The following is a 230,686-nucleotide window of genomic DNA, read 5'->3' as shown; positions in this document are numbered from 1 at the left end:
TGATGCGCTTTACGCGAAGAAGAAAGAGAACGGTGATTTTGAACTGACTATCGCAATTGCTGACCCAACAGCTTACATCTCTCCAGATGATGCGATGGATAAAGTGGCACGCGAACGCGGTTTCACGATCTACCTTCCTGGTCGTAACATCCCAATGTTACCTCGTGATCTTGCTGACAACCTATGTTCACTCATAGAGAACGAAGTTCGCCCAGCACTTTGCTGCACAGTAACGGTATCTAAAGATGGCGTTATCGGTGATGACATTAACTTCTTCGCTGCAAACATCAAATCTCATGCTCGTCTTGCTTACGACAACGTATCAGACTGGTTAGAAACAGGTGCATCAGAGAAATGGCAACCATCAGAAGAGATTGCTGCGATCGTTTCTGATCTTCACCAATTTGCTCAAGCACGTTCAGCATGGCGCTCAGCAAACGCTGTTGTGTTCCCAGATCGCCCTGACTACCGCTTTGAACTTAGCGAAGATAACGATGTTGTCGCTATCCACGCTGACATGCGTCGTAGCGCAAACAAGCTGGTTGAAGAATCAATGATCAGCGCGAACATCTGTGCGGGCCGAGTACTAAAAGAAAGCTTCAACCAAGGTGTGTTTAACTGCCACTCTGGTTTCAAGGCTGAGAAAGTCTCTGACGTTCTTGAACTGGTAAACCCGCAAGCAGAAACACCGTTCACTGAAGAGCAGATCGTTTCTCTAGAAGGTTTTGCAACTCTACGTCGTTGGTTAGGCTCTTTAGACAACAGCTACTACGACAACCGTATTCGTAAGTTCCAAGCGTACAGCGAAATCAGCAATGAGCCTGCGCCGCACTACGCGATGGGTTTAGATATTTACGCAACGTGGACTTCTCCAATTCGTAAATATGGCGACATGATTAACCACCGTATGCTGAAAGCGCACATTTTAGGTAAAGCACCAATTCAAACACCAGATGAAACCATTGGTGATGAACTTGCCCTTCACCGTCGTCACCACGGCATGGCTGAGCGTAATGTTGGCGATTGGTTGTATGCTCGCACTCTAGCAAATGCTCCAGCAGAAGAAACTCGCTTCCAAGCAGAGATTTTCGATATTAACCGTGCAGGTATGCGTGTGCGTCTACTTGAAAATGGAGCGGCTGCATTTATCCCTGGGTCTCTCATTCTTGATAATAAAGAAAGAATAGAGTGCAACGGTGATATGGGTACTGTATCTATCGATAAAGAAATGGTATACAAACTGGGAGACGTTTTAGAAGTAGTTCTCTCCGAAGTTAATCAGGAAAACCGTAACTTAGTAGCTAAACCTACTCAAGTATTTGCGGACTTGCCTAGCGAGCCTGAAACGGCAAACGAAACCGAAGCTTAATAGCTTTAACGGTTAGAGCTTTTAAGGTTACGGCTTTCAAGGTCAAAGCTTTCAAGGCTAAAAGCTTCAAAGGTTCACTTCTAAAGGCGCTAATAATTAGCGCCTTTTTTGTAAATGTCTCATGCTTAAACAATACTTAAAAAAAATAAGCGATCAATTTACAACGTCAAAGAAGCGAACTATGTCATCAATCACTGTTACCCAATTTAGAAACTTCATACCTAGGAAGCGAGAACGTTACCCCGCCTCTAAAAACGGTATTTTCATAGTATCAAAGGGCAGCATTTCTTTCGTGTTACCCAATGGCACTGAAGCCTCGTTACAAGCGGGGGATTTTACGCTCTACAATTCAGGACAGATTAAAGACATTACGGTTAACACCGAAAATGGTGAATTTAGCGCAACCTGCGTAGATTTCGATCTGACTATTTTCCAGAAATTCATCAATCAGTTCAGTGATTTAGAACCCACTCGAGTCCCAGATAAGTACATTAAGTTCAATCAAACTGACACCGAAATCTGTCAACTAAAAGGACTCATCATATCGCTTGCAAATTCATCTACTGAGAATGACTACGCACTCACTCAATTAGGCTTAGGCTTGCTTTCTCTAATGGTGGAACAGCACCCTGCTCTATTGGTTATCATTGCCCGAGCTTCAAGGTTGACCGTGACACAAAAGGTCATCCATTACATTGAACAGAACATAGAAAATAATATCTCACTCGATACTCTAGCCAGCTATATGGGGATGTCACCAGCCACACTTAAACGCCGTTTGTCTGCTGAAGATCTTTCCTTTTCAAATCTATTAAAGATCAAGCGAATCGCCCACGCAGCCACTCAGCTCAGAACATCGAATAAATCTATCACTCAAATTGCGTATGAATCTGGCTTTAAGAGTGCCGCTCACTTCAGTACCGCCTTTAAAACCTATCACGGAAAAACGCCAAAGGACTTCCGTTCGTTAATTGCGAGCGCGCAACAACAAGGTATTAAACCGCCCGTCTAAAGTGTAGGGAAGCAAGTTGATTAGGCGCAAATGGTTGAGCTTCGGCGTTGCGCCATCTGACTATGAGGTCAAGCCACCAGCGACGTTGAAGTGATCGGTTATGACCAAAAATACGATTTAGGATCTTTTTCTATCTCAGCCAGAATTGCATCAAGATCCTTCGATTTAGGAAGGTAGGGATAAGGTCCCCAATTCACGGAATCAGTTTCGGCATCGCCTTCAAGCGGCACCATCACCAACCAACAAGATAACGATTCATCAAAGGTCACGCAGGCAATCTCGTTTATATAATCACTGTGAGATGAGTCGAGTAGATAATGCGCCTGAGAAAACAGCACTCCCCCCTCACACTCTTCATATAGGGATTTGCCTAACTCAACAGGTAAACTGCTATTCCGAAATGTACAGAGCCTCTCAGCTCCAATTAAAAGACGATTCAGTTCGATATGAATGACGGACATAACACCCCTTGTAACTTCATAGAAACTTCTAAGTAGTGAATTCCTCTACTTAGCTTAGGACTCAACCAACATTTTAGCGAACAAGCGTAAACAAAATACCCGCATTGCTCCCAGAAACGAATCTTGCTTTCGTAAACCCCACTAGCTTTCACCCATCAAGCTAACAACGACATATCGAGCATATAGAATTTCACAAAAATGTCATATAACCGACCTATCATAGCCGGCAAATGTTATTAACTAGGAGTTGTTTATGTTACGAGTCGCGCTTGCCTCTCTTTTATCCTTAGCCCTGTCTTCTCACACTGCTTTTGCACAAGAAACCAATATTTCGGGCTCCACTTCTGTATCACGTGTGATGGATGTATTAGCTGAGGAGTACAACAAGACTCACCCTGATAACTATATTGCGGTTCAAGGCATTGGTTCTACAGCGGGTATTACCATGGTTAATAAAGGTGTGGCTGACATCGGTATGAGCTCGCGTTATTTAACCGACCGCGAGCAGGATGAGAAATTGAAGGTATTCCCAATTGCCTTTGACGGCCTAGCAGTCGTAACCAATCGTTCAAACAGTGTAAGCAACGTTACACGTGAACAGTTGTTCGATATCTACAAAGGCAAAATCACAAACTGGAAAGCAGTAGGCGGTGCGGATCAACCTATTGCAGTGGTGACTCGTGAAGCTTCTTCTGGTTCACGTTACAGCTTTGAGAGCTTGCTTGGTTTAACCCAAATCATTAACGACCGTCTAGTGTCGGACATCAACCCAAATAACTTGGTTGTAAACAGCAACAGCATGGTAAAGACGATTGTTAACCATAACCCGCATGCTATTGGTTTTATCTCGGTTGGTTCTATCGACCGTTCGATTAAGGCAATCACATTTGAAGGCGTAGAGCCGACATCTAAGAACATTGCAAACCATACCTACGAATTAGCTCGCCCATTCTTATTGCTGCACAAAACAGACTCTGTTTCTGAAGAAAGCAAAGACTTCATCAAGTTCGTGAAGTCAGAGCAAGGGCAAGATCTTATCGAAGAGTACGGCTACACTCGCATTAAATAAGTGAGTTAGTTTTATCTCATGAAAACAAAAAGAGAGAGCATTAAGCTCTCTCTTTTTTTTGGAATCTATATTGTTAGTTTAGAAGTGAAGTTGAATCACTGAAACGATAACAGCACCAGGACGACGAATACCTTCGATTTCTACGCGGATTTCGCGCTCAATCTCTAGCCCTTTCTTAATTGGCGTTACTTTTGTTAGCGTGCTTTTAGCACGAACGTTACTGCCCGATTTAACAGGATATGGGAAACGTACTTGGTTAAGGCCAATGTTTACAACCATCTTCGCCGTTGGGAATTGAGACTTGTCAGGGTCGACACTGTCAGTCAATCTAGGAAGCAGAGATAAAGTTAAAAAACCATGTGCGATGGTTGTTTTGAACGGAGAGTCTGTTTCTGCTTTTTCTGGCTCGGTGTGAATCCACTGCATATCTTCAGTAACAAGACCAAACTGGTTTATACGGTCTTGGCTGACATTGATCCAGTCGCCAGTATGGATTACTTCACCGATCTGCTGATTAAGCTCATCAAACACAAGTTGTGCTTCTGGCTTTAACACGATCGGTTGTTCTACTGGCATTTCTGGTGCATCTTCATTGACAGCAGGTTTGTGATGATCACGAACCCACGCAAAGAAATGGCTATTTTGCGTGCGATTTAGAAAGTCACCCCAGTAATCTCTAAGAGCTGGAGACATCCATTGCATAAACTCTGAGTGTTGCGAAGACATGCTATCGCCTCGGTGTTTAAATAAATCAATGACTTTCATAAGAACCTCAATGCACAAAAAATTTCAATATAACTAGGTAATTTTGAAACACTTCACACTATTGTGCAAATGTTTTCGAGCATACACTCGTTAGCTGAACCCTATTAATTTTATATTAAACAAACACTTAATAATAAAACATCATTTTATTACAAAACCAAAATTAGAGTGTTAACTCTATCACATAATAAACATTTGATTATATAAATAGCGATTTTATTCATTAGTGGAATAAAGAAAGGCTTAGCGCAACGCTAAGCCTCAGTTTTTATAAGGAATTAATTTTCCAAGGGTTACTCTTGTAAGGGACTAACCATGCAAGACATTCAGTTCCCTATTCGTCATCAAGTGGAACCAGCTTGGTATTACCACCATGCGCCTTCTCACGCTTACGTTGCACGAATGCATAGAAGCCTGGAATTAGGAACGTACCCGCTAACAACACACATAGCAGACCACCGATCAGTGAAATACCCAAAGAGTTCTGGCTTACGTGACCTGCACCCGCCGCAAAAATAAGCGGGAAAATACCTAAGATGAACGACCAAGACGTCATGTTCACAGCACGGAAACGTAGCGTCCCCCCTTTCACCGCCGCATCTTCGATTGGTGCGTCTTTCTCTTCACGCTCCACCTTAGCGAATTCAACAATCAAGATTGCGTTCTTCGCGGCCAAGGCTATCAAGAGAACCAAACCAATTTGCGCATAGAGATTCAGCGGTGTGCCTGTCAGGTTCAACGCCAAGAAGGAGCCTAATGTTGCGACAGGTACCACTAGGATAATCGCAATCGGTATTGTCCAACTCTCGTATTGAGCCACCATAAACAGGTAGATGAAGATCAGAGCCAGTGCGAAAGCAAAGATCGCTTGGTTGCCAGCCAATACTTCTTGGTAAGCCATGCCTGTCCACTCGTACTGATACCCCTGAGGTAACACTTCAGCGGCTACACGTTCCATTGCAGCGATCGCATCACCACTTGAGTAACCCGGCGCTGGTTGGCCTTGAATCACGGCACTGCGGTACATGTTGTAACGCCATGCGACATCCGGTTCGAAGATCTGGTCGTAAGTCACCAATGTGCTTAACGGGATCATCTCGCCATTAGACGAACGCACGTGGAATCGTTGTAGGTCATCCATGCTGCTACGGTGTTCACTGTCAGCTTGCATGGTGACACGGAAGTTCTTACCAAACATGGTGAAATCATTCACATACAGAGAACCAAGGTTGCCTTGTAATGTTTGGAAGATTTCCGACAACGGAATACCAAGTTGCTGCGCTTTCTCACGGTCAATGTCGACATAGTAGTGCGGTACATTGGCACGGAAGGTACTGAAAGTATGTGAAATCTCAGGCTGTTTAGTGGCCTCAGCAATCACGTCATTCATAACCATCGCTAGATCAGTACGGCTACGACCTAATGTATCTTCTAGAACAAACTCAAATCCAGACGCTGCACCCATACCTGGTACTGCTGGAGGTCCCATTGCAAACACGATAGCTTGAGGTAGTTCAGTGGCTGCTCGGCCATTAATACGTTGCGAAATTGCTTGCGCAGAATGTTGACCATCCAGTGCGTTACGCATCTCCCAATCGTGGAGCTTGATGAACATCGACGCACCATTCGAAGCAGAAGCGCCCGTCATGAATGCATAGCCGTTAACCAGTGTTACACCATCAACGCCTGGCTCTTGTTCAACCATCTCTAGCAACTGCTTCGTCACATCCTCGGTACGAGACAATGAAGCCGCATCCGGAAGTTGAACGTTAACCAGTAAAATACCCTTATCTTCTTGAGGTACGAACGCCGTAGACGTGGTTTTCGCGAAGTAAGTTACCGCTGCTAGCGCCACAACGAAGAAGGTAAACAGCAGAACGCCTTTTTTCACAAGGAAGCCTGCAATTTGACCGTATTTGTTGGTTACTGATTCAAGACCACGGTTAAACGCTTGATACCAACGAGCCGTATTACCACCGCCCTGCTTAAGAACTAATGAACACAATGCAGGTGACAGTGTTAGAGCATTAATAGAAGAGATAACAACAGCGATACAGATAGTTAGAGCAAACTGACGATACATGATACCGGTAATACCTGGCAGCATAGCTACTGGAATGAATACCGCTAACAGTACCAACGTCGAAGTAACAATCGGACCCGTTACTTCCTTCATTGCGATAAGCGTTGCTTTACGCGGTGAGATCGTTGGGTCTTTGGCCATCGTGGTATCAACGTTTTCAATAACCAAGATCGCATCATCTACTACGATACCAATCGCCAATATCAAGCCAAATAGAGTCACCGTGTTGATGGTAAATCCTGTCATCTGCATGACTGCAAAAGTACCAATCAAAGATACAGGAATCGCAACCACCGGAATCAAAGTCGCACGCGCACTACCTAAGAACAGATACGTTACCGCGATAACCAGTAAGATCGCTTCAATTAGCGTTTTTACTACGCCTTTGATCGACTCTGCAACGAAGAGTGTCGTGTCATAACTCGCCTCATAAGCAACGCCTTCAGGGAAGTTTTTGCCTAAATTATCCAGCATCGCCATTACCGCTTTACCACTTTCCAGCGCGTTAGCGTCTGATTGAAGTGACAACGTTACGATTGAAGCGTCTTGACCACGGTATTTACCATTGCCATCGTAGAACTTTTTACCAAGCTCAACGCGTGAAACGTCTTTTAAGTAAACCGTTGAACCATCTTGGTTTGCACGAAGTACAACATTTTCAAACTCATCAGCCGTTTCTAGTCGGCCTTTGGTTACCAAGTTGAACTGCACTTCTTGTGCGTTATTGTAAGGTGCTGCACCAATACGACCAGCCGCTACCTGAACGTTCTGTTCAGCCAAGGCGCGATTCACATCAGAGGTGGTTATATTGAGGTTAGCCATTTTCTCAGGGTCTAACCAAACACGCATCGCGTATTCGCCACCACCCAATACGTTAACTTCACTGATGCCCTTTACACGGGCCAATTGGTCTTTAATGTTCAAGTTCACGTAGTTGATCAAGAATTGATCGTCATACTCTCCGTTCGGCGAGTAGAAGTTCAATACCATCAGCAAGTCAGGAGAACGCTTCTTGACCGTTACACCCACCATTCTTACTTCTTGTGGAAGTTTCGATTCGATCTGAGCAACACGGTTCTGAACGTTGACCTGAGCCATATCAGCATCAGTACCGACATCAAAGGTCACGTTAAGGTTGTATGAACCATCGTTAGCACTTTTAGAGGACATGTAGATCATACCTTCTACGCCGTTAACCGACGTTTCTATGGGGTCGGCTATCGCCTGCTCCACCACTTCAGCACTTGCGCCCGTATAGAATGCCGACACACTGACCGACGGTGGGCTAATTTTTGGATATTCAGCCACTGGCAAGATAGCGAGAGAAATCGCCCCTGCCAGCGTTAATATGATGGATATAACAAGGGCAAACTTAGGCCTTTGAATAAAGAAACGACTCAACATAAATAGCCCCCTTACTCAGCTTGTTCAGCAGAAGGTTGAATGCGTACGGACATACCATTACGTACACGCTGTAAGCCTTGAGTGATGACTGCGTCGTTCTTCTCTAATCCAGAATGAACAATCACGCCACCTTCAACCTGACGACCCATCTCGATATTTCTGCGCTCAGCAATAGGTGCCGCTTCACCTTCAACCAATACCATCACAAAGTCACCTTCTAGGTCGGTTTGTACTGCTCGGCGTGGGATAGTCACAACATCAATAGATTGCTTTTCACGTAGATCCACACGAACGTGTTGACCAGGAAGTAATCGCTGATTCGGATTATCAGCGATTGCGCGCATCGCGATCGTACCGGTATTGAGATTGATACGGTTGCCCAAGAAATCAAGCTGACCTAGGTGTTCAAACGCTTCACCATTCTCAAGCATGATCTGAACTTCAACACCTGCACCGTCACCTTCAATACGGTCCATACCCAGCTCAATACGCTCACGCTCACTAATGCTGAACGATGCATGGATTGGATCTAGGCTAACCAAAGTCGTCAGTACACCCGAAGACGGTGAAACCAGATCACCTTTACTTACTTTAGTGTCACTGATTCTTCCAGAGAAAGGCGCGATAATTTTGGTATGAGAAAGTTGGACATTCGCGGCGTTTAACTGAGCTTGGCTGGCTTCAAGCTGTGCTTGAGAACCTAATAAGTTTGCCGTTAATGCATCGAATTCTGATTGAGAAATACTGCCTTTCGGAAGTAGGTTTTTACCACGGTTAAAATCAAGCTCGGCTTTCTTAAGGTTCGCGTTCGCTTGAGCAACAGACGCTTTTGCGCTTGCAACTTCAGCTTCAAACGAAGATGGCTCAATGGAATATAGCAGCTGGCCCTTTTCGACCATTTGACCTTCATTGAAATGACGGCTTTGTAGATAGCCCGAAACTTGCGCTGTGATAGCCGTGTCTTCAACGGCTTCAATACGACCGATGTACGACTTACTTTGCTGGTGAGAAACAACGCTAACATCCTGTACAGCTACGAGAGGTAGAGGCGCTTGCTTGGCATTTTGAGCATCTTGCCCACATCCAGCAAGAATAAGAGAGCTTGCAAGAGCCGTAAGGATCAACTTTTTACGCATGGTTATACCGTCACTTAGTAGTATTTGAACAGCATAAAATTTACGTAACACACTCGTTACCATTGTCCGAGGAATATCAATTATAACTAGCCAAAGTGTATCAATATGTTAATTGAAACCAAGTGCTTATAAAGTGATTACAAACACGCTACAATTCCTAAGTAAATCAACCTCTCAGCTTTTGTTCTCTATGGATATTGTCTAACATAATGTATTGTCAGACAGATAAGCATTCACATTTAATTGTTAAGGAATTCTCATGATTTCAAAATGGGCTAAACGTTTCTATCAAATGGCGGAATTGGTCGGTTCTTGGAGTAAAGATCCTTCAACTCAAGTCGGCGCCGTAATCACTAAGCACAACCGTATTGTTTCCGTTGGTTTTAATGGCTACCCACATGGCGTGTCTGATAGTGCGGATACTGATGACAGAGAGATGAAGTACCTAAAGACGCTTCACGCTGAAGAAAATGCGATTCTATTCGCTAAGCGTGATTTGGACAGTTGTGAAATATGGGTAACCCACTTCCCTTGTCCGAACTGTGCAGCAAAAATCATTCAAACAGGAATTTCAGCAGTACATTGCCCAGAGCAAAGTGAAGATTTCCTTTCTCGCTGGGGTGATAAAATCAAAGTTAGCCAAGATATGTTTGAGCAAGCTGGCGTGCAAGTCGATTGGCTGCCACTCGCTGACCTAGACTAAGCTATTAGATAGCAAGAACAAAAAAGCCGAGAGTCGATATTATCGCTCTCGGCTTTCTGTTGTTTGGACTTATAGTTTGGACGCTGTAGTTTAGTCGCAATAGACCGATGAGCAAATTAAGCGCTCGTTGGAAATTCCTCCGCGTACGCTTCCATAAAGTCCTTGCGAATGTCTTGCTCTAAATGAATCGCTTTTTCGGTCGGGCAGAAGATCATAAAATGTACTTCTTGCTCACCCGTCGAACTGCTCGTGATATGGATGTGAGGCTCAGAACCAGGAAGGTCAACACCAGCGTGCTTTTCGATCACTCCGTTGTAACGGCGGGCAACATCGATAAACTCTTCGCAATGCTCTTCAATTTTCACAATAAGACCCGGCACCATAGGGTATAGGTTTACAAAGTCTTTCACCGTCACAACAAAGTTATGGTAAACATAGCGCTTCATGAAGTTGAGGTTCTTTACCGGATAAGTGAAGAACATGCTATTGGGTAGCGTGGCAGTCTTGCCAGTGAAGTGATATTGCCCATGATACAAATCTATTTCTTGAATCACAGTCGCCATCAAATTGTGCTCAATCACCTCACCGCTGATTTTACCCACCTCAATCCAGTCACCAATTCTAAATGAACGAGAACTCGCACGCTGAATAGAACCTGTGAAGCACAATATTATCTCTTTAGATGCGACGACTATAGCAACCGCTATGGCCGTAACTGACAGTGCAAACTCGCTGATTTCGGATTTCCACAACACAAATAACGTCACAACAATAATCGCGAATGTGCCGTTTTTGGTTCGTGACATCCAGTTACGTTGGTCTTCGCTAAGGAAAGCAACATCACCTCTTATTTGAGACAAAGTGATTCGGCGAATGATTAAAATAATAGTGATAATCAACGCACTAAAAATAAACTTATGAGCGAGTAGAAAATCAATTACTTGCCACACTTTTTCCATTACTTAATCCTTAGCATTACAACAGTTAGCTTTACAACAGTTAGATTTACAAGAAAGCCGCTAATATCAGTGCTATGAAAAAGCGCTCAACTCCGGAGCGCTCATGTTCATTCTGGTATTAACCTAACTAAGGCTATCATTTTATCTTGGCAGAAGTAATAAATTGGCCAAAAGTTTCACACCAAATCACAACGGTATTAAATCGATTAAGATCAAGACCTTCAGGAAGCTCAACCATAAAGCGGTCGAATGTTTTCACATCTCCGACTCTCAGTAACTCATTCTTGCTGTCATTGAAAGCTTGCTCGGTTTCAATGAACTTAGGTGAGAGGTAAACCTTATAATCAGGCCCCGGCGCCAGTTCGCCTTCAAACGCAATCGCACTTTCAGATACAGAGACGATGCCTTCTCCCCAATGCAAGAAATCACTGTCTTGTCGATCTTTAGTGAATTCGCCCGTGTAGATAGCCTGCTGACTGATCGCTTCAACAGAACTTGAGGAAGGAGAATCAGGCTCAATCAAAATAGGTAGTGCATAAACACCCAGCCCAAAACCAAAAGCACCCACGGCTAAGTGGGTGCAAAGTAAAACTAACTTTTTCATCGCGTACTCCCTTATGCTTAAAGAGAGTATTATTGAATACTCTCAAAAATACAAAGAGATATAACGCTCTGATGTTCTATTTTTGGTAATGCGTTGCTGTACGTTGAGACAATTCAACAATCACTTTTACCGCTTGCTCCATACCTTGAATGGTAATGAACTCATGAATACCGTGGAAGTTATAGCCACCAGTAAAGATATTCGGGCACGGTAGTCCCATGAAAGATAAACGAGCGCCGTCTGTACCACCGCGGATAGGTTTGATCATAGGCTCAACATCGCACTCAATCATCGCTTGCTTAGCCAACTCAATAATATGCTGATGAGGTTCAACCATCTCTTTCATATTGAAGTAGCTATCGGTAAGTATCAACTCAACATGGCCTTTCTCAAGGCGCTCATTCAGCTCATCCACTTTCTGTTGCATGAATGCCTTACGAGCCTCAACACCCTCACGTTCAAAATCACGGATGATGTAACCTAACTCAGATCGAGCCACGCCCATTTCAGCCGATTTCAGATGATAAAAACCTTCATAACCTTCGGTGCATTCTGGTGTTTCTTGCGCTGGCATCATCAGTTGGAATTGCGCCGCAATATTCATCGAGTTCACCATTTTACCTTTTGCGGTACCCGGGTGAACGTTCACGCCATGACAGATAACACCAGCGCTCGTGGCATTGAAGTTCTCAAATTCCAACTCCCCTACTGGACCGCCATCAATGGTATACGCCCATTCAGCACCAAACTTCTCAACATCAAACAGGTTCGCACCACGCCCAATCTCTTCATCCGGTGTGAAACCAATGCAAATGTCGCCGTGTTTAATCTCTGGATTCGCTTTCAGGTAAGCAATCGCGCTGATGATTTCAGCGATGCCCGCCTTGTTGTCGGCACCAAGCAGAGTCGTGCCGTCAGTCGTAATAAGGTCGTGACCATGTAAAGAATCAAGGTCTGGGTATTGGCTTGGGTTCAAACTCTCGCCACTTTCACCTAATTCAATCGTTCCACCTCGGTAATCTTTAATCACTTGTGGTTTCACGTTGGCGCCTGATGCGTCAGGAGCGGTATCCATATGCGCGACAAAGCCAATCGCAGGTACTGGGTAATCGACATTCGACGGCAGTTTCGCCATCAAGTATCCATTTTCATCTAAAGAGACATCAACTAAGTTTAATGCAACCAATTCTAACTTTAAGGCTTCAGCAAAGGTAATTTGACCCGGTGAACTTGGGCACTGTGGATTAGAAGGGTCGGATTTAGTATCGAAAGTAACGTAATTCAGAAAACGTTCTACAAGCTTTTCCATAATTCATCTCACCATGGATTAAGTAATTGATTTACTGACTTAATAGTTAGAGCGCGTTGATAAGTAATTTGTTATTAGAAAAATACCTACGCAGGGTCAGTAGCGAGGTTTTTCATCTTACGCCCCTGACCATCTATGTATTTGCTCTAAATCATTATTGTGTGAAATTAGAGAGGCTTCCTATACTTGAAAACAGAGGGTTTCGTCAGTTCCAATATTGCATAAGGATGATAAGCGATCGCTTTGTACGCATTCTACGCCCTTCGCTCTCAGCCCAAAAAAAGTACAAAGTGGATGATGATCACAGTTTATCCTTGATGCAGAATCAGTCATACGTTACACGGAGACATAGTTATGACGATTAATAAATATTTCATTTTCTCTCCTCAAGCCTCTGAGGAAACACTTCAACCAGTATTAACTGAGAAAGAAGTTCAAAGGCAGGAAGCTCTAAGACAGGCGCAGACCCAGGGTGGGTTCGATACAAACGCGACCTCGTAACTCAATGAATACCTAGCACTATTAAGACCCCTATAAAAAAGCTCTACGCTCTATCCTGTAGAGCTTTTTTATTCTTGATGTATTTTCATCCCCCAGCCCCAAAAAAGTTGACGATTAATCCTTCGTTCATTGCTTGTTGTTCTTCACTTCTCGCTCACCGTTCGGCTCATAATTTCTCCCGAATGTATTTTCACACATTGCACACGTTAGCTTACGACGCCGAGAAACGACTCACTAAACTCCCCGATGCCATACCTTGTCGTGTCATTTTGTGCTAATAATTCATATTCGTTTTCATTCCTCACTCGCCCTCTTTTCAAAACTATAATGCGAGTACCAGAGAACCTAACCACAGGAACCCCGAATTCAATGGAATATTCAAAGCTAGGAAGTAGTCAAATTCCCGTTTCCCGTATCTGTCTTGGCAGCATGACTTGGGGGCTACAAAATACGCAACAGCAAGCCGACCAACAGATTGAGTACGCATTAAGCCAAGGTATTAACTTTATCGATACTGCAGAGATGTACGCAGTTCCACCTTCTCCAGATACCTACGGCAAAACAGAAGCAATCATTGGTAACTGGTTATCGCGTAACCCACAGCGTCGCCAAGAGTTGATCATCGCAAGCAAAATTGCTGGCCCTGGACTTCCTTGGGTTCGAGATGGTGGTCCTATAACCGGTGAAGCCGTGATCGCAGCCGTTGACGCATCATTAAAGCGCCTACAAACAGACTATATCGACCTTTACCAACTTCATTGGCCAAATCGCACAACGCCTCACTTTGGCAAGCATTTCCCGAATCACATTCGATTCAGTGATATTGACCGAAAGCAGCATGAAGCTGAAATGTTGGAAATCCTACAAGCATTAGCAAGCTGTATTAAGTTGGGTAAAATTCGCCATGTCGGGCTTTCAGATGATTCCACTTGGGGCATCAACACTTACCTCAAGCTGAGCGAAAAACACGATTTGCCACGTATGGTTTCGATCCAGAATGAATTTAGCTTGCTGCACGCAAAAGACTGGCCATATCTGATTGAGAACTGTGTGCATGAAGATGTCGCTTATCTGCCATGGTCACCTTTGGCTGCCGGTATGCTAAGTGGTAAATACATTGATGGTGCAAGGCCGGAAGGTAGCCGCTGGACTTACATGCAACGCAAAGGTATTTTCCGTGACACTGAATCTGCCAATGAAGCGGTTAAAGGCTATGTTGAAGTGGCGAATGCTCATGGATTTACTCCGAGCCAACTGGCATTGGCTTGGTGTAATCAAGTTGATGGAGTGACGTCCACCATCATTGGTGCAACCACTATGGAGCAGCTAAAAGAGAACGTAGCCGCTTTCAGTAAACCGTTATCAAAAGAGATCCTTACCGATATCAATACCGTCTTTAAGCGCTATCCTGCTCCGTATTAAGCTGTCAGTTCAGCGAGACTTAGGTAAGTCAATCCCCATAAGAGCGCGCTATTTAGTGCGCTTTTCGTTTTTATGTGGATCGCATTGAGTCATCACGCTTTTGGTTATCCAACCTTTGCTCTATAATGCGCGGGCTTATATCTAGGATAAAAACATGATTTCAAAAAACCAATTAAAACTCCTTCGTGCTTTGGGCCAAAAGAAACAACGTAAAGCCCACGGCCTGTTTCTAGTTCAAGGTGAAAAGAACGTTCTTGAACTGTTCAATAGTGACTTAGTCGTAAAGAACGTCTTCGCTACTGCTGATTTCTTATCTGAAAATCACGCATCACTGATTGAGTTTGATTGTGTTGAAGCCTCGCTAGACGATCTAACCAAGGCAAGTACTTTGGTAAGTAACAATGCCGCAATTGCTGTGGTTGAGATTCCAAAGGTTGAATTACCAGAAGCGACAGGCTTGATGATTGCGCTTGATGGCGTTTCAGACCCTGGCAATCTAGGTACGATTATTCGCGTAGCAGACTGGTATGGCATCAAGCATATCGTTGCGAGCAGTGATTGCGCAGACCCATACAACCCTAAAACCATCAGCGCGACTATGGGCAGTTTTGGCCGAGTACACGTAAGTCAAACTGACTTACCAGCTTACTTAGAACAAGCGAATCTACCGGTTTACGGTGCATTTTTGGAAGGCGAAAGTGTTCATAAGACTGACTTCACTGCAAATGGCATTTTGCTGATGGGCAGCGAGTCTCACGGTATTCGTGAACACGCCGCTAAATACGTGACAGATAAGATTACGATTCCAGCATTCGGTGGCGCAGAGTCTTTGAACGTTGCAATGGCGACTGGCATCATTCTCGACAACATGCGTCGCCAGCATAGTTAATCGATTCGAGAGAAACAGCTAGCCAGATTTAGCGAATACAAAGAGCAAGATTCCCTATCTTGCTCGTCCCTCACCGTAGGGAATGACGTAAAATAGAGAACCGAGGTAAAGTTTACTTCAGCCGTCATCCTCAAGAAGGAGGGCCGACTGAATTGGGGATCTTTTTTGGGGAAGGTTTATTTCAAGTAGCAGAATTACTTTTCTAGCATTGCCAACTTATCAGTTACACCATTCCACTTTTCAGCGTCATCCATTGGTGCTTTTACTTCCGTTTGTACCGGCCAGATTTCGGCAAGTTCTGCGTTCACTTCGATGAAGATCTTTTGATCTTCTGGCAGTTCATCTTCTTGGAAGATTGCTTGAGCATCACATTCAGGTACACATAAACCACAATCAATACATTCGATTGGGTTGATTACCATGAAATTTGGGCCTTCATGGAACGCATCTGCGGGGCACACTGCCACACAGTCTGTGTATTTACATTGAATACAATTATCGCCTACGACAAATGCCATGATGCTCTGCTCTATAAGTTAGTCAAAATTGAAGAATGGGGATAATACTCATCCCAAAGCAAAATTCAACATCATACGGCTCTAATATCGTGTCTATTTGCTCCATGTTTCCAAATTAGTATGACAGATAAATCAATTTCTCGTAAAATGCGCGCCATTGTGAGCTTATCGCTTCTTTCAACATCAGCGTTTTCATCAAACTCTGTATAAAGAAACGAACTAGCTAAGACACCTATAAAAACGAGACATCGAAATGATACGTTTAACCGAAATTAAACTCCCACTAGACCATGAAGAGCCAGCTATTCAAGACGCTATTGAAGCGAAACTTGGTATTAACTCTGATCAGGTACTCTCTTTTAATATCTTTAAACGTGGCTACGATGCTCGTAAGAAATCAAAGATCTTACTTATCTACACGCTTGACGTTCTCGTTGAAAACGAAGCTGAGTTGTTGGAACAATTCATTAGCGACCCGCACGTAAAAGTAACTCCTGATATGGAGTACAAGTTTGTTGCTAAAGCCGTTGAAAACCAAACTGAACGCCCTGTGGTTATCGGCTTTGGCCCTTGTGGTTTATTCGCTGGCCTAGTGCTTGCTCAAATGGGTTTCAACCCAATCATCGTTGAGCGCGGTAAAGAAGTTCGTGAACGTACGAAAGATACCTTTGGCTTCTGGCGTAAGCGTACACTGAACACTGAATCAAATGTTCAGTTTGGTGAAGGCGGCGCAGGTACCTTCTCTGACGGTAAGCTATACAGCCAAGTTAAAGATCCAAAGCACTACGGCCGTAAAGTAATCGAAGAGTTCGTTGCTGCTGGCGCACCAGAAGAAATTCTATACGTAAGTAAGCCGCACATCGGTACCTTTAAACTGGTTACCATGATCGAGAAAATGCGTGCATCTATCATCGAGCTAGGTGGCGAAATACGCTTCAGCACTCGCGTAGATGACCTTCATATGGAAGATGGCCAAATCACTGGCTTAACGCTTTCTAACGGTGAAGAGATTAAATCTCGCCACGTTGTACTGGCTGTTGGCCACAGTGCTCGTGACACGTTTGAAATGCTGTACGATCGTGGCGTTTACATGGAAGCGAAGCCTTTCTCTGTAGGTTTCCGTATCGAACACAAGCAATCAATGATCGATGAAGCTCGTTTCGGTAAGAACGCGGGCAACCCAATCCTAGGTGCTGCGGACTACAAACTGGTTCACCACTGTAAGAATGGCCGCACTGTATACAGCTTCTGTATGTGCCCAGGTGGTACTGTAGTAGCTGCAACGTCTGAAGAAGGCCGCGTAGTAACTAACGGCATGAGCCAATACTCTCGCGCAGAACGTAACGCAAACAGCGCAATCGTTGTAGGTATCGACCCTGAGCGTGATTACCCAGGTGATGCTTTGGCTGGTATCCGTTTACAACGTGAACTAGAAAGCGGAGCTTACGTTCTTGGTGGCGAAAATTACGACGCCCCTGCTCAGAAAATCGGTGACTTCTTGAAAGGTCGCGATCCAAGTGCAATCGGTGAAGTACAACCGTCGTTCACACCGGGTATCCACCTGACTGATATTTCAAAAGCGCTGCCTGATTTTGCTATCGAAGCGATTCGTGAAGCAATCCCAGCCTTCGAGAAGAAGATCAAAGGTTTCTCTACGCCAGACGGCCTACTAACCGGTGTTGAAACTCGTACGTCTTCTCCTGTATGTATCAAACGTGGCAAAGACTTCCAAAGCATCAACCTTAAGGGCTTCTTCCCTGCAGGTGAAGGTGCAGGCTACGCAGGCGGTATTCTGTCTGCTGGTATCGATGGTATTAAGGCTGCAGAAGCACTAGCGCTATCAATGGTAGAGCAGAACCAAGCTGAGAAAATAGAGATTGTTTAAGCGCTTTCAATAAAGCTAAGCCATATAACGGTCAGCAAAACTAAAATCCAGTGTCTTGTAGACACTGGTTTTTTTATTGCATAAAGGTATCTAGAGTTATTAAGTCACAACTTCGTCAGTGTTACTTACAAGTGTCTTTTGACCAGTTCACACCATCATCTGAACACTCAAATCGACTTGTGCCATTTTGGTAGTAATAACCTTTAGTCCAGTTACCTTGAGAATATCTAGACGTTATCGTTTGAGTATAATCAAACGGCGTATTTTCAATGTACGCATACTTATGTCTGTTCCAGCTGTCAGATCCATAGGAACTGTTGTCATTAAAATCTACCGATAGGTAGTTGAGCGCATCAAAGTCGCTGCGCGACACGCTATCCAATGAATCGCCTAGATTAACCCACTCTGGATGTGGTGCGTTATTCTCAAAATTAAATTTCGCTTGTACTTGGGTAAACTGATCTTTGTAGTCACCGACAAGATCTGCCGACAAGGTTTGCATGAATCCAGCACCGACATTTTGACGTGAACAACTGTCCCAATCAGGTTGTTTAGACCAACCACGGTTCAACACACCAAAGGTCGCGAGTGAGTTAGGCAAAACCTGTTGCTTGATCGTCTCTTGCACCGAACATGAATATTCCGTTCCATCACTATCCAATGAGAACCAAGCTTCTTTGTCATATTCCAAACCATTTTTCTTTTGGCTATTACGCTCAATATGCTTATTTAACGCTAGTTCGGTCTGCAAATCAGCGGACACTTCATGTTCAATAACAATCAGCTTGTCAGCGGTCATCACTGTTTTAACTTTATACCACTTATTAATTTCGTTCTTCTTAGTGTAATCCCAATGCTCCCAGTAATAATCAACATAAGCTTGCTGAGCTTTTGGGTTCTCTTTTTGAATATCTTTCGTCTCTTGATACGACTTTTTAATAGCTGGCATCATTTTCTGCGCTAACTCATAGAGCTCGGTATTTTGATTCTTAACGAAATCACCATACAAATCTTCCACTGCGATGTTGTATCGGTTCGCAATTCGGAAGTCATGCTCTTTCACATTTTGGATAACGCTATTTTGGGTGTTCACGGCTTGCTTTAAGGCAGAGCAACTGTTTAAGCCACCTTTATACAAGTCGGCTTGAATTTCATTCCATAGAACGGTTGTCAGTGGTGTTGTAGACTTAATTTCTTGATCGGAACTCACCGTCATGACAGGCGGAAATACTAGCTGATAGGGTTCAGTAATCGGCGTGTTGGGGTTATCCGCATCAATGGCGCCGACAGGCACATTTACTACGATTGGGGCATAATCCATACAGTCTGAATTAGATCCCGTTAAAGATAGTTCATAGCTCCCTTCATCGTCAGTGATACTACTAGGCTCCCCTTCATCTAACACACCGTTATAGTTGATGTCTAAAAACGCAGTCGCCCCTGAGATATAACCATCGATAGCCACACCTTGTAAGGTTTTCGTTTGAGGTGCTGGCGTATTGTTACTGCTGCTACCACCGCCACCTCCGCCACAAGCCGTGAGGCCACCAGCAATAAGTGCGATCGAAATAAGCTTAAGTTTCATTCGATTAGATCCTAATGAAATAGATTTATGAGTAGGAGTGTCATTGGGGGGATGACCGAGAATGACTTTAATCGTCATGCTGAGTCATGGTAACGATTGGTGTTCAAAAGAAACATGAAAGGGTGATAGGCAATTCATGCATGTTTTCATTATGATCGAGAAGTTAGGAGGGAAAGGCATACACTAAAAGGTGGATTAATTACCCTTCGCTTGAAGATATCCAAAGCTTATAAAAATCACTATAGCCGGTTTGATTTATCTCTACACCATGAACTTCAACACTGTTAGATACTTTCTCTTTACCGTGAAATAACGGGCAAAGTAACTTCTGTTGATAGAGCGACTGTTCAATTTGTCTCAACTCGTCAATTGGACTATCACTACTGACAGCTGAGCGAACTCTCTCACAATGCGCCTTCATCTCAGCACTGTTAAAAATAAATCTGAGTCCAGACGAGGCAAGCAACCAATCGTAAAGACCGTACTCTTTTGGCTGTTCAATAATCTCTTCGATAAACAACAAGTCTGCCGACTCACTCATTAAGCTAGGATCACTAATATTAGGAAGTTCAATGACTTCAATAGTCACGCCTGTCTTCGTGATAGTTTGCTCGAGCCAGTCTGCCATATCTTGAAGCAAAGGAATCGTCATTTTAGGTCGAGTTAAAACAACTCTCCCCATCAAAACAGGAATGGGATTACTGCAGGTTAGTTCACTAAGCGAGAAAGATAAGTCATCCGTCACCATATCGGCATCAAACTCCTTACTACTGGATTTGATAAATGATACCAAGCTGTCTAAGTCTTCAGGGGTAATGCCTGAGTTTTCTCTACGATTAACCGCAAGATACGAAAGTGCATTAATCATAGTTTCTTCCGCAATGCCCGGTTTATTGAAACTCAGGGTATGATCATTTAAACCTTCGATGTCGGTGAGCGTTATCTGTTCTAACAAGGCATTTTGAGCAAAGTAACCTCGGTGACGTTTAAGAACCAAGCGCTCTTCGCTCCAATCATCTAATGAGAAAGGGCCGGTTCCGATATAGGCACTGCGTCCACTCGCAAAATAGCTACGCTTGCAACGGTAAATAGACGCGTGTGCACTACACAGCGCATAGATAAACATTGGGTTTGCGTGTGTTAGCTCAATAGTCAATTGTTTATCACCCAACACTTGAACATCACTGACCTGATCAAATAAAGACTGTACTGGCCCTTCGATATTTTTTAGCTGCAACAAACATTGAGCAACATCTTTGGCCGTTAAAGTTTCACCGTCATGGAATAACACATTCGGTCTCAACCAAAAATGCAGAAAACGCCCTTCCATCTTCCAATGGTGTGCAAGGCTGGCTTGGGGATTTCCTTCATGATCTTGGACGAGTAACGTATTGTAGAGACTCCTTAAGATGTGATGTTCGGCAGTTCGGTATGTTTTTGCTGGCTCAAGGTTATCGACCCACGGATATTGAGTGATCAGCAAATGGTCATGTTGTTGATTGAACAGACTATGTTTTTCAGTCGCTAGCGTCAGTGCCTTTATTGCCGCATCACCATAGCTTTCTAGAAGACGGGGAATAACGTTAAAGCACCCCTTTTCTAACTGAAGTGCTAACACTTGTTCTAACGCTTCGGGAAAGCTGACCAAAATTCTAAATTGGCTAAGCTTGCCTCTTCCTTTAGAAGGAATCCAACAAATCCAGCGGTATTCCGATAAGCATTTAAGAATGATCGAAGTGTTTCTACGAGAAGTCGATAGCGAGTGTTCTAAATCATCGATCGTTAGGTGATACTCTTCACCTAATTCATACTTTGCAATAAGCTGCTGAAATCTACGTAAGTTAGCGTCGTTCAATGGATATCCGAATTAAGCGTCTAGAGGAACGAGAATAGCTGTAACCCAAATGGGAGGCCTATTTACTCGTTCAAGTTGGAATATGCTTTATGAAACTGTTGATATAAATAATATCAAGATCCAACTTAATTTATAAACACCTCTTTTAGCAAACAAAATAATCAATGATCGTGCATATTCAGTGATAAAAATAAATGGGAGATTAATCCTCCACTGAATTCGTTATTTGCTCAGCATTCCACTTGCCTTCATGAATCGCTGAGTTGACGTCTCTTCTTGGTAGCCACCCCATGGTTTCAAGTTCTGGTTTATCTTTGAAATGATCAACGTAGCCAATGCACAGGTAGGCCACAATATCGATGTTTTCCGGAATATCGAGTGCGTCTCGCAGTGTTGAGTCGTGAAGAATGCTCACCCAACCTAACCCAAGGTTTTCAGCTCTTGCCGCGAGCCACAGGTTCTGAATCGCACACACGGTGCTGTACAAATCCATCTCTTGTTTGATGGTTCTTCCTAAAACTACTTTTCCGGTTCGGTTTCGGTCGCAAGTCACACAGATTCCGATAGGCGATTCAACAATACCTTCAAGCTTTAATCGCTTATACATCGCCTGCTTTTCATCAGTGAACATTTCCGCGGACTCGGCATGAGCCCGATTAAAACCGGCTTTGATTTGTTGTTTGGTTTCGATATCACGGACAACGACAAAATCCCAAGGCTGCATAAAGCCAACACTCGGTGCATGGTGCGCCGCAGCTAACACACGCATCAACACATCTTCAGGGATCTCTTCTGGTAGAAACTGTCCACGAACATCTCGGCGAGAAAAAATCGTTTTATACACTGCATCGCGTTCATTCGGCGTAATTTCCATACATCCCTGTCTTATCGTCGTCTTAATTGAGCCAGTATTATCCAACTAAAGTGTCTATGTTGCTAGGGCGTGTTGACCTTTCGTGGTTAAATTTTGTTCGAGATAAAAGCGTTTTAATCGCGGCGAGGGAGGAGTAGCCTAGTCACTCTAAGCAAATCTCCCTCAACAAAGAGTAAAACGCTTTTAGCCGAACCCTTCGGGCAGCGTTTGCTGGTCATTTCTACTACGTTATCGGCTTCTCATGTAGGCTAGCTACACATCAAAGCCTCTGCCTTGTATAAATACCCAGCAACTCGCTGCAAAAATCAGCTCGAAAGATCAACATGCCCTAGTAGTACACAAGCAACATGGTAGAATGCCGCCATTAATCTTATCCTTGTATAAGATTGTTAAACCTTTCCATCGCTATTTAGCCAAATCATACCGAGAAACTTATGCCATTTTCCAAGCTTGGATTAAGCTCACCTATTGTTAAAGCCGTTGCAAAACAAGGCTATGAAAAGCCAACCTCTATTCAAGAAAAAGCAATTCCGATTGTGCTTTCTGGTAAGAACCTTATTGCGGCAGCACAAACAGGTACAGGTAAAACTGCGAGCTTTGTTCTCCCTATCTTAGAAATGCTAAGTAAAGGTGAAACGCAGCGTAAAAAACGTATCCGCGCAGTTATCCTGACGCCAACGCGTGAGCTAGCGGTTCAGGTTGAACAGAACATCACTAAGTACGCGAAGTTCCTAAACCTAACATCACTAGCGATGTACGGTGGCGTATCTTACCAACACCAGAAAGACCGCTTGATTGAAGGTGTCGACATTCTTGTGGCAACACCAGGTCGTTTGATCGACATGTACGGTCAGCGCGCAGTGCATTTTGATGAAGTGGAAGTACTGGTTCTAGATGAAGCTGACCGCATGTTAGACATGGGTTTCATTGAAGACATCAACAAGATCATCGCGCGTCTGCCACAAGACATTCAAAACCTGCTGTTCTCAGCAACGCTTTCAACACCAGTGCGTGCGCTAGCGAAAAGTGCAATCAGTGAAGCAGAAGAGATTTCGATTGCCAAGACTGATGCGTCTAAAGCGAACATTGAGCAATGGTTAGTGACCGTAGATAAAGACCGTAAGTCGGCACTACTGAGCCACATGATTACCGAAGGTAACTGGGATCAAGCGCTTATCTTTATTGAAACCAAACATGGCGCGGCTAAGTTGGTTGCTCAACTTGAGAAACGTGGTATTCAAGCTGAAGCTTTCCACAGTGGACGTAGCCAAGCGATTCGTGAAAAGATCTTAGCTGACTTTAAGAAAGGTCGCCTAAAATACTTAGTCGCGACGGGTGTTGCTGCTCGTGGTATCGATATCGACAACCTAAGCCGTGTAGTGAACTACGACCTGCCTTTCCCAGCAGACGATTATGTTCACCGCATTGGTCGTACTGGCCGTGCTGATGCGTCTGGCGAAGCAATCTCTTTCCTATCGAAAGATAACTTCAAGAACCTGTGCATTATTGAAAAACGTCTTGGTCACCTGATTGAGCGTCGTGTAGTGGAAGGTTTCGAACCACGCAAAGAAGTGCCGATTTCAGTGCTGAACTTCGTTCCTAAGAAGAAAAGAGAACAGCAAGAGAAAGAAGGCAAGTAACTATCAAAGCTCAACTAGCAGCGATAACGTGTTAGCCAACGTATTACTTAAACGAAGCCCCATGTGGCTTCGTTTTGTTCTTTGATACACAGATAAAACAGAGGTATTGAGATGATTACTCCTATCGCAACGAGATTAACCCGCGGCCAAGACCTAAAACTTGAGATCCAAAGGTTAGTGACCACACACAACATATCTGCAGGCTCTATTGCCTCTTGTGTCGGGTGTGTTTCTCAACTCAATATTCGCTTAGCTAATGCCAACAACACCAAGCTAATTCAAGCTCCGTTCGAAATCGTATCTGTGATGGCAACGCTAACCCCGAACCACCAGCACGTTCATATATCCGTTGCTGATGAGAATGGCAATGTAATTGGCGGTCATTTACTTGAAGGAACAATAATCGCAACTACAGCTGAACTGATCGTTCACCGTTACGATACTTTGACCTTCAACAGAGAGCATGACGATTCGACGGGTTACACTGAGCTTACTATCAGCAGTAACACGTAATAGATTCACTAATAGCAGCACCAAACGCCTCATATAAAGCGATACCACCCAATAGTAATTAGGAAACACGATGACTCCAAACTCCGCAGATTCCGTTATCGTTCTCGATTTCGAAACCACAGGCTTATCACCCAATATGGGTGACCGAGCGATTGAGATCGGTGCGGTTAAACTCGTTCACGGCGAAGTCGTCGACACCTTCCAACAACTCATGAATCCAGGATTTCGTGTCAGTGGCTTTATTGAAAGCTACACCGGCATTACTAACCGCATGCTGAGCACCGCGGCCAGTTGCAGTGAAGTGATGGATGAGTTTGCAGACTTTATCCAAGACAGTCAGCTCGTGGCTCATAATGCATCGTTTGATAAACGCTTTCTCGACGCAGAATTAGACGATATTGGACGAGATTACAACGGACAGTTTGCCTGCTCGATGCTGATTGCTCGTCGGCTAATCCAAGACGCACCGACCCATAAACTGGGCGACCTTGTTCGATTCAAGAATATCGACAACGACGGTACTTTCCACAGAGCCTTAGCCGATTCAGAAATGACAGCACGCTTATGGCTATTAATGATTGAAGAGCTACAAATCGACCACGGTATTCAACAACCAAGCTTCCAATTAATGCAGAAAATATCGAAGACAGCCAAAGGTTCGATTCCAAAACTGTTGATGAGTAATCGAGATTAAACCCTTACCATACGATAATGACTGTAAGGCTAATTGGATTAACACGATCAGCCTTTTTAGTTATTAACGAAGCTTACTCGTGCCCTACTCCTGCAGTGTCACCAGCGTTGACTTGAGACTCTCTAATTCATTCATGAAATAAGACCATTGCTTATCACTACTGGTCGCGGCGATATCTACTAAAAACTTGGCTGATGTTTCCATATTTTGGTTGAGCTGCGGTTCAAGTTCATCAGGATAATAAGCTTCATTGTTTAAAAGTAAATTCATGATAATCGGCTGAGCAATATGCAGATCGCTCTTCTTTTCCATCAGCGTCGTTAGCTCTTGATAGGTGTTGTTTTGATATTGTCGCCAGCTGTTATTGGTGTTTACCCACTCTTGAGACCAAACCAGAATAATCTGGTTTTGTTCTTTCGATACTGAGCCTAACCATCGTTCTGTCCGCTCTTCTATTCTGTTTCGGTATCGCTCTCTCGAATCGGCATCATTCAACGACAACCTTTCTTCATAATAGTCTTGTTGCTTTTCACGAAAATTCTTTAAGAACTCTCTGTCTTGCTTAGGGCTAAGCTGCATACTTAACGCGTAAATATCTGGAGCGAACTTATTGACGATCGTGCGAATATTCTCTTTCGTTTGTTCACTTTGGCCAACAATAAAAGCGAGGGACATATCCGACCGTTCTACATTTTGAATCGCTTCTAATTGCGAAATATACAGAGGTAGCTGAGTTTCTTTATGCCATTTCTGTAATATATCTAACCGCTCTTCAAGCTCCGATTCTTGGCTATTTGAGAGGGAGACAAAATCTTCTATATAGCTAACGATAAACCAACCTATATTATTATAGGCGAACTTGGTCCCACACCCAGTAAATAGAAAACAGATCACTAAAACTAACCACCGGCACTTTCTCATTCTACCCTCTCACGACATTCAACAAAGCCAAAACCATTAGCTCATCTCTTTAAGGTTAACCTAGTTCTTATAACGCTAATTCTAGCTCTTATAAAAGTAGCCTTAATAAACAGTGGCCGTAAAAACTTTGAGATAAATTGAGATCCAAACTTGCTAATCTAGCTATTTAGGCAAATGATTAAACTAAAAATAATTAATAGCAGTGATGTAATTTGATTTTTATTACTCATTTGACGTAATGCGAACCCTATAAAAGAATCGGTGTAACGTATTTCAAGTGATTGATATTTGGGAGGGAAGCTATGGCCGCTATTCCTGATCATCCAAGCGATTTAGAATATGAGCTTTGTTATTTTGACGATGGATCAATAACCACAATCAAGATATTGGTTCACAATCGACAGGAAGCGATGACTTGGTATCTTAGCGAAGGAAAACATATCAACGACCTTTATTCGATAAGACCCGATGAATAATGCTTTGGCATAGAGGACTAGGTCGATAAACCTAAGAGAAGAAACTTGAGTGACATTTTGTGGAACACCCTTTACTGCAATGCCATTAATTAGCATATCGCAGCAAAGGGATTCAGTCTCGAATTACTTCAGAATTCGGGCGCGGAATTGACGACCCTTCATTTTACCTGATTCGATTTTGTTCAGTGCTTTCTTAGCCACAGATCTTTCTACCGCTACGTAAGCACGCATTGCGAACAGATTGATCTTACCTACTGATTTACCATCAATGCCGCCTTGACCCGTCAATGCACCAAGAATATCACCAGCACGAAGCTTAGCTTTCTTACCGCCATCAATCTGGATGGTAACCATGTTTGAGTAGTATGGCTTAGCAATTGGTTTTGCTGGTAGTTCAGATGGCTCGATTGGCATATCCATGTACTCATCAATTTGAGCAACACGGTACATCTCTTTTTCGCTAAAGAAGCTGATCGCTACACCTTTGCTTCCTGCACGGCCAGTACGACCAATGCGGTGAACGTGAACTTCAGGGTCGCGAGACAATTCAAAGTTGAATACAGCATCTAGGTTATCAACATCAAGACCACGAGCCGCAACGTCTGTCGCCACTAGAATCGAGATGGTTTTGTTTGAGAACTGAACCAAAGCTTGGTCACGTTCACGCTGTTCCATGTCACCATGAAGTTCGATAACACTGAAACCGCGGTGGCTTAGCTCATCGTTTACGTTCTGCACTTCTTTCTTAGTGTTACAGAACACAACCGCAGATTCCGGTTGGTGATGAAGTAACAGCAACTCTAGAGCGTCATCACGAGCTTCAGAACCTTCTAACTTGTAGAAGTGTTGTTGGATGCTTGAGTGATCGTGTGTTGATTCAACCTTCACCATTTCTGGGTTACGCATGATGCGGTCTGCAACAGACTTGATCTGTTTAGGGAAAGTCGCACTGAATAGCAGAGTTTGGCGTTCTTTTGGAGCCGCTTCAATCACTGCATCCAAAGCGTCTTGGAAGCCCATTTCTAGCATGCGGTCAGCTTCATCTAACACAAGTGTGTTCAGCTCAGACAGATCAATACGACCTTTCTCTAGGTGATCTAGAATACGACCAGGTGTGCCCACAAGAATGTGTGCACCATGCTCTAGTGAACCAATCTGTGGGCCCATTGGCATACCGCCACATAGTGTCAGCACTTTAATATTGTGAATACCACGAGCAAGAGTACGAATCTCTTTTGCTACTTGGTCTGCAAGCTCACGAGTCGGACATAACACTAAAGACTGAACACGGAAACGCTTAACGCGTAGGTTCTGCAGCACGCCTAAACCAAAAGCAGCTGTTTTACCTGAACCCGTTTTACCCTGACCTATAACGTCCTTGCCATTTAGGATAGTAGGAAGACTTAACGCTTGGATCGGCGTCATTTCAGTATAACCAAGAGAATCTAACGTGTTTAGAAGCTCTGGCTTAAGGGCGATTGAAGAGAATTTTGAAGTGCTCAATGGAAATATCCAACTGGTGAAAAACAGAGTGCATTATGAGTGTTTTTGAAAATTATTCCACCTTAATCACAGTTTTGAACGAACAAACAACCATAACAAATATTTATCAGTTGGCAGTGTTAATTACAATTAAAGTACGAGATACTATAAAGGTGTAATTTACCCCTGAGGATTGAACAGTATGAAAAGATCACAGTTACAAAAAGGCTTCACACTTTTGGAACTGATCGTCGTTATTGTCATACTCGCCGTTATCGCTGTGGTCGCCGCTCCACGCTTTTTGTCTATTGCAGATGATGCAAGAGAAGCGACTAGCAGAGCTCTGTTTGATAACTTCCGCGCTGGTGCCGAAATCTACCAAGGGGCATGTCTAGCTCGAGGTGGAGATGTAACCGAATTACGAGGACAGGATACTTCAGATTTCAATATCGACGGCATTTACTCGAACTTCTCGGGCAGTTGCTACCCAGTGCGCAATAGCAATGCAGGTGTGCGTAGAGATATTAACAATGCGAGAGGTTGTTACGAACTGTTCCAAGACATCGTCAACAGCGATCATTTCGAAGATATCAACTTTGGTAGTGGCGGCTGGAAAAATGGGGAAACGGTTAAGGAAAGTGAGTTGATAGCGGCTCGTGATGCTAGTTATCAAGTGTATATACATCAAAGATCGAAATACTTTTCATACTGCCACTACTACAACATCGAAGGTGATTTAAGTAACGCACCTTACCTGCTTTACAACGCGGTTGATGGAATCATGGTATCTGGGACAAAAAACCTATCAAATGGATTTAGCTGGGGCTAGTGAGCTTCAAGAATACTCGGTAGCCACTCCCCCGCCATACAACGAATAAGTAATTCTGAAATAGCCTTTTCGAAATTAAAGGGCCTCCTACACACAACGCAAAAAAGCCAGCTTACTTAGCTGGCTTTTGCTTCTATACGAATTGCTTTCTATGGCACACCGTGGCCTTTAGAAGCTACCCACACGCGATACCATTGTTCGCGAGTCAGTTCAATTTTCAGTGCATCAACAGCTGTCTTAACGCGCTCAATCTTACCAGAGCCAATAATGGCAATTGGGTTAGACGGTAAACGACGAACCCAAGCGTAAATCACTTGGTCAATGCTGTCTGCACCCACTTCTTGACGAATCGCTTCTAGCTCATCACGAACGCGAACCGCTTGCGCTGAATCGCCACTAAAGATGCTACCACCACCGAGACAAGACCACGCCATCGGGCGAATGCGGTTCATCTGCAGTTGATCTAGCGTGCCATCATGAGCCACTTCGAAGTTCAATGGGTTGATTTCAACTTGGTTGGTCACTAACGGCTTACCAAGGCGAGATTGAAGCAATTCGAACTGACGCGGTGAAAAGTTAGAAACACCGAAGTGCTTAACTTTACCTACTTTGTGTAGCTCTGCGAACGCTTCTGCTACTTCATCTGCATCCATCAATACGTCTGGGCGGTGAATCAACAATACGTCGATATCGTTAACACCTAAACGCTCTAGCGAGTTATTTACTGATTGGTAAATATGCTGCGCGCTGGTGTCATAGTGATTGATCTTACGATCAGGAGTGTGGTCACCACATAGGTTAATATCGCACTTGGTGACGATTTGAATATCATCACGAAGGCTTGGTTCAAGCGCCAATGCCTCACCGAATAACTTTTCACATTGGTAGTTACCGTAAATATCTGCGTGATCAACCGTTGTGATACCAAGATCAATGTGTTGCTTCAGGAAAGTCAGGCGTTGTTGCGGGGTCATACCCCATTCTGCTATACGCCAGTATCCTTGCACCAACTCAGAAAGTTCTGGGCCTTGTGGCGCTATCGTTACTTTTGCAACCATGGGTTGTCTCCTTTATCAATACTGAACGTATCCTAAGCTCGTTTTACCGAAGGCTCAACGTATAACAAATGGCAAACGCAAACGCTTACTAAAAATGTGAGAGCCGCAGAAAAACGAACACTTAAATGAATTATAACTTGCCGTCTGCCCGCGTTCCGTTCTCCTGAAAGGCTTGTTTAGCCTAATAAATAACGAAACTATCTATAAATTTGAGCAATTAAAAGCGATTAAGTTCAACCGTTAAGTTGTCACCATCACTGTATAACTGAATCCAAGGAGAGGAAGATCCAGGAGAAGATAAGTTAGGAACATTCCATACACTCATTTGCTCTGATGAACCGTGTGGCGCGTTGATAAATTCGACCAGCTGTTTATCCACCTTATCGAAACCAACACCTTCATTTCGAGCTCGTTCGAGTTGAGCAGTAACATCGAATTCATCTTCGCCAATACGAATTGAACTGAGAGCAAAGCCATCTTGGCGAAGGTATGCCTGAAGCTTTGTGTAACTTAGGTTCGAATATGGCAGGTTTAAGCGCACTGTTTCAACGCTTGAGTCCCCCAACTCCAGTTCAACATAAACGTCCAGATCGTAATAGTGGGTTAAGTCACTACACAACAAAGTGCCTTCGGTCTCACCACAATCCATCAAGTCGATATCGTTAATATAGTTTTGAGAATTCGGCAGGCTTGGGCTGCTGTTAAATACTGTTCTTAGCCACCAGCTTTCGGTTGCTTGCGCGGAAAATGCAAGAGCATTAAGGGACAGCATTAAAGGCAAGATTAGAACTTGAAAGACTTTCATCGACTGGGCTTATTTAGCGCTATATGAGGTGTCCATTATACGTGACCAATCGACAAACAACTGCTCGAGTAGCAAATTTTAGGCGAAAAAAAACGGGCATACATGCCCGCTAGATAAATTCATCACCGAATAACGTAATCCGTCACGTTGAGAACCATTACGAAAGAGAGAATATCACTCTCCCACGATAGTTACAACATGTCGTACCCATTACTTATATCCACCTTCAATAGCAGGCTCTTCAAGCGATAGTCTCACTTTGTTTCGTTGAATAGCTTCAGGGGGCAAACTGATGAAACCGTATTGGTTCAAAACGCTTTGATGATCTTGTGACAAAGTAAGCCCTACAAAGAACTTCTCTTGTTCCGTAAAGTCTTTGCGATGAGCTGGAATATTCAAGTACATGTAATAAACCGTTGCTAACGGGTAACGACCAGAGAGGATCGTCTCTTTGTTTAGATCGTAGTTTACTCCTAGGTTGTCAACCACACTTAGCCATTTCACATCAGAAATTTTATCAGAGTATACGGTGTAACCAATAGCAGCTTCTTCATCTTCAATCTTATTTATAAGATGCGGTAAATCCGCTAAAAATTGAGTATGAGCGTATTCCCCGTCCGTTTCACACTCAACCCAACTTGAGAAGGTGGTGTGCCCCTTCAGGTTATGATCAATGGCGAAAGGCAACATGTGAGTATCTAGGCTTTCACCATTACGAGCATCGCTACTAGCCAACCATTTCGGGTGTTTAGGATCGTTAGAACACCCAAACACATCGATGAGTTCAGCAACAGTGATGGATGTAGCAGGGTTTTCCTCATTGGCCAGAATCGCAATCACGTCAGCGGTAAACATCAGCTCTGTAGGTCTATAACCGTAGCGCATGTCAAACCTAGCCATCTCTTTGTCAGTCCACTTTTTGGAAGTGATACCCACACGCGAGCGCTGCATGATCATCTGTTCTGGGACGCTGTCACTCAACAAGATTTCTAAGTCGATCTCTTGGCTCTCAAGCAGGTCTTCAACAAGTCCCTGCATATTAGGCTCAATCGCGACCAAACCAATGTCACTGACATCATTAGCCAATGTCGATGCAGATAACAACGCAGGTACAGCAGCAAGCAGCAAGCCCGATTTATTAGATAGACGTTTCATTACTGACCTCCTACTGGATCAATCGACGTTTTAGACTCAACATCGCTATTACTATCGAGCTGCATTTCTGAAGTGAAGATGTTCCAAGATGGATTCACTTCCATGCTTTCTGTTTTAATCACCGCAATCGTTCTGCGCTTACGTTTGTGAAGATGCTGAGTTAGGCTAGTGATCTGAGTAAACTCTTGTTCGAAAATACGCTCACCATCAACGCCTCTGTCAATCAGTGCGTCTCGAATCACGCCAGTTCTTTTCTTGGCTAGTGCTTTGTTATAAACGTTTGTACCTTCAGAACTGGTATCACCAACCAAGGTAACCGAGGCGTCAGGTTGCTCTCCTAGTAAACGCACCAACTCATTTAATACAGCCGTATGATCAGGTTTAAGGTCATACTTATCAAAATCAAATGCCACGCTTAATACTTCAACGTCTTCGACAATTTTCCAATTGGCACACCCTTTAATGTCTACCGCTACACCTTCTGGCGTATCGGCACAAAGATCTCGCTGATTAATCACACCATCGCGGTCATTATCCGCTAAGTCATCAATTTGATGGCGTGTCATGGTCGTATCAGGCGTTTCTGCACATCCCATCAGCAAGATAGAGCTAAGTAGCGCTAGTTTAAAATGTCTCATTACTTATTCTCCCCTTGCCACTCTTCTGGATGTTCAATCCTTAACGCATACGTCAACATGCCCATCGCATTCAATACTCGATAAGCCGCTAACGTTTGATCATATTCAGTGCTAATGAAATTTCTTCGAGCCAAAAACACTTCTACTTTTGCATCAAGTACATCAAGAAGGCTTCGTCTGCCAACATTGAATTGCTGGATATAGCCAAGCTCTGCAATTTTCGCTGCATCAACGTTCTGTTGAAGTAAGGATTTTTGCTGCTCAAGCATCTTGTATGCGTTCCAAGCCAGTTGTGTGCCTTCCCTAACCTCACGCTCTGTTCGTAATCGGATCGCCCTTGCCTCTTCTACTCGCCAAGCCGATGATTCAACTCTGGAGTCGGTAGAAAAGCCATTAAACAGGTCATAATCCATCGTCAGCATCAGTCGAGCGTCTTCATCGACACCACCTGGAGGGTTAGATACGTTGTCATTCTTGTTCGCATGAAGCTCGAGTTTTAGCTCTGGGTAGTAATCCCCCTTCTCGCGGCGCATCTCTTTACGAGCAGCATCAATATCAAGCAAAGAGGCTTTGATTTCCGGGTGATTCTCGACAGCTTGTTCAAGTGCGACCTGTGCTGAGCTTGGTAATAGAGCGTAATCAAAACGGGGATATACCAAGTTCACAGCAGGTTTGCCAACCAAGCGTAGATACTGAGTTTGCAAATCAAACAGGTTGTTCTGAGCAGCAATAAGTGAAGACTGCGCGGTCGCAACACGAGCAGAGATCTGGGCCAGATCCGAGTTGCTACTCAAGCCTTTGCTCTTTTTATCTTGGATATCTTGATAGATCTCTTGGTGCTCTTTTACGTTACGCTTAGACAATTCAAGTAGCGTTTCTGCCTTGAGGATATCGAGGTAATTTCTCACCACATCTAACGACACGTTTTCAGCTCGCGAAATCAGAGTTAGACGCTCGGCTTCAGCTTCGAACGTTAGTCGGTCGACATTCGACGTGGTTTTAAAACCATCGAATAGTAACTGGGATACTTTAACGCCAATTTCAGTTCGTGTTAGGCCTCGGTCGTCGGTATCAAGCTTGATGCCGCTGTTATAGCGCGTCTCTTCATAACCTGCCGCCGCGTACAGATTGACTTGTGGCATATACAAACCACTCGCCGCGTCTCCGTCTCTGACCACCGATTGGTATCGGGAGTACTGCGCCAATATCTCTGGGCTATAGTCGATGGCAAAGGCCACGGACTCTTCTAATGAAGCTGCTTGAGACAGCCCACTCATTAGTAAGCAAGAAGAGAGTAAGAATTTTGAATGCATTACACTTCCTTTTATATTTATGCTTAACGCACTTCATCGTTCGCGAAGTGAGTTTTCCTTAGCTCGTAAAATAGGTTTTAACCAATAACTCAATACTGTTTTCTCTCCGGTCAATATATCAACCGCGACTTGCATCCCTGGGATAATGCTAAAGGCAGAGTTTTGTTGCTGGTCTTCGTTTAACTGAATATGGGCGCGATAATAGGCGTTGCCGTCTTCCGTTTGTAAGGCGTCGGCACTCACGTAAATCACCTCGCCTTTAAGTCCGCCATAAATGACGAAATCATAGGCCGTGAATTTCACTGTCGCACCCAGCCCGTTATGAACAAACGCGATATCTTGTGGAGAGATTCTCGCTTCAACAATCAGGTCACTGTTTGATGGGATAATCTCAATGATCGGCTCGCCGGGACGAACAACGCCACCAATGGTACGCACAAAGATCTCTTTGACTGTGCCATCAACGGGCGCAACAATTTCGGTACGCTTGAGTTGGTCGGCAATCGCCTGCTGGCTTTCGTTCAGCTGTGCTATCTTGCTCGCCACTTCATTCAACTGACCTTGCACTTTGGTACGAAAATCTAAGGCAATGCTTCGATGATCCGCTATCGACTCTGAGTAGGCGGCTATCTGCTTCTGCGCTGCCACTTTTGAGCTAGCAATATCACCTTTGAGTTTGACCACATCACGGTTCAGTTTCAGCAGTTCAACTTCTGCTACGGCACCACTCGCCACCACGTCTTTCAACATGTTGCGCTCTCGAATTACGATATCTAGGCTGCTCTCTAACGTCTGAATATTATTGAGCGTATCGACTCGAGCCTGGTCTTGTTGCTCGATACGAAGTGCCGCCTCTTCCAGTTCAGATTTCAACTGTCCTAAACGCTCTCGATAGTTCGCCTTAGCATTCATTAACGCAGGGTGGCTTGATACATCAACAATGATATTTTGCGGTACTAAGACTACTCGCTCATACCACTCTTCTGCAGCGTTATTTAAAACGACCGTCGACAGCTCCGCCTTTAATCTTAATTGCTGAGCAAGCAAGGTATCCGCTTGTTGAGCCGACTCTAAAAACGCCGCCTTAAAGCGTGTGTCTTCTAACTTAGCGAGAGGTTGCCCTTTCACAACAGATTGGCCTTGTCGCACCATGATCTCTTGAACCAGCCCGCCTTCTAAGCTCTGAATAGTTTGCACCGAAAGGCTTGGAACGACTTTGCCTTCACCGATCACGACTTCTTCGAGAGTTGCCCACGTCGCCCAGCCAATGATCGACACAATTAATAATGCACTTAGCCAAATCAGCTTTCGAGAGCGGAATGCTAAGTGGTTGTTGGTCCATTGAATATCGTTACTCATGACGGCCTCCCTTCACCACTGAAACAGTCTTAAATCGACTCGCCCCTTTGGGTACACTTTTCTTCTGTAGAGAGAGGATATCTTTTGGCTCACCTTCCGCCACGATCTGACCTTTGTCCAACACAATCACTCGATCACACATCATCAAGAACGAAGATTTGTGCGAACTGATCAGCATCGAAGTTTCTCTTGGCATACTTTGAAGTGCATTGAAGAACTGTATCTCGGCTTGATTATCAAGTGCGCTAGTAGGCTCATCCATGATCAATAGTTTTGGACAACGGTATAGTGCTCTTGCAATGGCGACTGCTTGGCGTTGACCGCCAGATAACAACCGGCCACCTTCGCCAACTGGAGTCTCAAGACCATTACTCAAACGCCCCATATAGCCGTTCAAACCCGACTGTTGAAGCGCTTGTCTTAGTTTTACTTCATCAACGTTGGTCGCACCAAGCGTAACGTTGTCGTAAACACTGCCAAAAATAAGATTGGTGGTTTGCCCCACCCAACCCATGCCACTACGCAGAACACTGGTTGGCCATAATTGCCCATCAATCTCTTGATAGAAAGCTTGTCCTGTTGTTGGCATATACTGGCGAGCAACAACCGATAGTAGGGTTGTTTTGCCCGCGCCTGCCGCACCAACAAGGCCAACTCGTTCTCCCGGCTGTATCTCCAGTGAGATATCCTTCAATGCAGGGCTTTGAGTTTCTGGGTAAGTAAATGTCACTTCATCAAGCCTTACCCCACCGTCAAAATCCCCCTTGTCTATCACCTGATGTTTCGATTCTTCCTGAGGCAGTTCCATTATCTGATTCAAGCCTTCGACTGCCGAACGGGTTTGTTGAAACCTCAGTAATAGAAGGGAAAGCTGATTCACTGAACTCGCAGCTCGCCCACTCAGCATGACTACAGCGATTAACCCACCCATACTCAGCAAGCCTTCAGAGATCTGATACACGCCGAAGATAATCAGAGTGATGGTGACGATCTGCTGACTCGATTGAATAGAGTGCGTCACGATATTGGAGTAGTGACGAGATTGAGTTTGCCATTGAGAGAGCGACGAAATCGTCTGTTCCCAGCGTTTTTGAGTAATACCTTCAGCGTTATTCTGCTTGATATCAGGAAGCGTTGTTAAACAATCAAACAGCTGTGCTTGTCTTTGTGTCGACAAACGTGCGGTTTCATCGAATGTTTTTTCTACCTTGCCTTTCATCGCAATGCTAAGCACGATCAGTACCAGCATGATGGCAACAGGAATAAACATCATCGCGCCACCGAGCCAGCCGATAAGCAGAAGGAACAGTAAGGTGAACGGTAGATCGACTAAGGTCACTAAAGAGATGGAAGTGAAGAAATCTTTTACGCTGTCGAAATCTTGAAGCTGCCTTGCGAAGGCGCCCACCGATTGTGGTCGGTTTTCTAGCTTCATGCCAAGGACTTTAGAGAACAATTGGGAGGATAGCTTATTATCAATATAGCGCCCGGCCATGTCAGTCACAGAGCTTCGTGAGCTTCTCAACACCCAATCAAATATAACGACAATACCTACACCTGCCGCCAACACCCACAGCGTATTAAACGCTTGGTTTGGTACCACACGGTCGTACACATTCATGGTAAAAAGTGGAACCACCAACGCCAGTACGTTGATCAAGAACGAAGCGATAAACAGGTCTCGATACCAAGGTTTCACTTCTTTGACCACACGCCACAACCAGCGCGTGTTCGATTTACTATCACTGCGTTCGTGAGATTGAACACGAGCATCGTCCAGAGCTTGTGCACCGACTTGCCAAACATAGGGTTCGACTTGAGCGACCAGCTCTTTTAACGAGGTTTGCTGGCTTGAATTCGTTTCGCAATCCAAGACATCAAAGTCATCTCCGGAGCCTTGGGTAACGACAACAGGAGTCCCTGTCGCAGAGTTAACAGCAACAACAGGAAACTGACATTGAGTCAGTAATTCTTTTTTTACGTGGCTCAGAGTTAAACCCGATTTCTCAATCGCTCTTGGAAAAAGGGACTCATTAAGCCTTCCTTCATCTAAAGGAAGGCCAGACACTATTTTGGACGAGTGGCTACGAACATTAAAATGCTCACATAACCACTCCACACAACCTAGCCAGCTGTCTTTTTGTTCTACCAATCTAAAACTTCCTTTTATAGACTGTACATCTAACTTACAGCGTTAAATTATTGTCTTCTATCATTTTTTGTAGAATCTGTGCTTCTAATGCACTACTGCTATCACCTTGGTACAAGTCATCATATGTAACATCGGCGAGCAAAATATTTTGCTGAACGTCATCGTCTCCATTGGTCTTGATAGATATCGTTACGCCTTCCACTGATTCTTCTAGATCGAGGTATTGTGTTGCACCGATACCAGTCGCTATGCCTAAGCCTCCTAGAATCCCCGACAAATCAATTGCATCCGTGTCCGGTGACGCATCAAAGTCTTGAACCACATCGTAGCTTGGTGCCTCAGCGCTGCCCAAACCTGATGATTCAAACACAAAATTGTCAGAGCCTGTACCGCCAATCAGCAGATCGTTATCGTCTGTCGCGGTAATCGTAGAATCTCCTTCAGCGACAAACTCAATCGATACGGTTTGGGGTAACCCGACCGCTTGGTTATTGCCTATCTCTGCAGACGGCTCTATCGTTAGGTCAAATTGATCACCACTGTTGTAGCCTCCTGTTATCGCTAGGTTAGGCACATCTGCCAAGTCCACCACGTATTGTCCGCCGACCGTCGAACCATGTGAGAAGGTCAAACCAGCAGGGATGTCATAGATGGTGATAAAACCTTCCTCTGAATCAGCGGGGTTAACCAAAGAAAGATCTAAGCCTAGAGGAATCGTGCCGCTTGCTTCCGCGACTATTGATGGATATTCAACGCTCAGCAACGGAGCGTCAGGTTCCGGTGTGATAACCAAGGTCATATCTTGTGAACTTGGATCACCAATATCTGTGACCAAGTCACCAAGCACCGTATTTTGGTCGACAGTTTGACCAGTAATCGTGATGTCGAGATTGCCCCACGCGTCGCCAGCAAAGAATTCGAGTTCATCCACAGAGCTAGCAGCAACGAGGATCGTTGCTTGTGCACTACCATTACCTAAAGAAATAAATGAAGAGGTCTCAGAGCCAATTCGAATTCGATCTAGCCCGACTAAACCTGATGGATCCGAAGTCGAATTCACCGTTACGGTAATTGATAAGAACTCATCACTATTAGTCTCAAAACTATTGGCATCGAGCGGTATAACAATGCCGTCATCCTCGCTACCAGATAGTTGCTCTGGCAAGTCGAAAAACTCAACTTTGTCACCTATAGGGTTAACACCTACAGTAAATTCAGATTGGGTATAACGGATATCCGTCGTACCAATTTCTTGAGTAATCGCCTCTAGAGACAGATTAATGTCACCACTAAAGTCTCTTGGTGGCAGAATGACTAGATTAGATAACTGACTTGGATCTAACTGCCACTCATAGGTAGGGTTTCCATCGAAGGTACCGCCATCAGCACCATTGTTTGGAACCAGCTCATAGTTGTCTCCGATTTTAATCGCGACAACTGCGCCTTCAGGAACTCCCTTCAACGAAAGCGACATATTTTCAGAGCCATCTTGGTCAATCAGCTCTGCGCTAAGTGATGACAATGAAATGTAATTATCTTCGTCTCCGATAATATCTTCTGTTATCAAGTTCGCCGCATCAGCGACTGGCTCAACAGTAATAGTCACGACTGTCGTTTTATCTTGCGTATCCGTTTCAGTCACGCAATCTGCTTTATCGGTAATATTTGCTGTCACAGTGAGGGTGATTTCACCACTATAATGCTCAGGTGGCGTAACTAACACATCACTCAAACGGCTAGGGTCTGTGACCGTCCAAGTCCCATCACCATTGTCAACTAACAGCCCGGTGTCTGTTGGAGTTTCAGACAAGGTTGCTCCATTAGAAATACTCACCGTCAGAGAGTTAACAGTTTCTTTACCAGTCGCGCTGTTACCTTCACCTGTTATTAACTGCCCTGTTTCAACGCTGTCACCAAGGACTAGCTCAAGATTAAGGTCTGTCGCGGTGTCTTCTTGAACGGTTGTAGCGTCAGTCACGACCGTAATGTCGTCCACAACGGGTAGAACTTGAATACTGATTGTTTGGTCTGTTGTGACGGTATCTCCGTTACAAGGAGAAGTCTCAATGGTTTCAATCGTAAAGTCGATACAGCCAGCAAAGTCTTCATCTAAGCCTGTTAACGTAAGCTTAGAAAGACCATCTGCAGTGATTGAATAACCGACGATCTCACCAGAAGCATCGTATTCAGCAATCACACCATCACCGGAGATCTCAACGCCTTCAGGAAGTGAATCGGCAGGAATATAGAAAGAGATTTCATTGTCTGGATCACTGCCAACATCGGTGTTTAACAAACCAGTAAGATCAATATCTTCCCCTTCAGGTGTTTTAATTTCGCCATCGGGTTGAATCGGGCTTGGTGGACCAACAGGATCACAACTGCCGCCACCGCCATCATGACCAGTAATTTGCAGCGGGAAAGTCGCATCAATATATCTCGCATCTTCGCCATCAATCACACGAGCACGAACCACAATATCCAGTACCGGAGTATCACTTGGACTGGAAATCGTCGCATTATCTAAAATGTACGCTGCAAGCTCTTGGAAAGAGTCACTCGTTAGCCCATCCGCCGATATAATCCAGTTCCCCGAGCTATCTTGCGCGGCACCATTAGGGTGCTCAACAATCAACGAATAGCCGTCGGGAATTTCGATCAAAATATAATCGAGGTACTCTGACCCATCGATATCCGCGTCGACGAATGTCACGGCGTTAGATATATCAACAGGCGAGCCATCTGTACTCTGTAACAGCTCTGTAGAACCTTCTAATCGAGTATCTAGTTCGACACGAGCATCTACGGTCACACTAATAGAGCCTGCAATGTCTTTAACAGCAGTTGCACCCGTTGGAGAAGTGTCGGTAACTTGATAGGTAATTGGTATTGAGAAGGTACCACTCAAATCTTCCGTTGCAGTTACTGACAATCTCCCACTATTTAAAAGCTCAGCCAAAGTTGGCGTTGTGCTATCCAATAAACTTTCTAAATCTAAACCTAAAGCAGGCACTTCAATTATACTGCCGTCGAAATAAAGAGTGAGATCTGCAGGTAGGCTATCAATGACATATCCCGTCAAGGATTCGCTGCCATCAATATCCTGATTCACTGAAGGCTCAAGGTTAAGGCCTATTTGACTATCTTCGATCCCTTCAGTACTCACCACTTGACCGTCTTTTTGATCAACAACAGGCGCTAACTCTACTTTAAGTGTCATCGGAAATTCGCCCGAATCACCATCGGGCTCAGTTGAGATAGCAATAACGGTGAGTTCTAATTCACCACTAAAGTCAGGAACCGGCTTGAGGTACAGGTCATTCAGTTGAGCGTTAGATACTTGGAATACAGGTCCTGTAACACCATCAACATACGCAATCGTCAGTGATACTGGCTCACCCAGCGCATTCACCAGCAAAGTGCCTTCCGGAATGTTGGTAAGCAGTATGTTGATCTCTTCTGAAACATCGTCATCCGTCGTTTGTATGAGGAAGTCGAGCTGTATTAACCCATCTTCATTTAAGACCGATTGGTTGCTGATGACTTTACTGTCACTGTCGTATTGCCAATGACCATTACCACCGTCTACCGCGATAGGTTCATCCACCACACCTTTCAAAAAGATGTTGATGGTTTTTGTATCACTTGACGCTTGCCCATTGATAGGAATAAGTGAATCGACCGTCGACTCGGTCGCTATCGCTGTTACGTTTATTGACAGGTCTTCAGTAAAGGAACTGATGTCTTCTTTAGGCTGAATATAAGCAACACCATTGGCGATTGCTTCGGCAGTGACTGAATAGGAATTATTGCCTATCTTTGCGGTACCATCACCTTCAACAGACCAACCATCTTGAACTTGGATAATATAACTTAACGATTCAGAACCATCGGTGTCGGTAAGAGTGCCTTCAATGACATCTTTGAGATAAATAGCTTCATCCTCTAATCCCTTATAATCTTTCACTGATAAATGCGGAGTATCTGCATCCGGTGAAATTTCGACCACTACGGTATTGACAATATCGGCTGTTTTATCACCAGGATCCGCGAAGGTATTACCCGATTCTGTTGCGACCGCAGTAATCTCAAATTCGAATCGACCCGCTAGGTTTTCATCGGCTCTGATTTCCATTTTATCGATTTGGTTCTGCGTGTACGCTTTACCCTCTTTAATTGAGGCTCCATTCAAGGTGATATTTAACCCATCGGGAATACCACTAATGGTGTAGGACAGTGCTTCAGAGGAGTCTTGGTCGACGAGTTGAGCGGTAATATCAAGCTTAATAGGGTCAGCGTCATCTTCTACAGATTGATAAGTGAAGACCGAGTCTGACCAATCCGGCGCATCGGCTACAGGTAAAACGGAAACCGCAATATCGGCTGTGAGTTCTTTTGGAACAGTATCCGTGCTAATGATGGCGTTAATCGCCAAAATAACCGTCGACGTGGTGTTAGATTCATGGAGGGCCGGACGATAGGTTAACTGTCCATTAGGACCAGTAAACTGACTATCAATCGCTGTCAGCTGACTTCCTGATAAGGTGACCTTGCTGTCAACAACTTGAAGTAGCACCCCATCAAGGTACAAGCTACCACCGTTTAGCGATGCTTCGGAGAATTCGATAGCCGTAACCGTTTCGCTTTGGTCAATATCACCTGTTGAGACACTGACGACAATAATCGCATCGTTATCTTCTGTGGTTTCAGAATCTTCATAACGAATAAAACCTTCGTTATCATCCAATATAAGCTCTGCGTTACTAACGACTTCATCGCCATCCGCATCTCGCACCAAGTAATCAATGTCATCGACAATCTTAGGATCGGCAGGATTAGTCGTTACATTCGGGTTCGTAGTTAACTGGTAGCTACCATCTGGTGAGAGCGTAAACTGGCCGTAAGTGGAACCGCCATCATAATCATTAATTAGATTGATCGTGATTGGCGTACCTGCGTTATCAAAGGTATACGTGATATTTCGATAAGTGAAGCTAATAATTTCTGCGCCGTCTGCGCCTGCAAATTCTTCGGTTAGGAACTGTCCATTGAGGTTATCACCCTCAACCATTTCAATAGAACCATCTCGAGCAGTCGGAACATCATCTGTTACGTTGACAGAATAAATAGCAGGATCAGAACTGTCTCCATCCGCATCATTAACTGTCAGTTCAAAATTAAGAGCTAGATTGTTTTCACCATCGCCCGTGGCATGGTCTAGTGGTGCGTAGAGATCAAATTCAGTGGTTCCGTCAGTATTAAAGCGAATCCTAAATACGTTGTTGCCGTCAGTATCTTGCCCATAATACCAACCATCAGAATCAGCAGCTTTAAGGGAGAGCACTTTCCCAGCACTGGTGTAACCAAGGCCATCAAAAGCAGCAGTGTTTACTGTGACAGAGACAACATCATCGGAGCCCTCAATAATACCCAAAGAAGGACTGCTATCTTCTACTCCAACTTGCTGACCATCTCCTAGTAAACCATCTTCATCAACTGAGATACTTCCAGTCACCGAGATTTCAGGATCTTTACCATCATAGATCTTAATATCAGACTCTTGCGTGTCTCTCGAGCCATCAGAGTCAATGGTGACGATAGAAGCTGGAATCGTCAGCTCGGTGTCTTTTAAACCTGAGCCGTGATCAATGGACTGATACAGCTCAATAACGACATCAACGTTTGTCGAACCATTGGCTTCAAGGCTGAAGTCATCGGGTAATTTGATTTTGAAAACAGCATCGCCATTACCAAGAACAGCATCAAAAGTACCATTACCGTTATCACGCCAAGTCAGTGCTTCACCATTACTGGTTACCGGGACACCGTCGCTATCAAGAACAGCTTGGCCTGTGGTTACATCCAAACCTAAGAAAACCAGAGGGTCATTGCCAGCGGTAACAGCCAAGCTCACGTTTGCTGTTGACCCAACTCCCGATGGAGTACTATCAGCAACAGGAATTTCACTCAATTCAACCATTCCAGAACCAATCGTTGGCTCGCCGCCATCAGTCACTGATACATTCAAGGTTAACTTGGTTTCATCGTTGTCATCATCTCTAGCGGTGACAACAAATGGTAGTTCGTCTGTAATATTGTCTTGGTCAAGCCCTTTGAATAGTTCAAAGGTGTAAGTGACATCAGTATCCGCTTCACCTGACGGAGAGGTAAAGCTCAAGGTAAAGGCTTTGTTTTCTGCACTTTCCGAGCCGATATAACCGACCAGTTCGCTTCCATCAGCAGAAACCACATAAATGATCTGTACGCCCCCACTAAATAACTGCGGCTGATCTGCAGCATCGAAAAATACGGACTCGACAAAGTCACTTCCAACGTTGAGATTGAACGTTCCTGTATCAGAAACACTGCTGTTAATAAGATTTGCTTCGTCCACAGCAGCATTGCTAGTTGAAGTTAGTACTGGGTCGACTCCATCTTGGATAATCCAATCGAATTGCCCTTGCTCTAAAGCAGTACCATCTAAATCTTTCCCATCAATAATAAGTGGTAAAGTAATAGAATCGTTGCTGATCAGGTGGTTTATAGGCTGCTCTAACACTAATGTCACATCTGCTAGAACATCAATCCCACTAGCAACTGCACTCAACGTTAGCGTGAATATCGTTTCACCATTTGCTTGTGCAGTAATCGCTTTACCATCATTGGCTAACGTGTAAGTTAGAGGAAACACCTCATCTCCAGTCGTCAAGCCCAAGGCGTCTAGCTGCACTAAGGTATTGGCATTAAATACAATCGAGGCGGGATCTGGATTATCTGAGCCTGCGGAAACAGTAAACTGACCGACGACAGTTTGGACTCCATCAGATACATCACCTTCAGAGCTGGTCGTTGTCCCATCGACAACTAACCCCGTATCACCATCAAAAATATCGATGACTGCCGTGCCATTTCCGAAATCATTGCTGCTATCGCCTGCGACATAGTTGAAAGTGATATTTTGAGCTACGGTGTGATCTAAGTTTCTGTTGGCGACAAACGTCCAGTGACCATTTGCAAAAACAGTTAAAACACCTTCATCAAGAGTAAATGATACAGGGGCACTGCCTGATATTGTTTGGGTCGACCCATCAACTTCAACGCTTTTTATGGTTAGCTGGGTATCAAGATCGATATCGTTATTGAGTACATTGCCGGATACCACCTCACCTTCAATAACTTCATAAGATTCATCAAAAATGAGTGGGTCCGAGTCTTTGATCACAATAGGTAGATGACCAATAACGAGCTCTGTGGTGCCGTCCGCATCCGTTTGTAAACCCTCAATAACCAGAGCGGTCTGAATTGAATCTAATCCGGCCTCTTGATCGATCGCCTTAAAGAAATTGATGTTTACGTTACTACCGGAAATAGCAGCATCGAATACAATTTGGCCATCGCTTCGTGTTCCAACCAGGCTTTGCTTGTCAGCCGATACTGCGACGGTGATCGTTAAGCCTTGAGAGGTTAATGACTCAGCTAGACTTTGATCATCACCAAACGAGAAGTCTGCAAAATCGATGCGAATATCGGATGTTTGTGTTTCATCGCCAAAAATACCGATGACGTTTTCCGAAAACACCACAGATTCAGGAAGAATAATCGTCGGCATGTCATCGATGGCCTCGTTGCCGACTGTATTGAAAACTTTTGCGTCAATCGTCCATTCCGCAGATGAATCTAGGGCAGAAATATCAATATTCTCCACCAGCCAATTACCCGCAGAATCAACAACACCTTCAAAGACTAGGGTCTGAGTCCCATCGCTTACTTCAATGTAAACTGGCAGCCCTTCTGCAACATTGGTTGTACCCTGCATCGTGGTAAGTTGGCTACTACGAAAGGCCAAAATGCTAAAGCCGTCTAACGTATCAATATCAATAACAGGCGAGACGGTATCAATAACAATGACCCCTGTACTATTTACCGCAGTAGCTGGGTTACCAGCTATATCAATAGTATCAGCCTCGATGGTAATACTACCGTCAGCAAAACTCGTTAAATCCACACCTTCCACAGACCAAGCGCCATTGACTACCGTTGCCGTCAGCACGATAACATTGGTGGTGCTGTCTGAAATACGGATGTTTACCGTTTGGCCATCCTCAACATTTTGTACCGTACCGTAGAATTTAGCGGATTGAATTTCGAAACTGTTGAGGACACCATCTCCGCCATCATCAACGCTTGCAGTAATACTCGCAAGCGTATCCTTAACGATGATGTCAGTCGCTGTGGTTGGGTTTCCGGCGATATCGATAGTATTGGCAACAACGGTCAGCTCGCCTTCTGCAAAGCTTGAGTAGTCTTGAAGAGTCAGAGTCCATGTATCACCGGATACAGTCGTTGTGTAGTCTTGTGTGAGACCTTGGCTATCGGTGATTGAAATGCTTATCGTCTGGCCATCTTCAACATTAGCAACAGTACCGACTAAAACCCCGCTGGAAATTTCGAATTGGTTGTAAAACTCGTCACCAAAGCCATCAAAATCGACATCGATTGTGGCTAGGGTGTCTTTGATTGTAGAGTCGTTGGCAGCAATACTATTCCCAAATTCATCAGCGATAACCGCATCGACCTTGAGGTCCCCTTCAGCCAATGATGAGAGATCAACGCCGTTTACTACATAAGTTTCATCGCTTGTGATTGCCGTTGTGGTTACCGTATTACCATTAATGTCAGTGATCGTTAGCAGAACGGTACGCCCGTCTCGAACATCCACAGCCGTACCCGTAATCGTGACACCAGGTACTTCGAACTGGTTTTCGTAACCGTCACCACCATCTAAAATATCTACGGTTAACGCAGCACTCGGTAAAAGTATGTCGAGGTTGCCTTCATTCGATGTTGCGTCGTCTTCAAAGTATTCTGTTGGTCGAGTATCAAAACCGGCTTCTGCCAGGGTTTCGTCTAGTGTAGATCGGACATAGGCAATAAAAGAGGCACTAGCGCTAGGTTGGTCGTTTGAAGCACTCGGCTGTTCTGGCGAGCTTTCAATGTTGTTTACAAGCTGTGTCACAACCTTTTCCAACTGTTGTTCTACAGCTTCTATTTGTGGTTCTGTCAGAGGTTGAGTCTGGTCCAAGTTTTGAGGTTCAATACTCACCACTTGCACGCCATCGACCTTCGCTTGCGTAGCGGGTAATAGCTGCCAAGTACCGTCAGGAAATACCTGCCAAATTACCCCGCCAACTTCGATATATAAAATAGGATCCATCCTAAACCTCTTCCTTACAAAAACGCTGACCTTGAGAGCATCAATTTACTCAATAAAAGGCTGGAGAAATCAGCGAACTCTCTCTCATAAATACTAGCAAACAACAAATCATTAACAGTTAATTAATTACCATTGATACGCTGTAAAGTAAACCGATATGCTGTGACTTGCATTCAGTTATATCTATCGTCACAAAATACATTCAATGAATGTGTCATAATGTTGAAATTACTGGTTAATTTTCAAGGAATGTCATGACTGCAACGAACTATCTCAACCAATTGAATCAAAAGTATCTTGCGACTCATAAAGCGAAAGAGGACTTCTTTTGGGATACCTATATGGGAATCAGTGACGACCACGATGGTTCGACACTCGCGCAGACTCAGTGGACCGAGTTTCTAAGCTCTGCCGAACAGATTACCGCTATTGAAATGCAACTTACTGCGATCGATGAAATTCAAGATCCCCAAGAAAAAGAAAGTACGTTTATTGGCTTAAATGGTTGGTTAGCGACCTTTAGAGCTCACGCTATTGAGTCTGAGCAGTCACAGAAGCTTAAGGCAGACCTCATAAAATTTGAGGCTGAACTGTTTGAGAAAAAACAAAATCACGTAATGACTTACGTAAATGAAATGGGTGAAGAAACAGAGGGCTCCTTACCAGTTCTAGGCTCAGCAGTTAGAAGTAATAGTAATGAACAAGTAAGGTTTTCTGCACACCAAACACTATTAAATTTAGAACAATGGCTGCTGACTAACGGATTTATTGAGCTAATCAAAAAGCGTAATAAGTTTGCTCAATCTCTAGGATTCAAAACATTTTTTGATTACTCAGTCGTTAAAACTGAACAGATGACCACTGAGCAACTGTTCACGATTCTGGATGACTTTGAAACACGTACCCGTGATAGTCACCAACAAAGCTTGAAGAACCTAGCAGAGCAAAAAGGTCAGAGCGCCCTCGAAGGCCATAACTTCACCTACTCTTTTGCTGGTGACGTAATGAATGACCTCGACCCTTATGTTCCATTCTCTAAATCACTAAGACGCTGGGTTGAATCTTTCGGTCGCCTGAATATCGAATATTCACAAGCCACACTGAAGTTGGATCTGCTTGATCGCAAAGGTAAATACCCAAATGGTTTTTGTCACGGGCCTATTCCTTCGTTCTATGACCAAGACACCTGGGTGCCAGCTCAAGTCAACTTCACAAGTAACGCTAAGCCCGATCAAGTAGGCAGCGGCTATGATGGCATCAACACACTATTTCACGAGGGTGGTCATGCGGCGCATTTTGCTAACGTGAAAATGAACGCACCGTGTTTCTCTCAAGAGTTTGCACCAACCTCGATGGCTTATGCCGAAACGCAATCCATGTTCTGTGACAGCTTGTTGAATGACGCAGACTGGCTCAAACAATACGCGCTTAATGCAGATGGCCAAGCAGTACCTGACGAGTTAATCAAAGCAATCATCGATAACAAACAACCCTTCAGAGCTTATCAAGAACGCAGCATTTTAGTGGTTCCCTATTTCGAACGAGCACTTTACGAATTGGCAGATGAAGATCTGACGCCTGAAAAGATCACCGCTCTCGCTCGTAATATTGAGAAAACGATTCTTGGATTGGCTTGTAGCCCTCGCCCATTAATGGCAATCCCGCATCTATTGTCAGATGAAGCGTCTTGCGCGTATCAAGGTTACCTGTTGGCTCATATGGCGGTGTATCAAACTCGTGCATATTTCACCGATAAGTTTGGCTACTTAACGGATAACCCAGAGATCGGCCCTTTGTTAGCTAAGCACTATTGGTACCAAGGAAATAGCGTGAATCATAATGGGACAATCGAAAGCCTGACTGGTGAAGGTTTTAATGCCAAATACCTCGCTGACGAGTGCAACTTATCGCCAGAGGAAGCATGGGCTATTGAGGAGCAAAAAATCAAACAGCTGTCGACAAGAGAGCGTGCACCAGTTGCTGATTTGAATGCGAAGATATCGATCGTTGATGGGGCTACCGAGTTGGCGAATAATGACAAATCAAACCATCATATGTGTGATGAGTTTGAGCACTTTATCGTTGGGCAATACGGTCGATAGATTGTGTTTGAGCCTCTGTAACAAAAATTGAGTTCAAAACTAAAATGAAAAAAAGGACGATAAGTTATCGTCCTTTTTAGATTCAGCTTGGGATCTATATCGTGAAACATGCTGAGCGAATTTTGCTATTAAACTCAACATCAACAGAATCAACACTTCTTAGTGATTTTCGATGAATGCCGAATACCTGCCCCGTCAAAACAATATAAAACTTTTCTGTTTTGAGTAAATTCCAAGCTTCATCAAGAGACTCAGCATAAACCTTGTTCTTGAGATCTTGTGGACGAGTACCAGCGGCTCTTCCATGTTTACGTGCCAATTCAAATAGTCCGTTTCGATTCGGTTTACATGTAAACAGGGTGTCATTTCCGTAAATAACACCCTTGGCAGTAATGCTTTCAACCATTACATTTCTCCAAATAATAATTCCACTCGTAACACTTGAGTGGCATACCACATGTCGATTTGTGGATGCTTAAACTGCGAAAAGAAGAGAACATGGTGTAACGACCGGGCAAGCTATTACACCATTACCATCAAATTTCTTAGAAGCTCTCAGAGTTCAAGTTCTTAGAAGTAGTAGTAAGCTGCTGCAAATACGTGAGTTTCTTCATCATATTGCGCGCTAGTTTTGCCTACACGGTAGCCATCTAGGTCTTGCTTGATATCAATACCCATGTCAGCGTTGTCAGCAATACGGTACATTGCCGCGATGTTGATGTAAGAAGCATCTACATCGGCTTCGCCATCAAGCTCATTGCTGCTAGATGCGTAACCCGCTGCGATTGTCAGATCTTCAGAAACTGTGTAACCACCCGAAACGTAGTAACCAGTGTTCTTAGCAGATTCACTCTCTTCAATCCAAGAGTTCATACCTAGTTTAAGAGCACCAACCTTAACGTTACCTGTTACTGTGTAAACTTCGTAATCAGCATCGTCATCACGAGCTTCATAACCAGCGTATAGGTTGAAGATTTCTTGCTCTAAACCGATGTAACCGTTAATGCCTTTATCTGCATCATTATGATCGTCACCTGTTTCAAAGTAAGAAATACCGTAAGCGATACCATTGCTTGCACCCTGGAACTTAACCACGTTGAAGCCGTCTGAAGCATCGCCAGCAGAAGCACCAAACTCGTATGTGTTGTCGCCTGCGCCATCCACTTTATCTAGCGCTGTATCGTTTTCCCAACCGAATGAAGCGATACCAAAACCAGTGTCGAAGCCAAGCCACGCCTTGTCTACGTCTGTTGCAGGGCCAGTATCGATACCGTTTGTCCAGCCAGCGGTTGCTGCATTCTCTGAAACGTTGTTATCAGTGGTATAGTTGATCATCATGTCAGTTTCAAAGTAACCAACAATACGGTTGTTACGGTAGTTTACCGCCAGAGTAACGCCGGTTGCCCAGTCATCGTAAAGCGCTTTAGAGCCAGTGTCGTAGTAACCACCAACACCGAAAGAACCTGATACTGAGAATTGATCTTTGTGCATTGAGTCAAATGCAAACATGTCTTCGTTTTGGCTGTTTTGGCTGCTTGTGTTTACAGCGAAAGCTGAACTTGAAATGCTCGCAATCGCAAGTGCTACTAATGTCTTTTTCATGATAACCACTACCTATATATTGATTTGGCCTTGTTAGTCCGGCCTTTTGGAGTGGCGCTATTGTTCAAAAAAATACGTTATTGATATACCGTAAAACTACTGAAACTTTATAATCGAGCTGAATTAAATTAAATAATGATATGTTGATATTGCCTTTATATTGAGAATCGAAAGCCGAGTGTGAAACCAATATCAGTACTATTGTCCATATTGCGAATATTTTCGATCATCAGAGCTTCTATCGCGAGTTGATGCAGACGATAGCGGTACCCTGCAACCACCTCGTTGGAAGGTTCAGAAAAGTCCGGGGCACTGGTCGCCCATATACTGGCCTGTGTATAAGAGGATTTGAATTCAATGGTTCCAACTCTTTTCGGCTGAGCAGAACGAAGTTGTGTTGAAAGCACATTTGAATGAATGGGTGACTGAGCATACACAAACATTGGAGAATTATTTGCATGTGTAACGGAATGAAAAAAAGTCAATATCGATACTGAAATAGGCAACAACGCCCTTGAACTTATCACAGTGTTTACTCAGTTATAGAAATGCCCGATTCTATTAAAAAACACCGCTCCATTAATGCGGTAAATATACTGCTTATCACTCTGCAATATAGAACCAAGAGTTATAAAAAAAACGGAGACTAGAACCTCTGATATATATAAAAATCTTATCTTGCACTGAGCTAGTTGAACGAATATCTTCTGTGCATTGACCCAATGAATGTATCGAGTAAGGAAAAACGTGTCTGCTTTAAACCTAAGTTTTGAACAACTATTAATGAAACAATCAACGTCACTTATTAATAGCGATCCTAAGAACTTTCAAACAACTTGGTCAGAAGCAAGTTTTGACGTACTCGATTGGTTTGGGATCGATCGTTTAACGCTATACCCTAATTCAATGGTTTTACTTGAAGATGGGAAAACGTGCTCGGTTTCCAAAGCAAACATACCTCCTGTCGACAAGAAAAGTTTGGTTGGCGGTAACTATCTTGATTACCTAAAGCTATTGAAAACCAATGAAACTTATCTCACTTTTACCAGTGACGAGCTCGTTTCAACCAAAAACTATGTGTTAAAGAAGATCTACAAAGAAGGAGGGAGGTGGCATTGCATCATTCCTTTACAGCTGTTTAACCAACGCTGGGGAGCATTGTCTTTCACTAACTTTCACGACAACGATACCACCTTCGATCTCGAAGATATCCAGCGCTTAAAGTTAGTCTGCGAGCTTTGGCTCTGTTATTGGCAACATTCAACGTTAGCCAGAACTCTAAAACAAAATGAGAACTTGTTAGAAGATGACAGTGAGAAACTATTGTTACTCACAAAAAAACAAACCAAGGTTCTGGCTCTGATTGCTCAAGGGTTTAGTGCAAAAGAGTGTGCCGATAAGCTTCACTTAAGCTCGAGAACCATTGAGTCACACAAGTACCGCATGCTAGGTATGCTGAATCTAAACAGCCATAATGACCTTATTCAGTTCGCCTTACGCAATGGTTTAGGTATTGCAGAGAACCTGCATACAACACGTTAGAACAAGTTGTTCGATGCCCTTCTGCTGTTTATATCTTAACGTTCGATGTTTCTTGAGTTCAGCTTTTCTTAAATTCAATTACGCGCGCTACTCATTGCCTTCACTCAGAGCAAATTTGATCTCGTCAGAAGAGAACCCTTTTCGACTTAGCATAGCGTAAGCCTTAGAGCGTTCTTTATGATCGTTTAGATCATAAGATTTCTTCTGTAACTGTTCTAAACACGAAGAATAGAAGTCTAGTTGCTCTTCATTAATCAATCGTTCGATGAGCGATGACAGTTCACTTGTGTCGATTTGTCGTTGTCTAAGTTCTTGCTGAATGGCAGTCAGGCCCTTGCCTTTACGAGCATACTTCAACACCTCTTTTTCCAAATCGGCTTTCTCGGCCTTAATTTGAATGTTACTTTTCAGTTGATGCGCTTGTGGGTGCTGGTCAATCGCTACCTTAACTTGTTGATAGCTAAAGCCACGCTTTTGCAGGGTCGCGACAAGCTTTTCACGGCTCATGGTAAAGCTTGAGTAGTAATGGTTGATTCGGTCTATCAAGATGGTTTGCTCATCGATAGACTTTTCGAATGACACCTTATGGATTGCATCAGAGATCACTGAATCGGTCAGGCCCTTCTTCTTCAATTTTTCGACAATGTATCGAGAACCAAATTCACCAGAGAAAGCTTGTTCCACAAATTGTTCTGCAAACACTTGGTCAGACTTGAGATACCCAAAGCCTTTCAGAGTCCCTAAAGTTTCATCGATCCATTCTTGATTGTCGGTTTTCACTTTGAGCTTCGCAACCAACTCACTTTCCGTCATATCCCTCTGAGTTAAATGCCACATCGCAGAGTTCATAACACTTTCAATTCGCGTCGCTTTTCTTACCGTTGTATTTCTACTATTCGTTTTTTGCTGTGAATCATCCATTCGCTTTCAACTGTCCAGATTGAGCCTACCCCATCATAACTTAATTCTAAGATGGGTGGAGTGACATAAAGAATGAAGCTCAATATAAACGGCAGCCAAAAAAAATGGACGCTTATTCAGCGTCCATTTGATATCACATTAAGAATGACGGCTCGAAGCCACACTTAGCTTTTTCGTATTAGCTCTTTCGCTTAGTTCTCTTCGTGATTGTAAATATGTACATCTCGTTGAGGGAATGGAATCGTGATGCCTTCTTCATCGAAGCGTTTCTTCACGGTTTCCGTCACATCCCAATACACATCCCAGTAGTCATCAGTCTTAACCCAAGGCCTTACGACAAAATCTACAGAAGACGTATTCAAGGTATGAAGCTTGATCATATGCTCTGGTTTTTTCAACACTAGAGGGTGCGCAACAATGATGTCGTTCAATACCGCTTTCGCTTTATCGATATCATCTGAGTAGCCAATACCGAAAACCATATCAACACGTCTCACACGCTCTGCCGTGATGTTGTTGATCACGTCACCCCAGATTTTGTTGTTTGGGATCACCAAGCGTTGGTTATCGATAGTTTGAACGGTCGTCGATACTAAGCTCATATCTTTTACCGTGCCTTGCACGCCCGCCACTTTAACCATGTCGCCCACATCATAAGGACGGTAGATCAAGATCATCAAACCCGATGCAAAGTTAGATAGCGTATCTTGCAATGCGAAACCAATGATGACACCTGCAACACCGAAACCAGTAAGAAGTGGTGCTAGCTCTATCCCTATTTGAGACAGTGCAATAAGCAAACCAATAAACACGACCGCTTTAGATGCAATGGATACAAAGAAGTCCTGCATCAAGACACTGAAGTCCATTTTTGAGTGCGAAACACTCTTACGAACGGTCTTACGAGCCACGTTAGCTATAAGGCGAGTTACATACAAAATACCGAGAAACAGAGCGAGTTTAACGATAAAAGAAGGGGTATTTTCAAAAGCCCATGAACTAAACGAACGAAGCCAACCATCCAACAACTCAAGTGCAACATCAACATCCAATACATCGGCATTAATATCTCCCGTCGTCGACAGCAACACTCGCTTGTAAGAGGTAACATCCACCCCAAAAGGTTCCATTAGGGATATGGTCTCTTCTAAGCTAGCAACCATGACACTAGTACGCTCATTAAAGCGTATTAGCTCCTTTTTGATGGTCGCTTTCTCTTCTTCAGTGACAAAAGACAAACGTGCCTCTTGGTCTTGGCGCTGTGTGTCAGTGTAAAGAATGGCATTGGTTAGATACTTGGAACGAGATATTAGAGCCATCTTGAGCTTATCTTCGGAGACAGTAACATCAACGCCACGCTCTTTAGACCAATCTAATGTCTTAGCAAGTTGCTGATAATAAGCATCCATCATTCCGATTCGTTTTTGAATTCGTAACTCTAGAGGTTTCTTAGCATCACCTTCTGCTGAACGATTTTCTTTGCTCAATGTAACGATTTTAACTTCATTCAATGCCAACAGTTTTTCTAAGAGTTCAACCTGCTGAGAAAGAATGACATCAAGTCCATCTTTTTTGTCAGATGATAATTGAGAGAATATCTCTTCACGTAAGGCTTGATTCTTACGCCTTAATATATCCTCAAGAAAGGGCTTCTCTGCATCATGCGCCGTTTCTAATGTTGCCAGATCGAGCATTAATTGATCTTGTACTTCTGCTATTTTATCGACACTTTGTGCAAAACTTCCAAATGCAACAAACGCCAACATTAACAATAGACAACGCCAAACCTTCATCATATTAATTCCTATTACTGTCTAAATTGACCCTATAAATAGTAGTAAAAAGAATATGGATAACAAGCATTTAAACGTATGTTATGTTAAAACTTCGCAAATTATCAGTCAGCTTCTAATATTTGAGAGTTCCAATCCCCTCTTATGACCTGTAGAGTACGCATCCAACAAAGAACAACGGCCAATATATTCACTCGGGCACATGCACTAAAGCGCCTTAAATACGATGTTGGCTCACAGCAAGAGAGCATAAAAATGAACAACGAACTTGATATTATTGAGTCTCTGGAAGAACTAGAACAATTCCTAATTTCAGTGGAAGCTGGCGGTTTAGGTCTTGAAGGCGTTGAAGGCGTAGGCATGGCAACCAATAATTCAGATGGTCGTCACTTCGTTGCTGTATTCAACAGCAGCCACAAAGTTCTGCTTGCTCGCTGGATCACCAAAGAAGTGTTTGATAACGGTAAAGACTTGGTACGTAATGGCCCTCGCCGCACTCACTAAGCCTTTCCAATAGCACCAATGATTAAAGCCCAACACGTCCATCGACGATCTGTTGGGCTTTTTTGTATCACCTCATTATGAATAACCCCGTCAATACACAATAAATTCTCAATAAGTGTCGATTGTTGTGAACTTTAGCTCGAGCTCAATGTCGTATTCGCATGAATTGGGGTTTATGCGTCGTTTATCGTGTATCTTCGGTTTCCCGCGTTTATACATAGTTTCACTTTAACCATTTTATGACTTGTGACGCGAAGAGAACTTATCTAAGCTAGCCACAATTCAATGAGCTCGCTTTAACGACTAACAGATTTGATTACTGACTAATTTGCTGAACACATCGCTACTTTTCTTATCCACACAGAACCGCCGACAAAAGCACTCGCTTTGGGCGCTCTTCCTTACCGGACTGGTTATCATAACTTGTCTGGCAAGTACTCTGGCCGTAAAGAAAGTATCGTTATCTGCATCCGCTAATGGTCAATCTGTCCTGGTTGATGCACAAGCTCACACAGAAACCAGTAATCCTCAAACCGACATTGCTTCTTCAGAAAAAATGGCTGCTCTATACGCCAGCGTTTTCGGTTTAGAAGCCTCAAAAATGTTAACGTCTCCCAATTCAAGTTCATGCAGCCTAAGTTCGAAAATGCTGACCTTTGCCGCCCCGAAAACCGGCTGGCTGATCCCATTCGTACTTATTATTGCTGTTGCATTTAACTTACCTCCTCACATCTCGAGATTATCTAGAGACAATCATCGCTCTACTCGACCTACAAAACACCGATTGCATCTAAAGCACTGTATATTTAGAGAGTAAATAACCGGGCTACTACACCCTTTTATTTATTTTTTGGAGATACATTTGTGTACAACACACTACTAACTAAGTTTGTCGATTCATTGGCATTCTCTATGCGTACATGCGCGAAAACCTTAGTCACTGCCCTTTTGGTTATGACGTCATTTACCGCCTTGGCACAGACAACGGGCTGGCTTAGTGTGCCTGAGCATCCGCCTGTTAAGATGCGAATGATGTCGACAGGTGAACAGTCGGATGACGGCTCTAAGATCCAAACCGTGCTCGATGTCGTGCTCGACGGCGACTGGAAAACCTATTGGCGCAGCCCTGGCGAAGGTGGCATTCCGCCAAGCTGGGACTGGTCTGGTTCAACAAACATTGAGTCAGTAGATTGGCATTGGCCGATACCTAAGTATTACGAGCAGCTTGACGTCATGACGTTAGGTTACAAAAAGCACGTCAGCTTTCCTGTCACGTTAACCCTGAAAGACAACACAAAGCCTGCAATATTCAGGGCGTCGTTTACCTTTCCGTCGTGTACCAATATCTGTGTGTTAACCGATTACGATATCGAACTGCCGATTGACCCACAAACTTTAGCGATCGATCAAGAAGCGATGTTCTTGTTCAACCAAGGCATGAGCCAGTCGCCACGAGAAGCTAACCGCACTTCGGTGAACGGTCTGTTTTGGGATAAGAGCAAGCAGCAATTGGTTACTCAGCTGACAAGTAAAGATGGCTGGGACAAGCCGATGGTGTTGATTGACGGGCAAGAAGTGATTGATGACTTCTTCTCTCAACCAAGCGTCCACATCACAGACAATACAATGACAGCCGTATTTGATGTGAGCAACTGGATCGGTGAAGTCGACTTAACGGACCGTACAGTGAGTGTCACTGTTTCAGACACTAATTTTGCCGAAGAGATGACGGCTCAAGTTGGGTCACAACCGATCACTTATCAAACAAGCAACAACGGCTTTCTGGCAATGATTGGCTTTGCTTTAATTGGTGGTTTGATCCTCAACATCATGCCATGTGTGTTGCCAGTATTAGGAATGAAGTTAAACAGCATCATTCAAAACCAAGGTGCATCTAATCGTCATATTCGACTGTCATTCCTAGCTTCTGCTTCAGGTGTCATTACATCATTTGCGCTGTTAGCCCTAGGTATGACCGCTCTAAAAATGGGTGGTAATGCGATTGGTTGGGGAATCCAATTCCAAAATGTTTGGTTCATCGGGTTCATGCTGATCATCACTTTGCTGTTCTCGATTAACCTGCTTGGGTTATTCGAATTCAGACTACCGTCAGGTTTAAACACTTGGATTGCAACCAAAGGCGATGACTCACATTCAGGCCACTTTGTTCAAGGCATGTTTGCAACGCTGTTAGCAACGCCGTGTAGCGCGCCATTCCTAGGAACCGCAGTCGCGTATGCACTCGGAGCAAGCTATCAAGAGTTATGGGCAATCTTCATCGCGCTTGGTATCGGTATGAGTGCGCCTTGGTTGATCTTTGCGCTATTCCCAAGCCTAACCAAATTGCTTCCAAAGCCTGGGGCGTGGATGTTCAAAGTTAAGCTGGTGTTTGGCTTAATGATGTTCATTACCAGCTTATGGCTAACAAGCCTTATGAGCCCATTCATTGGTAAATTCCCAACTATCCTGCTGTCGCTATTTATCGTGATTTCAGTATTGGTTTGGATTGGCCGTAAGTTGGGTCGCAAGGTGCTTATTCCTATCGTCGCTACCACAACCTTGGTGTTTGGTGCTGCATTGATCGTCGGCAGTGTCACCGCTGATAACTGGGCGACTCCGATTATTGACGATCTCGCTTGGCAAAAGCTGGATGCGAAGCAAATCCCTCAGCTCGTTGATGAAGGCAAAACGGTCTTTGTTGATGTAACTGCTGATTGGTGTATCACCTGTAAAGCCAACAAAATTGGCGTCATTCTTCAAGATCCTGTCTACAGCCACCTGCAACAAGAAGACATTGTTTTGATGAAAGGCGATTGGACAACACCAAGTGAAAGTGTCACTCAATACTTACAAAGTAATGGGCGATTTGGTGTGCCATTTAATATCGTCTACGGTCCAAGCTATAAAAACGGTATTCCACTGCCTGTCATTCTCAACAGTGACACTGTCGTTCAAGCCATCGATGCTGCGAGATAACTGATGAAGACTCCCAACAATGAAGAGAAATCTAGCTCGGCTGAAGACAGCACTGTAAAGAGTGAGGCCAAAAAGCCAAGTCGTCTTAAGAAGTGGGGAAAGGAACTGGTTTCAATGATACTTATCGTTGGCGTGGTTTCATTCGCCATGGACTTTTATCACAGCAGAAGTATGCCTCAGGGCGATGCGGTTCCAATTGTGGGTCAATCGCTCCAAGGCGTAGATATTGATGTTATCGAGCTAAGCAAAAATGGTAAGCCAGTCATTGTCTATTTTTGGGCGACTTGGTGTGGTGCCTGCAAATTTGTGAGCCCAACCGTCAATAGCTTCAACGACTCCCATCAGGTGGTTTCGGTCGCTCTATCGTCTGGTCCAGACGAGCGTGTCCAACGCTACTTGGATGCAAAAGAATATGACTTCCCTGTTATCAATGATCTTTCTGGATCAATCAGCAGAAGTTGGGGCGTTAATGTCACTCCAAGCATCGTCATCATCAAAGACGGAAAGATCAGCAGTATCGCAACAGGCGTTACTTCTCCTATAGGACTGTGGTTAAGAACCTACTTTGCCTAACTCGCTCATAAAGAAAAACAGAGCAAAGCTAAGTGAATAAACCGACTCAGCCAGTTTAACAAACAACATTAATGTGAGCGCAACCCAATAAGCGCTCACAATTATCACGAATTAGAGAAAAGACAATATGAAAAAGCATCTGATAAGCGCACTGATTTTAGGCTCACTATTGAGTACTAATGCCTTCGCCGAATTAAACAAAGAGCAAACTCAACAACTTGAAGAAATTAATCAATTCCTGAAAGAGAACCCTTCAACAATTTCTGGGTTGCATACCAGTTTAGAGCAGTACGTAGCAGGTCAAGAGCAAGCGAAGAAAGCCCAAGCGGAAAGCCATGATTGGTTATACAACAATGACGCTCATCCGATCCTTGGTAATCCAGATGGCAAATCGGTCATCGTTAATTTTACCGACTATAACTGTCCTTACTGTAAGCGCTTGGAAAAAGGCTTGGTTCAATTAGCCTCTGAAAACAGCGATATTAAAGTGATCAACGTATACTTATCGTTTAAGCAGCAACAGGTTTCAGGTCTAAACACCAACGCAGCGCTATACGCGATGAAGGTATGGAAAGATAACCCAGAAGCATTCCCTGAGGTTAATAAATTATTGATGGCGAAAAGCGGCATTCACTCGAAAAGCTCACTAGAGGCCGTTGCCAAGAAGACGGGAACAGAGACGGAGCTAAAAACAACTCAAGAACAAAACCAAGTTCTAACCACTAACCATCAAACGTTCAGTGCACTCGGCTTAACGGGCACTCCAACCATGATGATGAACGGAAATGTTTTACCAGGATATGTGCCTTACGACCGACTTAAAGATATCGTGGATGACGCTTTTTAATTGAGTGTAGTTAGAGATAAAGATTCGAAAGAGAAGTGAATAAAAGCCGACTCGCGTAACTCGCAGTCGGCTTTTTGATGAGCTTAAGATAATGTCTTCAATATTATTTTTGACACAGATAAACAGTCGAAGTGTCACTATCTTGCAATGGATTCTTAATCTACCCTCGCTACTCTAAAAGCAGTTCTCTCGATGAGTCCAAGACGGGTTAACTCAAGAAAACTGTCCTTTGACCGAGCCCTGCTCGGTCTTTTTTTTACGCGTTTTAGATAGCGACACAGTGCATTAACACTGAAACGTCCAATCGACTGAGCCCTAACTTAGCAAGCGACAAACAAGTGCACCTGGCTCCCTTAACGCATCCACGTTATAGCTAAGGACACGTCCAGCAGACGGCGCGTGATAACGGCGACACTCATTTCCAAAAGCATCGTATTGAATGGCTAACAAATCATCTTGCTCCACGCTTTGTAAAAGCTCGACCTGAGGCAAAACAAAACCACCAATATCAGCACGAATAGACACCACACTGTTACCTTCAATCCAATCCATACTCGGCAGCTGCATTTTGTCTGGGTTATTTAGGTCAATTTCGAACATTTGATAATAAGACAGCATGTTAAAAACACCATCTACCGCTCGTTGAATCATGTCAGGCTGAGTAAACTTACCCATCCCCACTTCCACCGTGATGCTTGGTATTCCACTTCGATTCCAAACTGTTTCTAAAATACCTGGGTCGCCAGGGTCATTCAGAACACAATCGGGCTGCATCAGCCTCGCCATCTCCAAACATTGTTCAATTCGATAATCAGCAAACACATAGAGTGGATAGACTGCACCACGAGTTTGAGTGTGGAGGTCAACGGCAAAGGTGGCATTATGCTTAAGTAAGCGCTCCCACAAAGACGCAACAAAGCGCTCCGCTGCCAAGCCATTAGCATCACCCGGAAAGAGTCGATTAAGATTGGCAGGGCAAGAACCCGGATCCGAAGATATAAAATCACGGCTATGGTTTAGCAAACCAGACAAATTCACCGTAGGTACAATCGTTACCGTACCTTTGAGAGTTTTACCGACTAAGTCTCTGATAATTTGCTGTGCAGCCAACACTCCGTTTAACTCATCACCGTGAATGCCGGCAGTGATCATCAACTTAGGGCCTTCTTGACTGCCTTTAAAAACAGAAACCGGCATGTTCTTAGGTTGCCCTAACCCATCACTGGTGACTTGAAACCAAAACTGGTGCTCTCCAACGGGTAGGTCTTCAACATTCAAGGAGCCAATAACCTGCCTACCTTGTAAAACATCGCCTAAGTACTCTGTTTTCATCCAACGTCTCCATCTTGTTGAGCAAAATCGATTCTCTTCTAAGTTTTTGCATCATAGAGGATATCTTAACCAGTACAAGCAGTTAATCAGATTAACAAGCCCTGAAGCGCTCCCAAAATTCACCACCATCGACATACGTGATTCCGAGGTAAACTTGTCAATGTGACCTTTGAAATACGCGCAACTTGTATAACTATTCACAGAAAACTCAGCCTCATGAAATAAAAGTGCAATAAAATCAACACTTAAAAAAGTTCCCCATTCACGAAAATGTAATTTTATGGAAATGAAAGCTTAATTTGTCTGATCTAAATTAGCTTCATATCGAAACGGAGAGCACATTGCTCACGGATTTTAAAATACAAGGTAAGTGATTATGAAAAAGGCAGTTCTAGCTTCTGCAGTGGTAGCGGCACTAGTTTCAGGTTCATCTCTAGCAGCAACAGTTTACAGCTCGGATGGTACGGAGCTTAAAATTGGCGGTCGTGCGGAAGCTCGCTTCAACGTCTCTGATAACAACGAAAGTGCGTCTGACAGCTCTTTTAAAGACAAGTCACGTGCCCGTGTAAATATCTCAGGAAAGACTCAAGTTTCTGATGAACTATACGGCTTTGGTAAATATGAAGCTGAGTTTACAGGAGACACAGCTGTTGGTGTTAACGGAGAAAAAACTGACTCACTTACTAACCGTTACTTCTTTGCTGGTCTTGGTACCAACTTCGGAGAATTTTCTTACGGTAAGCAAGACTCGGCTCAAGTAATGTTGACAGATATTACAGATACGATGGCTACATTTGGTGCAGATGCCGCTGATGCTGTCGCTGGTAACAAAGACAAACGCGAAAACAACTTCCTTTACTCTGGCGAATTTGACGCGTTGACAGTTCAAGCAAACTACATCGCAGCCGATGAAAAAGATGCGGACAGCTTTGGTCTTGCTGCTATGTACAACTTAGGCGCTTTTGATCTTGGTGCTGGTTACGTTTCTCAAAAGAATGGTAACTTCGATGATGACCAGATTAACCTTGTCGCTCAATTCTCGATGGATGCGTTTACTGTTGGTGGCTTATACACAATGGCTTCAGTTGCAGATGAAGATTACACTGGCTACGAGCTTTCAGCTATCTTCAAAGCAACTAAGCAGTTATCACTAATTGGTGTATACAACTACGGTGAGTTCGATAAAGCGGCTGACGAAGAAGCAAATAACTTTGCTGTTGAAGCGGTATACAAGTTTAATGGCCATATTCGTACCTATGCTGGTTACAAGTTTGAACAACTAGACAATAAAGATGACCAGCTACAAGCGGGCATCCGTTACGACTTCTAATCTAAATCGACTTTAGATAGAGGCTAAAAAGGTTGGGCAATGGCTCAACCTTTTTTCATGTTCAAATATTCTGACTGACTTCATCGATGCTTTTTCTGGTTAAGTCTTGCTAAATCCGTATCATAGGCGGACCACATCAAATAATTAGAAGCATCATGTCACAACACCATCCGATCCAAGGCGCTAGCTGGATGCTAACCGCAGGCCTAGCCTTTGCCATTATTAATAGCCTAACCCAAATCGCTAGCATTCACTTCGGACTGACTTCTACTACCGTTGCCGTCATTCAATACGCTATCGCGTTGTTCGCGATTCTTCCTTATCTGAAAACGCTGGGGATTCGCCGCGCGCTAAAAACCGACAACCTAAAATTGCACGTATTTCGTGTCTTCTTGTCTGTTATTGGTATTCAACTTTGGATATGGGCACTGGCTTACCCAGTACCTATTTGGCAAGGCATTGCCCTTCTTATGACATCGCCACTATTCGCTACCATAGGTTCAGGGTTGTTTCTCAAAGAGAAAGTTGTGGCAGCTCGTTGGGGAGCGACCTTAGCAGGCTTCGCTGGTGCGATGGTTATTCTCGAGCCATGGGCTGAAGACTTTAACTGGGCAACACTGTTACCAGTTGGCGCCGCTTTCTTTTGGGCATGCTACTCATTGATGGTGAAAAAGCTCTCTTCACAAGACAGCCCTTCAACCATGGTGGTCTACCTTTTACTATTGATAACGCCATTTAATATCCTACTTGCCGCGCCTGATTGGCAGACTCCAAGCGGCGGTACTATTTGGGGAATATTGGTTGTTATTGGTGTAATGACAGCACTCGCTCAGTGGGCAATTGTAAAAGCTTATTCCGTCGCTGATGCTTCATTTGTTCAACCGTTTGACCATGCGAAATTGCCGCTAAATGTTTTAGCTGGTTGGATTGTGTTTAGTTGGGTTCCGCCGGGGCGTTTATGGCTAGGGGCTGCTATTATTATTGCGTCAGTAGCGTTTATTACCCATTGGGAAACCAAAAAACCGTCGAAAATAAAGAAAGCTTAGAGTTGATGAAATAAATAGTTCGGCTGTCCGTTCTATATGGATAAGAGAATTCAAACGAGGCCGTAACCATGAAGAAACCAGTCAAGATTACACTATACCGTTGGGCAGGCAGCTGGGGTCCATTTAAAGTTAATATTCCATGTGGGGAATGTACCCTTACCAAAGACATTCTGAAGGATACTTTCGAGAATGAGTTGGCCGGTGTTGATGTCGAACTGGAAGTGAAAGATTGGTTATCTCACTGGTGGGAACCTTTAAAGCTAGGCTCTTGGCATGCTCCGATCCTTGTTGTTGAAGGTAAAGTAGTAAGCCAAGGCGAAGCACTAAATCGTGGTGTTCTGATTCAATCGGTCATTAAAGAATGGACCAAAAGAGATACCCTAAAAGGCAATATTGTTTATGGTAAAGCGACCTGCCCATTCTGCGTTAAGGCGAAGAAAATGCTTGATGAAGCGGGTGTTGAATACCAATACCATGATGTCGTAAAAGACAGCGCAGCTTTGTATCGCATGATTCCAGAAGTAAAAGCGCACATTGGTGAGAAAACACCAGTAACTGTCCCTCAGATCTGGCTCGATGGTAAATACATCGGTGGAGCAGACAACTTAGATGCATGGATGAAAGAGAATGGTTTAGATAGCATCCCAAATAATGTTGTCGATCTGTCCAACCAATCGGCAGGCTAAACTCACACAGAGCTATAAATCCAATCGTGAATTAATCAGAGTTTTTTGTGTCCATCCACAACAAAACAGGGCGATGAACTTCATCAATCGCTAAAACGACAAAGGCCTTAAACATCATAGATGTTTAAGGCCTTTTAAAATTCCGTTTTTGAAAATGCTTATTTAGCCATTTTCTTCATCATTCGCTTAAGGAATGATGTTTTTTTTGGCTTTGGCTTGCCATACAATGCTTCGTGCATCATGTTTTTTGCTGCCATTTGACCAAGGTATGCGTGGCCTAGTTCGTAATTCATGCTTATCTCCGCACATAATCAACTTTCTTTAGCGCGGATTTTACACTTAAAACGCCCAAAAACAAGATCTAAATCACACTTCAATGCAATGCAATGCAAGCTATTAAATTGCAATAAACCTAATTTTGCCTCTGTGCTAATCAGCATTGAATATGCATATCAATGAGTTAACCTGAATTCTGGTTTGAACTTAATGCTCCATTGCTAATATCAGTCCAAGACATTGATTTAGACGCTTATAAAAAAAGCAGCTCAGAGAGCTGCTTTCTAAAATACTTTACTGAGAACCCTAGCTGCGCTTTGGCTGTCTGTAAGTTTTACCAGCAATTTGGTATGTGTCTTTTTGCTTCAATTCAAACATTGTTTCAAAGAACCAAGCTGCAAATTTGATTAAGTCATCGCCTTCATTCATGACATGTTCGATGTACTCTTGCTCTTCGCCTTGTTCATTTTCTTGAAGCGTCACGTGGTAAATACGCTTTTCGCCTTCCACTTCAGCTAGTGCAAATTGACCAGTCAGTGATGCAGCAGCCTCAGCGACTTCTGTATCCTCATTGGATTTCAATAGCTCAAGCGCTTGAGGCAGGCCATCTAGTGCGCAGATAGCTTTTACCAGTACTTCAAATTCATTTTGCTGCATGTTTATTACCTATTAAATGGACGCAGGTATTGTAGAAAACCATCCATACAAATACAACGTATTAACGACGGTGGGCTAAACAATAACGAGCTAGTTTTTTAGCTGTATTCAACCTCGGTTACTGTAGCTTTCTTATTCATTCTCTTTGAAGACCAAAGTACTGTGCCCATACAAGCACCAATAATTAGATAAAACACACCTAACTGTAGGTGAGTCGTCACCCAACTTTCCACTAAGTAGCCTCCTAACAAGCCCGCCAAACACATCTGAATTGAGCCTGACAACGCCGATACTGCGCCCGCTTGCTTCTTATGAGGCTCTAATAACATACTGATTGATAGTGGGAACGAGATGCCTTGTGCTATCGCCAACCAAGTAAACGCCCAAACTAGGTTAAAGATGGATAATTCATGAGTAAGAAGCCAAGTTCCCGACGCCAAGATAATCAAAATAGCTAGGCTCATCAGCTGGGACGTACTAAACCTACGGTTGAGCAAGTTTAAAGCGACGCTACCTATCAGTAAGCCTGCCGAAGGGACAATCATCAATGAGCCATATTCGGCGGCGGTCAGCCCCAGTTGCTCTTGCATTAAGAATGGAAACAACGACAACGAAACCAAACTCGCCATATAGCTCATCCAGTTGTAACTGGCACTGGTTAACACTTGGCGATTGGTCAACAAGCGTCCGTAGTTCTTCACCACTTGGCAGGCATCAAAGCGACTCTTTCCGTATGGCAACGTTTCATGAAGAACAAAGTAACCTAGCGTAAATATCGCCAATAAGTACATCAGAACAAACAGGAACACCGCTTGCCAACCGAGGTGAAATGAAATCCAACCACCAAATACAGGCGCAATGATTGGCATGATCGAAGCGGTGATCGAGATATAAGACAACGCTTTGGTCAGTTGAGGGCCATCATAACTGTCGCGGAGTACGCTGCGCCCAAGCACCGAGGCACTACCAGCCCCTAAGCCTTGTAACAAGCGGCCGACTTCTAGTGCTGTTATGTTGTCAGAAAAGACAACACAAACAACAGTACCAATCAAATAAACACCCTGACCTAACAAGAAGATAGGTCTTCTTCCCACCGCATCAGACATCGGCCCGTAAAATAGCTGAGATAAGCCAAAGCCTACTAAAAATAGCGTGACAAGAAGCTGTACATCAACTTGAGTGACACTTAAGTCAGCAGCAATGAGCGGCAGTGATGGCAAGTAGATGCTTACACCCACTTGTCCCGTCGCAATGATCATCATCGCTAACAGTAATGGCGTTTTTTTAAAGGTCGATTGGTTCAAAAAATTCCCTATTCGTTTGATATTTGTTCATGATATAAGTCTATATTCAAAACCAGTAATTGATAATTAACCAAATTGGAATTTAATTAAGTCCCAATAGGAAATAATATGGATTGGATTCTCAACGTAAAAAGCTATGTTAGAGTGGTTGAAGAAGGCAGTTTCAATGGCGCTGCGCGTAAACTCAACACCACCAGCTCAGCGATCAGTAAAAGAGTAAACTGGCTTGAAGAACGCATTGGCACTCAACTGTTAAAGCGCACTACTCGCTCAATCAGCCAAACCGAAGCGGGCGCACTATTTTACCAAAGAGCCAAAGATCAACTCGATAACTGGCAGTCAATCATTGATGAAACTCGCTCAGTTAACCAAACTCCCGCAGGCCTATTAAAGATTGGAGCAACCATCGCAGTTGGCTCTAAATTTCTCGTGCAACACATGGACGATTTCCTAGAAAAATATCCAGATATTAAGGTACAGCTCATCACCACTACGTCTGGTCAACTGCCTGAACTTGGCTTAGATCTCGTGATCAGCCGTGAACTGGAGCAGCTCAACTCGTTAAGCTTCAAGAAAACACCGCTGTTTGAACACAAGGCCAGTTTCTATGCTGCGCCGAGTTATCTAGCCAAACATGGTTACCCCACAAGCGAGCAGGACTTAGAACAACACAACTCCTTGATCTGGGGAGAGCGTCCAACCCGTGAAGTCACGCTAACCAAAGGGCAACGCATCACTTTAAACGGCAACTTTGCTACCACGAATCCAGAAGCTTTGTTTCATGCTGCGAAGCGAGGAATGGGAGTGTTGTTAACCATCAAAGCGATGATCAAAGAAGATCTTAAACAAGGGACGTTAGTTCCAGTATTGCCAAATATAACCGCCGACGAAGTGATGGTTTACGCGTATTACCCTAAGCTTGATTACTCACATACGCGAACCAAGTTATTTCTGGATCATTTAAAAGAGAGGCTAGACAAAGAGCGCAGCACTCAGGCTCTGTGAAATAAGTCACATTTTAATTTGAAAAGTTATACAATACGAACAATAATAAACTAGACGCATATGGGTAATATAACTTAAGACTGCGTAGTGCCAAAATCGTATAGACAAGATCATACACATACAGCTTACACAGTGAATCTGGTTAACTAAGGATGGTGACTATGACTCAACATACGCATAACAGCATGATAGACACAGAGCGCATTGGTCGTTTACTGAAATTGGAAGGTGTCGACCTTTTAGAGTCAGCCGTACTTACTTTACATCAAACCTTTGGTACTCAGTACACCAGTATCATTGAGAAGAAGCACTTCCCAGATCAAATCGTTCCTTTGGTGATCGCCCACTCTGACCATGTACTGCATGATAAAATCAATGCACGTCATGGGCAGATCTACCAACAAGCAGTCAATCAAAGACACCCGGATTGCTCGTTTGCTCAGCATGTCGTCCAGTCATTGCCAACATCGGCATTTAGGCAGGAAATCACCTCACAAAACTCCATCGCGATCCCTACTCGTACTCAAAGTGGTGAAGTGATGGGGGTGTTGTTCTCAACGTTCACCTCGCCTCTAAGTCCAGTTCAACAACAAGACGTGATAAAACACCACCAATTGTTCGCTGACATCATCATCCACACCTTGCGTGAAATGTGGTTCAACGACCGTTCTGAACAACTGGTTAATCAACTCAGTTACGAAGTATCACACGACAGCTTAACGGGGGTACTAAACCGAAGCTGCTTGTCTGATACCTTGGAATCGATCACTCAACAGAGCGTCACTCCATTCTCGCTCGCCCTGCTCGACATCAATAGCTTCAAAGCCATCAATGACATGCACGGCAATTATATTGGCGATAAGGTACTTCAATTTGTCGCAGAAACATTGCGTAGAACCTTACCCGAAAGCAATCTGACTTTCCGGACTGCTGGCAATGAGTTTGCTTTCATTACCTATCATTCAGACCCAATAGCAGTTTGCGAGCAAATCCTAGCCAAGATAAAGCAAGGTTACAGTAATGTTGATATTAAAATCGATTTCGACGTTAGTATCGGCATTGCCCGTTCAGATGGGGATGACAAGGACGTAGAACAGATCATCTTCAACACTAGCTTGGCACTTAAAGAGTGTAAACACAGCCAAGATACCCACATTCAATGTTACGACACTCACTTGAGGGTCCGTTATCAAAGGAAAACCGAGTTAATCACCGCCTTACGAAGTGAGCTTGAGAGTCCTATTGCAGACAGTTATGTACCCAATGGTAATGGCATGTACGTAGTTGTGCAGCCGATCGTGGGTCAAGCTGATACTCGATGGGAATATTTCGAAGTACTCACTCGCTGGAAAACGAACAAACATGGTGATATATCGCCTGTGGAATTCATTCAAGTGGCAGAAGAATCAGGGCTGATTGTAGAACTGGGAGAACGCATCATCGAGTTGGTGTGCCGTGCAAAAACAACATTAGAACAAGGCTTAGGCTATAAAGTTAAACTTGGAATAAACTGTTCCGCTCATGAACTTACCGACTCTAAGCGTTACATTTCCTACCTCACTCGTACCATTGAACAATATCACTTTAAAGCAAACGAGTTTGTTATTGAGCTAACTGAAACGGTGCTGCTTTCACCAACTCAAGAGATAAAATCAGCGCTAAACTTCCTTAGAGGACAAGGCTTCACGATTGCACTCGACGACTTCGGTACGGGCTACTCCAGTTTGAACTACATCCACAGTTACCCTATCGATTGCATTAAAATTGATGCCACCTTTATTCGTAACTTACTAACAAGCTCAACATCCGAGAGCGTTGTCTGGTTGATTGTTCAACTTGCTCATAGGCTCGATGTGTCATTAGTCGCGGAAGGGGTCGAGAAGCTTGAGCAATTAGAAAAACTGCACGCAATGGGGTGTGACAAAATTCAAGGCTATCTCTACTCACCACCGATGCGACCTGAGGCTATCGTCAGCTATGTTACTCATTCGGAGCCTTTAGCTTAAACAGCTATCCTTATATTGAGCTAGGATCAAAAAAACCGCGAGAACATGACTCAACTCGGAGTGATGCTCTCGCGGTTTTAATTAGCGGCTTGATGAATAACAGCCTTATTCAAGGTTATCTCAAAGAGTCTAACTAGCTGTTATTAGATTGGGCTTCTAAAGCGACTTTTAACAGCTTATCAGCTTCATCTCTTGCTGCTACAAACGTCGCTTTCTCCTTTTTAGGCACAGAATCTGCCATAGGGATATTTGCTGTCATTGCATTCACAGGACGACCGCGCTCAATTAGCTCGTAGTGCAAGTGTGCGCCCGTCACTCGGCCAGTTTTACCTGATAAGCCAATGCGCTGACCACGAGATACCGTTTGTCCTTTACGCACGAGGATCTTGCTCAAATGTAGGTAGCGTGTTTTATAAGTACTACCGTGCTGAATAACCACGTAATTACCGGCGTATGGGTGCTTACGAGTCATAATCACTTTGCCATCACCCGTCGCTTGAACTGGGGTGCCAATCGGCGTCGCGAAATCTGTACCATTGTGCGGTGAGACTCGCCCGGTCACGGGGTGTAAGCGCTTAGGATTAAATTGAGAACTTTGACGCCAACCACTGCTCACAGGGTAACGTTGGAAAGCACGCTGCAAGCTATCGCCATTGGCATCGTAATATTGCCCATCAGTATGTAAATACGCAGACACAACACGATTACGATTCATGATCTTAATCGCTTCAATTTCACGTTTTCCGGTTGCAACACCATCAACAAATTGAGCCTTTTGAAGCACTTCAAACTGATCACCAGCACGCAAATCACGGCTAAAATTCAGCTTATCTTTCAACAGAGTAACAATATGATCAATCTCAAGACTATTCAGGCCAACCTTGTTAGCTGACATCGAGAAACTGCCTTGAATATCACCCACTAAAGGCTTTTGCTTCCATTCACCCGGAATAGAAATATCTTCGAATTCGTAGCTACCGTCATCAAGCAGTCGATAAACCACTTTATCTGCGACGCTAAATTGAAGTTCCATTTTGGAAAGTTCACCCGTCGCTTCATCACGCCAGAAACGTAATGTATTGCCCGGACGAAGCGTATCTAACGCAAGAAAGTTCAAATCGGTTTCCATCACGCTCATCATCGATTTATAAGAAAATCCAAGTTGAGTGAAAATGCTACTCAAGTTATCGCCCGTTTGAATTTGATACTCAAATGTCGGTGGCTCAATAACGGTAACAGAAGAAGGTGACAGAATTGACTCAATAACGGTTGAGTCTGGTAAATCAAGATCGATCGTTTTCGTCAGATCCGATTGTGAAGATTGCAGAGCAACACCAATCGCTGCAATAAGTGGCAGCCCTAAAATAGCTACTTTTTTTACAGGTGAAAGCTCAGCAAACGGAGAGGGAAATATTTTTGAATACACGGTAAACAGGTCTTTCTACGATATAAAGGCATAGGATATGCTTTTCAAACGCATAAATCATCAATGCATTGTCATAATATGATATGAATCTGCTCAATTTAGGCTAAGTCATTGAGTTGCCATAGATGAAGAAGCAATTAAACGAGAAATAAAATTAACCGCTAAATTTGAAAATAAAAAAGCAGAAACGGCTAGTATCTGCTTTTGATTGATTTACGTTATTCCGTTTCGATTAATTAATAGACGAAGCGAATTAGTTGATAATTTAGGCCAAAGTTAAGCGTTAACCGTCGATACCAAGCAGTTGTCTTCACCAAACTCGTTAGGGATGTAACGATCAGCATTTGCATCGTTAACCCATTGTTGGTTATCAACTAGGTAGCGAAATTGAAACTCGCCATCTTTAGGTAAGCGAGTTTTAAACTTGTAAACCTTCCCTTTCGCCAGTTTTTTCATTGGCGTGGCTTTCCAATCAAGAAAGTCAGCAACGATGGATACTGAGTTCGCTTCTTGAGCTTCTAGCTCGAAGGTCACTTCAACTTCATCTTTCGTTTTAAAAAAACGTTTATTAATCATTCGCAAGCTCCATTTGTAAAAGTAAGCAGACACAAAGCAAAGTGTGTCTAAATTTCATTCATCTACCTAAGATAATATGTAATTTGGCTCACATAAACAACAGATCCTTACACTAACAAAAACGTTATTGCTTACCAATTGATTGCGTATCAAAAGAAAAGCTCATTAACACCTTTTCAGAAGGGGATTCTGCAAATGATTGTTCCGAAGAATGCTGAGTAAAGCCGATAAAACCTTCCCCAGTGAGTTTATTCTGTGATCGCGAATCTGGCTGCTGAGCGACCTCCAATGTTTGAATCTGTATACGATCACCCAGTAAAAGTTGGTCGACTAACACCACGCGGCTTCGTTGCTGGTCATGTTTAAACAGGCCAAGATAATAAAACACACCGCTGCCTTGGTTAGATATCCACATCGGCGCGACAAAGAAACTCGCCTTACCCAGCGTGACAGCTGAAAGGTTATTGGTATCTACCGTTACCACACCGCGCTCAACACCTGAGTCATAGCGTCCAAACGCGATAGCTCTAGGCTCATCGACTTCATTGATAAAAGCGTACGCGTTGGTCTCAGGTACTTTAATTGTCCATGGGTTAGTCGTCTTCAAATCAAAAACGGTTTCTACGACTGGTTCATAACTCAATTGAGAAGAAGGGAACTTCGCCAAGATCTCTTCGTCACTTAAGCTAAAGCGATAAATCCCCGCCAGTATGACTACAACTAACATGATAATAGGAATCAGTAAAATCAGAGGAATAGGTAAGATTTTCTTTTTCATGAGCAATTATATTCTTTTGTTTTCATCCAGTTGTGCAGACCATAAAGGGCTTTAGTATAATTATCAATACAGGGTTAACCAGAAGTGGAGCATGGATGGATATCAGTCATATTAAAGATAGAAATATCAGAAGTTGCGAATGCCGCTGTGGATCAGTCAACCTAGTATGCAGAGGTGAACCTCAACGAACCTCTGTATGCCATTGCTATGAGTGTCAGAAACGCACCGGAAGTGTATTCGGTGTTCAGGCTAGATTCCCAATAGAGCAAGTCACCCTAAGCGGAGAAGTGACCTCTTTCTCACGCATCAGCGACACGGGTAATGAAGTCACCTATCAGTTTTGCCCTAAATGTGGCACCACCATGCTCTTACAATCTGTTGCTGCTGCCGATTTTTATATTGTCCCGCTCGGATTATTTAAAGAGCAAGACTTTCCGCTACCAAGCTTTTCAGTCTACGAAGAACGGAAACATGGTTGGGTCAAATTCGACCATCAAATGAGTCACTACAACTAGCTTGTTACTGACCTTTATCTTTATAAAGCAACAGCATTAAAACAAACTGCAATACTGTTGCCTAAGATCAAATATCAATGCCCCACAACGCTAGCGTATCTTTTCGCTAGCGTTATAATCTGCTCCTCTTTTTAACCCAGGGTGAACAACATGATTTCTAAGCTACCTCGCTGGGTTGAATACGGCGCCTTACTGTTAGCAGGCCTTGCTGGCAGTGTTAATGCAATCGGCTTACTCGGTTTCCAACACCAAGCAATCTCCCACATATCGGGCACTATGTCTTTACTAGGCAGTAGTCTGCTCACACCAACTTCGGCTTCTATTCATCTCCTGCTGGTAATCATGAGCTTTATGTTAGGTGCAGCTTTCAGTGGGTTCTTTATTGAAAACCAAGCCCTGAAGCTAGGCCGCCGTTACGGTGTTGCTTTATGTATAGAGGGTGGATTACTGTTCTTGGCGCTGTGGGCACTGTTACAAGGCTACACTTCAGGCCAGTATTTCGCTTCAGCCGCGTGTGGTTTGCAGAATGCGATGATCACCACTTACAGCGGTGCAATCATTCGAACAACACACATGAGCGGGATCATTACCGATCTTGGGATCATGATTGGCGCACGCTTAAAGGGAATGCCCTTTGACCGCCGAAAAGCCAAGCTGCTGATGTTCATTGTGGTTGGCTTTCTGTTTGGTGGTTTAAGCGGCGCATGCCTGTTTCAGCGCTTTGAAATTTTAGCGTTGGCTTTCCCTGCCTCTTTCGCCTTCATTATTGCATTTAGCTACTGGGTCTACCTGACCTATCGAACTGAAACTACAATCAATTTATAAATACCTGGCAATATATCCTCAAACTACGTAACATCCGCAACACTTTATTCTAAACTCTTAATGAGTTGCAGAACAACCAGTGTGAATAGTTAGCGATATTTGATGAATAGTATTGCAAGCGCTATCAATACTGGGTAATCTTGCAGCCAGTGAGAAAATACGGATGTTTAGAGAATAAAAACGCCAAGGATGTGGCTTTTTTACATGTAGAAATACGAGAACAATTAACATGTCTAACAACACGAATACTGCTCAACCAGAGAAATCTAAAGGCAGTTTCTGGGTTTTCTTAATCCCATCTCTGATTGGTTTGTTCCTTTTCATGGCTCCAATCAGCTACCAAGGTGATCTAACGATCCCTGTCGCTATTCTAGCCAAATCAATTCAAGCGGTTTTCGGTGAGTCTCTAGTTGCTATTATTACGGCAATCGTTGCCTTCATGTCTGTAGCTTCCATTTTAAGTACCATTTTCAAGCCTGCATTCATTACATCGAATTCATTTCTAAACGGCCTTTTCAACCCATCTCCATTGTGGCTGCTGGTTCGTTTAATTGGTGGTGCTGCTGCATTCATGGCTTTCTTCCAAGTCGGCCCTGAGTTTATCTGGGAAGAAAACACCGGTGGTTTAGTTCTAGAAGGTCTGCTTCCGACTCTATTTTCAGTGTTTATTTTTGCTGGCTTACTACTGCCACTGCTGCTTAACTTCGGTTTGTTAGAACTATTCGGTACCCTGCTAAGCAAAGTAATGCGTCCAATCTTCAATCTACCTGGTCGTAGTGCTATCGACTGTATGGCTTCTTGGTTAGGTGACGGCAGTGTCGGTATCCTGCTGACAAGCAAACAATACGAGAAGAAATTCTACACTCAGCGTGAAGCTGCGGTTGTTGGTACGACGTTCTCTGCAGTATCTATCACATTCAGCCTTGTGGTTATTGCTCAAGTAGAGCTAGAGCACCTATTCCTACCTTTCTACGCAGCAATCTGTTTAGCGGGTATTGTGGCCGCGGTAATCATTCCTCGCCTTCCACCACTAAGCATGAAGAAAGATACCTTCATTGATGGCAGCAAGCCACACAAAGACGCTGATGCAATCCCGGCAGGTCACTCGACATTCTCTTGGGGTCTTGAGCTAGCGGTAAATAAAGCATCACAAGTTAAGTCAGCTAAATCTGTATTTGGCGAAGGCGTTCGTAACGCAGTTGATATGGTATTTGGTGTTCTGCCTGTGGTTATGGGTTTGGGTACAATGGCACTGGTTATTGCAGAATACACCTCTGTGTTCTCATTCCTAGGCCAGCCTTTCATTCCATTCCTTGAGCTACTTGGTGTACCTGAAGCGGTTGCAGCATCTGAGACAATTGTTGTTGGTTTTGCGGATATGTTCATCCCAGCAATCCTTGCAGCTTCTATCGACAACGAGATGACTCGCTTTGTTATTGCTGCAATGTCAGTCACTCAATTGATCTACATGTCTGAAGTGGGCGCTCTACTTCTAGGCAGTAAGATTCCAGTGAACATCTTAGAACTGTTTATTATCTTTATTCTGCGTACTCTAATTACGCTTCCAGTTATCGCTGGTGTAGCGCATCTAATATTCTAAATTAGATAGTACTTATATAATTCAGTAAAGATTCAGTTTATAAAGCCTCACTTTTGTGGGGCTTTTTTGTACGGAATATATTCACACATCAATTTCAAAGCCCTGAAATATATAAAACTGGCATATCATTTGATTTCATATCGTTTATTCACCCCACCTCTTGTTAATAGAAAACTGAACACATAACCAACAAATTAATACATTCTTAATTCCCCCTTAAACTCCGTCCAGCCCCATTCCCCAACTCATTGAACCAAATACTAAAAGTAACAAATATGTAATTTAGTGAATTTTGTATTGTTTAGGTTGTTGTATTTTTGTAGTCTATTTTGTGAATTTACATTCAAGTAATTTTCAATCTAGTCGATATATATAATTACAAAAACACGATTAACTTTAGTCTTCGCAAAGCCTGTGAGAAGGGGAAAACTCAATGAAATTTAGCCATAAGGTGGTTGCTGCATCATCAGCCTTGCTGCTAGTGACAGTATCATTGCTTTCAATACAACAACTTTACACCGTAAGAAGTGCTGTAGAAAACCACGTCAATGCGAGCCTGAAAGAAATGGTCTCTGGCGTTAAAAATACCGTCGAATCAGAGATGAACGCCAAGAAGGCGCTGGCTCAATCGACGACTGAAGTCATCGAGATCAACCCTGAAGATCGCGCTTACGTAAAAGAAATATTAGAAAAACCAAAGCTTAAAAACAGCTTCCTAGCGGTTGGTTTTGGTTATGAAGCCAACGGTTTCGTTATTGAAAATGATGACGGTTGGGATGCAGGGCCAGATTACGACCCACGAATCCGTCCTTGGTACATTGATGCTAAATCCAAAAACAGTTTAGTTGTGACCGCTCCTTATGTGGATGCATCAAGCAAAAAAGTCATCATCTCAGTGGGTACACCCGTTAAAGACAACGGTCGTTTCACTGCGGGTATGTTCTACGACCTAGAATTGACGAACCTCGCTACCTTGGTAAACCAAGTGAACTTGTTTGATGCGGGTTACCTATTCCTAGTAACAGCCGACGGCACCACGATTGCTCACCCAAATGCTAAGAACAACGGTGAAACGCTTTCAAGCTACATGCCTCAAGCGACTATTCGTGAAGGCTCTCAAGAAATTGAAGTCGACGGCAAAATGTTCTTAGTTAACTTCACCCACATCCCAAGTGAAGATTGGTACATTGGTGCCATCCTTGATGAAGAGATCGCTTTTCAAACCGTTGAAGAATTGAAGAACAGCTCGATGATCTATTCATTGATTGCGGTGATTCTTAGCATCATCGCACTGACTGTTCTGATTCGTGTATTAATGCGTCCACTGGATGCGCTTAACCAAGCAATTCAAGACGTAGCAAGCGGACAAGGTGACTTAACTAAGCGTCTAGATACCAATACCGACCAAGAGTTTTCTGACCTAGCGAAAGGCTTCAACACCTTTACCGAAAACCTGCAAAATCAGATCATTCAATCGAAAGCGATTGGTGTTGAGATTAAACGTGGCACTGAAATCACAGTGAAAGGTGCAGGCGAATCAGCGAACGCAATGAATACCCAGCTGCAAGAGCTTGAACAGTTAGCAACAGCAATGAACGAGATGGCGGTTACCGCAACAGAAGTCGCAAACAACGCTCAAGGTGCGGCAGCTGCTGCTCGTGAAGCAGACGAAGCAACACTAGACGGCACTTCTGTAGTTAGTGATACTACTCAAGCGATTGATAACCTATCTGAGCGCATCGACCAAGCCGTTGCTGAAGTACAAGTACTTGAATCAGCAACCGCAAACATCGAAACGATTCTTAAAGTAATCAACGATATTGCAGACCAGACTAACCTACTCGCATTGAACGCAGCGATTGAAGCGGCGCGTGCTGGTGAATCTGGTCGTGGTTTCGCAGTCGTTGCCGACGAAGTTCGAACTCTGGCGCAACGTACTCAAGAGTCAACCACTGAAATCCGCAACATGATTGAGCAGCTCCAAGCGGGGGCAAGCTCAGTATCGAACGCGATGAACCAAAGTAAAGACACTGCTACTGACGCTGTTGAACGTGCTCAGCAAGCGAACTCTTCACTTGACCGTATCCGTGACGCGATTCAGCGCATCTCTGATATGAACATTCAGATTGCTTCGGCAGCAGAAGAGCAGAGCTTGGTAGCGGAAGAGATCAATAACAACACTGTTAAGATCAAAGACCTTTCAACACAAGTATCAAACGCGGCTCAAGAAGCGAACACAGCAATGCAGGTACAAACGGACAATGTTCGCCAACAAGACGAGCTACTGAACAAGTTTACGGTTTAACCGCCTTACCGTTTAACTAACACTCTGTTTAGTAAAGAATAAACAGCTTCATATTAAAAGCCCCGCTTACTGATTACCAGTAGCGGGGCTTTCTTTTCAAGATTGTATTTCTAACCGATTAAGGACAACTCGTAACTCGACCTAATTGGTCGTTAGCATCATGCACTGGTTAGGCTCAACCTTAATGGTTAACTCCTTACCAACACAGTCGAACACTTTTCCAGACAATAAATCGGTCACTGAACCAGTCCAATTTAATGAGGCTGTTTTGCTTCGTTTCGACTTGTTGATCACCACAATGCCTTTATCGCCACGAACAAACACCAACAAATCATCATTCGCTTCAACAACACGCATCGCTTCGCCATGAACATGATTGTGGAATTGAATCATGTTTTTCATGTAAGGCGCTTGCCAGTCATTGAGCCAGCGAGGTTGACCGCTCTTGTCCAGAATACCGCTGGTGCTCAGTTCACTGTAAACAAGGGGCACACCGCCGTCTCGACCAAGAATGAAAGCATGAGCCAATCGCTCATCCACTTCATCCATCACATGCTCCAAAAACACCTCGTTGTTTGGAATATCATGAGTGACCGCAAACGTGATGGCTCGCATGTTCGATAAAGCCTGACCAAAACAGTAAGGGTTAATCAAAGACTTAAAGCTGCCCTGCTCTTCAAATGCTTTGAAGATGGTGTTGAACAACGGGAAATCGTACGCCCCTAAGCGAGTGTGTTTAAGATATGGTTCAAGGAACAGCTCATACTCTTCTTCCGTCGCTCCGCCATCAGTAATGATCTCGCCAAAGATGTGCATTTCTTCGCAGATATCGTCAGTCCACACCTTACGCAAGTGTGACAGTGTCATGTGTTTCGCTGCATCGATACGGAAACCTTTCACACCAATCGCTTTTAGAGCTTTTAGGTACGCTCGCTGCTGTGCGACCACATTATCGTTGTCTAACAGTGTTGGTAAGCCAGGATCACTGGCTCCACCAGTAATACGCCCGTTCTGAACTTCCCATGTGTCTTTCCAGTTCTTGATACCAAACGCTTCCACGAAGTCGTTTTCATCAAATAATGGTTTAGAAAGGTCACCAAACAAGCGGATGGATTCGTAATAGTCAGCATCTTTTTGATAAGACGTCATGTCTTGCTGGTTGGGATACGTTAAATCACCACGGATGCCCGATTCGTTGGCCATGTGATTAAACACTACGTCTACATAGGTACGAAGCCCGTGTTGCTTTAACGTGTTCACCATCGCAGTGAAGTCTTGCGTGTCACCCAACTGATTATCAATCACACGATAGTCTTGTGGCTGATAGCGTTGCCACCATTGAGTACCAGAATCTCGGTCGCAGCCTTTAGGACCGCGCAGCGATTTCATCGCCGGTGATACTAAAACAGATTTATAACCCAACTCTTGGATCAGTGGGGCGTTCTTCATTACGTCAGCGTAGCACCAGTCAAAGGCATGCAATATGACATCTGTCGCTGGGCTGCTTAACATAGCTGAACTCTCCATGTTGTTCTCCTACCAAACTCGTTTACAGCTTTCTAGATAAATACAAAGGCTAAAAGGCAAAGCTGCATAAATTTCCTCAAGAATGGCATTTATTATATGAGTTACTCATTAAAAACCCTCCTCCTCCTACCAATTACTCACGGCGGATAGTTGAGGGCGTAGCGCCAATTATGGCATGCCATCTGGGATGAACACTCAACCATAGTGCTTTCAAACGCACAAAAAAGTCACAAAAAAGGAGCGTATATACGCTCCTTTTATTCAATCTAACACATATTTATGACTAAGTTCTGTAAAGAACTTTAACCACATGCCAACCAAATTTTGTTTTTACAAGATGTGGTACAAGCGTCTCGCCAGAGAAACACACCTTATCAAACTGAGGCACCATTTGACCTTTTTTGAACTCGCCTAGGTCGCCGCCCTTTTTACCAGATGGACAGGTTGAATGTTTCTTTGCTAGCGTTTGAAATTTAGCGCCCTTTTTAAGCTGCGTCATGATGTCTTCTGCTAGTTCTTTATGCTTCACCAAAATATGAAGCGCTGCTGCTGTTCTTGCCATGATAATTCTCAGTTTGTTGCTGCCAGTTTACTTACGACGGTTGCTTAGAACATCGCTAATGAACTGACTGTTGTAAATCTGTTTGCCGCTAGCGACTTATCGAAATAAATTCATCGACAGCCAGCGTTTAGCGTGATTTTAACCCAAGAACAGCTATTCTTCACTCTATAACCGAAAACAACTGCCTTAAAGGCCATTAAAAACCGCATCGCGACTTGCTGCGGCTTCCATTTCCCTTTAAATTAATCCTTATAAATTAAGCGCGTATTAAGTAGGAGCCACTTATGGCCAAACCGATCAGTAAAGCGAGTCAGTCACAGGGAATGTTGATGTTCAAGTTATCCCTCACTCAAAGTTTTGCGATTGGCACGCTTAAGGTCAGAGAAATCGTCCCTTTTCAGCCGATGACTCAGATCCCCTACTCCCATCATCACGTGATTGGTACGGTGACTATCCGCGACCTAACGGTTCCAGTCATTGATATGTCCGCTGCGATTGGCTTCCGCCCGATAACACCCGCTGAATACCAAGATTGTGTACTTATCGTCACCGACTGTTTAAGAACCGTTGTGGCATTCTTGGTTCGTTCGATTGATAAAATTATTGAATGTGACTGGAAGAGTATTGAATCTCCCCCCACCAGTGTGGGTCGTAATGTTTTTGTAACGGGAATTACACGCTTTGAAGACCGTATTGTACAAATGCTCGACGTGGAACTGCTGCTTTCTAAGATCTACCCAGATTATGAGAATGCGCATATCCCGATGCTGACCGATGTAGAAAGAGAACGCCTCAAAGCGTTGAACATCTTATTGGTGGATGACTCTTTGATTGCGCGTAAACAGTTATCTGATGCCTTAGACAGCATCAACATCCCTTACAGCATTTGTAACAACGGCTTAGATGCCATTGACCTAATGCGACGCCAAGCCAACGCTGGCAATGCCATTGATCTTCTCGTGAGTGATATCGAGATGCCGGGATTAGATGGTTATGAGCTTGCATTTGAAGTGCAGAACGACGGCGCTCTAAGTCACGCTTACTGTATTTTGCACACTTCACTATCCAGTGAGATCTGTGTTGACCGTGCCAATCAGGTGGGGGCACATGAAGCGCTTGAGAAGTTCAATGCGGGTGAGTTAATCGAAGCCATGCTACGCGGTGCAAAAGTCTTAAACGACGCCTCCACGGCTGCTTAAACCCTGTCTTAAAAGCTAAACCACCTTTCACTTTGGTTTAGCTTCCTACATGCCAAATCATCTAACGCTCGGTTAAGACTTTTTTGGCATGGAATAGCTCTTACTCACGAACTCCACTTCCTTAACCTTATTGACGTGATTGGTATAAGACGCCAAGGCATAGAATGTGTTTGCGACTAAGTTGGCGTATTTGAAAAGAATCGGGGCTGGCGACTTTTTGCTTTCATGATGTTCAATACTGACCAGTGCTCGCACGACCTTTTTAGCCTGACAACGACACAAGTGGAGTTCACTAGACACTCGGTGCCCGCCGGGTAAGACAAAGCCTTTAAAACCACCTTCTAGCTGATCACGGATACGATGATAGTCTTGCTTGAGCTCGACCAATTCAGATTCGGTAATGGCGAGCTTACCGCGCACAGAACCATTCAAGTGATAGATGTTTGGCTGCAAGCGTTGCAGGATCTCACGAACCTGAGGCTCTAGGTCTAAAGACAACACCACCCCAACTCGGCAACAAAGTTCATCCGACAAAATCTCAAAATCACAGATAGGACTGTCTTCATAGATAAATGGGTAACAGAACTCGTCCCAATCTCGACTTACTGGTTTCACGTATCGATCCTTACACATAAATATTAATCAGACGCCAATATACCAAACCCTTTGATTTAGGCATAAAAAAGCCCTCACTTCATTGGAGGGCTCTTTAAGCAATAAGTTAAACGAGGTTACTCGTTAGACACTTTTTTGTGGCCTTCTTGTAGGTGAACGAAATCCACCAGATCGTCGCCTGACACTTGATATGCTTGACCAAAACCTTTCACGAACAGTCCGTTCTCTGCTTTAAGGTTGAATAGAGAGAAATCTTGAAGCTGACTCAAACCATCGATTATCTCGCCAAAACGCTCTTGCATCTGACCGATCACTTGAACCCAAAGCTCCGTTTCACGCTCAACAACACTTGCTTGAGCATCAAACGTTAAACGCTTACGTGCGTATAGTTGCTTCGAGCTCTCTTCGTCTTCAATCATCATCAAAGAGACTTGAGGGTTCGCTTTCAAGTTACGAGCATGACGAGCAATATCAGAAATTAGAACAAAGTAACCTTCTTGGTTCTGAACGAAAGGTGCGTAACTTACGTTCGGGCGGCCTTCTTCATCAACCGTTGCAAGTTGAAGGGTACGGCGCTCTTGGCGAAACTCTTTGATTTCTGGACCTAGGCGACCTTGTAGACGTTCTTGTTTTACTTGCTGTTCCATGGATAATTCCTTTCTTCACTTTCTCTGATTTATTATTTTTGCCCGAGGTTGAGCGATCATTAGCGAACTAAACGATCCTCGAGCATTGATGTCTTGCTTAAGCTAGTTGGCAACCCTATGTAAGATTGCTGCTGATTATTTACTATTGATTAAGCTTGTTCTTTTAGCGCTTTGAAGCGTTCTACTTGGTCAGCAATAAGCTCACGCTTTTCGTTGCGGCCTAGGTAAATCTTAAAAATGTTCTCGCCCGTTTCACTGAAAAAGCCGAAGTAATGACTTTCACGACCCATGAACGACTTGCTCACCAAACCAATATGTTTAACGTTATCAAGCTTTAGGTGGCCATGAAGCTCGCCCTCTTTGCCCATCAGATTGTAGTAACCACGCGCGACTTTACCTTTCGGGAATGGCGCTTTTACTTCAAAGATAGAACCAAATGAATGCACGATTGTGGTCACAGGGCCCCAACCCACTAAACCTTCTAGAATCTCTTGAGCACGGCTGCCATCGAGCATTACCGCCATGTCGTTTGGAAAAGCAGCAACCACTTCAACCTCTGAAACACCGAGCTTCTCAGCAATTGCTGTCGGCAGTAGTTTTGGCTCTTCTTCTAAAATTAGAGCTACGCGTTGTTCTAGAGTTTCCGTCATTTCTAATGTTGTCTCTGTCATTGAATATGTTTCCGTATAAACGAGTAAGTTATAAACTAAAAATTCGATATTAAGCGTGCTTCAAACTTGCATGCGGGTGTACGCCCGAACCTGACGCTTTAGGCGCTGGGTGCATAGCTTGGTATTCAGCGTTAAGCACTTGAATCACACTCTGCGCTAGGCTTACCGCCCAAAAGCTGCCGGCAATAGTCAGGCTCAGATAATCTTCCGAAAGCTCAACTAAACCGTTCTTTTCCCAATGCACGAACAGAGGTTTTAGGTAGTCGAACGTGTCTTGTCCCATAAAGCTCGGTAGTGTACTTCTTCTAACAACACCAGAATCAAAACCTGCCTTTAATGTTGAGAAGATAGGCTCTAATGAGCTTTGTTTAGTCATCATGGCAATAGGTAATTGACCTTGCTTTATAGACTCCATGTAGCTGTCTAAAGTTCGATGTTGCATAACACCATGACCGCCGATGTTGCCACCAGCGCCACAACCAATGGGTAGAACTTCGGCATAAGTTTTCGCTAAGCTGTTGTAAATGCTGCGTTCGCGGTTATCACGAGTCCAGTGATTTACGCTCAGTTGTTTGACCTTGTGCTTTGCCATGAACTCCACACCTGCCAAATACATGCTCGCCTTGTCTGGCGTATTTGCCGGTGGTGGGATTTTTCCTTTCTCAACAAGATTAAGCATAGGTGCATTGCCCGCAACAATCAGTTGGTACAGGTCAATGCCGTGTGCACCAGTGGACATGTAGTCTTCTAAATCTTGTTGGAACACTTCCATAGATTGGTGTGGTAATCCGTATAACAGATCAAGAACGATTGGCGCTTGCTCGGTACGACTCAGTGAACTGATGCGTTCCAGTACCACCTCTCGGTCATCTAGGCGCTTAGCACTACGTCGAACTTGAGTATTGAAACTTTGAATACCGAATGAGAAACGATTGAAGCCACCTTCAAGCGCACGATCAAACATCTCGTCACCAAAGCGATTGATACGCCCTTCTAAGGTCATTTCCACATCGTTTGCTAGAGGGAAATATTGACGAATCGCTTTACCCAGCTGCTCAACTTGTTGAGGAGACAAATCGGTGGGCGTTCCGCCACCAATATAAACGGCGTGAAATAGTCCAGACTGAGCCCAAGGCGTTTTGGCTTTCTGCTTTAGCTCGGCCATCAGTGCATCGAAATACTCATCTACTAATTTACGGCTTGCGGCATTTTGGAAGAAATTACAGAACGTACAGCGCACCCGACAGAAAGGAATGTGGATATACAAGCAACGCTTATCCTGTTTTTTCCCTTCACTCAGCATCAATTCATCAAAGAGTTCTAACTTCTTACTGGGGTCGACCGGAATTGAACTTCCTCCGGCGTGGGCAGAATGCTTTTTCGCAAACGCAAAACGAAGCGGATCAGGGCTAGAAACACCCAAGATTGATTCGTCAAATTTATAAATATCAAGACTCATATAATCTCTCTAAACACTTACATAGCAAACCCTGGAAGACTATTCGCTAAAAACTGAGAGAATCATAAATACACGCAAATGATAATGCAATTGATAATTGATCTTATTTAGATTCTAAGCAATAATCCGATACAGAATTTTGATTTGGTAAAGGATTGATTGTGAACGTTCCTAGATATGTTATTGCAGGCGGTGCATCGTTAGTGATTCATGCAGCGTTGTTGTTTGTCGCTCAAGAATCCAAAGTATTTGCGATGCCTGCAGGTAGCCAATCGAACACGGTATCGATCAACTTCACTCCTAAAAGCGTTCCCTCACAAGCTCAGCAAAAAACAACCACAGAGCGAGTTGAACCAGAGCCAATAAGAGAAAAGGTCTCACAAGCCGAACCTAAACCTGTCGAACCAAAAACGGTTGAGCCAAACCAAGCTAAGCCAACCCCAAAGAAAAAAGCGATCACCAATAAGCCTCAGCCAAAGAAAGTTGAGAAGAAGGTTGTTGAGAAAAAGCCCGTTCCAAAGAAACCGGTGACTGAGAAAAAGGTGGTTAAGAAAGAGCGTCCAGACCTAAAACCAGAACCAAAGTCCAAACCAACCACTCAACCAGAGAAACTGGCCAACAAGAAAGTCGATAAGAATATGGACGAATCTGCCAACCAGCCTCAGGAAGTAAACCAAGGCGTATCAAACCAAGAGCCAGTCTTAGTCACAAAACCTTCATTCTCTGCTCGCCCTACACCGCCGAATTACCCTCGACAAGCACGACGTCGGGGCGTTGAAGGTGTCGCGACTTATGAGATCTGGCTAGACGCTGAAGGCAAACAAATTAAACAAGCATTAGTAAATTCATCAGGCGCACTGATGCTCGACAACGCCGCATTAGATGCCATTAAACAATGGAAATTCTCACCTCACACTGTCAATGGTCGAGCGATTGCTCACCGAGTACAAATACCTGTTCGTTTTAGGTTGGATTAATCATGCAACAAATCAGTTACTTACAAGATCAACTTGGCTTAATGACTTGGCCTCTTCTTATCTGTTCAGCACTAACAGCAATGATCATCGCAGAGCGTGTATTCCAAGTCATGCTCAGCATTGGTGTGGGCAAACGTGCCATTCGTCGTGAGCTAAACCAAATCTCACCAACCAACAGTAAAGAGATTGAAGCGCTTGCTCAGTCGATTTCAGGTAAACGCCCGCTACTGTACAAGGGCGTTTCAATGTTGCTTGCTCACCACTCTTTCTCAAAAGGGTTGCGTGAAGATGCTGCTGGTATTTGGCTACAAGAAAAACGCCACCAGCTTCATGCAGGTTTAAGACTGCTTGGTTTGATCGGCGTGATCAGCCCACTCATCGGCTTGCTTGGCACAGTACTTGGTCTTATTGAGATGTTTAAAGGTGTTGCCGCTACAACAGGCAGCATTACACCGAACGATCTAGCCGACGGATTAGGCTTAGCAATGAGAACCACGGCAGCAGGTTTGATGATTGCGCTTCCTGCTATCTCAGGGGCGCAGCTACTAGGGTTATGGGCCGATCGAGTGCTAGCTCAACTGGAGCATACATTGAACTATGTGAATGTATGGTTAGAAGGCATGTCGATTCAAACCAATCAGTCCGGCGATGTGAATAGCGCAACCGTAAACCAAGCTTCTACCGGTGATGTGAGCCAAGCATGATTAAAACGCCCAACTCATCGAACACGCAAAGCCTAGCGCCGGACTTAACGCCGCTACTCGACATCATTTTTATCGTGATGGTTTTCCTATTGCTTACGGCATCGGTAAAGCTGGAATCGCTAGAAGTTGAGCTACCAAGCTCGGATGTCAAAAACGTTTCTGAAGTCCACAAAGATTCGATTAGCGTCAATATTTTAGACCACGAACCCTACTGGGCGATTAACGGCCAAGAGTACATCGACTGGGAAAATTTCAAGATAGCCTTGTTAGAAGAGACAGGTTCTACGAATAAAAAGCCAATCATCATTGGGGCAGATAAAGCCGCCAACGTGGAGAACCTAGTGAAGTTGCTTTCATTCCTTCAAGAGAACGGAATACCAGCGACTCAACTGCTCACTGACGATGGCTAGAACAACTCTCTATTTTCATGAGGTTAGGCTCCTGATTGATAAGACTAAACAACCAGAACTCAGCCTCTCTATAGATTCGAACTCACAATGCGAACGGACTGCTCACTGAGTATCTTCGCGATACAAAAAGAAAATATAAAGAACTTATTATGAACAACTTAAACGTGCTCAATAAATTAAAGACCAAGACACATCTCCTTTCAGTTGCCGCTATGAGCTTGGCACTTAGCGCACCCGCAATGGCCAACGACGCTGAACAGCCTCGAATCATCAGTGCTGGCAGTGCCGTTACTGAGTTGGTTTTGGCATTAGGTGCTGAAGAGCAGTTAGTCGCGATAGATGTAACCAGCCACTTTCCTCAAGCAGAAAACCTGCCAAAAATTGGCTATCACCGAAACCTGTCTGCGGAAGGCTTACTTGCCCTAGAACCAACTACTTTGATTGGCTCAGATGAAATGGGACCAGACAACGCTATCTCTCAATTAAAATCGGCGGGTATCGATGTAGAAATCGTCAACACCGAAGCGAATGTTGAAGGGTTATTAAAGCGTATAGACCAAATCGCCAAGATTACCCATACCGAAGCTCGCTCAGAACAAGTTAAAGCAGAAGTAAATCAGAAGATTGCGGCACTGAAAGCGAACCAAGTACCAAGCAACGAAGCGAAGAAAGTACTTTTTCTATTGCTGCACGAAGGTCGCCCTGCGAACGTTGCCGGTGGTGAGACTTCACCAAACGCAATTATCGAGTTAGCTGGCGGTATCAACCCTGCCGCTCAAAGCCTAACGTCTTACAAGCCACTATCGATGGAATCACTGGTAGAAATGCAACCAGATGTGATTCTAGTCAGCGGCCGTAGCTACCAAAAAATGGGCGGCGCTGATGCCATCCTTAAATCGTTGCCTATGTTAGCGGCAACTCCTGCAGGTATGAACAAGCAAATCATTACCGTTAATGGCAGTGCTTTGGTTGGTGGACTTGGCCTTAAGAGCCTTTCTGAAGCTAAGCGATTAAACGCACTTATCTACCCGCTATAACGCGACTCCCCTATTCTTACCGTTGCTAGTTCAGTGCCCATCACCAGCCTACTTTTCGCAATTTTGGTGATGGATATTGAAGTTAGTTACGGATATTGAGGCCCTTTATGTTGTTACGATCCGTCCCACTGAAAACATCGATGTTAGGCCTAGGTGCTACCCTAGTCTTCGTCGCACTGTTTTCAATCACCGTTGGGCCAATGAACATTAGTTTGGCTGACAGCGCAGCGAGCTTACTCCAGCCAAACAATGATTTAGCACCCCACATCAACTTAGTGATTCAAGAGATTCGCTTGCCTCGAACCATTTTGTGCATGTTGATTGGTGCGATTCTCGCGTTATGTGGCGCTGTTATGCAGGGCTTATTTCGAAACCCGCTTGCTGAACCTGGGATCATTGGTGTGTCTGCCGGTGCGGCGCTAGGTGCAGCACTGGCCATCGTGCTTTTCTCTGAGCTATCGCTTCAATACCCTGCTTTCATGAACTTTGCTGCGGTTCCTGTGTTTGCCTTTTTAGGTGGCGCTTTAACCACACTTCTGGTTTACAAGCTTGGCACTGGTAAATTCGGTACCTCAGTAACCATCATGCTGTTAGCGGGTGTGGCGATCAGCGCTCTTTCAGGCGCAGGGATTGGCTTCTTAAACTTCATTGCTGATGACCAAATGCTGCGTGACCTTTCATTGTGGTCGATGGGTTCATTGGCGGGCGCTAAGTGGTCAGGCATTTTGCTGGCTGCAGTCACGCTCGTTGGATTGTTTGTGGTTTTCTACCGCCAAGCAATGTCACTGAATGCCCTATTACTGGGCGAGTCTGAAGCGCAACATCTTGGCATCCCGGTACAAAAGCTTAAGCGAAAACTCATTCTACTGACAGCCGCTGGCGTTGGTATCACGGTTAGTTTGTCTGGAATGATTGGTTTTATTGGGCTAGTTATACCTCATTTAGGTCGCATGTTGGCAGGCCCTGACCACCGAGTACTTCTACCACTATCAGCGGTACTAGGCGCACTACTACTAACCGCCGCAGACATGTTCTCACGTGTGGTACTTGCACCAGCAGAGCTGCCTGTCGGTATTGTCACTGCGATTATCGGTGCTCCATTCTTCTTATACCTTCTATTTCAACAGAAAGGGAGAATCCTTTAATGTTTCCTTCAGCGTTAAAAGCGACCGGTATCGTAGTGAAGTTCGGCAGTAAAGTGATATTAGATGGCGTTTCTATTGAGATTGAAACGGGAAAGGTAACCACACTACTTGGGCCAAATGGCGCAGGTAAAAGCACGCTGCTTAAAGCTTTGTGCCAAGAGATATCAAGCAACGGCGATATTCAATACTTTGGACACAGCAAAGACAAGTGGCCTTCTCACAAATTAGCTAAGCACCTTGCTATGCTTCCTCAACACAGCACATTGACTTTTCCATTCTTGGCACATGAAGTTGTCGAGCTTGGTGGGATTCCTCTGCAAGAATCCAACAAGAAACTGACCAGTATTGCTAGCCAAAAAATGGATGTTGCTGATGTGACTCACCTGAGTGAAAGACTCTACCCTTCACTATCGGGCGGTGAAAAGCAGCGTATCCATTTAGCTCGAGTGTTAACTCAGCTCCATTATTCTGGCGAGCAATGTATCTTGATGCTTGATGAACCAACATCTGCACTGGATCTTGCCCACCAGCACAACACCTTAAAGATCGCGAGAGATTTAGCCGACAACCAAAATGCGGCCGTAATCGTAGTGCTACATGACTTAAACCTGGCCGCTCAGTACTCCGACCGACTCGTAGTACTAAAAGATGGTCACTTAGTTTGCGATGGCAGCCCTTGGGAGGCACTTCAACCTTCCATGATTGAGGATGTATACGGCTACAAAAGTATCGTCGAAAAACACCCAACCATGAGCTTTCCTCAGGTTCACCCCGCACAATAGACTCGATTTAGCACCCACTCATTTTGAGTATTAGTTCCTAATAACAGTTAAGTCATTCTAAGCCTCGATTTTCTCGAGGCTTTTTATTGGCTCATAGCCTCTCTCTCGCCTGAAACTCAATTTTATTAGCAACCATAGCAATGAAACCCACAACGTCTCACTCCGAGCGTTTGAGGCTCTAGAAATCAACAATATCAGTTAGTGTTGCTTAGTTTTTTGCAAGTAAGATTGAATATAAGACGCAAACGTAAGCATTTAAAAAGAAGAGAAATAACTTCAATTGGAACTAAATAGAGTTAGCGGCAGCGGAGTGAGAGCGAGAGAAAAAAAGTGAGATAAATGAAATTGCAGGTACAAAAAAAGCCCCCGTAGGAGCTTCTTTCATTGTGTGTTGATTATTGGCTCATTCGAATCAATGATTTACCAATCAACCACTCAAGTTCTTTACCGCTAGTATCACCAAACTGAGTTTCAGTCAGCTTGTATAGACGATCAATACCGTTTGCAGCGAACTCATGAGCACTCTCAGCAGTAACGATATGATGGAAAAGTAAACGTAAGATTGCTAGGAACTCAGCGTCTTCAAGTGCTGCAACCCAGCTAGCTGAAAATGCGTCAAGGCCATTTTCGAAGTCAATGTGTTCCATGAACATCTTGAAAATACGACCGTCTAAAGCAGCAGTAAAATCCGTTTTCTTTGGAAAGTGATGACTAATACCTGTACGAGAAACGCCTGTTTGTTGACTCAACGTCGTGTATGACATCTTGTCGTAACCTAATCTCAATAGCTGGTCTACAACGGCATCCATGATCTTCTGGATCGTGATTTCTGTATCTTCTTTACTACGCTTTGGCATATTCAGGCTCTTCTCTTTGTAAATCCATCTAACTCAATCAAATGAAGTCAGAATGAAAATCGTTATCAGCATTATGTGAGCAAGGTATTTTTTCGCAAGTATTTATAACTAAATTCACACAAATACTATGTACGAACAATTTTACAGTGATGTCTCTTTGGACACTTTGTCTAATTATTCTTCGAAAATCACCTTACAATCCTAAGTCGATAAGTTTAAATAACTACTTAGAATATGAAATACCCAACGAAAAATTCATTGTATAAATACCTATCAAGCGATAGATAGTCTTATAAAATCATTCCTGGCGCAACTAAGTGAATGATATTCTGACAAATTAATAACATTCCTTTTCAACAAAACGTGAGGTAAATCACATACATATTTATCGGCGCGAATGTAGATATTCATTAAGCACCTTAACAAACAACATAGCATACCAGTGCAAATTAGTTCAAAGGTTTTAATTTTTGTAGATACAGTTCAAATTGCTCGTTAGAATAACCTCAGACTTTGTAAGAGGATTATTTATGAGCCAAGATATTGGTAACAATGATGTATGTGAGGCTTGCGGTTGCGCAGGCGAAATTGGCTTCATCATCAAAGAAGGCGACGATGTTGCTGAAGTAACGGTTTACGGTAACTCTAAAGCCCTTATTGAAGCTGAATTCGCTAAGTATGTTGAGTTAGCAAAGCAAGTGTCTAGCAATGTTGAGTTTGAAGCATCAGAGATGACAGAAGAAAGCACAGAATTGCACGCACGCTTTAAATTTGAAGTCAGCGCCGAGAAGATTATTTTCGAACTTAAGACCCGCTCTCTAGCGCGTTAATATAAGCGCCTGTACACATACAATTAAAAGACGAGTTTACTGCTCGTCTTTTTTTATTATTTCAACCCAACCTAGAGCACCATTAGTCTCAAAGTCATTTTCAGCCGCACATTTAATCACAACACCTGATACCTCAACGACAGCACCGACACTATATGCCTTATCATTGTAATAACAAACTCGTTGCTGTGAACCACTCTGAGTGACGACGACTGCCGCCTTTGCAGGCGTTGATATTATTTTATTAGCACTTGCTGATATTGAGCACAGCAACGCGGATAAAATCACAAAAATTTTCAAAATTTCACGCTTCATTCGAATCAAAGATTTACCTTTCATTGTCTCTTAATCCTTTTTACCTACCAACAAATGAGTAAAACACTATGCGAGGATAATTTTTTCATTATAGTGTTAACGTCTATCGTAATAAGAAGCCCATTATGCTCCGAATAATTGCACTTATTATTGGTTCTTTAACCATAACAAATGTGACTGCAGAACCACTCGATCAGTATCAAATATTGAACCATCTGGATAATTACGGAAACTTATATTTACGAAATAAGCCTTACACCTCACTACCCACTGGGTTAATCGTTGATGGCAATCTAAATATAGAAAACACGGCGATCACTCGCCTGCCTAAAGGCTTAGAAGTTAACGGTAGCCTCAAAGCGTCTAACAGCCAGCTCTCTCGAGTTCCGACTGGAGTTAAAATAAAAGGCTACGCCGACTTAATTGGCAGCAAAATCACCAGCTGGCCAAAAGGCGTAAGAGTCGGCGGGTTCATTAATTTCACTGACACTCCACTTCAGAGGCTACCCAATGGCTTTAGAGTGAAAGGAGATCTGAGCGTGATTCGTACGCCTTTGACAGAGCTACCAAACGGGATAGTCATTGATGGTGACTTATATATAGGTGGTTCTGGAGTGACAACGTTTCCCGACACCATGACAGTAAAAGGCAATATATACCTAGGTGGCAACAACGTTACGACTTGGCCAACAAACCTAGAACTCGGTGGCGCCGTCGCTCGATAGTTCAACCTAAACTTTAGGTCTTAAAAGCAGATGACCAGCAACAAAAAAGGAGCCTAAGGCTCCTTTTTCAGTTCCATCAGTGAACTTGTTTGCTAACACTCGTTAGCCGATATTCTTCACTGGGTTCGCATAGCTATCGATCAAGTATTGACGAGCGCCTTGTGGCAAAGTCGATAACTTCTCTTCAAACTCTTGCTTAACCGCAGCGGTAATCGACTCGTCTTCTCTTTCCGCTGCTAGCAAGTTAACTGGGAACAGCTTGTAGTTATCGTGGATCTGACGATCGATCTCTTCAGCCAATGCTTCTGGCGTATCAAAATCTTGGTCGATAACCTGACCGAAACCGACATGAACACGACCTTTATTACCGATGATACCTTGAATGATACTTTCGATATCTTCAAATTCACCCTTTTCGTAACTGCCGTTTACGTCTTTTTCAAAAAGCTCTATCGCTTTAGCCATATCACATGGGTCATTCTCGTAAGAAATAGCCACAGGAACGATCTTCAATGACTTCACGTATTCAGGGAAAGCAATTTTTTGCTTACGTCCTTCAACGTGAAACATTTTCAAGATTGCTGGCTCGGTAAAATCGTTACCGTCTTTAGCGCGACCTTCCTTTTGAGCGATCCAGATTGAGTTGCCCGTTTCTAGAGAATGCTTAATGTAAGAAGACAGCTGCCCTAGTGCTTTCATCATCTCACGCGGTCCTTTCAAAGAACGCTTTACGATGAAGCTCTTGTTTAAACGCATCAATTCCGTCGCACATGGCTTCTTCAGCAGGTTGTCACCAATAGCGATACGACAAGTCTGATGATTATTTTGATGCAGAGCGTAGTTTACCAACGCAGGATCCATAGCAATGTCACGATGGTTTGATACAAACAGATAAGCTTGATTCGCATCCAGTGACTCAACACCAGTGTACGTTACACCTCTAGTGGTTTTCGCTAGCGTGTCACGTAAGTACTTTTTCACTTCAATCTGAATGGATTCAACGCTGGTCAGCTTGCTCCATTTCATTTTTAAGTACACGCGCAAAATCGGGCTCATTAATGCTTTGAACCAAGACGCATGGTTTGAAAAACGGTAATGCAAGATTGCACTGATAAATTCTTCATCATTAATAAGACGGTTTAGTGCCGCTGGAATTTCATCATCGCCGTAAGGACGAATATCAACATATGGATCGGTTGGAGAGGTCATTTTTTCATTCATATAATAAAAAGCTGGCTCATTCTACGCGTTGTTTTGACTTCTCGCAGCTACAGAGCCCATACTTTTGACAAGGTCAGACCAGAAACATCGAAAATCCCCTGTTATTGTTGGCATTCTTGAAGATTAACGGTAATCTTGACGCCCCAAAACTAAGGTACTATCTATGAACTTTGCTATTGAATATACATCGGCTTACTTTTCACACTTGGTGATCACACCACGCAAGAAAGTACTTAAGCATAGCCTTGTATCGGTTCAAAGTGGCTTGGTTTTGATAAAGCTAGGTAAACAAGAGTATGCCGTTGAACCAGGACAAAGCGTCTGGATTCCATATGACTGCCTAACATCATTGACCTACTTTCCAAACACTCAGGTTAACCGCGTCGACTTTTCTGTGCGTTTGACGGATTCATTCCCGAGACAAGCGGGCTACATCACGCAAACAAACCTCTCTTCTGCGTTACTGGAAAAATTAGAGCTAACCAAAGCTCGTACTTCAAATGCCAACAATACCGAGCAAGCGTTTAAAGATATGCTTTCTGTATTGAAGCAAGAAGTATTGGCGTTTAAACCACTGCTTTGTGAAAGTGCTTTGTCTCAGCGATTCAATCAATGGAACATTGATGACTCAAACCTACCGCAAGAACACACCTTAGTGATGGTAATGCGCGAGGCGAAGAAGCGCATGCAATCTGGTCAGAAACGCGCACTTGTGATTGATGATTTGTTCTCAGGTAAAGAAGAAGAGTTCGAACAGCTGTGCATGCTAGTGTTCGGTGAAGACCTCTAGGCAAAGAGAGCCAGCCCCGTTTTTCACTCACTAGACTAGTGATGCCGAACTTCAAGTCGCTCTATCACCCAAGTTTTTGAACCAAGCTAAAAACACCAGATGCTAAAAAGCCGCAAAACTCAGTTTTGCGGCTTTTTTAATTCTTAACATTTTAACGTAGGTTAACTATCTAACAGTCTAGAAAGGCAATTCAACCTGCATCATTAAGTCAGCGTCTCGCGAGTCATGCCAACGATAATCAAAGCGCATGCGCGGTTGCCCTTCCACTTTCTCACCAAAACCGATGCTGAGTTGAAGACCATGATTCATCAACCACTCTTCGGTCGACATATCATACTGTTCATCTTCAAGATCTTCTGGAAACCACATACCCAAACCAACATAGTTTGATTCAATACTTTGTGTCAGCAATGGCGTGTCTTTACTTTGAAGAACCCAGTCAGACCAATAGTCCGGTGTGCTTTCAGGTTCATCATCACTCAGACCACTGATTTCCATCATGCGTTGACCGAAAGATTCAAGGCTTGTAGAGAAATCTAGACAGCTATTTTCATCATCAGAGGTCAGCATGATCGAATCTAAGCTAAAAAAGTCACACTCAGCATGAGCAGGTAAACTGCATGCTGCAATGATCATCGTCGCTGGTATTACGCGCTTTAGCATAGTCCTCTGACCTCTTGATTAGTGAACTTACATTATCTGATACAGTCCACTATCTTGCAACATCTTTGTAACTGACTTTGTACTCAGTTTTGCCACATCGCTTCCACTTATCAACGCATTACGTATGTCTGTGCTACGAATTTTGACTTTTTCAGGGCAAGCCATTACAGACCACTGCTCGGTAATCTCATCTGATTTATAGAAAGATGAGAACTTAAAGAAGTTATCTGGGCCAATAACAAACGTCAGTTCAGCGTCACGATGTAACTTTTGAAGCTCACTGAGCACTGCATAAGTCGTTACGCTTTCACCTGGAATAAATAGGCTCTTTTCGATCAAAGAAAGCTCAACTTGATCCAGTGAAAGATCGCTAATAAATGCGTTAACTAACTGACATCTCGTATCAAAGTCTAGCATCTCTTTTCCCCAAGCATGGGCAATACTTGGAACCAGTAGAATTTTGTCAAAGTGAGCCAACGAATCAATCACACTTTTGTGCCCTAAGCTCGGTGGATTAAACGCACTACCGAAAATGGCTATTTTTTCCATTATTAATTACTGCCTTCTCTTTCTAAGCTTGTGCAAAGAGGTTTTTAAATCAGATGATTTAGGTATGATAACACTAGATTTTTAATTTGCTTGCAGGAAAGGAATACGAATGGAACAGTTAATTCGTGACGAAATGCGCGTACTACCTTCAATTGACCCTCACTTCGAAGTGACTCGTCGTGTGGACTTTATCAAAACGAAACTTCAGCAGTCAGGCTGCAAGTCTCTGATCCTTGGTATCAGTGGCGGCGTGGATTCGACTACCTGTGGTCGTTTAGCGCAAATGGCAATCGACGGCCTGAACGAAAGCACTGGCAGCAACGACTACCAATTCATCGCCGTTCGCCTACCTTACGGCGAACAAAAAGATGAAGACGAAGCACAGCTTGCTCTGTCTTTTATTCAGCCTTCTCAATCTGTTTCCGTAAACATTAAAGCAGGTGTTGATGGGCTTCACGCTGCATCTCACGTTGCGCTTGAAGATACAGGCTTGCTACCAACAGATTCAGCAAAAATCGACTTTGTGAAAGGTAATGTGAAAGCTCGCGCTCGCATGATCGCACAATACGAAATTGCGGGGTACGTTGGCGGCCTTGTAATCGGCACCGACCACTCAGCGGAAAACATCACAGGCTTCTACACTAAACACGGTGATGGCGCCTGTGATTTAGCACCTTTGTTCGGCCTGAACAAACGTCAAGTTCGTGAACTTGCTGCAACACTAGGTGCTCCAGAGCAACTTGTTAAGAAAGTACCAACCGCGGATCTCGAAGAGCTTGATCCACAGAAAGCGGATGAAGCTGCACTGAACCTTTCTTATGACCAAATCGATGATTTCCTTGAAGGTAAAGAAGTACCTCAAGACGTATCCGATCGCTTAGTAAACATCTACAAAGCGACACAGCACAAGCGTCAACCAATCCCAACGATCTACGATTAATTTTTGAATTAATCTCAGAATCCAAAAGGCCAGAAATTCATTTTAGTGAGCTTCCGGCCTTTTCTGTTTAGTGCTTGTCCTTTTGACCTAACGAGTCGTTAATCCACAACTTCGATATCAGTTTGAGGCACACTGCAACACGCCAGTATCTGCCCCATGTTGCGCTCATGCTCTTGTAATGCAGGCACATCAGGTTGGTGAACTTGCCCAGACTCAAGGGTCACTTTACAAGCGCCACAGAAACCAGCACGACAGCTAGAAGCGATAGACACACCGGCCGACTCAGCTTGCTCTAGCAGGGTTGATTGGTTATTACCTTCAAACAGGTAACCGTTCACACTTAACTGCAGTTGTTTCACAGCCTCTTCAGTAGACTGAGCAACACCAAACGCTTCTTGGTGGTAGTGCTGAGGATTAAGCCCCATTTGAATCAACAGTTTCTTAGCATTATCCATGAAGCCATCAGGGCCACACACGAAGGCCTGACGTTTGTGTAACTCTTCAATTTTAGCGACATGAGACACGCCCAAACGTCCAGATAAACCATCCCACTCTTTAGCTGGTTGGCTTAGCGAATAAATCACACGTAAACCTGCATGCTCGTTGGCAATCTTATCGATCTCAGCTTGATAAGGAATGTCTTCTTCGCTGCTGCATTGGTGATAGAAAACCACATCATCAATCTGACCATGGTCGGCCAAATAACGAAGCATCGACAACATTGGCGTAATACCGCTACCCGCAGACAAAAGCAGTAGTGGGTGCGTTGGATTTTCTTCTAAATAGAAAGCGCCATCTGGATTTTGAGCAACAAGCGTGTCACCTACTTGGAAGTGATCATTGAGCCAGTTTGAGATTTGACCATCGTCCACTCGCTTCACAGAAATAGCTAAGCGACCTACACGAGATGGGCTAGAAGATAGTGTGTAACGACGAGACACTTTCTCGCCATTAATCACCATTTCAATCGGTAGGTGCTGCCCCGGCTGATAGCTTGGTAATGAATGGTTCTCTTTCGCTGGCTCTAGCCAGAAAGTTGTAAAGTCTCGAGCGATCTCTTCACGCTCGACACAAGTTAAGTGCAGCGACTCTACCCATGTGTCTTCATAGTGCTCTTTCTCTTTGGTTTCGAGTACTTCCACCACGTCACCCGCTTTCACCAGGCCTTCATTTTTCGCCACAAGGTTCTGGCCAAAGAAAACACCACCGCGTTCATTAGCTCTGAATTTAGAAAAAGTATTGAGCGGCTCTTTTGTCGTTCTAAATTCGCCACTCTCAACATCGACTGTCGTTAGGATACAGCGCTCACAAGGCTTCACCGCTTCGAATTCAACCTCACCAATTCGGATACGCTTCCAGCCATCTTCAGCAAAGGCTTCTGTATTTGAAATAACAAAGTTGGTACGGAACTGATCCATTGAATGGGTTTCAGGGCTGCGACGATTCAACTCATCAAGAGAAGCTTGGCTGATGATTAACATTGGATAGCCGTCGGCAAAGCTCACGTTATGACCCAACTTTTCACGAACACGATTCGATTGTTCACCCGAAAACAGTAATTCAACACGCACGCCCAACACATCACTAAACCAATCATCGGCTTCATCACATGTCGTGTATGCCGTGAAGCTGTCTTTCCACACCGTTGCTGGTGCTTCTTGCATCTTGAAGTTTGCATACTTGAGGCGCAGCGGCTCTTTGCCTTCGTAAGTAAAAATCAAACCATCTGGCTGCAAGCTTGAAGACACCTTGACCATTTTCGGATATTTACGCGCGGTAACCATTGAACCGTCAGCTAATGCCAGCATGAAACGTCTGTCAAAAGTTAGACCCTGCTTTTCAACCCAAGCAGACGAAAGCGCAATTCCGCCTACTGATTTAACCGGAAACACGTTGATTTGAGATAAGGAAGGAGCTTGCTCTGAAGCCTTTCGATCTAGAGGTGACTGCGACATAACGATTCCAATGTTTTGTAGTTTGTCCCAATGCTAACAAATGGTTATAAATAGATAAACTGGCAGCTATTAAACACTTGATACTAAGTAGACATAGGTAAAATGTTAGAGTCACAATATGTTCTAGTAGATCTACAATCTTAGAAGCTAACGACGATGATGCCAGACAAACTAATATCGCCCCTTTGTTATCCAACAGCATCAATATTTTCTTGCTATAACAACCAACAAAATTCAACTTCAGCTCCAAGTCCCCTTACGGTTCAATAAACACAATGAACCCAAAACTACATTTAAGGAGATGAGCAATATGCTGTATGTTTTTTTGACAACTGATTCAGTGAGCCCGGCTTACCCAAGTAATACCCTTGGAAGTAAGCTATGCCCTGTGCCTTGGCAAAACGCAGGTCTTCATAACTTTCAATCCCTTCTGACAGCAATTCAATTTGATATTTTCGAGATAAAAACCTAAGACGCTCCCAAAAAGCCGAATGCTCACTCCTGTTTCTCATTAAAGACCTATCAATCTTTAACACGTTTGGTTTAACTACACGAAGTAGAGCTTCACCAACGTTATATCCGCTGCCATAATCGTCTAACGCAATCTTAATCCCAAGGCCTCGACATACTCCAAACTGTGAGACCATCCGTTTCTTATCTATACCTTCTGGATATTGTTCATTTTCTGTAATCTCAATCCAAAGGGTGATACCTAACTTATTGCATGCCTGCCAAATTGGGTAAATATCACGAATAAAAGTAAAGCTCAAAACATGTAATGGAGAGATATTAATCGTTAGAAACTCTATATCAGTCTTACGAGACAAAAGCTCTTTCGACACAGCGAGTAAGAATTTTTGTGTAAACCATGCAATCTTCTCAGAGTCTAATAGACAGCGGATTGACGATTCAACGTCATGCCCTCTTTCCCAACGTAATAAAACCTCAGCACCGACAGTTCCATTGCCATTAGTTATCGGTTGAAAGACAGGGTAAAACAATCCCTGGTCAACATCTTCAATAAGTGCTTCGGCTTGCAAATTTTCAGACAACATGCTCGTATTCATAAACAAACCTCTTTTTGTGATTGATCGATACTACAGAGCAATAGATGGCAATGTTTAGCACGAACAAATCACATGTTGCTTTGAATGCCTATTTCCTGACACCAGAAGAGGACGAGAACACAAGCAGTTAAATGAATTTATGAGTCAGCTACCTTTAGGTATGTTACTAAAAAGACGCCATAATCCATCTTGACTAGCTATACTTCAATGAAGTCAAATTACACATAGAGATAATGGATGTTTGGTGACTATTTAAAGGAATTGAGACTCTCACTTGGCCTTACTCAGAATGAACTTGCTGTTAAGTTAAACCTTGCAGATGAAGAGTTTCGCTCTGTAGACGTAGTAACGCTAAGCCGCTGGGAAAGAGGAAGAACTAAGCCAACGCTTGCCAAGTGCCTTAGAATCTTGCGTTGCTTACAACTTGACTTGAGCGATTTTTATGAATTAATACCAAACCCAAACGAATCAAAATTATTAAATGAATTTTCTAGACTACGTTTTAATAACCAGCTGAGCAGGCTTTCATCGTCAAATTACGAAACGACGCAAAAGCCACAAGTATGTTTGATTACTGAGTTGCCACTTCTTCTGAAAGACGATGATAAAATACTATATAACCTTAAAGCTTTTTACGAAACGGCCAGCTATATTCCCAAAGGTCTATTCGACATCAATTTATACGACTATCAGCAAAACAAACGAGCTATTTTCAAAAGGTTTACGACAAAAAGTGGGCAACTTATAGGCCATTCACTTAGTTTTATCTTTGAAAGTGAATATTTTGACAAGGCAATCCATTCCAAAAACTTCAACATCAACCTAAAAAAGACTGTCAGTTATAAAAGTACGACTCCACTAGCCGTCTGTAACTATAACCGTTACTCTACTAGTTTCGAGGTGTTTAGGTGCATGTTAGTTTCTCAGTATATAAATCTAATCCGCTATTCAAATGTGCAACGTTATTACTTCTTTAATGCCCTACCTGAAAGTGGACAAATTTTAGAACAACTTGGATTCACGAAGGTAGCGTTTGATATTGAGTCAGATACCGGAGGTTTTAAATTGGGTAACCGAGCATTCGAACATTGTTTGTATGAAATTGATACTGCGACACTTCTTTCTCATCCTGAAATAATAACTCTTATAAAAACAACACAGTGGAATAATCAGAACTTAACACAAAGTAATTAAGCAAACCCAGAAAGTGCATACACTGTGATACCTACCAGATTAGAACCCCATACGTTCTATACTTTGAACACGATTAATGCATTGAACTTTCATTGAATAAAAAGGATTTATCATGAACAAACTCGTCATTATCATTTTATGTGTACTGCTTCCGCCTGTTGGCGTGTTCTTCGCTCGTGGCGCAGGTAAAGATTTGCTGATTAACATCGTCCTGACCTTCTTCTTCTGGGTACCAGGAATGATCCACGGACTCTGGGTGGCGACTCGCTAACCCGTATCCAAAAATAAATACCAAATTAAAACGCCATAAAAACAAGCTCCTAGCCCTGAAGAGTTAAAAATAGGATGAAATGAAAGTACTTTTCCACTATCATCCTGTCGCCTAAACGTAAGCGATTGCTTTCACAGATTTCGCTGAGTTTAGGCTCCAACTACATAACACTTAAATTGGTGGGAGCCTTCAATGACACAACTTACGATTACTCGTCCTGACGACTGGCACGTTCATCTACGCGATGGCGAAGTATTAAAGGATACTGTGCGCGATATCAGCCGCTACAATGGTCGAGCGTTAATCATGCCAAACACCATCCCACCGGTAACCGATACCGAAATGGCTTTAGCTTACCGTGAGCGCATCATGGCAGAGCAACCAAGCGAGCAATTCCAGCCTCTAATGGCACTTTACCTGACAGACAACACAACACCTGATGAAATTCGTAAAGCGAAAGAGTCTGGTGCAGTAGTGGCTGCAAAACTTTACCCAGCAGGCGCAACAACTAACTCAGATTCAGGTGTAACGTCAGCGCAAAAGATTTACCACGTGTTAGAAGCAATGCAAGAAGTGGGTATGCTGCTACTGGTTCATGGTGAAGTAACCACTCACGATGTTGATATCTTCGACCGTGAGAAGCAGTTCCTAGATACAGTGCTAGCGCCGATTGTTAATGACTTCCCTAACCTGAAGATCGTTCTAGAGCACATCACAACTGCTGATGCTGCAAACTTCGTGAAGAACGCGAACGACAACGTTGCTGCAACCATCACCGCTCACCACTTGCTTTACAACCGCAATCACATGTTGGTTGGCGGCATTAAGCCACACTTCTACTGTCTTCCTATCCTAAAGCGTAACACTCACCAATTAGCGCTTATCGACGCGGCAACAAGTGGCAGCAAGAAGTTCTTCTTAGGTACAGACTCGGCACCACACGCCAAAGGTGCAAAAGAGTCAGCATGTGGTTGTGCGGGTTCTTACACAGCACACGCTGCCGTTGAACTGTACGCAGAAGTATTCGACTTAGAAGGTAAGATTGATAACTTGGAAGCGTTTGCAAGCCACAATGGCCCAGATTTCTACGGTATTCCACGCAACACGGACACCATCACTCTTGTTAAAGAAGAATGGAACGTTGCTGAAACCATGCCTTTCGGTTCAGACATCGTTGTGCCAATCCGTGGCGGCGAGACGATTGCTTGGTCTGTAAAGTAAACGCTTGGTCGGTAAAAATAAGCGCTTATATTGTAAAATAAGAGCGTGGTGTTAATTAAACACGACCCATTAGATTAAAAGGGGCACCATAATGATTATGGTGCCCCTTTTTCGTTTCGTAGAGAGATAATTTTATTAAGATCAATAATGAGAGATTACTTACCGCGAATTTTCCCAATCGCAGTCCAAACAGCAACAACGATCAATCCAGCTAAGACACCAATAACACCGTTCAATAGCGTTGGTACAACCGCTGTCGCTATCGTATGTCCACGAAAATCCATAATAATTGGCTCAATTAAGTGATGAATCGCAGGAACGTTGTGCACCACAATACCACCACCAACCAAGAACATCGCAGCCGTCCCAACCACCGCAAGCGTCTTCATTAACTTTGGCGCAAAGACAACAAGCCCATTGCCAAGCTTTGTTTTTACTGCACTACCGTTAGATGTGCGTTGAAGGTAGAAACCTAAGTCGTCCAACTTAACGATCCCTGCCACTAAACCATAAACACCAATCGTCATCACAACTGCAATTAAACTTACGACAAGAACCTGAGTAAGGATACTTGTACCTGTCACAGTACCCAATGCTATCACTATGATTTCTGCGGATAAGATGAAGTCGGTACGAATCGCGCCTGCGACCTTTCTCTTCTCATATTCCTCTATGGATTCACCAGTACTTGTGTCCTCCCCCTTTTCATCGTCTTGATGAGCATGAGGAAAGAGCTTCTCTAAGATTTTCTCGGCACCTTCAAAACAAAGAAACAGACCACCAATCAAAAGCAAAGGCATGATCAGCCAAGGAATAAAGGCACTGATCAATAATGCCGCGGGCACCAAAATCAACTTGTTTTTAAATGAGCCTTTGGCAACCGCCCACACCACTGGGATCTCTCGTTCAGCAGAAACACCAGATACCTGCTGGGCATTCAGCGCTAAATCATCCCCCAGCACACCAGCGGTTTTTTTCGCGGCAACCTTAGACATCAGTGCGACATCATCCAGCACGGTTGCAATGTCATCCAGTAGCGTTAATAAACTTGCTCCAGCCATTTTATGGTCTCTTTTAAGGGATTAAACAATTGATAAAATGTAACACCATCAATCCAGTCATCAAAGTTATGAGTCTGTAAAAAATAGAGTCACAAGTTGTGTTTTCTATTGCCGTCTCAGCTAGACAGGACTAGTCTGTCTTCATCTTTCGCGAACATAAAAGAAGAAGTATAGATGAAAAGTGAATACTCCTACCCAATTGGTGAGCCAGGACAAAAATGGCAAGAAGCAGAACGTCAAGCATGGTTCGCTCAAAGAACCGTTAAGCGTGAATACCAGCAAGAAGTCGTGCCAAAAATCCAAGCATTGGCAGACCGCTTTGACATCGAGCAATACGGCGCATTGAGCTACGATGAAGGTCGCTTCCCGCTTTTCGCAATCAAAAGCAAAAACTGGGACGCATCAAAACCAACTATCCTTGTAACCGGTGGTGTTCACGGTTACGAAACCAGTGGTGTGCATGGCGCGATCAAGTTCGCCGCAACTCAAGCAGAGAAATATGCAGCGCACTTCAACATTGTTGTTGCACCTTGTGTGAGTCCTTGGGGTTACGAAGTGATCAACCGTTGGAACCCAAATGCTGTCGATCCAAACCGCTCTTTCTACGACGGTACGCCAGCAGAAGAATCAGCAAACCTACGTGCGTTAGTCGCTTCTTTACCAGAAGTGTTGGTTCACGTTGATCTACACGAAACAACGGATTCTGACGAAACAGAATTCCGACCAGCACTCGCAGCGCGTGATGGTATTGAGTACATTGAAGGTATGATCCCTGACGGCTTCTACACAGTTGGTGATACTGAGAATCCGCAGCCTGAATTCCAAGCGGCGGTAATTGCTTCAGTTGAAAAAGTAACGCACATTGCACCAGCAGATGCAGACGGCAAGATCATTGGTTCTGAAGTTACTCAACATGGTGTAATTAACTACCCAATGAAGACGCTTGGCTTATGTGGCGGTGTGACTGATTGTAAGTACGGCACAACCACTGAGGTTTACCCGGACAGCGACAAAGTGACAGACGAAGAGTGTAATGACGCTCAAGTTGCTGCGGTAGTCGGTGCTTTGGATTACGTAATTCAGCACGAATTAAACGCGTAAACTAATACCTAGCTCCCTAGAGCTAATCCCTAAAACTAAAAAAGAGCCACAAGTGACGATTCACTTATGCCTCTTTTTGTCCTTTCTGCTTGTCTCTAATTTCTTCTCAGGCATAAAAAAGCTCCCTTATACAATGCAAGAGAGCTTTGAAATCACGCTTAGCGAGGAGTCATTCACTAACTCCCTGCTTGGTTTCTTTAGTTAGCCGTTTCGCTAACGCTTGCTTGCTCTTTATCTACTTCAGTCAGTAGACCTTTCAACAAGCTGAAACAACCAATCAGAAGAATGATCGTAAACGGCAGTGCTGCAATGATCGTGATCGATTGCAGAGCTTGGATAGATTGAGTACCACCAATCCACAGCATTACCATTGCAATAGCGCCTGAGATAACCGCCCAAACCACTTTCTGTTTCACTGGTACTTCTAGTTTACCACCCGCTGTCATGCCATCGATAACGATAGAGCCTGAGTCTAGCGTTGTAACAAAGAACACAATGATCAGTGCGACTGCGAGAACTGACAGAATGCTACCGAATGAGTAAGCATCTAGCATGTAGAACAAGCTTAGAGATACGTCTGTAATACCTTGGTCGAGGCCAAGTTGTCCCACATGGTTAATTACTTGCTCGATAGCCACGCCACCGAAGATCGACATCCAAGCCGACGTTACCAATGTTGGGATAATCAGTACGCAAAGTAGGAACTCGCGAACCGTACGCCCCTTAGAAATGCGCGCTACGAACATACCGAAGAATGGTGCATACGCAACCCACCATGCCCAGTAGAACACTGTCCAGCCATGCAGCCATGTTGTATCTTCACGGCCAGAGCTTTGGCTCAAAGCTACGATATTTTTCACATAGCCCGTTGCCGCAGTCGCGACAGAATCAAGCACTGTCGTAAAGTTCAATACAGCGATAAGACCGAGGAATACGAACGCAATAACCATGTTTAGGTTACTTAGGAACTTAACACCACCGTCCATACCACGTAGCACAGAGATGATCGCTAAGCCCATGATCAGAACGATGATAGATTGCTGAAGGAAGATGTTGTTATCCAAGCCAAACACGTGGCTGATACCACTTGCTGCTTGTGTACCACCTAAGCCTAGTGAAGTCGCAAGGCCAAACAGAGTAACCAGTACCGTTAGTACATCAATCACATCACCGGTTTTGCCCCATACTCGCTCACCCAAAATTGGGTAGAACACAGAACGCATTGATAGCGGTAAGCCTTTGTTGTAAACAAAATACGCAAGGCAAAGTGCCGTCATGCCATAAATAGCCCAAGCATGGAAGCCCCAGTGGAATACGGTCGCACCGAGTGCCAGTTCACGGCCGGCTGCCGTAAAAGGTTCTGCATCGAGTGGCGTTCCGAACCAGTTGGTGAAGAACGCGGTTGGCTCTGCAACACCCCAGAAAATAAGTCCAATACCCATACCCGCAGCGAATAACATCGCAATCCAAGATGACATTGAATAATCCGCAGTTGCATCTTCGCCACCTAAGCGAACTTTACCTAAAGGTGAGAATGCAAGAATAACGGCAAAAACTAACATGATGTTGGCTCCCCACATAAAGAGGAAGTCAAACTTTGACAAAACAGCACCCTTGATAGAATCAATCGCAGCTTTGGCATCTGCAGGAGGAAGAGCAAGAAGAGTGATGATGAAGAGAAGAGATAAGCCTACTGAGGCTACGAAGACTGTGTTATGGACATCCATGCCCCATTTACTGACGTTATCTTGACCAACTTGATAGTCAGTAGAATCAATACTGTATTTTTTTGATTTAAAACTCATAAATTATGATGTTCGCATATCCGAATCAACGAATATAAGGACGCTCTCCGTATCCAATTACTACTTGATTGGCTCGCCGAACCGCCTAAATAAAAGGCAATAAAAATCACAATAATTAGTGACAAATGGACTTACTGGCTCAATCCCAAGGCGCGCATTATAGCACAGCTCAAAGCATTTTGACTGAGTTTTAGCTCAATAGTCAGCCAAACCACCGCTGATAGTGATAGTTAACCCAATAAAAACAGAATAAAATAAAAGAGCAAAAACCTTTAAATACAACAATTTAAAATAAAATATCGCACCGTAAAATCTCATTCAAACTTTCTAAAGATAAATTTAACAACAGCCTAATTTATTTATAGCTCTAACAAAAAAGCCCCGCTATAGGGGCGGGGAAATTACCAAAGGTAAAAGAGAAATGGATATTAGCACTGCGTACTGCAGCGCTCGATATTAGAGTGCGAAACAAAATCCAAGATTGTAGTCATCACCATTTTTCGCGGTGAACTCTTTGTCTTCACTTGATGCGTTTGGTCGGCCGCTTTCGTCGCCTTTTACTAGACTCACCCAGTGTCGGATTCCAGAAGAAATGCTTGCGTCTGTTTGGCCGAAGGTAGTGCATGTCTCTAGTTGGATATCTTCAATATCAACAAGCTCAAGGTTACCTGTGCCTTTTCGGGCGCCAATCGTCACTTCAACGTGCGTACCACTTTCATCACGGAATAGGATTGCTGAAGGCTTAGATTTATCACCTGTGTAAGCTACAAAGTGCTTAGCACGTTTCAGGCCTGTATGTTCGCCATTTTTGAAGTAAACCTGAACATGTCGGTAGTCAATCTCGTAGCTCACTACATCTTCATGCGAACCTGTCTCTAGAGGAAATAGAGTATCAAGCAACTGTTTCGCCATTATTTGTTTTTCGACTTGCTTGTCTGCTTTCACCATTTCGACGGCAAAGACAGCTTCAGCAATAAATGTTGAATGGTTTCTGTGAAGTTCTGTTTTGTCTAGTGTCAGCATATTCATAGTCTATCCCTCGTACGGCTTTAAGTTTCATTTAGGTCAAACATCCCAATTGACCCTTTTCAGATTTGTTCTTTACTGCGTGGTTTCCATGTTTTTCATACTACTGTTATTTCTGAAACAATTTCACAACAAAAATTACACAGTGTGAATTTTACTAAATCGCTTTTTTACACAAACCGGCATTTCTAGCCCCCAGCCCTTTATTTAACTGGGTTGAGGGTTCCATAGAAACGCGTTTACGTGTTGTTTGAATTTGTGTAATAACCCACCCCAACCAACTTATTGTCGATCACTCGATAGTAAGTGTGCTTGGTTTCCACTTTGCTCGACAGCGGGTTTAACCATCGATAGGTGTAAACACCTCGGCCGTTTTCTTTGGCAAGGTTCAACATTTCAGTAAGAATCGGCTTATCGTCAGGACTTAGGATTTCGTTGTGTGATCGCCCCACAAGCTCAGGTGACACACCATGCGCGAGCAGTTTTCCAGAGCTCATATCCATCACAAACACATACAAATCCCCTTCGACAAAACTGCCTTCAGCGTCATTAAACTCAGCAAGGCTCTGTTGCTCAGACTCCACTATCGCGGTCATCGCTCTCGCCAGTAGGTTCTTAGCCTCGGCCGCACTGGAACGCTCTGGGTAAAAGCCCACAGCAACAATCACATCTCCAACACGCTCAAAGAAAGTGGTTTTCGGCTCCCCCATGCGATCAGTTGGGTTGGTCCAGTGATACTTAACTTCACCAAAGCCGTTGTGAACCGCTTTAGTGATCATTTCACGGAAAAAAGGATTGCCGTAAACGTCTTGGGTATCCAACACACTGTCGCCCACCAACACCATCGAAGAGCCGCCACTGGCAAGGAATTGACCATCAATACCAAGAGCAAACACATAGAGTTCACCGTCTATATATTCGGCATCACTCATGAAGTCTTTCACGCTTTCGTCACCTTCTTTTTGAACGTGCACCACCGCTTTCGCAAGCAAGGTTTTGGCTCTTCTTTCCGCGTCACTGACCACATGTGGCTCAGAAATGTCGAGCACATTGACTGGCTTGGTTTCTTTCTCGGCTTCTGAATGTTCGGCACGTAAACCAATGCCACTCACTACAGCAAACACGGCACATCCAATGAGGATTAATCTGGATAAATTCATGGTTATCTCTCCTAATATCCGACTAAGGACGGTAGCCAAAGCGTAATTTGTGGGAAGAAAGCGATAACAAACACGCCCACAACAGAAGCAAGAACAAAGGGATGGATCTTCGCGGTAATTTGCTCAACCGTGGAGCCACCGATCCCCGAGGCGACAAAGATGTTTTCGCCGAGCGGCGGCGTTGCAAAGCCTATAGATAAGGTACACACCACCACAATGCCCACGTGAGTTGGATCCGCGCCCAACATGTACATGATTGGTAGCAGCACTGGCACAATAATCATGATCGCCGCCAAAGTTTCCATAAACATGCCGATGAACAGCAGCAAGGTAATCGTCAGAGCCCACACCATGTACATGTTGTCGGTGAAACTGAGTAATGATTCCGCCACAACAACTGGGATTTTTTGCTCGATCAACAAGCGTCCAAACACGGTGGCAGCAAAGAGGATTAACAATACGCGTCCAGTGATCCACGTGGTGGTCGACAAAGATTTCATCACGCTTTTGAACGATAACTCTCGGTGGATAAACACACCCACAAACAGCGAATAGAAAATCGCCACAACCGCTGATTCTGTTGGTGTGAACATTCCGCTGTAGATACCGCCAAGAATCAAGAACGGCGCTAATATCGACCATAATCCGCGGCGCAAGTAATGCCTTACATCACCAAATGACCACGTTTCAGTTAGCCCTTTATAGCCTTCTCGCTTAGCAATGAAGTAGTTGGTTACCACCAGCGTCGATGCCATGATGAAACCCGGCACAACCCCAGCGACAAAAAGTTTTGGAATCGATAAAGAAGCAAACTGGCCGTGTTGAGCGATGGCTTCTGGCGGTGCCATTAAGCCCATCGCAGAAATGCCAAAAATAACCAAAGGAATGGATGGCGGAATGATGATTCCCAAGCCTCCGGATGCAGCCGTAACTGCCGATGCGTAGCTCTTATCGTAGTCACGCTTAACCATCGCGGGCACCATTAGCATGCCGACCGCTGCGGTTGTTGCAGGGCCCGAACCTGAGATAGCACCAAAGAAAAGACACGCCATTACCGTTGCTGCGCCAAGGCCGCCTGTTACGGGACCAGCTAAGCTTTCTGCGATATCCACCAGACGTTTGGAGATACCCGCCGCCTCCATCAATGCGCCCGCAAGAACAAAGGCTGGCAGTGCCATGAGCGGGAAGTTACCTACAGAGGTAAATGCGATTTGTACTAAAGCGATGGGATTTTTGTCGAGCAACATATAGGCCGCCATTGAAGCGCCGGCCAGTGATACTGTGATTGGTGCACCCAGAATTAACAGGGTTAAGAAGCCACCAAATAAAATTAGAGTTAAATAGGATTCCATTATTACATCTCTCTATTACGACTATTCTCTGTGATGACTACTGTGCTGACTTTTGTGCCGTCATTTTTCGCAGCTCTTTGACTTCTGGATCTTCGTTGGTTGCGCCTTTAAATAAACGCTCGTAGTTGTTCCAGATAATTCGAATCATCATTAGGGAAAACGCGATAGGTAAAATCATGTAGAAGTACTTCATCGGGATACCTGTAGTCTGAGACTTCCAAAACAGGTTCATTTTGTTAAACACGAAGTCGTAACTGAGGTAAACAAAGTAACCGTTGAAGCAGAGCCATAAGAAGTCAGCGATGGTTTCACTAACGGTTTGCACAATTGGCGGAAAGAATTTGAAGTGAAAGCTCACTCGGTTGTGGGCCGACATTTTGGCGGCTACAACAGCGCCTAAATAAGCAAACCACACGAACATATAAGTGGCTACTTCATCCCCCCAAGGTATGGAGTAATCAAAGAACTGACGAGTAATGATTTGTGTGAACAGCAATAGGACAAAGCTTGCGAGCAGCAGACAACAGGTATATTCCTCGATGTTGTTAAGGTGCTTTTTTATTGTTTTAGCGACTGACATATAACCTCCAATGTTGATTTCCACATGACAACCAGTCGCTCACGGTCCTAAAAAGATCAGGTACAGAACAGATCAACGAGTACAGCCATGTAAATGCCCTATCTCACTGTTCTATCGCTAGGTGATTAGGTAGCGGAGAACAGCAGATAGGGCGAATCTAATCGTTACTTTCTACCTAGTAACTCAAGAACGTCGTCTAGCTTGTCTTTGCCCCCAATGCTTGAGTAGAACTTAGGCCAAACTGACTTAGTCACCTTGCTGATCCACTCTTGCTCGTTATCTGCTGGGTCGGTGAATACCATGCCTTTTGCTTGTAGTTCTTCACGGATTTTGTTTTCCGTATTTTCTAGATAAGCAAAGCTGTGTTCTGTCGCTTCCTGACCCGCTTCAAGAATGATTTTTTGCATTTCATGCGTCTGTTGTTGGAAGACCGTTTCACTCACGATTAGCGGCTCAAGCGAGAAGATGTAGCGAATGTTGGTCACGTACTTTTGTACTTCGTTGAACTTCATTGCATGCACAGTGATGTATGGGTTGTCTTGACCATCAACCACGCCTTGTTGCAGGCCGGTAAAGGTCTCAGACCATGCCATTGGCGTTGGGTTTACACCCCATGCTTGGTAAGAAGCAATCATGATTTCGTTACGAGGAACACGAATCACCAACCCTTTAAGATCTTCTGGCGAAGCGACTGGCTTTTTCGAGTTAGTCAAAACCCTAAAGCCAGAATAAGCCCAACCTACGATACGAACACCAGCATCACGAATCGTGTTATCGACGAGGTCTTGGCCAACTTGGCCTTGAGTCAGTAAAACCGCTTCTTCTGCGCTTTGAATCACGTAAGGCATGGTCAGTAGACCAACAGTTGGAGAGAAAGGGGTTACGTTATTGATCGCCAGTACAGAGAAGTCGAGAAGACCGATTGCCGCATCGTTGACGGTGTCTTGCTCATTGCCTAATTGACCATTCGGGAACAGATCGATTTTCACTTTTCCATCTGTTTTTTGCTCCATCAGTTCAGAAAACGATGTCGCCAATTCCCACTGCGTGCCACCAGCAGCATCGCCGATAGCCATTTTAAAATTCGCTGCTGCCGCGGTATGAGATAGCACCGCTGTTGCTACAATGGTGACACCAGCAATAATTTTATTTTTAATAAATTTCATAGTCTTAACCTTTCCTATCGTACAGACTTCCTGCCTGTACTTTGCTCACAAGGTGACCTGGTACAACTTTCCTGGTCGTAGTTCTATTTCCCTATTTTGGAAACAATGTTCGAGTCGCGATTACAGCTTTTCATCCTTTAACGAATACCACTGATAAAGGAACCGCTGCCCCATTCTGCGAAACGGTGCAAACATCTCTGATTCCACCACTTCCCTCACGTTGGGGAACGGAAGTTTTGATTCAAATATTGGCAAGTCCAACTTGTGGCCTTCACCTGCAATCCACTGAGCGAGGCGCTTACCTGCTTGAGCGGAATACATCACGCCATTACCGCCATAACCCAGCGCGTAGAAGATGGATTGCTTTGGATTAGGCTGATAGATTCTCGGCATCATGTCGTGGCTAACATCCACCCAGCCCCACCATGAGTAGTCGATTTTGATCTGATCGAGAGACGGGAATTTTCGGGTTAAATCCGCTCTCAACATGTCTTCGTATTTCTTTTCAGGTGCGTTCTTGCCACTGATGGCACTGCGTGTACCAATCTGCACTCGGTTATCTGGTAACAAACGGTAGTAGTGGCGCAGAATTCGAGTATCAGTAATCACTTGATTGGTTTTGAAGTTACACGCCGCGATTTCGTCTTGAGTTAACGGACGTGTCACCATCGAATTAGAAAGTACCGGCAACAAGCGATTCTTAAGCTCGGAATGCAAACCTTGGCTTGTGTATCCACCCGTACACACCCCAACAGAGCGCGCCTTCACAACACCACCTGGCGTTTTCAAGTAATGCACACCGCCACGAGTTTCCCAACCCATAACTGGGCTAGATGGATGCACTTTTACACCGAGTGCTCTCGCCTTTCTTAGATAGCCAAACGCCAATTTCCCTGCATGAATACCAATGCCTTCTGGCTCATGCATTGCGCCTGCCGCTTCTTGGTCACCAACGTAATCACGCTTTACGGTTTCCGCATCTAAGATCTGCGCATCGTAATCGAACGTGTCACGCAGCAACTTGGCTTCTTTCTCAAGTGTTGCCATCACTTTTGGACGGTGAGCGACATATAAGTGGCCGCCCGGTTGTGGGTCACAATCGATGTCTTTGATTAGAGACTTAAAGGTGTTCATGCCATCTACGCATTCGCGGTGCATTTTCAGCGCAGTTTCTAATCCCCAGCGTTCAATCCACTGAGAACGCTTCAAACGCCCTGACGCACACTGTGCCTGACCACCATTTCGGGTGCTGCATCCCCAACTCAAACGGTTGGCTTCAATCACTGTCGCTTTAATACCGTACATTTCAGCAAGATGTATCGCGGTGCTTAGTCCAGTAAAGCCTGAACCGATAATCGCCACATCGACATCCATATCCGATGTAATTGGGCCATCATCTTCGGGTGGTGCGCCTGCCGTATCTACCCAGTACGTTGGTGCATATTCCTTACCATGGCCTGGGTTCTTGTCTTTGAGTGGATCGTATTTTGGATCGTATTTATCTTTTGCTTGGGTACTTTCTTTTGCTTGGGTGCTTTTCACCTTTGGCGGCACATCGGCTGCCGGTTGTTCCATTACTAAACTCATAATTCGACTCTCCTAGTCATAACACGTGAACGGGTTGTGGTTTCGTGTCTAGCTCTTGGGAGTATTGTTGGGAGTCAAAAGAGGTCGTGTTTTACGGAAGGCATTTTTTACGCTGATTTTTCCATCTTTCAGAGTAAACACGTCGACCATACGAGCTTCGATAACAGTGCCATCAGGATTAGTCGCAGAGAACGTCGATTCACTCACCGCGCGGTCACCGCACACAAAATGGACAGGGTCGCTCCAAGCTGCATCTGGGAAGTTCTGCCAAACCAATTCAAAGCTATTGCGAACGGCTTCGTACCCTTCAATAGTATTTCCAAGCAAGCCTTCACCTGCCACTGTGTGGAAGACGCAGTCTTCAGTCATAAACGACATCAATGCTTCAATGTCGTGGTTATTCCACGCATCACTGAAAGACTGTAAAAAGGCGGTGTCGACTTGGTTTTCCAGCACGAATGTCGCTGCATTGGTTTGCATATTCATATTCCAGAATCCTTTATGTTTTCGTTATTGGTTTAAATTTCAGTGGCTTTGCGCCACTTTTTTATTAGATTGTTTAAACTAGATCTGTGGAAATTTAACAACTTGATAACAAGCTTCGTCACTCTAACTTCGAGTTACTTTGTAAACAATCTCTAAGCTCACAGATTTCATCTTTTTATAAACTAATTAGTGTTCTAATTTTATTTACCTGAAAACTAACTACGTTAAGTCTAAAACTAATTTAATATAGATATTAGCCTTTAGTCGAAGTCAAAATCTTGATGATACTTTCGGCCATACTGCTCAAGTTTACGGTTATGGGTATTCACTTGTAATTCAATATTACCCTCACCTTTATTAATAACTTGATTGTTATCTACATGGGCTTCATTTTTTATATCAGTTAGCGTCTCTTCGATATAATCAGTCGGTTCATTTAAAACATTCATGGGTATTAACTCCTTTATCAGGTTTACTTTTGCTGATGGAAGAATATGAACGGACACTAGACCGTTTGAATATTCTTTCTCATCGTACAAAGGTTGAATGGCATCATTACTGCCGTCCTTAAATGGATGAATGGAATACCACTTATCCGCTCGTTGCTCCTGCTTATCGCAGTCCGCCACTTTAAAGATCTGAGTTCTTTCAAGTTCATAGGGTGAGTTAAAAACACTAACCCTATGATAATTATCCGCTTTAATAATATTAATGCAGTCTTTACTTTGGCTATGACACACAGACCATAACGCATTAATCAGGCTATCTGTCCATTCAAGCAAGCGGGTTGGAAACCCCTGCTTCTTGGCTAAACACATCAGTAACCAATCGTTTATCTCGTGTGAACTCAGTGAATGCCCACCGTAAACTCTCACAGTTGAGAGCAACTCTTGTTCGACACGGCGAATGTTTTTACGATTTGACCGGCCTAAACTTGGCATCAGATTACTGTTTTCATAATCACACACGTTATAAATCAAACCACGTTCTCCACGACACCTCGAGATAAGTGAATCGATTATTTCATACAGCTCTTCGAGTGAGCTTATATAACGTTTATTGTTCACAGCATGCATGTAATAGATCGCTTAATTTAAAATCCTGACAATTAAAAGTTTAATTATCAGGATTAATCAGTATCGTTACGAATTATTCTGAAAAATGATAACAGCTATATATCCTCATCAATAACTAACAGTTATAAAACCATTAACTAAAGAGAAACTATATAAGGGCCGATTAATAAAGAACGACAAAGTTTATATAACTAAAACCACTTATATGTACAACGGTCATTTAATTCGTGTTCTAACGTTTGACTAAGATTTATTGAAATACGGGTTGGCGGTCTTCACTTAAGTACATTGCCAATCCCCGTTCGTATTGCCCGATCACATTCTCGATTGCACTTCCTCTAACACTCTCGAAAATACCGTGGCCGGGCAAACTTCCTATGCCTTATACGTAATCTTTGTATTTATCTAGGAAACGAACCGGTGTTGATAGTGCATCTCGGCGGAACGGGTCGCCCAATTCCTGAGTACACATAATTTCAATAATGGTTGTTTTGCCTTCGTTCATTTGCATGTCGATGGCTTTTTGTAAGGTTGGTCCTACATCTTCTAGCTTATCAACCGTGATACCTTCGGCGCCCATTGCTCGTGCTATTTCCGCAAAGCTCTGGTTATCCAATTCACCAGCAACAAAGCGTCGGTTGTAGAAGTCGACTTGGTTCTTCTTCTCTGCACCCCATTGACGGTTGTGGAATACCACGGCTGTCACAGGAATGTTATGACGAACACATGTCATGGTCTCCATCAAGCTCATGCCCCACGCACCGTCGCCTGCGTATGAAATGGCTGGACGATGAGGTGCCGCGGCTTTCGCACCAATGATGGTAGGGAAGGCGTAACCACAGTTACCAAAACTCATTGCAGCAAAGAAGCTGCGTGGTTTTTCAAAACGTAAGTAGCTGTTTGCAACCGAGTTGATGTTACCGATATCCGTTGAGACCATAACGTCTTCTGGCATCGCTTTTTCTAGTTCACGAAGTACTTGGCGTGGGTGAAGATATTCACCACCAGAGAACGGAGTCTCATGTGAGTTTTCTTCAATCATGTCCAAGCTGAACGAGTCACGTTCGTGCGTCCACTCATCAAGCTCTTTTTCCCACAGCGCTTTTTCTGTTGCGACTGTGTCTTGGCGAGCACCTTTGTTGTCATCACACAACAATGCACGACCTTCTAGTCTTTCAGCTAATGCCACCGCCGCTGCTTTTGCATCACCACAAATACCAACAGAGATCTTCTTAACGAGGCCAAGCATCTTGTTGTCTGCATCGATCTGAATGATTTTCGCGTCTTTCGGCCAGTAGTCCATACCATGTTGAGGCAAGGTACCGAATGGACCAAGACGTGTACCCAAGGCAATAACCACATCCGCTTGAGCCATCAACTTCATTGCTGCTTTCGAACCTTGGTAGCCTAAAGGACCACACCATAATGGGTGACTAGCAGGGAAAGAGTCATTGTGTAGGTAGCTGTTTACTACGGGTGCGCCTAGTCGTTCTGCCAGTGCCGCACACTCTTGAACTGCATCAGCCATGACCACGCCGCCACCAGAAATGATGACTGGGAATTTCGCTTCAGCAATCAGGTCTGCCGCTTCATTCAGAGACTTCTCACCACCCGGGCCACGGTCTAAGCGTGCTGGTTTAGGGATCTCGGTTTGAGTTTCACCGTAGAAATAGTCACGTGGGATATTCAGCTGAGTCGGACCCATTTCGCTCATTGCGCGGTCAAAACATCGGCCTGTGTATTCCGCCATACGGTCAGGGTGTGTTACATGTCCTTGATACTTAGTAAACTCTTGGAACATTGGAAGCTGATTACACTCTTGGAAACCACCTAAGCCCATTGTTTTAGTGCCAGTCTCTGGCGTCACAATCACGACCGGGCTGTGTGCCCAGAATGCCGCTGCAATCGCAGTTACACAGTTACTAATACCTGGGCCATTCTGCCCGATAACCACACCATGACGACCAGATACACGAGAGTAACCATCTGCCATGTGAGCAGCACCTTGCTCGTGTACCACTGGGACTAATCGAATGCCAGCAGGAGCAAAGATATCCATTGCGTCCATAAATGCTGACCCCATGATGCCGAACATGTCGGTAACATCATTAGCAACCATAGTTTCAACGAACGCTTCTGATGGTGTCATTGTTACTGTGCCGGAAACAACCGTACGTTTTTCTTGCTCGCTCATTCTTCCATTCTCCTTGAGTTAATCGAAATTTCATTTTTCGGAATGAATTGTCTCTTTTTCGAATTCAATTTCACCTTAGTAGTAGAATTTTTGCGCGTCAACTTTTTATATTAAATTGGAACAATTCATTCTAATTAATAAAACTGGATCACATTATTGGTAGTTTTTCGCACAAAAAGTGCCGTTAACTCATGTTGAGCTGTTAATAATCGACGGCATAGCGCAATAACAGCGGCAAATAATGGGTTATATAGAGGGAAGAATGATGAAAGAGTCGGAATTGATACCAACGCGACAGGTAAGTGTGAGAGAGTGTTTTGGCATCGACAGCAACCTAACCGTACTGGCGTTTGAACATGCGGGAGAGTATGTACCCAAGGTCGATCCTAACTACTGTTTTGATCCTGAAGTAACACTAGCGATATTGGCGGGTTTCACCTCTAATCGCCGCACGTTGATACAAGGTACACACGGAACGGGCAAGTCTTCCCACATTGAGCAAATCGCTGCGAGATTGAACTGGCCGTGTTTAAGGATCAACCTAGACGGGCACTTAAGTCGATTGGATTTCATAGGTAAGGACAGCATCGTCATTAAAGATGGAATGCAGGTGACTGAGTTTAAAGAAGGTATTCTTCCTCAGAGCATTCAACAACCCATCGCACTGGTATTGGATGAGTACGATGCTGGTCGCCCTGACGTGATGTTTGTGATTCAACAGCTGTTGGAGCAAGACGGCAAATACACTTCTTTAGAACAAAACCGAGTGATCACGCCTCACCCTTCTTTCCGCCTGTTTGCTACTTGTAACACGCTAGGTTTGGGCAATTTCTCGGGGTTGTATTCGGGCACTCAAATGCTTAACCATAGTCAGTTAGATCGTTGGAACATCATTGCTACGCTCAACTATTTAGACCCACAACATGAAACCAAGATCGTGTTATCCAAGCGCCCAGAGCTGAACAATGAAAGTGGTCAGCAGTTAGTAGAGAAAATGATCGCAACCGCTGGTTTAACTCGAAATGGCTTTAGAGCAGGCGATCTGTCGACAGTAATGTCCCCAAGAACCGTGATCACATGGGCTGAGAATATTAGAATATTCAACAATGTAGCCACGGCATTTAGGCTTTCATTCCTAAACCGTTGTGAAGATGAAGAGAAAGAGTTGGTAAGCGAATATTACTTCCGCTGCTTTGGTGAGGCCCTAGAGACGCCTACTCAGAGTTATGCGCAGTCGGAGTATTAATCGATGGCTAATATTTCCTCCCAACAGAAAAAGATCCTCGATATTGGCGTGTCGGTTGCCAGAGCTATCAGCGGTGAGTTGAACCTGAATTACCGAGGAGAGCGCCTCTATAAAGGTAGTCGTCCTTGTTATCACTTATCGGCACACACCAACGATCTCACCTTTGTTTCACGCCATGAGCTCGTCAACAGCAAATTATCGATGAACGGTAAAATTGACTCATCAGCATTGAGGTTGCTGCTTTCTGATGCTGAACTTCACTATTCACTGCGCCCAAAAAACGAAGTCGAGCGTTTACTGTTTGATTTTTGCGAACAGGTACGAGTTGAGTCACAAGTCCCAGCTTATCTAAAAGGCGTTACTAAAAGCATTCAGTTCAATTTTGCGTACTGGAGCGATCAATATCATCAAAATGGCTTTACTGAATCCCGCATTGGTATTTTGTTGTTCACTTTAATGCAGGTCATCTACACTCGCTTAACCGGTATCCCTGTCGCTGAACCTATAGCAGAAACCATTGAATCTACTCGCGCAGGCATCGTGCCTACTTTTGGTCACTGCCTGAAGCGCTTAAAGCAACATAGAACCGACCAAAAGTCATTTGCACACAGCGCCAATGAGCTTGCCGCGCTTGCACAAGAGTTAATAATCCAGGAACAAGAAGGTGATAATTCGCCCACCCCAACAGTCGAAGAAGACATCAAGATCCTTGCGCAGCTTGCCTTAATTGTGGATGGCGACATTCAAGATCAAGACGTCGACAGCGACATCACGGGCAGTAGCAAGGTATTCGAACTGTCGGGCGCCAATTATCAGATCTTTAATTCCGAATTTGACCAAGTGGTCTCCGCAGATAAGCTCGTCAGGCGCGCCCTGTTACTCGAACTGAGGCAAAAACTCACCGATGACATTATGGCGAGACAAGTAAACACTCGCCGTTTAGCCGCTATGCTTACTAGCTTTGTTGCCACACCACAGAGGAACCGACGTCAGGACCATTTAGAAGAAGGCATTGTTAACGCCACTACCATCACCAAGCTCGTCACATCACCGTTGGATCGTGCTGTCTTCTATCAACCTGACATTGGCGCATCTCATCAATGTGCCATCACATTTCTAATGGACTGTTCAGGCTCAATGCAAAAACACAGTCACAAACTGAGTCTACTGATGGATACGATTCTCAAATCCGTTGGACTCGCCAATATACCCTTTGAGATTATCGGCTTCACCACCAATAACTGGAACGGTGGCAAGGTCTATCGGCAGTGGCTCAAGCAAGGTCAACCAGAGCACCCTGGCCGCTTGAACGAAGTTCGTCACATCGTGTTTAAGGATTTTGATACTCATTGGAGACGCTCTCGTCTTGGCATTGCTAGCCTTCGCAAAGCGGATATCTTTAAAGAAGGGATTGATGGCGAAGCGGTTCAGTTCGCTAGCCAGCGCTTGCAGCAACATAGCGCACAGCGAAAGGTTTTGATTGTGTTCTCAGACGGCTGCCCGATGGATACCGCCACTAGCACAGCCAATGATCAGTTCTATTTGGATAACCACCTCAAACAAGTGATTGAGCGCGAGTCGATCAAAAACAATATCGAAATTCATGGCGTGGGAATGGGCGTCGATTTGAGTCCGTATTACCGGAACAACATTACCTTGGACGTACAAGAAAGTTGCTTGTTCGGGATATGTAGGAACATCTTTGAGATGCTAAAGCGTTGATGTGTCTGTGAGGAGGGTTTCATCAAGCGCTAAACGAGAATTTAGCCCTCCTTCAAAAATAACTTTGATAAAGAAAACCTTCTAAGCCACAAACAACGACCATGCCGAGACAGCCATCAAATATCCGCCTATCAGCATTAACACCGTAAACACCAGCTTTCTGAGTTGATCATTGGACAACGGTGGTGGGAAACGTCGAGCGAACATAGTCACAAGCGCCACCAAAGGAACAGCGATAGCGGATAACCACAGTATGCTCGGTTCCATGTCGCCTGCCGCATAAACATTGACAGTACGGGACATCGACGTACAAGCGAATACCATCAACAGTGTGCTTCGCACCAGATCGAGCGTAAAAGGCTGACGATAGAGGTGATAAACAATCGGTGGACCCGCCATGCCAAACAACCCACCCGCTAGTCCAGAACTAAATCCAGAGACAAGGAAAGATACGGTTGCCGAACGAACCGATCTGGTTTTAGGTTTAAACATAAAGCTCAAGCCTGCGAACAACACCATGGCACCCAATAAGCCTCTTAGGATTTGGGTTGCCGACTCGCTCAATTCATCCAGTAAGTACACGCCCATCGATACGCCGGGAATAATACCGATGACTAACACCACCAGAATTTTGAGGTCCCCAAGCAGTGGCTTACCCATCAACGCAACCAAGCAATTGAACAACGTCACAATACTGACCACCGCGGCAATAACTGGCAGCGATACCAAATTAAGGCTGACCGTTAACCCAATCACGATGATACCGAGGCCGAATCCGGTAACAGTTTGGAAATAGGTACCCACCGCAATGGTGGCAAGAATGGCGAGTAAAACAGGTAACTCCATTAGCTATCCTAATTAGGTTATTTTGGGGTAAATCTAGGTTCAGGTTCAACATTCGTTCTAGGAGCTAGATATTAATACCGGAATTCAAATTCCGACTCCTCTCTTTCTTCAACATCAACCTCAGAGTCAGACACTTTCCTTTGCTGTGCTTGTACCGCGGTAACGGCAATGACGTTAAAGATATCCTCTGCGCTGCACCCTCTTGATAAATCATTGGCCGGTTGATTCAGCCCTTGCAACAATGGGCCAATCGCAACCGCGCCACCTAACCTTTCTGCTAGCTTATAGCCTATATTCCCCGCTTCTAAATTTGGGAAGATCAATACGTTAGATTGGCCTTTCACTTCTGAATCGGGCAGCTTTTTCGCGGCTATTTCAGTGACAATCGCGGCATCGAGTTGAACGTCCTGATCGACAGCGATTCCGGGACAACGTTGTTTCACTAACTGAGCGGCATTACGAACCTTATCGACTGATTCGTGTTTGGCACTGCCGTTGGTCGAAAATGACAACATTGCGACTTTAGGTTCTTCCATCAGTAGCGTTTGAGCACTGTTTGATGCAGCCATGGCAATCGACGCCAGCTCAGTTTCATTGGGGTTAATCACCAAACCACAATCGCTGAAAATCATGCCGCCTTTAAGATTATGGAAAGGCTCGCACAACATCATTAAAAAGAAGCTCGATACCAATTCGCTGTCTGGTGCTGGCCCGATGATCTGCAGCGCAGCTCTCACCACATCAGACGTGGTATAAACCGCGCCATTGACCGTGCCGTCAACCAGCCCTTCTCTTACCATCAAGTTGGCAAAAATCAGTGGGTCTTTAACCTTCTCCAATGCATCTTCATAAGTCATGCCTTTGGCTTTTCTTAACTCATACAGCCGTTCAGCCAACACAGCTTTAAGTGCTGATGCTTGTGGTGAAACAATATGAATGCCCGCTAGGTTAATATGATGCAACTGAGCGGCTTCAATAATCGCCTTTTCGTCGCCCACCAGCGTGATATAAGCGAGCTGTTTATCTATCGCTAATCGTGCTGCTTTGAGTACACGAGGATCTTCAGCTTCGCTCAAAACCACACGCTTACGATCTAAATGCGCCTTATCAATAATCCGTTCAATTGCTTTCATTTTAAAATTCCATTTATTGAGATTAATTGTTCCATAATTTACATTTATATTATTGAAATAATAAAAAAGGTCAAATTTTATTCAGCTAATTGAAGAATATTGATTTGGTATGTACACTCTTACACATAGACATATCGCAAGGATGAATCACTTTATGCAAACAGAAACACCACAAGTTCAAGGGGATACACCGACCCTCCGACTTTTTGCACTATTAGAGGTGATAGCCCAAAAAGACGAGTTTATTTCTCTGCAAGGTTTAGTCGAAGAGACCGGATTACCAAAGCCTACGCTGCACCGAATGCTTCAACAGTTAGAAGCCGCGGGCATCATTCAAAGAGACGGCGACGAAAAACACTACAGCTCAGGCATTCGACTCAGAAAGCTTGCCGAAAACCTACTATTGAATAGCACCATGCACAGCGCCCGACGCACCATCCTTGAAAGCCTAAGAGCAGAAGTCGGTGAGAGTTGTAACCTGACGGCTCTTTCAAGTGGTGAAATCATCTATCTCGATCGTGCCGAAACTGAAGCTCCCCTCCGCTTTCATCTGCACCCAGGTTCTCGTGTTCCTGTGCACTGCTCGGCTACTGGCAAACTGTTTTTGGCGCACATGTCTAAGCCGCAGCGCAGACGACTAATTGAAAATGTGCCGCTGACTCAATACACCGTAAACACGATTACCGACTATTCGACTCTAGAGAAAGACATCGAAGAAGCAAAAATCCAAGGTTTTGCTATTGATGATGAAGAGTTTTTGCCGGGCTTAGTCTGTATCGCTGTGCTGATACCCTCACCAACAGGTCAATCAAACCTAGGCCTAGCGATACAAGCACCTGTGATTCGAGTGAAACCGGATGAAGCAATAAAATTCTTGCCCGCACTTCAAAAAGCAGCAAAAGCGCTAGCGAAGATCGAAGCTGATAATTGGAGTCAGCAGTAAGCACTTTCTTAGAGAATTTCGAAGTCCATGACTTAGCTGATCATGGATTTCGAAAGCCCTACTTTGGTAAACAATGCTTGCGCAAACAAGGGCTTCAAAACTATCGAATTAAACACCACAATCTGCGACTAATGAACATTTGGTCGAAGTGTTCTGAACACTCACCAACCCGCACATCAGCAACACGTCTAAAGTAATCACGACAAAGGAATCACGATGCTAAACATTGATAACCAGCACTTACTCTCTTTTATGGTGACAGAAGCGAACAACGCAGTTGCAGTCACAAACCCAGCAACGGGTGAACTCATCGGGCACGCACCGATATCATCAGAAACAGAGTTAGCGAGCGCGATTGAACGAGCTCATGTAGCGCAGAAAGAGTGGGCAAAAATTCCTGCTAAATCTCGTGCTGCACTACTTCATCGTTGGCACCAGCTGATCCTCGAAAACAAAGATGACCTTGCTCGAATCATGACAATGGAACAGGGCAAACCGTTAGCCGAGGCGATAGGTGAAGTCGTGTATGGCGCGAGCTTCATTGAGTGGTTTGCAGAAGAAGCAAAACGCACTTATGGTGATTCCATTCCTAGCACGGTTGCAGGCAAACGCTTGGTGACCATCAAGCAACCGATCGGCGTAGCGTGTGCGATTACGCCATGGAACTTCCCGATTGCAATGATCACTCGTAAAGCCGCTCCTGCCTTAGCTGCCGGTTGTAGCTTTGTCGTGAAACCTTCGGATGAGACACCGCTTTCTGCGTTTGCTGTGGTTGAATTGGCTTATCAAGCGGGTATCCCTAAAGATCTGCTCCAAGTAGTGCTTGGTGAAAGCCCAGAGCAAGTGGGCAACCTATTCACTTCGCATCCGCTTATCAAAAAAATCTCTTTCACTGGCTCTACTCGAGTGGGCAGTATTTTGATGGCTCAAGCGGCAAAAGGCATCAAGCGCACCTCTATGGAGCTCGGCGGCAATGCACCTTTTATTGTGTTTGACGATGCCGACATCGATGCGGCCGTGCAAGGCGCAATGGCCTCGAAGTTCCGTAATGCAGGTCAAACTTGTGTCTGTGCAAACCGATTCTACGTTCACAGTAAAGTGTACGATGAGTTTGTGGCTAAATTCGATCAAGCAGTTCAGCAGCTTAAGATTGGTAACGGCTTAGATGAGGGTGTCACGATTGGACCTGTTGTCAGCCTTAATGCGAAGAACAACATCCAAGCATTAATAGACAGAGCAGTAGAACAAGGTGCAACACCTGTAACACCAACTCAAGAGCTTGATGGGCTATTCCTTCAGCCTGTCATTCTTAAAGATGTCAAACACAGCATGGACATTGTTCAGCAAGAGATCTTTGGCCCTGTCGCTCCTGTGATGCAATTCGACACGGACGAAGAGCTTATTGAAATGGCAAATGACACAATTTACGGTTTAGCATCTTACTTCTACAGTCAGAACATTCACCGTGTATGGAACATTGCAGAGACACTTGAATACGGGATGGTCGGCATAAATGATGGCCTAATCTCAACTGAGGTCGCACCTTTCGGAGGCGTTAAGCAATCAGGTATTGGCCGAGAAGGTGCGAAAGAAGGCATCGATGAGTACATGGACATTAAATACTTATGTTTTGGTAGTAACTAGGTTTCAGTAGCAATTAGGTTTCGCAAGTAATTAAATCTTAGTGAGCACTAACCTGGACCACTCTTCCCCTTCCCACCACAAAAATGAATCAAAAAAAAGCCGCGCAATAAAGCGCGGCACCTTGGGCTCGGTTAAAGGGGGTTTCTTTTTTTTTAGTATTTTTCTTTCTCTGTTTTTATTATTAGATCACTTTGCTATTTCAGTGATTTAGGCTTTTTGTGCTTTCGCTTATCTGCGACTCAGCACTTTCCGACTCAAACACTCTGAGCTTTCAGCTTTAGACGCATCGCGTGTAACACTGGCTCGGTATAACCACTCGGCTGAGCACAGCCTTCAAATACCAACTGACACGCTGCTGAAAACGCAATGCTGTTTTCAAAATCAGGCGCCATATTTTGGTAGCTTGAATCGCCAGCGTTTTGCTCATCAACCACTGCTGCCATGCGCTTCATGGTTCTCATTACTTGGGCTTCATTACAAATCCCATGACGTAACCAGTTCGCAATATGCTGGCTCGAAATACGCAGTGTCGCGCGGTCTTCCATTAGCCCTACATCGTTAATATCAGGCACCTTCGAACAACCTACGCCTTGGTCAATCCAACGAACTACGTAACCAAGAATACCTTGCGTATTGTTGTCCAGTTCATTTTGGATATCTTGAGTTGTCAGCTTTTGCTTGCCCAGTAGCGGGATAGTTAGAATATCGTCAACGTTCGCTCTCACTCGCTCACGGAGCTCTTTCTGGCGGCTTGGTACACTCACCTTGTGATAGTGCAGCGCATGCAAAGTCGCGGCGGTTGGCGATGGAACCCAAGCGGTATTAGCACCCGCCTGTGGATGTCCGATTTTCGCGTCCATCATCTTCGCCATATTGTCTGGCTCTGGCCACATACCTTTACCAATCTGGGCTTTACCTTGCAGGCCACAAGCTAAGCCAAGATCAACGTTTTGATCTTCGTATGCGCCAATCCAAGTCATGGTTTTCAGTTGTGTTTTAGGCGCGAATGGTCCCGCTTCCATACTGGTGTGAATCTCATCGCCCGTTCGGTCTAAGAAACCTGTGTTGATGAACACGACACGATCTTTAGCCGCTCGAATACATTCTTTAAGGTTAACCGAAGTACGACGCTCTTCGTCCATGATGCCGACTTTAATAGTGAAACGTTCTAAGCCTAATGCATCTTCAATACGACCAAACAGTTCATTGGTAAAGGCTACTTCTTCCGGGCCATGCATTTTAGGTTTTACAATGTTAATGCTGTTCGCGGTCGAGTTTTGGTAAGCACTGTTACCTTTTAAATCGTGCATTGCGATTAGCGAAGTGATCATGCCATCCATAATACCTTCAGGTACTTCATTACCGTCAGCATCAATAATGGCAGGATTAGTCATCAAGTGGCCGACATTACGGATGAACAACATGCTGCGACCTTTCAGCGAGATCTCACCACCCGTCACACTGGTGTATTGACGATCAGGATTCAGGTTACGAACGATGGTTTTACCGTTTTTCTCTAGCGACTCTTGTAGGTCACCTTTCATCAAACCTAACCAGTTACGGTAAGCCAGTGCTTTGTCTTCACCATCAACCGCAGCAACCGAGTCTTCACAATCCATAATAGTGGTCAGTGCCGCTTCGACTAACACATCTTTTATACCAGCAGCATCAACACTGCCAATTGGCGCGCTCGGGTCAATTTGAATTTCTATATGCAGATTATTGTGCTTAAGTAGAATACATGACGGTGAACTTGCTTCGCCTTGATAGCCAATAAACTGGTTGCTATCAATTAGAGTGACTTCTTCACCGTTATCCAGTGTCGCTATCAGCTTATTACCGATGCTAGCTTTACTGATGCTGTATTTGGTGACGTCTTTATGAGAGACGCCATTTAGTGGTGCTGCATCATCAAGGAACCCGCGCGCATAGGTCACTACTTTAGCACCACGAACAGGGTTAAAGCTTCCACCTTTCTCTGCGCCGTCGCTTTCGCTGATCACATCAGTGCCGTAGAGGGCATCATATAAGCTGCCCCAACGTGCGTTGGCTGCGTTAAGCGCAAAACGTGCATTCATAATAGGTACAACGAGCTGCGGACCTGCTTGTGTTGCGATTTCAGGCTCAACGCTGGCGGTCGTTACTTGAAAGTCATCGCCCTCAGGAACTAAGTAGCCAATCTGCTGTAAGAATTGTTTATATTCGAGCGCATCCAAGGTTTGGCCTGCTCGCTCTTGGTGCCAAACGTCAATTTGATGTTGAAGATCTTCACGCTTGATAAGCAATGCGCGGTTCTTTGGAGCCAAGTCTTCAAGGATGGTTGCAAAAGATTGCCAAAAGTCTTCAGCGACAATACCTGTTCCAGGAATTACCTGCTCATTAATTAATTGGTAGAGGGTGCTATCAATGTTCAAGCTTCCCTGTTGAATACGACTGCTCATAAAATCTCTCTCAAGCTAACTGATGACTACTCAATAAATTTACGCAACGGACATGAATTTAGCTAATTTATGCCCGTTATACTGGATATTCATATAAAAAATACCCTACAAACTGTGTTATTCCGTCACTCCACTCTCGATTTCGTTAGCGACACTTTTTATCAAACGACGCATCCACTGATGGTCTGGATTAGTTTGTAATAATGGACTCCACGCCATTTTTACCTCAAAGGGCTCAATCGCAAATGGTGCAGGTTTGATCAATAACCTTGGATTATTGCGCTGCAGTTGCGCTGCTTTTGTTGGAATAGTAAGGATCAGATTCTTCTGTTGTGCGAAGAGAATCGCCGACAAGTAGTGTCGAGTAAACACCGTGATGTTACGGGTTTTACCAATGCGCATTAATGCTTCATCTATCCAACCGAGCTTTTGTGCTTCGCTTGGGTTGATCCCCACTCCTGTTCCCATACCTGTCTTACTTACCCAAATATGTTGCGCCTTTAGATAAGACAAAATATCGAAATTGTCGGCAATCGGGTTGTCACAACTAAATAGACATGAAAACCCATCGTGCCAAAGGCTCATCTGGTGAAACGACTGAGGAATATCGTCAAATCTGTTGATAATTATATCAACGGTACCTTGCTCTACATCCTGATAACTCACGTCACTTGGCGTCATGATGTCCAGCCGTATTTTCGGTGCGATCTCACTCAACTTTTTCAATAACGGCTGAATAATGGTCGATTCCGCATAGTCACTCGCCATGATACGAAACACACGCTCACTGTCTTCTGCATTAAATTCTGTGGTCGGCTGCAGCGTCTTTTCGACGTTCGCCAAGATGTTTCGAATCAGTGGCTGCAATTTATGTGCTCGCTCGGTCGGTATCATCCCTTCACTTGTTCTCACCAACAACGGATCTTCAAACAGATCACGCAATCGGCGTAGGCCATTACTCATAGCTGGCTGAGTAATACCCAGTTGATTTGCCGCACGCGTTACGTTTCTTTCACGTAGCAACATGTCTAAATACACAAGTAAATTAAGGTCTATACGAGCAATATTCATAAGAAAAATACCGAATATAATAACTATAAATTAACAAAATTATCACATACATGATTATTCTTTGTCCATGGTTAGATTTAATCCAAATCAAATGACCTCGCCAAATTGGCCAACATGTCCACGTGAAACTAAGGAATAGTTATGTCGCAAATTACACAAGATATCGAAATGATTGAAGTTGCAAAAAGCGCTGCTGGTGCTCCATGGGATGCAATTAACCCTGAATCTGCTGCTCGTATGCGAGCTCAAAACAAATTCAAAACAGGTCTGGATATTGCGCAATACACGGCAGATATTATGCGTGCAGACATGGCGGCTTATGACGAAGACAGCTCTCAATATACTCAGTCTCTGGGTTGCTGGCATGGTTTCATCGGCCAACAAAAACTGATTTCTATTAAGAAGCACTTTGATGGCAAGACAGACCGTCGTTACCTATACCTTTCAGGTTGGATGGTAGCGGCACTTCGCTCTGATTTTGGTCCACTTCCAGACCAATCTATGCATGAGAAAACATCGGTTGCGGGCCTAGTAGAAGAGCTATACACCTTCCTGCGCCAAGCTGATGCTCGTGAACTGGGTGGTTTATTCCGTGAGCTAGACGCTGCGCGTGAAGCTGGCGATGTAAACCTACAAGACCGTATCCAAGACAAAATCGACAACCACGTAACACACGTAGTACCAATCATTGCCGATATCGATGCAGGTTTTGGTAACGCAGAAGCGACTTACCTAATGGCTAAGCAGATGATTGAAGCGGGTGCTTGTTGCCTGCAAATCGAAAACCAAGTAGCGGATGAGAAGCAATGTGGTCACCAAGACGGCAAAGTAACGGTTCCACACGCTGACTTCCACGCAAAACTTCGTGCGCTTCGTTACGCTTTCCTTGAACTAGGCATCGACAACGGCATCATCGTTGCTCGTACCGATTCACAAGGCGCTGGTTTAACAAAAGAAATCGCAGTAGTGAAAGAGCCGGGCGACCAAGGTGACATCTACAACTCTTACCTAGATGTGGAAGAGATTGATGTTGCAGATATGGCTGAAGGCGATGTTTGCTTCAACCGTGACGGCAAGCTAGTTAGACCTAAGCGTCTGCCTTCAGGCTTATACCAATTCCGCCAAGGTACTGGTGAAGATCGTTGTGTATTTGACTGTATCGAAGCAATTAACGCAGGTGCTGACCTACTTTGGATTGAGACAGAGAAGCCACACATCGGTCAAATCAAAGAGATGATGGACGGCGTACGTGAAGTACACCCTAATGCGAAACTGGTTTACAACAACTCTCCATCATTCAACTGGACGCTAAACTTCCGTCAGCAAGCTTTCGATGCGATGGTAGCAGAAGGTAAAGATGTTTCAGCTTACGACCGTGCGAACCTAATGAGTGCGGAATACGACGAATCAGAATTGTCTGCAAACGCTGATGAGAAGATCCGTACATTCCAAGCAGATGCTTCACGCGAAGCGGGTATTTTCCACCACTTGATTACACTACCGACTTACCACACTGCAGCGCTGTCTACTGACAACCTAGCGAAAGAGTACTTCGGCGACCAAGGTATGCTGGGCTACGTTGCGAATGTTCAACGTAAAGAGATCCGCCAAGGTATCGCATGTGTTAAACACCAAAACATGTCTGGTTCAGACATGGGTGATGACCACAAAGAGTACTTTGCTGGTGAGAATGCACTAAAAGCAGCAGGTGAAGCGAATACATCGAACCAATTTGATTAATCGCTAACGCTAAAGCCTCCCCCGCCCTTCTCTCTTACTTCGGTAAGATCCGGGGGAAGGCTTTGAGATAAAGCTACTACTGCCAGCTTTATCTCAAAGCCTCAGATTTGTGTGCCACACCACGGTTAACCGAACAACTTCTGTTTAAGCTAACTGTATTCATGTTTTTTTGAGATTCCAATTTATTGAAATTCTTATTTGTTGAGAGTGCCTATGACTTCAATACCCACACACCTACAAGATGCAAAAACACTGTTATCAGAGAATGGTTTCGCGACGGGTGATACTTGGTATCACGGCACATCTTCAGCTTTATTGGCTTCTATTCAAGGCCAAGGCCTAAAACGTTCTGGAGACAAAGCGCTCAACGAAGCAGCTTCAAAAACTATGGCGACCATCGGCAACAACTATACCGAATCGGTCGAGCCAGTGTTTCTTACCCAGAGCAAAGAACTGGCGTACTACTGGGCTAAGCAAACCGTTCGTGAGCGAGGTGTTCGCTTCGAAGGTGAAGAACACCCTATCGTGTTAGCGGTAAACCTATCTCAAAAGCAACGTACCAAAGTAAGACCGGACGTAGGCGCAATGAGCCTATTGATGATGAGTGTTGGTGAGCAATTCATGTCTCATCTCACTGAAATTTATCAAGCCAACAACATTGCAGGCCCCGACATCGAGCTTCGCACTGCCGACCGTATGGACTACCTCAATAAACTTGGTATGGCCTACATTGATGAAGACATCAGCCGAGCTTGTATTCAAGAGTTAGCTGCCCCCGAGCTAGCCGACTAAAAACGCTCAATAATCAGTCTCCTTAAAAACAAAAATGGCTCCCAATAAGGAGCCATTTTTATTTGCAGTCTATCTAACAAAGTACAGACGCATCTAGACTATGAACACAAACGACCTTTCTGTGCTGGTTGCGTCATTTCGATATCACCCTGTAGAGAACGATATACGATGGTATTCCACACTTCACCATTATCCATTTCAAATTCGATAGCATAGTTCAAACCCGCGACGACCTGAGTTCGAACACTCAAGATCTGCTTGAGCTCAGCTGAAGTATTCATTTGGCCAAGAACCGCGTCTAGAGCTTGCTTAGCTTCTGGTGTGATATCGCTTTGCGACCAACCACCAGTTAGGTTTTTAGTGCTACAGATAGGGTTCGCATTTTCTTGTGATTGAGCTGAAACCTCAGCCTTCTGGCTGCATCCTGCTAACGCAGCAACACTAAACAAGGTTGCCAATAGTACTTTCTTCATAAACCCTCACTAAATAAATCATTAACGAGTGACCACTCGCAACGATGTTTCATATGCAGACAAGCTTAAACCTCTAATGTCATCACTTCATCAGAAATTATGGGATAACTAATCCATAAACACAGAATACTGTCAGAAAAAGCAGCCCCAGACATGGGTATATGTTATTCGCCACCTGATGTTAAAACTATTTAGATAGGTAATGCGGGAATAAACGGGGTGAGACATACAACATTCATTAGTTAATCGTATGTTTATGGCGATTTACATACCTTGAAATAAACAATACGAATTAAATTTCGCTTGATTTATGAGGTTAGTTCAAAAAAATAGATATTTTCCATTATTTTATAAATCCAAGGGTTTATTCTCGACTTAATTATTGCCTAACCAACAACATTACAAAATATCACAAGCTATTGATAATAATGTATTTTATTCACCAAAAAACTAATTCAAATATGACAAAGCTTTGTTGTTAAGGGTGAACGCAAGTAGTAGAATTTCGCCTGATTATGCAACTGACATCTCACACCATAAACACAAGAAAAATTACGACAAGCTCGCACAAAGTAACGTAGCTTCAAACACATTATTAAAATCAGTGTCATGTAGATAGTGCAGATTAAATAAAAATAATTATATAAACCTAGGCTAGGTTAACCACATGAAATTAACGTCGTCTTTAGACTCACTGTTGGCTAGCAGTCTGTCTATCGAAATAAAGCAGCGAGCACTAATGGAGCTCGTTATCGGTACTTATCTACCACAAGAGCGCACAGCTCTTTTCCAAAAAGTAACAGAGTATCGTAGAAGCCAATTAGAATTACTTTTCCCAGAGCATCAAAACAAAAGCTATTCGGTACTGTTTGAATTAATGGACTATCGCGATCTGATTCAGCGCTATCCAAATACGTTGTCAGAAGAGACCGTGCGTCTTGAGGAAGCCGTAGGGCAGTGCTATATGCATTGGTTAGATTTTTGGTGTGAATGTGAGATTGCTGCGATCAAAGCAAAATCACCATTAAATTCAAGCTCCATTTCTCATATCGACCTCCCTATCAATGACAGTGCTTATTACGGTGCGATCATCGAACAGATAGAACATGAGTCACTTTTGGTACAAACACCAAGTCACCCACAAGGAATGCCAATCAGCGATGCCATTGCTTTAAGCAATCTTGAGGTGTTCATCAAGGGTGAGAAATGGTTTGAGATGCTGCCTTTATTACACCTTTCTCAGGCAGGTAAGCATTTTATTCTGCTCAAACATCCCGTCGATGAAGCCTTTCCGACACTGGTTTCCTCCGCGCTGATTCAAGACTGGTCTAAGAATGACACTTGGCTAAGTTACGCGCCGCCGTTCAGCAATGAGCAATGGCAATACTGTTTACCCAATTACGGCTACGATGAGCTCGCAGGGTTACAACTTTTCACACCGCCTACACTATCAAAGTGTTACTCTCTCCCAGAATTTGACCAACAATTCCAGTTACAATTATCCGATAAAGACGCCCTGTGTGAAGTGCTGCGTCTGACAGTCAGTGGCAATATCCAACAAAAACTCTATTTCCTCTATCTTGCTCAAAAAGAGCTGATGAGTGTCTTGCACCAACTAGGGTACAAAGTCGGCTTCACTATTATCGAGCAACCTTTCATGCTTCAGTTTTATCAAACCATTGAACCCAATGCGTACTTCCACTCAGGGTACTGCGAATTAAATGATGACGGCACAACAATTTATCGAGGGTTCTGGAATTTTGAGATGATGGTAAAAGCATTCAATGACGTCGATTTTCGCAGCTACAAGCGCGCGGTTCGTGAGAGCAGAAGTATCCGCTCTACAGAAAAAACATGCTCAGAAGAAAATACAAGTTCTGCAGAAAAGCCAAATTCGCTAAGAAAGGATGAACATGTTTGATTTCGGCTTAGAAGCAATCATCCATGCAAGAGCAATTACTCTGCTTACAACCGTGGCAGTGGTTGTTATGTGGTTGCTATATTATTGCTACCGCTTAAAACAAAAGAACGAAGTGATTGCGGGAACACACCATGCCCCTTACATTGCGTATTCGATCTGTATTGTTGCGTGGATCAGCAGTAACGCGTACTTCCATACCGACTTACTGCCAGAACTTGGGGCCCCTGCCGCCGTGTTTGCGGCAAAGTTTGCCAACCTCGCCTCTTTCTTCGCGTTTGCCTTTGCCTATTACTTCTCGTGTCAGCTCGCGGCAGAACAGCGCAATGGCAAGGTTCAAGTGTGGCAACAAGCCATTTTTGTCACCCTCACTGTCTACTCGTTCTTTATCAATTTAAGTCCAGGGTTAACCGTTGAACACGTGACCATTGCTGGCCCAAGCCTGTTCGTGATCGAGTTTGGCCCACACACTCCGTACTTCTTTATCGGAATGATGAGCTTTGTTGTCCTAACACTGGTTAACCTAGTCGCCATGCGCGCTAACAGCAGTAAGCTTACCTTAGCCAAAACTAACTACATGATTGCAGGCATCTTGGTATTCATGCTGTCTACTGCAACGATCCACCTAGGTATGACCTATTTCTTACGTGATTTCTCACTCACTTGGCTGCCACCAGCCTTGTCGATCAGCGAGATGTTATTCGTTGGGTATGCTCTACTAACCTCTCGTTTTTACAGCTTAAAATATCTGACGTACATGAGCCTAAATACACTATTAGTGTGTGCTATTTTGGTGATACCTTTCGGTGTAATATTTATACCACTGACAGATGATAATCAATGGCTCATTGCAATCCCAATCTGCGCGATGATCGGCATCACTTGGCATGTGCTCTACAAACGCGTTAGCCACTATGCCTCTTTCTTTGTCTACGGAAACATGAAAACGCCTGTACAACAAATCCTCGCGTTAGAAGAAGATTTCAAGCATTCAATTGATGATGCCATGCGTCGTTTGGGCAGCCTATTGCAGATTCCCGAAGACAAACTTCGCCTAGTGAACAGTAACTACAACGAAACGTTCTATGAGGACTATCTGTCTACCAACAAATCCGTTTTAGTGTTTGACGAGTTGTCTCAAGAACTTGATTACACCGCACCAGCCAAGCGCTCGATCAAAGCACTGTATGACAAGATGAGTTCAAACGATACCGCCTTGGTGATGCCTTTGTTTGGTCAGGGGAAATCGCTCACTCACTTGTTAGTGTCATCACACAAGAGCAACGATCAGATGTTCTCTAACGAGGAAATCTCTGCCCTGCAAACCTTGTTAATTCGTGTACAAAGCACTATCGAAGCCGATAGACGCATTCGCCAAAGCCGCGCCCTTGCTAACTCTATCGCGCATGAAATGCGTAACCCACTGGCTCAAGTCCAGCTGCATTTTGAAATGTTAAAACAGCACATTGATAATCAATCCCCGGCCAAAGAGATTTTGCTCGACATTGAGAGTGGCCAATCGGCTATTCAACGCGGGCGACAATTAATTGATATCATCTTACGCGAGGTCAGTGACAATACGCCTGAGCATGGTCCGGTGACGATGACCTCTATCCACAAAGCTGTCGATCAAGCAGTAAGCCACTATGGCTTTGAAAACGAGAAGATAATCGAACGTATTCGCTTACCACAACATGCTGATTTTGTTGTAAAGCTAAATGAAACCCTATTCAACTTCGTTATTTTCAACCTAATACGTAATGCGATTTATTACTTTGATTCGTATCCAGATAGCCAGATCGAAATCAGCACCAAAATAGGCTCTTACGAGAACGTTTTAATATTCCGAGATACCGGCCCCGGCATAGACGAAGCGATTGCTCACAAAATTTTTGATGACTTCTTCTCTTACCAAAAAAGTGGTGGTAGCGGCTTAGGGCTAGGCTATTGCCAACGTGTAATGCGTTCATTTGGTGGCAGAGTTGAGTGCCATTCTAAACTTGGTGAGTTTACTGAGTTCCACCTGTACTTCCCTGTAGTACCGAATGCCCCCAAAGCAGACGCGCTTCGTACACCTTATTTCAATGATTGGAAACACAACCAAACGACTACTCAAGATAAAGCCTGCGCTGATACAGAACCAACAAGTTCGCGAGAATCTGAGAGCCATTTAGCACCTACCGTGCTCATCGTCGATGACAAAGAGGTGCAACGCACACTTGTTCAGATGTATTTGAGTCAACTTGGCGTAAATAGCTTACAAGCCAAAAACGGTGAGAATGCCGTCGAGCTGTTCAAAACACACAAGGTCGATTTGATCTTAATGGACGTGCAAATGCCGATAATGAATGGTTTTGACGCAAGCCAAATCATCAAGGCACGCTCACCTCAAACGCCAATCATTGCTTTATCCGGCGAATCAGGACAACGTGAATTAGACATGATCAATCAGTTAATGGATGGTCGACTTGAAAAGCCAACGTCTTTGAATGCACTGCAACACGTACTCGATAACTGGCTTGAGAAAGGCTGGGCGTCAAATGCTTCCAAAGAAGCCGAAGGTGAAGAGTAGATGGCTAACAAGTAAACTAACGACTGATTAAAAATCCCCTCAAGAAAGGTTCTTGAGGGGATTTTTATTTTGAGATATTTCGGCTATTCGAAGAGATACTAAAGCTCTTTAATCTCGATTTGACGCAACGTTTCCATATACTCTAAAGTTTCATCCACATCGACTGGCTCATACAAACGTAATACACCAGCCCAACCTTCAGACACTTCAAAATCATAAGCTGCACCGGTACCACAGTTGAATGTGACAGACACTGTGCCGTCACCGTTATCACGCATGGATTCTCCAGAAGCATAGAAGTGCTCAGAGTCGATCCAACCATCCGCGCCATAAGTGGTTAGAGAGTAGTAACCACCGCGCCCCTCAAAGTCCAAATTTGGCGTTGGAATCGTCCACTCTTGGCAAGTCGTCTTACCTTGACCTGGCACGCGCTCTAGGTATTGCGCTGTATCGGCTGGTAGCCCTGCGTAACCAAATGCCGTCACGTACTTGAAGTGGTGGTCTTCTACGTCATCCAAAGTCGCACCAAATCCCTTTAACCCTTCAATAGGCGCGCCGTGTTTCATTACATTGTTGATCAATTTTAAACGGTAGTTTTCAACATCACTTGGGTTATAGCCTTTACCTTGATAAGGCTTATCTGAATTCGCTTTGATAGAAAGCAGACTTTGGCGACGTTTGGTATCTTCAATAGAATCTGCGATACGTGTTCTGGCTAGTACATGAACATGTGTACCTGTCGTCAAGTCACTTGCTGTTAGGTTAAGTGTTTCACCACGACGAACCACCTTATGCACCAGATGATTTTCGTCCATGATATGGATGATTTGGAAATAGTCGTTGTCTTCTGCGGGCACATGGAACGTTGCACCTTCTGATACATCAACAACCATCGTCGAGTAAACAACATCACGATTTGAGCGAATCACCGTTTGCGCGTCTTTGGATACTGGCTCAGCGTGCAGCCAATGGTTAACACCCACTTTGTTTTGCAGGCCAAGGAAGTTCCAGTCAGACTCCGCTTCAGGATAGTTATCCCAATTAACACCACCGATAGCCGCGTGGTCATAAACCGCTGAGCTGTTATTGTCTGCAGCCGTTGCGCCAAATGCAGTTAACGCTAATAGCGTCACTAACGTCGTTTTCTTCATAATGGTTTCTCATGTTTGTTTCGATGAACTCAGTATGTAGACGCTCCGTGATATACTCCAATTGATTATATGAAATCAAGATATACAATTTAGGTATATCTAAATAGTTTCGATGATGGAATCCCGTGATGATGAGTAACCGCTTTAAACAGCTAGACCTCAATTTACTCAAAGTATTGAAGGTGTTGGTTGAGGTAAAAAATACACGCAAGGCTTCAGAATTACTGTTTACAAGCCAACCCTCTATCAGTCGCTCACTACAAAAGCTACGTGAGTACTTTGACGATGAGTTGTTTATACGCTCCCAACATGGCTTAGAACCAACCGCCAAGTTGCTTGAAATTAAGCAGACCTTGTTACCGGTATTGTTGCAGTTAGAACAAGTACTTGAACCAAAGTCTGAATTTGATGTTGCTCAGTTTGATGGCACTGTGAACATCGCCATTAATGGCTTTATTGCTAACAGCATCTCGGCAAAGCTAACTCAGATATTGTTAGCGCAAGCTCCTAAGGTCAAAGTGAATATTGTTGATTGGGGCGCGAATACTCTGGATTTACTCACCTCTGGTGAGATTGATTTAGGTGTTAATTATTACCCATTAGAATTATCCAAACAGGTATACCAAAAACGTATCGCAAGCGATGATTTTGTCTTGGTATGCCGCACTGGGCATCCACTTGCCAACACGCTTTTGCAAAGTGACCAGCAAGAAACCTTGCAATTGGCGAGCTTGGTGGTCAGTGATTGGAACGACAATATTGCGTTAGCACCGAACGTGTTAGCCGATGTGGGCATCAATACTGAGGTAAAAATACGTTCGACTTACTTACACAGCTTATTGTCTATAGTGAAGCAGAGCGACGTATTATTCCCATGCTCAAAACTACTGGCCAATTCGCTTTCAAATGAATTTTCTTTTGTGCAGTTTCCTCACATGCCCAATATGCCAAATGGCGACATAGGTATGACTATCGGGCGTAAACATCGCAACCAGCCGAAAATGCTCTGGTTGGAATCGTGTATCGAAAAGGTATTCAGAGAGTAATTATTGACTGTTCTTAGCACTAGAGGCAAAAACTAGCGTGTAACCCATTATTAGCCAAGAGTTCGAAGATAATCTAAATAAGATGTTTTAGGGATTCAGCAACAATTCAATGATTTAAAAGAGTAAAAGATATATACATAAGAGTGCACTGTCTAAAGTATTGAAATCATTATGACGAGAACATTTTTATCAGCTAACATCTGAATAAAAAGACCGAATCACACAACAGAGCGACTGTCTTCAGCTTTAAAGGCCTGGCTTTTAACCTCGGATACGGCCTGAACAGTATTCTGCACGCTTACTACTATAAGTTGGTGTCTAAGGGTTACACCGAACAAGAAATAGAACAGAACCTTGCCTTCTTGGCCTCACTATCTTCGTTTTTCTATTACTTCACCTTACTGTTCGTTTCGATCAGCGCGCTGTTCTACTTCAAGAACAAAAAAACAGCCGATCTTCTGAAGAGCAATCTAATACTGAATAGAGAATAAAGGTGAGCCTCTGGCTATAAACAGACCATGTCACTTCTTATCATGTGATTTTTTGTTAGTATCATCATCAAATCACATCACACATGGAAGCGTCATGTCTTTTAGTTGGATCGCCTTTACTCTTCTCGCAGCCTTTAGCCAATCTTGGCGCAATGCCTTTCAAAGCAAACTCAGTGGCACCATGAGCGTAGCAGGCGTAACGCTGGCTCGCTTTATTTGGGCTGGCCCAATAGCCCTTATTTACCTCTACACCCTCTATCAATGGCAGCCTGTAGCTATCCCCGACTTTTCGGGTGAATTTGTTTTCTATATTGTTGCTGCCGCCATTATGCAGATCCTCGCGACCGGCTTAATGGTGATGCTGTTCAAGCTAGAAAACTATGCGATAGGCGCTGGGTTAGCCAAGTGTGAAGCTCCTGTTTCTGCGGTGCTCTCCGTGCTGTTTTTTGGCACCGCATTAACAGTGACAGGTTGGGTCGGCGTACTTATTGGTACTTTAGGCGTGCTAATAATGAGTAGCGCTTCTGGCTGGCGAAGCTTGTCCCCGAAAGTGTTCTTGTTAGGTATGGCGTGTAGCACCGCCTTTGCTTTAACGTCTCTTTGGGTACGGGAAGCAAGCTTGAGCATAGGGTTGCCCTTCCCTCATCGCGCTGCTTGGGTGCTGTTTCTGGTCATTACTCTTCAGACATGCATGATCTGTACGTACCTTTTCTTTAAAGAGCGAGACACACTGCGCCTAATATTCAAGAAATCGAAACTGGTGGTAATGACAAGCCTAGCGAGTGTTATCGGTTCCCTGGGTTGGTTTAGCGCGATGTCGCTTCAAGCCGTGCCGTACGTAAAGACACTCGGACAAATCGAGGTGATCTTTATGGTCTTGATATCTTACTTCTGGTTAGGGCAAAGCATCGCGCGCAAAGACATTGTTGCGCTCATCTTACTCTCTATCGCAGCAGTATTAGTGATGTGGCAATGAGTAAGTTTCTCAATGCTTGGGCGTTGGCAAATAATACCCGAACAGAACATTCATCCACAGTATAAATCTTACCGTGGCATAAAATGATAAGAACGACCGCCACATAATTTTTATAGTGCTCGTATCAGCTATTAGTAACTCCCCAATAGGATACAGCCAAATGAAAACGCTCGCTCAAATCGCACTAGCAACGATCTTTTTTACAACCTCAATGATGGTATTCGCTGAACCCGCGACGACAAACCAATCCCAATCAAAAACGGCAACCACAACTGTGAAACATGAAGCAATGACTGTAACGTTAACAGATAAACACTTTACGTCTTCAGATGAAAAGCACGCTGCTACCACCCAAGTACCAAATCACAAAACAAACTCTGCGCCACAACCCGCTATATAGTTATAACGTGGGATAGTCATAACACCGCACGAGCGATGCTAACAACATCAATTTGATACGCAGCTCAGAGCTAATAAACATGTGTAGCTATTTACGCCACTGCATCTAACTGTTCTCTCATTTCTTACTTGGTTGAATGACGCCTGTCTGGCATTATGCGCCCAAGAAATCCGTGGTTATTAAACGGTAAAAAATGAACGAAGGTAGTCAGTGGTAGAATACAGCCAACAATTAAGTAACCAATACGACAAACATGGTTACTTTGTTATCCGAAATTATTTCGGCGAATCTCAGATTGAATCTCTTAGAAAAGTGGTACTGAAATTCCATGAATCTTGGAAAGCAGACAACGAAGAGTTCTATCAAGAAGAAGCTTTTAACTCGTCTTTGATCACGGGAAGCGAATACCTGCCTGCGGACGATAGAACCGTACTGTTTGACTTCATCAGCTCAAAACAAGTGATGGACGTGGTCGATGCAGTGATACCAAACAAACCGGCATTCATGAATACACAGCTGTTCTTCAACCCTGTAAACCCTCAGCAAAAAGACTTCTGGCATCGTGACTGTCAATACGACTACGACATTGATGACCAGATGAGAGTCATCATGGAAACTCAGGTATTGCATCTGCGTGTACCCCTTTTTGATGAGCCCGGCATGGAGCTTATCCCCGGCACGCACAAGCGCTGGGACAACGAAGAAGAGTACAATGTTCGCCAAGAAGTGAACGGTAAAGTGAGCAGTGATGACATCTCTGGCGGTAAGCAGATACCGTTAGCAGCCGGTGACTTATTGGTATTTTCAGCGGATATGATCCACCGAGGCCGATATGGCTTGGATCGTTTGGCTTTGGATATTTTGATCTTCGATTCGGCAGCAGACTATGTCGACTACGTTGATGACGACTGTTTACCGACACCAGCTATGCTGAACAATATTACCGACCCAAGATTGTTTATGAACACGCTACACTTAAAATCAATGCAGTACTCATAATCCATAAAGGTACCCGAACGATGACTGACACTAAGCAAAATACCCAAATTAGCCAGTTCCGTTTCGGTCAGCCGAAAGAGTCTCTCAAGCTAGAACATGCCACTTTAGGAACGCTTACTAGAGGCAAGGTTCGAGTACAAATTGAAGCGACCAACATCAACCCTAGTGATCTGTTGTCTATTTATGGTGTTGGGCAATACAAACACAGCCACCAACCGCCGAGAGTTCCGGGATTTGAAGCGGTAGGAAGGGTTGTAGAGTCCAGCAATGCTGAGTTTGCTTTAAACCAGCGCGTGCTCGTGGCTACTAGTGGGACATGGCAGAACTATGTCGATGTATCACCAGATGACCTGTTCCAAATTCCTCAGTATTTAGATAATGGCTACGCCTGTCAGTTGTACATTAATGCGCTAACCGCATGGGTACTGACGACAGAAGTAGCCAAGCTAACCCAAGAAGATGTGTTAATCATCAACGCAGGCAACTCTGCCATCGGTAAGATCTTCTCCCAGTTATCAGCATCGCTCGGCTTCAACATCATTGTTGTTACATCACAGCCGAAACGATACCCAACTGCCACAAGCTGGGTATTAGATGCAAACGATGATTTAGTTAATCAAATTAAGGCCTTAGGCTTGCCTACTCCAACCGTCGCCTTTGATGCAATTGGCGGTTCACCCGGAACCGATCTTATTCACACCCTTGGCAATAATGGGCGTTTTATCAACTATGGGACGCTGTCTCTGGATTTTTACGAGCCACGCTTCTTTGAGTACGCGAAAAGCCAACACATCGATTTCAGCACCTTCTTCTTACGTTATTGGGAAGAAGCAGAAGGTAAAGATGTTCGCCGTGATAAATTCACGACCATGCTAGATCACTTCATCACAAACGACATTCAGCTCGACGTCGACCGCTATCTGCCATTCGATGAAGTGCAAACCGCGATTGATCTCATTGAATCGAAAACCACACGCTTGAACGGCAAGATCATCTTGCTGCCTCTATAGTTTGGTGGAATTGAGCACACACTATTTACGCCAAACAAGATACAAAACGAATAACCCGCCAAGCGCTGCCGTCACAATACCTACAGGCAGTTCTTGTGGCGCTAATATGGTTCGGCTAATCACGTCCCCAAACAGTAAAAGTACCGCGCCCCACAAAGCAACCAAAGGCAGAGCTCGCTTGTGAGTGACACCTGAAAATGGTCGTACTAAGTGGGGAACCATCAAGCCAATAAAACCGACCACTCCGGTCATCGATACAATCGACGCAGTGCAAAACGCACAACAAAGAAAAATCTCGCTTTGTAGGCGGTGTACGTTGATCCCCAATGAGCTTGTCGTCTGTTCACTCACTAACAAAGTATCGAGCTCGCGATAACGCTTGAAAATTAACACAATCAGACACAACACGCCCGCCAAGGCAAAAATCAAATTATCCCAACGCGCGAGCCCTAAGCCCCCCATCGTCCAGAACAAAATCGAACTCGCCGCTCTCTGGTCGCCTGAATAGATCAAAAAACTGGTGATGGCTCCGAATAGAAATGAGATCGCCAAACCACACAAGATCAAATTGTCATTGCCCTTTTTCTTCTGCATCGAAAACAGAATCAGAACAGCGGTCGCCGACACAATACCACCCGAGAATGCTGCTAGTGGGAGTGACCAAACACCCAGAGCGTCTCCCACTTTGGTGATCACCAACACGGCACCAGCAGACGCGCCAGATGACAAGCCAAACAGAAACGGATCCGCCAGATCATTTCGTGTCGAGGTTTGAAGTAACGCGCCAACCATCGCCAGCCCTGCACCCGCGATAACCGCTAACAATGCTCTCGGCAACCTTAGATCGATCAGTATTCGACTGGTCATATCCGGCATTGGATCAGTGAAAGAGCTCAGCCCTACAATCACTTCCTTAAAAGACAAAGGAACTGAACCAAATTGTAAACTCATCATGAAGGCGAGTAGCATGGCGGTGATACCTGTTAGCCATGCTGCTCGATATTTATCGCATAAAATCAAAGGACTACTACTCTTATCAATAACAAGCTTTCATCTAACAACTCTCCCGATCACTCAGAAACGAACGCCTCTGCAAGTTTCTCAATAGCATCGATATTGGCAGGCCCAGGGGTGAGTTGCTCATAACGCAGTTTGACATAACGACCAGAAGTGACCGCATTGGTGTATTTCATCAACGGATGGGCTTCTAGGAAACGTTGCAACGAATCGGCACCACTCGCCGATTGGTAATCCAGAAGAATAATCACATCTGGGTTTTCACGAGCGACATTCTCCCAAGAGGTTCTTGCCCAGCTTGCTTCCATGTTGCCTGTAATATTTTGGCCACCAGCAGCTTCAATCATTGCGTTTGGCATTCCATACTTACCGGCGGTGAAAGGCTTATCTTCACCCGAATCAAACAAGAACACTTTTGGACTCGGCTTACCTGATGCTTTCTGCTTTTCTGCTACTTTTTCAACTCTCTCTTTCCAGCTGCTTACCAAAGCCTCGGCTCCTGCTTGCTTGTCGAAAATAACGCCTAACTTTTGCATGTCGCCATAAAGCAGATCCATTGTCGCGCCTTCCTTTTGACCTTGGGTATGAATGCAGCTTTCAGAAAGCACTACGGTATCAATCCCGCATGGCTTCAGTGTTTGAGGCGTCACTTCACCACCCACTTTCATTCCGTAATTCCAGCCAGCGAAAAAGAAGTCAGCATCAGCAGCAATCAATGTTTCTAATGAAGGATACTTCGGTGCGAGCTCAGGAATGTCTCCTAAACGTTCTTCGAACGAACTCGACATCTTGTACCAACCAGTAATGCCCGTAACACCCACCATCTCCTTTTGAAGACCAAGGGCAAAAGCCATCTCGGTCATATTGATGTCGTGCACAACCGCTCTTGAAGGTCGCTTTTCAATGGTCAGTGGGCTCCCACAGTTATCAACCGTCACTGGGTATTGAGTGCTTGTCGCATGCGCAAAAGAGAAAGGTAAAAGAAACAAAAGACTGGAAATTACAGGCCACTTCATTGGGCTGCTCCTATTAAAGAGTGATTAGAGTGAGTTAAGTGAGTTGATGCAGCTTCAAAATGATGGATGGTGCTGCACAGATTAGGATGATTGAACGTGAGGACGCGCAATCCAAAAACAGGGACCATGTATCGGTCTTGCATCACGGTATCTGGGGCTGAGAACGCCACCATCTTTTGGTCTGACATCAACAGGACTTTGTCGGCGAATGGCGCTACCAAAGGTAAATCATGCAGCACCACAACAGATGCAATGCCGCGCTGTTTAATTAGGCTCAGAAGTTCAAGGCGAGCGAGAGGATCAAGGTGGTTTGTGGGTTCGTCTAAGAGTAAAAGCCTAGGCTCTTGTACAAAGGCGCGAGCAATACTTGCACGTTGCTGTTCACCACCGGACAGCTCACCAAAGCACCGCTGGCTTTTGTGAACAAGCCCAACATCTTGCATCGCCTGCTGAACCGCTCGTTTGTGCTCTTTTGCACTACAACAAAACGTATGAGGAGCACGGCCTAAGCCGACATACTCAGCAACACTCAAACGAGGATCAACATGCTCATGTTGAGTAACCACCGCGACTTGCTTGGCTATCTGCTGCCGCTCAAGGCTTCCAAGTGCAATGCCAGACAACATCAACTCACCTGCGACGGCTTTGTATTCGCCTGTAATGCCTTTCAGCAAACTGGACTTTCCACTTCCATTAGGCCCAATGATGGCAACGCATTCACCGTCGTTCACATCAAATGTCACATCGGAGACGGCCCTCCAGTTAGCCAAGCCATCAGCGCTGAGCCCGCGCACAGACAATACAGGTTTATTCAAATTCCCACCGAACATCCAAAAACAACACTTGTTGTTATGTTATAACATAACAACAAATTAAAGGTATAGTTATTAATAGAAATATTAAGACCGCTCTAAGAAGTCATGGGAATGGCGGGATAATCCAATCACCTTGAATAAATACAGTCGTGTTTAAGAAAAGTGATTCGCTTAGAAAGTTGGATTACAGAAATCGAGGATTGAAACGAGAGCGAAACGAGAGCGAAGAAGACTAACTCATAGCTGGACAAAAATGAGTTTGGAACAACGGGAGAAATCTACCCTTCGGATAACTTCTGGTATTTTAAAACACAGAACGGCACCGCTTGATAAGGTGCCGTCCGTGAACGGAAATGGATAAAAGCTGTCATCAACTATACGACATATCCAGCTTACAGCATCAATTTATATCTCATGAAACAGCATATTCAATCACAATCTGTTGAAATGTGCTTACAGATATAGCAAACATGCATCAGCTAGGCTATTCACACCTACCAGTTTTTAGATATGTAACCCAGTCAGTGCGGTTTCTTGCTTTGGCTTGCTCAATCGCAGTATTTACGTCGTACTTAACTCTACAGAATGAAATATCCCACACTTCACTGTCTTGTTTTTCTAAAATCACATAAGAGGCTCTAGGTGTGTAGTTCTGCATAATATGAGGAGTTGGCTCATCATCTGCATATGCTTGTAGTCCAACACTTCCGGGATTTATTACTATTTGTCCGGTTGATAGCTCCACACAACGAGGTGTGTGAGTATGACCACACAAAATGATTTTTGAGGATACTTGCCCCAGTAGTCCACGAATCTCCACTTCGGTTCTTACCGAGGCATGTCCGCTGGTAACATCTTCTAATAAATAGATAAGATCATCATCTGGTGTGCCATGGCAAGCGTAAATCTCATCCGTTATTTCTAAATCAAATGGAAGAGCCCTCATCCATTCAAGAGGAGCTTCGCCTAGCTCATCAAGAATGAATTGCATTGTAGGATTGGACGCAACCTCTGATGCGGAGGATTGGTAAATTTGTCTGTCTTGATTTCCAGATATAGTGATAGCGTCCAGCTCACATAAGTAGTCATATGTCTCTCTAGGAGCAAGTGGCCCATAGAAGATATCTCCAAGGTTGACGAACTTAGTCACTCCCTTTGACCGTGCATCTTCAACAACAGCTTTTAGCGCACATACATTGCTATGTATGTCTGATAACACTGCATATTTTTCCATAGAATCACCTTGCTCCTGACTACCATAAATCAATATCTTACAGGTTAAACTCTAGACAATGAAGCCCGAAGTGATTACGAACCCAATGCATAGTTATGTGAAGTGATGTTATCTGAGAAAACGAGTGCGATATGCTAGGAATTGGGAGATTCCGCGCATCGGTGTTTCGCGGTCTGTCATTAATAAAAGTCTGGCTATTTTCTGGCAGGATTTACCAGCGTTCTGTTGCGCAAACTAATAAAGGGGCAAAAGCAAGCTAGAGGACAAGCTCTAACCTCCCCACTTTCTTAAATAAAACGTTTAATAAGTTGAGCTATGATTTTTTGCTCATAAACGTGGTCACGAACCATCTGACGAAAAACCCAAAAGCCTCCTAGGTGACTCTAAGCTCCCACTAACACCTGTATTCCTCCTCACACTGATCTATTTCCCTCTTTTCGAAGTACAAGTTATTAATAATTCGATATAAATCGCTCTATTGTTTGAAATTGTTGTCTACAGTTTTATAGAGGTTGCCATTGCGGTAGTTCAACAGAAACGACACGTTTAGATTGTCATTTTTGGTTATGTTTTTGGTTCTAAGGAGAAGAAATGGAAAGCCCAATTGTCACACTCACACATGCCAGCAAAAGCTTTGTTGATGGCAACGATACCCATCACGTGTTGGACAATGTCGACTTCGCTTTGGCGACAGGGGCAAGCGTGGCTTTGACTGGGGCGAGTGGCAGTGGGAAAAGTACTCTGCTGAATATCATTGCGGGGTTTGAACCTCTATCCGGTGGCGAACTATCTGGTGGAGAATTGTGGCTCGATGGCGAGAACACATCAAATTGGAAAGATCCACAATGGAGCCGATTTCGTCATCAAAAATTGGGCGTTATCTTTCAACAGTTCAACTTATTGACCCCACTCAACGTAAAACAAAACATCGCCTTCCCTCTTCATTTAAATAAACAGAAATGGAGCGACTGGTGCGATTATTTAGTTGACGCATTGGGCATCAGCGAGCTACTCGAAAGACACGTATCCGCACTCTCTGGCGGTCAGCAACAACGGGTGGCAATAGCGCGTGCGCTTGCCCATAAACCCAAACTACTGCTTGCCGACGAACCCACAGGCAACCTCGACCACAAAGCAGGCATTGAGGTAATGAAGCTGCTGAGTGAAATCACTACGCAAGGCAACACTGCGGTGCTTTTGGTTACGCACAGCCCAGAATGTGCCAGCTTTATGCAGACAAAATTGGTGTTAGGTGATGGTTGTTTAAGGAATGCGGATCTAACCCCAAGAGCAGCAGCGTTGTGATTAATCCAATGAAGCAAACTGGCTTCGCTCAGAACCAGCTCACCCATACCAAACTGACTCTGAATCTATTCGCAGCACACTATCGTCAGTCACCACTGCAAGCCGCAGCGATTCTGATCGGCATTGTGTTAGCGGTCACCTTGTTTGTCGCAGTGCAAGCCATCAACCTCAATGCCAAGCGCAGTTATGCAGAATCGACCGAGCAACTTAGCGCTCAAGCGCAGAACCTTATCATTCCACCAGCAGGGCAAAACTATTTGCCGGAATCGCTCTACTTCAGCTTAAGACAAAGTGGATTAAGCGCAGCGCTACCAGTTATAGAAGGGCGAGTAAGAGACGAGCAAGGTCGACGCTGGTCAGTTCAAGGCAGTGAGCTGATCGCCGCTCTCACTTCAAGATCTCGCCACTCTCGCGTCGAAGAACAAAGCAACGCTCAAACCAAAGAACCAAACATTTCCCTGTTCGACAATTCCTTACCTTTGCCGAAACTCTTAGCGGGTGAACCCATTGTGATGATGAGCCAATCACAACACCAGAACTTGGGAGAAGTAGACGCACTCACTTTGGATGAAGTGCTCACTCAAGTGGTAGTGCTACCAGATGAATGGCAGCTAGGCAGCCGAATGTTGATGGATATTGGGTTCGCTCAGCAACTGCTTAACAAGCAAGGGCAACTGAGCTACATCGCTATTTTTGACACTAAGAGCGACACTAACAGCAATGCTCAGGATAAATGGCAAAGCCTTATTGGTGAGCAAGGACAATGGATATCCAACAACCAAAGCACGGATCTCGGTTCAATTACCGATAGCTTTCACCTCAATCTCACCGCCATGAGTTTGTTGGCGTTTTTAGTTGGCCTGTTCATCGCTTACAACGGTGTGAAGTACAGCTTGCTGAAACGTAATCGGCTGTTGGTACAAATTCAACAAGCTGGGATTGCGCCAAGCATCGTATTTTCAGCTCTGTTAGTCGAGCTGACTGTTTTAGCCACACTGGGCGCGTCGCTTGGTTTCATTCTCGGCATTCAACTCAGCCATTGGCTACATCCCACCGTCGCAATAACGCTTGAGCAACTTTATGGTGCAACACTGCTTCCCGGCACATGGCAGTGGCAATGGTTAGTGCAGGCACTGCTACTCACGCTGGCCGCAACGCTTGTCGCGTGTTGGCAGCACTTTAAACAGCGAGTGCGACAACCCCTCTCTTCCCATGGCGGTTTCTATCAAGCGCCGGAAACGTCTAACGAAAATCCGCTGTTTGTTATCGGGGCAGTATTAACCATTGTCGCGTTAGCAGGGTTATGGCTAAGCGAACATCATCGCTTCACCATGGCATGGCTCGGTGTGTTAGTGGTGTCGATTCCTTTGTATTTGCCCAAAACACTCAGCGTGCTAGCGAACTGGAGCGAAAAACGCACCCAATCGGGGTTAATACAATATCTGTTCGCTGAGCTGCGTGAACTTATCTCCCCTCTCTCCCTTGCCATGATGGCGTTGCTTCTCGCCGTCACCGCAAATGTGGGAATGAATACCTTAGTCGGCAGCTTTGAATCCACGTTAAAACAATGGCTTGAACAGCGCTTACACGCAGACATTTACGTTAGCCCTGCCCAAGGTGAAATCGCGAATATGGAACGTGCGTTAGAGCAGTTTGAAAATGTTGAAACCGTTTATAAGCAATATTATGTCGACGATAACTTGCAGGGCTTACCTACTTTGCTCGGCACCAAAGACAAAGACACACTTGAGCAAACCATGGTATTCCAATCCCACCTTGATGATTTCTGGACGCGCTTTTACCAAGGCGAATTCGTGGCGATCAGCGAACCTACGGCAGTGAAGCTCGGCTTGTCCCTTGGAAGCCGACTCAAGCTCGACGCGATCCAAGACAAAACACTCATCGTCGGGGCGATTTTCCATGATTACGGCTCACCGAATGGCGAAGTGTTGCTTGCACCTAATTTATGGCTCGAAAGCGGGTTTACTGACTTACCCACCAGCTTGGGAATCAAAGTCTCTGGCGACCCACAAGTGGTGTACGAACAGCTACGCCAACAACTCAATTTGCACCCTAGCCAGCTTTACGATCAAGCGCAGATCAAATCGATCGCTTTAGATATATTCTCACAAACTTTTGCCATCACTCGGGCGCTTAATGGCGTCACTTTAATGGTGGCGGTGATAGGGTTGTTCTGCGCCTGTTTCATGTTGCTCGATGCACGCAAAGCCGCCATTGCAAGGCTGTATGCGCTCGGTGTTAGTCAGAAAAAATTGATGGCGATGGTGGTCGGGCAAATCGTTGTTCTGGTCGCCTTCACTCTGGTTATCGCCTTACCACTCGGCGCTATGGTCGGTTATGTGTTGACGGACATCGTTACCCTGCGCGCCTTTGGTTGGAGTTTAAATTATGTGTGGAATTGGAGTGACGCACTCAGCATCGCAACCATCACCATTTTAGTGGCGGTGATTGCGACCTTGATTCCACTGTGGCGTTTGGTCAGTAAACCCGTGGTATCCAGTTTACAAAGCGAGGTGTTGTGATGAATCGAACAATGAGAATTTTCGTTCTCACACTTGGCATCTTGCTCCTTTTAGGGTGCGACGAGTCCACTCAACCATCAGCTCAAAATATGGGTTCGATACTCGGCACTGGAACACAAACCGAGAATGAAGTACAAAAAGAGACTGAGCAATTCACCCCGGTAGTAAAAGGTATCGACATCACCTTCCCTGCCGACCATCAAGCACACCCTGATTTTCGTCATGAATGGTGGTATTTAACCGCAAACTTGATTGATGAAGAAGGCAATACGTTAGGCGTGCAATGGACACAGTTTCGCTTCGCCTCTGCCCCACAAGAAAACGACAATCAAGCCAAGCAGCCTAAGCAAACCGCGTGGCAAAGTCAGCAAATCTACATGGCGCACAGCGCTGTCACCACTAAAGACAAACATTATGCCGATGAAAAATGGTCACGTGACCAAGCAGAACTGGCTGGAGTAAGCGCTTCACCATTTCGTGTCTATCTTGATGATTGGCAATGGACGTCGACGACCGATGACCTGTTCCCAGCTACATTGGTCGCTAACTCGGATCAATTTGGATATTCGCTTAAGTTAACCAACAACGCGCCATATCAAAAGCAAGGCGAACAAGGCTACAGCATTAAAAGTAGCGATGGCAAAGTGGCTTCCTACTACTACAGCCAACCATTCATTAATGTATCAGGCGAGGTAACCATTGATGGCGTCACCCATCAGGTTTCCGGTACAGGTTGGATAGACAGAGAGTGGAGCTCGCAATTTTTACTCGACTCGCAACAAGGTTGGGATTGGTTTGCGCTAAGGCTAGGTGATGAAACCAGTTTGGTGGTATTTCAACTTCGAAACTCAACAACAGGCGAAGCCAGTTATGCTCACGCAAGATTGATGCTGCAAGGTGGTTCTGGCATCACGATTAAGCAGCAAGACATCAGCTTAACCGCCATCAAGCAAACGGAAATCGATGGACGTGACTACCCAACAGAATGGCAAATTTCAATTCCAAACCAACAAATCGAACTGACCGTCTCGGCACTCAATCCAAATGCCAAAATGCCGCTGTCGGTTCCTTATTGGGAGGGGCCAATCGTGATTAAAGGTTCTCATTCTGGGTCTGGCTATATGGAGTTGACGGGGTATTAGAGCGAGCATTACTGACAACAAATACAAAGCGATAACCATCGACTAAACCACTTTCAACCAAAGCCTCCACAGCGAAGGCGCTTTGGTATTTGCAACGTTCGACTTACCTTAACGCCTGTTGAAAAATATCTAATTTAACCAAACGCTGAGTTCCCCTAAAATACCAATCAAATGGTTAGGGGAGATAGAACATGATTAGCTCAGTACATAATGACGAACTCAACAGATACATAGAGAAACTCGACTTCAACCTTACAAAGGCTCAGGTTCGTGAACTTGGTTGGCAAAAAAGCAATGAAAAGGTAAGAAAAGAAAAAACGGTATTAGGCTCGTGGTTTTTCTTTTCTTTCTTTGGCTTATGTACGTCTGCATGTCTTGCACTGCTGGTGTATATCTCATGAAGATAAACAAAACAATGACCACGTATAACCAGCATGGAACGTTCAATTGGTTCGAGGTCGACGGAGAAACGTACATACTGTTCAAGGTCGGCAGCAACAGCGCTCTATTGAACCAACACTATGAGGATGTCACCGAACAACAGAGTAAAATATATGGGCTGTTAGAGACTAGTAAAGAACCCTAGGTGCCTCGCTTGTTAAATTGATCGTATGATGTTTGAGTTATGTTCCAGATAACAACAAAAAATAGATTGGCGATTCCACGATAATTCACACATCCTATTCCTTCATCTGGCGGGAACAGACTCACCCATGTACTATTGTATAAAAATCAACAAAATATAGTAGCTACGCTTATGGATGACGGTCTGTTAAGGAAACTGGATTTTAACTCTATTAAACTTCTCAAAATCCTTGGAGAAGAACGCAATACTAAACGTACTGCGGAACGAATGTTTTTGTCGCAACCTGCGGTTAGCAAACAGCTCAAAAAACTTCGTGAAGATATTGGTGACGAATTATTCATCCGCCGACAATACGGGTTAGAACCAACGCCTTATTGTTTAGAGCTTCTAGATAAATTACCGGCGCTATTCGAGTTACTGGAAGATGTTTTTTCTCGAAACCAAAATTTCAAACCTAGCGAGTACACTGGTGATATTTGTATAGCCATCAATACTTCAATGTATCGCCCTATCTCCCGAAAATTGTATACACACCTTAGCGCCTCAATGCCAAATGCAACATTGAAAATCATCAATTGGGGTCAAGATACCGAGCATAACCTGGCCATGGCAAGAGTGCACATCGGTATTAACTATCTTCCGCTCGATATTTCTAAACAAATAATTCAGAAGAAAGTGGCGCGATGTACCTTCAAGCTTGTCTGCAGAGAAGGACACCCAATCATCAACACCCTGCGTACTGCTCACGATGTAGGGCAATACCCTCTCGCTCTTCTCCAACTTCCAGATTTCAATAAAAAAGAGAATCTAATTGAAACAAAGTTACGCGAATCGGGAGTCACACCAAACGTGGCACTTCGAGCAGACCAGTTAAGTATCTGTTTGCACGTTGTATCTCAATCCAACGCACTAATGCCTTGCATCGATATCTTTGACACCGAACTCCCAAAAGGGACGAGGTTTATATCCCCGAACAAAGAAGATACACCAAGTAGTGATATTGGTGCTTTCATCCCATCGAAACTCTCTAGAACGCCCTTAGTGACATGGTTGCACAAAGAAATCGATCAAATCTTTTCGCATGCTAATTAGGTCAATTAAATTCGTATCGGTAGCTCATGGGAATAAGGCACTGTCCTTAGCTACCCGATAAACATTAATTTCCATAGTTAAACGAAGCTTTCGGAACCATTAGACTTTCCAAAGGTGAGCCCTGATAAATCAAACTTTGCACGGTACTACCTGCTAAGCCTTCCTGAGGTAGGTAGTAACGAACGACAAAGTAGTAGTCTTCGCCATCCACTACTGGCATCCAGTAGGTTTCGTTCTCTGGATTATGGCTTGAGAATGTAATGGTGATATTGCCATCAGCGTCAGGTGACGTGTTTCCTCCAGCCCATACTTGTCGCTGTGACCCACCAATCGTTGCAGGATCGAGAGGCAAACGGGTCTCATCCGAGTAACGCGTGACAGACCAGAATTGTCCAACGGCTTGGTCATGAGGCATAGTCAAGACAAAATCTTCAGCTCCGTTCAACTTTTCGCCTTCAGGCGTCATCGGGATCAACTCATAATATGCATGCTCTGCAGGAAAGCCGAGATGCCCTAAATGCGTTAATACTGAACGTCTTCTTTCATCGGCAAGATCATCAAGATGACCAGGGTGTTCAAAGCCAGACAAATTGTTCACCACTAGCCCGGACGAGGCTAAGTTATGCACGTAACTCCTAACCTCAGTTAGCCTTTCTTGGTCGAAGTTTTCATCTGCGATAATGGTTTGCATGTTGTCGTGAGTCTGAACCCAGCCATCGGTAATTTGGTCTGCAAAGCGGAGGACCTCTCGAACATTGGCACGATCAGGCAATACAACATTTGAAACAGCTGAGTGATTGTCGATAACAAGTTGCTTACGCCACTCATCAGCCCCTCCGTTGTCACGATACTCGAATGTTTGCACTCGAATAAAAGCAAAAATCAGGTCATCGTTGACCTCGATGGTGTCGATATAGTTCCCCTCTGGCGTGTCATAATCTGAACCAGAACGAACAATAAGGTAGGTTCCACCTTCATCAGGAGTCACTTCGTGATAAGCCGCGAAATGCTCAGCGTCCAGTAAATGGAATGAAGCATATCGACTAGATTCACGAGCTGGTACCTTCACTTCAATAGGGCCATTGGATACGTCAAGCATCGCTTTAGCGTAAATGTGGTCCAGTGCAGGCGTGATAACGTCCCAGGTATGATCGGCTAAGCCAGGAAATTCAAATTGATTTAGTCCATTTTTCTCCATGAAACCAATCATGTTTTCCATGTGGTGATACACTCGTTGCCCTGTTAATTCAGCATCCGTTGGTACAATTTCTTCTGCATTAACTACATTTCCAAGAGAAATAGATGCAATCAACAATGATATTGCTGTGTTTTTCATAATAATCCTATTTTTAAATTAATAGTTAAAATAATTTAATTGATATTGTTGGGTTGATTTATTTACTGTGGTTTTTTCTAAATTTAAAATTGATGGTTATATTCGATTCTAAAATCGGTACCAGTGATAACTTCACCAAAATTCCAGAATGCTCGTATATTACTCTGGCTATCTATTTGGTAACTTGCAGCCACTTCATGCTGCCAACCATAAAAATCGCTCGCGAGCTCTACACCACCAAGTTGAGTTGTATACATGGGGTTATAGTTGAGCCAAATATTGTCCGTGACGTCGATCTTGGAATACGAACCGATCACCGCAAAACTAGATGGAATGGTGTAGCCAATAGAGCCTTCATAGTCGGCGCCTGGTTTGATCAAGTGTGAATGCACATCTGCAACTGACAGTCCCACACCGGCAAGAGGATACAATTGCACTGGCCCTATGCTTGGTAATGCTTGAATAAAAGAGTAAGAAGTAGAACCTACTTTGTTATCGAAGTCCCAGTTCAAATCAAGTTGAGAGCCCAATCCACTCTCTATGTTTACGTTGAAGTGGCGATAGCGCAACGAGTCAAAACTGTCATCACCTTTTAGGCTTAAACTTTCGGCAGCAAAGCCTTTTACCTCTAGAACATGCATAGCCATTGTTTCATCATTTCTTGTGTCATAGGCTTGGCCAAACTTAAAATTAACACCTTTATTTGTAAAACCTAATCCTGCTTGAGAATAGACAGCCATAGGGTCAGACATGTCCTGATATTCATCCGCAAAAACTGAGGTGAATGATAAGGATAAAATAGAAGCAAGTGCTAACGTCAAATTTGATTTGTTTTTATTTAATAATTTCATACTGTTCTCTCTTATTTATTATGCTCTCCTTTGCAATTGCAATTATTAATTTAACTGCATCATAATTTTTTAATTAACCCCGAAGCGAGGTTGTTATTCCTAAACAACCTCGTTTCGATAAAAGAATATTAAATAATTAAATTTAAATTCGGAAATGAACTAATGAACATCAAATATTACCCAGAGGCATATCTGACGTATCTTAGCTTTCGGATCCAAAGTTGTCAGTGGTCTAAAAAGAGGAAAAGTCAGCCATAAATGGTGAAGGTGTAGTCAGTATTAACTGAAAAATAAGATGAAAAGCGTTCAAAGAATATAGGGAGAGGCAGGATATGCTGTTTAACTACGTCCAAGAATAAAGAATCTCTCTGGAGCTTTAGAGGTTTTCTGAGTGGTTAAGTAGTTAAGTAGTCCAATGGAACAAAATTAGGAAACTAGGAGGGAGGCCAGTGGTGGTTCTACAACTTCGCTATCCGAAACAGCCGCGTACCGATTGAAATTCAAACATTTTATCTACGATACATCTTGAATTCATCGGCAAAATCTCAGATATGCCCAAACAGAGTTCCAGGACTTGATTGGGCATGTTGTAAAGTTTAAGTACATAGAACGAACTACAACAAACGGTTCTTATACTGTTCTGGCGTTTGGTTCGCGTAACGTTTGAACATGGTGATAAATGGGCTTGCTTGGTTATAGCCCAATGTAAGAGCGACCTCTTTGACCGATTGCCCGTTTCTTAACAAGTCCATCGAGTACAGATAGCGGACGCGTAATCGCCACTCTGTAAAACTCATTCCAAGCTCTGTCTGGCAATGGCGAGAAAGGGTTCTTTCTGTGGTGTGGACACGCTCAGCCCAATCTTTCAGCGTCACTTCGTCTGTTGGGTTTTCTTCAACAGATGCCAATATAGGCGCTAGGTACTTATTGTCGGTTGAAGGCAAGAAGTGATGCTCAACCTCACGCTGCGCAAGCTGGTCAAGCAGTACCTGGACAAGCCTTTGATCTTGTTCTGTTTCCGCAACATTTATTCCACGCTCGCGAAAGTCATCGATGATAGAAGACACAATCGGCGTGATCTTTATAAGACTGGTTTTTTCTGGCAGGTGTTGCGTGAGTTCTGGCGCGATATTTAGCGAGCAGTAGTCCAGAGGCTTACGGTTATAACTGCAATGCATCACCCCGGCCGGCACCCAAATCGCCAAATGCGGTGGTGCTAGAAATCGGGTGTTTTCCGCTTCCATCTCTAATATACCGCCACTGATCAATTGAACCTGTCCCCATGAGTGGCTATGAACTCGGGTTTCAGTGTTCGAAAGAAACGCTTCAAAATTCATAAATACGTTGGATGGTGCCTTATCAATTGATAAGGATGGGTGAAGGTTTCTGGACTGTTTTTTCAAACTTGTCTTCCTATCGCGCCTGATGTCTTTCTAAAGATACTTGTAAGTATAACGACCTGTCAAACTAGCCGCATCAACTCATTTGCGACGGAATTCACATGCATTATCTCTTACCATTTTTTACAGTCTGTATCTGGGGCGCCAATGCAATCGTCAACAAGCTTGCTGCAAGCACCATAGAGCCTAGCGCGATGAGTTTTTACCGCTGGTTTTTTGCGATGTTAATTCTCACGCCTTTCTGTATTCGCCCGGTGATGAAGCAGTGGGCTGTCATTAAGCCAAACCTATCGAAATTAGCGTTCCTCGGCTTTTTGGGCATGGTGTTGAACCAATCTCTAGGTTACTACGCAGGCTTAACCACAACCGCTTCCAACATGGCATTGATCACGTCTTTAGTCCCGTTGATCAGTGTGTTTCTAAGCGTTCCTTTGTTACATAAGTCCATTTCTAGTTTGAGTATCGTGGGTGGTGTGTTGTCACTGTCAGGCTTAGCTCTGATGTTAGGTAAAGGCGATCCTTTGTTCTTCATCCATCAAGAATTGACTCAAGGCGATGGCTATATGCTGATTGCGGCCTTTGTTTATGCTTCTTACTGTGTGCTCTTGAAACGCTGGAAAATGCCAATCAGTAGCTGGGTGGTGATTTACATCCAGGGTCTGTTTGCTGTCGCAATGCTTACGCCACTTTGGCTTACCAGCGAACAACTTTTACCACCGCAACAAGCGCTCCCATTGATTGCTTACGCCGCGGTTGCCGCTTCGATTTTAGCACCTTGGATGTGGGTGAAAGCAATTGACACCATTGGTGCTGACTCAAGCGCGATGTTCATGAACCTGCTTCCGGTTGTTGCGATCGTATTAGCTGCGACATGGCTTGGCGAAGAGATTAACCAGTTCCACATCATTGGTGGTGTGATGGTAATTTCAGGCGTCATCCTTGCTCAAATCAAAAGAAAACCAAGGCTCGAGGCTCCTCTCCCTCAGCAAAGCTAAACGAATGGGACAACGCTCATATTAGGGCAAATACTCAAACTCACTATTTTCACAGTGCCTACTCCTAAAGTAGGCACTGTTGTTTTATTTACAAGTCTTTAAAATGCTTTTAATAAGCGTTCATTGTGGTTGCAACATGTTAGCGAGTCAGGTTTAATGCATTGAGTACCGTTTAAGTTGTAAAAGGAATTACAATGACTCAACCAACGATCCCTGTGATCATCTCGTCCCTGCTTGCTTTGTCATCTGCTTCAAGCTTTGCTGCCACTGTTCCTGCTGATACACCGTTAGCTGAGGAACAACATTTTGTACGTGGCAACGGTGCAGAGCCCAATACACTGGATCCTAGCTTCGTAAATTCAGGCATGCCCGGTGACATTATCGTCAATGATATGTTTGAAGGCTTTGTGATTGAGAACAGTGACGGGCAAATCATCCCAGGGCAAGCCAAAGAATGGTCTATCAGCAAAGACGACAAAACCGTGACGTTTGTGTTGAAAGAGAATCTCAATTGGTCGAATGGCGATCCAGTCACAGCGTCTGATTTTGTCTTTGGTTGGCAGCGCGCTGTGTCTCCTCAAACGGGTAACAACACGGGTTTTGTTTTTTCAACGGCTAACATCGTGAACGCTAGCGAGATTCTATCAGGAGACAAAGATCCCTCTGAGCTTGGCATCAAAGCATTAGATCAGCGCACGGTTGAAATTTCACTTTCAAAACCTACGCCCTACTTTATGAGTTTAATGAGCATCAAGACCTTCTTCCCTTTGCCTGCTAAGTTGGTTCAAGAGAAAGGTGACCAATGGACTCGCGCAGAAAATATCGCAACCAACGGTGCTTACACTTTGAGTAAATGGGTACCCAACGAATACGTTGAGGTCGAGAGGAACCCAAATTATTGGGATGACACATCGACAGTCATTAACAAGGTGACCTATTTAGGCTTATCATCTCAAAATGCCGAGCTTATCCGCTACCAAGCTGGTGAGATCGATATGACCAATCGTGTTCAGCTTGAGTACTACCAGAAATTAATCCAAGAAAGTCCTGAGCAAATCAAAGCGCAAGCTCTATTGGGCTCATATGTTTATTCATTCAATACGCGCCAAGCGCCCTTTGATGACGTCAGAGTTCGTCAAGCACTGAGCATGGCCGTCAATCGTGAGATTCTGGTCGAGAAAGTTACAGGTCAAGGTGAGCCTGAAGCCTACAGCGTGACGCCGAATAATATTCCTGATTACACAGCGCCTTTATCCGAATTCAACTCTTTAGACAGCGCTCAGCGTTTAACAAAAGCCAAAATGCTACTGGAAGCAGCTGGATATAACGAGAACAACCCACTTAAATTCACACTGACATACAACACCAGTGAGAACCACAAGAAAATAGCTATTGCGATTGCATCAATGTGGAAACCACTTGGCGTAAAAGTTGAGTTAGAGAACATGGAATGGAAAGCGTATATTGCAGCGAAAGGGGCTGGTGATTATCAGATTGCGCGCTCATGGGCGTTTGGTGACTACCCAGAACCTTCTGCATTGCTAGAAGCCTTCACTTGTGACCACACTGCAAATGAGAGTGGTTACTGTAACACCGATTATGATGAGCTCTTACAGCAAGCAAGTAAAACGGAAGAACAATCTAAACGCTTCGCTCTATACCAGCACGCAGAGTCGATACTTAACGAATCAGCAGCAGTTATGCCTTTATATCATTACAATCACACTCGATTAGTGCGAAATACACTAAAAGGTTTCCCCAATAATAATCCGAAAGGAAATATCTACGCGAAGGATCTATACTTTATCCAAGAGTAAAAATGAGCTGAATAACAAATATTTTTAACTACCACTTTAGTGGTAAAGAAGCTAGAATCATTTAACTAAACCAGATAAACAGCGGTTAGTTGGCTAAAACAAAATAAGGTACCGTAATGAGTACCACACGGCTTAGAAACACCTAGCATTACGCTAGGTGTTTTTTTTTACAATCAACCTTTCGAGCAACTTACTCGATAAAGTACACCTCTGTTGATGCAACGCCTTTAAACGCCAATATTCACCAACTTATTACCTGTTCGAAAAAATAGTCTTAATCGTGAGATTATCCGCTTTAATTTATGTCATCTTAAGTATATTGTTATTAGCAAGTAACAAGCATGTTATGTAGCACAATAATAATGAAGGAAAATAGATGAGCAGTAGCAATAGCCGACAAGATGGTAAACGAGACGTTACTCTGCGTTTTTTAGCTGAACCAGGGGATGTGAACTTTGGTGGTAAAGTTCATGGTGGTGCAGTAATGAAATGGGTCGATTTAGCGGCTTATGCTTGTTCTGCTGGATGGAGTGGTAAGTATTGTATTACCGCTTATGCCGGTGGTATTCGATTCGTTGCCCCAATCCATGTAGGGAACCTTGTTGAAGTAAGTGCGAAGGTCATCTATACAGGCTCATCTTCCATGCACATAGCTATCGACGTTCAAGCCAGCGACCCTAAAGAGCTCAATAACCGACTAACGACTCACTGTATCGTTATTATGGTCGCTGTCGATGAAAATGGTAACCCGACAAAAGTGCCGGAGTGGACGCCAGAAACGCCAGAAGACATAGAATTAAGAGATTCAGCTATTCGTCTAATGAACATGCGAAAACAGATCGGCGAAGAGATGGAAGCGCACGTGAAGTACCTTAAGTAAAGCCCACCAACCGCTCTACCCTACAAAACCTTATTACTATGCCAAGTACCTGCTTGGCATTTGCTTATCTAACCCCTTAGCTCTATGTATCTATACAAGGCACGCCTATGAAAGCGTGATAGCCAGCCAAAGGTTGAAATGAATCGAAGCTGTCTCTCGGATTTATTTTAACTGTAATAAAGTCGTCATTTTGCTCTGTTTAAATACCGCCAATCATAATGGATGTATTTGAATTTCCCGGAGCCACTCTTGAGCGTCACACGCCCCACTCTTAGCGAATCTACACTGAACAATTTAAAGGCTGTTGAGTACCAATGGGTTAGAACTTTGTACGTCGAAGGCTACGACAGCAATGAAATCAACCACTACATCCAAACTTGTTTTGGCGGTGACCAGACGTTTGCGGATCTATTTCGCCGTGTGGCACTCGATCAAGAAAGCATCTATGTGCTGTTGCAGCATCTTGGTTGTGCTCCTTCTAGTAGAGAATTCTAATCCCAACATCTGATTCCCTCTTAGCTTTAAATCGAAACATGCTTCCAAGCAAATTAATAACCGGCAGTGATGATTACTCGCGATACATCAACAGTCGCCTGCCGTTATAGACATTTCCTGTGTAATCTGGCTAATCGTTGCATACAAATCATTGAAGTATCACGCATTGGATTATTAGCAATATATCAATAGATCGACAGCCCCTTATACTGAGTGTCTGATTTGTGAGACTCGTTCATGCCTTCAAGTAAGAGGAATGAGTCAAGAAAAGCGTAGAAGAGAAGTGACTCGAAGCTTTTAATATTAAAGCGCTTATCAGCACAATAACGGTGATGGATACAAGAGTTGACGAGTAACGCTGACACAAAAAACAAAAAGTAGTAGGCATAAAAAAACCCAAGTAAATACCTGGGTTAGAGTTACAAAAACCACTAATCATTAATAGCGTAAGGAACCTGATTAGTAGCCAGCTATGCGTAACCTGAGGGTTATTTTTATTACTGATCGGCGGCCAAACCAAATGATGTAATAAAAATGCCAATATAGAGCGACCTAACGGTCGCTCTTTTTCTTTCTTATAGGGTATAGCTTATCCTTTTACACCACCTGCCGTCAAACCGCCAACTAACCAACGTTGAGCAAGTAAGAACACGATAGTAATCGGAAGTGCTGATAGTACAGCCGCTGCCGCAAAGTCACCCCAAAGATAGTTCTGAGGGTATAGGTACTGCTGCATACCTACTGCTAGCGTATAAGAGTTCACATCTGTAAGTAGGATAGATGCTACTGGCACCTCACCCACTGTCGCGATGAAAGATAGGATAAACACAACCGCTAGGATTGGCACAGACAGCGGTAGTAGAACCAGTCTGAATGCTTGCCAAGGCGTTGCACCATCAAGGGCTGCAGCCTCTTCCAGAGAGTTATCAATCGTTTCAAAGTAACCTTTAATCGTCCATACGTGCAGTGCAATACCACCTAGGTAAGAGAAGATTAGACCACCGTGTGTGTTCAAGCCTAAGAACGGGATGTATTGACCAAGTTTGTCAAACAGCGCGTAGATTGCTACTAGAGCCAGTACTGCTGGGAACATTTGGAAAATCATCATCGCTTTCAGGATAGTTTCTTTACCTTTGAAGCGCATACGAGCAAATGCGTAAGCCGATGTCGTTGACAGTGCCACGATTAAAATCGAAGTAACACCTGCCACTTTAATCGAGTTCCACAACCAAGTCAGTACTGGGAACGGAGGTGCCGTTACCGAGCCATCTGCGTTCGTCACTGAAATACCCAAAGCTAGCTTCCAGTGTTCCAATGATGGGTTATCTGGAATCAAACTACCGGTTGCGAAGTTACCTTCACGGAACGAGATCGCGATGATCATCAGTAGTGGGAAGATAATCATTGCCAAGAAGCACCACAACACTGCATGCGTTGCCCACACTCGGTATTTAAGGCCTTTACCTTGTACCATAGCCATTTGTCGAGCTCCTTAATCTTGAGACAGTTTAGTGAAACGAAGGTTTAGTAACGCTAGTGCACCAACCAATAGGAAGATAAGCGTTGCGATAGCACTTGCTAGACCGAAGTCTTGACCGCCGCCGCCTTCGAATGCAATTCGGTACGTGTAGCTTACAAGCAAGTCTGTGTAACCCGCTGGCTCAGAAGTACCAATCATGTTCGGGCCACCGTTCGTCAATAGTTGAATCATTACGAAGTTGTTGAAGTTAAAGGCAAACGCTGCAATCAATAACGGTGTAAGCGGTTTAATCATCAATGGGAACGTAATGCGCTTGAAGTTATCAAGGAAGTTCGCACCATCGATTGCTGAAGCTTCGTATAAATCATCAGGAATCGCTTTAAGCAGACCCATACATAGAATCATCATGTAAGGGAAACCGAGCCATGTGTTAACCATCAACACCATGGTTTTCGCAAGAATCGGGTCTGAGAACCAGTTCGGGCTTAAGCCGAAGATATTCTCGAGCACCATGTTGATCTCACCAAAACTTTGGTTGAATAGACCCTTAAAGATAAGAATCGAGATGAACGCAGGTACGGCGTAAGGCAAAATCAGTAGAACACGATAAATAGAACGACCTTTCAACTCTTCCCATTGCACGATGTTAGCCAGTACAAGGCCGATAACTAGCGTGAAGGCAACAGTACATACCGAGAAGATAACCGTCCAAATAAAGATGCTGATAAACGGTTCTTTAATGCCGTCATCTTTCCATACACGCTCAAAGTTATGCGTACCAATGCTAACCACGAAACCTGGAGAGATGGTATTACCCGTAAACTCACCGTTTGCATCAACAGGCTGGTAGAAACCCACATCCATATTTGGCTTGAGAACTTCACCCGTTTCATTGTTGATTAACGTTTCTTCATCGTCTTGTAGCGTGTAAAGCGGAGCAACAGAAGCAAACTTACGTAAGCCACTCATGCGGATGTCACCACCGTCCGGTAGATTGAAATCAACACCACTGATCGCTGCTCGGTTTTGGATGATTGCTTTGATCTTCTCTTTTTCACCTTGCGTAGACTCGATGACAGATAGGTCCATCTCTGTTGCTGTCATATTGTCTAGAGAAAATACGTCAGTCGCTAACAGTTGGTCGCCATCTTTTACGACGATCTGGTGACCGTCATCTGTCTTGTACAAAGTAAATGGGTAGCTCTCACCGCTTTGGAAAGAACGGTCTAAAAGAACGGTTTGAGTACGCTCTAGAGAAAGCTGGTTTTTCGCGCTGTAGTTAGTAAACGCAAGCCCTACGGTGTATGCCAATGGGAAAAGAATGAACAAGATCATTCCGGCAATACCTGGGTAAATATAACGGTGGGCGTAAGTTTTTTTACTACCAAAAATGTAAAGTGCCAAAGCCGTTAAGATCACTGTAAGCAGCGCAAAAGCGAGCTCACCGCGAGAATACATTAGAATTGTAGCGTAGCCGTTTATTAAGCCAACGCTACCAAGCAACCCCCATTTGATGAAGACGCTTTTACTGCCTGGAAGGCTTGATGGTGCTGGGATAGCATCTGTACCTTGAACTGACTGCATAGAGGAACCTGCTAGCGATATAGATAAAAAATAGAAAAGTAAGGAGAGGTTGCCCCCTCCTTAAAAGGTAGCGCTTGGTTGTTACTTAGTCATACGACCTTCAGCAGCTTTTAGTGCTTGGTCTACTGATTGACGGCCGTCAACTACGTTGCCGATCGCTTCTTCCATGCTGTACCAGAATGTTGTGAACTGAGGGATGTTAGGCATGATTTCACCGTTCATCGCGTTGTCCATTGTTGCTGCAATACGAGTATCGCTGTCTAGTTGACGTTGGAAAGAGTTAAGAGCAACAGCGCCTAGTGGCTTGTCATCGTTCAGGCTCTTCATACCTTCATCAGTTAGTAGGTAGTTTTCCATGAACTCAACAGCTAGGTCGCGGTTTGGAGACGCAGTGCTGATACCACCTGCCCATACACCTACGAAAGGCTTAGACGCTTTACCGTTGAACTTAGGTAAAGTTGTTACGCCGTAATCTACGCCAGCTTTCTTGATGTTTTCCCAACCCCAAGGGCCGTTGATTGTCATTGCAACGTTACCCGCAACAAATTCAGACTCAGCAACTGAGTAATCCATGTCTGCGGATATAACTTTGTCTTGTACCATCTTCTCGATGAAACCTAGAGACTTCTGAACACCGTCAGTCGCTACGCCCGCATCTTTAATGTCGTAACCTTCTGCAGTTTGTTTGAATGCGTAACCGCCGTCAGCTGCAAGTAGAGGCCATGTGAAGTAAGCGCCGCCACGTAGAGGCCACATGATCGCTTTTTTGCCATCTTTTTTAAGTTCAGCATCAAGTGCTGGGATCTCTTCCCAAGACTTAGGTGGGTTAGGAACAAGCGCTTTGTTATAAATTAGAGAAACTGACTCAACCGCTACAGGGTATGCGATTGTTTTACCTTCGTATGAAACAGCGTCCCATGCGAAGTCTACGATACCTTCTTTAGTTTCTTTAGAAGGTTTGATATCAACAAGAAGTCCCGCTTCTGCATAGCCGCCAAAACGGTCATGTGCGTAGAAGATCATGTCTGGGCCATCGCCAGCTGCTGCTACTTGAGGGAATTTCTCTTCTAGCTTGTCAGGGAAAGCGACTGTTACTTTAACACCAGTATCTTCTTCGAAGCGTTTACCTACTTCAGCCATGCCTTCATAAGCTTTGTCACCACCTACCCAGATTGTTAGTTGTCCTTCTTCGATAGCAGCATTTGCACCAAAAGAACCCAGAGCAACTATTGTACCTAGAGCTACAGCGCTTAGAGCGTTTTTCATGTGAATATCCTTTTTATATTTATACGTAGGGCACATCTACCAAGACGAGCCAGTTTTCGGAGGTTATGATCTGAGAAAACAGACCCTAGCTCATCATCCTAGCCACTACGCCCTAGCTATTATGGCTTAAATTCGTGATCGCCATCCGGTCAGATTAGAGACTGCAATCACAAAATGCATAGTCATCGTGATCAACATCACCGTTATGTGGTGGATTTATTTGAACTGGATCGCCAATTATTAATAACCCCGTATATCTACTCCTCCCCTCCTACTCCCCCTAGTTAATTTTCCATTAGGAGGATGTACCCTTACGCCATTTCACCGAAACTGCATTCATCCAAGAGTGGATAGTAAGAACCCTTTACCGGCAAGTGTTATGCGTTGACGCAGTATTCATTTAGTTGGCTTCACTGCCCGCTGGTGTCTTATATTAGCATCGAGCTAAATCTGTGATTGAATCACGGGGGAGGTTTAGCTGGATGTGGGGGAAATGGGCATCAGTTTGGCTATGACGGGTGGGCTTGGTTAAAGAAGCCAAGTCTCACCCACTTTTTTCTTACTCACTCAATACTTACCAATTCCTACAGTTACTGCTGACCCAAAAATTTCTTATAATGATAAGCAGTAAAACTTAAAATTTGATCGATCGAGGACAAGCTAGATGGCGAGTGTCACGTTAAAAAACGTTTATAAATCATATGGTGATGTACAGATTTCTAAGGACGTAACCTTAGACATCAACGAAGGTGAATTCGTAGTATTCGTAGGACCATCAGGTTGTGGTAAATCGACGCTATTACGTTGTATCGCAGGTCTAGAAGACATTACGTCTGGTGATTTGTACATTGGCGACCAACGCATGAATGACGTTGAACCGTCAAAGCGTGGTGTGGGTATGGTATTCCAGTCTTACGCGCTTTACCCTCACCTTAACCTATATGACAACATGTCTTTCGGTCTGAAGCTAGCAAACGCAAATAAAGCTGAAATCGACAAGCGTGTTGAACATGCTGCAGAAATTCTTCAGCTTGGCCACCTTCTTGAGCGTCAACCTAAAGCGCTTTCTGGTGGTCAACGTCAACGTGTTGCGATTGGTCGTACTTTGGTTTCTCAACCAAACGTATTCCTACTTGATGAGCCTCTATCAAACCTAGATGCTGCACTACGTGTTCAAATGCGTTCGCAAATCACGAAACTACAGCGTCAACTGGGTTGTACCATGATCTACGTTACCCACGACCAAGTAGAAGCGATGACAATGGCGGATAAGATCGTTGTTCTTGATGGTGGTTATGTATCTCAAGTCGGTAAGCCGCTTGACCTTTACCACTATCCTCAAAACCGTTTCGTTGCTGGCTTTATTGGTTCACCGAAGATGAACTTTATGTCGGTACACATTGAGCAAGCTGAAGCAGAGCGCGTATTGGTACAGCTTTCTAACGGTATGACTTTCTGGATTCCTGTTGACGGGACGACGGTTAATGCTGGCGATCGTATGTCGCTGGGTATTCGCCCTGAACACTTGATGTCTGCTGAATCAGGTGACGCGACGATTGAAGCTGACGTGATGATGGTAGAGAAACTAGGTAACGAAACTCAGGTTTACCTAAACCTTGAAAGTGCCGATGCTGATGTTATCTATCGCCAGCCAGACACGTTAAAAATCGAATCAGGTGACAAGTTGGCGATTGGTATTCCAGCGCACCGTTGTCACCTGTTCCACAGCGATGGCCGCGCATGTCGTCGTTTGTACAAAGAGTACGGCACAGACTAATCGCTTAGCCTTTTAGGATATAACTTGCCCATATCGAATCCCTCTTACTCAGTAAGGGGGATTTTTTTTATGCGCTGGAGACGGTTTCACTTACATTGAATAGTTCATGAGTCAGCCACTAGGTCTTTCGCTAGCGGCAATAAAAAAGGCCTAGCAACCGCTAGACCTTTATCTGTTAGTCAGGCTATAAACCCAACCGCTAATATCACTTCTTTCAGACAAAAGACCTGCCTAAATCAACTTAGTGAATTGGCGTATCATTCTGTTTGTTGAACTGGCCAAAATGCTTCTCTAACACTTCTGGTGTCAGTTTGCCTTCCGCTTCTAGTCGCTTGAACTCAGCAACAATTGCTTTTTGCTCTTCAAGTGATGGCAGTTTCACCTCAGGCTCATCACCCATCTCTTGAGTCATCTGCTCTAGTTCTTTTTCAAAATCGCTCATGATACATACTTACCTAAATATTAAACCTAATCAGATTTTACTCATTTCCGCCCTATGATGCTAGGTTGATTGAAAGCAAAGCCCGAAACCAGATCAAGCTAAAGGCAGTTAGAGGCAAATTAGCGCACCAATAAAAAGAGCCGGATTCACGATGAAATGACCCCAGCTCTTCGTCTATATCCCTTTCTAAGCCGTGTTATAGCTTGAAAGAATTAAAGCTTAAATGAACCAACCATCTTATCTAGACGAGACGAAAGGTCTCGAAGCTCTTGGCTCGCCTCAGCAAGTTGCTCAGCCGTGCCCGTTGTGACTTCGTTGATCGCGTTGATCTCTTCAATGTTCTGATTGATGGTGTGAACTACGGTTGATTGCTCTTCCGTTGCCGTTGCCACTTGAGTGTTACGGTCTGTGATATCAACGATACGGTCTGAAATGCCACCCAGCACGTCCACCGCTTCATCCGACGCTGATACACCTTCAAGAGTAATCACTTTACCCGCACTCATTGCGGTCACCGCGTCTTTAGCATCGCTTTGCAGTTGGTTGATCATCTTCTGGATTTCTTCCGTTGAATCTGCAGTACGACTTGCTAGGTTACGAACCTCATCCGCTACAACCGCAAAACCACGACCTTGCTCACCGGCACGGGCTGCTTCAATCGCTGCATTCAATGCGAGTAAGTTAGTTTGCTCTGAAATATCACGAATAACACCCAGAATAGAACCGATGTCTTGAGTTGTAGAAGCCAGTTGCTCTACTACCTGACCTGTGCTTTCAATATCTTGCGCCAAACGACTGATCGCGTCTTTTGCTTTGTTCACCACAGAGCGGCCTACTTCCGTATTGCCTGAAGCTTGAGTTGCCGTTTCTGCTGCGGTTGCCGCGTTCGATGCAATCTCGCTGATGGTCATACCCATTTGGTTAATTGCAGCAACTACTTGAAGCGTTTGGTCACGCTGTTCTTGGCTGTTGTCGTGAGTAATATGCGCTTTATTAGAGACACTCTCTGCTGCCACTTGAAGCGCCTGGCTTGTCGAACACACCTCTTTCATCGACTCGTGAATCTTTTCAATGAATCCGTTGAAGCCCTTTGAAAGCTGTGCAATTTCATCGTTGCCTTTCACTTCGATACGCTGTGCAAGATCACCGTCGCCTTCGCCAAGGTCACCGAAGCGCTTAGCCAACAGCTTAATTGGCTGGGTGATGCTATTTGCTAGCACTACGCCCATTAGGATAAAGACTAACGCCACAACCGCAGTCATGATCAGCATCTTTTGTGCTGTCGCATCTAACTCTGCAAATACTTCACCAGTCGGAACTACACCAATGACAAACCAGTCCATTGAAGACACATACAAGCTCGCTACAAACAGCTCTTGTCCTTGGCTTTCAGTGGTAATCAGATTGAAACCCGATTTGTTCAGTAGTTGATTTGCTTGAGGGCCGTAAAGTTGTTGAAGTGAAGAATCACTGCGAGAACGTTCACGGTGAATTTGAACATCACCTTGGCTATCGGTTAAGAATACGAAGCCTGTATTTTCAATCTTAAAACCGTTTAGCAGGTTAACCATGTCATCCATCGACTTTGATAGACCTGACATCGCCAAACCAGAAGGCTGTTGGTAGTTAGCAAACATCTTAACTTCGCCATTAGCTTCTTGGAACATGCTCACCATGGTTGGCTGACCAGATTGAGTAAAGCCAAAGAACCAACCATCTTGTTGTTGGTTTAGCTGACGCAAGAATCCGTTTTGGTTCCAGTAATATGCAGTTTGACGGTTCGCTACCGATGCATCATTCAACTTATATTGGTTGCGAACATTGTTCAGCTGTTTAACCAGTTTATTTTCTAGTGCTGGATCGCGATCGGTCGATTCAATAGCATCAGAAATAAATTCATTTGAAGCAATTTGCTCCGCCGCTAGTAATAGCTGAGAGACTTCTCGGTCAATTTCACCATTGATTCGCTCTAGCATTCCTGGAAGTTCAATATCGATCAATCGATGACTTAGTACATCTCTTGCTTGCTGTTGCGCCATCGCGCCGACAATCACTGTCGATGCAAGAACCGCGAAGGTAATTCCAAGTACAACTTTTTGCTTGATACTCAGAGAGTTAGTTTTAAACATATTGGGACCTTTAAAAAGAATCGCTCGTTATCGGTATACCCTGAACAGGACTTTTTAGTGCACGCCAACAGCAATGCACAATCTGAGTGATGTATCGGCCACAACCAATAAAACTAGAGACTTTTCTCTCAAAAAATTGCAAATGTGATGTAACAACCAAATTATTTAACCTTGGAGTAATCATCCATCAGGAAATGTGATTATTTAGCTTTATTCAAATTCATTATGTGTGACGCGATATTTACCTAGCTAACCCTTCCAAAATGAATGTATTTAGCTTGTCTTGATTGATGATATCAATACGGCGATAACCTATTTCAATCATGCCTTCCTTCGCTAGCAACTGGAGCGAACGACTCAGTGTCTGACGAGTACATCGAGATAGATGGGCAAGTTTGTCTTGGGTATACAAGATTGGATTTAACTCATTAGGAGCCCCATTCAAACGGCTTACCAATAGAAGTAATTTAGCTACGCGATAGTCATTTTTGAGAAGCACAGATTCTGTCGTCCACTCCATCAAGAGCCGGAACCGAAAACTGATTTCTCGAATCGCAATCTTATAAAGTTGAGGGTAACGGTCAGCGATAACTCTCATTTTTTTGACCGGAATGGCCACGACTATACAGTCAGACGAAGAGTAGAAGTTATGATTAGTAGGATGATCGTCAAAGCAGCCAATCCACGTCAACCAACTGCAAGGGCCTAACATGGCGATACATGCCTCATCACCACTTTCGCTATAACTCATCAATTCAATATGCCCCCTAACGACAAGACGCATGGTATCTACAACAGCATGAGCTGAATTCAGTAATGTCGGTACCTTATAGACTTCTATTTTCGCAGCACTAACTATTTCCTCAACAGCTTTCGGGTCTAGCTGATTTAGTGTTGGATCATTTCTTAAAACCAACTCAAGTATCGAGTGCTGCTCTTCACTGCCCATCGTAGGAACAAAATTAGAATGTAAAATTTTACACATTGTTCTCATCCAACCCCTGATAGCTTGTTAATTAATTGTTAAATACAGATTAGCAATTTATCGAATAGAAAAGCTAGGAAAACCACAAGGTCGTGAAACGAGGATTCAAGAATGCAAATACCATGCGTAAACACATTGAGCCGCTGGCTCATTAAAGGCTCTATAGCAACAGTTTTAATTACCTGCGCTAGTTGGAGTACGATCTCAATAGCCAACGATAAGTTTGGGGGGATCCCCGGCGAAAGAACATGCTTCTTCCGTTATGGCCCCGTATCTGCAGACCCATATATCAACGTTGCCTACCCCGATGCTGCGGTCAAATATTGGGGAGCAGCTTTTACAGTACCGGATGGTGCCAAACTAAGGTTAGAGGGACAATTCCCACATTCTCGCTACATGTCGTTCATTAGCTATGATGATCGTGGAAGGCCAGTGCAATCCTTACCGGATTATATGATCAAACCTAGCCAAAGCAGCGTGAACCCTTTCAGGGAGCAGAGTCAACGTGACAGCGTTCTTAGAAGCTATCAAATCAATATTCTCAACTCTCAACCAAAAACCGATTACACCGCAGGCCAAATACGTGATGGTGTTGAAATGGATGAGTTGCATACGCCGAAGTCCTCAGCCAATCAGCAGGTGGTCATTTACCGTATCTATGCAAGAGATGAAAACACTGATGGCACAGGGAACACTGCATTACCGCAACCAGTGGTCACTCTTGCTTCAGGAAAAGAACTGCGTGGACAGGAAGCGTGCGATTCTCTGCAAAGTTCACAACCCTTAAAAGCTCAGTTGAATGCGCTAGGAATCCCAGTCGAGAAATACCGAGAGTTAGTTACACAACCCAACAAACCCGCGGGTTTCCCTGCGACAAATCCATCTACATGGCATATTCAGTTAGATCGCAAAAGCTTATTAGGCATCTATACAGGGCAAATAAATCCAGAAGCTCGACGTAGTACCGGTGGCTTCTATCCCAACCTAGATAACAACTATATAAGAACCGTCGTAAACCGAAAACATGGCCCAGTATTCGTGCTCAGAGCCAAAGCGCCAGTGACGCCAAAAACTTTCCATGGCGAAAAGATAATGACCAGAGGTGACCTTCGTTATTGGTCGGTTTGCTCGAATAAAGGCTTCGCTGTAACCAAAGTAAACGACTGCCTGTACGATGAAGCGATTCCAGTGGACAAAGATGGGTATTACACCATCGCCGTAAGTCGCGCGGCCGATAGGCCACGTAATGCCTTTGCCCAGTGCGGTGTAGGCTGGTTACCAATGGCCGATGATGGCGATGGTATTATTGATAAAGATGCATCCATTGTTCAAATTCGTCACATGCTCGCAGCGCCAGAATTCAGCCACGCCATACAAAATATCCAACAAGATAAAGATATTGCCCCTGTGATGGGGGAATACTACCCAAGAACCTTCTACACCACGACCAACAACTTCGAGCTCATGATTCCTTGCTCGGGGTAATACTCTCCATCTGAATAACCAATTAATAAAACTATGAAATGGCAGGTTCCCCGCCTGCCATCTATGACCGAATACCATCAATTTCTGAGGTTGTCATGCTACCCAAGCTAATATTATGTCTTGCCGTTCTTTCCGTAATAATGACGGCACAAGCATCACCCACTTTAAAATCAAAACAAGTCGAAGACCTTGACGATCCTACAGCACTAACGTCATTTCTGGGGATACGAACCGGAACCAATGGATATGGCGCTATAGCACAATTTGGATTCAACAGCCCCGACAGTGCTTTGGGTCACAACAGCTTCATTCAATTTAAAGACGATTTTGAAACCGTACACTTGCGCCACTTTTCAATCTATAAACAAAGTGGGACAGGATTGTTTGTCGATATGCAGCGCAACAATGCCAATGCAATTCCCGTTAACCGAGCTTCTGTTGGCGCAATCCAGATAGTCCCTATATCAGATAAGCTTAGAATCAACCCAGCCCTTTTATACGGCGAAACCTGGACAGACGATAAGAAAGCTCAAAAAACACTATTTCCAAATACGTCGATCATGACCTTATATACTTTCATTCGCTGGCAGGTCGCCGACGACTGGTTCGTCAATTTGGTACCTCAATATACCTACAGCGTAAATGGACGAAAGATTCGCTTGTTTGAACTCGTGACACAACTTGGGCACAACATAACCAAGGAGACGAGCATGGCGATAAATACCGATGAAGACGACAACTTCTGGTTAACACTAAAACACGCCTTTTAAGTCTGACTATGGTAAAACTCATTGAGACTAGCTGTGTTGTGGCTAAACACTTGTAAATCTTTTCAATTTTGGAAACATAAATTACGCAAATGTACTGGAACTTTTTCCTCGAAATCAGTGACCAATACTCAAAATAAAAATCAAATGGATACCCAGAGAGTCCAAAATGCACAAATCAAATTTCGAAGTCCTTCAAAACTATTTAGAGTCTCAAATCATTGGTCAGCAAGAGCTCGTCAAGCAACTGATGATCGCACTACTTGCTGATGGTCATATTCTTGTTGAAGGTCCACCGGGGTTAGCGAAGACCCGAGCAGTCAAATCACTCGCTGATTGCGTTGAAGGAGATTTCCACCGTATTCAATTCACTCCCGATCTGTTGCCTGCTGATTTGACGGGTACCGACATTTTTCGTCCTGAAACTGGAGAGTTCACCTTCCAATCAGGCCCGATTTTCAACTCACTGATTCTAGCGGATGAGATCAACCGAGCTCCGGCGAAAGTTCAAGCGGCAATGCTGGAAGCGATGGCAGAAAAACAAGTGACTGCAGGTCGAAAAACCTATGCGCTGCCTGAGCTATTCTTGGTCATGGCAACACAGAACCCGATTGAACAAGAAGGGACTTATCCGCTGCCGGAAGCTCAGTTAGACCGTTTCTTACTTCACCTAGAAGTTGAATACCCAGATATGGAAAGCGAGCTTGAGATCTTACGACTCAACCGTGGTGAGGCTCAAGGCAACGGATCAACTCAGCCACAAGAAATATCTCAGCAAACGATCTTTGAAGCTCGCCAAGAAGTGCTCAACATTCACATGGCAGACACCATTGAGCAGTACATCATCAGACTGGTAATGGCGACTCGCCAACCTAAGCAATACAGTGACCAACTTGATCAATGGTTAGACATGGGTGTCAGCCCGCGTGCAACCATTGCGTTAGACCGTTGTGCCCGCGCTCACGCTTGGCTTGCAGGACGAGATTACGTCACTCCACAAGACGTTCAAGCGATGGCATTCCCTGTGTTACGCCACCGTCTACTGCGGAGCTACCACGCACAAGCTGAAGGTGTCACCGCAAACCAAGTGATCGCACACCTTATTTCATTGGTTGGCAGCGCATAGGGATACGCGCATGAATAATCAACTACCCAACCATAGTGACGGCGTCACGTTAAATCTAGACGAACTTCTGCAATACAAAGCGCAGTCTGTTCGCTGGTTGCCTCCAGCCAAGAGCCTTTGGTCGCAGCTTAACGGTCAACACGAGAGCAACCGCAAAGGTCGCGGGGTGAATTTCTCTGAAGTTCGTCAATATCAAGCGGGCGACGATATCCGAAGCATTGATTGGCGTGTAACAGCCAGAACGGGCAAAGCGCATACCAAGCTTTTCTCTGAAGAGAGAGAACAGCCTGTCATTTTGTTCTTGGACCTATCCAGCAGTATGATTTTTGGCTCAACCTTATTGCTGAAATCGGTTCAACTTGCGCACTTCGCTAGCCAACTATGCTGGCTTACTGTGGCTCAAAAAGACCGAATTGGCGCGGTGATCGATACTGGCAAAGAGGTCATTGAGATTAAGCCAAGTGCAAGCAACCATGCTCCACTGCGTATTTTGCAAAAAGTCATAGAAATCAATAATGCGGCACTGTCTAATCACGACAATCATAATGACACGACCTTAGAGCATGGGCTGAAATCTCTGCACCAGCTTTGCCCTAAAGGAAGCGATATCATCCTCCTCAGTGACTTTGTGCGCTACCAAGAAAGTGATTACTCACTTATCAGTCAAATACGCCGACACAACAGAGTGCGCTTAGTGCATTTTTATGACCCACTTGAGCAAGGTCAAACAGCCTATAAAGGCTCTAAACAAGTCACCGATGGCAGCAAAACGCAGTGGTTTAATTTCTCCTCCAATAAAGAGAAGCAAAAGCTCAACCACGCTTTTTCACTAAAGAAGCAGCAGCTACAACAGTTGGGCTTATCTCTCGCGATACCCTATAGCTCGCTGTCGAGTGCACAACCATTGATGAGCCAGATATCAGGAGCTCAGTCATGAAGCAGCCCTTAGATTTAAGCCCTGTTATTGCGCCAGACGCACCAACATGGTGGCCTTTGGCGTGGGGTTGGTGGGCCGTAATTGTCACAGCCATTATCCTGATTGCTTTGGTGTTTTTTATTGTAAAACGCAGAAAAAACAATCAACAGGCGAAGCAAGAAGCGCTGTCTTACTTTAGTAATAGTCAGTCTCCAGATGGCTTGTCTCCGAGCAAAGCTCAAGACATGGTTCGCCAGGCAGCATTGAGCTATTTCCCACGAGAAAAAGTGGCAGGTTTGTCTGGTGATGATTGGTTGAAGTTCTTAGATGCGCAATTAGCGAAGCCGTTATTTGTAGCAAAACAACCCCAGTGGCAGAAAGCGCTCTATCAAGATGCAGCCCTAATAAACGACGACCAGAAAAAGGCTCAACAGCAATTAGTTGATGACTGCGAAACATGGCTTCGTAAAGCCCTTCCTCCAAAGCGAGGTCGTTATGACTGATCTTTTAAACACGAGCTTACTAAACATCGAGTTCGTTTGGTGGTGGATGTTTTTCCTCGCGCCACTGCCGTTTCTCGTTTACTTATTCTCACCTAAGGCGGAATCAAGTAGCGCCCTCAAGCTTCCATTTCTGCCAGAGGATTCTAATACCAAAACGCCAAGCACTCGCTTGCCAAAGGCGTTGTCCGTCATGGTCTGGCTTTTATTGGTGACAGCACTCGCACGCCCCGTTTGGTATGGCGAACCCGTTGAGTTTCAACCGAAGCATCGTGATTTGATGTTGGTTGTCGACCTCTCTTACTCGATGAGTCAAGAAGACATGCAGTTCAATGGCGAATACATCGACCGGTTATCGGCTGTGAAACATGTGTTGAGCGACTTTATTGATCGCCGCAAAGGCGACCGAGTTGGGTTGGTGCTCTTTGCCGATCATGCGTATTTGCAAACGCCGCTGACATTAGACAGAGACACACTGTCGCAACAACTCAATCAGGCGGTACTGAGACTAATCGGTAATCAAACTGCGATTGGCGATGGCATTGGCCTGGCTACCAAGACCTTTGTTGATAGTGATGCACCTCAACGTGTGATGGTGCTACTCAGTGACGGTAGCAATACCGCTGGGGTATTAGACCCATTAGAGGCCGCAGATATTGCCAAGAAGTACAACGCGACCATCTACACCGTCGGTGTTGGCGCAGGCGAGATGATGGTTAAAGAGTTCTTCATGACTCGTAAAGTGAATACTGCTCAAGATTTGGATGAACGTACGCTAATGGAAATAGCCAAACGCACTGGCGGTCAATACTTCCGAGCTCGTGATAGTAAAGAGTTAGCAACGATTTACGACACCATCAACCAGTTAGAGCCTGTGACGAACGCCACTGAGATATGGCGACCGCAACAAGAGTGGTTCGTATGGCCACTGTCGGCGGCAATGTTCTTCGCATTTATGCTGTTAGCCATTAGGAGAAACAATGTCTAACTTTACTTTTATCTACCCATATTGGTTGTTGGCGCTTGCTGTGCTGCCCGCTATTTTGTGGCTCAGCAAGAGACAATCGAAACAAGGGTTATTGGCGTCCCATATTGCTCGATACTTAGCTCCAGAAACGAGCAAGCCATCTAAAAACCGTAGTACTTACTTTGGTATTTGGTGGTTAATCGGTGTCATTGCGTTGGCTGGGCCAAGCTTTCAAAACAATGAGCAGCCAAGCTTTGAAAAAACACAGGCACGAGTTGTAATGATGGATATGTCGATGTCGCTCTACGCTACCGACATAAAACCAAACCGTTTAACACAAGTGCGATATAAAGCACTCGATCTGCTCTCATTGTGGAAAGAGGGCCTAACTGGAATGGTCGCTTACGCCGGCGATGCTTATACTATTAGCCCGCTAACGTCAGACATCAACACCATCAAGAGCCAAGTACCAAACTTGTCTCCGGATATCATGCCTTACCAAGGCAGCAACGCTCCCGCTGCGGTTAAGCTTGCCATTGAGATGATGACTCGCGCGAAGATCTACCAAGGTGATTTGGTACTCATTGCCGATGACGTCGATGACCAAGAGAAGAAAGAGATCGACTCTCTGCTATCTGGTAGCAATTGGACGCTATCTATCTTAGCTGTGGGTACTGAAAGTGGTGCACCCATCTCGTTACCAACAGGCTCGATGCTACAAACCGACTCAGGGCAGACAGTGATAGCCAAGACTAACCTAAAAAACATGCGTGATCTTGCACGCAGCTATGGTGGCACGTTTACTGAGGTTCAATTTGATAACTCTGATGTTGAACACATCGCGAACTATCTCGACCGCATTGCAACAACCACAAGCGTGACTAAAACAAATAACTCACTCAACACCAGAGTCAACAATGGTTTTTGGCTACTGCCATTCCTATTACTTCCGGCTCTTGGATTATTCAGGAAAGGGATTATTTGGTGTGTCTTAGTTGGCGTTATCTCTGTTAGCCAACCAAATACTGCATTTGCGAACCCGTGGAAAACCGATGATCAAGTAGGCTATCAGTTGTATCAGGACGAGGACTTCCAACAAGCTGCTGAACAGTTCACCCAGCAAGAATGGAAAGGCATTGCTCAATATAAAGCCGGCGATTTCGAAGCCGCAGAGCAGACGCTGCAAGACCTCTCTGATGAAGATGCTCGCTATAACCTTGCTAACGCCCAAGCTCAACAAGGTAAGTACGACCAAGCGATAGAAGAGTATCAACGTATCCTCGAAAGCAACCCTGAGCATGCTTATGCCAAGAAGAACTTAGAGATCGTCGAACAAGCCCAGAAGCAACAGCAACAGCAACAGCAACAGCAACAGCAACAGCAACAGCAAGGAGATTCTGAATCCAAAGACCAGAAAGACCAAAACCAACAAGGTCAGCAAGGTCAGCAAGGTCAGCAAGGTCAGCAAGGTCAGCAAAATGATTCTTCGCAAAGCTCTCAGGATCAACAACAAAGCTCTGCTGACAATGGCAAGTCGCAAGATCAAAGCAGTAATCAAGATAAAAGTGAGAGCCAAGATCAAAACGCAGCGCAAGGCCAACCTGAAAATCGCTCTGACTCTGCAAAGTCTAAACAAGACGACAAACAAACCGCTCAACAAAGTAAGAGTGATCAGCCGAAACAAAGTGACCAAGAAGGCTCGACACCTCAAAGTGCTAGCGCACAACAAGCTTCAAAAGAAGATGGTGAGCAAAATGGTCAGCAAGCTGTAGCGCAAACCTCAGATCAACCTCTGTCGAGCGATCCGGACATGCGAAAACTTGAACAAGTAGAAAGCGCCCGTGACCCGAGCCAGCTACTTAAAGCACAAATGATTTTACAAGCACGACAAAAAAGTGCCCCTAACAACCAGAACAAAAAGTGGTAACCATGCGATTTCTAAACAAGCCATTTTTATCCATAGCCCTAACGCTGCTGTTGGGCGCTTTCTCGTCATTTTCAGCACTAGCGGCAACCGCCGTGGCGAGCGTTTCACAAAACAGTGTCACCAAAGATCAAGTATTCCTACTTAGAGTCGCCACCGATGAAAAGGTCTCTTCTGATGCTTTAGATCTCACGGCACTCCAGCAGGATTTCTATGTCGGCACACCAAGCTTTGGTTCATCGATGCGAATAGTCAATGGCAGCCGTTCGGTGTCAAGCGAATGGAACATCAGCCTTGCGCCACTGCGTTTGGGCAAGATACACATTCCTAGCTTCGATATTGAAGGGGCGAAAACCAAGCCAATCACGATCAATGTTGCCGTTAATAAAGCTGCGCCCACTCAACATGATATGGCTGAATTCCAGCTTAATCTGAGTAAAGACTCGCTGTACCCACAAGAAGTCGCTGAGCTTGATGTAAAACTGATAATTAAAGCTGACCCAAGAAGGCTGCAAGATCCTAAAATAGCGCCACCGAGCTCTCCAAGCTTAGATGTGGAACCTATTGGTGAATCGAAGCAATTTCAAGATGTCCTCAATGGACAAGAAGTCACAGTTGTTCAGCAGTCGTTCCGTATTTCGTCTCCAAAAGCTGGGCAGTTTAAGCTGATTGGTCCGAAGCTAACAGGGGCAGTCGTTTACTCGACCAACAACTCCAGCACAACGCGTCTGTTCCAACTCGACACTCCCGTTGAAACCCTAGAAGTCACCGTCAAAGAGGTGCCAAAAGGCTACCAAGGTGAGTGGTTACCAACCTCTAGCTTCAAGTTGATTCAGCAATGGTCAGATAGCCAAGGCAATCAACTAGCAAATAGCAGTACTCTCAGTGACGACAAACCGAACATTGAAATGGAAGCGGGTGATTCGTTAACTCGTACCATTACTATGACGGCTAGCAATTTAACGCAACACCAGCTGCCAAAACTAAACATCACCTACCCTAATTCGGTGCGTGTTTATGAAGAAAAGCCGCAATTTGGCACAACTCAGTCAGGTGATGCTGTCGTTGTTTACAAGCAGGTCTTGATTCCGAAAGAGGCTGGAAATATCTCGCTTCCTGATGTGTCTCAAACTTGGTTTAACACCGATTCACAATCAGAACAAACCAGCAAAGCGCAGGGGCTAGAGTTAACTGTAAAAGCAAGTGATCGCGCAGCGTCAAGCACTCCACCAGTTACTGCTACGCCCGCCCAACAAGTAAGCCCGACGGTTATTACTGTGGATAGCCCTGGGATCTGGCCTTATCTCACAGCTCTGTTTGCTGTTTTATGGTTAGTCAGCTCAGCAATAGCGTTCTATTTCTGGTCACGACGTGGTGTAACGACAAAACCAACACACATAGTTGAACGTCAATCAAATACAGCAGACGCTCTTATTGAAGCGCTGAAGGCGAAAGATGGCGTGATGACCAGAACCTTGTTTGAACAGTGGAAAGCTGAAAACCCAGACTTGGATGATGAGACGTTAAAAGCCGTCGAAGCCGAATTCACTAAACTAAACCAAAGCCTTTATGGTGAAGCCGGTTCATCAGCCCAAACATGGAGTCCTGATTTGGCAATCAAAGCGGTGAAGAAGCCCAAAAGAGTCGCGAGTAAAAAGCATAATAGCTCGCTAGAAAAGCTTTAGTCGAAACAGTTCGTCCAAAGTAGTAAAGCACAAAGGCCGTTGATCATATGGAGAACAACGGCCTTTATTTTAAGAAAGAGAGGCAGTAACCTTTTTGCGTTTTAACGCAGAAACGATCCGATTTCTCCCTGAGTCTTTGGCTTGATACAAGGCTTTATCTGCCTTGCCATACAACAAATCAAAATCGAACTGGTGCTGGTCAGAAGTTATCGAGGCATAGCCAACGGATGCGGTTAAATACGGGCTTGTGCTACTTTCACAATGTAGGATTTTTGCCTCTTCAATGCACTTTCTGATCGACTCGGCACGCTGTTTAGTTTCAGAATGATTAGTGCCAATCATCAACAACATAAACTCTTCTCCCCCAATACGACAGAAAGTCTCTTGCTCACTGTAAACATGGTTATTCAGTACCTTACCTATCGTGCGTAAAGCTGCGTCACCTTCCGTATGACCATAAACGCTGTTGTACAAACCAAAGTGATCAAGGTCGACAAGAATCAGTCCAAACGTGACTTCATACTCTGTGGCAAATGCCCCTTGATCATCACAATTGAGATCATCTAAAACCTGAGACAACATACGACGATTTCCAAGACGCGTCAGCGGGTCTAGTTTAGAAATGATATCCAATTGCTCATTAGCCAACTCTAGCTCTTGAGTGCGTTTGCTGACCTCTTGTTCAAGCGTTTCATTGAGCTTTTTCAGCTCCTCTTGAGCCATGGTTCTTTGCAGCACCTCAGCGAGACTAGAAGCAAAGATACGAATCACTTCGCGCAATTGAGAAGTTAAAGGGCTGCGTGTTAGCAAGTTATCAGCGGCAATAAACGCAATCGGCTCCCCCGTATTGGTGGTGAGCATCGTCATAGCCGTCCAACCGACTCCGACAATATTGAAATCGTGATAAATAGGGACCGACTCTTCAAATGCAACTTGGTTAGGGCAAGCACGAGCCGCGGCGACAATGTCACGTTCCACCAGCTCAGAGCGATAGTAGGATTCATCAACAATGTCACCTTTAATATCGGTACCCCATGTACCTTGCATGTAGCTACAGTTCTTATCGGTAAGGAAAACCGCCAATCGGTCGATGCCTAAGTGCTGAATAGCAAAACTTACTGCAGACTTACACACTTCACTGACACTATCACAGCGAGACAACTCAACCATACTCGAGTGCAGCATACGTATGTTCTGTTCTTGGCGTTTACGAATGTAGATTTGAGAAAGCAGAGAGCCGAACGATTCAAGCATCTGCTTTTGGTAATTGGTGATTGGCGAGCGGTGAATGTAGTTGTCCATGGCGATCCAGCCGACAGGTTTATCCCCTTCTCGTAAGATCAACATACCATTCCAACCCTGTCCAACCACTTTGCCTTCAGTGTATAGAGGCGCTTGTTCAATAATAACCAAGTTGGTGTGGTTGTCAGACAGAGCCTCTATATATTCCGCTTCAAGCTGATGTAAGTCGTATTGAGTATGATGTTCGCTGTTGGTTTTTCCCAGTTCATCAGTGCCGTAAGTTCCACTAAAGCAACGCTTTTTCATATCAAGCAACATAAAGATCGCACGATCAAAGCCTAAGCGGTCACGTACAGCTTCTACTGACGCTTTATAGAGTGCGTCTAAAGATTCTGGGTTCGATAGCTCTAACGCTACCTGATGTACTAACTTCATGTTCTCTACAAACAATTCGCGAAGCTTAATTTCATCCAGGTACTGCGCCTCTCGGGTATCCCGATGCTTAATCTCGATAGCAGCGTTCTTTTCTGCACGAACGCATTGCCAGCGGGCTGCGGCGAGTTGGAGAACATCAAGATCTTGATCGAAAGTTTGGTTTATCTGTTCAGCACTGCAATTTTGAACAATTAAATAAGTTCTGCAGGCAGGCGCATTATCGAGCATCATGATGAATGACTCTCCACCGAGCACCTTCATATGCTCCCACTTACAAGTATTGATAGCCATAGGCAACACCCCGTCCGCGGTATCGAACTGGGCAACCCAAGGCCAAAATGTGGAAGGATAACTCGATAACGAGGTTAATTCGCCGTAAGAGAACAGCGCTAACGAATCGCTCTCCGGCGTCGGTTCCGCAAATATTCCAATCCCTTGAGGAGCGAGTACCTTAACCAGATAGTCAAAAAGAGATTCAGCCAATAAACGATGGTCGCGCGCAGCAGATATTTGTTTTGCAAAGGCTTTAACAGGCACAGCTTCCGTCCATTGGCTATTGAGAATGAAGCAAAAATACCGAAGCATTGATATGCAATCAATGTAACTAAAAATGAGATGTTAAGCGGGTCGCAATTTCACTTTTAACATTATCACAAGCATGAGAAGAACGACAAAAATGGGATTTTCTGCCCAAAATTTCATCGACATTGTGACTTTTTTAAGAACATAAAAAAGCCCCACATTAGAGTGGGGCAAAACTTCCATCGCTTATAGTTATAGTGATAATTCTGTAAGTCAAATCGATTATCTAACCTGCGTTTCAGTTAGCGCGCTGGTTTGCTAAAAGGACAAAAACAGCACTTAAATAATCAATTAACCAAAGTCACCATTTACGTAACCTTTAGTGCGATCATCTTTTGGCTCGCTGAAGATAACACTCGTTTCGTTGTGCTCTACAAGCTCTCCCATTAGGAAGAAAGCAGTACGGTCTGAAATACGACGCGCTTGCTGCATTGAGTGCGTTACGATAACGATAGTGAAGTCTTTCTTCAGGTCTTCCATCAATTCTTCAATCTTGTGTGTCGCGATTGGGTCTAGAGCCGATGTCGGTTCATCCATCAGGATTACATCCGGTTCCATTGCAATTGTACGAGCGATACATAGACGTTGTTGCTGACCACCAGACAAGCCAAATGCGTGTGCTTTAAGACGATCTTTTACTTCGTCCCAAAGTGCTGCACTGCGCAGTGAGCTTTCTACTACTTCATCAATGTGCTTCTTGTCTTTGATGCCTTGGGCACGTAAGCCATAAGCTACGTTCTCGTAGATGCTCATTGGGAATGGGTTTGGCTTTTGGAATACCATGCCTACACGAATACGTAGGTCAGCCACATCAATATTGCCGTAAATGTTTGTGCCATCCATATCCAGCTTACCTTTGATAGTAACGCCTTCAATTAGGTCATTCATGCGGTTCAAGCAACGTAGTAGCGTTGACTTACCACAACCTGATGGACCAATCAGTGCCGTAACCTGACGAGTTGGAATTGGCAGATTGATAGATTTAAGCGCTTGGTTGTCGCCGTAAAACAGATCTAGGTTCTCAATATCAAATTTGTTCATGTTCGTAATCTCTAAATTCTTAAATTCGTGTCTAACTTGACGCTTTCTTTATCACGGGGGCTCTCTTTATTATTGAGCCGGCTAATGAGCTTAGTAAGTTGCCGTGTTGAAGCGTCTCGCAATCAGTTTTGTAACCATGTTGATCAAGAGAACCAGTACGATTAGGACTGTCGCCGTGCCGTAGGCTTGGTTCCACTCGTCGATAGTAAATAGCTCTGTTGTCAGCTTATATAGGTGAACCGTTAGTGTACGGCCAGAATCGAATACCGACTCAGGAACACGTGCCACCATACCTGCTGTTAAAAATACAGGTGCTGATTCGCCAATTACACGACCAATACTAAGAATGACCGAAGTTAAGATACCTGGCATTGCGCTTGGTAAGATCAAACGCCAGATAGTGTAGATTTTTGAAGCGCCAAGGCCGTATGAGCCTTCACGATAAGTTTGTGGTACAGCCATCAATGCTTCTTCTGTAGTACGAATAATTACAGGAAGAATCAGGATACTTAGCGTTAATGCACCCGACAAAATCGAGAAGCCGAGACCAAGAATCGAAACAAAGAAGGTCATACCGAACAGACCAAAGATAATCGATGGGATACCCGCTAGCGACTCAGTACAGAATCGAATCACTTTCACCAATCGACTACCTACTTTCGCATATTCAGTTAGGTATATCGCCGTCATGATGCCTAGAGGCGCGGCTACCGCAATCGATGCAATTACCATGTAGATCGTGGCGATGATCATTGGGAAAATACCACGCTCTTCACCAGTACGAGTGTAATCGTCACTAATGAAGTTCCAATCTACGTATTGCAGACCGTTCGATAGGATATACCAAATAATCCAGAATAAGAAACCAACGGTTACAGCCGCAGCTGCCCAGATAAAACCTTTTAGGATGTTATCTTTGGTTTGACGTGCTTGTTTTAGTTTTACGCGATCCATATTACTTATCCTCGCCTACTTCGCTTTTTCACGGTTAAGATAAAGTAGAGCACCATTTAACATCATGATGAACACTAGAAGTACAACACCTGTTGCGTACAGTGCGTTAGCGTGAACGCCACTTGCGTAAGACATTTCAATTGCAATGTTTGCTGTTAGCGTACGAGCAGAATCCAAAATACCTTCTGGCATTGCTGGCGCATTACCCATAACCATGATGATTGCCATCGTTTCGCCAAGTGCACGACCGATACCCAAAATCACACCAGTCATAATGCCTGAACGTGCAGCAGGAACCAGTAGCTTAAAAATCGTGTAGATTTTCGAAGCACCCAGTGCAAGTGAACCTTCTTTGTATGTACGAGGTACAGCACGAATCGAAGTTTCAGAAACCGTGATCACGGTAGGAAGAATCATAATACCTAGAACAATGATACCCGCCAGGATAGTGTTACCTGCTGGTACTTGGAAAATGTTCTGAATCATTGGAACGATAATTACTAGACCAAAGAAGCCGTAAACTACCGACGGGATACCCGCGAGAAGCTCAACTGCTGGTCGAATAATATCTGCAAGACGTTTTGGAGCAATCTCAGCAATAAAAATAGCGGTTAATACACCTACCGGTACACCAACAACTACAGCTCCAAGTGTCGAAACAATCGATGCAACAATCATGGTTGCAACACCGAATAGAGCTGGAGGTAACCAATCAACACCCAGAACGATTCCAGAAACACCGGCCTCTTGGAATGCAGGTATACTCTCTGCAACGATAAAGTAAGCGATAACGGCTAGTGATACGATGCCGATTACAGCACTCGATAAGAACAAGCCGTGGAAGATTCTTTCTCTCCAGTCGATGCGCTTCTTAGCACGTAGACTTGGCTTGTTGATTTGAGTCGCTTCAGTATTCATAAGCTTTTCACTATTTGCGATGGTCATATATAAAATCTCAAACTTTGTGGCTCAATAAGAGCTCGAAATAAACAAAGTTGAAAGAAAAGGCTCAGCCTAAAGCAGGCTGAGCAATAATTAAGATTGAGTCAGTTAAGATTAGTTAACTGTGATGTAGCCTTTCTTACCAGCGATAGCTTGAGCTTCATCTGCAACCATCCAGTCTAGGAATTGTTGAGTTTCAGCTGTTGGAGCGCCGGCTTTGTAAAGAACTAGGAATGGACGAGCAACTTTGTAAGAACCGTTCTTAACGTTGTCTACAGTCGCAGCAGCGCCGTCGATAGTTAGAGCTTGAACAGATTCGTCAACTGTACCTAGAGAGATAAAGCCGATAGCGTATGGGTTGCTTGCGACAGAAACTTTAAGTGCGCCGTTACCGTTTGCAACTTGTGCACGCTGAGAGATAGCCGATACTTTCTTATCGCCGATCTTCTTCTTAAGCTTCATGATGTCTTCGAATGCACCACGTGTACCAGATGCCGTATCACGAGTGATTGCTACGATTGGCTTATCTGCACCACCAACATCTTTCCAGTTAGTGATGTCGCCTTTGTAGATTGAAGTGATTTGCTCAGCTGTAAGAGCAGATACTTCGTTATTTGGGTTAACAACAACTGCGATACCGTCACGAGCGATAACTAGCTCTTTCAGGTCAGCTGTTTTCTCTTCTTCTTTAAGGTCACGAGAAGAGATACCAAGGTCAGCACTTCCATTTTTTGCTGCTTTGATGCCTGCAGAAGAGCCTGGAGCTTGAATTTCGATGAACACTGGTTCGCCTTTATTCATGTAGGTTTCTGCAAAAACTTCAACCAGTGGAGAAGCACTGTTAGAGCCAACTACAGAGATAGTTTCTTTAGCTGAAGCTGTATTCACTGTTAGAGCGCCTAGTAGTGCGATTGCACCGATAACTGTCTTTTTCATCACAAATTTCCTTTAGTGGCGTAATTGCCGTAATGTTGTGTTTGCTTGAACGGTGCCCACTTTAGAATCCGAATGTGACAGTTGTGTTTCACTAAATTGAAGCCTATATGACAACTGCAATTTATTTTCTTATTTTTCCTCTATTAGATGCCCTCAAAGCAATACATTGCCTTGTTCTATAAGCACTAAGTATTTATTCCAACCAAATTAAAACAACCCGCTCAATTAACAATCACTGTTTATCTTTACGTCCTACTTGTCGAGTTCACCACTTATTAGCCTTACCTTTAAAAAGGTTAAAACCCTGGATTGAACGATAAATAATCAATGCTTATCAAATACCTATCGCATATATCTAAATCGAATCTATTATTGATTGAATTATCAGTCTCATTAGTTAGAATCGCCAACTAATTCTAATAATAATAATTCTCATCTATTTCTTTTATTCAAAGAGGGACATTACATGCGCCAACTTCTCAGTGGCTTATCAATCAAAATACAAATTCTTATTCCAGTACTCTTTTCCGTCGTATTACTTTTGACGGGTGTCATTATCGGTGGTGACAAACTGGAAAATGCTTTTAAAGATGTATCAACAGCAACAGACCAATTAATCTTACATAAAGAAGAACTCAGCGAAATCGTCGATAACAGCTACGGCATGCGTATCAAAGCGATCTACAGCTTGTTTAATCCTGACGACGTTAAAACACTGGTCGAAATGCTAAATCAAAAACGCGACCAAAATACTCGCCTACTAAATTCATTAGACACAGTGCCAGGCATGCAAGATGAAGTAGCGGCAATGACCAAGGCGATGAATCATTATGTCGACTTTTCTCGAGCCACCATGCTTCCTCTATTAAGAGTGAAACACGGCGATGCATCACTCCCTTCAGATTTTGAAAACCGCTACCAGACTGCAATCGACCAATACCGTCACGCGGGTAATGAAATGGTGCAAGCGATCAACACTCTGTCTAAGAAGCTGAACTTGCTTGCGACTCAAGAGGTCGACATCAACGGACAGCAACACACCAGCACACTGGATACGGCGACCATTGCCCTACTAGCGATTCTTTCTATCGCATTAGTCATCAGCTGGACGCTTGCAGGCATCATTGTTAAACCAATCAGCAATATTCAAGCAACCATGCGCGAAGTAGCAAAAGGTAACCTGCTGGTTAAAGCCGAAGAGTATGGCGACAACGAAATCTCGCGCCTTGCACAAGATGTAAACCAATCTATTGAACAACTACGAGACACGGTAAGTTCGCTGTCTCGAATCAGTATCGAAGTGGCTTCTGCGTCGACAGAACTAGCGGCAGTAATGACACAGTCAAGCGCTAACTCAGATCAAGAGAAGCAAGAAGTAGAGCAAGTTGCTTCTGCTGTGAACCAACTTGAGAGCACCGCATCGCACGTTAATGAGAATGCAGTACAAGCCGATTCAGCTTCTAAGCAAGCGGACGAGATGGCAACGCACAGCATGAGCTTATTCAATGAAAGCAACCAAGCGAATGAACAAATGGCGATTCAGCTTAGCGAAGCTGCGAACGTTGTGGGTACACTAAAAGAGCACTCTGAACAGATTGGTAAAGTGATTGAGGTTATTCAAAGTATCTCTGAACAAACCAACCTGCTTGCGCTTAATGCAGCAATCGAAGCCGCTCGAGCAGGTGAAAGCGGTCGTGGTTTCGCAGTTGTAGCTGATGAAGTTCGAATGCTGGCAGCACGCACCCAAGATTCAACCAAAGAGATCCAAACCATCATTGAAGGTTTGCAGGTTCAATCGGGTAACGCCAATGAAAGCATGAGCAGCTCACTGGCTATGCTGGAGCACAACCAAACTCTTGCAGGTGAAGTAAGCGCAGCGCTTTCAGGCATTGCTAACTCGGTAACGGACATGACAGAGATTAACACTCAAGTAGCCTCTGCAGCCGAAGAACAAAGCCAAGTAACCTCAGATATCAACCGTAATATCTCGAACATCTACAGCCTAGTAAGCCAAAACGTCACCGGCATTACTCAAGCAGCAGCAGCAAGCCACGAGCTATCTAACCTAGCCGAGCAGCAGAAACAGCAGTTGGATTACTTTAAGGTATAAAGCTAAAGGTATAAAAACTTAAGATGTAAGTGCTTACTTTGCATGTATAAATTGCAGTAACTGTCTTAAATACTGTTAGGCCAACTATTGAATCATCAGTAGTTGGCTTTTTTGTGCGCCAGACATCACTGACTAGACTCAGCAGCTCTGATCCTTTCAATCGCTTCCACTCTTCGAAGTTGCTCTGGCTGAAAGTACATACTCCGAAGCCGTGCGATAGTCTCTTGTTTCTCAGTGGTCGACAGAACTGAATCACTCAAGATGTCATTTCGCTCTGTAAAATAAACCTCTAACGAACCTTCAAAGTCCGCCCTTTGCTTATCAAGCGCTTCGAGTCTTTGGGTTGCTTCTTCACCAACGAGTTCGCTTCTCTTTAAATATTTACCCTGCTCATCGAGGCGTTCAGAGCTAGAGAGCTGTTGGAGTAACACCTGATTCTGATGACTCGACTGAACATAATCGGGTTGCTCAGATAGATAAGATTCGAGTCTTTGTTGGTATTCTTCATCCTCTAATCCCTCCTGCTTCAAAAGTAACTTTTCTAAGGCAATTTCCCTCATTCTGTTGTCATGGGTAAATAGAATACTTACCTCGCTCTCACTGAAAAATTGAGATTGGAGATCGAGCAACGCTTGATTCAGCGCGCGTAGGTCCTCTGCGGATATTGATGTGTTGTCGAATTGAACATCCAATGCTGTCAGTGCCGACTTGTACTCAAGGTACTTTGCGAACAATGCTTCATCGACCACTACTGCTTGTGATTGCTCGTAGTGCTGTGCCACATTGTCACGAATCTCTTCGAGGGTTAATTCTGTATTGCCTGACACGAAATATTCCATCATGTCTTTGGCTGACGCACTATCGATTTCGGTATCTTGTTGAGTGCTAACCTTCAATGAAGAAGCGCTTTGTTCGTTGTTATTATATGAACTTGTATCTTCCTTCTTTAGATATAAAAAGACCGCCGCTGTGCTCATCAGGGCTATCGTGGTTATCGACAAAAGGGCGGTCTTTTTCATGTACTTTCCTTATTTTTTAACGGATGTTCAGCCTACAAACCAGCCAACTTTAATCGATTAGCGTGCTGACGATATAACGTCACTGGATCGGTCTCAAAGAGATGGTGAATACCCAACAACCCATTGATCTCATCTAGGTGATTCATTTTATAATCGTCACCTATCACTTTGCCCAAATGCGCGCTGCATGCTCCCACTAAACCATCATTAGGTTCATCGAATGCTAAGCCAAGGATTGTCATCGCTCCGTCGGTAGGATCGAGAAGGTTTGTGAAAGTGGAGGATCCTGTCCATGAATAGTAATAAACGCCATTACTTGCTTGCCACTCACCATCACCACACTCAGACGTCGGAACACCCTCAGGATAAAACTGGTTGAATGCTAGCGAGCCTTCTGTGGTCAATGCTTCAAGAGAAGCGAGGCCGTCTTGATCGAGATCCGTTCCACCAGATAAAAGGTTAATCAGTGTCGTTAACCCACCCGCTAATTTAACCGCAATACCTTCTGTGATTGAGCCTTCAGATACTTTCCCTCGAACGAGATCAGCAACCTTAGAGCCTTTATGTACGCCACCAATACTGGTCACTGATGCCACAAGATCCGGTCGAACCGACGCAACATAACGAGCCGTAGGCCCACCATGACTGTGACCAACCAGATTCACCTTGCTTGCTCCCGTTGCGGCTAACAGTGTTTCAAGTTGACTGAGTAACTGTTCGCCACGAACCTCAGAACTGTTGGTTGCAGAGACCTGAGCGACGTATACGCTCGCACCATCTTTGGTTAGGGATTCAGGTACGCCATAGAAATAGTCGACGCCCGCTAATGTATCGAAACCAAACAGACCATGTACCAACATAATGGGGTATTTCGTTTCAGTATATCCGCTGGTTTCTAATGCTGATGCGCTCGTTCCGGCATTTGCGCCAAAACTAGATAGGCAGGCTATCGTCCAAATTAATATCTTTTTCAATGCTCTTTCCTTAAACAGATTAGACCTCTGATGAGTAAAAGAACCGTAGTTGATGATTTTATAAAACAGAAAGTAGCAACTCGATATTTGTGATATTGAACTTGAATTAAACAGTTGCGATGAACATCAGGCGAACAGAATTAAGATAAAACCAAAACCATAAGCAATTGATTAAATTAATGTTTAGCAAAAAATAATGAGATTTATCTTTCAATTTCCTTATTAAAATATCAATTCAGCATTCGCAATAAGCCAAAGTCTGACGAGAGATAACCGTTTGGAAACAGGTATTTTTCAACCACAAACTCGTTGAAAACTTGATACTTATGCCATTAACGACACACCACAAACCTGAATATATTGACGTTAATTATTGATTTTAGATATAGGTCGTACCAGTTATTTACTTATCCAATTATCAGCAAGAAACAAGCAACAAGCAACAAGCAACAACGTTTTTGTTTGGCTCATCTAAATATAAAAGAGAATACAGTGATGAAAAATACGGCTTTAATACTCGCGTTAGCCCTGCCTTTTGGCGCTTATGCCGCTGAAGACTCAATACCAACACCTGAATCCATAACATCCGCACAAGTACTCAGTACACAAGGCTCAGAAACCTATTCATATGTTCGATGTTGGTATCGAACCGATGCGTCTCATGATTCTCCGGCCACTGACTGGAAATGGGCAGAAAAAGAGAATGGTGACTACTACACGATCAACGGATATTGGTGGTCCTCTGTTTCCTTCAAAAACATGTTCTACAGTGATGCTCCTCAGTCGGAGATTAAAGAACGTTGCGAACAAACTCTCGATATCCAGCATGACGTTGCTGACATCACCTATTATGCGGCAGATAATCGCTTCTCTTACAACCACTCAATCTGGACCAACGACAACGCGTTCCAAGCCAACATCATCAACCGTATCATCACCTTCGGCGATAGTTTGTCCGATACTGGCAATCTATTTAATGGTTCTCAGTGGGTTTTTCCGAACGCTGATTCGTGGTTTTTAGGCCACTTTTCAAATGGTTTAGTCTGGACGGAGTACTTAGCCAAAGCGAAAGATGTCCCTCTGTATAACTGGGCAGTGGGCGGCGCAGCAGGTACCAACCAATACGTGGCATTGACTGGTGTTTATGATCAAGTCACTTCTTATCTGACCTACATGAAAGTCGCCAAAAATTATCGCCCTGAAAACTCATTATTTACTTTAGAGTTTGGCCTCAATGACTTTATGAATTACAACCGAGAAGTCGCCGATGTAAAAGCTGACTTTAGCAGTGCACTGATCCGCTTAACGGAATCTGGTGCGAACAATATTCTGCTGTTCACACTGCCCGATGCGACCAAAGCCCCTCAATTCAAATACTCAACCGAGCAACAGATCATAAAAGTTCGTGGCAAGATCTTAGAATTCAACCAGTTCATCAAAGCTCAAGCCGAGTATTACCAAGATATGGGGATAAACGTGGTGTTGTTCGATGCGAGTGCGTTGTTCGCCAGCATTACCGATAACCCACAACAACATGGCTTTCGAAACGCGAGTGATGCTTGTCTTGATATTAATCGAAGCTCATCGGCCGACTATTTAAGAAGCCACAGCTTAACCAATGATTGCGCAACCTATGGTTCAGACAGTTACGTATTTTGGGGCGTGACGCACCCAACCACCGCCACGCATAAATACATTGCCGACCATATCTTAGCTTTTTCATTCTCGACCTTTAATTTCTAAAGCCGTCCGAGTGACTCGTAATCCGGGGTAGCGCCTCTCAGGCACAGAAGTCAGCTACAAAAAAACCGCCCTTCATAGGCGGTTTTTATTTACGTTAGCTTTTATAAAAATCTGTTTTTATAAACATCAGCTTTAACTCACGCGAGTTGGTTACTCGTCGTCAGTTTTTGGCGCAACTTTCTTCTTAGGGATAAACACGGTATCACCCACGGCCACATTCTGGTGGAAGCTCTTATCACGCTTGACTGGTTTCTTCGGCGTTTTCTTCGCTTGAGTGTGAGCCTTCTTCTTCGCAGGGCCGCCTTTAGCAAAAGCAGGTTTACGAGGCTTAATACCTTTGAACTTACCTTTTAGGCCTTCAAGCACAGAGAAAGTAAGATCTTGTTGAAGGTAAAGCTCAACACGCTTGAAGCTATCCCAATCTTTTGGACCAACTAAAGAAATAGCATCGCCTTTGTTACCTGCACGGCCAGTACGACCAACACGGTGAACGTACTCTTCGGTGTGCTTCGGCATATCAAAGTTGATTACGTGGCTTACGTTTGGAATATCGATACCACGTGAAGCAACATCGGTTGTAACCAAAATCTTGTAAACCGCACGCTCAAACTGACTCATGATCGCATTGCGCTGCGTTTGGTTTAAGTTACCGCTCAATGCAACCGCTTTAAGCTTCTTCTCATTCAGCTTGTCTGTTAGTCGATCAGTATCGGCACGAGTTGCTGTGAAGATCATTACCTGACGGTATTCAGCTTCTTCCAATACTCGGTCTAGAATCGCTTCTTTGTGATCTAGGTGATCACATAGGTAGAATTTCTGAGTGATATCCAAGTGCTGCTCGTTAGAAACACCCACCGAGATGCGCTTAGGTGCGTCTAGCATTTCATTTGCGATACCATTCACTTCGGCGTGATCCAGCGTTGCAGAGAACATTAGAGTCTGACGACGACGGTGCTTAGCCGCGTTTGCAATACGACGCAGTTCTGGAGCAAAGCCAAGATCAAGCATGCGGTCCGCTTCATCAAGGATCAGCGTTTCAACACCATCTAAGAACAAAGAGCGGTGCTCTAGGTGATCAGCAAGACGGCCTGGAGTCGCTACGATAAAACGAGGGTACTTACGCAGTGCTTTAACTTGGTCGTTAAAGTTTTCACCACCCAAGATAAGCGCCGCTTCGTAAGACAGGCCACCAAGCATACTACGTAGTTCACCGTAAACTTGCTTTGCTAGCTCACGAGTAGGAGCCAAAATTACACCACGAGGATCTTTAGCAGAAAACGCTTTTGTTTTTAATGCTTTATGTATCATCGGCAACACAAACGCCAATGTTTTTCCTGATCCCGTTTTTGATGAAGCCAATAGATCCTTACCAGCAATAGCAACAGGGATCGCTTTTGATTGGATCTCTGTCGCCTTCTTGAAGTCGTAATGTTTTAAGTTCTTCAGTAAGCGGTTATCTAAGCCTAAATCTTTAAAGTGCAAAGGACTCTCCAGTCATGATGGTATTGAATAAAATTAATTTAACGTGACATGATACCGCGAAAGTACTTTATAAGGATAGAGATCACAGTAAATTTATCCCTTAATCTATCTTCAGCTAGAACATTGTATGCATTGCAAGTAAAGGGGCATCTACCTAAAACCACATCAAAGCCGCATCCAAATTTCACATCTCATAAGTGAGACAGAACGTGATACTCAGCTAATTACCTCAAAAATTTAGCAATTTCTTTAGTTATTGTTTTTGCGCTTAAAAAATTAGTCGCTACAATCATTAATGAAGCGACTATATGATAAAGAATGTATAGCGCATCTTTTGATGATAAATAAGCAAGGAGTTCTTATGAATAAGACGTTAATCGCAGCTGCGGCCTCAGTTTTCATTTTAGCCGGTTGTTCTTCAGAGCCAGAAGAAGCTGCAGTGTCAGAAATGGATCAACTAACTAACCAAGTTGCTCAACTTACAAGCGAAGTTGAAGCGCTTAAGAGTGACAAAGCAGCAGCAGAAATGAAGGCTCAAGAAGCATCTGAAGCCGCTATGGCAGCAAAAGAAGAAGCAGATCGTGCTAACGACCGCATCGACAATATTGCAGAGTCTTACACTAAGTAATTTAGCTATAAGCGCAATTAAGCTGTAGATTTCAAAAGACGTATATACATTGCAGTAAATTGATAACACCACCTCTTCACAGAGGTGGTGTTTTGTTTTCAAGGTCAATAAACCAAAGTTCAACAGATGAATGGGCAGAACAGCTCTGGGTGCTCACACTATTCGAAACTTATAAATAGCATATTTAGTTAGAAATCATTGGCGGAGCAATTTCAACTGGCACGCCATTTTGAGCAAAGATAACCGCTTTGGCTTTTGAGTTAGGCAAGTCTGCATCTTCAAGCCACCATTCTAACTCGACAGGTATTTGCAAGGATTTCTTAGAGCCATCGCTTCGTGTCAATGGTTCATGCGCTTCAACAAACACGCTTCTATCTGGTTCTAATGACACCTTAATGGGTTCATTAATAATAGTGACCTGTTCACCACGACTCACTTGTTCAAAAAGCCACTCGATATCTTTAGGCTCCATGCGAATACAGCCAGAGCTTACGCGTAAGCCTATTCCAAAATCTTTATTGGTACCGTGTATCAAATAGTCGCCTGCGCCATAAGCAAGCCTTAAAGCATACTCACCAAGTGGATTTTCAGGCCCTGCAGGAACGACCTTAGGCAACTCAATTCCCTTCTCTAAATACTCTTTGCGGATCGACTTCGGTGGCGTCCAAGTCGGATTTGGTCTTTTTTGGCTTATCTTGGTGATCATTTCCGGCGTATCACGTCCGACTCGTCCGATACCGACAGGGAACACATGCACCTGATTTTTCTCGGGCTCAAAGTAATACAGCCTTAACTCCGCAAGATTAATAACAATACCTTTTCGCGGGGTATCTGGCAGGATCAAACGGCTAGGAATACTTAATATATATCCTTCCGCAGGTAGAAAAGGGTCTACCCCTTTGTTTGCCGCCATTAAAGAGAGAAAGCCAATATCGTATTGTTTAGCAATAATAGCTAACGTTTCACCCGATACCACTTCATGCTGCTGTATTCTCCCCACAATGCGGCTTTCTGCAGGAGGGAGCTCAAAAGTTGCCGCAGAGACCCACGACGACACCATCCCACCGGCAATCAAAGTTACTTTCGCTGCAAGCAACACTACTTTACGTAATTGTGTTTTCATCGAATGCAAAGGCGTCGAGTTAGCGCAATACGACATACAAATCCTTGGTTTGTCTTTTTATCAAAGTTTAGATTATCGCTGATCAAACGTCTCTACAACGGTTAGTTACAGCTAAACTAACGTTGGTTTATATAATTAAAAGCACCTTTTAGTACTGTTGCATATCCATATGGACACGCAAAATCGATTGCCTTTACGCTTTCAACATATTTGGTTATCAATATTAATAAAACTATAATGGCAAACCTATTTTGTGACTAAAGTCTCATGGAGCCTCGTTTTAACTCGCTAATATTGCCTCAACAAAACGAATTCAATTCAACAGAATCGGTAATTGATTAAATCCTGTTCCTATAATTACCGTTTAAACTTTGGAGAACGACCATGGCTACACCTCATATTAACGCTCAAGCTGGTGATTTCGCAGAAACAGTACTGATGCCGGGCGACCCGCTTCGCGCAAAATACATTGCAGAAACATTCCTTGATGACGTGAAGCAAGTTTGTGACGTTCGCAACATGTTTGGCTACACAGGCACTTACAAAGGTAAGAAAGTTTCTGTAATGGGCCACGGTATGGGTATCCCATCATGCTGCATCTACGTACACGAGCTAATCGCTGAGTACGGTGTGAAGAACGTTATTCGTGTAGGTAGCTGTGGTGCAGTACGTGACGACGTTAAACTAATGGACGTTGTTATCGGTATGGGTGCTTCTACTGACTCAAAAGTAAACCGCATTCGTTTCAACAACCACGACTTCGCGGCTATCGCTGATTTCGGTCTTCTAGAAGAAGCGGTAAACCAAGCACGTGCACAAGAAGTTCCAGTTAAAGTTGGTAACGTATTCTCTGCAGACCTTTTCTACACTCCAGAAGCTGACCTTTTCGAAAAAATGGAAAAGCTAGGCATCCTTGGTGTTGATATGGAAGCAGCAGGTATCTACGGTGTTGCTGCGGACCTTGGTGCTAAAGCACTGACTATCCTAACAGTATCTGACCACATCATCCGTGGTGAGAAACTGAGCTCAGAAGAGCGTCAAAAATCTTTCAACGACATGATGAAAGTTGCTCTAGAGACTGCAATCAACATCTAACGATTTGATAAAAGATACATTGAAAAGCGTTACCCCGCAGCCAAGCTCACTTGGCTGCTCAAATAATCCCGAGGGGGAGATCGTGTCTAACGACAAGCTGCCAAAAGATGCGGATGGTTTGCAACTCAACTTTTGTAAAACATTGGCGTGTGACAACTTTGGCTTGAGCGATGCAAAACGGTATGTTTTGCAACACGCTAACCCTAAGCGTCCAGCGATGGTTTGTCGTGAATGTGGAGCTTTCCCCCCCTTACTTAACAACCGTGAAGTGTTAAGCGAACTTCATCGCCTAAGACAACTTCACAGCGATGGGCTCCCAGCTTGTCGTAATGATGATTGCGATAACTTCGGCTTATCGGTTCATACCCACAAACATCTTTATCATGCCTTCGGCTACAGTGGAGACAGGCAGCGCTACAGATGTAAAGATTGCCAATCAACCTTCGTTGATAAATGGTCTGGGTCCAATAAAAAACTTCAGTTTCAAGAGAACCTCATGGGCCTATTGTTCATGGGTTATTCCGTGCGTGAAATCTGTAGAAAATTAGAGATCAACCCAAAGACCTTCTATGATCATGTTGACCATATCGCCAGCCGTTGCCGTCGTAAATTAGCGATGATCGATGCTCGATGGGTTAACCATGCGAAAGATTACGAATTCGCTTCTCACTACCAACGTCTACAACCACAAAGCAACAACGGCGTGGTTTGGATAGCGACGGGTGAGGCGCATTCTGGTTATATCCTTTGCCAGCACGTTAACTACTCTCAAAATGAAGAGCCGTCAGGGAATGTGGACCATAATCCTTATGATGATGTTGCGCGCTTTGTATCCAAAGAACACTCTTCAGAAGCTAATCTCGAACTACCTCAGCCCTCTGACAAGCTAAAAGAACGCATTGAGCAGCAGTATCAAGTGATTCTAGCAAGAGGTAATGTTGAGGACCCGATGGGCAACCTCACTACATTTAGCTACCCTTCGAAAGGCGCACTAATTCGGCCGCCTTATACCTCATATGCTCACTTCCTACATGTGCTTGATATGTGTAATGAAGACAAGCATGTCGCCATCTATATGCCACAAGATCCATTACTAAGATCTGCCGCTTTAAGCGTATGTTTGCCGCGCATCCAGAGTCAAAATATTGACCTTATGTATGTAGAGGAAGATTCGGGCTGGCAAGACGATCAAAGTTTCGAAAAGATCGACATCGTTCACATGAGTTGGTGGCGCGATCGCTGGGCTATCGCGAATCAAGGTGATAATCAGAAAGGCATTTGCTACCTAACGGGTAACAATCCAGAACCAAAACAGTGGTTTAACACGGCCTCTATTCAGCAAACTAAGTTCTATCAACAACGCTTTCAGCTACTATTTGATAGCTTCATTAATGAACCTAGACGTAAGCTTCGTCCTGGGGGCATTCTTCCATTACTCGACATATTTAGAGCTTGGCACAATCTGTGCTACCAAGATAAGCAAGGGCTCACAGCAGCGCAGCGCTTAGGTGTAGCAGAGCAGCCATTGACCCTAAAGCAACTACTTTCATAAAAACGGACATCTAGATAATTATTCGGGAACTCATTGATTTTAAAGCGACAACATGAGGTAACACCCATAATTGGAAAAGATACGTGTTCCTTTGACGCTCTGGGAAAGATAATTGGTGCTTATCTCAAATCACACTCTTATAATGATTGTGTTATCAATATGTTCGATAATTATGGATCTAAGTCTTGGACAAAAATCAGTACCTTCTTGAAACAGAACTAGAACAACTCAAAACTCGTGCCGACTCTGAGCCCTCAGTGATCCTAGAGGTTGCTCAACAGTGCCTAGTCAGATCAGAGCAAGTTCTGTTTGAAGAGGGGGCAATCCAGTCATTGATGTTGATGGCAAGATGCTGTTGGAACCTGATGGATTACCAAAAAGGTTTGAAATACATCAAAGAAGCCTACAAGCGCCAAAGCCGACTAGATACCGACCTTTTTCTTCCCGAAATTCTCCACTTACACGCGCTCCAATTCTGGGGGCAAGCAAAGTATTACTCCGCTCAACAGTTCTGGATCAATGCCTTAGAACAATCTGCACTGGTTGATGAAGTCGAGATTCAAATTGAATGTCTCATTGGTCTGGGCAACATTTGGCGAATGACTCACGAATATAAGCTTGCACGTTCTACCCACCAGCTTGCCGTTAAAGTGGCTAACAATAGCCGCATTGGTTGGTTAGAAGGCAAGGCAAGAATACTGCTCGCCTGGGATTACTACCTGCTTAGCAACTACGTTGAAATGTTGTCGGTGCTCGATGGTGCGGAAGAAGCATTAAAAGACCATAAAGATAACACCTGGCATGCTGAAGTTTGGGACTTTCGAGGTCTTGCACTACTGGGCCTTGAGCGTTTAGATGATGCCGAGCGCGCTACAGCCAAAGCGCACAATCTAGCGGTAGAGCACAACCTTGTCTGGATGAAAGCGCACTCTTACATCAGTCGAGCTCGATTAAAGCTCCTGAGAAAAAAACCAGAGCAAGCAGCTGAGTTACTGAGGCTCGCTGAACAATCCGCAAATGAATTCGATAATGGTGAGTTGCTTAGCCAAATTTGTTACCAGCAATCCTTGGTTGCAGAAGAAAACCAAGATTTCAAAGCTGCGTTAGTCGCCTTTAAAAAATACCGTCAATATTCTATCGGCATGCTTAAAGAGCAAACTAATCGTGTCGGTTTGGACAAAGCACGCAGTTCAAAACGCCAGCTTGAGCAGAGAGCACGAAAGCTTATTAATCGTATTCGTGGTCAACACGAGTACGATCCTGAAAAGCACCTCTCTTATGTCGTCTCTGAAACCTTTTGGTGGGAGAAACTGGTACTCTTTAAGACAGAACTTAAGCGTTCAAACCACAGCATCATTATGTTCCATCATGTCGATACTGATTACTTAGATGTCTGTACTGAGATTGCTCATACCTTATGTAATCAAAACGACTTCATAGCAAGGCTGAGTTCCGAACGTGTTGCGCTTATGCTTTCCGAAAAAGGCGAAGTCGCAGAGCAAACCTTCCAAACTCTCAGCACCATGCTTGATATCTATCCGTGGCATAGAAGAGGATTAAAAGGTTCGAGACCCGCTGTCAGCCTCAACGATATTTTGACGTTCCCGTTCACTCTTGAACAACTAGAAGAAGACGATGCTGAGGTCACAGGATGATGGAAACTCTACTAAGCAAGATCACAGATGCCGGTTTAGACCCTTCATCGGTATCAGGTGAAGAAGCGATCATATTCTGGAACCACATTCGCCAGCACGTTTCGACTACACAAACAGAGCAAGCGCATTGCTATATTATCAGCTCTGAATACCGTGCCGAATTACAACAAAAGCAAACCAGTATCGAAGAGCTAAGACTTGCTCTTGACCTACTCCATCTTCCTGCGGATATCGAAGACATTCTTACAGTAAAAACCAGCCTAAGTGACCGCTTAGTCGAAATTGGTGATTACACTTCTGCACTGAATGAATTTGTCAGCTCATCAACCATCGCTGTTGAACACGGCCATATCGATGAGTATGTATTGGCAATCTTAGGCATGGGGAACTTATGCGATGCCTATGGTGATCACAACAGAGCCCTTCGTTACTATCAAAAAATTGGCAGTATTGACCATGCGATAAGCAGTCGCTCACTTCGCCTCAAGTTCAAACTCCATATGGTGGCAAGCTTGCTCCTGCTCAACCGCGTTACTGCAGCCAGCGATTTACTGAATGAATGCGAAGAACTGAGTATTTTGGTAAGTGACAAGCTGCTCACTGCTCAGATATTGCTTTACCAAGCGAAGGTACTGCGCGCTAAGAAAAGATACAATGAAGCGCTACGCTGTCTATCTAAGGTTCAATATCCAGCCAATAGTACTCAAGCAAGCTGGCTTGCGACCATGACTCGACTAGAGTTAGCACATTGCCTAAGTGCAATAGGAAAGCAAGACTATGCAAGCATGATCTTATCGAGCACAGACAAGCGTGTGAAAGCATACTCATCGCCAGTGCTTGCAAAGCGATTCTACGATTCGCTGAGTGATGTATGTATGAATCAAGGACGTTTTCAAGAAGCCCTGAGCTATGAGAAAAAAGGTTACCGAATTGAAACCGATCTGATGAAGAAGATCCCGATCAGTGAGCTGGGTGCGAGTCAATTACGCCGCCTGTCACGTTTTGAGTTACAGCTCAAACTCATCCTTTCTGAACAAGAAAACAGAGAACTGAAAGAGACGACTGAACAACACAAGAATGCAGTTGCTCAGCTACAGCAAGATGTTTTCACCGACCCACTGACAGGGTTACACAACCGTCGCTGGTTAGATGTGAAATTAAAGGATATGTTGCTGCATGAAACCTCTTTCGCGCTGATGGTTATTGATATCGACCACTTTAAATCTATCAACGATGAGCTAAGCCACTTAGTGGGTGATAAAGCGATCGTCAGCGTCTCTCAAGAACTTAGAGCGTACTTCAAGTTCAGAGGAGCTTCATGTGTCAGGTTTGGTGGAGAAGAGTTCTTGGTCATCCTAGAGAACAGCGATCTTGCTAAGGCAGAAATGCACTCTGAAAATTATCGAGAACGCATCTTCCAATTCGGATGGCATGAAATACTCGGAGAACGAGGTTTAACCGTGAGTATCGGTATCACTTTACATCGTGAGGGAGAGAACACTCAACGTACCTTCTACCGCGCAGATAAAGCCTTATACCGAGCCAAAGCCAATGGCCGCAACCAAGTGTGTACTGAATAGTAGAAATAGCAGTAGTGAAAATGGAAAGTCATTCGTATTCTGCCCTCTCCCTCTCAATAATCAGTCGCACTGAATAGAACGACTGATACTGACAAAATTGAACTATTGATAGAAGAAAAGAGAGATCCCAGCTAAAGCGGCAAGTGTTCCAATAACACTTTGCTTAGATGCCTTCTCCCCTTTAATCGCATAAATTACCAAAATAAAGACCGGGCTGGTTGCTATTAACGTTTGTGCAATCGCTGGGTTAGCATTTTTCAACGCCACTTGCTGAAGCCATAGAGCGAGAAACGTACCGACAAAGATTGCCGCTGAAAGCCAAAGTTTGTCGATCTTTGTCATTTCCCATAAATCTCGTTTTATCGATGAATACGGCTTCTTTTCAACAAAAGGGATAATCAGCATTACAGCACACACGCCAATAGTCAGGCGAACTAAAGCACCTAACAATGGTGGAATGTCACCCGCCACTAACGCGTAATGAGAAATAACCACACCCGATGCCTGACAAACACTCGCCACAAGCCCATAACCAATGCCCCCCCACTGCGCTTTGTCATTCGATTCACCGCTCGCCGATTTTGATGGCTGGAAAACTACGAAGGTTACCGCAAGTGTTGTAATTACGACACCGAGCCAACTTTGAAATGTTAAGGCAGCGCCAAGGAACATTAGAGCTAACACGCCAGAAAGAGGCGGTGCCAAAGATTCCAGTAGCAGAGTCTTATTTGCACCGATTCTTTTTAATGCCGCAAAATAGGCGCTATCTCCAATCGCAATACCAATCACACCTGAAATTGCCAATATCAGAAAATGGTTGGTACTCAGTTCAAACTCCGGCATAGGGATAAGAGGCATCACCAGCAACATCATCCCAGATGCCACTACCCCCTTAACAATGTTCAATTGCATAGCAGAGAAGCGATGTCCAAATTGTCCATAGATCCATGTCGCACACGCCCACACAATCGCAGCGCCAATGGCCGCCAATTCACCTATATACATCCATGTTTATCCTTTGTGATTTGGTACGTCATTTAGAATCGTAACTGTCATCATTTCAACTGAAATACCGACCAGAAAGCCGAAATAGCCTCTTCAATGCGATGGAATTTTATAAGATCCATCAATGCTTTTATCCGCATTAGAAGCGACAACACATTATTTTCAACTCGGTAAATCATTTTTATAACAATTACTTGGATGATAGCGTACTATATTTATAACTAATATCTAACATTACAAGGATCTGTTATGTTTTTAGACTACTTTGCACTCGGTCTACTGATTTTCGTAGCATTAGTCATCTTTTACGGCATCATCGTTATTCACGATATTCCCTATGAAATTGCGAAAGAACGTAACCACCCTCATCAGGACGCTATTCACGTGTCAGGCTGGGTTAGTCTATTCACCTTACACACTATTTGGCCCTTCCTTTGGATCTGGGCAACGCTCTGGCGTAAAGATCGTGGTTGGGGCTTCGCTAAATTAGAAGAAGAGCAACATGATATTCATCATCGCGTGGATATTCTCATCGATCAAGTGAGTACCCTTCAGGAAGAGATCGCACAGCTAAAACAAGCGAACACCGAACCAAGCAGCACAGAAAAAGAGTCAAACAACGTTCAAGATCAGGAGGCTAAGTAATGGATTTACTACTGATAATGACCTACGCGGCACTTTGTATCACTATTTTCAAAGTATTTAATATCCCATTAAACAAATGGACAGTGCCTACCGCTGTGCTTGGTGGTGTAGTCATAGTGGGAACATTGATCTTATTAATGAACTATAACCACCCTTTCACACAACTCGGCAACCAGGTTTACTCAACGACCCCGATAGTTTCAGGCGTTAGAGGTAAAGTGATTGAAGTGCCAGTAGAAGCGAATAAACCTCTTAAAAAGGGCGATATCCTCTTTAAGATCGATCCGATTCCGTTCGAGGCTGAAGTCGCAAGATTAGAGGCAAAGGTCAAAGAAGCAAGCCAAGGTGCACTAGGAATGGAATCTGATGTTGCTGAAGCAGAAGCCGCAAGAATCAAAGCCATTGCCGAGAGAGACAAAGCACAGCGTGAATTCTCTCGTTACAAGCGTGGTTATGATAGTGGCGCCTTTACCGAACAACAATTGGATACTCGCAGACAAGCTTATAAGGCATCAGAGGCTGCTGTAAAAGTTGCAGATGCGACGTTAGAAAAAGCAAAAATTGCCTTGGATTCTGAGATCGGTGGTGAGAACACCGCAGTGTTAAGCCTGTTAGCTGAATTGCGTAAAGCTCAATTTAACTTAGAGCAGACCGTTGTTCTAGCTCCAACTGATGGATATGTTACACAACTAGCACTGCGACCAGGCGTAATGGCTGTACCGCTTCCTCTAGCTCCTGTCATGACCTTTGTCCATACAGAAGAAAAGTACTACATCGCAGCATTCAGACAAAACTCATTACAACGACTGCACCCAGGCTTCGAAGCTGAGTTTCTGTTTAGAGCACTACCAGGCAAGATTTTCAAAGGTCGTATTGACGAAGTAATTCCTGCAATCGGCGAGAGTCAAATTCAAGCACGCGGTACACTTATTGGTACCAATGCACTTCGTACTAATGGACGTGTATTTGCTAAAATGACCATCACTGATGACTTGTCTGACTACCATTTACCTATGGGTACTGCCGTTGAGGTTGCCGTTTATTCTGATAGCTTCACTCACGTGTCTATCATGCGTAAGGTACTTATTCGTATGAAGAGTTGGCAAAACTATCTATACCTAGACCACTAAATGGTCCTAGATAAACGACGAACCCACTTAACACATTGTTAATACGAATGAAAAAGCCAGACCCGTTCTGGCTTTTTTGTTGCTTGATTAACCATAAAATTGCGCTTTTCACACGATATTTAAATGTTCAGATGGAATTTTAGACATCTAGACACTTACCTTCCCTTATGGAAGGGTTCTACTGTATAATGCGCGCCTTATTTTTTATATTTGCCCAAAAAACGTTCTCATTGAGACACATATTAATAATGGTGAATATTCGTTATTTATTTTGCTTTATCTTTCAGTATTCGAGGTTATCTATGAACTTTTCAGCTAAAACAGTGGTTGTTATCGCCATTGGCGCGGCACTGTATGGCATTGGTGGTTTACCTATGTTTGGTGTCCCTGTGTTTGCTAACACGACATTGAAACCAGCAATGGCAGTCCTAGCACTGTTTTCTGTATTGTTCGGCCCTATTGTTGGCTTCTTAGTTGGCTTTATCGGTCACTGGGTAACGGATTTGTTCGCAGGTTGGGGCGTGTGGTTAACTTGGGTTTTAGGCTCAGGTATCGTAGGTATGGTTATCGGCTTATTCCCTATGATGACTAAGAACCGCCTTCAACAAGGTGAACTACCAATGAAAGATTTTGTATTGTTCGTGGTACTTGCCCTTGCCGGTAACGTTGTAGGCTATGGTTGCTCTGCGTTCCTAGACACCATCCTATACGCAGAACCGTTTACTAAAGTATTCACTCAACTGTCTATCATCGCAGCGGGTAACACCGTTCTGATCGCTGTTGTGGGCTTCCTGATCCTAAAATCAGTCGCTAAACGCAACAAACAAAGCCGCAACCTGACTGAGGCATAAGCGATAATGACTATAGCATTTTCGAACTTCTCTTTTAGATATGAGTCGCTGGATAAACCGACGCTAAAAAATATCAATCTAAGGATAGAGAAAGGAGAGAAAATCGTCATTATTGGGCCAAGTGGTAGTGGTAAATCTACCCTAGGTCAGTGTCTCAACGGTCTAATACCTCATGCAATTAAAGGTGAGGTAACGGGCTCTTTAGAGATCAACGGCAAGAACATCTCTGAGTTTTCGATGCACGACTATACCGAGCAAGTAGGTACAGTATTGCAAGATACTGACAGCCAATTTGTGGGTTTGAGTATCGGTGAAGATATTGCTTTCGCACTCGAAAACCAGTTGATGTCGAATATTGATATGTACCCGTTAGTTAAGTCGACTGCAAAAATGGTCGACCTAGCGGACATGCTTGAGCGTTCACCTCATGACCTTTCTGGTGGTCAAAAACAGCGAGTATCGTTAGCGGGCATCTTAGTTGATGACGTTGATATCTTGCTGTTTGATGAGCCTCTAGCAAGCCTTGACCCTAAAACGGGTAAGGCAACGATTGAGATCATTGACCAGCTCCATAAAGAAACCAACAAGACTATCGTGATTATCGAGCATCGCCTCGAGGATGTCCTACATCGTGATATCGACCGCGTGATCTTAATGGAACGCGGTGAAATCATCGCTGACACGACACCCGATGAAATCTTGGCTTCTGAATTACTTGATACACACGGCATTCGTGAACCGCTTTACTTGTCGGCGCTTAAAGCGGCGAAAGCCCCACTAACCAGCAAAGATAAGCTGTCAAACCTCAAAGCTTTAGACTACAAAAGGTTCCGCCCTGCTGTTCAAGCTTGGTTTGCTGAGCGCCCTGCCCCGATAGCAGAGAAGCAGTACCCACCTTTACTTGAAGTTCATGGTCTGACTTATTCTTACGACGGCGAAAAAAATGCACTCGAAGATGTAAGCTTCAAGATTGGCAAAGGTGAGTTTGTTTCGATTCTGGGCAAAAACGGTTCAGGTAAATCTACCATCACTAAACTCATCATGGGGGTAATCGATGCCGATTCAGGCTCTTCATATCTAAATGGTGAAGACTTATCCGAGCTTTCCATCTTCGAAAGAAGCCAGAAAGTCGGCGTAGTGATGCAGAACCCAAACCACATGATCTCACATCATATGATTTTTGACGAGATTGCTTTTGGCCTTCGTAACCGTGGCATTGCAGAAGATCTTATCGAAGAAAAGGTAGAGAACGTTCTTGAGCTCTGTGGGCTGAGCAAGTTCCGTCACTGGCCCATCGAAGCACTAAGCTACGGTCAGAAAAAACGTGTAACGATCGCATCTATCTTAGTGTTAGAGCCTGAGCTCCTCATTTTAGATGAACCGACAGCAGGTCAAGACTACCGTAACTACACATCCATGCTGGCATTCATCCAAAAGCTTAACCGTGATTTGGGTATTACCGTTGTGATTATCTCTCACGACATGCACCTCGTTCTAGAATACACCACACGTTCAATCGTAATCGCAGACAGCAAGTTGATTGCAAATGCAGCGATGACGGAAGTATTCAGTCAACCATCACTTCTAGAACGTGCAAACCTTTGTACCACCAGCATTTATGAACTCGCGACTATGATGAAAATCGACGACACCAATGCGTTCATGCAGTACTTCATCGACTATGAGAGAAGCGCTCAATGAACGCATCAAAAGTAAAATTCGGCATCAATTACATTGATACAAAATCACCGCTTCATGCTCTCAATGGCATCACAAAATTTGCGCTCTTCTTAGCTTGGGTAACCGTGGTATTGACTACGTTCGACCTAAGATTGATCACTTTGCTTATTGTGACTGGTTTATACCTGCTAAAGCTTACCAATGTCCCTGTACGCGTGTATAAGCCTTTGTTATTAGGTACAGTGAGTGTATTAAGCCTAAATGCTTTGTTCATGTATCTGCTGGCCCCGCAGCAAGGTACTGAGCTCATCGGCAGCGAAACTTTATTGCTGACATTGCCGGGTAACTACTCGTTGAGCCAAGAGACTCTGTTTTATTTAGTCACTGTCACACTTAAGTACATGAGCATGTTCCCGATAGCGTTGATTTTTGTTTTCACAACGCATCCGACTGAGTTTGCAGCGAGCCTCAACCGTATCGGTGTTCCTTACAAGATCGCCTACGCGGTGAGCTTAACACTGCGTTATCTGCCTGAAGTTAAAAAAGACTTCATCAATATCATGCATGCTCAACAGGCTCGTGGTGTAGAGCTTTCAAAGAAAGCGCCCTTAATTACTCGTATCAAAAATGTGGCTAAGGTTCTAGGACCGCTCATTTTCTCTAGCTTGGACCGCGCAGACGAGATCTCTAACGCAATGACGTTACGAGGTTTTGGCCGACACAAAGCACGGACTTGGTATAGCTATGCACCTTTGAAACGTATCGACTTTGTTTGTTTGAGTGTCATCGGATTAATCGTGGTACTAGCGATAGTAAAACGCATTCTGGAGCCTCAGCTATTTTGGTATCCGTTCTAACTGTCGGAATTAGCAAATATAAACAACAACTTTAAATAACACACCGCTCATTAGGGCGGTGTTTTTATTTATACAAAGATCTGATTGATAATTGAACTAATGACACAATACTGACCATATTTAACGACAAATTGACCATTTATTTACCTTTGAGGTTTGAGGTTTAGTTCATAAGCTCTTAATATGCTCTGCTTACAGAATGTTACACCCAATAGAGGCTTGTAATGGCTCGAATTACCCAAGTTCAGAAAATAGAAAATCAAAAAAACTACGATGAAATCGTATTAAATCTTTTTCTAGCAGAAGGACATGAAGCGCTAACTTATGCAAGGATTGCTCAAGAAATCGGCATTAGTTTAACTACGTTACAAGGGTACTATCCTTCAACACGTGCAATAAGAACTGTCTTACATGAACACGTATTGGCTATTATGATGAAGTCATTAGACTTTTCAGATCAGGGGACGTTTTACAGCTCTTGGCAAAACGCACTTACTGAAAAACCTTTTAGACACTCTATCAAATTGATGTTTTTCCATGCATCGCAAAACTGTCTTCCAGAAGAGTTTAACTTACAAATTGATGGTGAGTTTCGTCAGAAGATGACTGAAAGGTTCGGTTCTGATGCAAGGGCGATCATTGAAGTGGTCATTGGACGCTCACTATTACAACTCACCAATTTTAGTAGAACTCCAGCGTAAAACAGCAACTGACAAGAACAAAAAACGGGAGCCTTTTGGCTCCCGTCTTGTTTTAAGCTAGCGCTTATTTCAACTTATAGAATACTGTTGAAAGTGGCGGTAAACGCAGCTCAATCGAAGTGTCTAGCCCTTCGCTTTCTACCGATTCAATCTCAGCTATCTGCTTCACTTCAAAACCACTGCCCGCATAATCAGTTGAGTCTGTATTCAACAGCAGTGAGTACTCACCTTGTGCAGGAACACCTAAGCGGAAATGTTCGTGAGGAACTGGTGTAAAGTTAGAGACAACTAATACACGCTCACCAGATTCACTGATGCGCTCATGCGCAAGAATGCTCGCTTCAGCAGAGTCCTGTAGACGCCATTCAAAACCTTTCGGGTCAAAATCAAGATCGTGCATTGCAGCTTCAGAGCGATACAGGTTATTCAGGTCTTTAGTTAAACGCTGAACACCTTGATGACGCTCGTAATCCAACAAGAACCATTGTAGTTGGTCATCATGATTCCATTCAGCCGTCTGACCAAATTCTGCGCCCATGAAGTTCAGCTTCTTACCCGGCTGCGCATACATGTAACCCATATAAGCACGAAGATTTGCCGTTTGCTGCCATTCATCACCAGGCATCTTGTTGTGGATAGAGCCCTTACCGTAAACCACCTCATCGTGAGACAGAGACAATACGTAGTTCTCACTGTGAGCGTAAACTAACGGGAACGTAATTGTATCGTGATGATATTTACGGTTAATTGGGTCTTCTTGAATGTATGACAAACTATCGTGCATCCAACCCATGTTCCACTTAAAGCCAAAGCCCAAGCCGCCCATGAAAGTGGGTGCCGAAACACCTGGGAAAGCTGTCGATTCTTCGGCAATCGTCATCGCATTCGGGAAATGCTTGTACACTTCTTCGTTCATCCACTTAAGAGTTGCGATAGCGTCATAGTTTTCGTTGCCGCCGTCTGCGTTCGGAATCCATTGATCATGGCTGCGCGAGTAATCGAGGTAAAGCATCGAAGCGACTGCATCAACACGAATGCCATCAATGTGGAATTGCTCGAACCAGTACAATGCGTTAGAAACTAAGAAGCGACGTACATGCTCTTTGCCTAAATCGTAAATGTACGAGTTCCAATCTTGGTGCCAACCACGACGTGGATCTGGATCATGGAACAATGGCGTACCATCGAAGTTTGCTAGGCCGTGATCATCACTTGGGAAGTGAGCAGGAACCCAATCCAGAACAACACCAAGACCCGCTTGGTGACATTGATCGACGAAGTATTTGAAATCATCTGGAGAACCAAAACGGCTAGTCGGTGCAAATAGACCTACTGGCTGATAGCCCCAAGAACCGTAGAATGGGTGCTCTGAAACTGGCATTAGCTCAACGTGCGTGTAGCCAAGATCTGTTAGGTATGGGATCAGCTCTGCCGCAAGCTCGCGATAATTTAAGAACTCGCCTTCAGCGTTACGCTTCCAAGAACCCGCGTGCAGTTCATAGAACGAAAGCGCTTCTTTACGCTTTTGCGTTACAGGGCGATTCTGCCATTGAGTATCTTGCCACTGGTAACGAGCATGATCGTAAGTCACAGATGAGAATGATGGGTATTGCTCAGAGTAGAAACCCCATGGGTCAGCTTTGTGTGGTAAGCCTTCGCCATTTGGTCCTTTTAATTCAAACTTATATTGAGCGCCTTCTTCCAGTTCAGGAATGAATAGGCCCCACATGCCGTAATCTAGGCGCTGCATTGGGTGGCGACGACCATCCCAAGCGTTGAAGTTACCCACCAAGCTTGCCGCAGTTGCATGCGGTGCGTACACCAAGAAACGCGTACCTGAAATTGTCTGACCATCACGCTCTAGCGTAATAAACTGAGCCCCCATGTGATGGTACATATCTTTAGGTGTGTGAAGATCTTCGTAGCTCGCGTACAGATCGTGGTACTGGTACGGATCATCGATGATCTGTTCTACGCCAGCCCAATCAACCGCAAGCTTATAGTGAGTGAAACGTAAGTCTCTCTCTTGCTTAAGAATAAAACCACTTTCACCCTCTCGCGATAACTCAATACGAGGTTCCTTTCCAACTATCAACTCGACTTTATCTGCCCCAGGAATCCACACACGTAATGCACCTTGCTCAGAAGGTAAGTATGGCCCTAAAAACGCAAATGGGTCTGTGAAACAAGCCTGTGATAGTTGGGTATATATTTGTTTTTGCTTTGAAATCGAACTTAGTTCCAAAACGTTTCTCCCTAACCAAACATCCAAAAAACATAATACAAAAATGCCCGCTATTAGTGCGGGCAATATAACGACGGTTTATTCTACCAGATGAGCATTCATTATTGAGTGACCGAAGTTGTAGTTTCGTACGGCGTAAGCAAAAAACCACCTAATTTCAAGTCACTCAACGTCATTACTTACCTGCTTTTTCTCGAACGTCAGTTAGCTTAGAAGCGATACGATTAACGCCTTCATGAGCAAAGATTTCGTCCAAGTTCATTGATAGTTTACGACGCCAGTTCGGGTACTCATCGACCGTGCCAGGAATGTTTACCGGCTTATCCATCTCTAACCAATCTTCCAGCTGAACACTCAGTAGTGTTGAACCACCAGCTGCTACGTGCAGTTGAAGAGCTTCAGCAAGGTAAGAATCCATCGGCACTTGGCTCGCATCGCGACCCACACCTTCAGGTAGGAAACCATGCCATGCCACTGAATCTAAGATACCTTGTTTGCACTCAAGACGGTCATCGAACAGAGTTTCTAACTGTGCTGCGTCTGGGTATAAACCAATCTCTTGACCCATCTTCAAGTCATCACAGTGCCAGAAGCCACGCAGTGTTGGCATATCGTGCGTACACAGTGCCGCCATTGATTGTGATGCATAGTGTTTCGGTGAGATGAAACCACCGTCTTCTTCTGATGTTTCAAAGAAGAACACTTTGTAAGAGTGCACGCCAGCATCTGCTAGGATGTCTACGATCTCATCCGGTACCGTACCTAAATCTTCACCGATAACGCTACATTGGTAACGGTGAGATTCGAGCGCAAGAATCGACAGCATATCTTGCACTGGGTAGTAGATGTAAGCGCCCTTAGTTGCGTTCTCACCCTTTGGAATCCACCACAAACGCAGTAGACCTAAAACGTGGTCAATACGCAGTGCACCACAGTGCTTCATGTTTGCACGAAGCAGCTTGATGTAAGCGTCGTAGCTTGTTTCTTGAAGCACTTCCGGGTTTAGCGGAGGTAGACCCCAGTTCTGACCCAAAGGACCAAGAATATCAGGTGGAGCACCAATGCTCGCATCCATCACAAGGTTGCCTTCGTCAGCCCAAGTTTCGCTGCCTGAATCTGCAACACCTACCGCTAAGTCACGGTACAGGCCAACAGCCATGCCTTTCTCTTCAGCAAGAGACTGTGCATCGTTGATCTGGCAATCTGCTAGCCATTGTAGGTACATGTACAGATGAACGTTTTCTAGGTTCTCTTTGATGTACTTCTGTGTCGCTGGGCTGTCGAATGTACGGTACTTCTCAGGGAATACCGGCCATCCCCACATGCCAGAATCTTCAGCGTGTAGTTCACCATGTAGAGCATCGAACGCGGCTTGATGCATTAGGCTGTCGCCACCCTCTTCTACGAAGGCTAAGAACGCTTGTGCACGGTCGCTGTTCTTGTCTAGATGACGAGTCTTAAATTCTGCGAATAACAGAGGCAAGATGCTCATCTTAAGTTCAGACACTTCGGTGTAGTTTACCCAGTGTGCTTCACGCGCTTTTTGTAGACGCTGCTGGAACTCTGCGCTGCCTACCGTTTGTTGTGCTTCTGCACTTAGTGCGAATTCAGGTACTGAACTCACATCAATGTATAGGATGTTCAACCAGCGACGAGAAGACGGGCTGTATGGGCTCGCGCCTTCAGGGTTCGCAGGGAACAATGAGTGGATTGGGTTTAGACCAACGAAATCACCGCCGCGAGAAGCGATATCAGCAACAAGCTGTTTTAGGTCACCGAAATCACCAATACCCCAGTTGTGCTGAGTTCTTAGTGTGTAAAGTTGAACACTTGGTCCCCACAGCTTTTTGCCTTGCTCGATTGGTGACTGCTTGAAACACGCTTTTGGCGTAATAATCAGTGTCATCTCGTAAGGCTTCTTACGGCGCTTACGGCTCACAATTAGCTTGTGATAACCCCATGCCAAATCACTTGGCAATGCAAACACTAAAGGGCCACCCTCAGCACGCTCATCACGAACGACTTGAGATTGAAGATAGCCTTCAAGTACCTCTCCTTGCTCGGTTTCTAAGCGCCAGCTGAACTCACTTTCACGAGCACTTACACCTAGATTAAGCGCCACTTCTACTGGCTCACCGTCACGCAAGACAAGAACTGGGTCTAGTACATCTTTTTTGTGTTTTCTTTCTGCTGACTTAAGCAGTGCATCATCGCTGCTTGTATCGTAGCCCAACGAAGCCAATAGAGACGTAATCGTCTCGTCTGATACTTGTGCTTCATCGCCCCACGCACTAACGTAACTGTCGGCAATGTTTGCCATTTCTGCGACTTGTTTTAATACGGTCTGTTCTTTCATCGCTCTCTCCGAAAACGTTCTGACGCTTTCTATTTTGTAGGGTTGTTAATTTAATTTTTTACTAATCAATTAGCTTGTGACAATCAGTTTGTAAGCATTGCTATCGGATAAGCCATCTGTTTGCTCACAAGCTAATTGAGCCAAGGCAGAAACTGCCTTGGCTACTTTGGAAGTATTAACGGTTAACCGCTTCAAGTTTCCAGATGTTGTTCACGTAGTCGCGGATAGAGCGGTCTGATGTGAACTTACCAACCAATGCGGTGTTAAGAATCGCTTTCTTAGCCCAACCTGCTTGGTCTTTGTATTGCGTGCCCATGTCTTCGTGCGCTTTCACGTAAGATGCGAAGTCAGCAAGACATAGGTAAGGGTCACCACCGTCTAGCAGGCTATCAAACGTTGCACGTAGAAGACCTGGTTGACCCGGTGTAAACTCATCGCCAGTCAGAAGGTCTAGAGATGCTTTCAGTAGTGGGTCTGCATTGTAGTAGTCGTATGGGTTGTAGCCCTGAGCTTTCAGTGCTTGAACACCATCAACGTCTAGGCCGAAGATGTAGATGTTTTCATCACCCACTTCTTCACGAATCTCAACGTTTGCACCATCCATCGTACCGATAGTTAGCGCGCCGTTTAGAGCCATCTTCATGTTGCCCGTACCAGATGCTTCTTTACCAGCTAGTGAGATTTGCTGAGAAACGTCTGCTGCAGGGATGATGATTTCAGCCATGCTTACACGGTAGTCAGGAATGAATACCACTTTCAGTTTGTTGCCGATACGAGAGTCGTTGTTGATCTTCTCTGCAATCTTGTTAACTGCGAAGATGATCTCTTTCGCTAGGTGGTAACCCGGAGCTGCTTTCGCTGCGAAGAAACATACGCGTGGCTCACACTCGAAACCAGGTTCGTTAAGAATACGGTGGTACAGAGATAGAATGTGTAGCAAATCTAGATGCTGACGCTTGTATTCGTGAAGACGCTTGATTTGCACATCAAAGATAGCGTTAGTATCTAGCTCGATACCCATGTTCTCTTGAACCCAATCAGCTAGGCGCTGTTTGTTTTCTTTCTTAACAGCCATAAATTCTTTTTGGAATTTCGCGTCTGTTGCAAACTTAGCGATGCCTTCTAGCTGCTCAAGTTTTACTGGCCACTCAGTACCAATCTTATCTGTAATTAGCGTAGATAGACCTGGGTTACAGAACTTCAACCAACGACGTGGCGTGATGCCGTTCGTTACGTTAGTCAGTTTACCTGGGAAGATTTCGTTAAACTCAGGGAACAAGTCTTTCTTAACCAGTTGTGAGTGAAGCGCAGCTACACCGTTTACTTTGTAAGAGCCAATCACACATAGGTTTGCCATGCGAACCATGCGGTGGAAACCTTCTTGGATGATAGAAAGCTTCGCTTGCTTCTCGCCGTCACCAGGCCACATCTTGCGAACTTCTTGCATGAAACGGTGGTTGATTTCAAAGATGATTTCCATGTGACGTGGAAGAAGACGGTTGATCAAAGATTCAGACCAAGTCTCTAGCGCTTCTGGAAGTAGTGTGTGGTTCGTGTATGCGAACGTATGAGCACTGATTTCCCATGCTTGGTCCCAAGATAGACCTTTCTCGTCAATCAAAATGCGCATTAGCTCAGGAATCGCAATTGTTGGGTGCGTATCGTTAAGCTGAATCGTTTCTTGCTTAGGCAGATCTTCTAAAGAGAAACCTGCTGCTTCGTGACGACGTAGAATATCGCGAACAGACGCTGCTGAGTGGAAGTACTGCTGCATTAGACGCAGAGTCTTACCTTTCTCGTGGTTGTCGTTCGGGTAAAGAACTTTCGTGATGTTACCTGCATCGATTAGCGAGTGTTGCGCTTCGAAGTAATCACCGTTGTTAAAGCTTGCTAATGAGAATGGTGCAATTGCCTGACATTCCCAAAGACGCAGCGGGTAAACCGTGTTTGACTCGTAACCTACGATAGGTAGATCCCAAGGCATTGCTTTTACTTCCATACCTGGAACCCAAGTACGTACTTCTTTACCGTCAATGAATTCAACTTCTACATGACCGTAAAAACCAATGTGTTGTGCTAGTTCTGGACGAGCTACTTCCCATGGGTAACCTTCAACACCGCGCCACGCGTCAGGTGCTTCTTGTTGGCGACCGTCTTGGAAAGACTGTTTAAATAGACCGTACTCGTAGTGAAGACCGTAGCCTACTGTTGGGTATTCTTGAGCGGCACAAGAATCCATGAAACAAGCAGCTAGACGACCAAGACCACCATTACCTAGTGATGGGTCGCGTTCTTCTTCTAGAAGGTCAGTTAGGTTTTGACCTAGCTCTTCCATTGCATGAGTGATCTGCTCGTACAGACCCATGCTGATCAAGTTGTTACCTGTTAAACGGCCAATCAAAAACTCTAATGAAAGGTAGTTAACGCTTTTCGCGTTCTTAATTTTTTCATCGTTTTCAGTTTCTAGCAGGTCGAATGTTGTGAGTTCTGCTAATGCGCGACCCATTGCTAGGTACCATGCGCGGCTATCCGCGTTTTCAATCGTTGTTGCGTAGGTTGCAGATAAATGCTTCTTAACGCTTTCTTGGAACGACACTTTATCGAAAGTTTTTTGCTGAGTTGGTTTCATTTCAGAAATCTCGCTTTAATAGTTCTAATTCATCTGTGACATATCGTGCATGGTCACCATAAACTAAACATCCTCCCGCTAACGCGACTAACTAGGAGTAGATGGGAGGGCGTAGGGGGCGTACCGACTTAGGGTTAGTGATCTGACTCTCATGTTCTGACTTCGAACAAAAACTTGAAGTGACTAAGATCACAAGCTCCCGTTCGATAACTTAACTTCAATTGATGTGACTTTTATTTAACCAAACTGAACTCATTGCCAAATCTGAGTTTGAGATCACGAAATTTTTTTCCTACTCTCATCTTTTGCATAAATCTCCGTGTAGAAATGAACTAAGTCACATTCAAAAACCAACCCACAACGTGAGCAAAGTCTCAAATAAAGGGCGTAGAAGCCTAAAAACATGCAGGAGTGCAAGGTTTCTGCGGAGGATCATAGTCGGTGTCGTTTTGCTTCACGTAATATGAGTAAAGACTTAAGTAATTAGGCTAGTGTCATTGGACTGCACTCAATGAGTGCTTGAAATATTCCAGACCATAGCCACGGAATAGGTGTAAAACTTCGACATGTGGATCCCATCGAAACTGACTCGTCCCGGCCGCTTACATAATGCAATCCTAAGACCTAGGGTTCTCGATCTGCTTCACAATGCAGATTGCTATAAGCTTGTGTTGTTCCGCTCTCCAGCGGGCTACGGCAAAACCACCATGGCAGCACAATGGCTGGTAGATAAACCCAATGTGGGTTGGTACAGCATTGATGATAGTGACAACGATGCCTTCCGCTTTATCAACTACCTACTTCAATCACTTAATAAAGCGACTCAAAATGCTTGTCCGAATGCCCAAAAGCTGGCAGAAAAACGACAGTTTTCATCACTGCATTCTTTATTGAGTGAAGTGTTCGCCGAGATGTCGGAATTCCATCACGAGTGTTTTCTGGTGTTGGATGACTATCACTTGGTCAACAATGACGACATCCACGAAGCCATGCGCTTCTTCCTCAAACACATGCCCGACAACCTAACGTTGGTTGCCACCAGTCGAGGTACCCCACCACTTGGTACAGCAAACCTGCGCGTTCGTGACTTAATGATCGAATTAGGTAATGACTCGTTGGCGTTTGATACCGAAGAAACTACACGCTTTTTCAACCAACGCGTAGCCGACGGCATTGATGACACCACTGCAGACAGTATTTGTAGTTATGTAGAGGGTTGGCCTTCTGCGCTGCAACTTATCGCGCTACAAGCACAACACCAAAAACGCACCCTGGCACAGTCCGCAGAGTCTTTCTCTCACTTTAACCACGCCCATCTTTGGGACTATTTGGTTGAAGAAGTATTCGACCTGCTAGACAAAGAAACCCGACAATTCTTGATGCAGTGTTCAGTGCTTGATCACTTCAACGATGAGCTTGTTTGTGCACTTACACAGCGCGAAGATGCGTTAGGTATGATCGAATCACTCAACCGTTTTGGTTTGTTCATCTACCCACTTGAGGGCGAAAAGAACTGGTATCGCTTCCATAACTTGTTTGGTGAATTCCTCGCACATGAGCGTCAAGCTCGGATTCCTCAACAGGAAGCTGAACTGCACCGAAGTGCTGCAAAAGCGTGGATCAAGCAAAACACTCCACACCAAGCTCTGCGCCACGCACAGCGCGCTGAAGATCCAGAGCTGATCATTCAAATCCTGACTGAGCACGGTTGGCCAATGTTCAACCAAGGTGAGCTTTCATCTTTAGAGATGGCGATCAAGCAACTGACTACCGATCAACTCTACAGCGAGCCAAAGCTTTCAATGCTGCGCGCATGGTTGGCACAAAGTCAGCACCGCTATGACCAAGTGGGTACTTTGTTGGAAGAGGCTGAGACTCAATATCAAGCTCGAAACATTGAACTCGATACTCAGCAGCAAGGCCAATACAACGCCTTACGTGCACAAGTTGCCATTAACAGCAATGAGCCTGAGAAAGCATTGGAATTGGCTGAGCTTTCGTTGAGCCAACTGAACACCACCGTTTATCGTAGCCGCATTGTCGCAACCTCAGTTGTGGGCGAAGTGAATCACGTAATGGGTAACCTAAGCCGTGCGCTACCGATGATGCAACAAACAGAAAAACTGGCACGTCAGTATCAAGTTTACCATCAGGCACTATGGGCGATTCTGCAACAAAGCGAAATTCTGATTGCTCAAGGTTATGTTCAAGCTGCGTTTGAACTACAAGACAGTGCATTCAAATTGATTGAAGAGCATCAACTTCAATACGTTCCGCTGCATGAATTCTTATTGCGTGTTCGAGCTCAGATCTTCTGGTGTTGGAACCGATTGGATGAAGCGGAAGAGTGCTGCTACAAAGGCTTAGACATCCTTGGCCACCACTCTCCGAGTAAACATCTGCACAGCTATTCTATGCTGGCTCGTATTTCACTAAGTCGCGGCGAGATTGATAAAGCGTCGAAATTTATTGACCAAATCCAACACCTTCTGCGTCAATCAACTTACCACGTAGATTGGACGGCAAACGCTTCTCTTTCTTTGATTCTGTTCTGGCAAGTAAAAGGCGATAAAGAGGCGATACGTGATTGGCTGAGTGTGGCTGTTCGACCTGAATCGGCAAGCAACCACTTCTGCCAACTTCAGTGGCGAAACATCGTTCGCGCTCACATCATCCTTGAACAATACGAAGAGGCCGAAGAAGCTTTGACGTTCTTGAAGAATGAAGCTCAGCGTTCACACCTGATTACCGACACCAACCGCAACTTGATCGTTGAAGCGGTGTTACGTACACAAATTAACGATGAAGACAGCGCTCGTGTTTTGCTTGAAGAAGCGCTTCATATGACTAACCAAACTGGTATGGTCGGTAACTTCTTGGTCGACGGTGGAACTATCGGACATATCTTGGATAAGTTGAGCAACAAGCCAGGCTTAGGTGACTTAGAACGCCATCGCGCTCAACAGATCATGAAGGATATCTCGACCACGCAACGCAGCCGTTCTGTTCACTTCGATGAAGACTTTGTTGAGAACTTGGTTAATCACCCGAACATTCCTGAGCTGGTGCGCACTAGCCCACTCACCCAGCGTGAATGGCAAGTACTTGGTCTAATCTATTCAGGGTTCAGTAATGAGCAGATCGCTCAAGAACTCGATGTAGCGGGTACCACTATCAAGACTCACATCCGTAACCTTTACCAAAAGCTCAACATTGCTAACCGTAAAGAAGCAATCAGCACAGCGGAGAACTTGCTGCAGCTGATGGGCTACTAATACTGATTCGAGATTCGAGATTCGAGAAAACATAAGCTGGTCACCGATGGTGGCTGGCTTTTTTTTGGTCTGCAGTTTAGGGCCTAAAAGTATAGGGGCGGGAATAGAAAAAAGGAGCTCACCAAACGACAGGCAAAAAAATAGCCAACCGCAATAATCGCGATTGGCTCTATATATTTGTGAACAAATCATAAGTTCACTAACAACGTCAGTTGGCTAGGTGACCCTCGGCTTAAGAAGGGTCAATGTACATAATGCAGTTAGCGTGCCAACTTTTATTCGGCGTTTTATAAGCCCTACATCGCATAAAAACCATGAATTTATCATGCGAATTGCAAAGTGCATTTGCATAATGCAAGCAAGATGCAATATTGATAAGAGATCAGTTTCATCCCTGCCATTAATGATAAATTACTAAGTGATTGTATTTTAAATATTAGGCAGATATTCACATCAACGTATTGCCTTACAATTAAAGAGGTAATAAAAGCATCGACCCAGTGGCATATTCATACTTTTTTTACACTAAAGTTTGTATACTGCACAAAATCATCCTCAACTCTATGAAGCAATGAACTACTTAAGTACTTTTTTCAAAGGCATGGCAATGGGCGCAGCCGACGTTGTCCCAGGCGTTTCAGGCGGAACCATCGCATTCATCACAGGTATTTACGATACGCTTTTAGAAAGCATTCGCAGAATTAACCCTAGCGTACTTGGTTTATGGAAGCGCGAAGGCTTCAAAGCCGCGTTTAACCACATCAATGGCTTTTTCCTAATTTCACTGTTCGCAGGCGTGTTCACCAGCATTGCGACATTCGCAAAACTGATTTCTTGGTTATTGGTCACCCATCCTGTTCCACTGTGGTCTTTCTTCTTTGGCCTGATCTTGGTGTCGGTTTTCCATATTCTTAAGCAAGTAGAGAAGCGCGATATGATTCGATTCGTGTTTTTGCTGCTTGGCGTTGCTTTCGCTTATAGCATTACCGTGCTTAAGCCGCTGCAAATGGAACCGACCAGCATCAATGTCCTCATTGCGGGCGCGATTGCGATCTGTGCGATGATTTTGCCGGGTATCTCGGGTAGCTTTATTCTGCTATTGATTGGTATGTATGGTCCGGTTCTTGGTGCAGTTAAAGAGTTCCAAATCGATGTGCTTGCGCTATTTCTTAGTGGCTGTGTGATTGGCCTACTAACTTTCTCACACGTACTTTCTTGGTTATTACGCTCATTCCGCGATTTCACATTAGTGTTCTTAACCGGTTTGATGATCGGTACGCTGCCTAAGATTTGGCCGTGGAAAGAGACCATCAGCTGGCGTACAAACTCAAAAGGTGAACAAGTTCCTCTGATTCAAGAAAACCTATCACCGTTTGATTTTGAAGCCGTAACCTCTCAGCCTTCCCAACTTGTCATGGCGATTGCGATGATGTTTGTTGCGATTGCATTGGTTCTAGGGCTAGAGAAATTTGCAGAGCGTAACGCTGACTAGGGCGTGTTCAGAACGGATAGAACTTAGAAATACTAAGCTCACCTCTCTATTAAACAAACAAAAGCGAAGCTTATGGCTTCGCTTTTTTATATCTACCATACGCACAAAATTGCTTTTTGATACAAGCACATATTGAGGGGTGTGATACCATCGCCGTTCTTATAAAATCAAATGAGAACACGACATGCACCCAGTATTAAAGGTTGCAGCGCTTGGTATTGCTCTCGTGGCAGGTTTTTATGGACCACAAGCAATCGAGCAATTTAAATCAGTAATGGAGAGCCACTCTCCTGACGTCGATTTAAAAGACTACTGCATGCTTTCAACGATATCGTGTGAGCAAAATACCGTTGCCATGACTCTTGAACATGAGACTGCTCAACCTCTGGTCCCAACAAAAATCAAAGTGGTGTGGGAAGACTCAGCCTCTGACACATTAATGCTGTCGCTTACTGGCTTGGAGATGGAAATGGGCTCGGCACGTTTTCAATTAAAGCATATTGGCAACAATACCTATGAAGGTGACGTGATTTTACCTGTGTGCACCATGGATAAGATGACTTGGCTTGGTGAACTCACCGATGGTGTTGAAACCGTAAACCCTGCAATAAGGATGGCAAGATGAGTAAGAATTGGTCGTTAGCATTAGTGGTAGCGTTTGTACTTGGCTTTGGTGTCAAAAGCTATCTTGATGGGCAAAACGAAGCTCAAGAGCAACACGCTGCAAAGCAAGAATTCTCTGCAACAACCCTTTTTGGTAAAGATAACCAACCAACGGAAATCTTTGACCAGGCCGATGACAGAATTCGCATCGTTTACTTCGGTTTCACACGCTGTCCAGATGTGTGCCCTACCTCACTAGCAATGTTAGCCGGAGCGCTTAACCAGGTTTCTGATGAAGCAAAAGCCAAGATTCGTCCGATGTTTGTTTCTCTAGACCCAGAGCGCGATGCAGCTGAAGCCTCATATGAATACGCGCAATACTTCCACCCAATGATGGAAGGATTAAGTGGTCCGTTAGATGTGACAACAACGCTTGCACACAACTACGGTGTTATTTTTAGAAAGACCAAGCTTGAAGGTTCAGAGTTGGAATACACCCTTGACCACAGCTCATATTTTTACTTTTTAAAGCCCGACGGTACCTTGATTACCAAAGTGCCGCATACGTTAACACCTGCGCCAATTGTTGAGGCCATCAACAAACTGACGCAGTAAAACGTAAAAACAAAGAACTTAACGAATAGAGTTCAAACATAAAGTTAGGTCCCAGACCAAAACATAAAATATAAGGACAACAACATGAAGTTAAAAGCACTTGCTCTAGCAGGCTTACTGCTCACTCCTCTTGCTCACGCTAATAGCGACATTATGGTTCATGACGCGTATGCTCGTGCGACACCGCCAACGGCAGTGAACAGCGCAGTATTCACGACTCTTATGAACCACAGTGATAAAGACCGCGCTATTGTTTCAGCGACAACTCCAGCAGCAGGAAAGGTAGAGCTTCATGATGTTATCGTTGAAGGCGACGTCATGAAAATGCGCCAAGTTCAACAGATTACAATCCCTGCGAATGGTGAAGCGGTACTAAAACCAGGTAGCCTACACATCATGTTGTTCGACCTAAAGAGCAGCCTAAAAGAAGGTGAGCAAATCGAGATGACACTGACCTTTGCCAACGGTGAAACGCAAACCTTCGATGCACCAGTGAAGAAAGTGATGAGCGGCATGAAAAAGATGAGCCACGACCATCATTAATCGTACTCACAATTGATAAAATAATTTAAGCCACGATGACTTTTCGCCATCGTGGCTTTTTGCTAAACTGCGCTCGCTTTTTATTCAAAGCTCGACCACATTAACAACCTAGGAGAAAAGAAGATGATTGTAATGAAAACACTAAAACTGGCAGTAAAAGTAACGCGTTAATTTTGTTTGGTTAAGCAAACTTTAATTTCGAACTACCAACATTAAGCCACCAACTGGCTACCGCACACTTTTACCCGGTTTACACTTGATCGCACATGATCAGGGCATGCACATTATGCATGAATCAATCCGGGGTCCTATCTATTTGAATTCGACCCAAACTCTAAAGCATTTTTGACGTTTCGACGCTTTTTAATTCATACCATCAAGCTCGCACGTCTGGGTAAATAGACATGAATTCACAAAACGCATTTTCTCATCCAATGTCACTTCAACAACTTGGATGGCAACCTGTATTCCAACAACAACTGACACTCGAAGACTATGACCATTCTGTCATTGCTCGTATCGTCGCACATCACCGTAGTGGCTATACATTAGCGTCAGAGCAAGGCGAAATAGTTCTGCCCATTCACCACAACCAACCGGCAATGACCGTTGGCGACTGGGTAATATTGAACTCTGAACTTCAGTTCGACCGCTTGCTAGAACGCCAATCACTCTTTAGCCGAAAGGCAGCGGGCAGTCGTGTGGCTGAACAATATATTTCAGCCAATATCGACACCGTTTTTATCGTGGTTTCGTTAAACAACGACTTTAATCTAAGCCGTATCGAACGCTATCTCGCGCTCGCCAATGAAGCTCAGGTTGAGGCGGTGATCGTCCTAACTAAGAAAGACTTGTGTGACGACTACCAAGACAAAGTACAGCAAGTGCAAAGCTTAGACTCAATGCTGATGATAGAAGCCGTTAACAGCCTAGACCAAGGCTCTACTCAAGTATTGTCGCCTTGGTGTAAAACCGGCAAAACTGTTGCTTTGATGGGTTCGTCTGGTGTCGGAAAATCGACGCTAGTCAACTCGCTGCTTGGGGAAACTCAGCAAGCCACAGGTGGCATCCGTGAAGATGACAGCAAAGGCCGACACACAACGACGTCGCGATCACTGCATTTACTAACATCGGGCGGCTTACTGCTTGATACTCCAGGAATGCGAGAGCTGCAACTTGCAGACTGCGCCGAGGGGGTAAGTGAAACCTTTTCTGATGTCGAAGAGTTAGCCATGCACTGTCGTTTCTCTGATTGCCATCATGAATCAGAACCTGGATGCAAAATACGCAAAGCCATTGAGAGTGGTGAGTTGTCTGAAAGACGATTTAATAACTATCAAAAGCTATTGCGAGAGCAAGCCAGAAATGGTGCCTCATTGGCAGAGCAACGCGCTAACAGTAAGCAGCTTTCGAAGATGTACAAAACCGTTCAATCAGAAAGTCGAAATCTTAAAAAAGCTTCTGACTAAACCTTTAAGTTAATGACTATAAGTTGTATTTGAGACAAGCTTAGCCCCATAGTGTTAAACACGTGGGGCTTTATCTACCCATTCCCTTCCTCATCAACAAAAGATATTAAGATATCGGCTGCTTCAGAAAGTAAAAACTCACCATTTATAATCGTTGGAATTTTTCTTACCGAGTTAATCATCACGCTAACGACTCCATTTATTCAGTTCAATATAACTCCTCCTTGAACAATAAAGTCAAAATACGATTAATCACATCACTTTTTACTATCAAATTGACTGAATATAACGAACAAAAAATATCGAATACCAGACAAGTATAATCACCATAAGAAGAGATATTCATTTCAAACCACCTTCCAAGGAGATAGAAAATGCTTCGTCTAACAACCATATTATTAACGTTTCCTCTAGCAGCGTGCTCTACAATACAAACCGACTTTGATAGACAAACCGATTTTTCGAAGTATAAAACCTATGACTTTGGTTCACTTAAAATAACGAATGAAGCGAAGAACAAAAGGCCAATTAGTATTGATTCAATTAGAGTTGAAAATGCGATCATCAAAGAAATGGACCGTACTGAAGTAGAGTTTGTGGAAGACGGCGGCGACCTATATGTTCGCTATCAACTTCAGCAAGAATCAGAAGTTGTTTCTTCAAACTCTTCCTTTGGTGTTGGCTATAGTCGGAACAATGTTCACGGGATGATAGCCACCCCACAAAATTATCAAAAACAAGCGTATGAACACCTAGTTGTTGAGTTGATCGATGACAGAACAAACATCGTAGTATGGACAGCGAATTCAAGTCGAAAGTTAACTCACTCAATGAGTTCAGAGGAACGTGAAGAACTGATTTACGAGGAGATCGCTGAAATGTTTCAACAGTACCCTTCGTACAAATGATTGAAAACTTCTAGGTGATTACTTCTCCAATATTGGCTATTCAGTTTACAGATAGCAAAAGCCTAGGCCTTCAAGGAAGAAGGCACTAAAGTCACTAATGCAATAGACCAAAGCTTCATAATATTGTTATATATCCTCAACCGTAAAGCTAACGTTGTAACTCACCTCCGATTAACGAGTTTGATTCCAAGTCACGTTAGGGTCTCCATTTTCGTCTATATATACCAAGACTTTTAAGGGCATGTCTAACGCAATCAAATGTTCTTTTTCTATCAGACTCGACTCTAAAGCAGGGTCTTGAAACATAATTTCCGACGAGGGAAAAAGCGGCTCTTCAGCTTGATTGGGAAATCTAGAATGTTCAAACGTGATAACATTTGACAGCTGCGGTAAGTCTTTAATATTTTTATTAGTAATATCGATATAACCATCAACGAGTTGGTGTTTTTTCTCAGCTGCCTTATTTAATGAACAGCCTAATAATAGGGTACAACTTAACGCTAAAAAGGTTAGCTTCTGCATTTACAATGCCTTGATTAGTTTTAGATAGGGAATGGAGATGGTAAAGAGATCGGAAAGCGATCAATTGATCGACTTTTACTGAGCATGAACTTCCTCCTTGTTCCACTTCAATTATGCTAGCTCAATCATTTAACAGTTCTTCTGTCTTATCTATCCAATTTATTTGTCGTTCTAAATGGTTCTCAAAGATTGTATTTGAGGTTTACTCAACTCGGTATTTATAGCTATCACCAATAGTAGTTAACACCATTATTAACTAATATTGGTGTCACCACTTCACCGATATAATTGATGTTACCTAACATCGTTGAGGCCTGTTATAACTCGTTAATTTACGTCATCAATGCTATATTTATGACATAATCTACTGAGGATTGGATGGATCAATGACTATCAAAAAAACTTACTTTATAAGGGTAAATAGCCTGATGAATTTGTATTACAACGTATGTAATCAATATTATTCAGCTCAAACCTCCCCACAGACAATTCCCCAATCCGCGTTTAGTCACACAATGAATCTGTTGCCCATTTCTGAGGTATTTCAGCTTTATGACGAACTCGAGTGCTATACAAAAAATCCAAACTTTATGCTCGAGGCTGTGCGCCATTTTCGGGTCGAAGATTTGGGCGGGTTAGGCCAATGGATGTTCTCTGGCCATGACTTAATGTCGACGGTCAGAAAGGTGAACTACGGTATGGGATGTATTCAATCTGGCGCTTTTTGGGTTGCTGCACCAGCCGGGTCTATCATCAAATGGACTTACAACAATCAGTATGATGCAGAGTACTTAGACGTTCATGACAGCATTAGAGTCGCTGTTTTAATGTTAAAGATATTGAAAAAATACCTTGGGACAGATTTCGCTCCGATGCGCGTATTACTTTCAGGAGAGCGTTCTGATGAGAGCCTATATCGAGACTATTTTGGCTGTGATGTAACATGGCGTCATCATCAAACGGAGATCTGGTTTCATTCCAACTTACGCTTGGCAAACCTGGCTGAAAATCAAGATACCAAACAAACCTTTTCGTTAAATTTTGAGGACTTGGATCGATGCTTAGATATGCCAGATCCAAGCGATGATACCAAGTTAGTTTATGAAGCCATTAACTACTCATGTCATTTTGGTTTACCTACACTCGAAAGAGTATCGAAGCTGTTAGGCCTATCAATTCAGCAGTTTCAACGTAGATTCCATAAATATGGCCATAACTTTACCGAGATGTGTGGGTTTGTCTTGAGCAACAAAGCGGTCAAGATGCTTAGCCAATCAACACCAGTTGACGAAGTTGCAAGTAGCTTAGGGTATAACCATCTAGATAGCTTTACGCATATGTTTAAGAAACATCGAGGCATGACACCGAAACAATACCTCAAATCATTGGAATAAAATAAAACACCCGCAAAGTTTCTCTACTTTGCGGATATGAAAGCTTGTGTCGCCTCGCTAGATGGCTTGGATACTGATCTCGACACGGCGATTGCAGGCTCTTCCGTCTGCGGTTGCATTGTCACAAATAGGATAACGTTCACCAAGGCCGCTGGCACTGATCCGTGCGCCTTTAACTTTTTGATTCACTAAGTAAGCTTTTACTGAATCAGCACGTTTTTCAGACAACTGCTGATTAAAAGTGTCATTACCTGTACTATCGGTATAGCCTTTTATCTGCAAGTACGAATCTGGGTACTCGACCAGTATTCTCGCAACACCATTCAATGAATTGTATAGCGTCGGTTCAAGTAGGTATTCTCCAGAGCGAAAACCAATGCCGTTTTCCATCACCAACACTAACTCATTTTCACCAACACGCTTTACTTGAACGCCTGAATCTAGCAACTCCTGACGCAAAGCTTCCTCTTGCTTATCCAGTGAGTAACCGACTCCTCCACCGATGAGACCACCAGCCGTTGCCCCAATTAATGCTCTCTTTTTCCGTTCTTTTGAGTTATCCCCGGACAGGAGACCAATCGCAGCACCAGACAAAGAACCAATCGCAGCACCTTTCGTAGTGGAATTCGTTTCCATCTCACCAGTCGTTGCGTCCTGACGTTGAGTCGCCTGACAGCCCACCAAGCTCGATAATAACAATAGAGAGATAATAGGTTTAATGCGTTGTTTTGTTGCAGAAGACATGAATAGCATAAATATATTCCAGTTAAGTTTAGACTTTCGATTAAATATTCACTGAATAGCAAACATATTAAAATTACAGACCACGACTGTGGCCCGTAATTTCATTAATAATTTTATTTTGAATAATTCGAAATTAAATAACCGAATCAACTCTGGCTCTAGAAAGAGTAGAAGTAATAGAGCTGTGACTTCATACGTAAAATGATTCCACGTATCACATCAAGAAACGCCATAAGCTCTGTTGGCTTTTCTCCGCTAATCCAAGCTAAACCAACCGAACCGACTGGTACGCTATAGCCTTCAGGTTCAAAGACTTTCAACCTAACAAAGTGATGTTTATTTTGTAGGTTCTTGCCTGTCGTAGAGCGAACATTCTGGTCAAAGCCGAGTAAGTTGCTTTGTGCTTCACCTGTCGCTTCAACAATACCTTCAACCTCTGCAGTGAATACTTTCCCTGGATAAACTGGAGTAGTAAATTCAGCCAATTGACCCGGTTTCACATTTCTAATTGCTTGATGATTCACGCGCATCAACACGTATTTTTCATTGGTGTACATCTGCAATCTTGGAACTTTAGAAACAAGCTGCCCCTCACGAAGAATAAAGTTAGTCACAAAACCGTCAGTGGGCGCATAGATCTTAGTGCCATCGAGATCCCATTTCGCCTTATTCACCTTCTGCAGTGATTCGCTATAGTCCGATTGACGCGACTCAACCAAGAGTTCCGCTTTAATGATTTGTAGCTTGGCTTTCTCTACATCAGATTTCTTTTTGCTCAACTGTGACTCAAGCTTGGCCACAGTATACGTAGCTGAATCGGCGACCGTTTGCTGGTTATCAATCATACTTTCCGTGATCGTGTTACGCACGACTCGATTTTGTTCAAGATAACGCTTCAACGTTCTTTTCTGTAAGTCTCTATTAGACTGTGCCGTCAGGAGTTCACTCTGCGTCATTTCAAAATCATGTAACGCTGCCTGGTAGCTGGATTCGGCAATTTTTACTTCTTCTATCGCAGTGCCGATGGCCACATGTGCTGAGTTACGAGAAATCTTCGCTTGCTCATAAGCAATTTGATAAGGCTCGTCTTCAATCCCATAGATTAACTGCCCTTCCTCAATACGTTGGTTTGGGGAGATGTAAATCTGGTCGACCTTGCCCGACACATTGGTTGAGGTTGGGCGGAGCTGAATATGAGGGGACTGAACTACAGAGCCACCAGATAGATCCATCGGTGTGTAGTTAATTAGCCCGACCCAAACAAACAATAGCCAGCCACTGCCTCCTAAATATGCAAATGCTTTAGTTCCCGCATTCCAGGGCATACCAACCAGTCTTAATAAATAGATGAATAAACACCAAACAGCTAAACCTTCTAACATTTAGACATCCTCTGATTTGTTAACTTGAGCCGGCGAGTTCCATAAATCACGCAATCGGATAATGGCTTTTTCAAAATCTACAAAAGCAATGATAATGGCGAGCACCCACACCCAGTGCCAGATGAAACCAATCCAGGTAAGCGCGGTAATCAGCCCTATCTGATGATGATCTGTCTGATGAGCCTTTTGAATAGGAATTTCATGAAGCTTCCAAAAACCGAACAGGCCCGCCGCTATGGTGCTGATCAGCACGATAGCGGCTGCTATATGCAAAGCGGTATCTGCAGAGGTCTCTACATAAGGAATACTGATTAAACTCATTGCTCTTACTCTTGTAAATTAAGACCGACACAAGATATACCCGTCTCCTTCACAACAGCTAAATCAGGTTAATTACGTCAATAACTAACTTCTTGTAAGGCAGATCACCGAAAAGACCGTGATATACATCAAATATATCTGCGGGAATATTTACGAAAGCTTAGAAGGGAGTCCTTGATAAACATATAAATACGTTAGTTAAACGATTAGGAGAGATACCATGATTAACAAGAGTTGCGAAGCGCTGGTTAACCAAAAACAACCGCTACATACGCTTTTACTCCATGCCGTTAATTAATCGAGTATTTTGATAATAATCAGGATATAGACGGCTATTTATGCACACAATGTTCTTACCAATAGCCATTTACATTTCCAAATTTACAGTATATTGAGTCTATTAAATGTCACTTTGCAGATTTATAGCTCAATCAAAATACATTTATTTAACATTTAGCTCTAAAAACACCACGTAGCGCAAACAATCACCCTAAAAGTAAACTATTCCTAGACACCCTCTTAGATCCCGCTAATATGAGCGCCCATTCCACTAGTGTATAGTCGGATTTGGTACAACTTTATAAAAAGATACATCACTATAATAAATTAACAATTGCAGGTATTTTATGCAAAATCACAACATGCTCGCCCGCATCGCTCGTGGAAATCTCGTTCTACAGATCCTTGCTGGTATTGTTTTCGGTGTCGTTCTCGCCATGGTTTCTCCTTCAGCAGCCCAAGATGCAGGCCTACTAGGTAGTCTGTTTGTTGGTGCTCTGAAAGCTGTTGCCCCAATTTTAGTATTCATTCTTGTTGCAGCTTCTATCGCAAACCAAAAGAAAGGTCAGCATACTCATATGCGTCCAATCATTGTGCTTTACCTGATTGGTACGTTCTCTGCAGCACTTACTGCTGTAGTACTGAGCTTCATGTTCCCAACCACTTTGACACTGGTTGCTGGCGCTGAAGGTGCTAATCCTCCTCAAGGTATTGCGGAAGTTCTTCATACCCTTCTATTCAAGCTTGTAGATAACCCAGTGAGCGCACTAATGAACGCGAACTACATCGGTATTCTTGCTTGGGCAATCGGTCTTGGTCTTGCACTGCACCACGCATCTGCAACAACCAAAGCGGTTTTCGAAGACCTTAGCCACAGTGTTTCACACATTGTTCGCTTCATTATTCGTCTTGCGCCATTCGGTATCTTCGGTCTTGTTTCGACAACATTCGCAACAACGGGCTTCGATGCACTTGCAAGCTACGGTCAACTTCTAGCGGTTCTACTAAGCTCAATGCTGATCATTGCTCTTGTGGTTAACCCACTGCTTGTATTTGCAAAGACAAAACAGAACCCATACCCACTTGTACTGCAATGTATTCGTGAATCTGGCGTAACGGCATTCTTCACTCGTTCAAGTGCTGCAAACATCCCAGTTAACATGAACCTTTGTAAGAAGCTAAACCTAGATGAAGATACGTACTCTGTATCTATCCCACTAGGCGCAACCATCAACATGGCGGGTGCTGCAATCACAATTACTGTGTTAACGCTTGCTGCTGTACATACGATGGGTATTGAGATTGATATCTTCACTGCGATCCTACTAAGCCTTGTTGCTGCGGTATCTGCGTGTGGTGCATCGGGTGTTGCTGGAGGCTCACTACTGCTTATCCCACTAGCATGTGGCCTATTCGGTATTTCAAACGACGTAGCGATGCAGGTTGTAGCGGTTGGTTTCATTATCGGTGTGATTCAAGATTCAGCTGAAACAGCGCTTAACAGCTCAACAGACGTAGTGTTCACTGCGGCTGTATGTAAAGCTGAGCAAAACAAAGCTTAATAAGCTCTTAGGTATTAGGCTTTAGCTCTAAGCTCTAAGCTCTAAGCTCTAAGCTCTAAGCTCTAAGCTCTAAGCTCTAAAAGCAAATAACACATAAATAAAAAGGGAAGCATCTGCTTCCCTTTTTGTTGTCTTGAGATTCTCGATTAGAGCTAAAACTATTGCCGACTAACCGCAAGTTGATCCATAGACCATCGTACACAGCTAATGAGCGCTACTTACTGATTTCGATTCCAGTTAGACTCAACAGCAGACTGACTGAAGTCTAGGGGGCCACTATTCTGGGTAGCTTGTTTATCTGTTGGGGCCAGCTCGGCATTCACCTGTTGGCTGTAATCGACATTAGTCTCTTGAGCATTCGACACTTGAGTCTCTATCTGACTCGCATCTACATTCAACTCATTACCTTCTTCATCGAGCACTGCTTTTACTTTCTTAGGAACAGGTACATTGCGTTTGTAGAGCTTATTAAGCGCTTTAATGATTGAATGCTTAGTGATTGCTTCTTGGGTCAGCTTAGTCATTATCGGCTTAGTCAGAGCCTGTAAGCCCACGACGGCATCTACACCAAGCTCCCCGCCGACTTTATCCCTCAAATGCTTCGCTTCTGAGTAACCAAAATGGGCCGATAGAAATAGCCAGATATACGCGATGGCGTTGCCGTGTTCACCATGGTCGATCCAAGCCTCACCAGCTCTAAACATCGCTTCTGCACTGTTCTTTTCCGCAGCCGTCTCAAACCAGTAAACAGCCTCACCATGATTAGGCTCAACACCAACCCCGTTCAAATAACTCATACCGAGCTTGATCTTGCCGTCTAGGTTATTTTTTTCAGCAGCCTTTTGGTACCACTCGACAGAGCTTTCAGCCGAGTAGTCCGGATTTTCTTTATCTAGACACCAGTCACCAATAAACAGCATCGCTTCGGTATTACCACCAGCCGCAGACTCTTCGATATAGGTGTAGCCTTTAGGGATGTTCTTATCGGTTCCACGACCAAAGACGAGCGCTTTACCCATCTCGAATTTCGCCGATACGTCATTGTCTAAAGCAGAGATTGCTAGCTGCCAAAAGTTGGCTTTCTCTCTTAAAATCAGGTCTTCTTTGCGCTTCATGCTTAGGCGTACAATGCCGTACATGCCATTGATATTATCGAGTTGCGCCGCTTTGTCGTACCAATACAGAGCTTCCTTAATATTATTACGTTCAGCTTCTTTCGCCAAATACAGAATCGACGGTACATGCCCGGTTTCGGCTTTGAAGTGACGCTCTTTTTGCTCTTGTATGCGCGCTTTTTCAATCGCTTTGCGGTAAGCGACAGCACGAGCCTTACGTTCTTGTTCCAAGCGCTGCTTTCTTAGCGATAAAGAGATCAGCCACACAGCGACAAGTATTAACGAAAGAGCCGTCGCACCAATTGCGATTCCCATTGTACTCATAAAATATTTTAACCTAACTCGGCTGATATCAGCCTCGGTGTCGAGGAGTTATCAACCTATAGTGAATGTTTCGAATTACAGGGAAACGCGCCGTTATTAAAACGTTCCGCCATAAAATGAACTTAGTTCAGTATCTCAGGAATACATAGCGATAAAAAGTCTCCTAAGACCCATCCTTATGCACTCAATAAATGGTGTGATCTTGCTTCAATATCGATTACTGATGAAGACCACCTGTCATCAGAGAATCAGTGGTAAAAGTAATGATTCCCCATCCCTAATACCTTACATCTATGCTTAGGTGAGCTGCCCATAAATGTATGCTAACTCAGCAACTGTTTTCGCAGAAAGCTTCTTCATCAAACTCGCTCGGTGTACTTCCACAGTTCTCATTGCGATGCACAATTCATCAGCAATTTTCTGGTTACGCTTGCCGTCGATAATTTGTTTGAGGATGTCTATCTCACGCTCGGTTAACGATGCGTACGCTTGGCGATGCACATTCATGTGTAAGTGCTTTTCAGAAGCGTCCAAACCTTGTTTGATTGACTCGGCTAACTCATTACCTTTGACAGGCTTTTGAAAGAAGTTAACCGCGCCAGCTTGTAGGGCTTCAACCGCCATTGGCACATCACCATGGCCCGTCAGGTAAATCACCGACAGTGGGCT

Annotated in this window: 191 protein-coding genes and 1 pseudogene (2 of these 192 cut by a window edge); 97 read left to right on the top strand and 95 right to left on the bottom strand. The window is 44.2% G+C overall.

The genetic code is table 11. The features are described 5' to 3' along the window. Both rnb and ATB74_RS03435 read left to right on the top strand, forming a co-directional pair. Window positions 1-1,369, top strand: the 3' portion of a protein-coding gene (rnb, locus tag ATB74_RS03440; RefSeq protein WP_060980483.1) for an exoribonuclease II. The gene continues 638 nt to the left of window position 1, outside the view; 1,369 of the gene's 2,007 nt are visible here — the last part of the coding sequence; its start codon lies off the left edge, out of view; the stop codon is at window positions 1,367-1,369. 181 nt (window positions 1,370-1,550) lie between these two features. After that, window positions 1,551-2,381, top strand: coding sequence for a helix-turn-helix domain-containing protein (locus ATB74_RS03435; RefSeq protein ID WP_061017716.1), 831 nt, complete (start codon window positions 1,551-1,553; stop codon window positions 2,379-2,381). A gap of 98 nt (window positions 2,382-2,479) precedes the next feature. Here the strand turns inward: ATB74_RS03435 and ATB74_RS03430 are convergent, their stop codons facing one another. Continuing rightward, window positions 2,480-2,842 carry a DUF3024 domain-containing protein gene (locus tag ATB74_RS03430; RefSeq protein ID WP_061016550.1) on the bottom strand — a complete coding sequence of 121 codons (363 nt, stop codon included), beginning with the start codon at window positions 2,840-2,842 and terminating at the stop codon, window positions 2,480-2,482. A gap of 253 nt (window positions 2,843-3,095) precedes the next feature. On the opposite strand from ATB74_RS03430, the gene ATB74_RS03425 reads away from it, so the two are divergent. Then, entirely contained in the window at window positions 3,096-3,911 is an 816-nt protein-coding gene (locus ATB74_RS03425; RefSeq protein ID WP_061016548.1) for a phosphate ABC transporter substrate-binding protein, read from the top strand. A gap of 78 nt (window positions 3,912-3,989) precedes the next feature. Here the strand turns inward: ATB74_RS03425 and ATB74_RS03420 are convergent, their stop codons facing one another. The 3 genes from ATB74_RS03420 to ATB74_RS03410 form a co-directional block, all read right to left on the bottom strand. After that, window positions 3,990-4,676, bottom strand: a complete 687-nt coding sequence (locus ATB74_RS03420; protein WP_017059493.1) for a MaoC family dehydratase — start codon at window positions 4,674-4,676, stop codon at window positions 3,990-3,992. Between the two features lie 334 nt (window positions 4,677-5,010). Then, entirely contained in the window at window positions 5,011-8,163 is a 3,153-nt protein-coding gene (locus ATB74_RS03415) for an efflux RND transporter permease subunit (protein WP_061016546.1), read from the bottom strand. An 11-nt stretch (window positions 8,164-8,174) separates the two neighbouring features. Then, entirely contained in the window at window positions 8,175-9,299 is a 1,125-nt protein-coding gene (locus ATB74_RS03410) for an efflux RND transporter periplasmic adaptor subunit (protein WP_061016544.1), read from the bottom strand. 259 nt (window positions 9,300-9,558) lie between these two features. Here ATB74_RS03410 and ATB74_RS03405 point away from each other — a divergent pair, with 259 nt between their 5' ends. Next, window positions 9,559-10,002: a dCMP deaminase family protein gene (locus ATB74_RS03405; protein ID WP_004737813.1), complete on the top strand. Its 444-nt coding sequence runs from the start codon at window positions 9,559-9,561 to the stop codon at window positions 10,000-10,002. A 116-nt stretch (window positions 10,003-10,118) separates the two neighbouring features. Here the strand turns inward: ATB74_RS03405 and ATB74_RS03400 are convergent, their stop codons facing one another. From ATB74_RS03400 to pepT, 3 genes are all read right to left on the bottom strand, one after another. Then, window positions 10,119-10,961: a mechanosensitive ion channel family protein gene (locus tag ATB74_RS03400; RefSeq protein ID WP_061016542.1), complete on the bottom strand. Its 843-nt coding sequence runs from the start codon at window positions 10,959-10,961 to the stop codon at window positions 10,119-10,121. Between the two features lie 136 nt (window positions 10,962-11,097). Next, window positions 11,098-11,565: a DM13 domain-containing protein gene (locus ATB74_RS03395; RefSeq protein WP_061016540.1), complete on the bottom strand. Its 468-nt coding sequence runs from the start codon at window positions 11,563-11,565 to the stop codon at window positions 11,098-11,100. 76 nt (window positions 11,566-11,641) lie between these two features. Further along, a complete protein-coding gene (gene pepT / locus ATB74_RS03390) occupies window positions 11,642-12,874 on the bottom strand; it encodes a peptidase T (protein WP_061016538.1) in 1,233 nt (410 codons plus the stop codon). A gap of 354 nt (window positions 12,875-13,228) precedes the next feature. Here pepT and ATB74_RS24220 point away from each other — a divergent pair, with 354 nt between their 5' ends. From ATB74_RS24220 to ATB74_RS03380, 3 genes are all read left to right on the top strand, one after another. Beyond that, a complete protein-coding gene (locus ATB74_RS24220) occupies window positions 13,229-13,375 on the top strand; it encodes a hypothetical protein (protein ID WP_179946887.1) in 147 nt (48 codons plus the stop codon). Window positions 13,376-13,744: 369 nt separating this feature from the next. Next, window positions 13,745-14,797, top strand: coding sequence for an aldo/keto reductase (locus ATB74_RS03385; RefSeq protein ID WP_061016536.1), 1,053 nt, complete (start codon window positions 13,745-13,747; stop codon window positions 14,795-14,797). A gap of 154 nt (window positions 14,798-14,951) precedes the next feature. Beyond that, window positions 14,952-15,686: an RNA methyltransferase gene (locus ATB74_RS03380; RefSeq protein ID WP_060980490.1), complete on the top strand. Its 735-nt coding sequence runs from the start codon at window positions 14,952-14,954 to the stop codon at window positions 15,684-15,686. Window positions 15,687-15,880: 194 nt separating this feature from the next. Here the strand turns inward: ATB74_RS03380 and fdxA are convergent, their stop codons facing one another. Continuing rightward, on the bottom strand, window positions 15,881-16,204 hold the full coding sequence (gene fdxA, locus ATB74_RS03375; protein ID WP_061016534.1) for a ferredoxin FdxA: 324 nt from the start codon (window positions 16,202-16,204) through the stop codon (window positions 15,881-15,883). Window positions 16,205-16,457: 253 nt separating this feature from the next. Between fdxA and ATB74_RS03370 the strand changes: the two genes are divergently transcribed. Then, a complete protein-coding gene (locus ATB74_RS03370; protein WP_061016532.1) occupies window positions 16,458-18,089 on the top strand; it encodes an NAD(P)/FAD-dependent oxidoreductase in 1,632 nt (543 codons plus the stop codon). Window positions 18,090-18,210: 121 nt separating this feature from the next. On the opposite strand, the gene ATB74_RS03365 is transcribed toward ATB74_RS03370, so the two are convergent. The 3 genes from ATB74_RS03365 to bluB all read right to left on the bottom strand — a co-directional run bounded on the left by ATB74_RS03365 (window position 18,211) and on the right by bluB (window position 22,403). Continuing rightward, entirely contained in the window at window positions 18,211-19,674 is a 1,464-nt protein-coding gene (locus ATB74_RS03365; RefSeq protein ID WP_061016530.1) for a hypothetical protein, read from the bottom strand. A gap of 199 nt (window positions 19,675-19,873) precedes the next feature. Next, complete coding sequence (locus ATB74_RS03360) at window positions 19,874-21,529, bottom strand: ABC transporter substrate-binding protein (RefSeq protein WP_061016528.1); 1,656 nt, start codon at window positions 21,527-21,529, stop codon at window positions 19,874-19,876. A 202-nt stretch (window positions 21,530-21,731) separates the two neighbouring features. Then, window positions 21,732-22,403: a 5,6-dimethylbenzimidazole synthase gene (gene bluB / locus ATB74_RS03355; protein WP_061016526.1), complete on the bottom strand. Its 672-nt coding sequence runs from the start codon at window positions 22,401-22,403 to the stop codon at window positions 21,732-21,734. Between the two features lie 434 nt (window positions 22,404-22,837). On the opposite strand from bluB, the gene ATB74_RS03350 reads away from it, so the two are divergent. The 3 genes from ATB74_RS03350 to ATB74_RS03340 all read left to right on the top strand — a co-directional run bounded on the left by ATB74_RS03350 (window position 22,838) and on the right by ATB74_RS03340 (window position 25,250). Further along, window positions 22,838-24,043 (top strand): DEAD/DEAH box helicase, encoded by a 1,206-nt coding sequence (locus ATB74_RS03350; protein ID WP_017630130.1) that lies wholly within the window; start codon window positions 22,838-22,840, stop codon window positions 24,041-24,043. Between the two features lie 111 nt (window positions 24,044-24,154). After that, complete coding sequence (locus ATB74_RS03345; protein ID WP_061016524.1) at window positions 24,155-24,556, top strand: PPC domain-containing DNA-binding protein; 402 nt, start codon at window positions 24,155-24,157, stop codon at window positions 24,554-24,556. Window positions 24,557-24,626: 70 nt separating this feature from the next. Continuing rightward, complete coding sequence (locus tag ATB74_RS03340; protein ID WP_061016522.1) at window positions 24,627-25,250, top strand: 3'-5' exonuclease; 624 nt, start codon at window positions 24,627-24,629, stop codon at window positions 25,248-25,250. An 84-nt stretch (window positions 25,251-25,334) separates the two neighbouring features. Here the strand turns inward: ATB74_RS03340 and ATB74_RS03335 are convergent, their stop codons facing one another. Next, window positions 25,335-26,171: a DUF6279 family lipoprotein gene (locus ATB74_RS03335; protein ID WP_060980495.1), complete on the bottom strand. Its 837-nt coding sequence runs from the start codon at window positions 26,169-26,171 to the stop codon at window positions 25,335-25,337. A gap of 302 nt (window positions 26,172-26,473) precedes the next feature. On the opposite strand from ATB74_RS03335, the gene ATB74_RS03330 reads away from it, so the two are divergent. Continuing rightward, window positions 26,474-26,647, top strand: a complete 174-nt coding sequence (locus ATB74_RS03330; protein ID WP_060980496.1) for a hypothetical protein — start codon at window positions 26,474-26,476, stop codon at window positions 26,645-26,647. A gap of 123 nt (window positions 26,648-26,770) precedes the next feature. Here the strand turns inward: ATB74_RS03330 and dbpA are convergent, their stop codons facing one another. Further along, window positions 26,771-28,150 carry an ATP-dependent RNA helicase DbpA gene (dbpA, locus tag ATB74_RS03325; RefSeq protein WP_017064348.1) on the bottom strand — a complete coding sequence of 460 codons (1,380 nt, stop codon included), beginning with the start codon at window positions 28,148-28,150 and terminating at the stop codon, window positions 26,771-26,773. A 181-nt stretch (window positions 28,151-28,331) separates the two neighbouring features. Between dbpA and ATB74_RS24465 the strand changes: the two genes are divergently transcribed. After that, entirely contained in the window at window positions 28,332-28,958 is a 627-nt protein-coding gene (locus ATB74_RS24465; RefSeq protein ID WP_279626257.1) for a prepilin-type N-terminal cleavage/methylation domain-containing protein, read from the top strand. Window positions 28,959-29,107: 149 nt separating this feature from the next. Here the strand turns inward: ATB74_RS24465 and ATB74_RS03315 are convergent, their stop codons facing one another. The 8 genes from ATB74_RS03315 to ATB74_RS03280 all read right to left on the bottom strand — a co-directional run bounded on the left by ATB74_RS03315 (window position 29,108) and on the right by ATB74_RS03280 (window position 46,652). Then, window positions 29,108-30,016 carry an aldo/keto reductase gene (locus ATB74_RS03315; RefSeq protein WP_061016520.1) on the bottom strand — a complete coding sequence of 303 codons (909 nt, stop codon included), beginning with the start codon at window positions 30,014-30,016 and terminating at the stop codon, window positions 29,108-29,110. Window positions 30,017-30,233: 217 nt separating this feature from the next. After that, window positions 30,234-30,821 (bottom strand): hypothetical protein, encoded by a 588-nt coding sequence (locus tag ATB74_RS03310; RefSeq protein WP_061016519.1) that lies wholly within the window; start codon window positions 30,819-30,821, stop codon window positions 30,234-30,236. A 210-nt stretch (window positions 30,822-31,031) separates the two neighbouring features. Then, window positions 31,032-31,976 carry a PstS family phosphate ABC transporter substrate-binding protein gene (locus ATB74_RS03305; RefSeq protein WP_060980500.1) on the bottom strand — a complete coding sequence of 315 codons (945 nt, stop codon included), beginning with the start codon at window positions 31,974-31,976 and terminating at the stop codon, window positions 31,032-31,034. Next, on the bottom strand, window positions 31,976-32,614 hold the full coding sequence (locus ATB74_RS03300; RefSeq protein WP_061016517.1) for an OmpA family protein: 639 nt from the start codon (window positions 32,612-32,614) through the stop codon (window positions 31,976-31,978). The genes ATB74_RS03305 and ATB74_RS03300 overlap by 1 nt, the downstream gene beginning before the upstream one ends. Then, complete coding sequence (locus tag ATB74_RS03295; protein WP_061016515.1) at window positions 32,614-33,927, bottom strand: TolC family outer membrane protein; 1,314 nt, start codon at window positions 33,925-33,927, stop codon at window positions 32,614-32,616. Before ATB74_RS03295 ends, ATB74_RS03300 begins: the two co-directional genes overlap by 1 nt. A gap of 33 nt (window positions 33,928-33,960) precedes the next feature. Beyond that, on the bottom strand, window positions 33,961-35,286 hold the full coding sequence (locus tag ATB74_RS03290) for an HlyD family type I secretion periplasmic adaptor subunit (RefSeq protein WP_061016513.1): 1,326 nt from the start codon (window positions 35,284-35,286) through the stop codon (window positions 33,961-33,963). Then, window positions 35,279-37,438: a type I secretion system permease/ATPase gene (locus ATB74_RS03285; protein ID WP_061016511.1), complete on the bottom strand. Its 2,160-nt coding sequence runs from the start codon at window positions 37,436-37,438 to the stop codon at window positions 35,279-35,281. Before ATB74_RS03285 ends, ATB74_RS03290 begins: the two co-directional genes overlap by 8 nt. 34 nt (window positions 37,439-37,472) lie before the next feature. Next, entirely contained in the window at window positions 37,473-46,652 is a 9,180-nt protein-coding gene (locus tag ATB74_RS03280) for an RTX toxin (RefSeq protein WP_061016508.1), read from the bottom strand. 254 nt (window positions 46,653-46,906) lie between these two features. On the opposite strand from ATB74_RS03280, the gene ATB74_RS03275 reads away from it, so the two are divergent. After that, complete coding sequence (locus tag ATB74_RS03275; protein WP_061016506.1) at window positions 46,907-48,754, top strand: M3 family metallopeptidase; 1,848 nt, start codon at window positions 46,907-46,909, stop codon at window positions 48,752-48,754. Window positions 48,755-48,848: 94 nt separating this feature from the next. On the opposite strand, the gene ATB74_RS03270 is transcribed toward ATB74_RS03275, so the two are convergent. The 3 genes from ATB74_RS03270 to ATB74_RS23635 form a co-directional block, all read right to left on the bottom strand. Further along, window positions 48,849-49,160, bottom strand: a complete 312-nt coding sequence (locus tag ATB74_RS03270; protein ID WP_060980507.1) for a hypothetical protein — start codon at window positions 49,158-49,160, stop codon at window positions 48,849-48,851. Between the two features lie 164 nt (window positions 49,161-49,324). Next, window positions 49,325-50,356 (bottom strand): porin, encoded by a 1,032-nt coding sequence (locus ATB74_RS03265; RefSeq protein WP_061016503.1) that lies wholly within the window; start codon window positions 50,354-50,356, stop codon window positions 49,325-49,327. Window positions 50,357-50,511: 155 nt separating this feature from the next. Then, window positions 50,512-50,799, bottom strand: a complete 288-nt coding sequence (locus ATB74_RS23635; RefSeq protein WP_432215313.1) for a DUF3187 family protein — start codon at window positions 50,797-50,799, stop codon at window positions 50,512-50,514. A 304-nt stretch (window positions 50,800-51,103) separates the two neighbouring features. On the opposite strand from ATB74_RS23635, the gene ATB74_RS03260 reads away from it, so the two are divergent. Then, window positions 51,104-51,898, top strand: coding sequence for a response regulator transcription factor (locus ATB74_RS03260; RefSeq protein WP_081090050.1), 795 nt, complete (start codon window positions 51,104-51,106; stop codon window positions 51,896-51,898). An 87-nt stretch (window positions 51,899-51,985) separates the two neighbouring features. On the opposite strand, the gene ATB74_RS03255 is transcribed toward ATB74_RS03260, so the two are convergent. Both ATB74_RS03255 and ATB74_RS03250 read right to left on the bottom strand, forming a co-directional pair. Continuing rightward, window positions 51,986-52,819: a regulatory protein RecX gene (locus tag ATB74_RS03255; protein WP_060980510.1), complete on the bottom strand. Its 834-nt coding sequence runs from the start codon at window positions 52,817-52,819 to the stop codon at window positions 51,986-51,988. A gap of 191 nt (window positions 52,820-53,010) precedes the next feature. Next, window positions 53,011-54,615, bottom strand: coding sequence for a mechanosensitive ion channel family protein (locus tag ATB74_RS03250; protein WP_061016501.1), 1,605 nt, complete (start codon window positions 54,613-54,615; stop codon window positions 53,011-53,013). Window positions 54,616-54,867: 252 nt separating this feature from the next. On the opposite strand from ATB74_RS03250, the gene ATB74_RS03245 reads away from it, so the two are divergent. From ATB74_RS03245 to ATB74_RS03230, 4 genes are all read left to right on the top strand, one after another. Continuing rightward, complete coding sequence (locus ATB74_RS03245; RefSeq protein ID WP_017062732.1) at window positions 54,868-55,116, top strand: hypothetical protein; 249 nt, start codon at window positions 54,868-54,870, stop codon at window positions 55,114-55,116. Window positions 55,117-56,028: 912 nt separating this feature from the next. Then, window positions 56,029-58,092 carry a protein-disulfide reductase DsbD family protein gene (locus tag ATB74_RS03240; protein ID WP_061017714.1) on the top strand — a complete coding sequence of 688 codons (2,064 nt, stop codon included), beginning with the start codon at window positions 56,029-56,031 and terminating at the stop codon, window positions 58,090-58,092. Between the two features lie 3 nt (window positions 58,093-58,095). Next, complete coding sequence (locus tag ATB74_RS03235; RefSeq protein WP_061016499.1) at window positions 58,096-58,665, top strand: protein disulfide oxidoreductase; 570 nt, start codon at window positions 58,096-58,098, stop codon at window positions 58,663-58,665. 127 nt (window positions 58,666-58,792) lie between these two features. After that, a complete protein-coding gene (locus ATB74_RS03230; protein ID WP_061016497.1) occupies window positions 58,793-59,512 on the top strand; it encodes a DsbA family protein in 720 nt (239 codons plus the stop codon). Between the two features lie 315 nt (window positions 59,513-59,827). Here the strand turns inward: ATB74_RS03230 and ATB74_RS03225 are convergent, their stop codons facing one another. Further along, window positions 59,828-60,844 (bottom strand): succinylglutamate desuccinylase/aspartoacylase family protein, encoded by a 1,017-nt coding sequence (locus ATB74_RS03225; protein ID WP_060980514.1) that lies wholly within the window; start codon window positions 60,842-60,844, stop codon window positions 59,828-59,830. A 376-nt stretch (window positions 60,845-61,220) separates the two neighbouring features. Between ATB74_RS03225 and ATB74_RS03220 the strand changes: the two genes are divergently transcribed. The 3 genes from ATB74_RS03220 to ATB74_RS03210 all read left to right on the top strand — a co-directional run bounded on the left by ATB74_RS03220 (window position 61,221) and on the right by ATB74_RS03210 (window position 63,906). Continuing rightward, window positions 61,221-62,174 carry a porin gene (locus ATB74_RS03220; RefSeq protein ID WP_061016495.1) on the top strand — a complete coding sequence of 318 codons (954 nt, stop codon included), beginning with the start codon at window positions 61,221-61,223 and terminating at the stop codon, window positions 62,172-62,174. Between the two features lie 155 nt (window positions 62,175-62,329). Then, a complete protein-coding gene (locus ATB74_RS03215; protein ID WP_061016493.1) occupies window positions 62,330-63,220 on the top strand; it encodes a DMT family transporter in 891 nt (296 codons plus the stop codon). A gap of 68 nt (window positions 63,221-63,288) precedes the next feature. Further along, a complete protein-coding gene (locus tag ATB74_RS03210) occupies window positions 63,289-63,906 on the top strand; it encodes a glutaredoxin domain-containing protein (protein WP_061016491.1) in 618 nt (205 codons plus the stop codon). 158 nt (window positions 63,907-64,064) lie between these two features. Here ATB74_RS03210 and ATB74_RS24460 read toward each other — a convergent pair whose 3' ends face one another. The 3 genes from ATB74_RS24460 to ATB74_RS03200 all read right to left on the bottom strand — a co-directional run bounded on the left by ATB74_RS24460 (window position 64,065) and on the right by ATB74_RS03200 (window position 66,143). Continuing rightward, the gene (locus ATB74_RS24460; protein WP_279626256.1) at window positions 64,065-64,199 is read right to left on the bottom strand and encodes a hypothetical protein; all 135 of its coding nucleotides are present in this window, start codon (window positions 64,197-64,199) and stop codon (window positions 64,065-64,067) included. A 289-nt stretch (window positions 64,200-64,488) separates the two neighbouring features. Further along, on the bottom strand, window positions 64,489-64,839 hold the full coding sequence (locus ATB74_RS03205) for a hypothetical protein (protein WP_017057980.1): 351 nt from the start codon (window positions 64,837-64,839) through the stop codon (window positions 64,489-64,491). A 98-nt stretch (window positions 64,840-64,937) separates the two neighbouring features. Beyond that, window positions 64,938-66,143 (bottom strand): multidrug effflux MFS transporter, encoded by a 1,206-nt coding sequence (locus ATB74_RS03200; protein ID WP_061016489.1) that lies wholly within the window; start codon window positions 66,141-66,143, stop codon window positions 64,938-64,940. 108 nt (window positions 66,144-66,251) lie between these two features. Here ATB74_RS03200 and ATB74_RS03195 point away from each other — a divergent pair, with 108 nt between their 5' ends. Continuing rightward, entirely contained in the window at window positions 66,252-67,148 is an 897-nt protein-coding gene (locus tag ATB74_RS03195; protein WP_061016487.1) for a LysR family transcriptional regulator, read from the top strand. Between the two features lie 161 nt (window positions 67,149-67,309). Next, on the top strand, window positions 67,310-69,154 hold the full coding sequence (locus ATB74_RS03190; RefSeq protein ID WP_061016485.1) for a putative bifunctional diguanylate cyclase/phosphodiesterase: 1,845 nt from the start codon (window positions 67,310-67,312) through the stop codon (window positions 69,152-69,154). A 133-nt stretch (window positions 69,155-69,287) separates the two neighbouring features. On the opposite strand, the gene ATB74_RS03185 is transcribed toward ATB74_RS03190, so the two are convergent. From ATB74_RS03185 to ATB74_RS03175, 3 genes are all read right to left on the bottom strand, one after another. Next, the gene (locus tag ATB74_RS03185; protein WP_061016484.1) at window positions 69,288-70,580 is read right to left on the bottom strand and encodes a peptidoglycan DD-metalloendopeptidase family protein; all 1,293 of its coding nucleotides are present in this window, start codon (window positions 70,578-70,580) and stop codon (window positions 69,288-69,290) included. A gap of 276 nt (window positions 70,581-70,856) precedes the next feature. Continuing rightward, complete coding sequence (locus ATB74_RS03180; protein WP_061016482.1) at window positions 70,857-71,156, bottom strand: isoamylase early set domain-containing protein; 300 nt, start codon at window positions 71,154-71,156, stop codon at window positions 70,857-70,859. Window positions 71,157-71,280: 124 nt separating this feature from the next. Further along, window positions 71,281-71,934, bottom strand: a complete 654-nt coding sequence (locus ATB74_RS03175; protein WP_061016480.1) for a hypothetical protein — start codon at window positions 71,932-71,934, stop codon at window positions 71,281-71,283. 32 nt (window positions 71,935-71,966) lie between these two features. Here ATB74_RS03175 and ATB74_RS03170 point away from each other — a divergent pair, with 32 nt between their 5' ends. The 4 genes from ATB74_RS03170 to ATB74_RS03155 all read left to right on the top strand — a co-directional run bounded on the left by ATB74_RS03170 (window position 71,967) and on the right by ATB74_RS03155 (window position 77,179). After that, a complete protein-coding gene (locus ATB74_RS03170; protein WP_179946886.1) occupies window positions 71,967-72,449 on the top strand; it encodes a GFA family protein in 483 nt (160 codons plus the stop codon). A 150-nt stretch (window positions 72,450-72,599) separates the two neighbouring features. After that, window positions 72,600-73,274 (top strand): YoaK family protein, encoded by a 675-nt coding sequence (locus ATB74_RS03165; protein ID WP_061016477.1) that lies wholly within the window; start codon window positions 72,600-72,602, stop codon window positions 73,272-73,274. Between the two features lie 229 nt (window positions 73,275-73,503). Next, on the top strand, window positions 73,504-74,874 hold the full coding sequence (locus ATB74_RS03160; RefSeq protein ID WP_060980523.1) for a YjiH family protein: 1,371 nt from the start codon (window positions 73,504-73,506) through the stop codon (window positions 74,872-74,874). A 433-nt stretch (window positions 74,875-75,307) separates the two neighbouring features. Further along, window positions 75,308-77,179 carry a methyl-accepting chemotaxis protein gene (locus ATB74_RS03155; protein WP_061016474.1) on the top strand — a complete coding sequence of 624 codons (1,872 nt, stop codon included), beginning with the start codon at window positions 75,308-75,310 and terminating at the stop codon, window positions 77,177-77,179. A gap of 141 nt (window positions 77,180-77,320) precedes the next feature. On the opposite strand, the gene ATB74_RS03150 is transcribed toward ATB74_RS03155, so the two are convergent. Both ATB74_RS03150 and ppiC read right to left on the bottom strand, forming a co-directional pair. Beyond that, complete coding sequence (locus tag ATB74_RS03150) at window positions 77,321-78,706, bottom strand: alpha-amylase family glycosyl hydrolase (protein WP_061016472.1); 1,386 nt, start codon at window positions 78,704-78,706, stop codon at window positions 77,321-77,323. A 283-nt stretch (window positions 78,707-78,989) separates the two neighbouring features. After that, entirely contained in the window at window positions 78,990-79,271 is a 282-nt protein-coding gene (ppiC, locus tag ATB74_RS03145; protein ID WP_258185064.1) for a peptidylprolyl isomerase PpiC, read from the bottom strand. Between the two features lie 281 nt (window positions 79,272-79,552). Here ppiC and ATB74_RS03140 point away from each other — a divergent pair, with 281 nt between their 5' ends. Beyond that, window positions 79,553-80,467, top strand: a complete 915-nt coding sequence (locus ATB74_RS03140) for a chemotaxis protein (protein ID WP_061016470.1) — start codon at window positions 79,553-79,555, stop codon at window positions 80,465-80,467. Window positions 80,468-80,539: 72 nt separating this feature from the next. Here the strand turns inward: ATB74_RS03140 and ATB74_RS03135 are convergent, their stop codons facing one another. The 4 genes from ATB74_RS03135 to hutW form a co-directional block, all read right to left on the bottom strand. Beyond that, complete coding sequence (locus tag ATB74_RS03135; protein WP_061016468.1) at window positions 80,540-81,082, bottom strand: ATP:cob(I)alamin adenosyltransferase; 543 nt, start codon at window positions 81,080-81,082, stop codon at window positions 80,540-80,542. A 116-nt stretch (window positions 81,083-81,198) separates the two neighbouring features. Beyond that, on the bottom strand, window positions 81,199-81,729 hold the full coding sequence (hutZ, locus tag ATB74_RS03130; RefSeq protein WP_060980528.1) for a heme utilization protein HutZ: 531 nt from the start codon (window positions 81,727-81,729) through the stop codon (window positions 81,199-81,201). 149 nt (window positions 81,730-81,878) lie between these two features. Beyond that, a complete protein-coding gene (gene hutX, locus ATB74_RS03125; protein ID WP_060980529.1) occupies window positions 81,879-82,400 on the bottom strand; it encodes a heme utilization cystosolic carrier protein HutX in 522 nt (173 codons plus the stop codon). A gap of 49 nt (window positions 82,401-82,449) precedes the next feature. Beyond that, window positions 82,450-83,859, bottom strand: a complete 1,410-nt coding sequence (gene hutW, locus ATB74_RS03120; RefSeq protein ID WP_061016466.1) for a heme anaerobic degradation radical SAM methyltransferase ChuW/HutW — start codon at window positions 83,857-83,859, stop codon at window positions 82,450-82,452. 161 nt (window positions 83,860-84,020) lie between these two features. Between hutW and ATB74_RS03115 the strand changes: the two genes are divergently transcribed. From ATB74_RS03115 to ATB74_RS03090, 6 genes are all read left to right on the top strand, one after another. Then, window positions 84,021-84,836 carry an energy transducer TonB gene (locus ATB74_RS03115; protein ID WP_060980531.1) on the top strand — a complete coding sequence of 272 codons (816 nt, stop codon included), beginning with the start codon at window positions 84,021-84,023 and terminating at the stop codon, window positions 84,834-84,836. Window positions 84,837-84,838: 2 nt separating this feature from the next. After that, window positions 84,839-85,540, top strand: coding sequence for a MotA/TolQ/ExbB proton channel family protein (locus ATB74_RS03110; protein WP_060980532.1), 702 nt, complete (start codon window positions 84,839-84,841; stop codon window positions 85,538-85,540). Then, window positions 85,537-85,950 carry an ExbD/TolR family protein gene (locus tag ATB74_RS03105; protein WP_060980533.1) on the top strand — a complete coding sequence of 138 codons (414 nt, stop codon included), beginning with the start codon at window positions 85,537-85,539 and terminating at the stop codon, window positions 85,948-85,950. Before ATB74_RS03110 ends, ATB74_RS03105 begins: the two co-directional genes overlap by 4 nt. A gap of 149 nt (window positions 85,951-86,099) precedes the next feature. Continuing rightward, window positions 86,100-86,987 carry a heme/hemin ABC transporter substrate-binding protein gene (locus ATB74_RS03100; protein WP_061016463.1) on the top strand — a complete coding sequence of 296 codons (888 nt, stop codon included), beginning with the start codon at window positions 86,100-86,102 and terminating at the stop codon, window positions 86,985-86,987. Between the two features lie 107 nt (window positions 86,988-87,094). After that, on the top strand, window positions 87,095-88,132 hold the full coding sequence (locus tag ATB74_RS03095) for a FecCD family ABC transporter permease (RefSeq protein WP_048609731.1): 1,038 nt from the start codon (window positions 87,095-87,097) through the stop codon (window positions 88,130-88,132). Then, a complete protein-coding gene (locus tag ATB74_RS03090) occupies window positions 88,132-88,914 on the top strand; it encodes a heme ABC transporter ATP-binding protein (protein ID WP_061016461.1) in 783 nt (260 codons plus the stop codon). Before ATB74_RS03095 ends, ATB74_RS03090 begins: the two co-directional genes overlap by 1 nt. A 395-nt stretch (window positions 88,915-89,309) precedes the next feature. Here the strand turns inward: ATB74_RS03090 and ATB74_RS03085 are convergent, their stop codons facing one another. Next, window positions 89,310-89,771 (bottom strand): TetR/AcrR family transcriptional regulator, encoded by a 462-nt coding sequence (locus ATB74_RS03085; RefSeq protein WP_004731875.1) that lies wholly within the window; start codon window positions 89,769-89,771, stop codon window positions 89,310-89,312. Between the two features lie 530 nt (window positions 89,772-90,301). Here ATB74_RS03085 and ATB74_RS03080 point away from each other — a divergent pair. Beyond that, on the top strand, window positions 90,302-90,601 hold the full coding sequence (locus tag ATB74_RS03080; protein ID WP_017062761.1) for a YfcZ/YiiS family protein: 300 nt from the start codon (window positions 90,302-90,304) through the stop codon (window positions 90,599-90,601). Between the two features lie 36 nt (window positions 90,602-90,637). Here the strand turns inward: ATB74_RS03080 and ATB74_RS03075 are convergent, their stop codons facing one another. Beyond that, window positions 90,638-90,940, bottom strand: a complete 303-nt coding sequence (locus ATB74_RS03075) for a YnjH family protein (RefSeq protein ID WP_061016459.1) — start codon at window positions 90,938-90,940, stop codon at window positions 90,638-90,640. 101 nt (window positions 90,941-91,041) lie between these two features. Here ATB74_RS03075 and ATB74_RS03070 point away from each other — a divergent pair, with 101 nt between their 5' ends. Next, window positions 91,042-91,641, top strand: a complete 600-nt coding sequence (locus ATB74_RS03070) for a hypothetical protein (protein ID WP_061016456.1) — start codon at window positions 91,042-91,044, stop codon at window positions 91,639-91,641. A 102-nt stretch (window positions 91,642-91,743) separates the two neighbouring features. On the opposite strand, the gene ATB74_RS03065 is transcribed toward ATB74_RS03070, so the two are convergent. Continuing rightward, on the bottom strand, window positions 91,744-92,850 hold the full coding sequence (locus ATB74_RS03065) for a 1-acyl-sn-glycerol-3-phosphate acyltransferase (RefSeq protein ID WP_061017711.1): 1,107 nt from the start codon (window positions 92,848-92,850) through the stop codon (window positions 91,744-91,746). Between the two features lie 175 nt (window positions 92,851-93,025). Between ATB74_RS03065 and ATB74_RS03060 the strand changes: the two genes are divergently transcribed. Beyond that, window positions 93,026-93,652, top strand: coding sequence for a hypothetical protein (locus ATB74_RS03060; RefSeq protein WP_061016454.1), 627 nt, complete (start codon window positions 93,026-93,028; stop codon window positions 93,650-93,652). 177 nt (window positions 93,653-93,829) lie between these two features. Here the strand turns inward: ATB74_RS03060 and ATB74_RS03055 are convergent, their stop codons facing one another. Both ATB74_RS03055 and ATB74_RS03050 read right to left on the bottom strand, forming a co-directional pair. Continuing rightward, entirely contained in the window at window positions 93,830-94,315 is a 486-nt protein-coding gene (locus ATB74_RS03055; RefSeq protein ID WP_061016452.1) for a hypothetical protein, read from the bottom strand. 27 nt (window positions 94,316-94,342) lie between these two features. After that, window positions 94,343-94,864, bottom strand: a complete 522-nt coding sequence (locus tag ATB74_RS03050; RefSeq protein WP_060980540.1) for a nicotinate-nicotinamide nucleotide adenylyltransferase — start codon at window positions 94,862-94,864, stop codon at window positions 94,343-94,345. Window positions 94,865-94,973: 109 nt separating this feature from the next. Between ATB74_RS03050 and nadE the strand changes: the two genes are divergently transcribed. Continuing rightward, the gene (gene nadE / locus ATB74_RS03045) at window positions 94,974-95,804 is read left to right on the top strand and encodes an ammonia-dependent NAD(+) synthetase (protein WP_060980541.1); all 831 of its coding nucleotides are present in this window, start codon (window positions 94,974-94,976) and stop codon (window positions 95,802-95,804) included. Between the two features lie 98 nt (window positions 95,805-95,902). Here the strand turns inward: nadE and ATB74_RS03040 are convergent, their stop codons facing one another. Both ATB74_RS03040 and ATB74_RS03035 read right to left on the bottom strand, forming a co-directional pair. Next, window positions 95,903-97,759, bottom strand: a complete 1,857-nt coding sequence (locus ATB74_RS03040) for a hybrid-cluster NAD(P)-dependent oxidoreductase (protein ID WP_061016450.1) — start codon at window positions 97,757-97,759, stop codon at window positions 95,903-95,905. A 293-nt stretch (window positions 97,760-98,052) separates the two neighbouring features. Next, window positions 98,053-98,826, bottom strand: coding sequence for an EAL domain-containing protein (locus ATB74_RS03035; protein WP_061016448.1), 774 nt, complete (start codon window positions 98,824-98,826; stop codon window positions 98,053-98,055). 237 nt (window positions 98,827-99,063) lie between these two features. On the opposite strand from ATB74_RS03035, the gene ATB74_RS03030 reads away from it, so the two are divergent. The 3 genes from ATB74_RS03030 to pyrC all read left to right on the top strand — a co-directional run bounded on the left by ATB74_RS03030 (window position 99,064) and on the right by pyrC (window position 101,512). Then, window positions 99,064-100,020, top strand: coding sequence for a helix-turn-helix domain-containing protein (locus tag ATB74_RS03030; protein WP_061016446.1), 957 nt, complete (start codon window positions 99,064-99,066; stop codon window positions 100,018-100,020). Window positions 100,021-100,132: 112 nt separating this feature from the next. Next, window positions 100,133-100,291 carry a YqaE/Pmp3 family membrane protein gene (locus ATB74_RS23630; RefSeq protein WP_008215717.1) on the top strand — a complete coding sequence of 53 codons (159 nt, stop codon included), beginning with the start codon at window positions 100,133-100,135 and terminating at the stop codon, window positions 100,289-100,291. A 192-nt stretch (window positions 100,292-100,483) separates the two neighbouring features. After that, a complete protein-coding gene (gene pyrC, locus ATB74_RS03025) occupies window positions 100,484-101,512 on the top strand; it encodes a dihydroorotase (RefSeq protein WP_061016444.1) in 1,029 nt (342 codons plus the stop codon). A 155-nt stretch (window positions 101,513-101,667) separates the two neighbouring features. Here the strand turns inward: pyrC and ATB74_RS03020 are convergent, their stop codons facing one another. Next, window positions 101,668-102,573 carry a DUF808 domain-containing protein gene (locus ATB74_RS03020; RefSeq protein WP_061016442.1) on the bottom strand — a complete coding sequence of 302 codons (906 nt, stop codon included), beginning with the start codon at window positions 102,571-102,573 and terminating at the stop codon, window positions 101,668-101,670. 174 nt (window positions 102,574-102,747) lie between these two features. On the opposite strand from ATB74_RS03020, the gene ATB74_RS03015 reads away from it, so the two are divergent. Further along, window positions 102,748-103,674 (top strand): M14 family metallopeptidase, encoded by a 927-nt coding sequence (locus ATB74_RS03015; RefSeq protein ID WP_061016440.1) that lies wholly within the window; start codon window positions 102,748-102,750, stop codon window positions 103,672-103,674. Window positions 103,675-103,871: 197 nt separating this feature from the next. Here ATB74_RS03015 and ATB74_RS03010 read toward each other — a convergent pair whose 3' ends face one another. The 10 genes from ATB74_RS03010 to xsc all read right to left on the bottom strand — a co-directional run bounded on the left by ATB74_RS03010 (window position 103,872) and on the right by xsc (window position 116,106). Beyond that, the gene (locus tag ATB74_RS03010; protein ID WP_060980546.1) at window positions 103,872-105,479 is read right to left on the bottom strand and encodes a BCCT family transporter; all 1,608 of its coding nucleotides are present in this window, start codon (window positions 105,477-105,479) and stop codon (window positions 103,872-103,874) included. A gap of 456 nt (window positions 105,480-105,935) precedes the next feature. Then, window positions 105,936-106,508, bottom strand: a complete 573-nt coding sequence (locus ATB74_RS03005) for a malate synthase (protein ID WP_060980547.1) — start codon at window positions 106,506-106,508, stop codon at window positions 105,936-105,938. Window positions 106,509-106,744: 236 nt separating this feature from the next. Then, window positions 106,745-107,665, bottom strand: coding sequence for a cache domain-containing protein (locus ATB74_RS03000; protein ID WP_061016438.1), 921 nt, complete (start codon window positions 107,663-107,665; stop codon window positions 106,745-106,747). Window positions 107,666-107,676: 11 nt separating this feature from the next. Next, window positions 107,677-109,017, bottom strand: coding sequence for a TRAP transporter large permease (locus ATB74_RS02995; RefSeq protein ID WP_017064290.1), 1,341 nt, complete (start codon window positions 109,015-109,017; stop codon window positions 107,677-107,679). Between the two features lie 37 nt (window positions 109,018-109,054). Continuing rightward, window positions 109,055-109,597 carry a TRAP transporter small permease gene (locus tag ATB74_RS02990; protein ID WP_017097758.1) on the bottom strand — a complete coding sequence of 181 codons (543 nt, stop codon included), beginning with the start codon at window positions 109,595-109,597 and terminating at the stop codon, window positions 109,055-109,057. A 164-nt stretch (window positions 109,598-109,761) separates the two neighbouring features. Beyond that, the gene (locus ATB74_RS02985) at window positions 109,762-110,763 is read right to left on the bottom strand and encodes a TRAP transporter substrate-binding protein (RefSeq protein ID WP_061016436.1); all 1,002 of its coding nucleotides are present in this window, start codon (window positions 110,761-110,763) and stop codon (window positions 109,762-109,764) included. Window positions 110,764-110,883: 120 nt separating this feature from the next. After that, on the bottom strand, window positions 110,884-112,350 hold the full coding sequence (locus ATB74_RS02980) for an NAD(P)/FAD-dependent oxidoreductase (protein WP_061016434.1): 1,467 nt from the start codon (window positions 112,348-112,350) through the stop codon (window positions 110,884-110,886). A gap of 48 nt (window positions 112,351-112,398) precedes the next feature. After that, a complete protein-coding gene (locus ATB74_RS02975; protein ID WP_061016432.1) occupies window positions 112,399-112,836 on the bottom strand; it encodes a nuclear transport factor 2 family protein in 438 nt (145 codons plus the stop codon). Between the two features lie 260 nt (window positions 112,837-113,096). After that, window positions 113,097-113,912: an FRG domain-containing protein gene (locus ATB74_RS02970; RefSeq protein ID WP_061016430.1), complete on the bottom strand. Its 816-nt coding sequence runs from the start codon at window positions 113,910-113,912 to the stop codon at window positions 113,097-113,099. 382 nt (window positions 113,913-114,294) lie between these two features. Continuing rightward, window positions 114,295-116,106: a sulfoacetaldehyde acetyltransferase gene (xsc, locus tag ATB74_RS02965; RefSeq protein ID WP_050643312.1), complete on the bottom strand. Its 1,812-nt coding sequence runs from the start codon at window positions 116,104-116,106 to the stop codon at window positions 114,295-114,297. A gap of 262 nt (window positions 116,107-116,368) precedes the next feature. On the opposite strand from xsc, the gene ATB74_RS02960 reads away from it, so the two are divergent. Then, window positions 116,369-117,352: an AAA family ATPase gene (locus ATB74_RS02960; protein WP_061016429.1), complete on the top strand. Its 984-nt coding sequence runs from the start codon at window positions 116,369-116,371 to the stop codon at window positions 117,350-117,352. A gap of 3 nt (window positions 117,353-117,355) precedes the next feature. Continuing rightward, a complete protein-coding gene (locus ATB74_RS02955; protein WP_061016427.1) occupies window positions 117,356-119,074 on the top strand; it encodes a cobaltochelatase CobT-related protein in 1,719 nt (572 codons plus the stop codon). A gap of 81 nt (window positions 119,075-119,155) precedes the next feature. Here ATB74_RS02955 and ATB74_RS02950 read toward each other — a convergent pair whose 3' ends face one another. Both ATB74_RS02950 and pta read right to left on the bottom strand, forming a co-directional pair. Further along, window positions 119,156-119,920, bottom strand: coding sequence for a sulfite exporter TauE/SafE family protein (locus ATB74_RS02950; RefSeq protein ID WP_061016425.1), 765 nt, complete (start codon window positions 119,918-119,920; stop codon window positions 119,156-119,158). A gap of 71 nt (window positions 119,921-119,991) precedes the next feature. Further along, complete coding sequence (pta, locus tag ATB74_RS02945; protein ID WP_061016423.1) at window positions 119,992-121,053, bottom strand: phosphate acetyltransferase; 1,062 nt, start codon at window positions 121,051-121,053, stop codon at window positions 119,992-119,994. Window positions 121,054-121,207: 154 nt separating this feature from the next. On the opposite strand from pta, the gene ATB74_RS02940 reads away from it, so the two are divergent. Together ATB74_RS02940 and ATB74_RS02935 are read left to right on the top strand one after the other, a co-directional pair. Then, entirely contained in the window at window positions 121,208-121,996 is a 789-nt protein-coding gene (locus ATB74_RS02940; protein ID WP_061016421.1) for an IclR family transcriptional regulator, read from the top strand. Between the two features lie 216 nt (window positions 121,997-122,212). Continuing rightward, complete coding sequence (locus ATB74_RS02935) at window positions 122,213-123,640, top strand: NAD-dependent succinate-semialdehyde dehydrogenase (protein ID WP_061016419.1); 1,428 nt, start codon at window positions 122,213-122,215, stop codon at window positions 123,638-123,640. A 254-nt stretch (window positions 123,641-123,894) separates the two neighbouring features. Here ATB74_RS02935 and ATB74_RS02930 read toward each other — a convergent pair whose 3' ends face one another. Together ATB74_RS02930 and ATB74_RS02925 are read right to left on the bottom strand one after the other, a co-directional pair. Beyond that, complete coding sequence (locus tag ATB74_RS02930) at window positions 123,895-126,081, bottom strand: malate synthase G (RefSeq protein ID WP_061016418.1); 2,187 nt, start codon at window positions 126,079-126,081, stop codon at window positions 123,895-123,897. Window positions 126,082-126,198: 117 nt separating this feature from the next. Further along, window positions 126,199-127,152: a LysR family transcriptional regulator gene (locus tag ATB74_RS02925; protein WP_009845781.1), complete on the bottom strand. Its 954-nt coding sequence runs from the start codon at window positions 127,150-127,152 to the stop codon at window positions 126,199-126,201. Between the two features lie 141 nt (window positions 127,153-127,293). Between ATB74_RS02925 and ATB74_RS02920 the strand changes: the two genes are divergently transcribed. Beyond that, on the top strand, window positions 127,294-128,892 hold the full coding sequence (locus ATB74_RS02920) for an isocitrate lyase (protein WP_060980558.1): 1,599 nt from the start codon (window positions 127,294-127,296) through the stop codon (window positions 128,890-128,892). A 213-nt stretch (window positions 128,893-129,105) separates the two neighbouring features. Continuing rightward, the gene (locus tag ATB74_RS02915; RefSeq protein ID WP_060980559.1) at window positions 129,106-129,684 is read left to right on the top strand and encodes a hypothetical protein; all 579 of its coding nucleotides are present in this window, start codon (window positions 129,106-129,108) and stop codon (window positions 129,682-129,684) included. 98 nt (window positions 129,685-129,782) lie between these two features. Here the strand turns inward: ATB74_RS02915 and ATB74_RS02910 are convergent, their stop codons facing one another. Continuing rightward, the gene (locus ATB74_RS02910; RefSeq protein ID WP_060980560.1) at window positions 129,783-130,157 is read right to left on the bottom strand and encodes a cystatin family protein; all 375 of its coding nucleotides are present in this window, start codon (window positions 130,155-130,157) and stop codon (window positions 129,783-129,785) included. 667 nt (window positions 130,158-130,824) lie between these two features. Between ATB74_RS02910 and ATB74_RS02905 the strand changes: the two genes are divergently transcribed. Both ATB74_RS02905 and luxN read left to right on the top strand, forming a co-directional pair. Continuing rightward, a complete protein-coding gene (locus tag ATB74_RS02905; RefSeq protein WP_061016416.1) occupies window positions 130,825-132,078 on the top strand; it encodes an acyl-homoserine-lactone synthase in 1,254 nt (417 codons plus the stop codon). Next, the gene (luxN, locus tag ATB74_RS02900) at window positions 132,071-134,647 is read left to right on the top strand and encodes a quorum-sensing autoinducer 1 sensor kinase/phosphatase LuxN (protein WP_061016414.1); all 2,577 of its coding nucleotides are present in this window, start codon (window positions 132,071-132,073) and stop codon (window positions 134,645-134,647) included. The genes ATB74_RS02905 and luxN overlap by 8 nt, the downstream gene beginning before the upstream one ends. A gap of 98 nt (window positions 134,648-134,745) precedes the next feature. Here the strand turns inward: luxN and ATB74_RS24380 are convergent, their stop codons facing one another. Next, window positions 134,746-135,021 carry a hypothetical protein gene (locus ATB74_RS24380; RefSeq protein WP_048661167.1) on the bottom strand — a complete coding sequence of 92 codons (276 nt, stop codon included), beginning with the start codon at window positions 135,019-135,021 and terminating at the stop codon, window positions 134,746-134,748. Between the two features lie 905 nt (window positions 135,022-135,926). Here ATB74_RS24380 and ATB74_RS02890 point away from each other — a divergent pair. The 6 genes and pseudogenes from ATB74_RS02890 (at window position 135,927) to ATB74_RS02870 (ending at window position 140,720) form a co-directional block, all read left to right on the top strand. Further along, window positions 135,927-136,844, top strand: coding sequence for a LysR family transcriptional regulator (locus ATB74_RS02890; RefSeq protein ID WP_061016412.1), 918 nt, complete (start codon window positions 135,927-135,929; stop codon window positions 136,842-136,844). Window positions 136,845-137,023: 179 nt separating this feature from the next. Further along, window positions 137,024-137,355: pseudogene (locus tag ATB74_RS23625) on the top strand (MFS transporter); the annotation flags it as partial. A gap of 74 nt (window positions 137,356-137,429) precedes the next feature. Further along, window positions 137,430-138,311, top strand: a complete 882-nt coding sequence (locus ATB74_RS02885; protein ID WP_060980564.1) for a DMT family transporter — start codon at window positions 137,430-137,432, stop codon at window positions 138,309-138,311. Between the two features lie 160 nt (window positions 138,312-138,471). Beyond that, the gene (locus tag ATB74_RS02880; protein ID WP_060980565.1) at window positions 138,472-138,711 is read left to right on the top strand and encodes a hypothetical protein; all 240 of its coding nucleotides are present in this window, start codon (window positions 138,472-138,474) and stop codon (window positions 138,709-138,711) included. A gap of 210 nt (window positions 138,712-138,921) precedes the next feature. Further along, window positions 138,922-139,710, top strand: a complete 789-nt coding sequence (locus ATB74_RS02875; RefSeq protein ID WP_061016410.1) for a phytanoyl-CoA dioxygenase family protein — start codon at window positions 138,922-138,924, stop codon at window positions 139,708-139,710. Window positions 139,711-139,730: 20 nt separating this feature from the next. Beyond that, window positions 139,731-140,720 carry a zinc-dependent alcohol dehydrogenase family protein gene (locus ATB74_RS02870; RefSeq protein ID WP_061016409.1) on the top strand — a complete coding sequence of 330 codons (990 nt, stop codon included), beginning with the start codon at window positions 139,731-139,733 and terminating at the stop codon, window positions 140,718-140,720. A gap of 21 nt (window positions 140,721-140,741) precedes the next feature. Here ATB74_RS02870 and ATB74_RS02865 read toward each other — a convergent pair whose 3' ends face one another. From ATB74_RS02865 to ATB74_RS02850, 4 genes are all read right to left on the bottom strand, one after another. Next, a complete protein-coding gene (locus ATB74_RS02865; RefSeq protein ID WP_061016407.1) occupies window positions 140,742-141,689 on the bottom strand; it encodes a FecCD family ABC transporter permease in 948 nt (315 codons plus the stop codon). Window positions 141,690-141,790: 101 nt separating this feature from the next. Further along, entirely contained in the window at window positions 141,791-142,753 is a 963-nt protein-coding gene (locus tag ATB74_RS02860) for an ABC transporter substrate-binding protein (RefSeq protein WP_061016405.1), read from the bottom strand. Further along, the gene (locus ATB74_RS02855; protein WP_081090049.1) at window positions 142,750-143,583 is read right to left on the bottom strand and encodes an ABC transporter ATP-binding protein; all 834 of its coding nucleotides are present in this window, start codon (window positions 143,581-143,583) and stop codon (window positions 142,750-142,752) included. The genes ATB74_RS02860 and ATB74_RS02855 overlap by 4 nt, the downstream gene beginning before the upstream one ends. A 469-nt stretch (window positions 143,584-144,052) precedes the next feature. Continuing rightward, complete coding sequence (locus tag ATB74_RS02850) at window positions 144,053-144,802, bottom strand: metallophosphoesterase family protein (protein WP_061016403.1); 750 nt, start codon at window positions 144,800-144,802, stop codon at window positions 144,053-144,055. A gap of 591 nt (window positions 144,803-145,393) precedes the next feature. Here ATB74_RS02850 and ATB74_RS02845 point away from each other — a divergent pair. From ATB74_RS02845 to ATB74_RS02820, 5 genes are all read left to right on the top strand, one after another. Further along, window positions 145,394-146,107, top strand: a complete 714-nt coding sequence (locus tag ATB74_RS02845) for an ABC transporter ATP-binding protein (RefSeq protein ID WP_061016401.1) — start codon at window positions 145,394-145,396, stop codon at window positions 146,105-146,107. Between the two features lie 8 nt (window positions 146,108-146,115). Beyond that, the gene (locus ATB74_RS02840) at window positions 146,116-148,650 is read left to right on the top strand and encodes an ABC transporter permease (protein ID WP_061017707.1); all 2,535 of its coding nucleotides are present in this window, start codon (window positions 146,116-146,118) and stop codon (window positions 148,648-148,650) included. 11 nt (window positions 148,651-148,661) lie between these two features. Beyond that, window positions 148,662-149,792 carry a lipocalin-like domain-containing protein gene (locus ATB74_RS02835; RefSeq protein WP_432215311.1) on the top strand — a complete coding sequence of 377 codons (1,131 nt, stop codon included), beginning with the start codon at window positions 148,662-148,664 and terminating at the stop codon, window positions 149,790-149,792. 191 nt (window positions 149,793-149,983) lie between these two features. Further along, on the top strand, window positions 149,984-150,193 hold the full coding sequence (locus ATB74_RS02830; RefSeq protein ID WP_061016397.1) for a hypothetical protein: 210 nt from the start codon (window positions 149,984-149,986) through the stop codon (window positions 150,191-150,193). 356 nt (window positions 150,194-150,549) lie between these two features. Further along, window positions 150,550-151,470: a LysR family transcriptional regulator gene (locus tag ATB74_RS02820; RefSeq protein WP_061016392.1), complete on the top strand. Its 921-nt coding sequence runs from the start codon at window positions 150,550-150,552 to the stop codon at window positions 151,468-151,470. 64 nt (window positions 151,471-151,534) lie between these two features. On the opposite strand, the gene ATB74_RS02815 is transcribed toward ATB74_RS02820, so the two are convergent. From ATB74_RS02815 to ATB74_RS02805, 3 genes are all read right to left on the bottom strand, one after another. Further along, on the bottom strand, window positions 151,535-152,806 hold the full coding sequence (locus ATB74_RS02815; protein ID WP_061016391.1) for a DUF1254 domain-containing protein: 1,272 nt from the start codon (window positions 152,804-152,806) through the stop codon (window positions 151,535-151,537). 83 nt (window positions 152,807-152,889) lie between these two features. Continuing rightward, window positions 152,890-153,657: a hypothetical protein gene (locus tag ATB74_RS02810; RefSeq protein WP_060980582.1), complete on the bottom strand. Its 768-nt coding sequence runs from the start codon at window positions 153,655-153,657 to the stop codon at window positions 152,890-152,892. Window positions 153,658-154,271: 614 nt separating this feature from the next. Beyond that, a complete protein-coding gene (locus ATB74_RS02805; RefSeq protein ID WP_061016389.1) occupies window positions 154,272-155,060 on the bottom strand; it encodes an AraC family transcriptional regulator in 789 nt (262 codons plus the stop codon). 98 nt (window positions 155,061-155,158) lie between these two features. On the opposite strand from ATB74_RS02805, the gene ATB74_RS02800 reads away from it, so the two are divergent. The 4 genes from ATB74_RS02800 to ATB74_RS02785 all read left to right on the top strand — a co-directional run bounded on the left by ATB74_RS02800 (window position 155,159) and on the right by ATB74_RS02785 (window position 159,244). Next, window positions 155,159-156,052, top strand: a complete 894-nt coding sequence (locus ATB74_RS02800) for a DMT family transporter (protein WP_061016387.1) — start codon at window positions 155,159-155,161, stop codon at window positions 156,050-156,052. Between the two features lie 194 nt (window positions 156,053-156,246). Continuing rightward, window positions 156,247-157,869, top strand: a complete 1,623-nt coding sequence (locus tag ATB74_RS02795; RefSeq protein ID WP_061016385.1) for a peptide ABC transporter substrate-binding protein — start codon at window positions 156,247-156,249, stop codon at window positions 157,867-157,869. A 376-nt stretch (window positions 157,870-158,245) separates the two neighbouring features. Beyond that, window positions 158,246-158,749 carry an acyl-CoA thioesterase gene (locus tag ATB74_RS02790; RefSeq protein ID WP_060980585.1) on the top strand — a complete coding sequence of 168 codons (504 nt, stop codon included), beginning with the start codon at window positions 158,246-158,248 and terminating at the stop codon, window positions 158,747-158,749. A gap of 222 nt (window positions 158,750-158,971) precedes the next feature. Further along, window positions 158,972-159,244, top strand: coding sequence for a hypothetical protein (locus ATB74_RS02785; protein ID WP_060980586.1), 273 nt, complete (start codon window positions 158,972-158,974; stop codon window positions 159,242-159,244). A 589-nt stretch (window positions 159,245-159,833) separates the two neighbouring features. On the opposite strand, the gene malG is transcribed toward ATB74_RS02785, so the two are convergent. From malG to malE, 3 genes are all read right to left on the bottom strand, one after another. Beyond that, on the bottom strand, window positions 159,834-160,724 hold the full coding sequence (gene malG, locus ATB74_RS02780) for a maltose ABC transporter permease MalG (protein WP_048609790.1): 891 nt from the start codon (window positions 160,722-160,724) through the stop codon (window positions 159,834-159,836). A gap of 12 nt (window positions 160,725-160,736) precedes the next feature. Further along, window positions 160,737-162,308 carry a maltose ABC transporter permease MalF gene (gene malF / locus ATB74_RS02775; protein ID WP_060980587.1) on the bottom strand — a complete coding sequence of 524 codons (1,572 nt, stop codon included), beginning with the start codon at window positions 162,306-162,308 and terminating at the stop codon, window positions 160,737-160,739. A gap of 81 nt (window positions 162,309-162,389) precedes the next feature. Next, window positions 162,390-163,574: a maltose/maltodextrin ABC transporter substrate-binding protein MalE gene (gene malE, locus ATB74_RS02770; RefSeq protein WP_048661042.1), complete on the bottom strand. Its 1,185-nt coding sequence runs from the start codon at window positions 163,572-163,574 to the stop codon at window positions 162,390-162,392. Between the two features lie 664 nt (window positions 163,575-164,238). Here malE and malK point away from each other — a divergent pair. After that, window positions 164,239-165,351: a maltose/maltodextrin ABC transporter ATP-binding protein MalK gene (gene malK, locus ATB74_RS02765; RefSeq protein ID WP_017060047.1), complete on the top strand. Its 1,113-nt coding sequence runs from the start codon at window positions 164,239-164,241 to the stop codon at window positions 165,349-165,351. 241 nt (window positions 165,352-165,592) lie between these two features. Here the strand turns inward: malK and ATB74_RS02760 are convergent, their stop codons facing one another. The 3 genes from ATB74_RS02760 to ATB74_RS23620 all read right to left on the bottom strand — a co-directional run bounded on the left by ATB74_RS02760 (window position 165,593) and on the right by ATB74_RS23620 (window position 168,907). After that, a complete protein-coding gene (locus tag ATB74_RS02760; RefSeq protein ID WP_010431457.1) occupies window positions 165,593-165,793 on the bottom strand; it encodes a hypothetical protein in 201 nt (66 codons plus the stop codon). A 212-nt stretch (window positions 165,794-166,005) separates the two neighbouring features. Further along, window positions 166,006-167,922 carry a methyl-accepting chemotaxis protein gene (locus ATB74_RS02755; protein ID WP_061016383.1) on the bottom strand — a complete coding sequence of 639 codons (1,917 nt, stop codon included), beginning with the start codon at window positions 167,920-167,922 and terminating at the stop codon, window positions 166,006-166,008. A gap of 241 nt (window positions 167,923-168,163) precedes the next feature. Next, window positions 168,164-168,907: a Crp/Fnr family transcriptional regulator gene (locus ATB74_RS23620; protein ID WP_081090048.1), complete on the bottom strand. Its 744-nt coding sequence runs from the start codon at window positions 168,905-168,907 to the stop codon at window positions 168,164-168,166. A gap of 111 nt (window positions 168,908-169,018) precedes the next feature. Between ATB74_RS23620 and ATB74_RS02745 the strand changes: the two genes are divergently transcribed. From ATB74_RS02745 to ATB74_RS02710, 8 genes are all read left to right on the top strand, one after another. Beyond that, the gene (locus tag ATB74_RS02745) at window positions 169,019-170,392 is read left to right on the top strand and encodes a hypothetical protein (protein ID WP_061016381.1); all 1,374 of its coding nucleotides are present in this window, start codon (window positions 169,019-169,021) and stop codon (window positions 170,390-170,392) included. 95 nt (window positions 170,393-170,487) lie between these two features. Further along, window positions 170,488-171,162 carry a hypothetical protein gene (locus ATB74_RS02740; protein WP_061016379.1) on the top strand — a complete coding sequence of 225 codons (675 nt, stop codon included), beginning with the start codon at window positions 170,488-170,490 and terminating at the stop codon, window positions 171,160-171,162. A 166-nt stretch (window positions 171,163-171,328) separates the two neighbouring features. After that, window positions 171,329-172,285, top strand: a complete 957-nt coding sequence (locus ATB74_RS02735; RefSeq protein ID WP_061016377.1) for an AAA family ATPase — start codon at window positions 171,329-171,331, stop codon at window positions 172,283-172,285. Window positions 172,286-172,295: 10 nt separating this feature from the next. Further along, on the top strand, window positions 172,296-173,222 hold the full coding sequence (locus ATB74_RS02730; RefSeq protein ID WP_061016375.1) for a DUF58 domain-containing protein: 927 nt from the start codon (window positions 172,296-172,298) through the stop codon (window positions 173,220-173,222). Further along, window positions 173,219-173,704: a DUF4381 domain-containing protein gene (locus ATB74_RS02725; RefSeq protein ID WP_061016373.1), complete on the top strand. Its 486-nt coding sequence runs from the start codon at window positions 173,219-173,221 to the stop codon at window positions 173,702-173,704. The genes ATB74_RS02730 and ATB74_RS02725 overlap by 4 nt, the downstream gene beginning before the upstream one ends. Beyond that, on the top strand, window positions 173,697-174,689 hold the full coding sequence (locus ATB74_RS02720; RefSeq protein ID WP_155645119.1) for a vWA domain-containing protein: 993 nt from the start codon (window positions 173,697-173,699) through the stop codon (window positions 174,687-174,689). The genes ATB74_RS02725 and ATB74_RS02720 overlap by 8 nt, the downstream gene beginning before the upstream one ends. Then, complete coding sequence (locus tag ATB74_RS02715) at window positions 174,682-176,595, top strand: VWA domain-containing protein (protein ID WP_061016368.1); 1,914 nt, start codon at window positions 174,682-174,684, stop codon at window positions 176,593-176,595. Before ATB74_RS02720 ends, ATB74_RS02715 begins: the two co-directional genes overlap by 8 nt. Before the next feature lie 2 nt (window positions 176,596-176,597). After that, window positions 176,598-178,277 carry a BatD family protein gene (locus tag ATB74_RS02710; protein ID WP_061016366.1) on the top strand — a complete coding sequence of 560 codons (1,680 nt, stop codon included), beginning with the start codon at window positions 176,598-176,600 and terminating at the stop codon, window positions 178,275-178,277. Window positions 178,278-178,346: 69 nt separating this feature from the next. Here ATB74_RS02710 and ATB74_RS02705 read toward each other — a convergent pair whose 3' ends face one another. From ATB74_RS02705 to ATB74_RS02685, 5 genes are all read right to left on the bottom strand, one after another. Further along, window positions 178,347-180,491 carry a sensor domain-containing diguanylate cyclase gene (locus ATB74_RS02705; RefSeq protein WP_061016364.1) on the bottom strand — a complete coding sequence of 715 codons (2,145 nt, stop codon included), beginning with the start codon at window positions 180,489-180,491 and terminating at the stop codon, window positions 178,347-178,349. 336 nt (window positions 180,492-180,827) lie between these two features. Next, complete coding sequence (gene pstB / locus ATB74_RS02700; RefSeq protein ID WP_004732036.1) at window positions 180,828-181,577, bottom strand: phosphate ABC transporter ATP-binding protein PstB; 750 nt, start codon at window positions 181,575-181,577, stop codon at window positions 180,828-180,830. Window positions 181,578-181,667: 90 nt separating this feature from the next. Further along, window positions 181,668-182,531: a phosphate ABC transporter permease PstA gene (gene pstA / locus ATB74_RS02695; RefSeq protein WP_060980598.1), complete on the bottom strand. Its 864-nt coding sequence runs from the start codon at window positions 182,529-182,531 to the stop codon at window positions 181,668-181,670. A gap of 15 nt (window positions 182,532-182,546) precedes the next feature. Further along, window positions 182,547-183,476 carry a phosphate ABC transporter permease subunit PstC gene (gene pstC / locus ATB74_RS02690; protein WP_019822958.1) on the bottom strand — a complete coding sequence of 310 codons (930 nt, stop codon included), beginning with the start codon at window positions 183,474-183,476 and terminating at the stop codon, window positions 182,547-182,549. A 111-nt stretch (window positions 183,477-183,587) separates the two neighbouring features. Beyond that, on the bottom strand, window positions 183,588-184,409 hold the full coding sequence (locus ATB74_RS02685; protein WP_017064254.1) for a phosphate ABC transporter substrate-binding protein: 822 nt from the start codon (window positions 184,407-184,409) through the stop codon (window positions 183,588-183,590). Window positions 184,410-184,875: 466 nt separating this feature from the next. Here ATB74_RS02685 and ATB74_RS02680 point away from each other — a divergent pair, with 466 nt between their 5' ends. Further along, entirely contained in the window at window positions 184,876-186,519 is a 1,644-nt protein-coding gene (locus ATB74_RS02680) for a methyl-accepting chemotaxis protein (RefSeq protein WP_061016362.1), read from the top strand. A gap of 125 nt (window positions 186,520-186,644) precedes the next feature. Here ATB74_RS02680 and ATB74_RS02675 read toward each other — a convergent pair whose 3' ends face one another. Together ATB74_RS02675 and ATB74_RS02670 are read right to left on the bottom strand one after the other, a co-directional pair. Next, window positions 186,645-187,538, bottom strand: coding sequence for a lipase secretion chaperone (locus ATB74_RS02675; RefSeq protein ID WP_061016360.1), 894 nt, complete (start codon window positions 187,536-187,538; stop codon window positions 186,645-186,647). 32 nt (window positions 187,539-187,570) lie between these two features. Then, entirely contained in the window at window positions 187,571-188,512 is a 942-nt protein-coding gene (locus ATB74_RS02670; protein WP_061016358.1) for a lipase family alpha/beta hydrolase, read from the bottom strand. A gap of 495 nt (window positions 188,513-189,007) precedes the next feature. Here ATB74_RS02670 and ATB74_RS02665 point away from each other — a divergent pair, with 495 nt between their 5' ends. Beyond that, window positions 189,008-190,255: an SGNH/GDSL hydrolase family protein gene (locus ATB74_RS02665; protein ID WP_060980602.1), complete on the top strand. Its 1,248-nt coding sequence runs from the start codon at window positions 189,008-189,010 to the stop codon at window positions 190,253-190,255. A 150-nt stretch (window positions 190,256-190,405) separates the two neighbouring features. Here the strand turns inward: ATB74_RS02665 and ATB74_RS02660 are convergent, their stop codons facing one another. Further along, window positions 190,406-191,737, bottom strand: coding sequence for a DEAD/DEAH box helicase (locus ATB74_RS02660; protein ID WP_060980603.1), 1,332 nt, complete (start codon window positions 191,735-191,737; stop codon window positions 190,406-190,408). Between the two features lie 361 nt (window positions 191,738-192,098). Here ATB74_RS02660 and ATB74_RS02655 point away from each other — a divergent pair, with 361 nt between their 5' ends. Then, window positions 192,099-192,365 (top strand): Lpp/OprI family alanine-zipper lipoprotein, encoded by a 267-nt coding sequence (locus ATB74_RS02655; protein ID WP_004737730.1) that lies wholly within the window; start codon window positions 192,099-192,101, stop codon window positions 192,363-192,365. 184 nt (window positions 192,366-192,549) lie between these two features. Here the strand turns inward: ATB74_RS02655 and ATB74_RS02650 are convergent, their stop codons facing one another. Next, entirely contained in the window at window positions 192,550-193,524 is a 975-nt protein-coding gene (locus ATB74_RS02650) for a L,D-transpeptidase family protein (protein ID WP_061016356.1), read from the bottom strand. A 348-nt stretch (window positions 193,525-193,872) separates the two neighbouring features. On the opposite strand from ATB74_RS02650, the gene deoD reads away from it, so the two are divergent. The 4 genes from deoD to ATB74_RS02630 all read left to right on the top strand — a co-directional run bounded on the left by deoD (window position 193,873) and on the right by ATB74_RS02630 (window position 199,370). Then, on the top strand, window positions 193,873-194,583 hold the full coding sequence (gene deoD, locus ATB74_RS02645; RefSeq protein ID WP_048661021.1) for a purine-nucleoside phosphorylase: 711 nt from the start codon (window positions 193,873-193,875) through the stop codon (window positions 194,581-194,583). A gap of 82 nt (window positions 194,584-194,665) precedes the next feature. After that, window positions 194,666-196,135, top strand: a complete 1,470-nt coding sequence (locus ATB74_RS02640; RefSeq protein ID WP_048661020.1) for a lactate dehydrogenase — start codon at window positions 194,666-194,668, stop codon at window positions 196,133-196,135. A gap of 185 nt (window positions 196,136-196,320) precedes the next feature. Next, window positions 196,321-197,790 carry a hypothetical protein gene (locus ATB74_RS02635; protein ID WP_060980605.1) on the top strand — a complete coding sequence of 490 codons (1,470 nt, stop codon included), beginning with the start codon at window positions 196,321-196,323 and terminating at the stop codon, window positions 197,788-197,790. After that, window positions 197,790-199,370: a GGDEF domain-containing protein gene (locus ATB74_RS02630; RefSeq protein WP_061016352.1), complete on the top strand. Its 1,581-nt coding sequence runs from the start codon at window positions 197,790-197,792 to the stop codon at window positions 199,368-199,370. Before ATB74_RS02635 ends, ATB74_RS02630 begins: the two co-directional genes overlap by 1 nt. 102 nt (window positions 199,371-199,472) lie before the next feature. On the opposite strand, the gene ATB74_RS02625 is transcribed toward ATB74_RS02630, so the two are convergent. Beyond that, window positions 199,473-200,375, bottom strand: coding sequence for a DMT family transporter (locus ATB74_RS02625; protein ID WP_060980607.1), 903 nt, complete (start codon window positions 200,373-200,375; stop codon window positions 199,473-199,475). Between the two features lie 249 nt (window positions 200,376-200,624). Here ATB74_RS02625 and ATB74_RS02620 point away from each other — a divergent pair, with 249 nt between their 5' ends. The 6 genes from ATB74_RS02620 (at window position 200,625) to ATB74_RS02595 (ending at window position 206,239) form a co-directional block, all read left to right on the top strand. Continuing rightward, window positions 200,625-201,020 carry a DUF3302 domain-containing protein gene (locus ATB74_RS02620; protein ID WP_060980608.1) on the top strand — a complete coding sequence of 132 codons (396 nt, stop codon included), beginning with the start codon at window positions 200,625-200,627 and terminating at the stop codon, window positions 201,018-201,020. Then, window positions 201,020-202,150: an HlyD family secretion protein gene (locus ATB74_RS02615; RefSeq protein ID WP_060980609.1), complete on the top strand. Its 1,131-nt coding sequence runs from the start codon at window positions 201,020-201,022 to the stop codon at window positions 202,148-202,150. Before ATB74_RS02620 ends, ATB74_RS02615 begins: the two co-directional genes overlap by 1 nt. Before the next feature lie 302 nt (window positions 202,151-202,452). After that, the gene (locus ATB74_RS02610; RefSeq protein ID WP_048609818.1) at window positions 202,453-203,001 is read left to right on the top strand and encodes an ECF-type riboflavin transporter substrate-binding protein; all 549 of its coding nucleotides are present in this window, start codon (window positions 202,453-202,455) and stop codon (window positions 202,999-203,001) included. A gap of 6 nt (window positions 203,002-203,007) precedes the next feature. Next, window positions 203,008-204,702 (top strand): ABC transporter ATP-binding protein, encoded by a 1,695-nt coding sequence (locus tag ATB74_RS02605; protein ID WP_061016351.1) that lies wholly within the window; start codon window positions 203,008-203,010, stop codon window positions 204,700-204,702. After that, window positions 204,699-205,538: an energy-coupling factor transporter transmembrane component T family protein gene (locus ATB74_RS02600; protein ID WP_060980611.1), complete on the top strand. Its 840-nt coding sequence runs from the start codon at window positions 204,699-204,701 to the stop codon at window positions 205,536-205,538. The genes ATB74_RS02605 and ATB74_RS02600 overlap by 4 nt, the downstream gene beginning before the upstream one ends. Before the next feature lie 224 nt (window positions 205,539-205,762). Then, the gene (locus ATB74_RS02595; protein ID WP_060980612.1) at window positions 205,763-206,239 is read left to right on the top strand and encodes a hypothetical protein; all 477 of its coding nucleotides are present in this window, start codon (window positions 205,763-205,765) and stop codon (window positions 206,237-206,239) included. A gap of 64 nt (window positions 206,240-206,303) precedes the next feature. Here ATB74_RS02595 and glgB read toward each other — a convergent pair whose 3' ends face one another. The 3 genes from glgB to ATB74_RS02580 form a co-directional block, all read right to left on the bottom strand. Beyond that, on the bottom strand, window positions 206,304-208,484 hold the full coding sequence (gene glgB / locus ATB74_RS02590) for a 1,4-alpha-glucan branching protein GlgB (protein WP_060980613.1): 2,181 nt from the start codon (window positions 208,482-208,484) through the stop codon (window positions 206,304-206,306). 175 nt (window positions 208,485-208,659) lie between these two features. Further along, complete coding sequence (malQ, locus tag ATB74_RS02585) at window positions 208,660-210,840, bottom strand: 4-alpha-glucanotransferase (protein WP_061016348.1); 2,181 nt, start codon at window positions 210,838-210,840, stop codon at window positions 208,660-208,662. A 175-nt stretch (window positions 210,841-211,015) separates the two neighbouring features. Beyond that, on the bottom strand, window positions 211,016-213,469 hold the full coding sequence (locus ATB74_RS02580; RefSeq protein ID WP_061016346.1) for a glycogen/starch/alpha-glucan phosphorylase: 2,454 nt from the start codon (window positions 213,467-213,469) through the stop codon (window positions 211,016-211,018). Window positions 213,470-214,035: 566 nt separating this feature from the next. On the opposite strand from ATB74_RS02580, the gene malT reads away from it, so the two are divergent. From malT to ATB74_RS02545, 7 genes are all read left to right on the top strand, one after another. Next, the gene (malT, locus tag ATB74_RS02575; protein WP_061016344.1) at window positions 214,036-216,744 is read left to right on the top strand and encodes an HTH-type transcriptional regulator MalT; all 2,709 of its coding nucleotides are present in this window, start codon (window positions 214,036-214,038) and stop codon (window positions 216,742-216,744) included. A gap of 571 nt (window positions 216,745-217,315) precedes the next feature. Further along, complete coding sequence (locus tag ATB74_RS02570) at window positions 217,316-218,236, top strand: DUF368 domain-containing protein (protein ID WP_061016342.1); 921 nt, start codon at window positions 217,316-217,318, stop codon at window positions 218,234-218,236. Between the two features lie 184 nt (window positions 218,237-218,420). Beyond that, on the top strand, window positions 218,421-218,861 hold the full coding sequence (locus ATB74_RS02565) for a hypothetical protein (protein WP_061016340.1): 441 nt from the start codon (window positions 218,421-218,423) through the stop codon (window positions 218,859-218,861). Continuing rightward, a complete protein-coding gene (locus tag ATB74_RS02560; protein ID WP_061016338.1) occupies window positions 218,858-219,454 on the top strand; it encodes an SCO family protein in 597 nt (198 codons plus the stop codon). The genes ATB74_RS02565 and ATB74_RS02560 overlap by 4 nt, the downstream gene beginning before the upstream one ends. Before the next feature lie 84 nt (window positions 219,455-219,538). Further along, the gene (locus tag ATB74_RS02555; RefSeq protein WP_061016336.1) at window positions 219,539-219,997 is read left to right on the top strand and encodes a copper chaperone PCu(A)C; all 459 of its coding nucleotides are present in this window, start codon (window positions 219,539-219,541) and stop codon (window positions 219,995-219,997) included. Window positions 219,998-220,401: 404 nt separating this feature from the next. Beyond that, window positions 220,402-221,466 carry a ribosome small subunit-dependent GTPase A gene (rsgA, locus tag ATB74_RS02550; RefSeq protein ID WP_061016334.1) on the top strand — a complete coding sequence of 355 codons (1,065 nt, stop codon included), beginning with the start codon at window positions 220,402-220,404 and terminating at the stop codon, window positions 221,464-221,466. Between the two features lie 374 nt (window positions 221,467-221,840). After that, window positions 221,841-222,374 carry a DUF4136 domain-containing protein gene (locus ATB74_RS02545; RefSeq protein WP_061016332.1) on the top strand — a complete coding sequence of 178 codons (534 nt, stop codon included), beginning with the start codon at window positions 221,841-221,843 and terminating at the stop codon, window positions 222,372-222,374. A gap of 171 nt (window positions 222,375-222,545) precedes the next feature. Here the strand turns inward: ATB74_RS02545 and ATB74_RS02540 are convergent, their stop codons facing one another. Then, a complete protein-coding gene (locus ATB74_RS02540) occupies window positions 222,546-222,896 on the bottom strand; it encodes a hypothetical protein (RefSeq protein WP_060980623.1) in 351 nt (116 codons plus the stop codon). Window positions 222,897-223,282: 386 nt separating this feature from the next. On the opposite strand from ATB74_RS02540, the gene ATB74_RS02535 reads away from it, so the two are divergent. Next, window positions 223,283-224,290 (top strand): AraC family transcriptional regulator, encoded by a 1,008-nt coding sequence (locus ATB74_RS02535; RefSeq protein ID WP_061016331.1) that lies wholly within the window; start codon window positions 223,283-223,285, stop codon window positions 224,288-224,290. Between the two features lie 57 nt (window positions 224,291-224,347). Here ATB74_RS02535 and ATB74_RS02530 read toward each other — a convergent pair whose 3' ends face one another. The 3 genes from ATB74_RS02530 to ATB74_RS02520 form a co-directional block, all read right to left on the bottom strand. Beyond that, the gene (locus ATB74_RS02530; RefSeq protein ID WP_432215312.1) at window positions 224,348-225,034 is read right to left on the bottom strand and encodes an OmpA family protein; all 687 of its coding nucleotides are present in this window, start codon (window positions 225,032-225,034) and stop codon (window positions 224,348-224,350) included. Window positions 225,035-225,192: 158 nt separating this feature from the next. Further along, window positions 225,193-226,416: an HlyD family secretion protein gene (locus ATB74_RS02525; RefSeq protein WP_061016329.1), complete on the bottom strand. Its 1,224-nt coding sequence runs from the start codon at window positions 226,414-226,416 to the stop codon at window positions 225,193-225,195. Beyond that, entirely contained in the window at window positions 226,417-226,737 is a 321-nt protein-coding gene (locus ATB74_RS02520; protein WP_060980626.1) for a hypothetical protein, read from the bottom strand. It abuts the gene before it with no gap. A gap of 626 nt (window positions 226,738-227,363) precedes the next feature. On the opposite strand from ATB74_RS02520, the gene sstT reads away from it, so the two are divergent. Continuing rightward, window positions 227,364-228,578, top strand: a complete 1,215-nt coding sequence (gene sstT / locus ATB74_RS02515) for a serine/threonine transporter SstT (protein WP_048661005.1) — start codon at window positions 227,364-227,366, stop codon at window positions 228,576-228,578. 218 nt (window positions 228,579-228,796) lie between these two features. On the opposite strand, the gene ATB74_RS02510 is transcribed toward sstT, so the two are convergent. Further along, window positions 228,797-230,008 (bottom strand): tetratricopeptide repeat protein, encoded by a 1,212-nt coding sequence (locus ATB74_RS02510; RefSeq protein ID WP_061016327.1) that lies wholly within the window; start codon window positions 230,006-230,008, stop codon window positions 228,797-228,799. Between the two features lie 306 nt (window positions 230,009-230,314). Then, window positions 230,315-230,686: the 3' portion of a response regulator transcription factor gene (locus ATB74_RS02505; RefSeq protein WP_061016325.1), read on the bottom strand. The gene runs 231 nt beyond the window's last position; the window shows 372 of its 603 coding nt (coding positions 232-603); its start codon lies off the right edge, out of view; the stop codon is at window positions 230,315-230,317.

The organism is Vibrio splendidus (assembly GCF_001557875.1).
Lineage (GTDB): Bacteria > Pseudomonadota > Gammaproteobacteria > Enterobacterales > Vibrionaceae > Vibrio > Vibrio splendidus_F.
The sequence above is the reverse complement of the archived record's forward strand: the minus strand, read 5'-3'. Positions and strand labels throughout refer to the sequence as shown.

Bases quoted from the DNA above. Each gene is read 5' to 3' on its own strand.
- ATB74_RS03435 (WP_061017716.1), top strand. From the start codon at position 1,551: ATGTCATCAATCACTGTTACCCAATTTAGAAACTTCATACCTAGGAAG.
- ATB74_RS03430 (WP_061016550.1), bottom strand. From the start codon at position 2,842: ATGTCCGTCATTCATATCGAACTGAATCGTCTTTTAATTGGAGCTGAG.
- ATB74_RS03425 (WP_061016548.1), top strand. From the start codon at position 3,096: ATGTTACGAGTCGCGCTTGCCTCTCTTTTATCCTTAGCCCTGTCTTCT.
- ATB74_RS03420 (WP_017059493.1), bottom strand. From the start codon at position 4,676: ATGAAAGTCATTGATTTATTTAAACACCGAGGCGATAGCATGTCTTCG.
- ATB74_RS03415 (WP_061016546.1), bottom strand. From the start codon at position 8,163: ATGTTGAGTCGTTTCTTTATTCAAAGGCCTAAGTTTGCCCTTGTTATA.
- ATB74_RS03410 (WP_061016544.1), bottom strand. From the start codon at position 9,299: ATGCGTAAAAAGTTGATCCTTACGGCTCTTGCAAGCTCTCTTATTCTT.
- ATB74_RS03405 (WP_004737813.1), top strand. From the start codon at position 9,559: ATGATTTCAAAATGGGCTAAACGTTTCTATCAAATGGCGGAATTGGTC.
- ATB74_RS03400 (WP_061016542.1), bottom strand. From the start codon at position 10,961: ATGGAAAAAGTGTGGCAAGTAATTGATTTTCTACTCGCTCATAAGTTT.
- ATB74_RS03395 (WP_061016540.1), bottom strand. From the start codon at position 11,565: ATGAAAAAGTTAGTTTTACTTTGCACCCACTTAGCCGTGGGTGCTTTT.
- pepT (WP_061016538.1), bottom strand. From the start codon at position 12,874: ATGGAAAAGCTTGTAGAACGTTTTCTGAATTACGTTACTTTCGATACT.
- ATB74_RS24220 (WP_179946887.1), top strand. From the start codon at position 13,229: ATGACGATTAATAAATATTTCATTTTCTCTCCTCAAGCCTCTGAGGAA.
- ATB74_RS03385 (WP_061016536.1), top strand. From the start codon at position 13,745: ATGGAATATTCAAAGCTAGGAAGTAGTCAAATTCCCGTTTCCCGTATC.
- ATB74_RS03380 (WP_060980490.1), top strand. From the start codon at position 14,952: ATGATTTCAAAAAACCAATTAAAACTCCTTCGTGCTTTGGGCCAAAAG.
- fdxA (WP_061016534.1), bottom strand. From the start codon at position 16,204: ATGGCATTTGTCGTAGGCGATAATTGTATTCAATGTAAATACACAGAC.
- ATB74_RS03370 (WP_061016532.1), top strand. From the start codon at position 16,458: ATGATACGTTTAACCGAAATTAAACTCCCACTAGACCATGAAGAGCCA.
- ATB74_RS03365 (WP_061016530.1), bottom strand. From the start codon at position 19,674: ATGAAACTTAAGCTTATTTCGATCGCACTTATTGCTGGTGGCCTCACG.
- bluB (WP_061016526.1), bottom strand. From the start codon at position 22,403: ATGGAAATTACGCCGAATGAACGCGATGCAGTGTATAAAACGATTTTT.
- ATB74_RS03350 (WP_017630130.1), top strand. From the start codon at position 22,838: ATGCCATTTTCCAAGCTTGGATTAAGCTCACCTATTGTTAAAGCCGTT.
- ATB74_RS03345 (WP_061016524.1), top strand. From the start codon at position 24,155: ATGATTACTCCTATCGCAACGAGATTAACCCGCGGCCAAGACCTAAAA.
- ATB74_RS03340 (WP_061016522.1), top strand. From the start codon at position 24,627: ATGACTCCAAACTCCGCAGATTCCGTTATCGTTCTCGATTTCGAAACC.
- ATB74_RS03335 (WP_060980495.1), bottom strand. From the start codon at position 26,171: ATGAGAAAGTGCCGGTGGTTAGTTTTAGTGATCTGTTTTCTATTTACT.
- ATB74_RS03330 (WP_060980496.1), top strand. From the start codon at position 26,474: ATGGCCGCTATTCCTGATCATCCAAGCGATTTAGAATATGAGCTTTGT.
- ATB74_RS24465 (WP_279626257.1), top strand. From the start codon at position 28,332: ATGAAAAGATCACAGTTACAAAAAGGCTTCACACTTTTGGAACTGATC.
- ATB74_RS03315 (WP_061016520.1), bottom strand. From the start codon at position 30,016: ATGGTTGCAAAAGTAACGATAGCGCCACAAGGCCCAGAACTTTCTGAG.
- ATB74_RS03310 (WP_061016519.1), bottom strand. From the start codon at position 30,821: ATGAAAGTCTTTCAAGTTCTAATCTTGCCTTTAATGCTGTCCCTTAAT.
- ATB74_RS03305 (WP_060980500.1), bottom strand. From the start codon at position 31,976: ATGAAACGTCTATCTAATAAATCGGGCTTGCTGCTTGCTGCTGTACCT.
- ATB74_RS03300 (WP_061016517.1), bottom strand. From the start codon at position 32,614: ATGAGACATTTTAAACTAGCGCTACTTAGCTCTATCTTGCTGATGGGA.
- ATB74_RS03295 (WP_061016515.1), bottom strand. From the start codon at position 33,927: ATGCATTCAAAATTCTTACTCTCTTCTTGCTTACTAATGAGTGGGCTG.
- ATB74_RS03290 (WP_061016513.1), bottom strand. From the start codon at position 35,286: ATGAGTAACGATATTCAATGGACCAACAACCACTTAGCATTCCGCTCT.
- ATB74_RS03280 (WP_061016508.1), bottom strand. From the start codon at position 46,652: ATGGATCCTATTTTATATATCGAAGTTGGCGGGGTAATTTGGCAGGTA.
- ATB74_RS03275 (WP_061016506.1), top strand. From the start codon at position 46,907: ATGACTGCAACGAACTATCTCAACCAATTGAATCAAAAGTATCTTGCG.
- ATB74_RS03270 (WP_060980507.1), bottom strand. From the start codon at position 49,160: ATGGTTGAAAGCATTACTGCCAAGGGTGTTATTTACGGAAATGACACC.
- ATB74_RS03265 (WP_061016503.1), bottom strand. From the start codon at position 50,356: ATGAAAAAGACATTAGTAGCACTTGCGATTGCGAGCATTTCAAGTTCA.
- ATB74_RS23635 (WP_432215313.1), bottom strand. From the start codon at position 50,799: ATGTTTGTGTATGCTCAGTCACCCATTCATTCAAATGTGCTTTCAACA.
- ATB74_RS03255 (WP_060980510.1), bottom strand. From the start codon at position 52,819: ATGGATGATTCACAGCAAAAAACGAATAGTAGAAATACAACGGTAAGA.
- ATB74_RS03250 (WP_061016501.1), bottom strand. From the start codon at position 54,615: ATGATGAAGGTTTGGCGTTGTCTATTGTTAATGTTGGCGTTTGTTGCA.
- ATB74_RS03245 (WP_017062732.1), top strand. From the start codon at position 54,868: ATGAACAACGAACTTGATATTATTGAGTCTCTGGAAGAACTAGAACAA.
- ATB74_RS03240 (WP_061017714.1), top strand. From the start codon at position 56,029: ATGCGTACATGCGCGAAAACCTTAGTCACTGCCCTTTTGGTTATGACG.
- ATB74_RS03235 (WP_061016499.1), top strand. From the start codon at position 58,096: ATGAAGACTCCCAACAATGAAGAGAAATCTAGCTCGGCTGAAGACAGC.
- ATB74_RS03230 (WP_061016497.1), top strand. From the start codon at position 58,793: ATGAAAAAGCATCTGATAAGCGCACTGATTTTAGGCTCACTATTGAGT.
- ATB74_RS03225 (WP_060980514.1), bottom strand. From the start codon at position 60,844: ATGAAAACAGAGTACTTAGGCGATGTTTTACAAGGTAGGCAGGTTATT.
- ATB74_RS03220 (WP_061016495.1), top strand. From the start codon at position 61,221: ATGAAAAAGGCAGTTCTAGCTTCTGCAGTGGTAGCGGCACTAGTTTCA.
- ATB74_RS03215 (WP_061016493.1), top strand. From the start codon at position 62,330: ATGTCACAACACCATCCGATCCAAGGCGCTAGCTGGATGCTAACCGCA.
- ATB74_RS03210 (WP_061016491.1), top strand. From the start codon at position 63,289: ATGAAGAAACCAGTCAAGATTACACTATACCGTTGGGCAGGCAGCTGG.
- ATB74_RS24460 (WP_279626256.1), bottom strand. From the start codon at position 64,199: ATGAATTACGAACTAGGCCACGCATACCTTGGTCAAATGGCAGCAAAA.
- ATB74_RS03205 (WP_017057980.1), bottom strand. From the start codon at position 64,839: ATGCAGCAAAATGAATTTGAAGTACTGGTAAAAGCTATCTGCGCACTA.
- ATB74_RS03195 (WP_061016487.1), top strand. From the start codon at position 66,252: ATGGATTGGATTCTCAACGTAAAAAGCTATGTTAGAGTGGTTGAAGAA.
- ATB74_RS03190 (WP_061016485.1), top strand. From the start codon at position 67,310: ATGACTCAACATACGCATAACAGCATGATAGACACAGAGCGCATTGGT.
- ATB74_RS03180 (WP_061016482.1), bottom strand. From the start codon at position 71,156: ATGATTAATAAACGTTTTTTTAAAACGAAAGATGAAGTTGAAGTGACC.
- ATB74_RS03175 (WP_061016480.1), bottom strand. From the start codon at position 71,934: ATGAAAAAGAAAATCTTACCTATTCCTCTGATTTTACTGATTCCTATT.
- ATB74_RS03165 (WP_061016477.1), top strand. From the start codon at position 72,600: ATGATTTCTAAGCTACCTCGCTGGGTTGAATACGGCGCCTTACTGTTA.
- ATB74_RS03160 (WP_060980523.1), top strand. From the start codon at position 73,504: ATGTCTAACAACACGAATACTGCTCAACCAGAGAAATCTAAAGGCAGT.
- ATB74_RS03155 (WP_061016474.1), top strand. From the start codon at position 75,308: ATGAAATTTAGCCATAAGGTGGTTGCTGCATCATCAGCCTTGCTGCTA.
- ATB74_RS03150 (WP_061016472.1), bottom strand. From the start codon at position 78,706: ATGGAGAGTTCAGCTATGTTAAGCAGCCCAGCGACAGATGTCATATTG.
- ATB74_RS03140 (WP_061016470.1), top strand. From the start codon at position 79,553: ATGGCCAAACCGATCAGTAAAGCGAGTCAGTCACAGGGAATGTTGATG.
- hutZ (WP_060980528.1), bottom strand. From the start codon at position 81,729: ATGGAACAGCAAGTAAAACAAGAACGTCTACAAGGTCGCCTAGGTCCA.
- hutX (WP_060980529.1), bottom strand. From the start codon at position 82,400: ATGACAGAGACAACATTAGAAATGACGGAAACTCTAGAACAACGCGTA.
- hutW (WP_061016466.1), bottom strand. From the start codon at position 83,859: ATGAGTCTTGATATTTATAAATTTGACGAATCAATCTTGGGTGTTTCT.
- ATB74_RS03110 (WP_060980532.1), top strand. From the start codon at position 84,839: ATGCAACAAATCAGTTACTTACAAGATCAACTTGGCTTAATGACTTGG.
- ATB74_RS03105 (WP_060980533.1), top strand. From the start codon at position 85,537: ATGATTAAAACGCCCAACTCATCGAACACGCAAAGCCTAGCGCCGGAC.
- ATB74_RS03100 (WP_061016463.1), top strand. From the start codon at position 86,100: ATGAACAACTTAAACGTGCTCAATAAATTAAAGACCAAGACACATCTC.
- ATB74_RS03095 (WP_048609731.1), top strand. From the start codon at position 87,095: ATGTTGTTACGATCCGTCCCACTGAAAACATCGATGTTAGGCCTAGGT.
- ATB74_RS03090 (WP_061016461.1), top strand. From the start codon at position 88,132: ATGTTTCCTTCAGCGTTAAAAGCGACCGGTATCGTAGTGAAGTTCGGC.
- ATB74_RS03085 (WP_004731875.1), bottom strand. From the start codon at position 89,771: ATGCCAAAGCGTAGTAAAGAAGATACAGAAATCACGATCCAGAAGATC.
- ATB74_RS03080 (WP_017062761.1), top strand. From the start codon at position 90,302: ATGAGCCAAGATATTGGTAACAATGATGTATGTGAGGCTTGCGGTTGC.
- ATB74_RS03075 (WP_061016459.1), bottom strand. From the start codon at position 90,940: ATGAAAGGTAAATCTTTGATTCGAATGAAGCGTGAAATTTTGAAAATT.
- ATB74_RS03070 (WP_061016456.1), top strand. From the start codon at position 91,042: ATGCTCCGAATAATTGCACTTATTATTGGTTCTTTAACCATAACAAAT.
- ATB74_RS03065 (WP_061017711.1), bottom strand. From the start codon at position 92,850: ATGACCTCTCCAACCGATCCATATGTTGATATTCGTCCTTACGGCGAT.
- ATB74_RS03060 (WP_061016454.1), top strand. From the start codon at position 93,026: ATGAACTTTGCTATTGAATATACATCGGCTTACTTTTCACACTTGGTG.
- ATB74_RS03055 (WP_061016452.1), bottom strand. From the start codon at position 94,315: ATGCTAAAGCGCGTAATACCAGCGACGATGATCATTGCAGCATGCAGT.
- ATB74_RS03050 (WP_060980540.1), bottom strand. From the start codon at position 94,864: ATGGAAAAAATAGCCATTTTCGGTAGTGCGTTTAATCCACCGAGCTTA.
- nadE (WP_060980541.1), top strand. From the start codon at position 94,974: ATGGAACAGTTAATTCGTGACGAAATGCGCGTACTACCTTCAATTGAC.
- ATB74_RS03040 (WP_061016450.1), bottom strand. From the start codon at position 97,759: ATGTCGCAGTCACCTCTAGATCGAAAGGCTTCAGAGCAAGCTCCTTCC.
- ATB74_RS03035 (WP_061016448.1), bottom strand. From the start codon at position 98,826: ATGAATACGAGCATGTTGTCTGAAAATTTGCAAGCCGAAGCACTTATT.
- ATB74_RS03030 (WP_061016446.1), top strand. From the start codon at position 99,064: ATGTTTGGTGACTATTTAAAGGAATTGAGACTCTCACTTGGCCTTACT.
- ATB74_RS23630 (WP_008215717.1), top strand. From the start codon at position 100,133: ATGAACAAACTCGTCATTATCATTTTATGTGTACTGCTTCCGCCTGTT.
- pyrC (WP_061016444.1), top strand. From the start codon at position 100,484: ATGACACAACTTACGATTACTCGTCCTGACGACTGGCACGTTCATCTA.
- ATB74_RS03020 (WP_061016442.1), bottom strand. From the start codon at position 102,573: ATGGCTGGAGCAAGTTTATTAACGCTACTGGATGACATTGCAACCGTG.
- ATB74_RS03015 (WP_061016440.1), top strand. From the start codon at position 102,748: ATGAAAAGTGAATACTCCTACCCAATTGGTGAGCCAGGACAAAAATGG.
- ATB74_RS03010 (WP_060980546.1), bottom strand. From the start codon at position 105,479: ATGAGTTTTAAATCAAAAAAATACAGTATTGATTCTACTGACTATCAA.
- ATB74_RS03005 (WP_060980547.1), bottom strand. From the start codon at position 106,508: ATGAATATGCTGACACTAGACAAAACAGAACTTCACAGAAACCATTCA.
- ATB74_RS03000 (WP_061016438.1), bottom strand. From the start codon at position 107,665: ATGAATTTATCCAGATTAATCCTCATTGGATGTGCCGTGTTTGCTGTA.
- ATB74_RS02995 (WP_017064290.1), bottom strand. From the start codon at position 109,017: ATGGAATCCTATTTAACTCTAATTTTATTTGGTGGCTTCTTAACCCTG.
- ATB74_RS02990 (WP_017097758.1), bottom strand. From the start codon at position 109,597: ATGTCAGTCGCTAAAACAATAAAAAAGCACCTTAACAACATCGAGGAA.
- ATB74_RS02985 (WP_061016436.1), bottom strand. From the start codon at position 110,763: ATGAAATTTATTAAAAATAAAATTATTGCTGGTGTCACCATTGTAGCA.
- ATB74_RS02980 (WP_061016434.1), bottom strand. From the start codon at position 112,350: ATGAGTTTAGTAATGGAACAACCGGCAGCCGATGTGCCGCCAAAGGTG.
- ATB74_RS02975 (WP_061016432.1), bottom strand. From the start codon at position 112,836: ATGAATATGCAAACCAATGCAGCGACATTCGTGCTGGAAAACCAAGTC.
- ATB74_RS02970 (WP_061016430.1), bottom strand. From the start codon at position 113,912: ATGCATGCTGTGAACAATAAACGTTATATAAGCTCACTCGAAGAGCTG.
- xsc (WP_050643312.1), bottom strand. From the start codon at position 116,106: ATGAGCGAGCAAGAAAAACGTACGGTTGTTTCCGGCACAGTAACAATG.
- ATB74_RS02960 (WP_061016429.1), top strand. From the start codon at position 116,369: ATGATGAAAGAGTCGGAATTGATACCAACGCGACAGGTAAGTGTGAGA.
- ATB74_RS02955 (WP_061016427.1), top strand. From the start codon at position 117,356: ATGGCTAATATTTCCTCCCAACAGAAAAAGATCCTCGATATTGGCGTG.
- ATB74_RS02950 (WP_061016425.1), bottom strand. From the start codon at position 119,920: ATGGAGTTACCTGTTTTACTCGCCATTCTTGCCACCATTGCGGTGGGT.
- pta (WP_061016423.1), bottom strand. From the start codon at position 121,053: ATGAAAGCAATTGAACGGATTATTGATAAGGCGCATTTAGATCGTAAG.
- ATB74_RS02940 (WP_061016421.1), top strand. From the start codon at position 121,208: ATGCAAACAGAAACACCACAAGTTCAAGGGGATACACCGACCCTCCGA.
- ATB74_RS02935 (WP_061016419.1), top strand. From the start codon at position 122,213: ATGCTAAACATTGATAACCAGCACTTACTCTCTTTTATGGTGACAGAA.
- ATB74_RS02930 (WP_061016418.1), bottom strand. From the start codon at position 126,081: ATGAGCAGTCGTATTCAACAGGGAAGCTTGAACATTGATAGCACCCTC.
- ATB74_RS02925 (WP_009845781.1), bottom strand. From the start codon at position 127,152: ATGAATATTGCTCGTATAGACCTTAATTTACTTGTGTATTTAGACATG.
- ATB74_RS02920 (WP_060980558.1), top strand. From the start codon at position 127,294: ATGTCGCAAATTACACAAGATATCGAAATGATTGAAGTTGCAAAAAGC.
- ATB74_RS02915 (WP_060980559.1), top strand. From the start codon at position 129,106: ATGACTTCAATACCCACACACCTACAAGATGCAAAAACACTGTTATCA.
- ATB74_RS02910 (WP_060980560.1), bottom strand. From the start codon at position 130,157: ATGAAGAAAGTACTATTGGCAACCTTGTTTAGTGTTGCTGCGTTAGCA.
- ATB74_RS02905 (WP_061016416.1), top strand. From the start codon at position 130,825: ATGAAATTAACGTCGTCTTTAGACTCACTGTTGGCTAGCAGTCTGTCT.
- luxN (WP_061016414.1), top strand. From the start codon at position 132,071: ATGTTTGATTTCGGCTTAGAAGCAATCATCCATGCAAGAGCAATTACT.
- ATB74_RS02890 (WP_061016412.1), top strand. From the start codon at position 135,927: ATGATGAGTAACCGCTTTAAACAGCTAGACCTCAATTTACTCAAAGTA.
- ATB74_RS02885 (WP_060980564.1), top strand. From the start codon at position 137,430: ATGTCTTTTAGTTGGATCGCCTTTACTCTTCTCGCAGCCTTTAGCCAA.
- ATB74_RS02880 (WP_060980565.1), top strand. From the start codon at position 138,472: ATGAAAACGCTCGCTCAAATCGCACTAGCAACGATCTTTTTTACAACC.
- ATB74_RS02870 (WP_061016409.1), top strand. From the start codon at position 139,731: ATGACTGACACTAAGCAAAATACCCAAATTAGCCAGTTCCGTTTCGGT.
- ATB74_RS02865 (WP_061016407.1), bottom strand. From the start codon at position 141,689: ATGCTACTCGCCTTCATGATGAGTTTACAATTTGGTTCAGTTCCTTTG.
- ATB74_RS02860 (WP_061016405.1), bottom strand. From the start codon at position 142,753: ATGAAGTGGCCTGTAATTTCCAGTCTTTTGTTTCTTTTACCTTTCTCT.
- ATB74_RS02855 (WP_081090049.1), bottom strand. From the start codon at position 143,583: ATGTTCGGTGGGAATTTGAATAAACCTGTATTGTCTGTGCGCGGGCTC.
- ATB74_RS02850 (WP_061016403.1), bottom strand. From the start codon at position 144,802: ATGGAAAAATATGCAGTGTTATCAGACATACATAGCAATGTATGTGCG.
- ATB74_RS02845 (WP_061016401.1), top strand. From the start codon at position 145,394: ATGGAAAGCCCAATTGTCACACTCACACATGCCAGCAAAAGCTTTGTT.
- ATB74_RS02840 (WP_061017707.1), top strand. From the start codon at position 146,116: ATGAAGCAAACTGGCTTCGCTCAGAACCAGCTCACCCATACCAAACTG.
- ATB74_RS02835 (WP_432215311.1), top strand. From the start codon at position 148,662: ATGAGAATTTTCGTTCTCACACTTGGCATCTTGCTCCTTTTAGGGTGC.
- ATB74_RS02830 (WP_061016397.1), top strand. From the start codon at position 149,984: ATGATTAGCTCAGTACATAATGACGAACTCAACAGATACATAGAGAAA.
- ATB74_RS02820 (WP_061016392.1), top strand. From the start codon at position 150,550: ATGGATGACGGTCTGTTAAGGAAACTGGATTTTAACTCTATTAAACTT.
- ATB74_RS02815 (WP_061016391.1), bottom strand. From the start codon at position 152,806: ATGAAAAACACAGCAATATCATTGTTGATTGCATCTATTTCTCTTGGA.
- ATB74_RS02810 (WP_060980582.1), bottom strand. From the start codon at position 153,657: ATGAAATTATTAAATAAAAACAAATCAAATTTGACGTTAGCACTTGCT.
- ATB74_RS02800 (WP_061016387.1), top strand. From the start codon at position 155,159: ATGCATTATCTCTTACCATTTTTTACAGTCTGTATCTGGGGCGCCAAT.
- ATB74_RS02795 (WP_061016385.1), top strand. From the start codon at position 156,247: ATGACTCAACCAACGATCCCTGTGATCATCTCGTCCCTGCTTGCTTTG.
- ATB74_RS02790 (WP_060980585.1), top strand. From the start codon at position 158,246: ATGAGCAGTAGCAATAGCCGACAAGATGGTAAACGAGACGTTACTCTG.
- ATB74_RS02785 (WP_060980586.1), top strand. From the start codon at position 158,972: ATGTATTTGAATTTCCCGGAGCCACTCTTGAGCGTCACACGCCCCACT.
- malG (WP_048609790.1), bottom strand. From the start codon at position 160,724: ATGGCTATGGTACAAGGTAAAGGCCTTAAATACCGAGTGTGGGCAACG.
- malF (WP_060980587.1), bottom strand. From the start codon at position 162,308: ATGCAGTCAGTTCAAGGTACAGATGCTATCCCAGCACCATCAAGCCTT.
- malE (WP_048661042.1), bottom strand. From the start codon at position 163,574: ATGAAAAACGCTCTAAGCGCTGTAGCTCTAGGTACAATAGTTGCTCTG.
- malK (WP_017060047.1), top strand. From the start codon at position 164,239: ATGGCGAGTGTCACGTTAAAAAACGTTTATAAATCATATGGTGATGTA.
- ATB74_RS02760 (WP_010431457.1), bottom strand. From the start codon at position 165,793: ATGAGCGATTTTGAAAAAGAACTAGAGCAGATGACTCAAGAGATGGGT.
- ATB74_RS02755 (WP_061016383.1), bottom strand. From the start codon at position 167,922: ATGTTTAAAACTAACTCTCTGAGTATCAAGCAAAAAGTTGTACTTGGA.
- ATB74_RS23620 (WP_081090048.1), bottom strand. From the start codon at position 168,907: ATGTGTAAAATTTTACATTCTAATTTTGTTCCTACGATGGGCAGTGAA.
- ATB74_RS02745 (WP_061016381.1), top strand. From the start codon at position 169,019: ATGCAAATACCATGCGTAAACACATTGAGCCGCTGGCTCATTAAAGGC.
- ATB74_RS02740 (WP_061016379.1), top strand. From the start codon at position 170,488: ATGCTACCCAAGCTAATATTATGTCTTGCCGTTCTTTCCGTAATAATG.
- ATB74_RS02735 (WP_061016377.1), top strand. From the start codon at position 171,329: ATGCACAAATCAAATTTCGAAGTCCTTCAAAACTATTTAGAGTCTCAA.
- ATB74_RS02730 (WP_061016375.1), top strand. From the start codon at position 172,296: ATGAATAATCAACTACCCAACCATAGTGACGGCGTCACGTTAAATCTA.
- ATB74_RS02725 (WP_061016373.1), top strand. From the start codon at position 173,219: ATGAAGCAGCCCTTAGATTTAAGCCCTGTTATTGCGCCAGACGCACCA.
- ATB74_RS02720 (WP_155645119.1), top strand. From the start codon at position 173,697: ATGACTGATCTTTTAAACACGAGCTTACTAAACATCGAGTTCGTTTGG.
- ATB74_RS02715 (WP_061016368.1), top strand. From the start codon at position 174,682: ATGTCTAACTTTACTTTTATCTACCCATATTGGTTGTTGGCGCTTGCT.
- ATB74_RS02710 (WP_061016366.1), top strand. From the start codon at position 176,598: ATGCGATTTCTAAACAAGCCATTTTTATCCATAGCCCTAACGCTGCTG.
- pstB (WP_004732036.1), bottom strand. From the start codon at position 181,577: ATGAACAAATTTGATATTGAGAACCTAGATCTGTTTTACGGCGACAAC.
- pstA (WP_060980598.1), bottom strand. From the start codon at position 182,531: ATGGATCGCGTAAAACTAAAACAAGCACGTCAAACCAAAGATAACATC.
- pstC (WP_019822958.1), bottom strand. From the start codon at position 183,476: ATGACCATCGCAAATAGTGAAAAGCTTATGAATACTGAAGCGACTCAA.
- ATB74_RS02685 (WP_017064254.1), bottom strand. From the start codon at position 184,409: ATGAAAAAGACAGTTATCGGTGCAATCGCACTACTAGGCGCTCTAACA.
- ATB74_RS02680 (WP_061016362.1), top strand. From the start codon at position 184,876: ATGCGCCAACTTCTCAGTGGCTTATCAATCAAAATACAAATTCTTATT.
- ATB74_RS02675 (WP_061016360.1), bottom strand. From the start codon at position 187,538: ATGAAAAAGACCGCCCTTTTGTCGATAACCACGATAGCCCTGATGAGC.
- ATB74_RS02665 (WP_060980602.1), top strand. From the start codon at position 189,008: ATGAAAAATACGGCTTTAATACTCGCGTTAGCCCTGCCTTTTGGCGCT.
- ATB74_RS02655 (WP_004737730.1), top strand. From the start codon at position 192,099: ATGAATAAGACGTTAATCGCAGCTGCGGCCTCAGTTTTCATTTTAGCC.
- ATB74_RS02650 (WP_061016356.1), bottom strand. From the start codon at position 193,524: ATGTCGTATTGCGCTAACTCGACGCCTTTGCATTCGATGAAAACACAA.
- deoD (WP_048661021.1), top strand. From the start codon at position 193,873: ATGGCTACACCTCATATTAACGCTCAAGCTGGTGATTTCGCAGAAACA.
- ATB74_RS02630 (WP_061016352.1), top strand. From the start codon at position 197,790: ATGGAAACTCTACTAAGCAAGATCACAGATGCCGGTTTAGACCCTTCA.
- ATB74_RS02625 (WP_060980607.1), bottom strand. From the start codon at position 200,375: ATGTATATAGGTGAATTGGCGGCCATTGGCGCTGCGATTGTGTGGGCG.
- ATB74_RS02620 (WP_060980608.1), top strand. From the start codon at position 200,625: ATGTTTTTAGACTACTTTGCACTCGGTCTACTGATTTTCGTAGCATTA.
- ATB74_RS02615 (WP_060980609.1), top strand. From the start codon at position 201,020: ATGGATTTACTACTGATAATGACCTACGCGGCACTTTGTATCACTATT.
- ATB74_RS02610 (WP_048609818.1), top strand. From the start codon at position 202,453: ATGAACTTTTCAGCTAAAACAGTGGTTGTTATCGCCATTGGCGCGGCA.
- ATB74_RS02605 (WP_061016351.1), top strand. From the start codon at position 203,008: ATGACTATAGCATTTTCGAACTTCTCTTTTAGATATGAGTCGCTGGAT.
- ATB74_RS02600 (WP_060980611.1), top strand. From the start codon at position 204,699: ATGAACGCATCAAAAGTAAAATTCGGCATCAATTACATTGATACAAAA.
- ATB74_RS02595 (WP_060980612.1), top strand. From the start codon at position 205,763: ATGGCTCGAATTACCCAAGTTCAGAAAATAGAAAATCAAAAAAACTAC.
- malQ (WP_061016348.1), bottom strand. From the start codon at position 210,840: ATGAAAGAACAGACCGTATTAAAACAAGTCGCAGAAATGGCAAACATT.
- ATB74_RS02580 (WP_061016346.1), bottom strand. From the start codon at position 213,469: ATGAAACCAACTCAGCAAAAAACTTTCGATAAAGTGTCGTTCCAAGAA.
- malT (WP_061016344.1), top strand. From the start codon at position 214,036: ATGTGGATCCCATCGAAACTGACTCGTCCCGGCCGCTTACATAATGCA.
- ATB74_RS02570 (WP_061016342.1), top strand. From the start codon at position 217,316: ATGAACTACTTAAGTACTTTTTTCAAAGGCATGGCAATGGGCGCAGCC.
- ATB74_RS02565 (WP_061016340.1), top strand. From the start codon at position 218,421: ATGCACCCAGTATTAAAGGTTGCAGCGCTTGGTATTGCTCTCGTGGCA.
- ATB74_RS02560 (WP_061016338.1), top strand. From the start codon at position 218,858: ATGAGTAAGAATTGGTCGTTAGCATTAGTGGTAGCGTTTGTACTTGGC.
- ATB74_RS02555 (WP_061016336.1), top strand. From the start codon at position 219,539: ATGAAGTTAAAAGCACTTGCTCTAGCAGGCTTACTGCTCACTCCTCTT.
- rsgA (WP_061016334.1), top strand. From the start codon at position 220,402: ATGAATTCACAAAACGCATTTTCTCATCCAATGTCACTTCAACAACTT.
- ATB74_RS02545 (WP_061016332.1), top strand. From the start codon at position 221,841: ATGCTTCGTCTAACAACCATATTATTAACGTTTCCTCTAGCAGCGTGC.
- ATB74_RS02540 (WP_060980623.1), bottom strand. From the start codon at position 222,896: ATGCAGAAGCTAACCTTTTTAGCGTTAAGTTGTACCCTATTATTAGGC.
- ATB74_RS02535 (WP_061016331.1), top strand. From the start codon at position 223,283: ATGACTATCAAAAAAACTTACTTTATAAGGGTAAATAGCCTGATGAAT.
- ATB74_RS02530 (WP_432215312.1), bottom strand. From the start codon at position 225,034: ATGTCTTCTGCAACAAAACAACGCATTAAACCTATTATCTCTCTATTG.
- ATB74_RS02525 (WP_061016329.1), bottom strand. From the start codon at position 226,416: ATGTTAGAAGGTTTAGCTGTTTGGTGTTTATTCATCTATTTATTAAGA.
- ATB74_RS02520 (WP_060980626.1), bottom strand. From the start codon at position 226,737: ATGAGTTTAATCAGTATTCCTTATGTAGAGACCTCTGCAGATACCGCT.
- sstT (WP_048661005.1), top strand. From the start codon at position 227,364: ATGCAAAATCACAACATGCTCGCCCGCATCGCTCGTGGAAATCTCGTT.
- ATB74_RS02510 (WP_061016327.1), bottom strand. From the start codon at position 230,008: ATGGGAATCGCAATTGGTGCGACGGCTCTTTCGTTAATACTTGTCGCT.